The 161,787-nt window shown below is 28.3% G+C and carries 131 protein-coding genes, 11 tRNA genes, 3 rRNA genes and 1 other RNA gene (1 of these 146 running past the window's edge); 91 read left to right on the top strand and 55 right to left on the bottom strand.

Annotated elements, in window-relative coordinates:
• Positions 1–56: 56 nt before the first annotated feature.
• The 5 genes from rpmH to MCJ_RS03465 all read left to right on the top strand — a co-directional run bounded on the left by rpmH (position 57) and on the right by MCJ_RS03465 (position 4,746).
• On the top strand, positions 57–200 hold the full coding sequence (gene rpmH, locus MCJ_RS03485; protein ID WP_041594562.1) for a 50S ribosomal protein L34: 144 nt from the start codon (positions 57–59) through the stop codon (positions 198–200).
• A gap of 15 nt (positions 201–215) precedes the next feature.
• Positions 216–560, top strand: a complete 345-nt coding sequence (gene rnpA / locus MCJ_RS03825; protein ID WP_041594561.1) for a ribonuclease P protein component — start codon at positions 216–218, stop codon at positions 558–560.
• Positions 541–2,364, top strand: a complete 1,824-nt coding sequence (yidC, locus tag MCJ_RS03475) for a membrane protein insertase YidC (RefSeq protein WP_012751907.1) — start codon at positions 541–543, stop codon at positions 2,362–2,364. Before rnpA ends, yidC begins: the two co-directional genes overlap by 20 nt.
• Positions 2,365–2,540: 176 nt before the next feature.
• Entirely contained in the window at positions 2,541–2,750 is a 210-nt protein-coding gene (locus MCJ_RS03470; RefSeq protein WP_012751906.1) for a hypothetical protein, read from the top strand.
• Complete coding sequence (locus tag MCJ_RS03465) at positions 2,728–4,746, top strand: heavy metal translocating P-type ATPase (protein ID WP_012751905.1); 2,019 nt, start codon at positions 2,728–2,730, stop codon at positions 4,744–4,746. The genes MCJ_RS03470 and MCJ_RS03465 overlap by 23 nt, the downstream gene beginning before the upstream one ends.
• A 53-nt stretch (positions 4,747–4,799) precedes the next feature.
• Here the strand turns inward: MCJ_RS03465 and MCJ_RS03460 are convergent, their stop codons facing one another.
• From MCJ_RS03460 to MCJ_RS03435, 6 genes are all read right to left on the bottom strand, one after another.
• Positions 4,800–7,271 carry a valine--tRNA ligase gene (locus tag MCJ_RS03460; protein WP_012751904.1) on the bottom strand — a complete coding sequence of 824 codons (2,472 nt, stop codon included), beginning with the start codon at positions 7,269–7,271 and terminating at the stop codon, positions 4,800–4,802.
• A gap of 13 nt (positions 7,272–7,284) precedes the next feature.
• Entirely contained in the window at positions 7,285–9,183 is a 1,899-nt protein-coding gene (locus MCJ_RS03455; RefSeq protein ID WP_012751903.1) for a ligand-binding sensor domain-containing protein, read from the bottom strand.
• Positions 9,184–9,191: 8 nt separating this feature from the next.
• On the bottom strand, positions 9,192–10,109 hold the full coding sequence (locus MCJ_RS03450; protein WP_012751902.1) for a hypothetical protein: 918 nt from the start codon (positions 10,107–10,109) through the stop codon (positions 9,192–9,194).
• Positions 10,110–10,171: 62 nt separating this feature from the next.
• A complete protein-coding gene (locus MCJ_RS03445) occupies positions 10,172–11,740 on the bottom strand; it encodes an MATE family efflux transporter (RefSeq protein WP_012751901.1) in 1,569 nt (522 codons plus the stop codon).
• A 2-nt stretch (positions 11,741–11,742) separates the two neighbouring features.
• The gene (gene greA, locus MCJ_RS03440; protein ID WP_012751900.1) at positions 11,743–12,228 is read right to left on the bottom strand and encodes a transcription elongation factor GreA; all 486 of its coding nucleotides are present in this window, start codon (positions 12,226–12,228) and stop codon (positions 11,743–11,745) included.
• 30 nt (positions 12,229–12,258) lie between these two features.
• On the bottom strand, positions 12,259–12,900 hold the full coding sequence (locus tag MCJ_RS03435) for a BC85_0335 family putative methyltransferase (RefSeq protein ID WP_012751899.1): 642 nt from the start codon (positions 12,898–12,900) through the stop codon (positions 12,259–12,261).
• Positions 12,901–13,196: 296 nt separating this feature from the next.
• Between MCJ_RS03435 and MCJ_RS03430 the strand changes: the two genes are divergently transcribed.
• The 5 genes from MCJ_RS03430 (at position 13,197) to lepB (ending at position 21,222) form a co-directional block, all read left to right on the top strand.
• A 16S ribosomal RNA gene (locus MCJ_RS03430) occupies positions 13,197–14,730 on the top strand.
• Positions 14,731–15,081: 351 nt separating this feature from the next.
• Positions 15,082–17,979 (top strand): 23S ribosomal RNA (locus MCJ_RS03425).
• The 16S and 23S rRNA genes sit together here, the layout of an rRNA operon.
• A gap of 248 nt (positions 17,980–18,227) precedes the next feature.
• Positions 18,228–18,371, top strand: coding sequence for a hypothetical protein (locus MCJ_RS03700; protein WP_156768883.1), 144 nt, complete (start codon positions 18,228–18,230; stop codon positions 18,369–18,371).
• Between the two features lie 80 nt (positions 18,372–18,451).
• Complete coding sequence (locus tag MCJ_RS03420; protein ID WP_012751897.1) at positions 18,452–20,737, top strand: ABC transporter ATP-binding protein/permease; 2,286 nt, start codon at positions 18,452–18,454, stop codon at positions 20,735–20,737.
• An 8-nt stretch (positions 20,738–20,745) separates the two neighbouring features.
• Positions 20,746–21,222, top strand: a complete 477-nt coding sequence (gene lepB / locus MCJ_RS03415) for a signal peptidase I (protein WP_083771826.1) — start codon at positions 20,746–20,748, stop codon at positions 21,220–21,222.
• Positions 21,223–21,273: 51 nt separating this feature from the next.
• Here lepB and MCJ_RS03410 read toward each other — a convergent pair whose 3' ends face one another.
• Positions 21,274–22,335 carry a hypothetical protein gene (locus MCJ_RS03410; RefSeq protein WP_012751895.1) on the bottom strand — a complete coding sequence of 354 codons (1,062 nt, stop codon included), beginning with the start codon at positions 22,333–22,335 and terminating at the stop codon, positions 21,274–21,276.
• A gap of 189 nt (positions 22,336–22,524) precedes the next feature.
• Here MCJ_RS03410 and MCJ_RS03405 point away from each other — a divergent pair, with 189 nt between their 5' ends.
• From MCJ_RS03405 to rnpB, 5 genes are all read left to right on the top strand, one after another.
• On the top strand, positions 22,525–23,133 hold the full coding sequence (locus MCJ_RS03405) for a protein-tyrosine phosphatase family protein (protein ID WP_012751894.1): 609 nt from the start codon (positions 22,525–22,527) through the stop codon (positions 23,131–23,133).
• Between the two features lie 122 nt (positions 23,134–23,255).
• Entirely contained in the window at positions 23,256–27,623 is a 4,368-nt protein-coding gene (locus MCJ_RS03400) for a PolC-type DNA polymerase III (RefSeq protein ID WP_012751893.1), read from the top strand.
• A gap of 85 nt (positions 27,624–27,708) precedes the next feature.
• Positions 27,709–27,984 carry a hypothetical protein gene (locus MCJ_RS03395; protein WP_012751892.1) on the top strand — a complete coding sequence of 92 codons (276 nt, stop codon included), beginning with the start codon at positions 27,709–27,711 and terminating at the stop codon, positions 27,982–27,984.
• A complete protein-coding gene (locus MCJ_RS03390) occupies positions 27,956–29,236 on the top strand; it encodes a glucose-6-phosphate isomerase (protein WP_041594560.1) in 1,281 nt (426 codons plus the stop codon). The genes MCJ_RS03395 and MCJ_RS03390 overlap by 29 nt, the downstream gene beginning before the upstream one ends.
• Before the next feature lie 126 nt (positions 29,237–29,362).
• Positions 29,363–29,637: RNase P RNA component class B (gene rnpB, locus MCJ_RS03645), an RNA gene on the top strand.
• Between the two features lie 86 nt (positions 29,638–29,723).
• Here the strand turns inward: rnpB and MCJ_RS03385 are convergent.
• A complete protein-coding gene (locus tag MCJ_RS03385) occupies positions 29,724–31,187 on the bottom strand; it encodes a TrkH family potassium uptake protein (RefSeq protein WP_231833523.1) in 1,464 nt (487 codons plus the stop codon).
• Positions 31,188–31,307: 120 nt separating this feature from the next.
• On the opposite strand from MCJ_RS03385, the gene MCJ_RS03380 reads away from it, so the two are divergent.
• From MCJ_RS03380 to rpmB, 14 genes are all read left to right on the top strand, one after another.
• Positions 31,308–32,003 (top strand): potassium channel family protein, encoded by a 696-nt coding sequence (locus tag MCJ_RS03380; protein ID WP_012751889.1) that lies wholly within the window; start codon positions 31,308–31,310, stop codon positions 32,001–32,003.
• A gap of 179 nt (positions 32,004–32,182) precedes the next feature.
• Positions 32,183–32,288: ribosomal RNA gene (gene rrf, locus MCJ_RS03375) — 5S ribosomal RNA — on the top strand.
• Positions 32,289–32,317: 29 nt separating this feature from the next.
• Positions 32,318–33,160, top strand: coding sequence for a DNA-binding protein WhiA (whiA, locus tag MCJ_RS03370; protein ID WP_012751887.1), 843 nt, complete (start codon positions 32,318–32,320; stop codon positions 33,158–33,160).
• A gap of 2 nt (positions 33,161–33,162) precedes the next feature.
• Complete coding sequence (locus MCJ_RS03365; RefSeq protein WP_050731560.1) at positions 33,163–33,957, top strand: Bax inhibitor-1 family protein; 795 nt, start codon at positions 33,163–33,165, stop codon at positions 33,955–33,957.
• Positions 33,958–33,963: 6 nt separating this feature from the next.
• Entirely contained in the window at positions 33,964–34,518 is a 555-nt protein-coding gene (locus MCJ_RS03360) for an inorganic diphosphatase (RefSeq protein WP_129622011.1), read from the top strand.
• Positions 34,519–34,702: 184 nt separating this feature from the next.
• Positions 34,703–36,052, top strand: coding sequence for a BMP family ABC transporter substrate-binding protein (locus tag MCJ_RS03355; RefSeq protein ID WP_041594559.1), 1,350 nt, complete (start codon positions 34,703–34,705; stop codon positions 36,050–36,052).
• A gap of 65 nt (positions 36,053–36,117) precedes the next feature.
• Entirely contained in the window at positions 36,118–37,647 is a 1,530-nt protein-coding gene (locus MCJ_RS03350; RefSeq protein ID WP_012751883.1) for an ABC transporter ATP-binding protein, read from the top strand.
• A 157-nt stretch (positions 37,648–37,804) separates the two neighbouring features.
• A complete protein-coding gene (locus MCJ_RS03345) occupies positions 37,805–39,322 on the top strand; it encodes an ABC transporter permease (RefSeq protein ID WP_162009558.1) in 1,518 nt (505 codons plus the stop codon).
• Positions 39,322–40,251: an ABC transporter permease gene (locus tag MCJ_RS03340; RefSeq protein WP_012751881.1), complete on the top strand. Its 930-nt coding sequence runs from the start codon at positions 39,322–39,324 to the stop codon at positions 40,249–40,251. The genes MCJ_RS03345 and MCJ_RS03340 overlap by 1 nt, the downstream gene beginning before the upstream one ends.
• Before the next feature lie 70 nt (positions 40,252–40,321).
• Positions 40,322–40,885, top strand: a complete 564-nt coding sequence (locus MCJ_RS03335; RefSeq protein WP_012751880.1) for a thymidine kinase — start codon at positions 40,322–40,324, stop codon at positions 40,883–40,885.
• Positions 40,886–41,112: 227 nt separating this feature from the next.
• Positions 41,113–41,769: a translation initiation factor IF-3 gene (infC, locus tag MCJ_RS03330; RefSeq protein WP_012751879.1), complete on the top strand. Its 657-nt coding sequence runs from the start codon at positions 41,113–41,115 to the stop codon at positions 41,767–41,769.
• The gene (rpmI, locus tag MCJ_RS03325) at positions 41,762–41,956 is read left to right on the top strand and encodes a 50S ribosomal protein L35 (RefSeq protein ID WP_012751878.1); all 195 of its coding nucleotides are present in this window, start codon (positions 41,762–41,764) and stop codon (positions 41,954–41,956) included. Before infC ends, rpmI begins: the two co-directional genes overlap by 8 nt.
• A gap of 20 nt (positions 41,957–41,976) precedes the next feature.
• A complete protein-coding gene (gene rplT, locus MCJ_RS03320; RefSeq protein ID WP_012751877.1) occupies positions 41,977–42,351 on the top strand; it encodes a 50S ribosomal protein L20 in 375 nt (124 codons plus the stop codon).
• Positions 42,352–42,354: 3 nt separating this feature from the next.
• Positions 42,355–42,549: a 50S ribosomal protein L28 gene (gene rpmB, locus MCJ_RS03315; RefSeq protein WP_012751876.1), complete on the top strand. Its 195-nt coding sequence runs from the start codon at positions 42,355–42,357 to the stop codon at positions 42,547–42,549.
• Positions 42,550–42,605: 56 nt separating this feature from the next.
• Here rpmB and MCJ_RS03720 read toward each other — a convergent pair whose 3' ends face one another.
• Both MCJ_RS03720 and plsY read right to left on the bottom strand, forming a co-directional pair.
• Positions 42,606–42,752 (bottom strand): hypothetical protein, encoded by a 147-nt coding sequence (locus MCJ_RS03720; RefSeq protein WP_012751875.1) that lies wholly within the window; start codon positions 42,750–42,752, stop codon positions 42,606–42,608.
• Positions 42,753–43,211: 459 nt separating this feature from the next.
• On the bottom strand, positions 43,212–43,886 hold the full coding sequence (gene plsY, locus MCJ_RS03310) for a glycerol-3-phosphate 1-O-acyltransferase PlsY (RefSeq protein ID WP_012751874.1): 675 nt from the start codon (positions 43,884–43,886) through the stop codon (positions 43,212–43,214).
• 130 nt (positions 43,887–44,016) lie between these two features.
• Between plsY and MCJ_RS03305 the strand changes: the two genes are divergently transcribed.
• The 15 genes from MCJ_RS03305 (at position 44,017) to MCJ_RS03235 (ending at position 56,338) form a co-directional block, all read left to right on the top strand.
• Positions 44,017–44,093 (top strand) — tRNA-Pro (locus tag MCJ_RS03305).
• A 4-nt stretch (positions 44,094–44,097) separates the two neighbouring features.
• Positions 44,098–44,174: transfer RNA gene (locus MCJ_RS03300), tRNA-Ala, on the top strand.
• Between the two features lie 5 nt (positions 44,175–44,179).
• Positions 44,180–44,256 (top strand) — tRNA-Met (locus tag MCJ_RS03295).
• 18 nt (positions 44,257–44,274) lie between these two features.
• A tRNA-Ile gene (locus MCJ_RS03290) sits at positions 44,275–44,351 on the top strand.
• A 3-nt stretch (positions 44,352–44,354) separates the two neighbouring features.
• Positions 44,355–44,445: transfer RNA gene (locus MCJ_RS03285), tRNA-Ser, on the top strand.
• An 18-nt stretch (positions 44,446–44,463) separates the two neighbouring features.
• Positions 44,464–44,538, top strand: a tRNA-Met gene (locus MCJ_RS03280).
• A gap of 1 nt (position 44,539) precedes the next feature.
• Positions 44,540–44,615, top strand: a tRNA-Asp gene (locus tag MCJ_RS03275).
• A gap of 1 nt (position 44,616) precedes the next feature.
• Positions 44,617–44,692, top strand: a tRNA-Phe gene (locus MCJ_RS03270).
• Positions 44,693–45,064: 372 nt separating this feature from the next.
• Complete coding sequence (gene rplJ, locus MCJ_RS03265) at positions 45,065–45,562, top strand: 50S ribosomal protein L10 (protein WP_012751873.1); 498 nt, start codon at positions 45,065–45,067, stop codon at positions 45,560–45,562.
• 53 nt (positions 45,563–45,615) lie between these two features.
• Positions 45,616–45,978, top strand: coding sequence for a 50S ribosomal protein L7/L12 (rplL, locus tag MCJ_RS03260; protein WP_012751872.1), 363 nt, complete (start codon positions 45,616–45,618; stop codon positions 45,976–45,978).
• Positions 45,979–46,109: 131 nt separating this feature from the next.
• On the top strand, positions 46,110–49,763 hold the full coding sequence (rpoB, locus tag MCJ_RS03255; RefSeq protein ID WP_012751871.1) for a DNA-directed RNA polymerase subunit beta: 3,654 nt from the start codon (positions 46,110–46,112) through the stop codon (positions 49,761–49,763).
• A gap of 17 nt (positions 49,764–49,780) precedes the next feature.
• Entirely contained in the window at positions 49,781–54,022 is a 4,242-nt protein-coding gene (gene rpoC / locus MCJ_RS03250) for a DNA-directed RNA polymerase subunit beta' (RefSeq protein WP_012751870.1), read from the top strand.
• 2 nt (positions 54,023–54,024) lie between these two features.
• On the top strand, positions 54,025–54,435 hold the full coding sequence (tsaE, locus tag MCJ_RS03245) for a tRNA (adenosine(37)-N6)-threonylcarbamoyltransferase complex ATPase subunit type 1 TsaE (RefSeq protein ID WP_012751869.1): 411 nt from the start codon (positions 54,025–54,027) through the stop codon (positions 54,433–54,435).
• 3 nt (positions 54,436–54,438) lie between these two features.
• Entirely contained in the window at positions 54,439–54,981 is a 543-nt protein-coding gene (locus MCJ_RS03240) for a hypothetical protein (RefSeq protein ID WP_012751868.1), read from the top strand.
• Positions 54,982–55,285: 304 nt separating this feature from the next.
• Positions 55,286–56,338: a hypothetical protein gene (locus tag MCJ_RS03235; RefSeq protein WP_012751867.1), complete on the top strand. Its 1,053-nt coding sequence runs from the start codon at positions 55,286–55,288 to the stop codon at positions 56,336–56,338.
• A gap of 170 nt (positions 56,339–56,508) precedes the next feature.
• Here MCJ_RS03235 and MCJ_RS03230 read toward each other — a convergent pair whose 3' ends face one another.
• From MCJ_RS03230 to pyrH, 3 genes are read right to left on the bottom strand one after another with little or no spacing between them, the layout of a single operon-like run.
• Entirely contained in the window at positions 56,509–57,441 is a 933-nt protein-coding gene (locus MCJ_RS03230) for a phosphatidate cytidylyltransferase (RefSeq protein WP_050731559.1), read from the bottom strand.
• Between the two features lie 3 nt (positions 57,442–57,444).
• The gene (locus MCJ_RS03225; protein ID WP_012751865.1) at positions 57,445–58,005 is read right to left on the bottom strand and encodes a ribosome-recycling factor; all 561 of its coding nucleotides are present in this window, start codon (positions 58,003–58,005) and stop codon (positions 57,445–57,447) included.
• Between the two features lies 1 nt (position 58,006).
• Positions 58,007–58,717, bottom strand: a complete 711-nt coding sequence (gene pyrH, locus MCJ_RS03220; RefSeq protein WP_012751864.1) for a UMP kinase — start codon at positions 58,715–58,717, stop codon at positions 58,007–58,009.
• A gap of 141 nt (positions 58,718–58,858) precedes the next feature.
• Between pyrH and MCJ_RS03215 the strand changes: the two genes are divergently transcribed.
• Positions 58,859–60,178: a hypothetical protein gene (locus tag MCJ_RS03215; protein ID WP_041594558.1), complete on the top strand. Its 1,320-nt coding sequence runs from the start codon at positions 58,859–58,861 to the stop codon at positions 60,176–60,178.
• Here MCJ_RS03215 and MCJ_RS03210 read toward each other — a convergent pair.
• The 6 genes from MCJ_RS03210 to MCJ_RS03185 all read right to left on the bottom strand — a co-directional run bounded on the left by MCJ_RS03210 (position 60,175) and on the right by MCJ_RS03185 (position 67,392).
• Positions 60,175–60,894: a hypothetical protein gene (locus tag MCJ_RS03210; protein WP_041594557.1), complete on the bottom strand. Its 720-nt coding sequence runs from the start codon at positions 60,892–60,894 to the stop codon at positions 60,175–60,177. The genes MCJ_RS03215 and MCJ_RS03210 overlap by 4 nt on opposite strands.
• A gap of 353 nt (positions 60,895–61,247) precedes the next feature.
• Entirely contained in the window at positions 61,248–62,759 is a 1,512-nt protein-coding gene (gene gpmI / locus MCJ_RS03205) for a 2,3-bisphosphoglycerate-independent phosphoglycerate mutase (RefSeq protein WP_041594556.1), read from the bottom strand.
• Positions 62,760–62,774: 15 nt separating this feature from the next.
• The gene (locus tag MCJ_RS03200; protein WP_012751859.1) at positions 62,775–63,065 is read right to left on the bottom strand and encodes a YneF family protein; all 291 of its coding nucleotides are present in this window, start codon (positions 63,063–63,065) and stop codon (positions 62,775–62,777) included.
• Positions 63,066–63,101: 36 nt separating this feature from the next.
• Entirely contained in the window at positions 63,102–63,821 is a 720-nt protein-coding gene (locus MCJ_RS03195) for a ribonuclease HIII (RefSeq protein ID WP_012751858.1), read from the bottom strand.
• A gap of 1 nt (position 63,822) precedes the next feature.
• Entirely contained in the window at positions 63,823–67,011 is a 3,189-nt protein-coding gene (locus MCJ_RS03190) for a DEAD/DEAH box helicase (protein WP_012751857.1), read from the bottom strand.
• A 9-nt stretch (positions 67,012–67,020) separates the two neighbouring features.
• Positions 67,021–67,392, bottom strand: coding sequence for a PTS glucose transporter subunit II (locus MCJ_RS03185; protein ID WP_012751856.1), 372 nt, complete (start codon positions 67,390–67,392; stop codon positions 67,021–67,023).
• A 54-nt stretch (positions 67,393–67,446) separates the two neighbouring features.
• Between MCJ_RS03185 and trpS the strand changes: the two genes are divergently transcribed.
• The 3 genes from trpS to MCJ_RS03170 are packed head-to-tail and all read left to right on the top strand — an operon-like array spanning position 67,447 to position 70,581.
• On the top strand, positions 67,447–68,433 hold the full coding sequence (trpS, locus tag MCJ_RS03180; RefSeq protein ID WP_012751855.1) for a tryptophan--tRNA ligase: 987 nt from the start codon (positions 67,447–67,449) through the stop codon (positions 68,431–68,433).
• Positions 68,433–70,169 (top strand): threonine--tRNA ligase, encoded by a 1,737-nt coding sequence (thrS, locus tag MCJ_RS03175; RefSeq protein WP_012751854.1) that lies wholly within the window; start codon positions 68,433–68,435, stop codon positions 70,167–70,169. Before trpS ends, thrS begins: the two co-directional genes overlap by 1 nt.
• A complete protein-coding gene (locus MCJ_RS03170; RefSeq protein ID WP_041594555.1) occupies positions 70,162–70,581 on the top strand; it encodes an MAG3450 family membrane protein in 420 nt (139 codons plus the stop codon). The genes thrS and MCJ_RS03170 overlap by 8 nt, the downstream gene beginning before the upstream one ends.
• A gap of 65 nt (positions 70,582–70,646) precedes the next feature.
• Here the strand turns inward: MCJ_RS03170 and uvrA are convergent, their stop codons facing one another.
• From uvrA to recA, 6 genes are all read right to left on the bottom strand, one after another.
• Positions 70,647–73,499 (bottom strand): excinuclease ABC subunit UvrA, encoded by a 2,853-nt coding sequence (gene uvrA / locus MCJ_RS03165; protein ID WP_012751852.1) that lies wholly within the window; start codon positions 73,497–73,499, stop codon positions 70,647–70,649.
• Between the two features lie 3 nt (positions 73,500–73,502).
• Positions 73,503–75,656 (bottom strand): ribonuclease J, encoded by a 2,154-nt coding sequence (locus MCJ_RS03160; RefSeq protein ID WP_012751851.1) that lies wholly within the window; start codon positions 75,654–75,656, stop codon positions 73,503–73,505.
• A 152-nt stretch (positions 75,657–75,808) separates the two neighbouring features.
• Positions 75,809–77,899 (bottom strand): ribonuclease R, encoded by a 2,091-nt coding sequence (gene rnr, locus MCJ_RS03155; protein WP_012751850.1) that lies wholly within the window; start codon positions 77,897–77,899, stop codon positions 75,809–75,811.
• Between the two features lie 4 nt (positions 77,900–77,903).
• Positions 77,904–78,140 (bottom strand): preprotein translocase subunit SecG, encoded by a 237-nt coding sequence (secG, locus tag MCJ_RS03150; RefSeq protein WP_012751849.1) that lies wholly within the window; start codon positions 78,138–78,140, stop codon positions 77,904–77,906.
• 71 nt (positions 78,141–78,211) lie between these two features.
• Positions 78,212–79,744: a phospholipase D-like domain-containing protein gene (locus MCJ_RS03145; RefSeq protein WP_012751848.1), complete on the bottom strand. Its 1,533-nt coding sequence runs from the start codon at positions 79,742–79,744 to the stop codon at positions 78,212–78,214.
• Between the two features lie 22 nt (positions 79,745–79,766).
• A complete protein-coding gene (recA, locus tag MCJ_RS03140; RefSeq protein WP_012751847.1) occupies positions 79,767–80,756 on the bottom strand; it encodes a recombinase RecA in 990 nt (329 codons plus the stop codon).
• Between the two features lie 225 nt (positions 80,757–80,981).
• On the opposite strand from recA, the gene MCJ_RS03135 reads away from it, so the two are divergent.
• The 15 genes from MCJ_RS03135 (at position 80,982) to MCJ_RS03065 (ending at position 93,004) form a co-directional block, all read left to right on the top strand.
• Complete coding sequence (locus tag MCJ_RS03135; RefSeq protein ID WP_012751846.1) at positions 80,982–81,704, top strand: phosphotransferase; 723 nt, start codon at positions 80,982–80,984, stop codon at positions 81,702–81,704.
• Positions 81,704–82,954 carry a GTPase ObgE gene (gene obgE / locus MCJ_RS03130; RefSeq protein WP_012751845.1) on the top strand — a complete coding sequence of 417 codons (1,251 nt, stop codon included), beginning with the start codon at positions 81,704–81,706 and terminating at the stop codon, positions 82,952–82,954. The genes MCJ_RS03135 and obgE overlap by 1 nt, the downstream gene beginning before the upstream one ends.
• A gap of 18 nt (positions 82,955–82,972) precedes the next feature.
• Positions 82,973–83,317, top strand: coding sequence for an MG284/MPN403 family protein (locus MCJ_RS03125; protein ID WP_012751844.1), 345 nt, complete (start codon positions 82,973–82,975; stop codon positions 83,315–83,317).
• A gap of 3 nt (positions 83,318–83,320) precedes the next feature.
• A complete protein-coding gene (locus MCJ_RS03120) occupies positions 83,321–84,493 on the top strand; it encodes an MHO_1580 family protein (RefSeq protein ID WP_012751843.1) in 1,173 nt (390 codons plus the stop codon).
• The gene (locus MCJ_RS03115) at positions 84,477–84,899 is read left to right on the top strand and encodes an MHO_1590 family protein (protein WP_041594554.1); all 423 of its coding nucleotides are present in this window, start codon (positions 84,477–84,479) and stop codon (positions 84,897–84,899) included. The genes MCJ_RS03120 and MCJ_RS03115 overlap by 17 nt, the downstream gene beginning before the upstream one ends.
• Positions 84,900–84,906: 7 nt before the next feature.
• Positions 84,907–85,122 (top strand): phosphopantetheine-binding protein, encoded by a 216-nt coding sequence (locus MCJ_RS03110; protein WP_012751841.1) that lies wholly within the window; start codon positions 84,907–84,909, stop codon positions 85,120–85,122.
• Between the two features lie 7 nt (positions 85,123–85,129).
• The gene (locus tag MCJ_RS03105) at positions 85,130–86,293 is read left to right on the top strand and encodes a Y-family DNA polymerase (protein ID WP_012751840.1); all 1,164 of its coding nucleotides are present in this window, start codon (positions 85,130–85,132) and stop codon (positions 86,291–86,293) included.
• A 487-nt stretch (positions 86,294–86,780) separates the two neighbouring features.
• Complete coding sequence (locus tag MCJ_RS03100) at positions 86,781–87,509, top strand: F0F1 ATP synthase subunit A (RefSeq protein WP_012751839.1); 729 nt, start codon at positions 86,781–86,783, stop codon at positions 87,507–87,509.
• 48 nt (positions 87,510–87,557) lie between these two features.
• Positions 87,558–87,851 (top strand): F0F1 ATP synthase subunit C, encoded by a 294-nt coding sequence (locus tag MCJ_RS03095; protein WP_041594625.1) that lies wholly within the window; start codon positions 87,558–87,560, stop codon positions 87,849–87,851.
• A gap of 28 nt (positions 87,852–87,879) precedes the next feature.
• Complete coding sequence (locus MCJ_RS03090) at positions 87,880–88,401, top strand: ATP synthase F0 subunit B (RefSeq protein ID WP_050731557.1); 522 nt, start codon at positions 87,880–87,882, stop codon at positions 88,399–88,401.
• A 4-nt stretch (positions 88,402–88,405) separates the two neighbouring features.
• Entirely contained in the window at positions 88,406–88,939 is a 534-nt protein-coding gene (locus MCJ_RS03085) for a F0F1 ATP synthase subunit delta (protein ID WP_012751836.1), read from the top strand.
• A 10-nt stretch (positions 88,940–88,949) separates the two neighbouring features.
• The gene (gene atpA / locus MCJ_RS03080; protein ID WP_012751835.1) at positions 88,950–90,467 is read left to right on the top strand and encodes a F0F1 ATP synthase subunit alpha; all 1,518 of its coding nucleotides are present in this window, start codon (positions 88,950–88,952) and stop codon (positions 90,465–90,467) included.
• Positions 90,468–90,478: 11 nt separating this feature from the next.
• Positions 90,479–91,315 carry an ATP synthase F1 subunit gamma gene (gene atpG / locus MCJ_RS03075; protein ID WP_012751834.1) on the top strand — a complete coding sequence of 279 codons (837 nt, stop codon included), beginning with the start codon at positions 90,479–90,481 and terminating at the stop codon, positions 91,313–91,315.
• A 14-nt stretch (positions 91,316–91,329) separates the two neighbouring features.
• Complete coding sequence (gene atpD / locus MCJ_RS03070) at positions 91,330–92,751, top strand: F0F1 ATP synthase subunit beta (protein WP_012751833.1); 1,422 nt, start codon at positions 91,330–91,332, stop codon at positions 92,749–92,751.
• Positions 92,738–93,004: an ATP synthase epsilon chain gene (locus MCJ_RS03065; RefSeq protein ID WP_012751832.1), complete on the top strand. Its 267-nt coding sequence runs from the start codon at positions 92,738–92,740 to the stop codon at positions 93,002–93,004. Before atpD ends, MCJ_RS03065 begins: the two co-directional genes overlap by 14 nt.
• Positions 93,005–93,077: 73 nt before the next feature.
• Here MCJ_RS03065 and MCJ_RS03060 read toward each other — a convergent pair whose 3' ends face one another.
• The 3 genes from MCJ_RS03060 to MCJ_RS03050 form a co-directional block, all read right to left on the bottom strand.
• Positions 93,078–93,551: a hypothetical protein gene (locus tag MCJ_RS03060; protein WP_041594552.1), complete on the bottom strand. Its 474-nt coding sequence runs from the start codon at positions 93,549–93,551 to the stop codon at positions 93,078–93,080.
• A gap of 235 nt (positions 93,552–93,786) precedes the next feature.
• The gene (locus tag MCJ_RS03055) at positions 93,787–94,917 is read right to left on the bottom strand and encodes a type I restriction enzyme HsdR N-terminal domain-containing protein (RefSeq protein ID WP_012751831.1); all 1,131 of its coding nucleotides are present in this window, start codon (positions 94,915–94,917) and stop codon (positions 93,787–93,789) included.
• Between the two features lie 211 nt (positions 94,918–95,128).
• Positions 95,129–95,911: a MurR/RpiR family transcriptional regulator gene (locus tag MCJ_RS03050; RefSeq protein WP_041594551.1), complete on the bottom strand. Its 783-nt coding sequence runs from the start codon at positions 95,909–95,911 to the stop codon at positions 95,129–95,131.
• A 24-nt stretch (positions 95,912–95,935) separates the two neighbouring features.
• Between MCJ_RS03050 and MCJ_RS03045 the strand changes: the two genes are divergently transcribed.
• The 7 genes from MCJ_RS03045 to MCJ_RS03015 all read left to right on the top strand — a co-directional run bounded on the left by MCJ_RS03045 (position 95,936) and on the right by MCJ_RS03015 (position 101,904).
• On the top strand, positions 95,936–97,378 hold the full coding sequence (locus tag MCJ_RS03045; protein WP_012751829.1) for a PTS mannitol transporter subunit IICB: 1,443 nt from the start codon (positions 95,936–95,938) through the stop codon (positions 97,376–97,378).
• Positions 97,378–98,472 carry a mannitol-1-phosphate 5-dehydrogenase gene (locus MCJ_RS03040; RefSeq protein ID WP_012751828.1) on the top strand — a complete coding sequence of 365 codons (1,095 nt, stop codon included), beginning with the start codon at positions 97,378–97,380 and terminating at the stop codon, positions 98,470–98,472. Before MCJ_RS03045 ends, MCJ_RS03040 begins: the two co-directional genes overlap by 1 nt.
• Positions 98,462–98,884 carry a PTS sugar transporter subunit IIA gene (locus MCJ_RS03035; protein ID WP_012751827.1) on the top strand — a complete coding sequence of 141 codons (423 nt, stop codon included), beginning with the start codon at positions 98,462–98,464 and terminating at the stop codon, positions 98,882–98,884. Before MCJ_RS03040 ends, MCJ_RS03035 begins: the two co-directional genes overlap by 11 nt.
• A 163-nt stretch (positions 98,885–99,047) precedes the next feature.
• A complete protein-coding gene (gene dcm_N, locus MCJ_RS03810; protein WP_012751826.1) occupies positions 99,048–99,404 on the top strand; it encodes a DNA (cytosine-5-)-methyltransferase N-terminal subunit in 357 nt (118 codons plus the stop codon).
• Positions 99,370–100,257 carry a DNA (cytosine-5-)-methyltransferase gene (gene dcm / locus MCJ_RS03805; protein WP_318025591.1) on the top strand — a complete coding sequence of 296 codons (888 nt, stop codon included), beginning with the start codon at positions 99,370–99,372 and terminating at the stop codon, positions 100,255–100,257. The genes dcm_N and dcm (MCJ_RS03805) overlap by 35 nt, the downstream gene beginning before the upstream one ends.
• Positions 100,258–100,260: 3 nt before the next feature.
• Positions 100,261–101,448, top strand: coding sequence for an MAG4270 family putative restriction endonuclease (locus MCJ_RS03020; protein WP_012751824.1), 1,188 nt, complete (start codon positions 100,261–100,263; stop codon positions 101,446–101,448).
• Positions 101,449–101,812: 364 nt separating this feature from the next.
• Positions 101,813–101,904 (top strand) — tRNA-Ser (locus MCJ_RS03015).
• Positions 101,905–102,166: 262 nt separating this feature from the next.
• On the opposite strand, the gene MCJ_RS03010 is transcribed toward MCJ_RS03015, so the two are convergent.
• The 10 genes from MCJ_RS03010 to MCJ_RS02965 form a co-directional block, all read right to left on the bottom strand.
• Positions 102,167–103,840 (bottom strand): IS1634 family transposase, encoded by a 1,674-nt coding sequence (locus tag MCJ_RS03010; RefSeq protein WP_012751822.1) that lies wholly within the window; start codon positions 103,838–103,840, stop codon positions 102,167–102,169.
• A gap of 291 nt (positions 103,841–104,131) precedes the next feature.
• On the bottom strand, positions 104,132–108,679 hold the full coding sequence (locus MCJ_RS03005) for an MGA_1079 family surface serine endopeptidase (RefSeq protein WP_012751821.1): 4,548 nt from the start codon (positions 108,677–108,679) through the stop codon (positions 104,132–104,134).
• 255 nt (positions 108,680–108,934) lie between these two features.
• The gene (gene rpsT, locus MCJ_RS03000; protein ID WP_012751820.1) at positions 108,935–109,210 is read right to left on the bottom strand and encodes a 30S ribosomal protein S20; all 276 of its coding nucleotides are present in this window, start codon (positions 109,208–109,210) and stop codon (positions 108,935–108,937) included.
• Between the two features lie 83 nt (positions 109,211–109,293).
• Positions 109,294–109,947 (bottom strand): ribulose-phosphate 3-epimerase, encoded by a 654-nt coding sequence (locus tag MCJ_RS02995; protein WP_012751819.1) that lies wholly within the window; start codon positions 109,945–109,947, stop codon positions 109,294–109,296.
• Positions 109,931–110,788: a ribosome small subunit-dependent GTPase A gene (gene rsgA, locus MCJ_RS02990; protein WP_012751818.1), complete on the bottom strand. Its 858-nt coding sequence runs from the start codon at positions 110,786–110,788 to the stop codon at positions 109,931–109,933. The genes MCJ_RS02995 and rsgA overlap by 17 nt, the downstream gene beginning before the upstream one ends.
• Entirely contained in the window at positions 110,789–111,373 is a 585-nt protein-coding gene (gene gmk, locus MCJ_RS02985) for a guanylate kinase (RefSeq protein ID WP_012751817.1), read from the bottom strand.
• Complete coding sequence (rsmD, locus tag MCJ_RS02980; protein WP_012751816.1) at positions 111,374–111,928, bottom strand: 16S rRNA (guanine(966)-N(2))-methyltransferase RsmD; 555 nt, start codon at positions 111,926–111,928, stop codon at positions 111,374–111,376. It lies immediately after the preceding gene.
• A 28-nt stretch (positions 111,929–111,956) separates the two neighbouring features.
• The gene (recO, locus tag MCJ_RS02975; protein ID WP_012751815.1) at positions 111,957–112,631 is read right to left on the bottom strand and encodes a DNA repair protein RecO; all 675 of its coding nucleotides are present in this window, start codon (positions 112,629–112,631) and stop codon (positions 111,957–111,959) included.
• A gap of 139 nt (positions 112,632–112,770) precedes the next feature.
• Complete coding sequence (gene dnaK / locus MCJ_RS02970) at positions 112,771–114,567, bottom strand: molecular chaperone DnaK (protein ID WP_012751814.1); 1,797 nt, start codon at positions 114,565–114,567, stop codon at positions 112,771–112,773.
• 156 nt (positions 114,568–114,723) lie between these two features.
• Positions 114,724–115,044, bottom strand: a complete 321-nt coding sequence (locus tag MCJ_RS02965) for a hypothetical protein (RefSeq protein ID WP_012751813.1) — start codon at positions 115,042–115,044, stop codon at positions 114,724–114,726.
• Positions 115,045–115,123: 79 nt separating this feature from the next.
• Here MCJ_RS02965 and MCJ_RS02960 point away from each other — a divergent pair, with 79 nt between their 5' ends.
• From MCJ_RS02960 to MCJ_RS02930, 6 genes are all read left to right on the top strand, one after another.
• Positions 115,124–116,668 (top strand): GIY-YIG nuclease family protein, encoded by a 1,545-nt coding sequence (locus MCJ_RS02960; RefSeq protein WP_012751812.1) that lies wholly within the window; start codon positions 115,124–115,126, stop codon positions 116,666–116,668.
• A gap of 135 nt (positions 116,669–116,803) precedes the next feature.
• The gene (gene dnaJ, locus MCJ_RS02955; protein WP_012751811.1) at positions 116,804–117,931 is read left to right on the top strand and encodes a molecular chaperone DnaJ; all 1,128 of its coding nucleotides are present in this window, start codon (positions 116,804–116,806) and stop codon (positions 117,929–117,931) included.
• A gap of 142 nt (positions 117,932–118,073) precedes the next feature.
• On the top strand, positions 118,074–119,054 hold the full coding sequence (locus MCJ_RS02945; RefSeq protein WP_041594549.1) for a YwaF family protein: 981 nt from the start codon (positions 118,074–118,076) through the stop codon (positions 119,052–119,054).
• A gap of 26 nt (positions 119,055–119,080) precedes the next feature.
• Complete coding sequence (locus MCJ_RS02940; RefSeq protein WP_012751808.1) at positions 119,081–119,575, top strand: hypothetical protein; 495 nt, start codon at positions 119,081–119,083, stop codon at positions 119,573–119,575.
• Complete coding sequence (locus tag MCJ_RS02935) at positions 119,566–120,087, top strand: DUF4231 domain-containing protein (protein WP_041594548.1); 522 nt, start codon at positions 119,566–119,568, stop codon at positions 120,085–120,087. Before MCJ_RS02940 ends, MCJ_RS02935 begins: the two co-directional genes overlap by 10 nt.
• On the top strand, positions 120,080–120,460 hold the full coding sequence (locus tag MCJ_RS02930; protein ID WP_012751805.1) for a DUF4231 domain-containing protein: 381 nt from the start codon (positions 120,080–120,082) through the stop codon (positions 120,458–120,460). The genes MCJ_RS02935 and MCJ_RS02930 overlap by 8 nt, the downstream gene beginning before the upstream one ends.
• Here the strand turns inward: MCJ_RS02930 and MCJ_RS02925 are convergent.
• Complete coding sequence (locus MCJ_RS02925; protein ID WP_012751804.1) at positions 120,441–121,376, bottom strand: nucleotidyltransferase; 936 nt, start codon at positions 121,374–121,376, stop codon at positions 120,441–120,443. The two genes, MCJ_RS02930 and MCJ_RS02925, sit on opposite strands and share 20 nt — an antisense overlap.
• Before the next feature lie 40 nt (positions 121,377–121,416).
• Here MCJ_RS02925 and MCJ_RS02920 point away from each other — a divergent pair, with 40 nt between their 5' ends.
• The 3 genes from MCJ_RS02920 to MCJ_RS02910 all read left to right on the top strand — a co-directional run bounded on the left by MCJ_RS02920 (position 121,417) and on the right by MCJ_RS02910 (position 125,394).
• The gene (locus MCJ_RS02920) at positions 121,417–122,721 is read left to right on the top strand and encodes a cryptochrome/photolyase family protein (RefSeq protein ID WP_012751803.1); all 1,305 of its coding nucleotides are present in this window, start codon (positions 121,417–121,419) and stop codon (positions 122,719–122,721) included.
• Between the two features lie 216 nt (positions 122,722–122,937).
• Entirely contained in the window at positions 122,938–124,398 is a 1,461-nt protein-coding gene (locus MCJ_RS02915) for a hexose phosphate transporter (protein WP_012751802.1), read from the top strand.
• Between the two features lie 42 nt (positions 124,399–124,440).
• Positions 124,441–125,394 (top strand): L-lactate dehydrogenase, encoded by a 954-nt coding sequence (locus MCJ_RS02910; protein WP_012751801.1) that lies wholly within the window; start codon positions 124,441–124,443, stop codon positions 125,392–125,394.
• A 158-nt stretch (positions 125,395–125,552) separates the two neighbouring features.
• Here the strand turns inward: MCJ_RS02910 and MCJ_RS02905 are convergent, their stop codons facing one another.
• From MCJ_RS02905 to MCJ_RS02860, 10 genes are all read right to left on the bottom strand, one after another.
• The gene (locus MCJ_RS02905; protein ID WP_012751800.1) at positions 125,553–126,425 is read right to left on the bottom strand and encodes a UTP--glucose-1-phosphate uridylyltransferase; all 873 of its coding nucleotides are present in this window, start codon (positions 126,423–126,425) and stop codon (positions 125,553–125,555) included.
• A gap of 26 nt (positions 126,426–126,451) precedes the next feature.
• On the bottom strand, positions 126,452–128,290 hold the full coding sequence (locus MCJ_RS02900) for a hypothetical protein (protein WP_012751799.1): 1,839 nt from the start codon (positions 128,288–128,290) through the stop codon (positions 126,452–126,454).
• A 102-nt stretch (positions 128,291–128,392) separates the two neighbouring features.
• Positions 128,393–130,744, bottom strand: a complete 2,352-nt coding sequence (locus MCJ_RS02895) for an MSC_0775 family lipoprotein (RefSeq protein WP_012751798.1) — start codon at positions 130,742–130,744, stop codon at positions 128,393–128,395.
• Between the two features lie 19 nt (positions 130,745–130,763).
• A complete protein-coding gene (locus tag MCJ_RS02890) occupies positions 130,764–131,576 on the bottom strand; it encodes an MAG4940 family membrane protein (protein WP_012751797.1) in 813 nt (270 codons plus the stop codon).
• 63 nt (positions 131,577–131,639) lie between these two features.
• Complete coding sequence (locus tag MCJ_RS02885) at positions 131,640–133,472, bottom strand: P68 family surface lipoprotein (protein ID WP_050731556.1); 1,833 nt, start codon at positions 133,470–133,472, stop codon at positions 131,640–131,642.
• A gap of 139 nt (positions 133,473–133,611) precedes the next feature.
• Entirely contained in the window at positions 133,612–135,282 is a 1,671-nt protein-coding gene (locus tag MCJ_RS02880; RefSeq protein WP_012751795.1) for a hypothetical protein, read from the bottom strand.
• 94 nt (positions 135,283–135,376) lie between these two features.
• Positions 135,377–136,102 carry a YebC/PmpR family DNA-binding transcriptional regulator gene (locus MCJ_RS02875; protein ID WP_012751794.1) on the bottom strand — a complete coding sequence of 242 codons (726 nt, stop codon included), beginning with the start codon at positions 136,100–136,102 and terminating at the stop codon, positions 135,377–135,379.
• A gap of 1 nt (position 136,103) precedes the next feature.
• A complete protein-coding gene (gene nadE, locus MCJ_RS02870) occupies positions 136,104–136,832 on the bottom strand; it encodes an NAD(+) synthase (RefSeq protein WP_012751793.1) in 729 nt (242 codons plus the stop codon).
• Between the two features lie 93 nt (positions 136,833–136,925).
• A tRNA-Arg gene (locus MCJ_RS02865) sits at positions 136,926–137,002 on the bottom strand.
• Between the two features lie 11 nt (positions 137,003–137,013).
• Positions 137,014–137,088, bottom strand: a tRNA-Cys gene (locus tag MCJ_RS02860).
• A gap of 349 nt (positions 137,089–137,437) precedes the next feature.
• On the opposite strand from MCJ_RS02860, the gene dcm (MCJ_RS02855) reads away from it, so the two are divergent.
• The 3 genes from dcm (MCJ_RS02855) to MCJ_RS02845 all read left to right on the top strand — a co-directional run bounded on the left by dcm (MCJ_RS02855) (position 137,438) and on the right by MCJ_RS02845 (position 142,789).
• Positions 137,438–138,697 carry a DNA (cytosine-5-)-methyltransferase gene (gene dcm, locus MCJ_RS02855; protein WP_012751792.1) on the top strand — a complete coding sequence of 420 codons (1,260 nt, stop codon included), beginning with the start codon at positions 137,438–137,440 and terminating at the stop codon, positions 138,695–138,697.
• On the top strand, positions 138,688–139,923 hold the full coding sequence (locus MCJ_RS02850; protein ID WP_041594547.1) for a GIY-YIG nuclease family protein: 1,236 nt from the start codon (positions 138,688–138,690) through the stop codon (positions 139,921–139,923). Before dcm (MCJ_RS02855) ends, MCJ_RS02850 begins: the two co-directional genes overlap by 10 nt.
• Positions 139,924–139,993: 70 nt before the next feature.
• Positions 139,994–142,789 (top strand): GmrSD restriction endonuclease domain-containing protein, encoded by a 2,796-nt coding sequence (locus tag MCJ_RS02845; protein WP_162009557.1) that lies wholly within the window; start codon positions 139,994–139,996, stop codon positions 142,787–142,789.
• 43 nt (positions 142,790–142,832) lie between these two features.
• Here MCJ_RS02845 and mnmE read toward each other — a convergent pair whose 3' ends face one another.
• The 5 genes from mnmE to MCJ_RS02820 form a co-directional block, all read right to left on the bottom strand.
• Positions 142,833–144,155 (bottom strand): tRNA uridine-5-carboxymethylaminomethyl(34) synthesis GTPase MnmE, encoded by a 1,323-nt coding sequence (gene mnmE, locus MCJ_RS02840; RefSeq protein ID WP_012751789.1) that lies wholly within the window; start codon positions 144,153–144,155, stop codon positions 142,833–142,835.
• Between the two features lie 3 nt (positions 144,156–144,158).
• Complete coding sequence (locus MCJ_RS02835) at positions 144,159–145,775, bottom strand: ABC-F family ATP-binding cassette domain-containing protein (RefSeq protein ID WP_012751788.1); 1,617 nt, start codon at positions 145,773–145,775, stop codon at positions 144,159–144,161.
• 80 nt (positions 145,776–145,855) lie between these two features.
• Positions 145,856–146,677 (bottom strand): hypothetical protein, encoded by an 822-nt coding sequence (locus MCJ_RS02830; protein ID WP_041594545.1) that lies wholly within the window; start codon positions 146,675–146,677, stop codon positions 145,856–145,858.
• Complete coding sequence (locus MCJ_RS02825; RefSeq protein WP_012751786.1) at positions 146,677–147,624, bottom strand: replication initiation and membrane attachment family protein; 948 nt, start codon at positions 147,622–147,624, stop codon at positions 146,677–146,679. The genes MCJ_RS02830 and MCJ_RS02825 overlap by 1 nt, the downstream gene beginning before the upstream one ends.
• A 23-nt stretch (positions 147,625–147,647) precedes the next feature.
• Entirely contained in the window at positions 147,648–148,985 is a 1,338-nt protein-coding gene (locus MCJ_RS02820) for an HAD-IIB family hydrolase (RefSeq protein ID WP_012751785.1), read from the bottom strand.
• A gap of 211 nt (positions 148,986–149,196) precedes the next feature.
• Between MCJ_RS02820 and MCJ_RS02815 the strand changes: the two genes are divergently transcribed.
• Genes MCJ_RS02815 through MCJ_RS02795 form a run of 5 tightly spaced genes read left to right on the top strand, consistent with a single transcriptional unit; the run spans position 149,197 to position 155,689 of the window.
• Positions 149,197–151,341 (top strand): HinT-interacting membrane complex protein P80, encoded by a 2,145-nt coding sequence (locus MCJ_RS02815; protein ID WP_012751784.1) that lies wholly within the window; start codon positions 149,197–149,199, stop codon positions 151,339–151,341.
• Entirely contained in the window at positions 151,341–152,915 is a 1,575-nt protein-coding gene (locus MCJ_RS02810; protein ID WP_012751783.1) for a HinT-interacting membrane complex lipoprotein P60, read from the top strand. The genes MCJ_RS02815 and MCJ_RS02810 overlap by 1 nt, the downstream gene beginning before the upstream one ends.
• A gap of 7 nt (positions 152,916–152,922) precedes the next feature.
• Positions 152,923–153,249 (top strand): histidine triad protein HinT, encoded by a 327-nt coding sequence (gene hinT, locus MCJ_RS02805; RefSeq protein WP_012751782.1) that lies wholly within the window; start codon positions 152,923–152,925, stop codon positions 153,247–153,249.
• A 21-nt stretch (positions 153,250–153,270) separates the two neighbouring features.
• Positions 153,271–154,446, top strand: coding sequence for a hypothetical protein (locus MCJ_RS02800; RefSeq protein ID WP_012751781.1), 1,176 nt, complete (start codon positions 153,271–153,273; stop codon positions 154,444–154,446).
• Positions 154,433–155,689: an MFS transporter gene (locus MCJ_RS02795; protein ID WP_012751780.1), complete on the top strand. Its 1,257-nt coding sequence runs from the start codon at positions 154,433–154,435 to the stop codon at positions 155,687–155,689. The genes MCJ_RS02800 and MCJ_RS02795 overlap by 14 nt, the downstream gene beginning before the upstream one ends.
• Before the next feature lie 66 nt (positions 155,690–155,755).
• Here the strand turns inward: MCJ_RS02795 and MCJ_RS02790 are convergent, their stop codons facing one another.
• Complete coding sequence (locus MCJ_RS02790) at positions 155,756–157,855, bottom strand: bifunctional metallophosphatase/5'-nucleotidase (RefSeq protein ID WP_012751779.1); 2,100 nt, start codon at positions 157,853–157,855, stop codon at positions 155,756–155,758.
• A 471-nt stretch (positions 157,856–158,326) separates the two neighbouring features.
• Between MCJ_RS02790 and MCJ_RS02785 the strand changes: the two genes are divergently transcribed.
• The 4 genes in view from MCJ_RS02785 to MCJ_RS02770 are tightly spaced (each overlapping or abutting the next) and all read left to right on the top strand, a layout consistent with a single transcriptional unit that may run on beyond the window.
• Positions 158,327–159,664, top strand: a complete 1,338-nt coding sequence (locus MCJ_RS02785; RefSeq protein WP_012751777.1) for an ABC transporter ATP-binding protein — start codon at positions 158,327–158,329, stop codon at positions 159,662–159,664.
• The gene (locus tag MCJ_RS02780; RefSeq protein ID WP_012751776.1) at positions 159,651–160,508 is read left to right on the top strand and encodes an ABC transporter permease; all 858 of its coding nucleotides are present in this window, start codon (positions 159,651–159,653) and stop codon (positions 160,506–160,508) included. Before MCJ_RS02785 ends, MCJ_RS02780 begins: the two co-directional genes overlap by 14 nt.
• Complete coding sequence (locus tag MCJ_RS02775; RefSeq protein WP_012751775.1) at positions 160,501–161,325, top strand: ABC transporter permease; 825 nt, start codon at positions 160,501–160,503, stop codon at positions 161,323–161,325. Before MCJ_RS02780 ends, MCJ_RS02775 begins: the two co-directional genes overlap by 8 nt.
• A protein-coding gene (locus MCJ_RS02770) for a type 2 periplasmic-binding domain-containing protein (RefSeq protein ID WP_012751774.1) crosses the window boundary here: on the top strand, positions 161,310–161,787 show its start. The gene runs 1,232 nt beyond the window's last position; only the first 478 of its 1,710 coding nucleotides appear in the window; the start codon lies at positions 161,310–161,312; its stop codon lies beyond the right edge, outside the window. The genes MCJ_RS02775 and MCJ_RS02770 overlap by 16 nt, the downstream gene beginning before the upstream one ends.

Raw genomic sequence — 161,787 nt, 5'->3', positions numbered from 1 at the left:
ATTACTTTAATCATAATTGTTGAGTACCATATAAAAAATAGAAAAAGGAGAATAGTATGAAACGAACTTATCAACCAAATAAATTAAAACACATTAAAACACATGGATTTAGAGCGCGCATGCAAACAGCAGATGGTAGAAAAGTTTTAGCTGCAAGAAGAGCAAAAGGGAGAAAAAGATTAACCGTTTCTGATAAATAGTTAATCTTTGTAAATTTGTATAAACTCCAAATTGTTTCTAAAAATTGGCAGTTTCAAGAAATAATCGATAGCAAGCAGCAAATTGTTACAAAAAATCTAATACTTTATTATAAGAAATTTACAAATTTTGAAATTGGTATTTCAATACCTAAAAAATTTGCAAATTCAGTAAAGCGCAACTTTTATAAACGACAAATAAAAAATGTTTTAAGAAAATTAATAAAGAATTATGATCTTCCAAATTTTAGAATTATTTTAATCACTAGAAAATCTTTTTTAGATCTTAAGTTTGTACAAAAAGAAGAAAAAATACAAAAAATATTTGAAGAATTGTTGAAAAATGTCAAACAAGCATCCTAGACCAAAGGCATACGAGTTTTTTAATCCTAAACCCAATAAAGATAAGAAAAAAATTAATTTTACTTGAAAAGGTTTCTGAAAAGTTATCAAAATTTTCCTTTACACAATGATTTTTTCATTCACTTTGACAGGGTGTATTCAATCATTTGTTGTTAAATCAAGCTCTAATGTTGGTGAAGGTACAGAGTTCTATCAAAACGATAAAACTGTTATACCCAATTATACTATATTCAAAAAAGATGAAACCAACCCAAATGCTTTAGTTAGAACAACAACCAAAGGCAATAATTTTTTGGTTTCAGCCGATAATAATAAAATTGATGGCCAAACTATTTTGGAATCCCTGAAAAAACAAAGCGAAAATAATGGATCAAAATCTACATATTTTGGTGATTTTAGTTCTTTAATTATTTTTGAAAATGAAAAAGGTTTTGAGTATTTGCGTGGTGATAAAAATAATGAATTTTTATTTTTTACTTCAGCAGATAAACAATATATACAGAAAAATAACTGAACCCCAATTTTTATACCATCTCCTAAATTCTTGGTTCTAATTAAAGATGAAAAATTTGTAAGAGAAGGATTATTTTATACACAAACAGAACTAACTAGTGATAATAAAAACGTTTTACAAGTAAGAAATATAGACAAGTTTTTCTATAAATTAGATAATAAATTACCACCTGTATATCGACCTTATTCCACATTTGCAAGAGATGTATTTCAATCCATTTATAACAAAATACTAACTTTAGATCAATTTAAAGATGGTAAGTTAGAAGCTCTAATTAATAAATTTGAGGCTGTCAAAGGCGTTGATTTCGATGCAAATGACTTTAAAACCTTGACAAGTTATGCCAACACTATAAAACAATTATTACCTACAACTAATTTCACAAAATTTGATATAGCAAATAATACCTATACATACAACTTAGATGAGCATGCAAAACCACAAACAATTGCTTATCAAAATAAAGATGCAAGCAGACCAATTGTTACATGAGGTGATTCATGAAAATTAGGTCCATTTTACTCAATATTTGTTTATCCATTATCTAAAATTATTCTTTCAATTTCAGAATCTCAATCACTATCACAATGAAATGGATGAATCACAGTTTTAGCTATTGTTGCAGTTGTTGTCCTTACTAAAACTCTTTCATTTATTTTTAGATTTAAAACTATTTTTGGACAATCAAAACAATTAGAATTACAAGCTAAAAAAGCAAAAATTGATGCAAAATATGAAGCATATCAAAAAAACAAAGTTATGCAACAAAGACAACGTCAAGAAATTGCTGAGTTGTATAAGAAAAATAATTTCTCCCCATTTGCACCATTTTCGCAAGTTTTAGTTACTACCCCAATTTTTATAGCAGTTTGACGTGTTCTTCAAGGTATCCCAAGTCTTAAAGTAACATTCTTTTTAGGCTTAGAACTTTCAGCAACATCTTACCAACAATTATTTGCAGGACAATGAATTTACCTCCCTATTTTAATTCTAGTTGTTGTCACACAAGCTCTTCAACAATTAGTTCCTAAGTGACTTAACAAGAAAAAAACAAATAGAATTATTAACGCTTCAGAGTCTGAAGCTATGAAAAAACAACTAAAAACACAACGAATTATAACAATTGTTTTTATTTTCTTTGGAGTAGTTTTCCAAGCTTCACTTCAAATTTACTGAATAATTGGTGGAATTTGAGAGGTAGCTCAATCACTTGGGATATTCTACCTTCAAAAATCTAAATTTTATCGCGATAAAATGCAACCTTTCTTGCGCAAGAAGAAAATTATTTAAAAAAAGAAAAAAATGACTTGATTTAATTTCGGGTCATTTTTTCTTTCCTTTTTTTAAATAAAAGGAAAGATTTTACCAAGGTGGCTTTTTTGCTTTTTGCAAAGTTTAATATGATAAAATTTAAACCGTTTTAAAAAATAATAGTTTTAAAATATTAATTACATAAGGAGAAAAAAATGACCACCAGAAGATTTGATGTCAATATCAAATGTGCAAGTTGCAAAACAAGTTTTGAAAAACTTTTTAGCAAATATGAAGACCTAACTTGAAAGATTAATATTAGTGAAAAGATCTTAAAAATAACAGCCGATGAAGAAAAATATACAGATGAATTTATCGAAGAACTCTTAGGTAGTATAGGTTATGCTTCCCAACGCATCGACTAAAAAAGACAATTTTAAATTTAAATTTAATATCTTTAAAATTGTTTTAGAAGTTTCAATATTTATATATGTTTTTGCCATTTTTTTAATAAAAAATACAAAAAATGATATTTTAGCAAATATCACAACTAGAACAACACTGATAAGTGTTTTATTCGCTTTAGCAATTATAGTAATTTCTTTAGAATATAAATACTTTTTAAGTTATAAAAAAGTATTTAAAAAAATTATTACAATGGATTTGTTGATTGCAGTTGCCTCTCACATTTCCTTTATTTATTCGTTAGTTAACTTTATAATAAAATTAGCAAATAAAGATTATCAGCATCTAGAAATGGAGTTTGCTGAAGTTTCAATAGTATTATTCCTATTCTTTAATATCGGAAAATATATCGAATCTAAATTACAATCTAAATCTAATGTCGGAATTAAAGATTTATTAAAATTAAAAAATAAAAATTCCTTTATTTTAGTAGATGGTAAAAAGCAAGAAATTCCAACTTTTAAAATTAAAGTTGGTGATCTTGTTTTAGTTCCAAAAGGACAATCAATCCCTGTTGATGGAGAGTTGGATTCTGATTTTGCTAGTTTGGATTATTCTTCAATTACAGGTGAATCCCTACCAATTGACTTTAAAAAAGGTGATAAAATTTTGTCAGGAAGCATCAACATAAGTGATGTCATAATAATTCGAGCTGACAAAAAATCAAGCGATTCATTTTTAACACAAACTATCAATAGATTAGAAACTATTTTTGAAGAACCTTCAAAAATAGAAAAAGTTTCCGTAAAAATAGTTAAATATTTAACCCCAAGCATACTAGTATTATCAATTCTAACTTTTATTGTATGAACAATAGTTTCATACTCTATTGGAGGTTTTGAAAAGGTTTATCCATCCTACCGCGGACCTAGAAATTCTGGAAATATCGCAGGTGCTATATACCCAGCCATTACAGTTTTAGTTATTTCCTGTCCATGTGCCTTCGGAATTGCGGCTCCTATTGCTATTTATTCATCGTCAATACTAGCATCTAAAAACAAAATTTTGTTTGCAAATTCCAAAATTTACGAACAAATTATCAAATCCAAGTTTATTGTATTTGATAAAACAGGTACTCTAACCTATGGAAAACCACAAGTTAAAGCATATCAAGGTGATGAAAATTATTTAGATATAGCAAAGCAATTAGCACAATCTTCCAACCACCCTATTTCAAAAGCGATTGTAGATTTTGTTAAAACCCCAAGCAAAATCATATCAACTCAAGAGATACCAGGAAAAGGTCTAGTATACAAAAAAGGTGATGAGCTTTATGAGTTAATTTCTTTTGAATATGTAAAAAAAGACTATAAAAATATAGAACAATTTGATTTTTCAGAAATCGGAAATTATACTGTTCTAGCTAAAAACCAAGAAATTGTCCTAGTATTTTTAATTATTGACAAAATTAAAAAAGACTCAAAAAGCATCATTAGTTTATTGAAAAAAGAAGGTTTTGAGTGTGTTATTTCTTCAGGTGATAATGAAAAAAATGTAGGTTTTGTAGCTCAACAAGTTGGAATTACAAGATATTATGGAAATCTCAATCCTTTTGATAAGGAAAAAATTGTAAGCGAATTACAACAAGAAGGACAAGTTATTTTTGTCGGTGATGGAATTAATGATATTTTAGCAACCAAAAAAGCATCTTTATCAATGTCTTTTGAAAATGGATCAAACTTAAATAACTCAATTTCAGATGTTAGTTTATTAAAAACTGATTTATCTCTAGTTTATAAAACTATAGAAATTGTTAAAAGAACTAATAAATTAGTAAAAATGAATTTCATTTGAGCTATATTCTTTAACTCATTATTTATTCCTTTAGCAATTGCAGGGATGATATTCCCAGTTTTAGCAATGGCTTTAATGTTCTTCTCATCTACATTTTTAATTATAAATACGTTATTTTTCAAAAAAAGAAATGAAAAATTCTTAGACAAAAAAATAGTTTAACACTAACTTTCACTAAAAAACAACCTTTAAAGGTTGTTTTTTAGTGAATTAAATTATATTTTTTTAAGATAGAAATTTAATTTTTCTTTGTATTTGTTTAATTTATCTTCTTCTTCTTCAATTTTGTGCTTTGGGGCTTTATTTATAAAACCAGGATTAGATAATATTTTTTGAGCTCTTTCAATTTCTTTTTTTATAAAAATAATTTCATTATTTATTTTTTCTGATTCTTGCTGTTTTATTTTATCAGTTAATAAAATAGAAATTTCAAAATTATTCGATTTAACAACAACACTCTTGTTATTTTCTCATTGAGCAAAACTTAATTTATTTATTAAAGCAATTTGTGATTCTTTTAACTCTTTATTAAGAATGCAATATTTGATTGTTTCCTTTTTGGATATTTGGTATTTTTCTCTAAACTGACGAATATTAGTAACTATTTCAATAATTTCATCAACTTCAACAGTATTTTTTTTAGCTTTTAACCTTGGTGCTCTATTTTCTAGTAATTCTTCTTGAAAAATATTAGAAAACAAATAATCAGTTAAAAAAGGTAAAAAAGGATGAAGAATAATGAGTATTTTTTTTAAAATTCTTCGTGGATGATATCCATTACCATCAATTTTTATTAATTCAATATATCATGATGAAAAGTCGTTGTAAATAAAGTTTTGAATCTCTTTACCTATTATACTAAAGTTGTAAGTTCTCATATATTTATTAATTTTTTTGTTTAAATTATGAACTTTATTTTCTATTCAATCATCAATTTGGCTTGCTTTTGTTTTCTTATAACTAAGTGAGCCAATATATTTAGATATATTTCATAATTTATTATTAAGAGCCCAACCAGGATTTAACTTTTCCAAACTAAAGCGAATATCTTGTCCTGGAGTTGAGTTAAAAATCAAAGTTTGCCTTAAAACATCAGATCCATATTTATCTATAATTTCCATAGGATCAATCCCATTTCCTAATGATTTAGACATCTTTCTACCTTGAATATCTCTAATTAATCCATGAATTAAAACCCTTTCAAAAGGCTTTTGCTTAATAACATTTAGAGATGAAAAATACATGCGAGCTACCCAAAAAAAGATGATATCTCAACCGGTAACTAGCAAACTGGTTGGGTAATATTTTTGCATAAATTCTTGATTTTGCGGTCAACCTAGAAACACAAAAGGACTTATTCCTGAAGAAAACCAAGTATCTAAAACATCATTTTCCTGAATTCAGTTTTTACCTGGTGATTCTTTTTGAACTTTAATTTCATCATCTTTGTACCAAACAGGCATTTGGTGTCCTCATCAAAGTTGTCTAGAAATAGTTCAATCATGAATGTTTTTCATTCATTTTTGAATATTTTTTTCAAAATTTTTCGGGTAAAATAGCACTTTATCTTTTGAGCTTAAGTGCGCAAGCATATCGCTTGCTAATTTTTTCATTGAAACAAATCATTGTGGCTTTCTTAAGATTTCAATTATTTCATCACTTCGCTGTGAAAAACCAACATTGGAAATAATATTTTCTTCTTTAATAAGAAGACCTTCTTCCTTCATTTTTAAAGCTATTTTAGCTCTTGCTTCAAATCTATCTAAGCCTACAAAACCTGTAACAATGTGGGTTAATTTACCTTCGTTATCAATAGATTCAGGAGATTCTAGGTTGTTTTTTTCTAAGATATCAAAATCGGCCATACTGTGAGATGAAACCTTCATGGCTCCAGAGCCAAATTTTATATCTACATAGTCATCGGTGATCACTGGGATTGCTTTTTTAGTCAAAGGATTGATAACTTTTTTACCAACAAATTTCAAATATCTTGTATCTTTAGGGTTGACCGCCACGGCAGCATCGCTCGCGATTGTTTCGATTCTGGTGGTAGCAATTTCTAAAAATTGGTCGCTATCTTCAATAAAGTATTTTAAATAATACATCTTTTGTTCAATAGACTTATTGATGACTTCAACATTGGAAATGGCAGTTTGAAATTTAATATCTCAGTTGATTGCACGATTACCTTTGTACAAAAGATTTTGTTTGTAGAGGTGAATAAAAAAGTCGCTAACAGCTTCTTTTGCGCCTTCATCAAGGGTGAATCTTTCCTTGCTATAATCGTAAGCGATACCTAATTTACCTCATTGTTTGATAATTTTTTGGTATTGTTCATCTTTTCATTGGTAGCAGAGTTCTAAAAATTTTTCTAAGCCAAGATCTTCCTTTTTTATACCTTCTTTATTAATTTTTTCTTCTACTTTTGCTTGTGTAGCAATCCCTGCGTGGTCGACAGCAGGCAACAAAAAAACATCAAAATTTCTTATTTTTTTGTACCGAATAATAGTGTCTTGCAAATATGTGTTTCAAGCATGTCCAAGATGCAGTTGGCCGGTAACATTAGGTGGTGGTGTAATAATGCAAAAAGGTTTTTTAGGGTTGTCACTAGCTTTAAAATATTTTTTTTCAATTCATTTTTGGTTAATATCTTTTTCGACCTCTATGTGATTGTATTTATTTTTCATAAACTCTCCTTATTTAAATATCAATAACTAAAACATCTTCAATTTTTTTACTATTGTTGTTGTTTTCTGTTTGTTTTTGAGTATTTTGTCCATCTTCTTTTACTATTGGTTTTCAATCAAATTTAAATTTTTCAAAAGTGTTGATTGTGTAATTTTCTTTGACAAGAAAGCTTTGTTTTTGAATTTGCTTGTATAAATCAAGGTGGATATTGTCTAACTGATTTGTATCAAAAGTAAAGTTTTCATAAAAATTTTTCGCATAATTTGTTTGCAATTTTAGTGGTAAATCAACTTGTGGGTTGTATTCAATAAGAGTTCCTTTTTCAACAAAAAGCATTGCAATTCCTTTTACTGGTTCAACCGGTTTATCACAAAAAATAATAATTTGAGTTTTATTATAATCTTTTATTAGTTTGGAAATTAGCATATTTGCATATTTTGGTTCAAAAAAGAAGTCTTTGCAATTAAAAACTACTCTTCGGTATTTTTTTAATTTTGTTTTTAAAAATTCTAAATTAAACATATCTTCAACTGATAAAGATGAGTAAATATTAAACAATTGACTAAAATTTGTGTTATTATTTAAACATTCATTGTAAAACAAATTTTTGTTTATAAAATTTTTAAATCCTAAAAAATTCAAATTTAAAAGAGAAATAAAATCATTTAGTAACACTTTAATAAAAGTAAGAAAATCAAAATTTTCTATATTTACATCAGTAAAAATTGTTTTGTGGTTAATAATGTGTTTAATTTGGAAAACTAAAGACAAAATATGATATTTTAAAAAGTAAGTGTTAGTTTTTTGTAATTTTTTCTTTTCTTTAGTTAACTCATGATCTCAAACAATTTCAGCATGTAGTTTGTTTTTTTCATTTAAATACATGCGTTTGTAAAAAGGGTTGTTTTTTTCAAAGTTTTTTTTATTTTTATTAAATATTTCAGCTTCAATTTTATTTTTCTTATTTAAATCTTTTTTTTGCGCTCTTTTTTCTCTAACAAAATTTATCATGTATTGTTTAAAATATCTATTAAAATAATCTGCAACTCTTATTTCGTTGTTTAATTCTCGTTTATTCGTTGCTTTGTGAATTCATTTTTCAAATTCACCATAAAGGGTTAAAACTTGTTCGATTTCTAAAGACTTAACTAGTTTGTTTTCTTTTAACGATTTTAGAAATAATTTAAACCCAACTATAAAAATTTTTTGTATTTGTAAATTATCTTCATCATTTTTTATGATGTTTTTTTTACTTTCCCTTATTATTTCTTTTATGTTATTGGTAAAGTTTTTTAAAAAAATACGTTTTTTATGAGAATTTTCTCTGATTTCTCTAATCCTTTCCCTTCTTTTTTTCTTAATAATTTCTAATTCACTTTTCAGAGGTGTGCTAGTCCATAATTTTTGTTTAAAATTGAAAAGATAAGAAAAGTTTTTGTGAAAAAATTCATATTTATTTCTTATAAATACAATTTTATTTAAAAATTCATCAAAGTTGATGTTCTTATTTTTAAAGGATTTCAAATCTAATAAAAGTTGTACAAGGATTTTATGACTCTCAATCATAGCAAAAGAAATTAATTCGCTATCATATTTTTTATAACTATTGTCCGGTTTTCAAAAATTAATTAGTACGTTATGAATGATTTGATCTTTATATTCATCAAATTTTCCCTTTGTTAAAAAATGATAAAAAGTACTTTGGTTCCCGCGTTCAATAATTTCACCTTCATCAATAACAAAACCCTGATTTCATCTAGAATCTGTAAGTATTTTAATAAAATTTTTAAAAAAGTCATCATCTGATGAATAGACAATTAAGTTTTGTTTGGCATCAATTTGCAGTGTAAAAAAATTTCAAAAATTATTTTTGACATTGTGAAAAATTAATTTACTATTGTTTGGTTTCATAATAAATTTTATAAAGAATAAGATATTTTTTTGTGTACTAAAGGAACAACAGCTCTAGCTGTAAAATAAATAATAGATAAATTAACCCAAATTTTAATTGGTGAAGTTATCAAGTGAGATACCAAAGCTGTCTCAAAATTAGCAAGCGCTCCTGATTGTACATCACCAAGTGAAGCAATGATGCTAGCAATAGGTTCGTGAACAGCTGAAAAAGCAACAATAGGAACAATTGTTAAATAGCGATCTTTTTTAATGAAGAATTTTAAAAATCTAGCAATAAAAATAAAGACAATCATTGAAGTTGTACCAAAAAGAATGAGGATAACAAAGCTAGTTTTGTTTTTAATAAATCTGTTATGTTCAAAATTGATATTTGGGGAAAAGAAAACCACAGATATTATAATAGCTAAAATAGCAACTAAAATTATATTACTTATTATTCAATAAAAATTTAGTAAATATTTTTCTTCATTTCAAGCTTGAATTTTTTTGATTTTATTTTCTAAATTATTTATATTTTCCTTTATTTTTATACGACTTTTGTCATCTTGGCTAATTATAAAATTGGCTTGTAGAGAAGCAATTTTTTTACTAAATCTTTCAAGTAAATTTTCTTTTTCAAATCATTGTTTCCCCTTTTTTACAAAAAGTCAAAAAAATACACCAGGAATAAATCCAGTGATAGATATATAAACAGTGTAATATCAAGAGTAAACCCCAGGCACAAACAGGAAAGTAATGATATCCGATAAAAAACCAGTAAGTAAACCAACAATTGGTCCAAAAATAAATCCAGTAATTTTGATAGGTAAACCAATAATTGCTAAACGAAAAGTAGGTATTATTGCAAAAGGAGCAAGTCGAGTTCCAATAATTAGCATAATTACAGAAATAGAAATAAAAATAGCTACAAATGAAATTTGCATACTATTCCACCTTTTTATTGTTTTCATAATACCTCCTTGTTTTATAATATTATAATCTAAAGTTAATTAATACCCTCAACTTTGTTATTAATTGTAATATTTCGTGCTCAGTCAACTTTTAAATAAATAGTTTCAAAAACTATTCATTTAATAATATCGGAACTATAAAAAATTAGAGTTGTAATAATTAATTTTTGCGAAACATCTGTAAAAAAAGGTAGAAAAATAAAGACATCCAGAACTTGTCATAATACTTGAAAAAGCGCTAATCCAAAATTTCATAATGAACTAAAATTAGAACGGCCACCAGATGAGATAATACTCATTGAGGTATTTATTTGCACTCACAAAGGATTTATTAAGACAATCATCAGTCCAACTCAAAATATTTGTTCTAAGTAAAATTGACTAGCAATTTTTTGCTGTTGACTAATTAAGTTTTCATCAAGGCTTATTTGGTTTTTTTCAAAATAAGAGTTTAAACCTTTTGCCACTTGTTGTTCAATTCCAATAGTTAGTAAATTAGTTTGTGTTAAAATAAGAATGAGAATAAAAGTTATTGCTGATAAAAAAATAGAAAAAATAAACATATAACCTTTAAGCATTTTGGCATTTGATTTAGCCTCTTCAATTTGATTTAAACCTAATTTTCTTCCAACATTGATGGAAACATTTGATTGGATAGAAGCAAAAGCTACCAAAAGAATAGTTGAAATAGTTGATGTAATTCCAGAAACAGTTATAAAACCAATTCCTCAATAAATATATAAGTGATCCATTGAGTCAATACCAATTGAGCCTTGTGGTAAACCTTGTGACCAAAAAATAGCACGGAGAGAAATAGAAACTGATGCAATTACAGTTAAAATTAACCCAGGAAATCTTTTTATAAATTGATACCAAATTTCTTTTTTAATACTGAAAATTTCTCAGATAATTAATCGAACTTCTTTTTTATAAAAGTATTGATATATATATAAACTAGGTGCAGTAATACCACGAGCAATTACAGTAGCTAAAGCCGAACCTACAATACCCAAACTTGGGATTAAGATCAAATTTAGAATAACATTAATAGCTAAAGTCATAAAAGTTAAAATTGTTGCAGCGCGTATAGAACCACTTTCACGAAGCATTGAAGAAGTAGTAATTGTATAAGCAAATAGAACCCATGAAAAAGCAATAACAAAAAGATATTGTCTAGCAGCAGTGATGGTGTTTTGTATTTCTTTGACATTAGTGTTGTTTTTTTGTACTAATTCTATCATTTTATCCGGCATACTTCAAGCAAAAGCACCTAGTAGCAATGCGAAAAAAATGTTTAAAAGTAAACGAATATTATTGATTTGTCTGGCACGGATAAAATCTTTTTTCCCTCAATATTGACTAAAAATAATTGAGCCAACAACATTAATTGAAGCTAAAAAAGAAAAAGCAATCCCTGTCCACACATTAGCTAAACCAATAGCGGTTACCCCACCACTAATTTGAGAAACCATAAAATTATCTACAAAGTTATTAAGAGAAATGAACAAAGAGGATAAAACTAATGGAATGGTAATCTTTGAATAAAGTTTTCATTGCTTTGCTGAATTTGGAAAATAACTTTTTACTTTATGTAAAAAGTGCATAATTAATTATTTTCGACTTTCAAAATACGCACAGAATACTTTTCAATGGTATCAACATCTAATTCGTCACCTTCATGTTGACCCATAATAGCTTGTGCAAAAGCTGAAGAAATAGAAATTTTATTTTGGAAAGGATCAGCATCAATAGAAGAACCAACTATTTGAAAAGTGTTGATTTTGTTGTTTTTTAAATTTTCGATAGTAACTTTAGATCCCACTGAAATACTAGAACTTCCAGTGTTTGTGCGAATAATTTGTGCTTTTGTAATAATGGCATCAAGCTCACGAATTCGTGATTCGATAACTCCTTGTTTTTCACGAGCAGCATCGTACTCGGCATTTTCAGATAAGTCACCTTGTTGACGAGCATATTTTATTTCTTCAATTACATTATTACGTTCAATATTAATTAAATTATTTAACTCTTGTTTTAATTCTTCTAACTTTTCTTTAGTTAAAAGTATTTGATTATTACTATTTTTTTGCATTTTAAATTCCTTCCTTTTTTGGTTTAGATATTATATTTTAATAGATTTTTCTTTTTTAATAATAATCAAGTTAAAATAATAATCTAAATAGTATTTAATATTATTATATTTAAGATCGTTAAGAAGATTTTTTCTATTTTTTCTCTCTAATTTAATTACAAAAATACCACCTTCATCTAATAATTTATAAAAAAAGTTTAAAACTTTCCATTCATTTTGGTAATTTGAATTAAAAAGATAGATAAAATCATAATTATTTTCAGGTTTATCTAATATTATAATATTATTTTGTGTTATTTCTTTTTTGTGATCTTCAAATTGCTTTAATATTAAATGTTCTTTTAAAATATAAGTGTTAATTTTATTCATTTTTGCACTTAAAATCGACAATAAACCATCTGTTTCTAGAAAAAGTGGTTTTTTATAATTATAAGTATCAATAATATTTAATATAAATTCTACCTCTTCAACAATCAAATTTGTATTTTGTATTTGATTAACTATATCATTTATTTTAATATTTTTTTCTACTAATAATTTATCATTATTTAGCTGTTGGTACTTTTTTACAATTTTATTTTTTTTGATATTTGATATTATCAAGGTTATAACAGTTATTGCTATTGCGGCAAAGATTGATACTATTAATATATTTCTAATTATAGGGTTCATAAAACATCTCTATTATATATTATATAATTTATACAATTACTATTTACAAATAATATTTTAGCTAAAAACTAGTGCTTTTAAAAAAATAAAAAAATTTTCTTGGTTTTTTTGTTTTATATTGTAAAATTAATTTTGCTCTTTTGAAATAAGGCGAGCAACAAGAAAAAAAATAAAAAATTTTCTTGGTGTTTTAAAAAAATATAGTAAAATATTATTTACGCCTTAAAAACAAAAGGCAGCATTAGATCTTTCAAAACTAGATACATAAGCAAAACCATTTAAATTAAACACGCAATTTTTTTGAGAGTTTGATCCTAGCTCAGGATGAACGCTTGCTGTGTGCCTAATACATGCATGTTGAACGGGATGTTTTAGTTTACTAAAACATTTAGTAGCGAATGGGTGAGTAACACGTACCTAACCTACCTTTAGGATTGGGATAACTACTGGAAACAGTAGCTAATACCGAATATAATATTTTTTCGCATGAAGAAATATAGAAAGGAGCCTTTAAAGCTTCACCTAGAAATGGGGGTGCGGAACATTAGTTAGTTGGTGAGGTAATGGCTCACCAAGACAATGATGTTTAGCGGGGCCAAGAGGTTGTACCGCCACACTGGGACTGAGATACGGCCCAGACTCCTACGGGAGGCAGCAGTAAGGAATTTTCCACAATGAGCGAAAGCTTGATGGAGCGACACAGCGTGCAGGATGAAATCCCTCGGGATGTAAACTGCTGTTATAAGGAAAGAAAAAATCAAATAGGAAATGATTTGATCTTGACGGTACCTTATTAGAAAGCGACGGCAAACTATGTGCCAGCAGCCGCGGTAATACATAGGTCGCAAGCGTTATCCGGAATTATTGGGCGTAAAGCGTCCGTAGGTTTTTTGTTAAGTTTAAGGTTAAATACTGAAGCTCAACTTCAGCCCGCTTTAGATACTGGCAAAATAGAATTATGAAGAGGTTAGCGGAATTCCTAGTGTAGCGGTGGAATGCGTAGATATTAGGAAGAACACCAATAGGCGAAGGCAGCTAACTGGTCATACATTGACACTAAGGGACGAAAGCGTGGGGAGCAAACAGGATTAGATACCCTGGTAGTCCACGCTGTAAACGATGATCATTAGTTGGTGGTATTAAATCACTAACACAGCTAACGCGTTAAATGATCCGCCTGAGTAGTATGCTCGCAAGAGTGAAACTTAAAGGAATTGACGGGAACCCGCACAAGCGGTGGAGCATGTGGTTTAATTTGAAGATACGCGTAGAACCTTACCCACTCTTGACATCCTTGCAAAGCTATAGAGATATAGTGGAGGCTAACAAGATGACAGATGGTGCATGGTTGTCGTCAGCTCGTGTCGTGAGATGTTAGGTTAAGTCCTGCAACGAGCGCAACCCCTTTCTTTAGTTACTAACGTGAAAGACGAGGACTCTAAAGATACTGCCTGTGTAAGCCGGAGGAAGGTGGGGACGACGTCAAATCATCATGCCTCTTACGAGTGGGGCAACACACGTGCTACAATGGCTACTACAAAGAGACGCAAGACGGTGACGTTAAGCAAATCTCAAAAAAGTAGTCCCAGTTCGGATTGAAGTCTGCAACTCGACTTCATGAAGTCGGAATCGCTAGTAATCGCAGATCAGCTACGCTGCGGTGAATACGTTCTCGGGTTTTGTACACACCGCCCGTCACACCATGGGAGTTGGTAATGCCCAAAGTCGGTGAGTTAACTTCGGAGACCATTGCCTAAGGCAGGACTGATGACTGGGGTGAAGTCGTAACAAGGTATCCCTACGAGAACGTGGGGATGGAACACCTCCTTTCTACGGAATTACACAATTTTAATATTGTAAATATTAAAAACTGTAAAAATTAATCTCCATTTTATTTTTTACAGTAATTATCAAATTTTGTTTTTTATTTTAAAATCCTATAAATTTATTTTAATTAATTAAATGGTATGTATCTAGTTTTGAGAGCTCTAATGCTCTTAGTTCTTTGAAAACTGAATAGTATCAAAAATATGTAATAAATTTACATATTCCAATGATCTTATTAAACAACCGAGTTAAATCAATTGATTTAATCAATTTTAATAGATTACCAATATTAAAATACCTTAAGATATTTATCTTTATGTATAACAATAGGCTATACAAAAAGTTGTATTAACTTTTTAAATAAGTAAGAGTATTTGGTGGATGCCTTGGGTCTGAAAGTCGAAGAAGGACGTGATTACCTGCGATAAGCTTCGTGGAGCTGGATATAAGCTATAATACGGAGATTTCCGAATGGGGAAACCTAACTAAGCAAACCTTAGTTGCTATTTAATGAATCCATAGTTAAATAAGCGAGACACGTTGTGAATTGAAACATCTTAGTAACAACAGGAAAAGAAAATAAATAATGATTTCCTTAGTAGCGGCGAGCGAATGGGAAAGAGCCCAAACCACATTAGTGGGGTTGTAGGACATTTTAATTGAGTTATAAAGTTTTATAATAGTAGAAAAAGTTGGAAAGCTTTAACATAGAAGGTGACATTCCTGTATACAAAATTATAAAACCTCATAAATGTATCCTGAGTAGGGCGGGGCACGTGAAACCCTGTCTGAATCTGCCGGGACCACCCGGTAAGGCTAAATACTAATCAGACACCGATAGTGAACTAGTACCGTGAGGGAAAGGTGAAAAGAACCCCGAGAGGGGAGTGAAATAGATTCTGAAACCATTTACTTACAAGTAGTCAGAGCACGTTAATGTGTGATGGCGTACATCTTGCAGTATGGTCCGGCGAGTTATGTTAATATGCAAGGTTAAGCAGAATAAAGCGGAGCCGTAGGGAAACCGAGTCTGAATAGGGCGAATGAGTATATTGGCATATACCCGAAACCAGGTGATCTATCCATGAGCAGAGTGAAACTTTGGTAAAACAAAGTGGAGGCTCGAACCGTAGTACGCTAAAAAGTGCCCGGATGACTTGTGGATAGCGGTGAAATTCCAATCGAACCTGGAGATAGCTGGTTCTCTCCGAAATAGCTTTAGGGCTAGCGTGTAGAATTGTTTAATGGGGGTAGAGCACTGAATGTGGAATGGCGGCACCTAGCTGTACTGACTATAATCAAACTCCGAATACCATTAAAATTAAACTATGCAGTCGGAACGTGGGTGATAACGTCCACGCTCGCGAGGGAAACAACCCAGATCGTCAGCTAAGGTCCCAAAATTGTGTTAAGTGAGAAAGGTTGTGAGATTTCTTAAACAACTAGGATGTTGGCTTAGAAGCAGCCACCATTTAAAGAGTGCGTAATTGCTCACTAGTCAAGAGATCTTGCGCCAATAATGTAACGGGACTCAAACACAATACCGAAGCTACGGGTACATCTTTTTATAAAATGTACGTTAGGAGAGCGTTTTAATTTCATTGAAGCTAGAGTGTGAACACTGGTGGAGAAATTAAAAGTGAGAATGCCGGAATGAGTAACGATTCGAAGTGAGAATCTTCGACGCCTATTGGGGAAGGTTTCCTGGGCAAGGTTCGTCCACCCAGGGTTAGTCAGGGCCTAAGGAGAGGCAGAAATGCGTATTCGATGGACAACAGGTTAATATTCCTGTACTTGATAAGAGAATGATGGAGTGACGAAAAAAGATAGTTTTACCACTTAGTGGATTGTGGGGTAAATAATTAGGAAGTTGTATAGGCAAATCCGTACAACATTAATTCTGAGTTATGATGCATAGTGAAGGGGCGACCCAAGTAGCGAATTAAATGATTCTATGTTTCCAAGAAAAACTTCTAGTGTTAATTTCTTACCAACCTGTACCGAGAACGGACACACGTCCCCAAGATGAGTATTCTAAGGCGAGCGAGAAAACCAATGTTAAGGAACTCTGCAAAATTACCCCGTAAGTTCGCAAGAAGGGGTGCCCATTTATGGGCCACAGTAAAATAGGGGGGGCAACTGTTTATCAAAAACACAGCTCTCTGCTAAGTTGCAAAACGATGTATAGAGGGTGAAGCCTGCCCAGTGCCCGAAGGTTAAGCGGAGATGTTAGCTATGCGAAGCATTCAAGTGAAGCCCGGGTGAACGGCGGCCGTAACTATAACGGTCCTAAGGTAGCGAAATTCCTTGTCAACTAATTATTGACCTGCACGAAAGGCGCAATGATCTCCCTACTGTCTCAACATTGGACTCGGTGAAATTATGGTACCAGTGAAAACGCTGGTTACCCGCATCAAGACGAAAAGACCCCGTGGAGCTTTACTATAACTTCGTATTGAAGATTGGTTTAGTATGTGTAGGATAGGTGGGAGACTTTGAAGCATAGACGCTAGTTTGTGTGGAGTCACCGTTGAAATACCACCCTTATTAAATTGATTTTCTAACCTACTTCCATCATCTGGAAGAGAGACAGTGCGTGGTGGGTAGTTTGACTGGGGCGGTCGCCTCCTAAAGAGTAACGGAGGTGTTCAAAGCTACACTCAATATGGTCAGAAACCATATGTAGAGCGTAAAGGTAAAAGTGTGGTTGACTGCGAGACCTACAAGTCGAGCAGGTGCGAAAGCAGGACTTAGTGATCCGGCGGTACATTGTGGAATGGCCGTCGCTCAACGGATAAAAGCTACCCCGGGGATAACAGGCTAATCTTCCCCAAGAGATCACATCGACGGGAAGGTTTGGCACCTCGATGTCGGCTCATCGCATCCTGGAGCTGGAGTCGGTTCCAAGGGTTTGGCTGTTCGCCAATTAAAGCGGTACGTGAGCTGGGTTCAGAACGTCGTGAGACAGTTCGGTCCCTATCTGATGTGGGCGTTGGAATATTGATGAGAGCTGCTCTTAGTACGAGAGGACCGGAGTGGACGTACCGCTGGTGTTCCAGTTGTCTTGCCAAAGGCATAGCTGGGTAGCTAAGTACGGAACAGATAACCGCTGAAAGCATCTAAGCGGGAAGCTGCCTCAAAGATGAGTATTCCTTATGAAATTCCTTATAGACTATGAGGTTGATAGGTTAGAGGTGTAAGTGTAGTAATACATTCAGCTTACTAATACTAATAAATTCAAAGTTTAAAAATGTTAATGATCTTAAGATATTTTAATAAATATACTATTCAGTTTTGAAAGAACTATAAAATTAGAATTAAGCAACAGAAGTTGCTTTTTTTATTTTTTTGAAAAAATTTTTTTAAAAATTCTTTTTTTGATATAATAAAGTCTAAACATACATAAAAATAACAACAAGAATACAATAATTTATCAACAAAAAAAGGAGAATCATGAATAAACTTAAAAAAATCACATTAGGATTAGGGACAGTAGTACTATGGGAGCAACCGCTGTCGTAGTGAATATGGAACAACCAAAAGCATTTGCGGGTTTAGGAGCTTGACTAAATAATTCAAATGAAAAATCTAATATAAAATTAAGCAAAGAAAAGATAATTAATTTTTTTAAGCAATTATCTTAATAATATTTACAATAACAATCAAACAATAGATATTAGAAGTTTCTTCTATACATTACAAGGAGTAGAACTATTAAGAAAAAATGATTAGAGTTGAAAATTTAACAAAAAGTGTTGGTAAAAAGGAAAAATCAAGATTAATTATTAAAAATAGTAGTTTTACTATTCCAACTAATAAAATTACAGCAATTGTTGGCCAATCAGGGGCGGGTAAAACCACTTTACTGAACATGATTGCTAAAATTATTAAATCTGATTCGGGTAACATTAGCTTTTTTGATTCTAGCAATCAAAAAATTACAAAACCAAAAATTGATTTAGTTTTTCAAAATTTTAATCTTATTCCTAATTTAAATGTTAAAGAAAATATTCAAATAGGAAATTCTGTTATTGGTTTAGATTTTAATTATCAAAATCTTGAAAAACAAGCTATTAGTATTAATATAAATTCAGAAATTTTAAAAAATGATGTGCGCAGTCTATCAGGTGGCGAGCAACAAAGAGTTGCAATTTTGAGAGCACTAAATAGAGATGCTGACTTTATTTTGTTAGATGAGCCCACTGGAAATTTAGATCCTAATACATCTGAAATTATTTTTCAAACATTAAAAGACTTGTCGCAAAATAAAACTATAGTAATTGTTAGTCATAATTTAGAATTAGTTAAAAATTATGCTGATCAAATTTTAGTGATCGAAGATCAACAGATCAAAACACAAAAGGCATTCGATGAATCAACAATTGCGCAAAATAATATAATTGTAGAAAATAAAGCAAAATCTAACAGCATTAACAAATTAAAAATCGCACCTAAATTTGCTAAAGCAGATATAAAAGGTAAAATCATGCAAGTTTTTATGATGGTGTTTAGTTTGGTTTTACTAATTTTTTCTATTAATTTTTCCTTTAGTTTAAGCCAAAATACTTCTAGCTTATCAAATAATTTTGTGGTAAGTAATAATTTGGATTCCATAACTATCAGTAAAAATAAAAAGATTGAAAATAAATTCACACCTTCTAAAGAGTATTTTAATGAAAAAGATTATGATATTCTAAAGAACAATAAACACATAACAGCAATTTTACCTCAGCAAATTTATAATGGTCCTCTTATTTTTACTAGTGATAAAACAACTGCTAGCAGTTCAAATTTTCAACAAATTTTAATTAATGATTTTTTTAAACAAAGATCCAGTAATCTCTCTAATTTTAAAGGAAAATTTATTTCTAATAAAAATGAAATTCTTATTAGTGAAAATTTTGCTAAAGAATTGAAGTTAAAAAATCCTTTAGATAAAACAATTAATTTAAAACCTGCTATTGATGCTTCCACTAACTCTGAACTCCTAGAAAATTTAAATTACGATGTTAAAGTAGTGGGTGTTTACAAATCTTTATCATTTGCAACAAATGCAGACTTATGAGTAAATAGAGATTTAATACAAAATATAGAAATAGACAAGTCTAATATACTATCTAAAAATTCTAAATTATTTTCTTTTGTGCAACAAGAAATAAACACCACTAATAATGAGCTTAATCCTAATTTTTTGCATAGTTTTATACAATCATCAAGTGATGATCTTAATGTAGAAATAATAGAAGGTAGCAAACCTCAAAATTTTAATGAAATTTTAGTTTCAACTCGTTTTTTACAGGAACAAAAAGAATTTAATTTAAAATTAAATTCTATCATTCAAGCCAGATTCGATGCTGATCTTCATCCTAGAACTCCTGTTGATTTTAAAATTGTTGGTATTTTTAAATCTAAGGTAAATGAGTTTAGGTATACTCCAGATTTTGTAGAAAATTACATTAAAAAGAACTCTTCTTTTCAAGTGACTGTGTATCACGACCTTTTCAAAGCTAGTGAAGAAGAGAATTTAAAAATTTCTAAGTTCTTTAATGATAACAAATATAATATTCACGGGCAAAAAGATGTTTTGTCTCAACTTTTCCCATATAGTAAGGTTGTTGAACTTGTTACATTTTCCTTCTTCGTAATTTTTATCATAGTGTTTATAGTATTTTTAATCACCTACTTTAAGTCACTAGCTGATACAAAAAAGAAGACATTAGGAATTTTAAAAGCACTTGGTGCTTCTTCATTTTGAACAATTTTCTATCAAAATATGCATGTTTTAGCAATTTCTTTTTTCACTTTAATTATCAGTTTTATAGTTATTATTCCATTAATGAATCCAATAGTGCGACTTGCAACTGGGGTCTCAGAATTAGATGTAAGTATTGCTGATAACTCTTTAGTTTTATTTATTGTATGACTAATTTGTTCAGCATTTATTATGTTTGTTTATCTCATAATATCGTTAGTTCAATATCGAAAAAGTGTTGTTAAATTGGTAAATTAGATAGAAAAATGAACAACTTTTATCAATTAGTTAAAAAAATAATCAAGAATAAATGATCATGAATATTCTTGATTATTTTTCTTATATTATTATCTATATTAATATTTTTTCAATTTTATACTATCATTCAAATCAGCGGTGATTCAATGTCACCAACACTTCAAGATAAGCAAATTTTATTAGCTCAAAAAAATATTGGAAATATTAAAAGAAACGATATTGTAATTTTTGATTTCAATAATCAAGTTTTTATTAAAAGAGTTGTTGCTTTACCTAGAGATTTAGTCCAAATAGATGCAGAAGGTAAAATTTTTATAAATAATTTATTTTTCAAACAAAGCAATAACTCTTTCTTTTTTAACTCAAGTTGAGTTATTCCTGATAAAAGTTTTTTTGCACTTGGTGACAATCTTGATCAAAGCTTGGATAGTAGGCAACTTGGAACATTTTTATTAAAAACAATAAGATTAAAAATTGAAAGATAACAAAAAAATGCAAACATTTTAATTTTGCATTTTTTTGTTACATAAATAAAATTACTTAGGTTCAGGTATACCAATAACCACAACAGGAGTTATTTTGCCAGGTTTAGCAATTGGTAATTTAGGATCGGTAGAAGTAGCTTGGCTAGCTGGACTAGTTTCTGCAGGTTGGGTAGGTTGTTCTTGTTTTGGTGCTTCAGAAGTTTTAGTTTCCTCAGTTTTTGGTTGTTCAGTAACAGTTGGTTTGTAATTAGTTGCTTCAGTTAATAAGTTTTTTAATTCACCATTTTGAGTCTGTTTTTCAGTAATTGCTTTAATAACAGTTGCAAGTTTTTCACTTATTTGTTTGTAAGTTTCAGGGTGAGCTGCAAAGAAAATATCATTATATTTACTTTGGATTTGTAAAATTGTAGTTGCACTTGTGCTGTTGGTTCCGCTATTTGTAGTGTCTTTAGCAAATCCGCCAATTGTTGCTATTTGTGCTTGAATATTTTTAGCTATTGTATTTTCTGGTTTTGATTTACCTATTGCTGCAAATAAAAGTTTAGGATTGGTTGCATTGTTGTATCTATCTGCGTATACTTTTTGAGCTGCTGGGGTTAGCGCCAATGTTGATAAAACGTTTGATCCGATTGTGTGTAATAGTAAGAAAGTATTTAGTTGATTAGAAATTTGTAGTTGAGCTTCTAGTTGAGTTGCTTCATTTATTCTTTTAGTTCAGAAATCATATGATGGTAAACCTTCTTCTAAACCGGCTGCCAAATTTAAGTTTCATGCTTTAGCAACATTTACAAAGTATTCATCCTTGACATCTGTTTTTGCTAAAGCATCAACGGCTTGTTGTACAAAAGTAGGATTTTGTCTTAAAGAAGTTTCATCAAAAGTTTTTAAAATTTTATTTACTTTTTCAGTATTTTCACTTAAGTTAGCAGAATAGTTAAGAATTAAGCCAGTCTTTTTAACTCCAGGTAAAAATTGACTTCAATTTGATACTGTAGTTGAATAACGACTTATTAAGGCTGATCTGCTTGCAACAGCACTTGCAGCACCAATGGATATGGCAAGTGTGGCTCCAAAACCAGCTAAAATTAATCCGATTTTTAAAAATTTGTTCATTAATATATTTTTCCTTTAACTATAATATTGCCATTATATTATAGCAAAAAAAGATTTTTTAGCTTAGTTAAACAAAAATAAAATTAAATTGCTATAAATCGCATATTTTTGAAATTACTACTACTCTATAAGTATAAATACCTTGTCTTTATTTTGATTTTGAAAATAAATTTATATAATTTTGTTGTTATGAAAAAATTAAAAATATTTAGTCTATTATTAGCAGCTGTTCCTTTTATAGCAGTTAGCTGTACATACAACACTTCATCCTATAAAAATGAAGGTAAAGAAACTAAAAAAACAGATACAAAATCATACAATCCAGCAAATAAAACAACAAATAATGAATCAGATACATCAACTGTTTCATCTAATACAACAGAGACAATAAATCCTCAAATTCAAAGTGTAATCCAACAAAATAGTAGATTAGATTTTTGAAAACTAGGAAGCACAGATTCCGTAAGTAATAACAGTTTTGTCCAAAGATTTAATAATTCTGAAGGATTTATATCTAGCAAATTTAAAACTATTGAAGATTTTTGAAATAAATGAAAGCACTTAACTTTTACTAATAGTCCATCTAATGTAAAATTTCTTACAGAATTTGAAGAAGATGTTAATTTCAAACCGGAAAATGGTGAAAAAATTGTTGCAGCTTGTTTTGAAATAGCTGCTCGTTTTAATGAGGAAAACAAACAAGTAGAAGGTGTGGCTTACTTTATTAAATCAGGAGATAAATATTACAAACTACGTAAAAGTTTTAAAATTAATCCCAATGCAGAAAAAGCATTATAATTTATTGTTTTTTAATTAATAACAATTAAAATTTTTATAAATTTATTATTAATAAAAAAATCTCAAGTATATAAATGAGATTTTTTTAAACTTTTTGGGCTATAAAAAAGAAGGTTGAAATTATGGATAAAAAATTTAAAAAACTTTGTGATTTTATAGGTTGAAGTGTTCCTTATGATTGGGATGATGTGACAATTGAAAAAGATCCTAACCCATCAGAATTAATGAATATTCGTATTTTTAAAACAAGCTTGCCTAAAGCAAAAAGTACTTATGATTTATTGCAAAATGTTCAAAAATTTAATACAGGTTTTCCTGAAAAATATAGTTTTAAACTCAACCTTGATTTAAAAATAGAACAACCAGATTTTAAAGATGAAGAATTTTTAGACTATGCAAATTTAATAGCACAACTTGTTTTTAAACAAGCTAATTTTTTTACTAATTTAGAATTTATTCGCAATAATATTGACGAGTTCACAGTTTTATTTTTAAACAAAGAAACTTTTCAACTTGTGCTTAAAAATGAAGATAAGTTTTTCAAAATTGCAAAAAAATTGGGCATTCCACAATTAAAAATTAATTTTTTATATGATGACAGGCTTGAAAACCAAATCAGTATTGATGAATTAAATGCTAGGCAAAAATCATTGATCAGACCTTTAGATTCACCAAAAATAACTAAAAAGAAAGCAAGCTCAAAACCACTAAAAGAATATGAATTTATAGACTTAAAAGATATTCGTAGTCACTTACAACCTTCAGTTTGGTTTTACGCACAAGTCTATAAAATCAACTCAATTAAAACAAAAAAGAACACTTTTTTTAATCAAATTTTTGTAAATGATGCTAACTATACAGAAGCAGTTAAATTTTCATTTGCATCTAAAAATGAAAATTTAGATTTTGTTGTTGGTGATTATTTAAAAGTTTGAGCAGATATTTTAAAACCAGAAAACCCATTTAAAGATAATGTTGATATTTCTTTAAGAAAACTAGAAAAAGTTAAGCGTCCAGAATCTTTTGGTCTACCACGAATTGACAATGCTAAAAAGAAAAGAGTTGAATTAACAGCACGAACTTCAAAATCCACAATGGATGGTATTTCAAGTCCTAAAGAATATGTCGAAGCCGCTGAGCAAATGGGCTTTACTGCAATCGGAATTGCCGACTCTGATTCTGTGCAGGCTTTCCCCGATTTTTTCAACGCACTTAAAGGTAAATCAATTAAAGGTATTTATGGCTCTACCTTTTCAACAGTGAGTAGCAAAATTCACAAGGTTCTAAATTATAAGAAAAATTTTGATTTAAAATCTGCAAGATATGTTGTCTTCGACCTTGAAACAACTGGTCTTTCTCCTGTTTATAACGAGATCATCGAATTTGGTGCTGTTGTCATTCAGGACGGAATTCAAACTGAATCACACCAATTTTTTGTCAAAGCTAAAGAGCCTATTCCAACAGAAATTACCAAGATAACTAACATAACTCAAGAGATGGTCGATGAGCAAGGAATAGAGGCAACTGAAGCTTTTTATAGAATTTCTAAAATTATTAAAGACAGTATTTTGGTAGCCCATAATGCTAAATTTGACTTCAATTTTTTAGCAGAATTGTTTAAAAAAGAAGCAAGTATGACAATTGACCAACCAATAATTGATACATTACAAGTCAGTCGCTTTTTGAATCCTAGTCAAAAATCACATAGCCTTAAAAATGTTAGCAAACTTATTGGTTTGTATTATGATGAAACAGTTGCACACCGCGCTGACTATGATGCGGAAATTTTATCGAAAGTTTGACTAAATTTTTTAACACAAATTTTAGATCAAGATATTACAGATTTAAAAAAACTTGAGTATACAAGTCAATCAATTTTTGATTTAAAACCTGAAAAAGTTTTTAGCAAGGAATTTACAATTATTGCAAAAAATCAAGCAGGAATCAAAAAGTTATACCAATTAGTATCATTATCTAATACTGATTATTTGATTTCAAAGCCTTTACTTTTTTATGATTTGCTTGAAAAAGATGAAAATTTACTCATTGGCTCAGGTGGCCCAGAGTCAATTTTAATTGATAATCTTTTGTTTTCTACAAAAGAAAATGCTGAAAAATTCATTCCAATTTTTGACTTTATAGAGCTACCACCACCTGAAGCTTTTAGACATTTAATAGAGCGAAATATGTTTAAAAAAGAACACATTTTTGATCTTTTAAAAACTTTAATAGCTTTTGGTAAGAAGTATAAAAAACCAGTTGTTGCCATCGGTGATGTTCGTTATGTTGAACCAAAACAAAAAATTTTTCATGAATTATATATTTATGCAAAACGCGTCGGTGGTGGTTCACACAATCTTTTTGATCATCGAGAGCGCGAAGATTATAAAAAATCACATATTTTCCCAGATAAATACCTTTTTACAACAGAAGAATTGATTAATCAATTCGCCTTTCTTGAAGATGAAAAATTAATTAAAGAAATAGTGATAAAAAATTCTAATTTAATATCTGATCAAATCGATAATAATATTGAAATAATTAAACCTGGTTTATACAAACCTAAATTTGATAATTCAGAATATAAATTAAAAGAATTTGTCTATGAAAATGCACATAAAAAGTATGGAAAAATTATTCCTGAAAAAATTGAAAAGCGTATAAAACGTGAGCTAAATCCAATTATTGAGCACGGTTTTCATGTCATTTATTGAATTTCTAAAAGTCTAGTTCATGAAGCAAAAAGACAAGGTGCAATTGTTGATTCTCGTGGTTCTGTAGGCTCTTCAATTGTGGCATATTTGACAGGTATTACTGATGTTAATCCTTTAGAACCGCATTATTTATGTCTTAGTTGTCAAAATGTCGAATTTTCAGATGACCCTGATATTTTATGTGGTTATGATCTACCTGAAAAAAAATGTTCAAAATGTGGTCACATTTTAAACCGTGATGGTCAAAACATACCTTTTGAAACCTTTTTAGGTTTTGAAGCTGATAAAGTTCCTGATATTGATCTTAACTTTTCAAGTGATATTCAATTAAAAATGCATGATTATGTAAGGGATCTTTTTGGCGATAAAAACACTTTTCGAGCCGGAACTATTTTGACAAATGCAGAAAAAACAGTTTATGGATTAGCGCGAAAACTTAGTGAAGTCAAAGCTAGTTTAGATAAAAGATTTCAATCTAATCAAGAAATATCCTTTTTTACAACCACTTTTATGGATTTCTTAGCAACAAAAGCAAATGGGGTTAAAAGAACAAGTGGAAAACACGCTGGTGGTATAATTGTGATTCCTGAAGAATACGATATCGAAGACTTTACTCCAATAAATTATCCAGCCAATAATGAAAAATCTGGTTGAAAAACAACACATTTTGATTATGATTCCATTCATGATAACCTTTTAAAATTGGATATTTTAGGTCATGATGATCCTAAAATATTGCTTCTTTTAGAAGAAATAACAGGTATAAAATCTGAGACTATTCCAAAAAGTGATCCACAAATTATTGAACTATTTTATTCTACTAAACCTTTAAAAATAAAGCCAGAACAAATTGGTGGGGAGTTAACTGGGGCAATAGGACTACCTGAATTTGGAACCCCTTTTGTTAGAAAAATGCTTCAAAATGCGCGAGTTAAAAGTTTCGCTGACATTGTTGCAATTTGTGGTCTTTCACATGGTAAAAATGTTTGGCAAGATAATGCAGAACCTTTAATTCGCGAACAAAAATTGCAAATAAAAGATGTAATATCTTGTCGTGATGACATAATGATTTACTTAATTAAGCAAAATTTAGATCCACTAACCGCTTTCAATATCATGGAAAGAGTGCGAAAAGGAAAAGGGGTTGATGAAGAACAAGAGCAATTAATGATTGCCAAAAATGTTCCAAATTGATATATTGATTCGCTGAAAAAAATTGGTTATATGTTTCCAAAAGCTCATGCCGCCGCCTATGCAATGAAAGCCTGAAAAATCGCTTTTTTCAAACTTTATTACCCTCTCGCTTTTTATTCAGTTTTTTTTACTATCCGTCCAGATGTCAAAGATATCGACTCGTTAACCCTTCCACATGCCGAAATAGATAGAAAAATAAAGGAATTACGTAAAAAAGTAAACTCTTCTTCTACCAGTGTTAGTGCTAAAGAAAAAGATTTAATTCCTTTTTTAGAAATTAGTTTAGAATTAAAAGCGCGCGGTTTTGAAATTGAAAAAATTAACCTTGAAAAATCAGAAGCTCAGCAATGAATTATTAACTATGAAAACAATAGTTTGATTCCACCATTTTCATCTTTGGAAGGCATCGGGGATATAAATGCTAGCAATATTGTCAAAGCTAGAAGCGAAAAAGCTTTTATTTCTATAGAAGATTTTGAGCAACGCACTGGCACAAATTCTACCGCAATCAAAAAATTAGAAGAAATGGGAGTCTTTAAAAATATTTCAAAAAAAGCACAAGTTAGCTTATTTGATTTTTAAAGTATTATAATATTTTATTATGCAAGTAGGAAGTTACGTTTTGTGTACAATAAAATCCTTAAATGTTAGGTATTTTTGAGTCGATATGCCAAATGGATATCAAGGGGTAGTTTTTTTAACAAAAGAGCAACTTGAGTCATCTAAGCCAATTGAAGAATTTTATCAAGTAGGTCAAAAGATCCAATTAAAAATTTTAACTATTGATACCAAAAAATTAAAAGCATCATTAGTTGATAAAAGTTTTTCCAAAAAATTAGTGGTTAAAAAAACAGAATTTTGCGCTACACAAAAAGATTTTGTTAACTTGAAACAAAAAGCAGAGGAGCAATTAAATGAATTTAAAGTTAAAAATCGAGAGTAGTCAGTTTTTGCAAATTAATAGCTACTCCGAAGAAGTTGCACAAATTCATAGAGATATGAATGCACTTAAAAAACCAGGATATCAATTTTTAGGTTGAAAAGATTTTCCGGAAAATGCTTTAAATGAACATGAACTAGAGAAAATGAAGCAAATTGCCAAAAAACTAAAACAACAAAAAGTCGAAGTTTTAGTTGTTATTGGAATTGGTGGTTCTTTCCTAGGCGCAAAAGCAGGAATTGATTTTATTCAGGGTTTACATCCAATCAAAAGAGATATGGAGATTATCTTTGTTGGTACCAGTATTTCTTCAACTGATTTATACCAAAAGTTACAATATGTAGCTACTAAAAAATTCGCAATTAATGTAATTTCCAAATCAGGTACCACCATCGAGCCATCAATAGCTTTTAGATTGTTTAAAAACCTTTTGGAAACCCAGCAAGAATCGAAAGCAAAAAATTTCATTTTTGTAACTACTGATGCCAATAAAGGAACACTTTTAAGCATCGCAGAGCAAAAAGGTTATGAAAAATTTGTAGTTCTTGACAACATTGGTGGTAGATTTAGTGTGCTTTCATCAGTTGGTTTTTTCCCTATGATTTGTGCAGGAGTCAACATCGATGAAGTTATTAGAGGTGCCACAGAAGCCAATATTGTTTTTTCTCAGGAATCTCTTGATCTCAATCCAGCTTATCAATATGCGGTAGCTAGATATATCTTGTTTAAAAAGTTGAATTATAAAACTGAAATTCTCATTGGTTATGAACCTTTTTTAACCTTTTTTAATGAATGATGAAAACAACTTTTTGGTGAGTCTGAAGGTAAAAATAAAACCGGATTGTGACCCTCATCAGCTATTTTTACTACAGATTTACACTCACTTGGGCAATTTATTCAAGAAGGCTCACGTATTTTTTTTGAAACAGTTATTTTTATCAAAGAGCCTAAATATGATATTCAACTCGAAGAAGAGCTAGGCAATTTAGATGGCCTAAATTATTTAGCAAAAAAAACAGTCCATGAAATTAACTATTCCGCATTTCAAGCAACACTTGCCGCCCATGTTCACAATGGGCAAACTCCAAATATTGTCATTAGTTTAAATAATAGCAGTGCACGCTCTTTTGGTTGGTTAGTAATGTTTTTTGAAAAAGCTTGTGCAATGTCAGCTTATCTTTTAGGTCTTAATCCCTTTGATCAACCAGGTGTTGAAGTTTACAAAGAAAATCTCAAACAAATTCTTAAAAAGTAATTTGTATTTATATTTACAAAAAGTGTATAAAAATATAGACTTTATACACTTTTTTTATTTAATTTTCTTGTTTTAAAATTTAAATAAAGAAAATTTAAATACCTTAAAAATATAGTATAATAAAGTAGCATAAGTTAATTGCTGCTTTTTAAAAAAGTAGAGGAAAGTCCGCGCTAGCACTACCTGAGATGGTAGTAGTGTTCATGTTGGATCTAAGAAATCCAAGCCTAGACGACAAGTGCCACAGAGACGAGCTTATTAAATTAAGGTGAAACGCGGTAAACTCCATGAGCTAGAAACCCAAATTTTGGTAGGGGAGTTCAACTAGAGGAATTCAACAATAGTTGAGAGGTTTTTAACCTAGATAAATAATTAACTAATACAGAACGCGGCTTATTAATGCAACAAAAAACAACACCAAATAGTGTTGTTTTTTGTTTTAAATTATTAAAATTTAGATCCAAAAAAGCTATAAATTTATAGGATTTTAGCCAATAATGACATCTTCTTCGATATATTTATGAGAAGAACGTTCTATAGTGGTTCCTCTTCAAACAAGAACAGAAGAGCTAACCCCTAATTGACCAATTACCATTATTAACATAAAACAAAATTGTGTTACTGGTGGTAAAAAGCGAATTAAACCAGTTGATAAACCAGTGGTTCCAAAAGCTGAGCTAACCTCAAAAATAATGTGATGTATTTCAAATCGAAAAGCGGGATTATTTTGATTTAAATTATTTATTTCATCTAATGAAACAGACGAAATAAAAATTAAAGTTAAGTTTAATATAATTGATACTACAAAAACGATAGCAGAAGCACTAACTCTTTCATTACTAATTTTTCTTTTAAATGTATAAATTTCTTTTAAATGTCTAAATTTAGCAATAATTGCTAAAATCAAAATTCAGAATGTGGTCACCCTAATTCCACCTCCCGTTGAAGAAGGAGCCGATCCAATAAACATTAAAATTGAACTTAGAAAAACGCTAGGTGAGGTTAAAGTGTTGACATCAAAAATGGAAAATCCGACAGATCTTGTTGAAAAATTATGAAATAATAAAGCGAATAATTTGTTAAAAGTATTTCCACTAGAATTTAGATTTCAAAAAGTTTTTGTTTTAGTAGTCACTTCAAAAATAATGAATAATGTATAAGAAATTACTAAAATAGTAAAGTAACTGATTAAAGATATTTTTGTAAATAAAGAAAAACTAAAAGCTTTTTTCTTCTTAGTAAAGACTTTATTTTTAAAATAAATATAAAAATCATAAATAACTGGGTAACCAATCCCACCTAAAACTGTAAGCAAAATAAAAAGTGTTTGCAGAAAATAATCGCTATAATAAGGTTCGAAACTATTTCCACCAACTAAATCAAAACCAGCATTATTGAGTGCAGAAATTGTATGAAAAATTCCAAATCTGATTGAAAGTCCTATATTTTTATAGGGATTTTGATTAATTGGAAATTTATGAGCAGGGGCTTCATAGGAATAAAAATGTATTGATAAGATAAAAGAAAAAACAAAAATTATAATTAAAAAAAAGTAAATTGTTGTTTTAATAACACTTTTTAGTTCACTTATTTTGTTAGAAGAGCGCTCAATTTTTAAAATTTCACGGCTAACTATACCTAACTTGAAACCAAAAATGTAATTAAAAATAAAAAATTTAATTGCAAAAAAGCCAACCCCGCCTATAAAAATCAAGCAAGCAATAATAATTTGCCCAAAAACACTAAATGTTGTTCCAGTATCTACTAAAGAAAGTCCGGTGTCACTAAAAGCTGAAACCGAGGTAAATAAAGCTTTAAAAAAACCAATATTTTCCGCATTTGGTAAACGAGCTCATGGTGTGCTTAAAATACCAGCACCAATTAAGATGATGGTTAAATATGTAAAAAAAATAATTTGTATGGTTTTAATCTTTGAATATAATAATTTCAAGATTTTTAACATTTGCTTTTTCATTTTGATAGTTTATAAATTATAATAATAATTTTAACTAGATAACAAAAATAAACATAAAATTGTTATTTTTCTTTTTTTGTTTTAAAATATAAGCAAATGAAAAAATCAAATATTTGTGTAATTGGCGCTGGTCGACTAGGTCGAGCCGCTATTGAAGAATTAGCACATGCAAATCATAATATTATTGTCATTGATAAGCAAGAAGACAATCTAAAATTTATAAGAAGTTTTGCTACTATCAATCCAATAATAATGGATGCTAGTGACATTGAAACTATGAGATCTGAGGTAGGCCTAGAAGATATTGATACCGTAATTGTAACTACTTCTAACAACGCAGAAATTATTGCTACTATCTTGGAACTAAAAAATGAAATTAATCGTGATCAGCAATATAATTTAAAAATTGTAGCCCGTGCTGTCAACAAAAGACATGCTCGAGTGCTCAAGCAAATTGGAGTTGATTGAATTATTAGTCCTGAAGAAGAAGCAGGAATTAAAATGGCTCTTCTTACAGTTAATAATGAATTTTTAAACTACGCTGATACACTAAAAGAAGTCTCTGGTGGATTTTTCATTGGTAGCACCATAGTTCGCTCGCCACAATTTATCAATAAGACTATTAAAGAAGTTAATTTAAGCAAATTCGGGGTTAACATTGTTATTATCAAAAGAAATAATGACATATTGCTACCTTCTGGAAACACTATTATATATAAAGAAGATGAATTAACTATAATTGGTAGAATCGGTGATGTGACTAGTGCTCTTGAAAAATTAGAATCAAAATAGCAAAATAGTAATAAAATTATGAAAATAAAACACAAATTTGTTTCTAAAATTTATTATTTTTCTTGTTTTTTGCTTCCAACAAGCCCGCAAATAGGTGCTTTTTTGCCCCAAACAAGAAAAATATAAAAAAAAATAAAAAATTTTCTTGGTTTATTTTTTTTTAGTGTATAATATTGTACATAAGCAACGATAGCAAAAGGGATCACCTGATACCATTCCGAACTCAGTAGTTAAGCCTTTTAACGCCGACGATACTAGAAATAGGAAAATAGGAAGTTGCTTTTTTTTATTTTTTGAAAAAAAGGTTGTTCAAAATGAGTTTTAGCCAAAGTGTAAAAATAGAAATTCTAAACAATAAATTAAGTAAGAAAAAAACACTTTCTTTATTGCAGGGTTTGATTTTTACATCTTCTAGATTCGAAAATGAACACTTATATATAATAAGATTAAATAAAAGTATAATTTCTGAAACAATAAGAGAATTGTTGCGCTCAAAAAATATTCAATTTTTTTGAGCGCAAGCTAATAGAAACTGAATTGTGGTTCGACAAAAAGATGTTGATATTGAAAGCCAACCAGCTGACATTCAATCTTTTTTTGCCGGACTATTTTTAGGTGGTGGCTCAACTTCTAGTCCAAAAGCTAAAACTTATCATCTAGAAATTAGTTTTATGAATTTTGAGCGCTTTCAAAAGATTGTTAACCTTTTGAAACTCAACAACTTGGAAGTTGATTTTCACAGTATTGTACGAAATAATAAAAATATTATTTACTTAAAAAAAATTGATCAAATTATCTTTTTTTTACAAATTATAGGCGCTGTTGAACACAGTTGGCAACTTGAAGAAACAAGATTAAATCGCGATTTTAAACTAAACAGTAATAGATTAGTAAATTTTGATTTTTTCAATACGAAAAGACTTGTCGAAGCTGCTCGTAAGCACATTTCTTATTTTCATTACATCCAAGAAAACAACTTAGAATTTCGTTTTAGTAATGAAGAGCTAACTTTTTTTAAAATTAGAAAAGAAAATCCTGAATATAGCTTACAAGATATTGCCAATATTTTAAAAAAAGACTATAATATAATAAAGACAAAAGGTGGATTAAATCACTGATTAATAAAATTAAAAAAAGTTGTTAATGAAAGGAAGTAAAAATGTTAAATTTTAGATCTAATAGAATAACTTACAACATGGTATCAACAGATACCAAAATTAAAACAGACAAGCTTCTAGCTTACTCTTTAATGTGGCTAGGATCAGCAATTGCTTTGATTGCAATTTTAAGTTTTGCTATTATTTCCTCACCACGATTATTTAAATTGTATTTAGATATTGTTGGTATTGGCGGAAAAAAACTCGACATCAGGTTAATAATAATATTTATTGTGACAATTGTATTAAATATAGGAATTTTCTTTTTTATATCAAAAACGGCTTTAAAACAAAAGCCTCACACAGCCGTTTTGGCTACTTTATACTTTATTTTAATACTATCAAATTCCATCTTTTTACCTTTTGTTTTTGCTCAATATATAGCAAGAGGGCAAGCTGCAAATATTTTAATTGCTTTTTTTGCAACAGGCGGAATTACTATATTTATGGGTCTTTTAGGTTATTACAAAATTATTAATTTTGGTAAATTAGTACCACTATTAATATTAGGAATTGTAGTCGAAGTTATTATAGGTATTACTTCACTTTTTGTATTTAATAGCCTTTTAACTACCATTTATTTAGCGCTAGGTTTTGGAATTTCTGTTTTAATGATTGGTTACCAATTTTGACAAATCAGAAATCAAGGTAGTTACATTTTAGCTAATTATGCTGATGATGAAAACTTAAATCGTATTATGTTAAGATTATCTATCTTATATGGAATAAATTTATTTTTTGCAACCATAAGAATATTTTTAGCTACTTTAAGATATCTTGACTTGTTAAAAAAATAGGAGGCTATAATGAACAATATTATCAATGTTGATATTGAAATTAGTGCAAAATCAAACATTAAATATGAGTTTGATCGCAAAAGCCAAAAACTTGTAGTTGATCGTATTTTAAGAGGTGAATTTGTTTATCCAGCAAATTATGGTTCTATAGAATCAACACTAGATTGAGATGGCGACGAGCTAGATGTTTTAGTTTATTCCAATCAATCTTTTATGCCTGGTGTGCGTTTACAAGCTAGAATAGTAGGCGCGATGCAAATGATTGATGATGGCGAGATAGACACTAAATTAATTGCTATTCACCACGATGACTACCGTTTTGATCACATACAAAAATTAGAAGATCTTCCACAAGAATGACTAGATAGTGTTAGATACTTTTTTTCCAATTACAAAAATTGAAAAAGAGTTGGTATTACAAGTGTTTCTGGATTTCAAAACACAGAATGAGCTCTACAAGAGTTGAAAGAATGTAGACAACTTTATGACAAATATAGTCATTTAGAAAAAAAAGATTTTATTTCAAAAATGAGACAACTTCATCCTGAAAAATATTTATAAAAATTCAATGAATATTTAAACACCATGCTAATTGGTGTTTTTTAAATTTAAAAAATTATCAAAATAAATTTGCTATTTTTTGTCAAAAAATTCAAAAATTGAAAAAGTTGCTATTTATTTTGAAATTGCAGGTTTTTTATTGTAAAATAAGAATATATTAAATTAGTTTATGGAAAGAGAACAGATGAAAAAAATTAAAAAATTTTTTGGACTAGGTCTACTAGTCCCTCTAAGTGGAATTGCACTAGTAGCGTGTGGAACTCCTAATAATCAAACACCTTCTAAGGAAAAAGAAGGCGCTACTCAAGATCAAGGAACAGGATTTTCCCAACCAGCTGTTGATAAATTAGCTCAAGATAACAAAGCTAAAATTGAAACTACAGCCCAAGATAATAACAAACATTTCAAAACTAATTTTGCATTGGTTACTGCCGATGGAACAGTTTTTGATGGCTCATTTAATCAATCAAGTTTTGAAGCAATCAAAAAATTTGTGTCCTTAACTAAAGACAACGCAAAACAAAGACACATTGATTTTGCAACAGCTAACCTATCACAAACATATACTAGTTTACTAGTTACTGAAGCAAATGTATGAGTTCTTTCAGGATTCCAACATGGTAATGCAATCGAAACCTGATTAAAACAGGGTAATAACCTTGAAAGCTTTAAAACTAAAAACATTATAATTATTGGAATTGACTGAGCACAAGCAACGGACAGCTCAATTCCAAACGGAAGAATGATCTCAATTCAATATAATGTTGAAGAAGGTGCATGAATTGCCGGATATGCAGCTGCTGATTTTCTAGCAGCTAAATATCCAAATGATGAAAATAAAAGAAAATTAACATCATTTGGTGGTGGTGATTTCCCAGCTGTTACTGATTTCATTGTTGGATTTTTAACAGGGGTTAAAGCTTACAATGAAGAAAATGCAAGCAAAAAAACTAAAGTAAGTTCATCAACAATTGATCTTACCACTGGTTTTAATGCTTCAGCTGCTGAATCAGTAACTAAAATTTCTTCAATTTCAAATGCTGGTGATCCAACTATCATCTTCCCCGCAGCAGGTCCACAAACTCAAAATGTACTAAACGCAATTAAGGGAAAATCAGATAAATATGTCATTGGTGTTGATGTAGATCAATCTAAAACTTTCAAAGGTGCAGGAGAATCAGAAAAATTCTTCACCTCAGTTGAAAAAGGTTTAGGAACCTCTATTTTCCAAGTAGCAACTGCTTTATTTACTAAAGAAAATGAATCCAAATTACTTGGTGGATTTCAATTTAATTCTAAAAATGGTGTTGTTAAATTAGGTTACCACGACTTATTTACCAATGTTTCTCCAAATGCTCTAACAGGTGATGATAAAACTTTAGCTGAAGCTTCAATTAAAAAAGCTGTTGACAAATTTAAACAACTAACTAATTCAAAAGAATCCGAAGTTAAAACTACCTTAAAAATCAAAACAGCTACCCCTGGACAAGGCTCAACCATTCTCAGTGAATTGATACAGGAAATTAACAAATAATATCGCTATTATAATAAAATTCTGGTTTAATTCCAGAATTTTATTTTCATTAGTAATTTTGTAATATGAATAATACACATTATGCGATTGAGTTTATAAATGCAACCAAAAAATTTGGTGAATTTTATGCCAACGATAACATTAATATTAAAATTAAACATAATACAATTCATGCAATTATAGGTGAGAACGGGGCTGGAAAATCAACTTTAATGTCTTCTTTATTCGGAATTTATACACTAGATTCAGGAGTTATTAAAATTTATGGAGTTAATTCTTTTATTAACAATCCAAATGAAGCTGGTGAATTAGGAATAGGGATGGTACACCAACATTTTAAATTAGTAGGTGATTATACTAATTTAGAAAATATCATTTTAGGAAACGAAATTCATAACAAAGGTTTTATAGATTTTCAAACTGCTAAAACTAAAATAGAAATTTTACAAGATAAGTATTCACTTCATTTTGATTTAAATCAAAAAACTGCGGATGCCAATGTTGCCACACAACAGAAAATTGAAATTTTAAAAGTATTATATCGAGATGCTGAAATTTTAATTTTTGATGAGCCAACTGCGGTTTTAAATCCACAAGAAATTGAAGCTTTTTTGCAAATTTTAAAAGTTTTTGTGCAAAATGGTAAAACTATTATTTTTATTTCCCATAAGCTAAATGAAGTCAAATCTGTTGCTGATAGTGCCACTGTGCTGCGTCATGGTAAAGTTGTCACTACTTTTGATTCACTAGAAAACATTGAAATTGAAGATTTATCAACTGCAATGGTTGGTCAAAAAGTAGTTATGGCCAAAAATAATCAAGATAACAATTTTAGTCAAATCGGACTTTCTTTAGAAAATATTTCTGCTAAACATCATAAGGAAATTTCCAATATTTCCTTTGATATTTATAAAGGTGAAATTTTAGCAATTGCTGGAATTGAAGGTAATGGTCAAGAAGAGCTTGAGTTTGTCATCAATGGTATTATTAAACCAAACTCAGGTAAGATAATTGCTTATGATTCAGACAACCAACCTATTGAGTTAACCCATTTAAGTGTTGCCAAAAGAAAAGATTTAATCTCTTATGTTCCTGGAGATCGACACAAATATGGCGTTGTTTTAGATATGAATAATTTAGATAATTCAATACTAAGAAGCCTAAATAGTAAAGAATTTATCAAACATAGTTATATAAAGCCACAAGCTGTAAAATCATTTTATAAGAAAATGGTTAAAGAATTTGATGTAAGAGGTGACGAGCAAGGAATTAAAAATATTCGTTTGCTCTCTGGTGGAAATCAGCAAAAAGCTGTAGTTGCTCGTGAGATGTTATCGCCACATGAAATTTTAGTTATAATTCAACCTACACGGGGGCTTGATATTGGAGCAATTAACTTAATTCACGAAGCAATTTTGCAAGAAAAAAAACAAAATAAAACAATTTTATTAATTTCTTTTGAACTTGATGAAGTATTGTCACTAGCCGATTCAATTATTGTTATGAATAAAGGACAAATAAGTAAAAAATTTAAAAGAAATGAAATTGATCGAAATCAAATCGGATTATTAATGGGAGGTATTTATGAGCAATAATTTTTTAACCAAGTTTAAAAAATTTCACTTTGGTTATACACAAAAAACCGCTATTCAAAAAATATATTCTTCTTTATGAGCTATATTTTTTGGCTTAATTCTTTCCTCTATTTTTATCGGATCTTTTGGTTATAATCCTTTCCTGGTCTTTAAACAAATGATTTTTGATATTGCTTTTTCTCCTTTTCAACAAAGAAATTTTGTTTTAACTTTAGTAGTTTTTTTAGTGGCTAGTGTAGGTGTCGGAGTAGCTTTTAAAGCTGGTTTGTTTAACATAGGTATTCCTGGTCAAATGATGATTTCAGGCTTGTTTTCTCTTCTTATTATGTTTAATTTGAAGAATTTGAGTGTTCATAGCCGACTATTTTTAGGAGCTATAATTGGTATTAGTTCCAGTGCTCTGATTGGGACAGTTGTAGGTATTCTTAAGGTTTATTTTAGAACCAACGAGGTTATATCAACTATTCTCATCAATTGAATTATTTACTATATTTCTAAATTTTTTATAGAAATAAAATCTGATAAATTTGAGTTTTTTAACAATAGTTCACCAAATACTTCAATTAGTATTAATGATCCAGCTTTTAGTTCTTCTTTTTACAACACTTCTGGCTTTGCAATTTTAATTTTAGTTTTAATTATTATAGCTATTTTAGGAATATGATTTGTTGTTGAAAAAACAAACATTGGATTAAAAATTAAAATTATAGGTCAAAATAAAAATGTTGCACTCTATAGTGGTATTTCTGAAAAGAAAGTTATTATTTACACTATGGGTTTTTCAGGAATGCTAGCTGGTGTTGGTGGATTTTTATGATATGTTTTTAATAAACAAAATATGTTTTTAGATTCAGGACCACTTCCAGAAGGTTTTAATACTATTTTAGTTTCTCTATTAGCATTTAATTCACCAATTGGAATAATTTTTTCTTCACTTTTCTATTCAATTATTTATTTTGGTTCTTCTTCCTTGCAAGTTTTTGGTTATTCTGGTTTAGATAGCCAAACTTCACAAGTTTTTGTTGGTCTTATCATATATCTTTCAGCAATTTCTACTATCTTTTTAGATTTTAAACCTATTGCTAAATTAAAAGAGTTGTTGATTTTGTGAAAAACAAAAAGGTATTTTGGTAAACAAAGTATTAAAAAATTAGATCAAGTACTAAAAAAACAAAAACTCGTAAAACCTATAAATTTATACGAAAAACAAGAATTTTTAACAAAAAAACTCACTCATTACATCAATGATTTTGATGAAAATAGTTCTTCTATTCTTGCTAAATATATAAAAATTCAGATTTGGCAAATTCAGCTATATTTTGTTGAAAAAAAGATTGCAAAATCTAATATATCTAATTTAAAAGATAAATGAAAAATAATTAAAAAAGACATTAAAAATAACTTTTCACTTGTCTTAAATAAGAATAGCACAACTGATGAAAAGTTGCAATATTTTGAAAAACTTGCACTTTATCGCAGAGAAAGTAACCAAAAACTAAAAGATCTTGGTTATTATGATTTAAAAAATAATTTCAACTTACATAAACAAAAAATTGCTGAAAATAGAAGGAATTTTCTATCAATTAGAGCAAAATTAATTAAAGAAAACGCTAATTTTAGTTGCTCTTTTAAAGACAAAATAATAAAAAAATCTAAAACAAGAAAGGACTTATAATGGTTATAATTCCAATAATTACATATTTTATAGTCTTCTTTTGTGTACTACTAATTGGTGCCTTTGCCGGTTTCTTTAGTGAAAAATCCGGAACTGTTAATATTGCAATTGACGGGATGATGATTATAGGAGCTACTTTCTATGGTTTACTAGGTCAACAAATCCAAAATCCTTCAATGTGAATGCAACTTTTTCTTTTACCTTTTAGTGCAACTTTGACTGCTCTTTTTGCAGTCTTACACGGCTTTATCACTATAAAATTAAAGGGAAATCACATCATTTCTGGTGTGGCTATGAATTTATTAGCGGTTGCAATTTCAGTTATTTTTATTAAAATTTTTGGTGTTAATCAACAAAAATTTAACTCACCAGTTAATGAGCTCACAGTTGGAGCTGATATCCAAAATGATTGAACTAATATCATTTCATTTAAATTATTTCTAACTTTAGCAATGATAGTAGTTATTTATATCGTCTTTAAAAAATCTAGATGAGGACTTCATTTTGCTGCTGTTGGTGAAAATCCCCATGCTGCTGCTGCTGCTGGAATCAATGTGAATAAAATTAAATGAATCGGGGTTTTAATTTCTGGTTTTATTGCTGGTTTAGCAGGAGGTATTTACTTTCAATATGCAACATCAACTTTTGTTGGCAATGTCGGTGGTTTAGGCTTTTTATCCTTGATTATTTTAATTATGGGACGTTGAAAAACCCTTCCTATTGTTGGTGCAGCATTACTATTTTCTTTCTTATATTCTCTTTCTATTAATATTGGAACTGGAACTGGGGTCTTTGAAGCATTAAGAGATTATTCCAACATTATTTACATTAGCCCTTATTTAATCACATTAATTGTTCTTGCTATTAGTTCTAAACGTGATTTTGCACCTAAGTTTTTAGGTATCCCTTATGATAAATCTTTAAAATAAATTGTTTTTATACATTTTTGTTATACACTTATAAGAGCGAACAAAAAACAAACTAAGAAAGGCTAAATTGATGTATAAAAAATTTTTTGAAGGTATCATTGAAGTAATTACTGGGCCGATGTTTTCTGGCAAATCTGATGAGCTAATTAAGCGTGTGCGAACACTTTCTTATGCAAATATCAACACTTTAGTGGTTAAACCTAAAATTGATGATCGCTGAACAACTCATGAAATTGTTTCGCGATCAGGTGCTCGTATTCCCACATTTAATGTTCAGGATACACAAGAAATTAAAGCACTTTTTGAACAAGGCGATTATCAAGCAATAGCTGTTGATGAAATTCAATTTTTTGAAAATGAAATCATCAAATATCTAGATGATTTAGCAAATAAAGGTATTCGAGTAATTGCTAGTGGCCTTGATCAAGATTATGCTCGAAATCCTTTTGGCCCACTACCCCAATTAATGGCACTAGCTGAAAGTGTAACCAAATTACAAGCCATTTGCAATATTTGTAAAAGAGCAGCTACCACAAGTGCACGAATAATAAACTCTAAAGAACAAACATTTATCGGTGACAGTGAAGAATATCAAGCAAGATGTCGCGCTTGTCATGGGAAAAAGAAAAAATAATTTCGCGTTATAAATTTAAGGTTTTTGCTTTTAAAAAAAGTTAAATATATTATAATATTTATAGCAATTTTATATTGCAGAAAGAAGATTCGCTCTCACCTGATGGTCAAATGACTGTAGGTTCAGCCTGACAATATTTAAAATATATTTTGTCAATTAAGCGATTCATATCGCTTTTTTTATTTTATGATTGAGAGATGAATAAAATTTAAGGAGAAAGTTTTATATTGAACTTAAAAAATTTTTCTCGTTCAAAACCAACTCAAGAACATCAAATTAATGAAAATATCCGTTTCCCTTTTGTTTTTGTTATTGATTCTGATAATGAAAAAATAGGAAAAATGTCAACAGATGAAGCTGTAAAAATGGCCAAAAATAAAGGTATGGATTTAGTTTTGATTGCCATTAAAGAGATAAAAGATAAAGAAGACGATGAAAAAGTTGTCAAAATCCCTGTTGCTAAAATTCTTGATTATGGTAAGTTTCGTTATGATAGTAAGAAAAAGAAAAAACTTGAAAAAGAAAAGCAATCTTTTACTAATAATCGCGAAATTCGAATATCCTTTAATATTAATTTACAAGATATTAAAATTAAAGCCAAAAAAGCCAAAGAATTCTTACTAGATGGAGATCGTGTCAAAGTTGCACTACGTTTCCGCGGGCGAGAAATTACTAAAATTGAGCAAGGAAAACAAGTTCTTGACTCATTTTTTGAAGAAGTAAAATTCATTGCAAAACAAAGCAAAGAAGTTAATCAAAGTGGTAATTTTTTAAATATGCACCTTGAAAGAGACAAGAAAAAAATTCCAAAAATCACCTCTTCAAAACAACTTAAAGAATTGTTAGAAATTGAAAAAGAAATGCGAGAAAATCAAGATGCCTAAAATTAAATCTAAAACCAAATCAGCAATTACTAAAAGAATTAAAGTAACTGCATCTGGAAAAATTAAACACAAACATGCTTATCGCTCACATTTAGCACAAAGTAAATCAACCAAACAAAAAAGACAGTCTCGAAAAGCAACAACACAACACTCTTCAGACTTTAAAAGAATTAAAGACTTAATATAATCAATTAAAGGAGACTTATTATGAGAGTAAAAGGTGGTACAGTTACTAGACAAAGAAGAAAAAAATGACTCAAATTAGCTAAAGGTTATTGAGGTCATAAATCCATAGGTTACAAAGTTGCAAAACAAGCAGTTGTAAAATCATGAACTTACGCATTTCGTGACCGTAAACAAGTTAAAAGAGATTTTCGTAAACTTTGAATTAGTAGAATTAATGCCGCTTCCCGCAATTATGGGATGACATATTCACAATTAATGAATGGTATTAAACTTGCAGAAATTGATATTAATAGAAAAATGTTGTCTGAATTAGCAATTCATCACGAAGAAGCTTTTGCACAAATTGTTAAATTAGCACGTGATGCAAAAAATAAAGTAGCAAAAGAAAGAGATTAAAATATGGCACGTAGAGACGATTTAACTTTTAAAGGACCTTTAAGCGGTAACAACCGTTCACATGCATTAAATGCAACCAAAAGAAAATTTAATTTAAACCTTCAAAAAGTTGTGATAACAACAAGTAGTGGTCAAAAAATCAAACTAAAAGTTAGTGCTAAAACTAAAAAAACTTTACGCAAGCAAGGCCACATTTAATTTAAAAGCCCAACATAGTTCTATTTTGCTATGTTGGGCTTTTTTTAAAATCCAAACTATCTTTTATATTCAGAATGGTTTGGATTTAATTGGTTTGATCTATTATCCTGTGAATCCTTGTAATTAGAATTGTTTGGATTCATAGAATCTGATCGTTGATCATTAGATCTTCGATCATTAGGGCCAAAATTAAAATGACTCATAATTCCATCTCCTTTCTTTTAACTCAAGATAAATCTTGAGCCAATTACATTATACTTTTTTTTTTTTTTCAAAGAAGCTGGTCAATTTTTTAAATGATAGATAAAATTCAAATAAAAAAATATCTAAATATATACAAAAAAAGAAACTGTAAATATATAAAATAAAAGGTTTAAAAATATTTATTTTATATAGTAAATTAGCTAGTCAAATAAAGTTTTTTTCTAAGAAAGTTAACTAAAAAATATGATGAAAAACATTTGAATACAAATAAATCATCAAATAAGAAAACAAAGATTATTACAAACTAATTATTAAAGATTAGATGAGAAAAAAATTCAATAATATAAATGATAAATTTATAAGAATTAATTAAAGTTTTCTAGAAGACTAAAATGTAGAAAACCTATAAAAATAAAGAAATTACAACACTACAATCATAATATTGTGTTAAATATTATTTATTTAATATTTCTCTTTAAATTTAATTTTGCTTCATTACCTTTTCACAAGCGAATTATGTTAGAGCGGTGGGCAAAAATGACAAATAATTGCGCTACTAAGATAACTATTGAATTTGTATAAAATGCTTGACTTTTATTGTTTAAAAATCCTAATATTCCATATGTCATTCAAGGTGTTAATAAAATTAGCGCTAGTATTATTGGGCTAATAATTGAAGCTAAAGAAACATAGCGACTCCAAACTACTATCGTAATAAAAATTATCGCACCTATAATTATTATTAAAAGATTACTTGCCATTAAACAACCTAAAATACATGCTGCACCCTTTCCGCCTTTAAATTTATGTCATACTGGCCAAATATGACCAACAACAGCTCCCAATCCTGCTAAAATCGGAATTAATGATTCTAAACCAGGAACGAAAAACATAAATAAAAAAGAAATTAAAACACTTAAATAGGCTTTAAAAGCATCAGCAATCAAAGTCATTAAACCCATGGTCTTCCCATACACGCGCAACATGTTGGTTGAACCAGCATTTTTTGAACCATATTTTCTAATATCATCAGTATATTCTATTTTTGAAAAAGTGATAGAAAAGTTTATAGATCCAATTAAATAACCTATTAAAATAAAAATAATATTAAAAAAAATTTCTAAAAAGTTCATATCTATTATATAATTATAATGTTTTTTAAATTAGTTGAGCTAAAAAATAAAAATCATTATTAATTTATTTTAATTTTTTAAAAATATAGTATAATTAATTTTGCATTTTACACCAATATAAAATTATTTTGGAGAAGTAGCTCAGCTTGGTAGAGCGCTACGTTTGGGACGTAGTGGTCGCAGGTTCGAATCCTGTCTTCTTCACCATTTTGGGGGGGTAGCTCATCTGGCTAGAGCGCCTGTTTTGCACGCAGGAGGTAGAGGGTTCGACTCCCTTCCTCTCCACCATTTATGGCTCTATAGCTCAGCTGGCTAGAGCGTCCGGTTCATACCCGGAAGGTCAAGAGTTCAAGTCTCTTTGGAGCCACCATAAAAATTAAAATTCATTGGACTTATAGCTCAGTTGGTTAGAGCAACCGGCTCATAACCGGTCGGTCACTGGTTCGAGTCCAGTTGAGTCCACCAAAAGGGCAATTACCCAAGAGGCTGAAGGGACTAGTCTTGAAAACTGGCAGGGGTGTTAAAGCCCGCGGGGGTTCGAATCCCTCATTGCCCGCCAAAAAAAAAAAAAACATATAGCGGAGTAGAGCAGTGGTAGCTCGTTGGGCTCATAACCCAAAGGCCGTAGGTTCAATTCCTACCTCCGCAACCATGGTCTAGTGGTAAAGTGGCTAATACGCCTCCCTGTCACGGAGGAGATCGCGGGTTCGATCCCCGTCTAGACCGCCACGGCTCTGTAGCTCAGTAGGTAGAGCAACGGTTTGAAGCACCGTGTGTCACTGGTTCGATTCCTGTCGGAGCCACCATATCTTGTAGTAAGACTCCTTTTGGGATTTTTATTCAGCAAACCCGAACTTGTTATTAAATTATTTAAATTTTTGTTAGAAACCCTAATCCTAGGGTTTTTTATTTTTTTTATTTTCTTAAAAAAGTATTCTATTTTTGTCTAATAATCTATTGATTTTTTTAGAAAATTTTACAATAATGACAACATTTTAATTTTTTAAAAATGCTTTTATATTTTAGCTATATTTTTGTTTTTGTTTTTTTCTTTTTTTGATATAATTACAAACTTGCAATACATAGAGATAATAACTGCACTTTATGCTTAATTCGTTATTTGAATGTATAGAAAGTATTGCATCTTATTATAAAAAAATTAAGAAAGGGGTACAAATTTGAACAAATTTAGAGCGAAAAAAGAACAAACAGTTGCTGAAATTAAAACACTTTTGCAAAGTTCTTCTTCATTAGCGATTGCAGAATATCGTGGTCTAACAGTTAATGAACTTGAAGATTTAAGAAAAGAGTTAAAAAGTTCAGGTACTTTTGTAAAAGTTTATAAAAACAGACTTTTTAAAATAGCAGCTCAAGAATTAGGTTTTGAAGGTTTAGCAGATAGTCTTGTTGGGCCTAACCTTTTTGCTTTTGGATCCACAGATGCAATAGCTCCTGCTAAAATCATTTTTAAAAAATCCAAAGATCAACCTATTTTAGTGTTGAAAGGTGGAATTTATGAAAATCATGTTGTTTCAAGTGCGGAAATTCAAGAAATAGCTACTCTACCAAACTTTGAAGAAGCATTGACCATGCTTGCTTCATCACTACAAGGTGGATTGAAACAACTTGCAATTGGACTTCAATTATTAATTGATGAAAACAAACTTCAATCATAATATATTAAGATAAATCAAAAAAGTAAATTAAAAAAATACAAGGATATACCATAATGGCAAAAATTACAAGAGATCAATTTATTGAATCATTAAAAGAAATGACAATTAAAGATGTGATGGAATTAGTTCAAGCATTAAAAGATGAATTTGGAATTGACCCATCAGCAGTTGCAGTTGCAGCAGCTCCTGCACAAGCAGAAACAAAATCAGAAGTTAAGTTAACACTTAAATCAGCTGGAGCATCAAAAGTTGGTGTTATTAAAGTTGTTAAAGAGTTATTAAATTTAAGCTTAATGGATGCTAAAAAATTAGTTGATGCTGCACCTTCAGTATTAAAAGAAAATATTAAACCTGAGGAAGCTGAAGAATTAAAAGCTAAATTAACTGAAGCTGGTGCTGAAGTTTCTATTGACTAATTTTAAAATATTATTAATATAAGAGTTTATCAACTTTATAAAAAAATGACATTTTAATAATGTCATTTTTACACTATTTAAATAAAAACAACTTATAGGTTGCATTAAACTCAAGCACAAGGAGAGTCTTTATGGAACATATTTTTAAAGAAAAAACATTTGGTATTTCAACTCAAAGAAGATTTTATGCCAAAACTAAACACACTCTTGAAACCCCAAATTTTTTAGATTCTCAAAGAGAATCATTCAAATGATTTTTAGAACAAGGTATAACTGAGGCTTTTAACAAAATATTCCCTGTTTTTTCTACTAACGGGAAATTTGAAATTCAATTTCAACCCGGTTCAATAGAGATTGAAAGACCTACAAACGAATATGAAAGCATAAGAGAAGCTAAACAAAAAGGTAAATCTTATGTTTGTAAAGTTTATGCAACCCTAATTAAGGTTCATGTTGAAGACGGTGAGGTTGAAACTGATAGAATTTTATTAGGTGAAATACCTTACATGACTCATGGTGGAACCTTTATTATTAATGGTTTTGAAAAAGTTGTAATTTCACAATTAATTAGATCACCTGGTGTTTGTTTCCGTGAAAATGTTAGAAATAGACAAGCAGATGACCTTTTCAATAAAGTGGAAATTATTCCTCAACTTGGACTTTGAATCGAAATTTTCCACAAAGTTACAGGTCATACAGTAGATACTGTTAAAATAAGAATTAATAAGCATAAAAATATTCCTCTAATTGCTTTCTTGAAATCTCTTGGTTTTACAAATGAGACAATTAGAAAATATTTTGGTAATTCTGAGGAATTATTAGAGTCACTAAAAAAACACAAGTTAGAAAAAACTGAAGATAACTTAGAACATATTTATAGAATTATTAGAAAAGATGACCGTATTACTGAAGAAGGTCTCAAAAATCTAATTCCATCTTTAATTTTTAGTGAACGTCGCTATAATTTATCAGCAACTGGCCGTTACATGCTAAATACCAAACTAAATCTTATAGATAGAATTATTCAAACTTATTTAGCTGAAGATCTCTATGATCAAGATGGACAACTACTTTATGCTCAAGGAACCTTTATTAATCGTGAAATGGCCTTAGACATTCAATCTAAATTTGAAGATGGGACATTCCCGATGTCACAGGTTGAAGGTATTGATCAAAGTGTTTATGGAAATCAACTAAAAATTAGTAGAAATCGTGATTTAGCTAAAAGAATCAACATTATTCAAGTTAAAGTTTGACCTAACAAAAGATCAATGACTCAAAAATTAGAGCCAGTTTTAGTAATTGGAAATGATCCGCATTCTACTGAGACTATATTGTTAATATCAGATGTTATCGCCATTGTTTCTTATTACTTTAATATAATTCACAACATTGGTAAAAATGATGATCCAGATTCACTAATTAACAAAAGAATTGTAAGTGTTGGTGAATTATTACAAAATCAGTTTTTAATAGCTTTAAGTAAAATTGAAAAAAATACTAAAGAAAAAATTTCTTCTAAGGGAGAATCAGACAAAATCACTGTTAAAACTGTTATTAACAATAAACCTATTTACAATCAGTTTAAAAACTTTTTCAATTCATCTAAATTATCTCAATTTATGGAACAAATTAATCCATTAGGAGAAATGGCTAACAAACGGAGAGTTACTTCTTTGGGACCTGGAGGTCTTAATAGAGAAACTGCACAATTCGAAGTTCGTGACGTTCATGCTACTCACTATGGACGAATTTGTCCTGTTGAAACCCCAGAAGGTCAAAATATCGGTTTAATTCTCAACTTTAGTGTCTTTGCAAAAACCAACCCTTATGGATTTATTTTGACCCCTTACTACAAAGTTACCAATAAAGTAGTAGATTATTCTAAACCGCACTGATTGACAGCAGCTGAAGAATTTGGTTTAGCTTTTGCTCAATCTTCAATTGCAATCAACGAAAAAAACGAAATTATTGCTGATAAAGTAACAGTAAGAAAAAATCAAACTTATTTAGTTGTCGATGCTAGTCAAGTCGATTACATCGATGTTTCTTCTATGCAAATGACTTCAATTTCAGCAAGTGCGATTCCTTTCTTAGAAAACAACGATGCTAACCGTGCTTTGATGGGTTCTAACATGCAGCGTCAAGCAGTGCCACTTTTAAAATCCGAAGCACCTTTAGTAGCAACAGGAATTGAATCTGATGTTGCCCTTTATTCTTCTACTAACATTCGCTCTGAAGTCGACGGTGTTGTCAGCTTTGTTGATGCCAAAAAAATTGTTATTACTGACTATGAAGACAAACAACATACATATTTCCTACGTTATTTTGAAAAATCTAATCAAGAAACATTGATTATTCAGCATCCAATTGTCAAAGTTGGCCAAACTATTAACAAAGGTGACTTAATTTGTGATGGACCTTCAACTGATAATGGTGAACTAGCTTTAGGTAAAAATGTTTTAGTTGCTTTTTCTACCTGATATGGTTATAACTATGAAGATGCTATTATTATTAGTGAAAAATTAGTTAAAGATGATGTCTTTACTTCCATTCATATTCAAGAGCAAACAATTAAATTCCGTTCTTCCAAAGCCGGAAACGACATTTTAACAGCCGATCTTCCTAACTCATCTAATCGTTCAAAAGCCCACCTTGATGCAAATGGAATTGTTCGAATTGGATCTGAGGTTAACACCGGGGACATTCTTGTTGGTCGTACCTCACCAAAAGGAGAAGATAATCCAACACCAGAAGACAAATTAATGTCAGCTATTTGGGGTAAAAAAACTTTACAACAAAAAGACACTTCACTGCGAGTAAAACACGGTGAAGGCGGAACTGTTATTGATGTACAAATAATTTCTCGTGATCTTGGTGACAACTTAGAAGACGGTGTCGGAATGATTGTCAAAGTTCTTGTTGCCCAAAAAAGAAAAATCAAAGTTGGTGATAAAATGGCCGGACGTCACGGAAACAAAGGAGTTGTTTCCATTGTTCTTCCAGTTGAAGATATGCCATTTTTAGAAGATGGAACCCCAGTAGACATTTTACTAAATCCACAAGGTGTGCCTTCGCGGATGAACATTGGTCAAGTTTTAGAACTACACCTTGGTTTTGCAGCCAAAAAATTAAATACTAAATTTGTAACTCCAGTTTTTGATGGAATCAAATTGGAGACCATGCAAGAACTCTTCCGTGAAGCTGGGATTCCCGAATCTGGTAAATTTACTCTATACGACGGAATTACAGGTCAACCTTTTGACAACAAAGTCTCAGTTGGTTACATGTACATGTTAAAATTACAACACATGGTAGACGACAAGATGCATGCGCGCTCTGTTGGTCCTTATTCACTAACTACCCAGCAACCTCTTGGTGGAAAATCACAAAATGGTGGACAAAGATTTGGAGAAATGGAAACATGAGCACTTGAGTCTTTTGGAGCTAGTTCTGTTTTATCTGAAATTCTAACTTATAAATCTGACAATATTCAAGGGCGTAACAACCTTTATAACAACTTAATTTCTGGTGGTAAAATTCCCAAACCAGGAACTCCAGAATCCTTTAACGTCTTAGCGTATGAATTACGTGGTTTATTAGTTAAATTAGAAGTACATAAAAAACAAGATGCACAAGAAGAAGAGCTTGAAATTCCAAACAAAATCGAATATGCTGATATCGAAGAAGAAGACTACCCATTTGAACAATTACAAGATGAAGGTCGTCAATTTGCAGGCTTAGAAGATAGCGATGATGATGAAGATATTGATGATTTTTCATAATAAAAAAGGAGTAAAAAATGGAAAATAAAAATAAAGTTTCAAGACAATATGCCAAACTTTACGAAAATACAATTGAAAAAATTTCGCTTGCCTTGGCTACTCCGCAAGATGTTTTGGAATGATCACGTGGTGAAGTTACCAAAGCTGAAACAATTAATTATAAAACCTTTAAACCTGAACGTGGTGGTCTTTTTGATGAGTTAATTTTTGGTCCACTAGTTGATTATAAGTGTTCAATTTGTGGAAAAAAATATAAAAAATCCAATGAAAATCAGATTTGTGCTGCTACCCGTGAATGTATCGAAAGTAAGTCACAAATCTTACCAAAATTAGCACGTCGTTATTCAATGGGTCACATTGCGCTGAATGCTCCAATTCTTCATTTTTGGTTTTTCAAAATCGATCACAGTATTATTGCCAAACTTCTAGGCCTCAAAGTTCAAGAAACTGAAAAAAGCAAAAATGCTGTTTCTAAAAGTAGTCTTGAACAAATAATTTACTATAAATCTCACATAGTTTTAGAAACAGGTGGACTAAAATCACTTCAAAAACACAAAATTATTGATATTGGTGAAGCTGGTCTAATTTATAAAAACGCTTTAGTTGAAATTCTTGAAAAATATGAACCAGACACTGAAGAATATGAAGCTGTCTCTGAAGCTTTATCAGAATTAACTGAGTTAGCTTCTTCAAAAATAGGTCGTGAATACGGAATTGACTACTATGAACTCAACGAAATTATTGAAGAATATAGTGGTGCAAAAATTTCAACAGGTACTGAAGCTATCGAAGCTCTTTTAGATAAGTTAGATTTACATGAAGAAAGAGCTCGTGTGGAAGCCGAAATTTTAGAAATTCAAAATCAACTTGGACAAAATAAAAAGACTATTATCAAAAATCAAAAACGTGATAAATTATATAAAAGACTTCAAGTTATCAATGCTTTTATTAATTCTAAACAAGATCCAAAATCAATGATTATTCGTAATTTACCTGTCATCCCCGCAGATTTACGTCCACTTGTACAACTAGATGGATCTCGTCATTCTACTAGCGATGTCAACGAATTATATCGTCGAATTATTATTAGAAATAATCGTTTAAAAAAATGATATGAAAGTAATGCTCCAGTTTTAATTATTCAAAATGAGCTTCGTATGCTTCAAGAAGCAATTGATGCACTTATTGATAATCAGAAAAAAACTAATAATCAAGTTACAACTAAAGACAACCGTCCTTTAAAATCAATTTCTGATTCACTAACTGGTAAAAAAGGAAGATTTAGACAAAATCTTTTAGGAAAACGTGTTGATTATTCTGGTCGTTCAGTAATTGTTGTTGGTCCAAAATTAAAAATGTACCAAGCTGGACTACCAAGAAGAATGGCGGCTACCTTATTTGAACCATGAATTATTCGAACCTTAATTCAAGAAGGAAAATCTTCTTCTATCAAGCATGCAAGAAAAATGATTGAAGAACAAAATCCAGTAATTTGACCTTATGTAGCAAAAGTTATTGAAAATAAATCTATTATTTTAAATAGGGCGCCAACACTTCACCGTCTTTCCATTCAAGCTTTTGAACCTATTTTAGTACGTGGAAAAGCAATTCAACTACACCCGCTTGTCACCGCTGGGTTTAACGCCGATTTTGATGGTGACCAAATGGCAGTACACGTTCCTATCTCTCCAGAAGCAGTTCGTGAAACTAAAGAATTAATGTTTGCAAACCGTAATATTTTAGGTCCAAAAGATGGAGAACCTATTGTTAATCCAAGCCAGGACATGATTTTAGGACTCTATTATTTAACCCAGGAAAAAGAAGGTGCTAAAGGTGAAGGTTCATTTTTTGGTTCCTACGACGAGATGATGAAGGCCTATGAGTTTAAATCAGTTGAACTACATGCTAGAGTAGCAATTAGTTTTGATCAAATTAAACCTGGAATAGCCAAACAAAAACGTGGTCATATTATCTCAACAGTTGGTAAATTTATTTTAAACAATATTTTCCCAGAAAATTTCCCTTTCATTTTTGATGACAAAGTTGACGAACTTGAGCTCAATTATGGAGAACAAATTGCTAAATATGTTGTTCCATATGGAACAAACATTGTTGAAAAAATTGCTTCATTACCTTTAAATGAACCATTTTCTAAAAAAATAATTGCTAAAATTGTTCGTCAAATTTTTAATACCTATGATGGTTTAATTTCCAAAGAAGATGTTGCTGATGTAATTAATAAATTAGACTTTGAAAATTATCAAGATTGCATGCTCTCATACGAAAACATCAAGGATTACAAAGGTGTTAAACTTCCAATAACTCACATTTCTAAGTTATCTGAGTTTACAGTTTTTGAATTTGATCAACTTTTTAGAAGACACAAAAAATATTCAAATTCAACTGCTAAAGTTATCGAAGATTACGAAAAAGTCTATCTTTTAGAACGTATTTGGTTTAAATATAACAACATGGTTTCTTCAATTTTAGACCAAATTAAAGATCTTGGATTTTACTATTCTACCATTTCTGGAACCTCAATTGCAATATCAGATATTAAAATTGCACCTAAAAAACACGAATTTATTACCCAAGGTGAAACTTACATCAATCAACTCAATGAATTTTATACCCAAGGTTTGATTACCGATGATGAACGTTATGTCTTAGCTGTTCAAAAATGAACAGAAATTAAAAATGAAATCCAACAAGACCTCAATAATTCTATCAGTCATGACAATCGAAATTCAGTAGTTATGATGATGAAATCAGGAGCACGTGGAAATATTTCTAACTTTGTTCAGCTTGCAGGTATGCGTGGTTTGATGGCCAACAACGTTAAAACTTTAAAAGTCGATGCTGAAAATGAAAGGGTGGTGCGTTCCATCGTTGAGGTACCAGTTAAGTCTTCCTTCCTTGAAGGTCTAACTTCTTTTGAATTCTACTCATCAACTCACGGTGCGCGAAAAGGACTTACCGATACCGCTCTTAATACTGCAAAATCAGGTTATTTGACTCGTCGTTTAGTCGATGTTGCCCAAAATATTGTTGTTACAGAAGAAGACTGTTTTTCTGACTTTGGATTTACAGTAAAAGATATTATTGATACTAAAACAGGGACTATTATTGTGCCTTTAATTGAAAGAATTGAAGGTCGCTTTTTAAACAAAGATATCTATAATTCTAAAGGCCAACGCATCGCAATTGCTGGAAAAATGATTGATTTACAAACAGCTAAAGCAATTATTGATGCTGGTATCAAAGAAGTTGAAATTCGCTCTATTTTATCATGTCATGTGCGCAATAGTGTATGTAAAAAATGTTATGGAAAAGATCTAGCAACTAATAGATTAGTCTCCATTGGTGAAGCAGTTGGAATTATTGCTGCTCAATCAATTGGTGAGCCTGGAACTCAATTAACCATGCGTACTTTCCACACCGGAGGGGTTGCCAACGTTGATGATATTACAGGTGGTTTTACAAGGCTAATTGAATTAATTGACTCTCACGAACATCCTTGAGGTCGACCAGCAAAAATTTCACCTTTTTATGGACGTATTAGTCAAATTCGTGCTTTAAATGACAAAGATACTAATGTTAATAAAGGTTCATTAATTACCATTGAATATATTAATTCTGAAAAAGAAAAAGCAGAACATATTATCCGTGTTGAGCAAAATCAAAAACTTCGTGTTAAAGTAGGAGATAAAGTTATTCCTGGACAAAAACTAGTTGAAGGTCCAATTATTTTAAAAGAGCTTCTTTCAGTTTCTGATGCTCGTACCTTACAAAACTACCTCCTAAAAGAAATTCAAAGAATTTACCGTATGCAAGGGATTACAATTTCTGATAAATATATCGAAATTATTATCCGTCAGATGCTCTCTAAAGTACAAATAATTGAAAACGGTGATTCTAACTTCTTTATTGGATCAATTATTGATATCAGCGAATACCAAGAAGTCAATGGTAAACTGATCTCTGAAGGTAAAAAACCAGCTTTTGGAAACATAATTGTCAAAGGTGCAAAACAAATTCCCCTACTTTCTAACTCATTCTTAGCAGCTGCTAGTTACCAAGAGACTTCCAAAATTTTAGTTCACTCTGTTATTTCTTCACAGGTCGACCGTCTTGAAGGTTTAAAAGAAAACATCATTGTTGGTCACAAAATTCCTGCCGGAACTAACTCCAACTATGAACACAAATCCAAATTTGATATTCGTGATCCATTTAGTTTTTTCGCTAGCAACAAAAACTAAGTATGAATGTTAAAGCAAATTATCAATATTATCAAAATCTAAAATCTAAGTCAGCTTCTGACTTAGATTTCATTATTTTGAAAATATTAGAACTAAAAGTGCAATTTATTTATCTTGTTGGTGATTATGGATCAGGAAAAACTTTTTTTGTCAAACAACTTGGCAAACACTTAAAAATTAAAGACGAAATTACCTCACCATCATTTAATTTTGCCTTTGTCTATAAAGGTTTAGTGCACATTGATCTTGATAATTACAAAGGTGATTTATCAGAATTTGAGGACTACTTTATCGACAATATTGTTGCCATTGAATGAGCCGATAAACTAAATTTTTTTGATCAAAATTCTGTGCTCATAGAGATAAAAATTTGAGATGAATTTACCAGAGATATAAATTTTTATTATAATTAGAATATGAAATTTTTTATAGATACTACAGGCCAAGATTTAGCGCTTGCTATTTTTGATGAAAATTATTTTTTAATTGATTTTTTAGTGGAAACTGTTTTTAATAAAGCAGATTTATTACCAAGTTATGTTAAAAAAATTTTAAACAAAAATAGTTTAAAAATCAATCAAATTCAAGATTTTTATCTCAATTTAGGACCTGGGATGTTTACAGGTTGCCGCGTTGCTCTTGTTTTTACTCGCACAATTGCACAGCTAAACAAAGTAAATATTTACACTACTAATTCCTTTGCATTGTCTTCTTTTTTGAACAAAAATGAAGATATTTACTATATTAGTACATCATCCAAATATGCTTTTCAGGCAAGTGCGAAAAATGGTAAAATAACCTCTAAAATCTCTGAAGTTAATAACCCCTCTTTAAAAGCTAGCAAAATTGATTATTTTTTAATTTTTAATAGTTTTTACTTAGCCTCTTTAATTTTTAAAAAAGAGTTAAACTTCTTAAAAATTAAACCTTTATATATAAAAGAGCCAACAATTGGCTAAATTTGATAGAAAAAATGAAGTTTTTTCATTTTGAAAACTTCATTTTTAGCTTTTTGCAAAAAAAGTAAATATTTTACAATCTGATGGATTACACTTTATACTAAATTTAAAAGATGAGCAATATAGTATTATAGTTGGAAATCCAATTAATTATGTAAATACCACTCAAAACTATAATCCTTTCAATAATGAAAATGAGAAATTCAAAGAAAATCAAGCCTTTATTCTATGAAATAGAGGTGCTTCAGTAAATGTTATTTATGAAAATTCTGAGCAACATGAAGAGTACACAAATAAAACTAATTTGTTTGATTATAAACATATTTCTTATACTCAAGAAAATGCACCAATTCCTTTTTACACAGATCCTAATGTTCGAAAAAATGTTTATTTTCCAAACCAGAACGTTCCTTATGAATTGCATAATGGTTATTTACAAAACAATGATTATATAAATTATTCCACTATTAAATCTAACCCTCAATTTGAGAATAATTTCCAGCGTGCACTTGCTTTTAGTTTTGGTTCTGCAACGATGATTGGAAAAGTAAATAATAATGAAAATGACTGAAAATTCTACTTTATAACCAATAATCACGTTGAAAATGTTTCCAATTTTGCCAAACTTAATGATTCCAAAACAGGTTTACCAAACAGTTATCGAAGATACAGTTATATAGTAAAACCTTCGCTTAATTTTGAAAATAATGTTGATGCTGGATTTAGTTATTGAGGTGGATTATTAAAAGGTCCAAATTCCTCATCAAAACCTAGCGACAAAAAAGAAGATCCAAATTCTGGATTTCTACTTTCACAAATTTGATCAGGATCTAATCAGTTAAGTAGGACAGGGCACCCACACAATGGCCACAATATTGATGCTACTATTTTTGTGGTCGATGTTAAGCCACTTTATGATGAAGCGCTCGCACAAGGAAAATATGAATATGCCAACTGATTAAAATCATGACTAGCGCTTGAAAATATGAAATTTAATTTCAATGGTATGGATTATAATATAAACCACCAATCATTAATCTATGACTTTTCAATTGTTGGTTTTCCTTATGGAAAACAATCCGCATATGTTATTCACCGACCAGGTCTAAGTAATTATAATGTAATGTTAGAACATCAAAATGGCTATGTGCCTACATATTTTGATGCTGGAAATTCAGGAACTGGAATTTTAAGCGCTGATAACAATTACATTTCATTAATTAACTCCGGAACACCTCGCAACAGTTTGCAAGCTTGAAATTATGCAACTCGCGGTTTTAACTATTTTGGTGTTAACTTCAATGGTGAACATCCCTTGGATTTAAAAAATACTAATCATTTGCTGCTCAAATTTTAAGATGGCATCTACTTGCACCAGCTAGTGCAACTTCACCATGATTCTTTAAGCAATTTGAAATTGCAAACAAATAAATTAAAACACTAAAAAGTCTATAAATTTATAGACTTTGCGGAAATTAGAGAGTTAAAAAAATGCAGATGATCTGCATTTTTTTAACATCCAACAATCTATTTATTACTAATAATAAGAATAATACTAAAAACAATAAATACTAAAGCAGTTGAGTCAAATCTGTCGAAAACACCACCATGTTTTTTGATAATTGAAGAAAAATCTTTTATTTGTAAATACCTTTTAACTGCTGAAAATGATAAATCACCTATAATTGCAAAAATAGGTAACAAAATTATAACCAGAGGTCTAAAAATACTATGATTTGTAATATTTTCATCCAGATTAGTTGCAAATAAAACTATAGCAACTAAGACAGCTGAGCTTAGAAAACCAAAAATAAAACCTTCTATAGACTTTGAAGGAGAAACTTTAAATCGACTTTTAAAGAGTTTACCACCAATAGCGATGCCAAAAAGATATGCAAAACCATCTGCAAAAGCTGCTATAAAACCTAGAAAAATAACTCAGACAAAACTATATATATTTATAATTCAAACTAATTTAAAGAATGATGTTATAGTAAAAGTAATAAAAATTATAGCAATTGAGTTGCTAAATCAACGTTTATTATTTTCTTTATTTGTAAAGTATTCTAAAATATTAATTAAAAAAATAGCTGTAAAAATAATTATTAAAGTTAGGTAGTCACGAAATTGATTTTCTATTATTTTAGCTAAAAATGCAATATTTAAAATAGGATTTTTATCATAAAATAAAAATGTATTACCAACAGGCAAAAAAAATAAAAATAAAGGTATTATTGATAATACTATTTTTGCAAATCAACTAAGTGTAAAATGATGTACTATTTCAAAAACGCTATAAATTAAAACAAGAGCAAAAATAGCAAGTGATATTGACCTACCAATTATTTGACCATAATATGTTAAAAAAAAGAGTGGAAAAATTATAAATAAAAGAATCAAGGAAGCAAAAATTCTTCCTTTAATATCTTTTAGTTTTTTTAAATTTAACACATTAGACATAAATTATATATTTAAAAGTAATTTGGATTTTTCTTCAAAAATTTTATCAATTTCTTTTATTTTACTATCAATTGTTTTTTGAATTTGATTTAGGTAGTTTTTCTCTTCATCTTCACTTAAGTCTTCTTTTTTGATAAGTTTGTTGACATCTTGACGAATTAGTCTAATTTTAACTTTAGCTTCTTCTTCATATTTTTTAATGCTTTTAACTAGTTCTTTTCTTTTTTCAGTAGTTAATTCTGGAAAAACAAGACGAATTTGGTTTGCTTCTTTTTGAATTTGTGCTTCAATTTTATGAGCTACTAATGTTGATGTTATTGAATTAATAAGTGAGATATCATAAGGTTTAACTAATAATTGTAGTGCAGAAGGTACAGAAATATTAGCAATTTCGTTAATAGGGGTAGGTGCACCATAGTAGTCTACTCTAATGTGTGAAATAATTTGTGGATTTGCTCTACCAATATTAATTTTGTTGAAATTTTTATCTAAATGATCAAAAACTTCAAGTGATTTTTGATCAACTAAATCAGTGAAAAATTTAATTTCTTTTTTTACTTCCATTTTAAAATACCTTTGTGTGTTTAATTTTTCCTTTAATAACATTTATAATTGAATTTTCTTCTTTAATATCAAAAATTATTAATTCTAATTTATTATCACGAGCCATCGAAAATGCTGTAGAATCCATAACTTTTAAGTCTTTTTCAATTACTTCACTATATGTAATTGTATCATAACGAACTGCATTTGGATTAGTTCGAGGATCGGAGTCAAAAACCCCATTAACACTATTTTTACCAACTAAAATTAAATTTGCACCCATTTCTGAAGCAAATAAAGTAGTTGCGCTGTCAGTGGTAAAATAAGGCCTACCTGTTCCTCCTACAAAAATTATAACATTGTCATTTTCTAAATATTTAACCGCTTTTTCATTAATATAATATTCACAAACACGGGGATCAATATTAATAGAAGATAATACACGGGAGTTAATACCCAGTTCCTTAAAAGCAGATTCTAAAGCTAGTCCGTTCATAATGGTGGCTAACATTCCAATATAATCTGCTTTGTTTCTTTTTATTCCATTTTTTTCGGCTGAAGCACCGCGCCAAAAATTACCTCCACCAATTACTATTAAGATTTTATAGCCTAATTTTTGTACTTCTTTAAGTTGAATTCCAATTTTTCTAACTAATTCATTGTCAATTGAAAGTGATTTGCTCTTATTGGCTAAACTTTCGCCTGATAATTTGATAAGTATTGTATTATTCATAGTAGCCTTTTTATATTTTAATTTTAAAATTTTACTTTATTTTTGTTTAAAAACAATATTTTTCTATGTTAAAAAGTTGTATTTTTCTCTTTTTAGATATTTTTTTATTTTCAGGACTAATTTGTGGTGAAAGGGACAAAAATGAAAACACTATTCCAAAAAATATTTTTATCATTATTTAGCTTGGCAACGATGCCTTTATTTTATAGCCAGTCAAATGTTGTTTTTAAAAATATTAATACAAATTTTGATTTTCAAGATTTGGACAAAAAATTAAATTTTATTAAAAACGAATCAGAAGAGACAAGAAATATAACAATAGGTGTTATTTTTTATAGTCAAAATAAAGAAAAAGATATTGATGTTAAAAATTTAGAAACTATCATCAAACATTATGTTGGTAATCCTAAAATTTATTGAACATATTTCCAAAATGAAGATGAGTGGTTTTCAGGTATACAAAATTTAAAAAATCAAAATGCAGAAGTAATTTTGCATTTGTATGAGACACCTGTTTTTTTAGATCAAGCTAAATTTGAAATTGATAATTTAAATTTTAACTTTGCAAGCTTTTTGGATTATATTAGTTCTCAAACTGGTATTTTGCATTTTTTTAGTGGTGAAAAAAATCCTAAATCAGCAATTTTAACAAGGTTTTCTGTTTTTAGTAAAACAGATGATAAAAAGCGTTTGAAAAACCAAATTTTAAATTCTAGTCTAGCTTTCAACTTGCAAAATAGTGGAATTGTTAGTTCACAATTACTAGTCCCTAAATTAAGATACAAACAAAATAATGATTATAAAGAAGCTGTCATTGGATATTATCCTACTATTGTAGTTGCTTCTATTTTTAGCCAATTATCCTCTAGTTTCGATATTATTACTGATTTAAAACAACATAATTCAATGATTTTAGCCGCACTTTATTTAAGTGCAAAAACTGAAGATAATTTAGATTTTTCATTTAATGGTTTGCACGCTCGTGAAGGCTTTGGAATAGTTAATTTTTATGAATCATTTAGACAATTAAAATCTAATAAGGTAAAAAATTATCATTTTTCTGGTGAATTTCATTTTGAGGATTTTGATTTAAAAGAAGGTCAGGAAATTAATGTTATTCTATTATTTGATAATTTTTCTCAAATAGTAAAAAAAGGGCAAACGCCCTTTCAAAATATTTGAAACTTTATTACTGGATTTCCTTTATTTATAAACAATAAACCAATATCAATTGAAGCTCAAAGTAGTAATTTATGAAATAATTTTGATATTGAGTTAGAAGTATGAAGAGGATCTTGACAAAAAGTAACTACAGCAAATTCTAAGCTAACAAATTTTGATCGTCTACATTTTAAAGCTTTTGAAAATGGAAAATATAGAATAAAAGTGGTATCTCCTAATTTTGATAAAAAGAAAAATAGTACTTTTGTATTAGCAACTCAAATTCAAAATTTTTCTTAGTGACTATGGAAATTTAGTAAAATTAAAGCCGAAACAATACCTATTGCAAACAACAAAATTGCTATATATCACTGTTTAGATGAGCTATTTCTTAGGTGAATAAATTCAGGTACTAATTCGATAACAACTACAAATGATAAAATAGCACCACCGGCAACGTTAAAGAAAGGAATTATTCAACCGACTGAATTTAATCATCTATTGATAAATGCACCAACAACAATAATAGGTATTAAAATAAGTGTTGTAATTAGGTTGTAAATTACTGATTTTTTAACAGTTTGACCATATTGAACTTGTCGATAGTGGATAATAACTACTTCAATTAGCATGTGAGCAACAAAAGTTGCTATTAAAAATCAATTAACAGGTTCACCAGCGGTCACTTTGGAAACTAAAGAACCTAAAATAAAACCATCAATAGTTCTATGAGATAACAATAGTAAAATAGCTAGTCAAGCTGATTTTGGACTATCAATGTCAGAAAAATTGATGATATGATCGGAGTGATCATGTACATTGTGATCTTTGTGAACTTCCTTGCCAAATATTTTAACAAAAAAGTAACGCGCAACAAAAACAGTTACTAGACCTGCTATGGCACCACCACCAATAATTAAGGTTTTTAAGAGGATTTCTTTTTGCAAACCAAAAGGATGGGCAAATTCTTCACTACCTTCAAAACCTTCACCAATGAGACCTACAGTTGCAACAATGAGTAAAATTCCAGCACCTAAAGAATATAAATAAACGTTAGAAGATGGTTTAATTCGAGGTTTAATAAGAGCAATTCCTAAAACTAAAATAACTGGAACAGCTAAAATAATAACTAAAAATGTTAATAGATTAACAAATACTGATAAATAAAAATTATCATTATTTACATAAATTAGAGAAAAGATAATTTTATCCTTCTTTCTACATAAAAATTAAATATTTTTGTATTATAGCACAATTTTTTTATTTGCTTTATTTTTAATAAAAATGGATTTTTGTTTAAAATAAAAACATAACTTTTTGGTTAAATTTTTCCAAAAAGTTATGTTTTTATACAAAATTTTGATAATTTTTATTTAATAATTAATGATTCCTGATCCATATCCTTGTCTTTTTCGAGACCTAAATAGTCTAAAATGGTAGGCCCTATTGCTGATAGAGGACCATCTTTTAATTTTAAGGATTTATCAGTGGTGATCAACATCACTGGAAAAGCGGTGTGTTTGGTAGAAGGATTTCCATTTTCATCTTCAGTTAATTCAGCATTTCCATGGTCTGCTGTGATAAATAAAGTATAATTGTTGTCTTCAACTCACTTTTTAATTCTACCAATTTGGGTATCTAAGATTTCAACAGCTTTGATAGTAGATTTTAAATTGCCAGTGTGCCCTACCATATCAGGATTAGCAAAATTCATAATGACTAAATCATATTTGCCACCATGTTCAATTAATTCATCAGTTATTTTTTCTGCTGACATTTGCGGTGCATCTGCGTAGGATTCTACCTTAAGTGAGGGAACTAAAATCCGATCAGCACCTGGCAGTTGTACATCAATTCCGCCATCCATAAAAAAAGTCACATGGGCATATTTTTGGGTTTCAGCAAGTCGCAATTGCTTTAAGTTGGCATTAGCAACAACTTTTCCTAAGGGAGTTTTGACTTCCATTTCTTCAAAAGCAATATCACAATTTATTCCTTCATACTTCATCATGGAAACAAAAGTGTTGATTTTTATAGGATTTTTGGGTTTAGCATCATAGAGATTGCCACCTAAAATCAAGTGTGAAATTTGCCTTGCTCGATCAGGACGAAAGTTGAAAAAAATGACTGAATTGTCATCAGCTAAAAAATCTTGCTTAGCAATTGATGAGTTGATTGCTGGAATAAAAAACTCATCACTAATATCATCTTGATATTGTGATTTTACATAATCACTTGCATCACGAAATTGTTGATTTGTCAAACCTAATAAAGCATTGTAGCCTTTTTCAACTCTATCAAACATTTTATCACGATCCATTGTATAAAAGCGCCCTGCTATTGAAGCAATTTTATAATTTGGTTTTTGTGCTAATTTAGCTTCTAATTTTACAATTGAATCTAGTATTGATCTTGGGGCTACATCCCGACCATCCCCTAGAACATGGACATTTAATTTTTCAACTCCGTAGCTTGCAGCAAAGTCAATAAGTGCAAAAAGATGATCCTCATGTGAGTGAACACCACCGGGTGATAAAAGTCCAATAATTTGTAAAGGAGTCTTTGTTTTTATAGAGTTTTCGAAGGCTTTTATAAATTTTTTATTACTAAAATAAGTCTTATTTTTAAGCGCTTGGTTGATAATAGAAATACCTGTATAAACTATAAAACCAGCTCCTATATTTAAGTGTCCTACCTCACTGTTACCCATTTGACCTTCAGGTAGACCAACAGCTTGTCCTGATGCCTCAATTAAAGAATTAGGATATTTTGCAAATAATTCATCAAAAACTGGAGTTTTTGCAAGCGCAAAACCATTACCTTGTTTTTCATTGCGAATTCCTAAACCATCAATAATGGTTAAAACAACTGTTTTTTTCATCATATTTCCTTAAACTTACTTAGCGTTTTTGACTGAACGCATAACAGCTCTAATTTGTGACTCAGACGGTTTTCTACCCATTTGCATATACATAGCTCGAACCATTTTTTCATTAATCGGTGGGTTTTCTTTTATTTGTTTTTCAAACATTTTTTTAGAAATAACAAGGGCAATTATTCCCCCTGTGATAAATAAAACTATACCCACTGCAATAACAATTCCGATTCAGCCACCAAGTCCTACACCTCCAGCAGTGTTTAAATTTGTTTGTATTTGCTCATTTACTTCTGCGAATTGTGATATCATTTTTCTCCTTTTATATAATCGTAAATTATAATATATCTATTTTAATTTTTCCTGGATTTTTTTTGTTATACTAAAGTGTTGCTTGACATTTTGATATAAAAAATCATCTCCATAAATTTTAACCTTTTCAATACAAAAATTAATGATTTTTTCCAATTGATTTGAGCCAGCAGGAAATTTAGTTTTTCATTTTTTTTCACGTTTATGAAATTTTAAACTTAACTTATGTTTTGCAATAATAGATGCCGCTCCGGCTTGTTTAATTTTTTCATCAGCTTTTTTTTCAAGCAAAATAGGAAATTTTTTTAAATCCCATTTTCTTACTTTTAATTGTTGATAAATTTTTTCTAGATAGCTAAAAAATTTCTCGCTTGTTACAAAACCATCTATATAAATTTTTTTTACATCAATATCTTTAAAATATTTACTCTTGAGTTTTTTTAGTAGCTTTAGATATAAAATAGTTTTAATTTCATGAGAATTAAATTTCATATTTATTAAATCATTGTACTTATCCATATCTAAGCTGATAACTTCAAAGATAATTTTTTCTTCTAATTGTCTATAAATTTCTTCTATTTTCTTCTCATTTAGTAATTTTGAATCTACTATCGAGTTTAGCAAATTTGTATCTAAATCTTCTTGTTTAAATAGTGCACAACAAACAGTAAGATTGGTAAAATACTCGCCAACACCTACTTCATCACAACCTACAATGTAGTCAGATTTACTAATTTTAATTGTCTCCAACATCATTTTAAGAATTACTTTCTAGATTTAATAAATTGTCTTGAATTTTCTTTAGAATTTCATCTTTATTCACTTTTCAATCAATGTAATTAACAACTAATACTGGATAGTTTTTAGATTTTATAAAATCAATATCATCGCGATAAAGTATATAATTTTTTGGATTTTTATAGCTAAAAGCATCTAAAAAAATTCCATAAACAAATTCTCTTTTGTTAAAAAGCGCTACATCAATTGTTGTATTTCCAATGATATAATTTTTTCTAATTTTTACACTCTTAAAGTTATTTTCTATGTGTTGAACAAAATCTTCAACAAATAAATCAAAAAGCTTGGAATTACCTTTTTCTTCCTCAATTATTAAGTGATCATCATTTTCCAAATGAAAAGGTTTTTTGGCATATCTAGTTTGTTCATATTCGCTTAAATCTAGAAAATCAATTCAGTCTTTAAAAACTTGTAAGTCTTTAGAAATATTGCTTGTGGTGATATCGGAGCTAGAAATTGATTTACAAATAATCATTTTTTTCTTAGCACGTGAGGTAGCAACATTGAGTGCGTTTCTTCCTCCCTTGCGCGCTACATAAGTACTGGTTAATTTAGTTTTAGAATCATAAGCAACAGAAACAATTATTAAGTCAGCTTCTTCTCCTTGAATATTTTCAAGATTATTGACTATTAGCTTATTAGCATAGATCATTTTTTCTAATTCAGGGTAAGAATCAAATATGATTTTTTCAATACTACTTTGTTGGTTAACATTGAAGGCAAGGATGATAATTTTTTCATATTTATCCTTGTTTTCCATAGCTATTTTGACTACTTCTTGTGATTCTTCCACATTTGATTGTCCGTTTCAAATACCACCTACATTGATAACTTCAATAGAATTTTTTCCACTTGATTTAAAAGAATTAGCCACCTTTAAATCGCAATTATAAAAGTGTTTAGAATTAAAAGTCATTAGCGCTGCATGCTCTGAACGATAATTCTTATCTAGTAAAATGCTAAAAACACCTTTTGTTTGAGCATATTCTAAAATAGATTCGATATTGTTAAAAGCATCATTTTCATTATCTTGTGAAAGTTTGCTAGTAAATCAACGCATTGGTTGCATTTGTTGGTGATCACCTACTAAAATTTTAGTTTTACCTAAGTAAATTAAAGGTAGTGCTTCTTCTAAAAACATTTGTGAAGCTTCATCGATAATTACGTAGTCAAAATCTTTTTTTTCAAACATTGGCAACTCAGTTTCTGGAACTGTAACAATAATTGGAAATAAAATTTTAATAATTTCGCTATGTTTGAGAAGGAATTTGTGAGGTGATATTTTGTCTTTTTGAGTTACACTAATTCGAAATTTGTCATATAGTTTTTTAAACTCAGGATTTAGATTGATTTGGTTGAGTAGATCAACAATTTTTTTAGCTTGATATATAAACAAATCATTATCACTATTTACTTCTTGTAGTTCAGGAAGTTTAAATTTTAAAAAACGATCTATATACTCTAAATTATTTAAATTGAGGTTAACTATTTTCTTATAAATGTTTTCTAAGTTGTCATCATAGTTACTTAAATTATCCAAAATGAGTTTAATATCTGCATCAAATTCTTTTAAAAAATGTGTATATGTTTTACCAAAAAAAGACATTTTTTTGTTCAATAATTGTTCATATATGTATATTTTTAAGCTTCTTGCATCCTTTGGTGCTTGTTTTGGATTAATCTTAATTTTCTTATTAATTTCAAAAATATTTTTGGCAATTTCATAAGCATAAAATTTATTTGCATGTTTTATTATATTATAGGCTTCAATACTGTTGTTGAGTTTGCTACTTTCAACCAAAATTGCTTTTAATAATTTTAAATATGTTTTGTCATATTTAGTAAAAATATCGATATTATTTATTTCAGTATTGTATTTAAAATTTTCAATAATTTCTATATATTCTTTAATAGGTCTATAAAAATTTTCATAGTTATTTTCGGTTTTTTCATTTAAAATAAAAAGGCAAAAATAAGCCATCTTTTTTAAACGTTTTTTCAAAACAGATAGTGCAGCCTGTTTTTGTGAAGTTACAAGTGCGGTTTTGTTGAGAATAATAATATTGGCAATAATATTTGAAATAACTTGAGATTTTCCAGTTCCTGGCGGACCTCATATTATTGTATTTTGTAAAATAGAGGATATATGTGCATAATCTTGAATAAAGTTAGTTTTTTGAATTTTAAAAAAACCAGTAAACTTATCGGAAAATATAGCATTATCAACATTTTCTTTGTAAAAATTTTTATCAATATTTACTTCAATTTGGTCTTCAATTTCTCCATTTTTTATCATTGTTTCTAGTATTTTTCTTTGATAATCCCCACTAACATTAAAAAAACCGAGAATAACTCCAGGATGAAAAATAATTTTATCGTCAAAAGTTATGTTTTGAGTAACTTTACCATCTAAATCTACTAATTCAAAATGTGTTGATCATAGTCTTTTAATTGTTTCAAATAGTTTATCAATAGAAAATTGACTAAAATCAAAATCAGATTCAAAATCAAAGTCTAATTTCTTTAAAAAAGTATGTAGCTTATGATTAAATTTAATAGGTCCATCTGATATTAAAGTTGGTCCTTGAAAACCTATACTAACATTGCATTCTTTAACAAATAAAGGAGCAAAAATTTTCTTTTCTTCAATAGTTAAAGAAATGTATAAAAAACCCAGATGAACAGGTCATATATTTCGATCTCTGTTGATATCTTGAGCTCTTTTTGCGAATTTTTTTCATTTACCAATACTAGTTTGCTTGCTATGTTTAAATTTATTAATAAGTGTTGCTATTCCATCTTTTACGTTGTTTTTTAGTTGTTTTTGAACAGTTAGTGATAATTCAAATCCTTTTTCTTTTGCTAAAGCTTTCACTTCTTCTGAGGTTTCAAGCGATTCTAATTCACGAATAATTTCATCAACTTCTTGGTTTACTAAAGGAACACTTATAGCATTGTTACTTAGTATTTTTTTGAAATTAGCAGGTGTCAAAACTGTTGATAAATCGAAGTAAAAAGTATTGTTGATAGTTGTAAAAAGGGCAGAATCTGATTTTTGAATATCAATTAAATTAACTAGTAATCTTTCATAGCTCGAGTTAACTTCTTTATTAATACTATTTGAAAACTCAATATCTGTTTTAGTCATTGTTCCTCTTTATTTTATATGATTGTTTATAGCTTCTTTTAAAGTTAGTGAAATAATTTTTGAAGTATCGCCAACAATTAAATTGATTTTTTCTTCACCAGCAACTACTCCTGAGACTCCTTTTAGATTTTTGAGCCCTTCTAAATCAACATCTTTTAAATTGGCTACTTCAATTTTGACTCTTGAAATAGTAAAGCTTGTATTTTTGATATTTTTATTTCCACCTAATAATTTAATAAGTTGTTCAATTTTAAAGGGTATTTGCTCATTGTAAACAATTTCTTCGTTATTTTTGTTGTATTTTTTGTCAATAATTTTTGCATATTTACCAAAAGTTATAATTTGCAAAAGTTTATAAATAAATCTTGAAAATATTCTCATAATCCAATCTTTAAATTATACTTTTTTTATATTGTTTGTGGTAAAATTTTGTTCATGAAATATAGATTAGTTAGTGGAATCACTGCAACCGGAAACCTAACTTTAGGTAATTATTTAGGTTCAATTAAGCCAAGCTTATCAGTCCAAGACAATTATGATTCCTTCATTTTTGTTGCAGATTTGCATGCTTTAACTATAGAAATTGATCCAAAAGAGTTACGTGAAAATCGCAAAAACATTATGGCTTTTTATTTAGCTTGTGGAATTAATCCACAGAAATCAACAATTTTTTTTCAATCAGATGTTAGTGAACATTCCGAATTGTACTGACTACTTCAATCTAGAACAACCATTGGTGAATTATCAAGAATGACGCAATTTAAAGACAAAAGCAAAATTCAAGAAGGTAATAAAACAGAAAAAGTACCAACAGGATTACTAGTTTATCCAGTATTAATGGCAGCAGATATTTTACTTTATAATCCAAGATATGTCACGGTTGGAGCAGATCAATTACAGCATTTAGAGCTAACTAGAAATATTGCTGTTCGCTTTAATAATAAATATAATGCTGACTTTATTTTACCTGAACCAATAGTTTCTAAAGTGGCAACTAAGATAATGTCATTGACAGAACCAACAAAAAAAATGTCTAAATCAACCAACCAACCCAATTCAGCAATATTTTTGTTAGATGACCCTCAGGTAGCTTACAAAAAAATTCAAAAAGCAGTAACTGATTCAGAAAATAAAGTTTATTTTGATCAAGCTAACAAACCAGGAATAAGTAATTTAATAAGTATATATGCTGGATTAACTGAAAAAACAATAGATGAAATTGTCTTTGAATTTGAAGGTAAAAATTATGGAGAATTCAAAGAAGCTGTTGGTAAAGTTGTTTCTGAATTTCTAAAAGACTTGCAAGAAAAATTTTATAAAAACCTTCTTACTGTTGATCAAGTCGCAAAGTCTGGAGCTGAAAAAGCTCGCAAAATTGCATCAATTAATTTAAAAAATCTCAAGGATAAAATAGGAGTATAATGGATTTTGATAATTTTGATAAGTCACTCAATCACTCGACTTCTCATCTCTTAGCACTTGCAATAAAAACTTTATACCCTGATGTTAAATTAGGTTTTGGACCTTCTACAAAAGAAGGTTTCTATTATGATTTTGAATTTTCAACACCAATTTCTAATTTGGATTTGCCAAAAATAGAAAAATTAATGAAAAAATTAGTATCATCAAATTTACAAATTTTGCAAACTGATGGTAAAAACATTGATTTTTCAACACAAATTTATAAAAAAGAATTACTAGAAGAGTTTGAATCTCAAAATAAAAATATTACATTTTATAGCATAGTAGATGCTAAAAATAATATATTATTTGAAGATTTATGTGTTGGTGGCCATGTTGGTGAAATCAAAAATATTAAACATTTTAAGTTGTTAAATATAGCCGGTGCATATTGAAGAGGTGACTCTAAAAATATACAGTTAACAAGAATTTATGGCACAAGTTGACATACTCAAGAAGAGTTGAATAGCTTTTTAGCACTGCTTGAAGAAAGAAAAGAGCGCGACCATCGTAAAATTGGTAAAGAATTAAAAATTTTTACTTTTACTAAGTGATTTGGTTTAGGTTTTCCTGTTTGACTTGAAAATGGGATGAAAATTCACAATAAAATTAAAGACAAAATTCTTGCTTTCGATAAAAGATATGGCTTTCGTGAAGTTTTAACTCCTCACTTTGGAGAAAAGCATTTATATGAAACATCTGGTCATTTAGCACATTACAGAGATGATATGTTTGAACCTATTAAAGCTGAATCTGACTATCTCATTCCAAGACCGATGACTTGTCCTCATCATATTGTCTTGTTTGATAAAGCACAATGTAGTTATCGTCAATTACCTTATAGGATTTCAGAACAATCTAGATTGTATCGTTTTGAAAAATCAGGAGCACTGACTGGTCTTGAAAGAGTAAGATCTATGGACTTGACAGAGGGTCATATTTTTGTAAGTAGAAAACAAATTTTTGATGAATGTAAACACTTATTTACTATGATTGAGGAAGTTTTAGACTTTTTTGAAATCAAAATTGATTATATTTCTTTTTCAAGAAGAGATCCTGAGGATAAAAGCAAATTTTATGATGATGAACAAATGTGAAATGATGCTGAAAATGATTTGAAAAAATTTTTAGATAGTCACAATGTCAAATATGTTGAAAAAATTGGTGAAGCTGCTTTTTATGGACCAAAAATTGATTTTCAAATCAAAACTGCCTTAAACAAAGAAATCACTATCTCTACTTTACAATTAGATTTTTTATTGCCTAAAAAATTTAATATTTACTTTAATAATGAAAATAATGAAAAAGAAACACCAGTTTTAATTCATCGTGGATTAATTGGAACTTATGAAAGATTTATTTCGATTTTGCTTGAACAAACTAAGGGTGTTTTACCTTTTTGGCTATCTCCTAAACAAGTTAGTGTTATACCTATATTACCAAAACATGATGATTATGCTGAATTTGTTCGCTCAGAATTAGCAAAAAACAATTTTGAGGTTGAGGTAGACACAAGAGACGAAAGAATTACTAAGAAAATTCGTGAAGCACAGATTCAAAAAGTTAAATATCAACTAATCATTGGTGATTCTGAAGTTGAAAATCAAAAAATTACTTATCGAGAGTATGGAAAACAAGAATCAACCACCACTAGTTTAGATGAATTTATTAAATTATTAAATTCACAAAATGTATAAAAAAATATCCAAACTTCCTGATTTTGTGTTTGCGATATTGACATATTTTTTACCTATTTTTCTTCTTTTTTTGTTCTTTTCCCCAGATTTTTACAAACGTGAAGTTATTTCTTTTGGCTATTTAGCACTAATTTCAATTTTATATTTATTTCTAAGTTTTTCAATTTCTTTATTGTGAACAAAATTAAGAGTTGTTGGTTTTGGTTTTATTTTTTATTATACTATTATTTCAATAGCACTAATTTTTATTTTACTCACTTACAATTTAACCAATTCAACATTGCTTATTGCTCTGCGCACTATTATTGTATTTATAATTATTTTATTAATAATACCAGCTTTAATAATCAAACAAAAAATTGAAAATAGAATTCGTAAAAAAATTATAAAAGTAGTTAACAAGAAAAAATAAAAACCAATAATTTTATTTTACTAATATTAAAAAAAGTGTATAAATTTATACACTTTTTTTAATATTTAATCCTTTGTATTTAACATCATAGATAAATACAAACCAGTATATGAATTTGGGTTTTTTGCAACAGCTTCAGGTGTTCCTTTTGCAACAATTTGACCACCTCCGGAGCCCCCATTTGGTCCCAAATCGATAATATAATCAGCCACTTTGATGACATCTAAATTATGTTCAATAACTACTACAGTGTCACCATTGTCGACAATGCGATTTAGTACTTGGATTAAATTAGCAACATCATATGAGTGTAGTCCTGTGGTTGGCTCATCAAGGACAAACATTGATTTTCCAGTTGCCTTTTTTTGCAAATATGTTGCTAGTTTGATACGTTGAGCTTCACCACCTGAAAGTGTGGTAGCGGATTGTCCCAAACTAATATAATTAAGACCAACATCCATTAGCGCTTGTAATTTATCTTTGATTTTAGCTCGTGTTGCAAAAAAACTATAAGCTTCTTCTACTGACATTTCTAATACATCAGCAATCGATTTTCCTTTGTATTTAACTTCAAGAACATCAGGTAAATAACGTTTGCCACCACAGTGATCACATAAGACGTAGATGTCAGGCATAAAGTACATTTCAATTTTTATTTGCCCATCGCCTTGACATTTGTCACAGCGTCCATAAGGTAGATTAAATGAAAATTTCCCCTTGTTAAAACCCATGGTTCTTGCTTGTTCTGTCGAAGCAAAAACATCTCTGATGTCATCAAAAACAGAAGTATAAGTTGCCGGATTGGAACGCGGTGTGCGCCCAATCGGCGCCTGTGATATAGCTACCAATTTATCAAGATTATAAATTCCTTTGATAGCTTTATGCGCGCCCACGCGTGATTGTGAACCATGGATTTCTTTAGTAATACCTTTGACTAAAATTTCATTAATGAGACTAGATTTTCCAGATCCAGAGACGCCAGTGATGACCACTAGTTTTCCTAAAGGAATTTCAACATCGATATTTTTTAAATTGTTTTCAGTCGCACCTTCAATAATGATAAACTGTTTTTTCCCAGCACGTCTTATTTTGGGAATTTCAATTTCTCTTTTGCCACTTAAAAATTGACCGGTGAGTGAATCTGGATTATTTTTGATATCATTTATAGTACCTTGGGCAACTAAATAACCTCCTTGTTGACCAGCAAGTGGACCGATGTCGAAGATATAATCAGCAGCTAAAATAGTTTCCTCGTCGTGTTCTACCACGATTAAGGTATTACCAATTTCTACCATCTGTTTCAAAGAATCAATGAGTTTTTGGTTATCTTTTTGATGTAAACCTATCGAAGGTTCATCTAGCACATATAAAATTCCTGTCAGTTTAGAGCCTATTTGGCTTGCCAGACGAATTCTTTGTGATTCACCACCTGAAAGAGTTGCTGCAGTTCTGTTTAAACTTAAATATTCTAGTCCAACATTGTTTAAAAAGGAAAGCCGCACCTTAATTTCATCAAGTATTGACTTTGATACTTGATTTTCAAACTCATTTAGTTTGAGATTAGCAAAAAATTCAATTGCTTCACTAATTGCTAAATTCCCTACTTCGAAGATATTTAAGCCGTTAATTAAAACAGATAAGGCATAATTATTGAGTCGTGAACCGTGGCAATGATTACAAGGAAATTCAGACATAAACCTTTTAAATCAACTTCGGAGATCTTCGCTTGAGGTTTCTAGATATTTTCTTTCAATTTTGTTTAAAATTCCTTCAATTCTGCGGTCATATTTGTACTCTTTACCACTTTCAGAGATGATGTTGTAAGCAATTTCGACATCAGAGCCATATTTAATTATCTTAAGTTGTCTTCCTGTCAAATCAGTAATTGGGATTTGCTTGTCAATATTATAATAGTTTAAAAGTACTTCAAATTCTTGCCATTCCATTGATTTGGTATTGACTGATTTGCCAAAATATTTAATCCCACCTTGTTCAATTGAGAGAAAATTTTCAGGCGCTACTAAGTCAAAATCAGCTTCTAAATTTGTTCCCAAACCTTTACAAACAGAACACATACCATATGGAGAATTGAAGGAAAATAAACGATTTTCGATATTTGGCATATTAAAATCACATTGATCACAAGCTTGCAATTTTGAAAATCTGATATCCTGGTTTTTGTTATAATCATGCACAATTGCAATACCATTTCCATATTCAAAGGCAACATTGATTGAATCAATTATTCTTTGTCGATTAGATTCATTGATAGCAAATCTATCAACAACAATGTCAATATTGTGTTTCTTGTTTTTGTCCAACTTGATTTCATCACTACCTAATTTATAAATTTCGTTATCAATTCGAAGTCTTAAAAAACCTTCGCGTTCAATTTTTTGCAGCAAATTTTCATGTGAACCTTTTTTATTTGATATCACAGGTGCCAAAAACATAACTAAGTTGTCTTCTGGTAAACTAAAAATATTTTCCAGAATGTGGTTCATCTTTTGAACACTAATTTCTTTTTTGTGGTTTGGACAAAAAGGTCTACCTATTTTTGAAAACAATAATCTTAAATAATCATAAATTTCAGTAATGGTTCCCACAGTTGATCTAGGATTGTTCTGTGTTGTTTTTTGTTCAATAGAGACCGCTGGTGATAGACCATGAATAGACTCAACATTAGGTTTTTTTGTACCACCTAAGAATTGTCTAGCATATGAACTAAGCGAATCAATGTATCTTCTTTTTCCTTCTTCATAAATAGTTGCAAAGGCTAAAGAAGATTTTCCAGAACCAGAAACGCCAGTAAAAACTACTAATTTATTTTTAGGAATAACAATATCAATATCTTTTAAATTGTTCTCTTTTGCACCTTTAATATAAATAAAATTATGAGTATCTTTGTGGTCAGACATTTATTATTCCTCTATTTTTTTGTCTTCTTTTAGTTTGTTTTTATTTTTAGCGATTAGATTTTTGCTTTTATTTTTTGGCTGTAAATTTGTGCTTAGAGGTTTATTATCTTCTTTATTTTTTTTGGTTTGTTTAGTTTGATTTCTAGTTTTTAATTTTGGTTTTTCACTATTTTTAGCTTTTTGATTATTGGTGTTTTTTATGACTTGTTTTGCAACTTGTTTATTTTTGTTTTCAATATGGTTATTTTTGATTGAATTGTTGGAAGTAGCAACATCAATAGAATTGTTAGAATTTGTTAATATTTGTTTATTTTTCCTCTTAATTTGTGTCTTTTTTGTTGTATTTTTTTGTTTTTCAGCTTCATTATTTGCTACTTTTTTTACTTTATTTTTGGCTGTTTTTTTGTTAACTGTAATCGCTTTTTCTTGTTTATCTTTGCTAGACTTTGCTTTTTTGTGATTTTGAATAAAATCTTGTCTTTCATCTACATAAATTACTGATGAAAGAATAACTGGTTTTCTTCTTCTTTGTTTATAAAAGAAGGTATTTAAACGGTTTTTAACAGTCTGTTTAATTTGGGGAATAGAAACATCTGTTTTATTTTTTAGCAAAAATAAAATTGAAGAATGGACAAGTCTTCTTATTTCTTGAACCATTTCCTGTGATTTTTTCACTATAAAAGCACCACGTGAAATAATTTTTACACGCCCAAAAATTGAATTATCAACCCTATTAATTGGAACTAAAACATAAACAAAACCATTTTCACGCATTAGCTCACGTTCATCAATAATTCTTGTATTATCAAGGGAAATAATTTCACCATCAATGTAGACTGGATCACAAGCCACAGTTTTTTTAGTTAACCTTACCTCTTGATTCACCATTTCATATACTTGACCATTTGCAGGTATTAAAACATTTTCCTTTTTAACTCCACATTCTATTGCTGTTTGTTTATGAGCTAAACACATACGGTATTCGCCGTGGTAAGGGAAAAAATATTTTGGTTTTGTATATTGAAATATTTTTTCATGCTCTTCTTTATAAGCATGACCTGATGTATGTAGGTAGCCATCTGGTCCATTTTCCTTGATAATTGCATTTAATTTATAAAGTCTATTAATTAAATGCTCTATTTTAATTCTATTTCCAGGAATTGGTGAAGAGGAAAAAATTACTAAGTCACCAGACTCAATTGCAACTTTGGGATGTTTTCTGTTAGACATTCTATCAAGAGCAGCTAGTTGTTCACCTTGACTACCAGTTGTTAAAATTAAAAGTTCATTTGGCTCATATTGGTTTAAGTTTTTACCTGCAAATGATTCATTAGGAATTTCAATATAACCAATTTTTCGACCAATGTTTATTCCATTGACCATTGAACGACCAAAAGTAATAATTTTTTTGTTGAGCTTAATACCTAATTCCATAATAGCTTTAATTCTTGTTAAATTTGAAGCAAAAGCGGTAATGATGATTTTTTTAGTCGCAGATCTCATATGCATTTCAATATCAGATAAAATATCTTTTTCAGAAGGTGAGTGGTTTGGTCTCATAGCATTGGTAGAATCTGAAAAGAGAACAGTTAAATTTTGATCACCAATAGTTTTAAGGCGATCAAAATCTGTATAATTTCCAATTGGAGTATAGTCAAATCGAAAATCACCAGTGCACATTATAGAACCATGCGGAGATGTAATTCTGATTCCAAAGGCATCAGGTATTGAGTGCTGCGCTGTTCAAAAATCCACACTTAAAGTGTTGAATTTGTAAACATCATCTTTATTAATTTCGATAAATTTGACATTTTCGTGAATTTTTAAATCAGCAAATTTTGCTTTTAAAAATTCAATTGCTATTTTGGCACCATAAATAGCTTTAATTTGGACTTGTCTAACTAAATAGGCGATTCCGCCAATGTGATCTTCATGCCCGTGAGTTATAAAAACGCCCCTTATTTTTGATTCGTTTTGTTTTAAATATTGGTAGTCGGGAACCATTCCTTTAATACCGGTAGCAAAAATATTTGCAAATTTAATTCCAGCATCGATGATAACAATGTCGTTATCGTCTTCGATTACTAAAGTGGATTTACCAATTTCTTGCATACCACCTAGCCCAAAAAAACGTGTTGGATTATCAGTTGGTGACATAAAATTCCTATCTTTTCAATAAGATACTTGAAAATACTAATTATATTAGAAGTTAAAATACTTCATTGTGAAAAATTAATTTATTAAACTAATTAAAAAATTATATTATACACTATTTTCTATAAAAAACCTCATTTAAGCACACACAAAATTTAAATATTTATTTTTGCACTCACTTTTCCATTTCAGGTATCTACTTCTGTGATTGTCACATTTACTATTTGTCCAAGTTTGAATTCGAATTTACTGTTTGAGATAGAAAAACCATCTTCTGAAACATTGTAGACATCTTCATCATTATCTGGTAGTGATTTTACACCTACTAATGCATCAAATATACCTTCAATTTCTACAAAAAAACCAAATTTTAAAATTGAGTTTATTTGTGCGTTAAAGCTTTTGCCTATATGTTTGTTGATGTATTCAGCTTTTTTAATGCCAACTATTTTTCTTTCTAAAACAAAAGCTTTTTGTTCTAGTTCAGTAGTCGAGCTAGCTTCGATGGCTAAAATATTGTTAAAATGAGTAATATCTGTGTTTTTGTTAAAAATAAAATGGCGAATAATTCTATGTAAAATAAGGTCAGGATAACGTCTAATTGGACTTGTAAAATGGCTATAAAACTTGGAGGCCAAACCAAAATGACCTTCATTTACATCGGAATAAATAGCTTTTTGCATAGTTCTGAGAATTGCAATTTTGATGAAGTTGTCATTTTGTTTATTTTTGATTTGATTTACAAAATCTGCAAAAGATTTGGAATCAACATTGTAAGGTATTTGAATCTCAAGACCCAAATTTTTAATAATTTGATTTAATTGTAGAATTCTTTGGCTATCAGGTTTGTTATGAACTCTGTATAAGTTGGGAAAATTATGATCTGCTAAATATTTAGAGACATTTTCATTAGCTCTTACCATAAAATCTTCAATGATATTTTCGCTTAAACCACGTTCTTTAATTTCAATTCTTTCTGTATAACCTTGTTCGTCTAGAATGATTTTTGATTCATCAATTTCAAGATCAACATATCCTTGGTTTTCTTTGTATTTTCTTAAAATTTGCCCCAATTTTAAAGCATTTTTTAATAAATTTTCTAATTTAGGATCACCAAAACTGAGTTTGTTATCAAAAAATTCATTTACCTGATGATATGTTAGACGCTTGTATGATCTAATTACTGATGGATAAATTTTAACGCTTAAATTTTGGCCATTTTTATCAATTAAAGCTTCCATAGTAATTGTGTATCTATCAACATTTGGATTTAGTGAACAAATCCCATTTGATAAAGATTCGGGCAACATAGGAATTACTATGTGAGGTAGGTAAATAGATGTCCCACGAGCTTTTGCTTCCAAATCAAGTGCACTATCTTCAGTTACATAATAACTCACATCTGCTATATGTACTTTTAAAATGTAGTTGTTTTCCTTAGTTTCTATGGAAATAGCATCATCAAAATCTTTAGTATCATCACCATCAATAGTAATGACAACTTCATTTCTTAGATCAATTCTATCTGGATCGATTGACTTAATTTCTTGAGGAATTTGCTTTGATTCTTGAATAACTTCTTCATTAAAAATTGTTGATACACCAGAATCAATAATAGGAATTTTTACATTCAAAAAATGTTCTGATTCATGGCCTATTTTTTGAATAAGAGATATTTTTAAAATTCGTTTTTGGTAGTCAACAATTTTTACCTTAACAAAATCACCACTTTTTAATGAAGAGGTCATAGAAGGATTTTGTCATCTAAATAGCACTTTAGTGTTCAAATTTATAGGTTCAAAATCTAAAAATGTTCCATTTTCAACAATTTTACCAATTAGAAATTTTAAATTTCTATGTAAAATTTTTGTGATAACACCATATTTTTGTTCGGGTTTTAAAGAGTCTTTGTAAATATTTACCCTTACTTCGTCACCTTCAAGTGAGTTTGCACTAAATTTTGCAGGAACAAAAATATTATTTTCGCTTTGTGGATTATCTTTATCTTCTACAAAACCAAAAGTGGCTTGTTTTGATCTGTATATTCCGACTTTTGATTCTAAAAAAACAGGGCAATGATATCTACCATCTGGTAATTTAAAAACAACAAAATTTTCAATCAATTTGCTGATTTGATTAGTAATTGTGTAATTTTTATTGTAAGGTATATTAAAGTTTTTAGTTATTTCAATAAATGTTTTTGGTTGTGTTAAAAATTTACATAAAATTTGGTCTGGTATAAACATAAAATTACAAAAGCCTTATTAAAAGTGCGATTATCATAAATAGTATTCCAAGCACAAACATTGTTCATTTTGTAAATTTTTTAAAACTTCTTTCTTTGGATACTTGAAAAAGATCTAAATCACTAGAACCAATAAGAGCACCTGAGAATGAATTTGAATGCGGGGACATTAAAAGAGAAACTATAATCATTAAAACAGATATTATTAAAATAATTACTAAAATTATTGTTTTAAAAACCATAATAGATCCCCCTTTTAAACAATTTAATATTTTGTTAATTTTACCATAATTTTAACTAATTTAAAAAATACTTAAACAATCGGTTTGAAAAGATGAATTAACATTTTAAAAAATAAATTTATTTTTATATAATCTTGTTTTTCTACAACAATTTTTTTATTTTTCATATCCTGAATATATTCTAAATAAGTATGAATTCCTGGCCCTGTTAATAATAAACTTATTTCAAACTGAGAAAACAAAGATCTTAAATCTAAGTTTAGTGTACCCATTATACCAATTTTTTCATCGATAATAATTGATTTGGAATGATAAAAAAGTTTTTTAAAAATGTATATTTTTGCACCCTTTTCTTTTAGCATTTTTGCAAAATAGCTATTAAAATAAATAAAAAATGACTTATCATTTTTTCCAGGTATATAAATTTCTACTTCTATTCCAGCTAGCAAAACATCAGATAATGCATCTATAATTTTTTGTGAAGGTGCAAAATAAGGAGTAAAAAGTTGAATTTTTTTTCTAGCAGAATAAATTTGTTTTAAAATAAAACCTTCAATAATAGATTCTTCAGTCACTGGTCCACTTTGTAAAACAACACCGTAATTTTTGCTATCATTACTATCTTCATTAATTGGGACAGTAGTTAAATACTCTTCTTTTTTATAGACAAATTGTTGTTTTTTGCTTGATCATTTATTCCAACTGAATAAGAAATTTTGAGTATAACTTTGTACGATAGAGCCTTCTAATTTCATATTTAAATCTACTCAATAACCAAATTTTTTGTTAAAACCTATGTATTCTTCTGAAATATTGTTACCACCTGTAAAAACGATTTCTCCATCAATTAAATACACTTTTCTATGATTTCTATATAGCTTATTACCTGATAAAAAAGGAAATTTGATTATATTATAAAATAGTATTTCAACCTTATTTGATTTTAAATCTTTTCATTCTCTATTTTTTATAAAATATACTCCTAGAGAATCAACTATAATTTTAACTTCAACACCTTCTAAACTTTTTTGTATTAGTATTTGTTTTAATTCTTTTCAAATAAAGTCGTTTTTTATTATAAAAGTATCTATAAAAATAAATTTTTTAGCATTTCTTATTGCATTAAAAAAAAGCTCAAAAAATTTAAAACCGTCAACGATAATTTCTGAATTAAATGATCTAATAGGCGAGTTAAATTTATTTTGAGCATATTCTAATAAAAAATTTTTTTCATTTTCAACTTCAATGTTTGGAATTTGAAGATTTTCTTGCTTAGTAAAATTTTTATATTCTTGAAAAAAATGCTTTGAATTTTTTCTATTTATATATCTACGGCCATAAATTACATACAAAAAAGAACCTATAAAAGGTATGATTGAAAAAATGGCTATTCAAGAAATTTTGGCCTCAAAATTTCTTTGTTGTAGCAATAAATATAAGTTAAAAATTAGATTGAAAAAGTAAACCAAAATAACAATTGCAAACAAATATCAATCTAGTTTTCTTATTAAAACAAAGTAAAGTAAAAAAATTACACTAGCCAATGCGGCTAAAGTTAAAATTAAAAATAAATAGTAAAAAAAAACTTGGTTCTTCCTTTGCATAACATAATTTTACTAAATATTTTTAATTTTCATTATCTTTTAGTTTGCTTTCAATAATATTTTTTAATTCATTAAATAAGTTAGAATTGTTTTCGAGTAGAAGTCTTAAATTTGCCTTGCCTTGAGCAATATTTTGTCCGTTGTATGCAAATCAAGATCCTTTTCTTTCTAAAATCAACATTTCTTCAGCAAGCTGAGCAATTTCGGCAGCTTTGGAAATCCCTTTAGAAAAAATAATTTCCACAAGCGCTGTTTTGAAAGGAATTGCTAGTTTATTTTTTACTACCTTAATTTTGACAGTGTGCCCAGTAATATCATTGCCAGTGCTAATTTGCTGAATTTTTCTGACATCTAATCTTATTGAAGAATAAAATTTTAATCCTCTTCCTCCTGGGGTAGTCTCTGGATTACCAAAAATTACTCCTACTTTCTCACGTATCTGGTTAATAAAAATCACAGTTGTTCCATTTTTATTAAGTGATGCTGTAATTTTACGTAGCGCTTTTGACATTAAGCGAGCTTGCGCACCTATTACTTGGTCTTTCATTTCGCCTTCTAATTCGGCAGTAGGTACTAAAGCGGCAACAGAATCGACAACAATTAAGTCAATAGCACCGGTTTTTACTAAGGTATCCACTATGTCAAGTGCTTGTTCACCTGAGTCGGGTTGAGATAAAATTAAATTGTCTATATCAATTCCTAAATTTTTGGCATATTGTGGATCAATAGCATGTTCAGCATCGATAAAAGCAGCAATTCCTCCTTGTTTTTGTACTTCAGCAATCGCGTGCAAGGTAATAGTTGTCTTACCTGATGATTCAGGGCCAAAAATTTCAATAATTCTTCCCTTTGGAAAACCACCTACTCCAAGAGCTTTGTCAATTGAGAGACTACCACTTGAAAAAACTTCTGTGTCTACTGGAGGTCGCTCACCAAGTACCATTATTGATTCATTTCCAAACTTTTTCTTAATATCAATAAGAGCTTGTTTTAGTAATTTTGCATCTATCATTTGTTCTCCGTATATATTATTTTACTTATAATTAGAACAAAGTAGTCAAAGTAGACAAAAAATGGAAAAAATTAGTAAAAAACGTAATTTTTTCCTAAAAATATTAAATTTTTAGTTTTTTGCTTAAATATAAGTGCTGAGATTGAGTTATTTATCATATTTCAGCCTTGTTTTTATTTAATCTTTGTTATAAAAATTATAAAATTTATTACAATTTTAACAATTATGAAAAAGATTAGTAAAGGTTATACAAATGATTCTTATTATGATAAAGGATTATTTGTGCAAATTAAAAAATATAACGGATTCAATCACAAAATTGACTATGCGCTTTTATCACAATTTAGCTTTGTACCCAAATTAGTATCTAATGATAAAGAACAAATTGCTTGAGAGTGATTAGGTGAATCTACCGTAGAAAAAACAAGTGAAAATCTAAAGCAAATTGCCTTACAATTGAAAGAAATTCACAGTAGCAAACTGCCATTTCCTGCTTCAAATCATGCTGCTCGTGTGAAAAATTATATTAAGATCATTAACGAAAAAAAGATTACTATTGATGCTATTAATAAGTATTATAAACATATTACTAAAGTTTTAAAATACATGGATAAAACAACCCCATTACATAATGATTTATGACTTTTTAATATGGTTGAAAAAGATGGTAAAATTTATTTTATTGATTGAGAATATGCAACTAAAGGTGATAAACATTTTGATTTAGCATATTTTATTGAATCAGCTCAACTAAATGATGAGCAAGAATCTTTGTTTCTTGATACTTATGGCGATTATGTTTATGAATTTGTAATTCAACATAAAATTTTAGTAAATTATCTTATCATTCTTTGAAACAATTCTCAACCACAACAATATTTTGATGACAAACCCTTTATAAAAAAACTTGATGTTTTAATTAAAGAGTTGGAAAGATACAAACAATAATGAAATTTTTAGACCAAGTTAAAATTCAAGTTGAGGCAGGAAAAGGCGGAAATGGAGTTATATCTTTTCGTCGTGAAGCTCATGTTGATAAGGGTGGTCCAGATGGCGGAGATGGTGGTTCAGGTGGATCTATTTATTTTGTAGGTGATTCAGGATTAAATACGCTTTTGAATTTTTATTCACTTAAAATTATAAAGGGTAATGACGGAGAAAATGGTCGTAGTAAAAATCGTTATGGAGCGGGCGGGAGTGATATTTTTGTTAAAGTGCCAATAGGTACACAAGTCTATGTTGAAAACAAACTAATGTGTGATGTGGTTACTACAAAACCATATTTAATCGCAAAAGGTGGTAAAGGAGGTAGAGGTAATACTAAGTTCAAAACGGCAAAAAATAAAGCACCAAGAATTAGTGAAAACGGTGATTTAGGTGAATTTTATGAGCTTCAACTTGTTTTAAAAGTAATGGCAGATGTGGGTTTAGTTGGTAAACCAAATGCCGGAAAATCAACACTTTTATCGCAAATATCTAATGCAAAACCAAAAATAGCCAATTATTCTTTTACTACATTGGTGCCTCAGTTGGGTTTGGTTAAATTGTATGATAAATCATTTGTTATAGCAGATTTACCAGGTTTAATTGAAGGTGCTAGTCAGGGCAAAGGTTTGGGTTTTACTTTTTTAAAACATATTGAAAGATGTCGAGTTATTGCTCACATTATTGATTTTGGATCTAAAGAGAAAAATCCTATAATTGACTATGAAAACATTTGTAAAGAATTAAATAATTTTAATCCCGCTTTATCAAACTTACCACAAATAATCATTGCTAATAAGTCAGATTTATCTGAATTTAGTAAAAATGTACTTAGTTTTAAAAAGAAATTTCCACATTTAGAAATAGTTGAAGCATCCTTGTTAACAGATTCAAAAATAAACGAAATTAAAGCAAAAATGTATTCACTATTGGAAAAAAATATTCTAAATACAGTAGAACAGGTTGAAGAGTCCGTTGTTGAATTTACATTACAAAAACCTTTCATAATAAACAAGAAATCCGATAACTTATATGAAGTTGAAGGATTAGAAATTAAAAAATTAGTTCAAAAAATCCCATTAAACTCAGATGATAATATTTTAAGATTTAATAATAAGTTAAAAAATATGGGAATTTGGGATGAATTAATAAAGATGGGTATTAAAAAAGGAGATGTTGTCAAATTTTTTAATTTTGAACTAGAATGAATTTAAAATTAAAAAAGGTCGATAATGCAAAACAATAAACCATTTGTTAATCAGCAAATAAATAAAATGTCATTTGTGTATAAGAAAAATCTTATTTCACAAATTTTCAAATTACATAAAGCTGCTAAAGTATTTAATGAAAAAGGAAGAATTTTAGATCAACTTAGCATTTCAAAGGAACCTTATATGCAAGTTCAATCAAATGTAGATAAGGTTCTAGAAATTTTAGATCCTAAGCATTCCTCACTTTTAATCAAAGAATTTATTGAACAAGATAAAGAGTGGATTGAAAAATATTGGTCAAAGTCTAGTTATTACAAACATATTCACAAAGCAATTGATGAGTTTATCTATTACTTATATAGTTAGTAAATGCAATTGGATCTTAGCCCAATTGATACTCCTAAAATAGAATTAGCTAGCAGATACAACGATTTATCCTTTTCATTGTCGCATAACCCTAAAGCAAAGGGGTTGCGACAATTTATTAAAATTCGTCGTGACCCCATTAAAGATAGTTATAATATACTGGTAACTTATTTTTCTCAAGAAAAAATAAATATAACGACTTTTATACAAGTCAACAATATAAAAGTAATCAAGCTTAATCCAATATCTATTGATGCTGAAGGTTTCAATCAAGTATTTTATACTGAACTAAATAAAGAAGATAAGTTTTCTGAACTCCAAAATCTTTTAATTTATAGCACCTTAACTACAGAAGAAGATACTCGGCTATTATCAAATTCGCTTAAATTTAACAATAGTAATAACAATAAAAAAGATTATTTTATAAATTCACAAGCAATTGCTTTTAAAACGCTTGATAACATTGAAATGGCAAATTTTGGCTCTGATTCTTCTCATGAGTATAGTCAAAGTTTTGATAAGTATAGTGATAGTAATATTTATTTTTTTACCCCATCTTGGCAACAAGAGCAACATAATATTGTTGTTTTGAAAGTTGGTGTTGATCCAGAAGATTTCTACTTTAAAAACTTAAGAAATCTGATAAATATTCGCGCAAAAAATTTGCAAAATATTCCTTTAGAAGAAGGTCAAACATTAGATGTTGACTTTAATTTTATAGACAATTTTGATAGACCTGAATTTCAACCTGAAATAATTAATGGTAAATTTATAATTGGTTATATCAAAATAATTAACAATACTTATTTTGATATTAAACAAGGAAAAACAATAAAAGGTAATAATTTATCTTCTAAACAAGGTTATGTTATTCCTTATAATTTTAGTGGCACATTAACTCCTAAAGTCATATTAGATATTAATGCCGATTACAAAGATATTAGCATAGCTTTTTCACAAAAAATTAAACGAAAACTCATTGATAAAAACAATGGTATTTACAAACTTAAATTACAAACTTATGAAAAACCAATACTAAAAAATGAAGTTATTTTAATTGAAGATTCAGATTTCAACTATGTAATAGAAAACAATTTGAGTCTTGAAGAATTAAAGAACATCAATATTACCCATCGGCCAAAAAAGATAGAAAACAACAATGAAGATTTGGATTAAAATATTAATTCCCATTTTCTCAATTGGTGCTTTGGCAGGTTTGGGATATGCAGGTTATTATTACTATCAAAATAAACTAAATGATACAAATGACAAAGAAAATAATATAGATTTTTATACAAATAATAACTTTAAAGCTAAAGATATTTTTCCGAATTTATATGCAGGAGATTTTTACCAAACGATCAAAATTTCAGATGGTAAAGTTCTTATTGATGAGGATTTAGTTTCCCAATTCATCAAAAATCTAGTTAGTAAAATTTTAGTAAATTATGGGACAATAAGTTTTAGACACAAAGTAAATAAAAGTAAGAACGAAATATTTATTGAAATATTTTGGCAATACAAAAATAACAAATTAAACCGTAATTATCATTTTATTTTAAGTAAAGATATAGTAAAATAATAGCTGTATGCAAAAAAAAATATATGAAAAATTACGTAAATATACTAAAAAATCATTCAATGACAACAGTAATATTCGTGAAATAGGAATTGATTCATTAGATTTTATTCAAATTATTACTCATTTTGAAGATGAATTTGAAATTTCAGTCACTGATGATGAACTTTTGGACATCAAAACTGTTGGAGACATTGTACTATTAATTAATAAAAAAACTAAATAAAAATAAAATGTCCAAAATCATAGCACATATTGATATTAATACTTTTTTTGTATCAGCGGAAATACGCTTAAAACCAGAATTGAAAAAACAGCCAGTTGCAATCGCTAGAAGCGATAAATTTGCAATGGCTGTTTCAATTTCTAAACAAGTAAAAGAAAAAGGATTTAAAATTACTGATAAATTATCACAAATAAAGTCGGCAATCCCTGATTTAGTCATTATTAAACCCAACTTAAAATATTACCAATTTTTATCAAAAAAATTTTTTCAATATATTGTTAAAAATTTTAGCAAAAAAATTGAAATATATTCAATTGATGAGTGTTTTGTAGACTTAAGTAAGTTTGCAAAAAATTTTCGTACAATTAAATCAATGATATATTATATAAAAAATAAAATTGAAACAGATTTAGAACTACCTTGTTCTATAGGGATTTCTTATAATAAATTTTTAGCAAAAATGGCAACCAATTTAGCTAAAAATACAAGAGAAAATATTTTTATTTTGCCAAGATCTAAAATCGAGACTCATATATATAATTTGCCTATTCAACAGTTATTTGGAATTGGTAAATCAACTTCTAGATTATTAAATGAAAAAAAGGTTTATACAATAAAAGATTTTTTGAATTTAGGTATTAATAATGAAATATTGATAAAAATAATGGGTACAACAAGAAATTATTTTTATCAGAATTTACTTGAAAAAGGCGACGATGTTATTTTAGATAAAGAGTCTCATTTCAAGAGCGTTTCTCGATTTAATACTTTTTTATCTTCTGAAACAATAGATGCCAAACAGATTGCTTTAATAACAAAAGAATTTTGCTCTGATTTATTAACTAAACTGCAAATGTATCAAAAAAATACAGCAAGAATTGAAATTTATTATCACAATTATTTAGGAAAAACTATAAGATATTGAAAAAATCTAGATACGCCCAGCAATGATTTTAATTTTATAAGCACTGAGTTATTATTTCTAGTAGAAAAAATTGATAATTATAATAATATTAAAGGTTTTGGAGTTCGCTTTTCAAAACTAGCAAATCAGAAATTTGACAGTACGATGACTAAGAGCAAAGTCAAAAAAATAATAAATAAAATAAATGCCCAACATGGCAGCAAATCTGCCTTTATTTTAAATAATACAAAAAATAACCTTTTTTAAATAAAAGTATTATAATTTTAGTTTACCAAGTAATTAATTGAGAAGAATTTATTGACACGATGGGAAAGATCAGTTTTTTTTGATGACTATCAATTGTTATTTACCTAGTATTAGGTGTGATTTTCTCAATCCTAGCCATATGAAATATTTCACTAATTCTTGGGTGACTTTTTTCAATTTTAAGTTTTTTATGATCTTGAATTAATTACAAAAAAATTTACAAGAAAATATTATCCTTATTAAGTAAAAAAGCCAATAAATCAAAATGAGGTTTATACACCTTAGTTTGATTTTATTTTTTTTTAGTTATGGTTATTCACGTGGGTATTATTATTGGACTACTTTATATAAATAAAATTTTTAATAATAATATAACTAGTTTCCAAAATAGCCTATCGCCTATAAATTTATACACTTTTTTAATGGGTTATACTTTTTTCCCTATCATACTTATGATAGAAAATTGAAAAAGCAGAAAGGAGTAAATATGGATTTTTTTGAAAACTGAAGACAACCTCAACTCTTTACAATGTTGATTTTAGTAATTTTAGTAACAATTGTTTCTATTATTATTTATTTTAAAATTAAAAAAAGTAAAGTTGATGAAGCTCCCTCAGCAACTGTTATGCTGGTTGAGTCTTATTTTTTATTTTTAGATGATACAGTTGAATCATCTGGTGAAGGCTATGTTAACAAAGCAAAACCATACTTTTTTTCATTATTTATTTACTTTGTTTTTGGTAATTTGTTAACTCTTTTTGGTCTTGAGCCTATCTCAGCTTCAACTTCTGTTACACTTTCACTTGGTTTTGTTAGTTGAGTAGGAACCTTTGTAGTAGGCTTTATTTATGGAAAATTTAGATACCTCTTTTCTTTTATAATTAACCCATTTAAATGAATTGGTTCTCCAGGGCCGCTTATTTCTATTTCTTTTCGTATGTATGGAAATATAATTGCTGGATCTGTTATGACTCTAATGATTTATTATGGAGTTCAAAACATATACCAATCATTTTTAGTGGGTACTATTGGCAACTTCAATCTACCAGTTATTGTTTTACTTCCTCCCTTTTTAGTTTATTTTGACATAATTGATTCCCTAATACAATCCTTTATTTTTGTAGTATTAAACATTTCTTATTGGGGTATGGAAGTTGAAGAACACCACATTAGTAAGAAAAAACTTGCCAAAATGCAAGCAACTAAAACAATTTAGTTATACACTTATATATTAATACAGTTAAAAAAAGGAAAATTTATTATGATTAATTCAATAGTTAATTTTGCAACCGAAGTGACCACCGCTGCACAAAACATTGCACCCACTGTTGCAACATCTAGTATGGGTGCTGAAAAAATTGGCGCAGGACTTGCCATGATCGGGGTTATCGGAGCTGGTTTAGGACAGGGAATAGCAGGAGCAAAAGCAGTTGAAGCAGTTGGTCGTAATCCTGAAGCACAAAAAGAAATTTTTAAAACTTTATTATTCTCATCCGCAATTGCAGAAACTAGTGCAATTTATGCCTTAGTTGTTGCAATTTTATTAATATTTATTTAACTTAATTTCTTTAAAAAGGAAGATAATTATGAATCTTAGTGAAGCAATTTCAGAGCTTTTCAAAGGAATAGTTCCTAACGTTTATTTGATGGCCGCTACATTAATTTCTTTCTTATTATTAATGACAGTAGTGACAATTTTTGTTTATAAACCAATAAAAAAGTATTTAGCAGCAAAAAAAGCTTTTATTCAAAAAAATATTGATGAAACCATTGAAAACAATAAAAAAGCAGCACTACTCGAACAGCAGAGAAGTCTTGAATTACAAGAAGCACAACAAATTAAGCAAGAAATTAATATCAAAATCCAACAAGAAGCAAATGAAATAATTGAAAAAAGTAGAACACTTGCTAATCTTGAGTCTAAAAAAATTCTTGAAGATGGTAAAAGAGCTGCCCAAGCTTTTCAAGAAAAAGTAGTACTTGATAATAAAAAACTAGTTTTAGAAGCTGCTTTTAATCTTGCCACTAAATTTTTACAAAAGCAGGATGCGGAAAATAAAGATAATCAAGAAAAGCTAATTAGCGAATTAGAAAAAGAGTTAGGTTAGTTAAATGCGTCACCCAAAGTCTTTGTATTTATATGCAGAATCTTTAGTAGAAGTAGGAAAAGAAGAGCAAATTTTATCTGATTTACATTCTGAAGTCCAACACATTTTACAAATTTTTAAAAGTGAATCTCAAATTATTAAAGTATTTACATCTTATTTTATTTCACAAGAAGAAAAATTTCAACTAGTTAATAAAATTTTTCAAGATAATTCGCCATATCTTGTAAATTTGTTTAAGATTTTAATTAAAAATAATTTGTTTGGTTACATCAAACCAATTTTGTCAAAGTTTGACAAATTATCATGTCAAATTTTGAACCATGCATATGGAAAAATTGAAACTGCCTATGAATTAGATGCAACAATAATTTCAAGATTTGAAGAAAAATTAACAAGAAAATTAAACAAAAAAGTTGTTTTAAAACCAATAATAAACAAGGATTTAATTGCAGGAATTAAAATTACAGTTGATCACCATGTTTATGAAAATTCAATTAGTTCACAACTTAAAAGTCTTAAAACTAAGCTATTAAAATAAAGGAAATGCGATGAAAAATACAAATATTACAGCTATTATTCGTGATCAAATTAAAAATTTTGAAAACAAAATTGTCTCTGACGATGTTGGTAAAGTAATCGTCGTCGGTGATGGTGTTGCCTTAGTTTTTGGTATTGAAAAAGTAAAATTTGGTGAGCTAGTTGCCTTTGATAATAATGTCTATGGAATCGCACTTAATTTAGAACAAGATCTCGTCGGTGTTGTTATAATGGGTGATGAAAATTCTGTTTTTCAAGGTAGTATCGTGCGTCGTACTAATCAAGTTATTTCTACTTTGGTGGGTGATCAATTATTAGGAAGAGTAGTCAATGCTCTTGGACAACCAATTGATGGCAAGGGTGAAATTGAAACTACAAAAAGACGTGATATTTTTGCTGAAGCACCTTCAATTATGGAACGCCAAAGTGTCTCTCGTGGTCTTAATACAGGAATTTTGGCAATTGATTCAATTGTCCCAATCGGACTTGGTCAACGTGAGCTCATCATTGGTGATCGTCAAACTGGAAAAACCACTATTGCCATTGATACTATTTTAAATCAAAAAGGCAAAAATGTTTACTGTGTTTATGTAGCAATTGGACAAAAAAATTCTAATGTTGCCCAACTGGCTGCTCTGCTTGAAAAACATGGTGCCCTTGAGTATACCACTGTGATTACTGCCGGAGCTAGTGAACTTGCACCGCTCCAATACATTGCCCCTTATACAGGAACTGCCATTGCTGAAGAGTGAATGCACAATGGTAAAGATGTCCTAATTATTTATGATGATTTATCCAAGCATGCTGTTGCTTACCGGACACTTTCGCTGCTCTTACGTCGTCCTCCAGGAAGAGAAGCTTACCCAGGTGATATTTTCTACCAACACTCTTATTTATTAGAAAGATCAAGTCAATTAGCTGATAAACATGGAGGTGGTTCAATTACTGCACTTCCCATAGTTGAGACGCAAGCCGGTGATATTTCAGCTTATATTCCAACCAACATTATTTCAATTACTGATGGGCAAATTTTTGTGCGAGATAACTTGTTCAACTCTGGGCAAAAACCAGCAATTGATATTGGATTTTCAGTTTCTCGGGTAGGCTCAGCCGCACAAACTAAAGCGATGAAAGCGGTTGCTTCTAATTTAAAATTGCAATTAGCACAGTACAGTGAGCTTAAAGCTTTTACACAATTTGGCTCTGATTTGGGTCAAAGTTCACAACAAATTTTAGATAAAGGTAATAAAATTTATGAACTTTTAAAACAAGATAAGCAATATCATATGTCGCAATTTGAACAAGTAATGTTGTTGCTTTTTGTTGATCAAGGTCTAATTGAGTTTATTCCTTTGGTAAAAGTAGCTGACTTTCGTGATCATTTTTTCCGCTTTATCAACAGTGATAAATTTGCTACTCACCGGGACAACTTTGATGGCTCACAAACCTTTTCTAGTAAACAAAAAGAAGCTATTAAAGAGATTTTTAAAGCTTTTGCCCAAGATTTTAATTCAGGTCAGACCTTCTAAAATAATTTATCATGCCAAAATTAAATCACTTAAAATCCCGGCTATCACAAATTAAAAATATTGAAAAAATGACCAAAGTTATGGAAATGATAGCCAATGCGAAAATTCCCCAAATTAAACGTCAATTTGAAAAATCACAGCAATATTTTGAAAATCTTGACTATATTTTCCAACAACTAATTGCCAATTTAGAAGAAAAAGATGAGATTTTTCTACCTTCGCCTTCACAACAAAAACTCTTTATCATTTTTACATCAAATTTAGGTTTTTGTGGTGCTTTTAACAATGCAACAATTAAAACGCTAAAAAATGATTATCAAAAAGGTGATAAAATTATTGTTTTTGGTAAAAAAGGAAGAATTGCTCTTGATAAATATGCAAGCGATATTATTGCGCAATACATTAATTACGAAGAGCGCAATTTTGAACAACCTATTTTACAAGTTGCCAGCATTATTAGTGATGCTATTGTCAATAAGAAATACTCAAAAATCAAAATTTGCTTTACTCATTTTATCAATATTATCACTTCTGTAGCGCAAGTTTTAGATATCTATCCACTGAAAAAATCACAAGAAATTAAAACTGATTTAGCTATGGAATTTGAACCTGATGCTCAACAAGTTTTGACAAAAATGCTTCCTTTTTATACACAAGCGCTACTCACTAAATCTTTTATTGAATCTAAACTATCTGAGCTCTCATCAAGAAGAGTTGCTATGGATAGTGCTACCGATAATGCTGTTGAAATCATTGAAAAATTAGAACTTGAGTTAAATAGTAGTCGCCAAACTGTGATTACCCAAGAAATCATTGAAATTATTGGTGCTAATCTAGAAATATCATAATTCAAAGGAAAAATATGAAAAAAAACAATATTGGTGTTATAATTCAAATTCTCGGTCCAGTTATCGACGTTGAGTTTGAAGCAAATCATATGCCCCCGATCCTTTCTGCCTTGGAAATACTACCGACAGAGGATCATCCTGAAGTAATTGTTCTTGAAGTTGCACAGCACATAGGTGATGGGGTAGTACGGACAATAGCGATGAGTATGACCTATAATTTATCAAAAGGAATGCAAGTTTTAGACACCGGTGGTCAAATCAAAGTTCCCGTCGGTAAAGAAGTGCTCTCGCGCATGTTTAATGTTTTAGGACAACCAATTGACGGCGGAGAAAAAACACAATTTAGCTTGAAACATAGTATTCACGCAGCTCCTCCTAGTTACCTTGAGCAAAAAACTACGAGCGAAATTTTAGTGACTGGAATTAAGGTTGTTGATTTATTAATTCCTTTTGTTAAAGGTGGAAAAATTGGACTTTTTGGTGGAGCGGGTGTTGGTAAAACTGTCTTAGTGCAAGAATTAATTAACAATATTGCAACTCAGCACGGTGGTCTTTCTGTTTTTGCCGGAGTAGGTGAGCGCAGTCGTGAAGGAAATGATTTATACTTTGAAATGAAAGCAGCTGGTGTTCTTGATAAAACAGCACTCGTTTTTGGCCAAATGAATGAATCACCAGGTGCACGTATGCGTGTTGCCCTTTCTGCTCTTACAATGGCTGAATACTTCCGTGATGTCCAAAATCAAGATGTTTTATTGTTTATTGATAATATTTTTCGTTTTACTCAAGCTGGCTCTGAGGTCTCTACTTTATTAGGCAGAATACCTTCAACTGTTGGTTACCAACCAACACTTGCAACAGAAATGGGGCAACTACAAGAGCGAATTACTTCCACTCGATCAGGATCTATTACTTCAATTCAAGCTGTTTACGTACCCGCTGATGACATTACCGATCCAGCGCCTGCGACAACTTTTTCACACTTAGATGCTAAAACTGTCTTAGATCGAAATATTGCGGCTTTAGGTATTTATCCAGCGGTTGACCCCCTTGCTAGTTCTTCAAGAATTTTAGAACCGGCCGTTGTTGGTCAAAAACACTACGATGTTGCTCGCCAAGTTATTAAAACATTGCAGCGATTTAAAGAACTCCAAGACATTATCTCAATTTTGGGAGTTGATGAGTTAGCTGAAGAAGACAAAAAAATTGTTGCAAGAGCAAGAAGAATTCGAAACTTTTTATCACAACCATTTTTTGTTGCTGAAAAATTTTCAGGAATTCAAGGTCGCTTTATTAATTTAGAAAGCACAATTGAATCTTTTGCACAACTTTTATCAGGTAGATATGATCAAGTGCCAGAAGAAGCTTTTTTATATGTAGGTGATATTTCTGAAGCTCTCGACAAAGCCAAAAGCATGGGATGAAATGAAGAAAATTAAGGTTAAGATTTTTGATAAAAATGGCATTTTTCTTGAACAAGATACTGACATTGTTACTTTAAAAACCCAAGTTGGATATCGTGGAATCATGCATGGCGCTACGCCACTAATTGCTAACTTAGTACCTTCAATTTTATATTTAGGTAGTAAAAATAATAACCAAATTCGCTATGAAATTCAAGAAGGTGTTGTTCATTCTGATAAGCAAGAAGTACAAATTTTTCTTTCTGGCATCAAAGTTTTAGATAAATAATAAAAAAACAAAAAAATCCATAATTATACGTAATTATGGATTTTTTTGTTTTTACAACATAATTTATTATCTTTTAAAAATTGTTAAATCTAGTCATTTTTTTAGTTCTTGAAATTGAGATAGAGAAAACTACGATACTATAAACAAATATCACGAGGTTCAGCAATCCACTATAAAAAAGAGTGCTGAAATTTATAAAACCTGATATTTGGAAGATAAGAGCAATTATGTTGAGAATTATGAGGATAATTTGTAAAATTGCTAAGTCTTTTAGTGAAGTTTTGTACTTTTTAAATATTAAGAATACTGACAACCCAGATAAAATTATTTGCAAAATTATAATAATAATGGAAATTACTTTGTAACTAACAGCACCAAATATTAATGATTGAAGTGCTGTGCTCGGATCACCATCACTTGCTATTTTGTCTAAAGTACTACCAGTAATTTGTACGGTCACAATCAATATTGTGATTATAGGCGAAAACAATAAAATTAATTGTACAACAGAAATTCATTTGAGTTGTTTGATTTGGGTTAAATTCATATTTTCCTTTCCTTAAATAACGTTGAAATTGTAATAAATTATAAGTTAAAATTTGAAGATTAAAAAGATAATTATTTATTTTTTCCAATCACTAATTTCTATCTTGTTATTAAATTTTTAAACTAAATAGTAAGCAGATCGTAATTTTTGAATCTTTTTGGTATAAATTCAAGATAAAAATTTAAAAATAAATTAATAAGTAAAAACAAAAAAGTGTTCAAAAATAAACACTAATTTATTTATAATCAATAGTTTTCACTAATCATTTTGTAAAATCCAATTTTCCAGGATAACACAAAAATTTGGAATCTTTGTGCATAATTGTAAGCTCTAAAAATGTTAGTTTACCTTTGTGTCTTAAGTAAAACTTTTCATTGGCAATATCGTTGTCTAAAATTTTAAAAATATAAAGTCTGGACTCAACATTGTCATCTAAAATAAATAACCAATTTGATTTTAAAACTTCTTGTTTTGGCTCAAGTCAATATTTTTTCTTGTTTTTATTCACTGTGGCAAAATTAATGATAAAACTATCATCTACATATTGATGTTCTTTTAAAAATTTTCTTATGTAAATTGCTTTTTTTCGACCATTTTCTTTCAAAATATCTAAATCTATTTTGGTAAAAATGTCTTCTTTTTTGTTCACTTTTTCAAAAAATAAATCTTGTTTTGGCACTTCAGATTTTGCTTCTAATTGTTTTATCTGTTGAATTTTATTTAAAATGTTATGTTTAGCATTAATTTGAATTTCTATAGAATTTAGTGCATCTTCAATTTCTAAATGGTTATACTGATTATTAAAATAATCTTTTAAAACATTAAGCACAAAATTTTTAGATAAAACACTTATTATATCTTTGACCTTGCTAATATGATTAATTTTTTCTTCTATAAATTGAGTTATTGCTTTATCATCGAAGGATTTATATGATAATAAATTTATTAAAAATTCACCATCAATATTGTTGTCAACAAAGGGAATTTCAAACCTTAATTGTTCAGAGTCATTTTTGTCATATTGATATGAATACAGATAAATTTTATCACTAATAATTAAGCCAATTTTAATTTTAGTTTGTTTGAGATAACTAAATAATTGATTTTCAATTTTTGGACTTAATTTAATTGTTTCCTGTTTTAACTCTATTAAACAAACATTTTTACCTTCGCGTCTAAGAACAATATCAGGTTTAATATTTCTTCCCGAACCAATTGATATTGCCAAATTAGTTCTAATATTTCCTTGTAACTTACCATAACCAAAAATTTCAGTAAAAATATCAACTCATAATTTTTGAATTTCACTTTCACTTGATTCTAGATTTGCATTAAAGTGTTTAACAACTGTATTTCATTTTGACATATTATTTGCTAGACCTTTACTATAAAATAACAGTATAGCAAATTTTTATTTTTTAATGCATATAATTATGCATTTTTATTTAAAAAAGGCTAAAAAAGCTATAAATTTATAGACTTTTCATAATAAAACCCATTAAATTTTTTCTATTTTGTAAAAAATTTTTTATATTTATTTTTCTTATTATTAATAAACTAAAATTAAAAATAGTGTGCTATTGCACACTAATGTTTAATAAATTAATTACTTGCATAATAAGATATAAAAATGCAATTCTTGCTGATGTGTGATTATCTAAAACATCTTCATTTTGTGTAGTCAATAGACTAATATGTGCTTTTTTATATAAATAAGATTCATAATTCGAAGTAAAAGCTACTAAATCACACTTTTTATTATAAACTTGATTTACCAAATCATCAATATCATTGTGAAGTCCAGAAAAACTAAAAAATATACATACACTGTTTTCCATGTTTTTTGTAATTCATTTTTGTTGGACTTCAAAATCATAGTGATAATCTACATGAAATTGCATTTTTGAGAGATAATTAGCAAACACATTAATTACATCTAAATTTGATCCTTTACCAAATAAAATGATGTGCTTTTTTCTAAGGATTAATTTAGTCAACTGATAAACAGCATTTTTATTTAAGAGATAGAGCTGCTCAATGTTTAGTTGGATAAGATTGTGGTACCAGACAAGTGCATCATTTTCTTCGAAATTATTGCTCAGTCTTACTTTTTTCATCCTTAAATAAGAATAATTCTTATCAAGAGTTGGAAGCAAATCCTTAATTCCTCTAAAGTTGAGTTTTTTAGCAAATTTAGTAATATTTGATTTTGAACAATTGACATTATTGGCAATAATATTTAAATTGAGATGATTAATTTTATCTAAATTATCAAGCAAAAATTGAGCAATTTTTTTATCAATAATATTGTGATTTTGCTGTGAATATCTTGTTAGCATATTAATTAAGTTATGATACATATACTTTAATTATAAAGAGAGTTTATGGAAAATATATTAAAAAAAATTAAAATTCGTATTCAAACTTTTGGTGGTGGACTCTCCTCAATGATTATGCCAATTATTGGTATTTTTATTGCATGAGGTCTTCTTACTTCCTTTTTTATTCCCACAGGTTGAATACCTAATGAACAATTAGCAACAATGGTGGGAGTTGGAATTATTTACATAATTCCTGTTCTTATTTGCTTTTTAGGTGGTTTTAAAATTTACCAATATCGCGGGGGTGCAATTGCTGGTATTGCCGCAATTGCCGCCATTTCTGCTGGTCAATCTAGTATCTTTGCCCAAATCACAGGTGGAAGCGCACCAATGTTATTATCAGTAATGATTTTTGGCCCACTTTCTGCTTGAATTTTAAAGCATAGTGAAAAATTTTGGATTAACAAAATTCCTTCTGGTTACCAAATGCTGATTAACAATTTCTATCTAGGAATTTTAGGTTTTATCCTTTTATTTCCAATTTATTATATTTCAATTTATGGAGTTGGTTATCTAATTAAAGCATTAGGTATCATCACCAGTCAAATAGGAGAATGAAAAGCCTATCCTTTGGTAGCACTCATTGTTGAGCCAGCAAAAATTTTATTTTTAAATAATGCAATTAATCACGGTGTCTTTACAACACTAGGTTCTATCGAAGTAACCGAGCATGGTAAATCGATTTTATTTTTACTTGAGTCCAATCCTGGACCTGGTTTGGGATTGTTAGTATTTTACTTGATTTTTGGGAAAGATAAGAGTGTCAAAAGCCAAGCAGGATCTTCAATTCCGATTCACTTTTTTGGTGGAATTCATGAGGTTTATTTCCCTTTTGCACTTCTAAGACCAATTTTAATTATTGCCTTGATTCTCGGTGGAGCTTTTGGTAATGCTATGTTTCAGTTGTTTGGTGTCGGTGCTGTTGCTCCAGTCTCACCAGGATCCATAATTGCTCAGTATATTCAAGTTGAAAAAACTACAACTTCTATCATTGGTTTAACTATAGGAATTTTTGGTTCTGCCATCGTTAGTTTTTTAGCCGCATTAGGAATTAATTTTCTAGAAAAACTTCTCAAAAGAAAACAAGAAAGTATTTCTCTAGAACAAGCTCAAGAAATCATCAAGGATGAAAAAAGCTATAAAAATAAAGGCAAAATAATAAATTATGATCACATTGTCTTTGCTTGTGATGCGGGTATGGGCTCATCAGTCATGGCTGCTTCTATTTTTAAGAAAATGCTCAAGGAAGCACAATTTAATAGTGTTGAGGTAACTAATTCATCAATTTCTAACTTAAGTGGTGATGAACAAGTTATTATTACCATTGAAAGTTTACAACAAAGAGTTTATGAGAAAAACCCTAGTGCTAAAATTATTACTTTAGATCAATTTTTAAATAAGCAAGCTTATGAGAAAATAATTGCTGAAATGAAAGCAAATCAATAATGAAAGCAGTCCATTTTGGTGCTGGAAATATAGGACGTGGTCTTATTGCCCGCATTTATCAACAAAATAATATTGAGATGATTTTTGTTGATGTCAATCCTGACTTGGTTAATAATTTAAATCAACAAAAAACCTATAAAATTATAGAGATTACAAGCAATCAAGAGTTTCATATCTCCAATTTTCATGCACTCCATGTTAATGATGAAAACCTAATTGAACACCTCAAATCTGCTGATTTTGTTTCAACATCAATAGGTGTTAATAACCTTGCTAAACTACAACCAATTTTTAATAAATTATCAGAAGTAGAAACTCACTTGAAACAAATAATTTGTTTTGAAAATGGTTTTCAAATTAGTAGTTTGTTTGCAAAAATGTTGAAAACAAACAATTTTTGAACATTTGTTGATGTCACAGTTGATCAGATTATTCCCAACATTAACAAATCTAGTTTAGATGTTATTGTTGAAAATCATTACGAAATTGTATTAAATGATCTTGATCAACAACACAAATTAGATTTTGTTATATATAGCAAAAATTTACAATATTTTGCTATTCGTAAATTTTTACTTGTAAATGTTTTACATTCAACTTTGGCCTATCTTGGATTTAGAAAAGGCTATAAATTTATACATGAAACGCTTCAAGATTCGACTATTTTGCACTTTATTGATGGTTTAAAAAAAGTCTTATTTTCAATAGTTTTAAAGCACTCTCAAAATCAAAATGTTGACCTTGAGTCCTATTTTCAAACAAATATTTCTAGGTTTAAAAATAAAGAGTTAAAAGATGAAATAACAAGAGTAGCAAGAAATCCTATTACTAAAATTGGCAAAAATGAGCGTTTTGATATTTTATTACAAGAAGCTAAAAAACTTCATTTAGATAGTAATAAATTAGATATAATTTATCAATGTTTTGCAAATATTTTAGGCTTTAATTTTTCTCAAGATCAGCAATCTTTTAATATGCAAAGAGAACTAGATAATGATGCTTATGAATTTCTAAAAAAACATACTAATTTAGAAGAATATGAAATTCACAAAGTGTTAATTATGTACAAAAAAGAAGGAAAAAATGATACTTAAGAAGGAAAATATTTTTATTAACCAATCATTTGAAAATAAAGATTCAGTATTTGATTTTCTTAGCATTATTTTTGTAACTAATAGAGCAACTACTATTGAATATAAAGAGTCAATGATAAAAAGAGATTTGGATTCTTCAGTTGCTATTGGAAATTACTTAGCGTTAGTTCATGGTGATTTCCAAGGTCAAAAATATATTCTTGAAAATTCCATTATTTTTATCCATTTAAAAGATGATTTAATATGAGACAATCAACCTATTAGATTTGTTATCGGACTAGCACTTAATAATAAAGATCAAATGGAATATATTGAAAAAATCGGACTTGCTTTCTTTGATATTGATAATGTTAATAAATTATTAAATAAAGCTAATTTAACAAAAGATGATGTAATAGAATTTTTACAATAAAGAAAATATTATTTTAAAACCAGGTTTTTTGCCTGGTTTTTTAAAAAATTTGCTATAAATTTATACACTTTTTGTAAAATTTACAATTTCTATAGTCTTTGAATTTGCTTTAAGTTTTTATTACGCGTTATAATATAAAGTAATTTTTGAAGAAAGGTTATTTATGAAAAAAATAACTATTTTTGAAGCTTTTGCTGGTCTAGGATCGCAATTGCGTGCACTCAAACTGGTAGGAAAAAATCTAAATTTTGAGGTTGAATCATTAGGAATTATTGAGTGATATATTCATGCTATTATTTCTTATCAAATTATTAATTATGAAGTCTTACCACCAGATACAAAAACACCAATAGAAGTAATTATTGATCAACTTTCTTCATTAAGGGTTTCAATAGACAGCAAAAATTTAGTGTCTAAAAATTATTTTCAAAAAATGAAGGAAGATAAATTGCGTAAAATTTATCCTTATTTTTTAAAAATGCTCAATAACCCTGCTCTCTCTCTCTCTCTCTCTCTCTAAGAATAATAAAAATAATCATTATCCTTGATACTCAGATATTAATCAAGTTAATCAAATACCTAAAAATATAGATATTTTTACTTATTCTTTCCCTTGCCAAGATTTATCGACACAAGGATTACAAAAAGGCCTTAATCCTTCAACAAGAAGTGGACTACTTTGGCAAATTAAAAGAATTTTAGAAAATAATTTAGATAATTTACCTAAAGTTTTGTTGATGGAAAATGTAAAAAATTTAGCTAGTCAAAAATTTCGTGGTGAATTTAATAATTGAATTAATTTTTTAAAAACTTTAGGCTACAATAGTAAATGAAAAATTTTAAACTCTGCTGATTTTGGATCGTCTCAAAATAGGCAAAGAGTTTTCATGGTTTCTTGGTTGACTAATAAAAAATTTGAATGACCAGCAACAATAAAACATAATAATAATTTAAAGAAGATTTTAGATCTTACTCATCTACCAAATGAAGAAAATCTAGCTAGCAAAATTTTTAAATATCAACTAACAAGCCCTAGAATAACAAACTCAAGTATTAAAAAAAGGGAAATTATTAATTTTACTAAATTTAATTCTGAAAACTATATTTATTATCCTGACTTTTTCGGACCTACACTTACAGCCTCAGGGGCTAATTCTAGACTTAAATTTTGGATTCAAGAAAACTACATAAGAGAAATAAATTTTTATGAGTCCTTTAAATATATGGGTTTTACAGAGCGTGATGCTCATAAAATTTATAAAACAAATTTAGTTCAACCAAAATCTATAATATTTTTAGCTGGTAATTCAATATCTATCGAAGTTCTAAAAGCACTATTTGAAAAAATTGTTTTGCTTTTAGAAAAGGAGTAATAGATGAGTGCAACTTTGAGATGGAGTAAATTAAAAATTAAAAGCAAACACTTTTCAGTAAACAAAGATAAACCACAATTTAAAGGGAAAATATTTTTTGTTTATGATATTGAAAGTTTAGTAATTCATCATTTTTATATTCAAATTAATAGTTGTGTCATGTCTAAATTAGTAACTAAAAAACATAGAGAAGACCATGAACAATACCATATTAATAGAACAAGTTGTTGCTATTATAAAAAAAGGGAAGAGTTTTTTAATAGTCTCGAGCAAAAAGTTGTTCAAAAAGATAGAAAAGATAGATCTAAAATTTATAGTCAAGATGATTTGCAAATCTTAGATAATGATGAAATTGTACACTTAAATCAACTATTATTAAAACCAAATTTTTTAACCACAATTAAAAATTTATATAAATTTATCTATGGTTCCAACCCAAGTGGAGAATTATTTATGCCTGAAAATGCTCCTATTATTTTAGATGATGAGGGAAATTTTGATAAAAATATGAGTTATTTTGCACTCTTTTTCACACATTATTCTGATTTTAAAAATAATAATTATGAATATGATGGTATTTATAAGGATATTGATTTATTAGATGGTAAAAATTATTTTGATAGATTTAAAGATGCTCCTAATAATTCAAAACTTTACAAAGTTTATCAATCATTAGTAAAACTCACTAGTAATAAATTCAGTATAGAAAGTGGCAAGAAAGTTTTAGCAGAAATTAAAGAGTATTTATCATTAGATCAAATTAATTCTTTAGTAAAAAAAGAAAGAATAAAAATTAAAAATATTAAGATAGATTCTATTAATATTCTTGATTTGGATAAACAAATTCCTTTAGACAAGGCACATATTTTCCCAGTTGAAAGAATTAAAGATAAAATAGTAAAACTAGTAAATAGGGAAAACTATAATCTTACTAGTCATCAAGTAAAATACTTTGTTAAAAAAATCACAGAAGCTCATAATTTAATAGCTTTAGATAAAAAGTCACATAGTCAGTTTGATACAAATAAATTTACATGAGATTCCAATAATGGAAAATTGGTGATTAACTGTTGCAACTCGCCACAAACATGCAAGCATATATCTAATGAAATTACCGATCTTCCAAAAGAAAAAATTACTGGTGATATTTTATATAATCTCTATTTAAGAAATTCTATAGTAAAGAACTAACTTTAACCTATTTGCAGCAAATTTGTGCTTCTTTTTTATGCAAAAACTATTACAAATTTAGATAGTCAAATTTCATTTGGGTCTAAAAATAATTTGATTAATATTTGATCAAAAATTAATTTTTATTAATTTATTTACAAAAATAAGAGTTGTAAAATTAAGAATTTGATTATTTATATTGTTTTAATACAACTATATTTAATAAGTCGAAATATCACTATTTAACTTCAGATTTTAAGTTTTCTCAAATTGAATGTGATAGTATTCCAATTCTTATTCTACCTACTATCATTTTTTGTTGTCAAAATATTTAAAAAACAAATATCTTATTTTATTTAAAAATATGGTATAATATTTATGTCTTGGACCAGTACTCAAGAGGCTGAAGAGGGCGCACTGCTAACGCGCTAGGGGACTAATAATCCCGCGCAGGTTCAAATCCTGTCTGGTCCGCCATTTTTTATTTATTTTTTATCAAACACTAAAAATACACCCAACAAGGTGTTTCCTAAATTTAAATACAAAAAAACCACAATAAAATATTTTTAAAATCGCCAAATGGTGATTTTTTTAATTTTAAATAAACAAGTTATTATTTAAAATTGTTAAATCAAATATTGAGTTGATATAACGAATTGTATTTTACAAATAACTATTTTCCCACGTTTCCCAGTTAAGTATAAAAACAAAAAACATAGAATAAAGATTAAATTTTCCTTTATTCTATGTTTTCTTTTATAAAGATGTCTAAAAGTAATTTGTATATTTCTCAACTTTCTGATAGTTCATCATTGTATATCTTTATAGATTGAACTTTTTGTTTATCTATATAAATTTCTAACTCTTTTACATCTCTAATTACATTAATTAATTTGTGTTCAGTTATTTTGCTTTTTCCTGCTAGTCCTAAAGTATTATTTAAAATATAAATCAAGTAGTTTAGAAAAACTAATGATATAAAGCAAAGGCAAATATAACCTATTATATGGTTTCAGGTTGACAAATATACAGGTCTAAGCAATAAAGTTCCTTTAAATGTTTTAAAATTTGATTCAATTTGTCATTGTTTTGAGTATATTTCAATGATTTCAGGAACGCTTAAATCCCTTCTGTTTGTTTCATATACATAAAAACCATCAAATTTAGAGTCTTCAATTATTTTTTCTTCATCAAGTTCGTAAAAAGCGCCTTTGTTTACTGGCTTGAAGAATTTATATTTTTTACTTCCTGCTAAATTTTCATATGATACCAAACCATTTTTATTCATTTTTTTCGTGAAATTTTCAATCAAAATTTCCCTATCATTTTTGTCTTTTAATGCTCTTTTTGTACTGAATGTTACTATTTGATTTCTAACATGACCATTAGGTCTTTTTTTATTAAAAAATGATGCAATTTCTCTTGTCTTATATTTTAGTGATCCATTTATTATATATTCATTTTCATCAAGAACATACTCTTTAAATGAATTGTTAGAAGCCTTCATTCTATATGAAATAATATATCCTCAATTCATCGACTCTAAAAATCTAATATTACTATTGACGCTCATTCCTTTGTCAGCAACAATTGTTACATTATTTACATTGTAAATTTTTGCAATTTCTAGCATAAAAGGGATAAAAGTTTTTGAGTCAGCAGTATTTCCTGGATAAACTTTGTAGTGCAGTGGTATTCCGTTTTCATCAGTTGCCATGCCAATTACAATTTGATCTTCTTTGAATTTTCCATCCTTTGAAAATCCTGGTTTTTTATAGCCGTCCCTTTTAAACGTTTCAAAATAAGATGTTGTTGAGTCAAATCATAAAACATTAATGTTTCTATTAATTTTGTCTTTAATTTTTAGATTTATATTTCTTAAAATGGTGTTTTTGTTCTCAGAAATATAATCGAGCGATCTATAAAATGAATTCTTGGAAAATGTCTCTAAATTTTCCTTTTTCATTGATTTATAAGTGCTATACACACTAAGAGGTCGCTTAATTCTTTGATAAATTAACTGTGAAACTACATCTTTAAGAGTTGTAGATTTTGTTACTCTACAATCTTTAAAGATGTCAAAGTGAGTAAATAACTTTTCAATAATTTCATACCCTTTGAATTTTTCAATTGCCTCTTGTTTTATTGGTTTTTTGCCTTTATAAATAGAATCTAACTTGATTTTGGCTTCCTCTTTAGTTAAGGATAAGGGCAAATTAGATATTATTGCCTTAATAGTAGTTACTGGATCTGGGTGGAATTTTTGTAATTCACTGATATAACCATATCCAAATCGTATTTTAAATCCCTTATTATCTGGTTTTGGTATACCAATTGACAAATATTCACCTTTAACTATTCTTGAAATCGAGGTTCTTCACTGTCTTTTTGCGTCTTTTTTAGATTTTTTCATATCTATATTATACATTATTTAAGTATAAAAGTATAATAAAATATATTTTTTATAAAAAAATATAAGACCTAAAAATCCTTGTATTTTTGTGCTAACTGGGAAACGTGGGATTGTTAAATCAAATATTGAGTTGATATAACGAATTGTATTTTACAAATAACTATTTTAGTCAATATTATAATTTTGTCAAATTCCATTTCGAGTAATATTAAACTGCAGATTGAACTGCAGTTTTAATATTAAATAGTTTAAAAAAGTATATAAATTTATACACTTTTTTGACATTTTGATTTATTTTGTGTTTGTTTTAAATGGGTTAAAGAATCATGGTGAATTTGCACTAGCTGGTGCAAGTAGATGCCATCTTAAAATTTGAGCAGCAAATGATTTAGTATTTTTTAAATCCAATGGATGTTCACCGTTGAAGTTAACACCAAAATAGTTAAAACCGCGAGTTGCATAATTTCAAGCTTGCAAACTGTTGTGAGGTGTTCCGGAATTAATTAATGAAATGTAATTATTGTCAGCGCTTAAAATTCCAGTTCCTGAATTTCCGGCATCAAAATATGTAGGCACATAGCCATTTTGATGTCTTAACATTACATTATAATTGCTTAGGCCTGGTCGGTGAATAACATATGCGGATTGTTTTCCATAAGGAAAACCAATAATTGAAAAGTCATAAATTAATGACTGGTGGTTTATATTATAATCCATACCATTGAAATTAAATTTCATATTTTCAAGTGTTAGTCATGATTTTAATCAGTTGGCATACTCATATTTTCCTTGTGCAAGCGCTTCATCATAAAGTGGCTTAACATCGACCACAAAAATAGTGGCATCAATATTGTGGCCTTTATGTTCCTTTCCATCCCGACTTTGTTGATCTGATCCAGATCAAATTTGTGAAAGTAGAAATCCAGAATTTGGATCTTCTTCTTGTTTTTGGCCTTGTATTGGTTTAGGTTTTGTGTTATTTGAAGAATTTGGACCCTTTAATAGACCACCTCAATAACTAAATCCAGCATCGACATTATTTTCAAAATTAAGCGAAGGTTTTACAATGTAACTATATCTTTGATAAGTGTTTGGCAAGCCAGTTTTGGAATCATTAAGTTTGTCAAAATTTGAAACATTTTCTACGTGATTATTAGTTATAAAATAGAATTTTCAATCATTTTCATTATTATTTACCTTTCCAATCATCGTTGCAGAACCAAAACTAAAAGCAAGTGCACGTTGGAAATTATTTTCAAATTGAGGATTTGATTTAATAGTGGAATAATTTATATAATCATTGTTTTGTAAATAACCATTATGAATTTCATACGGAACGTTTTGGTTTGGAAAATAAACATTTTTTCGAACACTAGGATCGGTATAAAAAGGAATTGGTGCATTTTCTTGAGTATAAGAAATATGTTTATAATCGAATAAATTAGTTAGTCTAGTATGCTCTTCATGTTGTTCATAATTCTCATAAATAACATTTACACTAGCACCTCTATCTCACAAGATAAAAGCTTTATTTTTGTCAAATTTATCATTATTTGTAAAAGGATTGTAACCTTGAGTGGTATTTACATAATTAACAGGATTACCAACAATAATGCTATATTCTTCACCTTTCAAACTTAATTTAAAGTGCAATCCATCTAGTTTTTTTGTAACATTTAATAATAATGTTAATTTGGGAAGTGGTGTAGAGCCATTCTTAGTATTATTATATCTTTGTGGTAGTTCAAGTTCAATATTTTGTTCTGATTTTCATTTTAGTTCTGAATAGTTTACAGTAAATGAAGGAAACTTATAGTTAGCTTCACTGCCATGAATTGTAGGATTTCCTGGTTTAGTGAATCTATTATAGCGATTATCATCTTGAATTAAGACATTTCCATAAATTGTTAAATCTAGTTTTACATCTTGAGCTTTTTCTAACATTTTTTCAAGGTACTTTTCTTTTAAAATTCAGGATGCACCTTTTCCATCTTGTGATCAAATTGCATCTTTAGCGTTAAATTCAATTTGCCGATTTCGAATAACTTGATTATTTTCTACTATTAAAGTATTGAGACCTGAATGTCTTCATTTGAAGCTTGAATTTTTAATATCATCAAGTGAAACAGAATTTGAACCAGCAACTTTGTATCAATTATTACCAACAACTATTTTTTCTGTTTCTTTTTTTTGGTTAGGGTAAGTATATTTTAAATTAATATAAGTATTGTTGTTATGCTGAACTTCTTCATGAATTGTAATATCTTTAGTATCAATTGAATAGTTATTTAGTGTCAAAGTTTGTTTATTTCAAGTTAATTGTTGATCATTATATTGAAAATCTTGTAGACTCACTTTGTTCATAAGCAATTCAGGATATATATTATTTTGAAAATCATTTGATAAATTCACAAGTGTAATTTCTTCTGATTTTGAATAAACTTTGCTAGGATCACTTTTATTAATAAAGCCAATTTTGAATTTTAACTCGCCTGCTCTTTCTGATTTTACATCATAGTAGACAATAAAATAGTTATTAATAATATCAGAAATATTATTTGGATTAATTGTTACTCCACTAGGAATTATGCTATCTGTATTTACTACGAAAACATTTGCTGAATTATCAATTTTAGCTTGAATGCTTTGTTTATCAAATTCATCCACTCCAATAGCGTTCTTTGATTCATCTAATGTTCTTTTAAACTCTGATGAATCGTTTTGAATGTTGTTATTATGATTATTTTTAAGTTTTAACAAATATTGTAGGGCACTACCAGCATCTTTTTTTCCAAATTGGTTAACTAATTGTTGAGGGTTCAAAACACTAAAAAGTGTTTCTTTTCCATTCACTTTAGCACCTGGAGTTTTTCTTAAATCGAAATTAGAAGCGTTAATTTCATCAATTAATTTTTTATGACTATTATCAAAATTACTACTTACTCAATTAGAAGGTAATTCAATATCATTAGCACGAAGTGGTCGAAAATATCACATATTTTTAGCATATTTAGTTTTATAATTACTTTCAGTTATATTTAAATTTCAATCTTGAAAAGGTAGTTCTTCATTATTTTTTTTGATTCCAAAAATTAATTTTGCTGTTCCACCACGATTAGAATCATAAATATTTGAATTTTCTGGTACTTCTTTAACAAAAAGTGAGTACTTACCAATTTGTGGCCACTTATAGATTTCATTCAATTTTTGTAGTGCTAACATTGAAGGAATTCCATGATGATCAACATCTTGCTTGATAGGTTGTAGATCTTTTAAAATTGGTTGGCTAGCATCTAGACTATGGTAAGATCAATCTTTATTTGTAAGGTAACTAGAAATTAAAAGTTCTAGATCAGCTTGATCCTTTTCACTTCCTATTAAATCTTTTGTGCGAAGTTCAACCTCGACATTAGATTTTAGCTCTAAAGTTTTAACAACTTTGTTGAACATTAAAAAATGTACTTGTGCACTAAAGTGTTTATTTTTATAGCTTATTTGGCCTAAATTATGTTTAAAAATTTGATCAATTCTATTACCTTTAGATCTAAAATTTTCTTTGATAAAATCTTGTAAATTATCAACATAGGTTTCTTGAATTTGTGATAATTTAATTTTATCAAATTCATATAAATCATCAAGTGAGTTAAATTTTTTGTTTAATTCTTTAATTTTGCTTTCTATATTAAACTTGCCTTTGTTGTGAAAATCAAGAGTTTTTGTAACACGAGCTCGATGATTATTTTTATCTTTGACTTGATATGTGATTTCTAATTTGTTATTGTCTAATTTACTAATATTAGTATCTTTTATCTCAAAAGTGTAGCCTTCTTTTTCAATTTTAGTTAATAATTTTGCGGTCTCAACATCAAAAGCTGCAGGATTTAATTTGTCCTGTAGTTCATAAGTACTTATTTTTTGATCATCAAAAGAGGGATTTACATCCTTAATTGCTTGCTCAATATTTTTAATATTTTCTTCTGGTGTGTTGCCATTCAATTCATTTTGAAGTCTTATTATTTCATTTTGTATACCATTAATTTGTATTTCTAAATCACCTATATTATCAGAAAAAGCTAGTTGGTTATTATGAAAAAATGATTGTGCTTTTAAAAGTGTTATATCTAATAATTTATCAACATTATTTGTGGTAGAAGTATATTTCGAAGTTGTTTTTACAAAGTTTGCTGATTCAATTATTTCCATTAATTTTGCTGATAAATTTGAAATTTTGTTAAATTTTTCTTCTAGTTTTTTAAGATCTTGAGCACTTTTTTGTTCACTTACTTTTTCTACAAAAAAGTGTTTAAAACTAGAAGAAATTGTACTAAGTTTGCTAATTTTTTCAATACTGTCTTGTTGCTGTTGTTCAAATAAAGTTAGTGGAGTTTTTTTAGATGTTTTAGAATTTGTATTATTTTGTAAGGAAGATGTGTTATTAATTTGGCTGGCATTATTTTCGGCAGCACTTGTAGCATTTTTTAGAGAATCTGAATCATTATTACTATCAACTTTGGAGGATTCATCTGTTCCTTTAGCAGAATTTGATGTATTTTTTATATCCTTTTCTGATTTTTGATTTTCTACTTCTGTTTTGTCTTCTCTCTTTGTTTGGATTTGTTCATTATCTCTTCTTGAGGTTGAATTATTTTGCTCTTCCTTGTTCTCTGAAGATAAATTATTTTGGTTATCTGAATTCGGTTTCTTAGGTAGTGGTTTTGCATTTTCATTTTGTTTAGCTGGTGTTTTAATTTCAGGGGTAGTTCCACAAGCAATTGCAACACCAAAAACTGTTGCAAAAGAAGACACAAGTAAGCTAGATTTAGTAATTTTAGATTTCATAACCACCTCTTTTATTGAATTCAATATTTGTGTTTTATTATATAACACATTTTACTTTTTTGTAAAAAGGTTGAAAAATAAACTTTAGGTTTTTCTAAATATTTAAAATAAGATCTTCCTTATAATAATTTGTAAATAAAAAATGCAACCATAACGTTATTACTGTTTGTTGCATTTTCATTTTAATTTGTAAAAAAACATCTAATTTAAGTGTTTTTTGATATTTTTATTTAGCAAAGTGGACTTAAAACAAAATTATACTTGAGCAGTTTCTCTGTGTTTAGCAACAAAAAGATCAAGTCTAGATGATTTTCTTGCTGATTTATTTTTGTGAAACACACCTTTTGATGAAGCTTTAGCAATTTCTTTGTGAGCCTTAGCAATTAAAAGATTTTGTGATTCATCACCATTTATAACAGCAATTTTAGCTTTTTTAATAGCAGTTTTAACTCTAGATTTAATTGCATTATTTCTAGCTCTTGCTTGTTGATTTTTTTTGATTGACTTAATTTTTGATTTTATATTTGCCATTGATCTTCCTTAATAAATTGTTTGTATACACTTTGTTAAAATAGTATTTAAAATTATACCAAAAAAATATAAAAAACAAAATCTTAGCTTGTTTTTAAAAGTGACTTAATTTTTTTCTTGGTAGGCCGATATGCTAAAAAAGTCCCAGCAACTACTATATTTGCTCCTGCCTTAAAAACCTGTGAGGCATTAAAATCCTTTATTCCACCATCTACTTGTATTAGAATATTGAATTTATGCAAATCAATTATTTTTCTTAGTTGACTAATTTTTTGTAGACTTATTGGATTAAATTCTTGCCCACCTTTTCCAGGTTCAACAGACATTATCAAAACTAAATCAATAAAAGGTAAAAACTCCTCAATTTCTTCAATTTTAGTGTTTATTTTTATAGCAATTCCAAGTTTTATTTGGTTTTGAAATTTTCTAATAATAGCATATATTTCTTCTTTTGTTAGTGCTTCAAAATGAATAGTTGCATAGTCAACAAAACCAATTATTTCCTTGATTTGTTGCTCAGGTTGATAAGACATTAAATGAATATCACTTATATAATTTGGGAATTTTGAGGTAATTTTTCTAATTTCATCAGTAGTTATAGCAGTATTAGAAACAAACTTGCCATCCATAAAGTCATAATGAATTCATTTTATTCCTAAATTAAAAAGTGTTTGTACTAATTTCATACGCTGTGATTTTGTTGCATTTAAAATTGATGGACTAATTATTTTTTTCATTGCTTTTCCTTCAAAAATGAACATAATTTTGATATCTAGAAGCTGGAATCAAACCTTTGTTTACTCTATTTTTTATATCACAAATTTTATCATTTTCTTGTATATGTTGGCATGAAAAAAATTTGCATTTCCCAATTGAAGATGAAAAAATCTCAAAAGCATATGGCAAATCTAGTTTGTCTAGGTTCAACTCAAATGAAGAAAATCCAGGGGTATCAATTATTGAGATATTATTTTTAGTTATAATTTGAACCACCCTTGTTGTATGTTTTCCTCTATTTAGTGATTTAGAAATTTCTTGAACTTGATAGTTCTCACCTAAAACACTATTGATAAAACTAGTTTTGCCAACTCCTGTTTGTCCAACAACAAAATTAATTTTATTTGATATTGTATTTAGTAGTTCTTGAGATACTTTTTTTTCTAAATTATTTATGTAAAAAATCGTATAGCCCATATTTTCATAGTCTTTTAGCAGATTTGGATAATTGCTTACATCTAAATCTATTTTAGTTACAATGATAATAGGAGTTATTTGCGAGTTTTCAATTAAAATCAAAAACTTGTCTAACAAAAGAGTTGAAAAATTGGGCTCTTTTATTGAAATAATTACTAATGCTTGGTCAATATTTGCAACTTTAGGTCTTGTAAAAAAATTTTTTCTTGGGTAAATTTGTGTCACAAATCCCTTAGGATCATATTCTACAATATCGCCTACTAAAGGCGAATTGTTTTGGTTTCGAAGTGAACCACTTCCTCTTAATAAACTATATTTTTCTTTAGTTTTTAAGTCAATGATATCATAGAATCCTGATATAACTCTAGTTACCCGTCCTTGCACTTATTTGCTCTCTTTTCTGTTGTCTAGCAATATTTTTTCAATTTTGGCTACGCAAGAATTCAAATCTTCATTAACAACATGGTATTGAAAAAAGTGTTTTTGTAAAATTTCTTCTTTTGCTTTCTGTAGTCTTTTTGCAATTTCTTCATCTGTTTCGGTTAAGCGATTTTTAATTCTTTCTTTTAACACTTGGAGTGAAGGAGGTAGTATAAAAATGGTTAGCAAATCGTTTTCTTTACCTTCTTTTTTGAACTTTTCAATAATTTTGATAGCACCATTTGTGTCAATTTCTAACAATGGCAAAAAACCTTGATTTTGAATGTCTTTAATTTGTGATTTTAGAGTGCCATAATAATTATCAAAATGAGCATTTCATTCTAAAAACTCATCGTTTTTAATACGATTTTCAAAATCTTGTTTGTCTAAAAAATAATAATTAATACCATCTTGTTCAGTAGGTCTTTTGGCTCTTGTGGTAGCAGATATCGACAATTTTAATTTTAAATTTTTATTTTTAAATAATATTGATTCAATTGTGCCTTTACCAACTCCTGAAGGCCCAACTAAAATAACTAACTTACTCATTTATTCAACCTCATTATATTCCAAAAAGAAAACTGTGTTTTTTGCATATTGTTTTGTTTTAATTATTTTGTACATGTTGTCAGGGATGAGTTTATTGCCCAAATCAGTTTTATAAACTATTATTCCACCTTTGTTTAAAATTTTATAATTGAATATTTTTTTAAAAGATTCAATAGTCACTTGTTCTTCTTTATGTGGTGGGTCTAGAAAAATTAGATCAAATTTTTGATTTTTAATTTTATCAAGTACATTTAGTGCGTTTTGATTTACAACTTGATAATCAACAATCCTATATTTTTCAACACATTCTAATATATTATGATATATTTTTTTGTTTAGCTCGCTAGCTAAAACAAACTTTGCTCCTCTTGAGACTGCTTCAATTCCAATAGCACCACTACCCGCAAATAAGTCAAGAACACTTTTATTTTGTATGTAAAATTGCAGAGATGAAAAAATAGACTCTCTAACACGATCGGACATAGGCCTTGTAATTGAAAAGTCTGGATCTTTAATTAATGCTCTTCGGTATTTTCCTGCAATTATTCTTATCATAAATTGAATAAAATTATAACAAATTTAATTAAAAAAAATAACTATTTTTTTCGATAAAGTCTTCTAAAACAACTTGTATTTTAGGAACAAAATTAAAATCTATCTTGGATAAAAAAGTTTTGATATCGAAAGCTGATCAATAAAGAATTTCAAGTGTTTTAGCTTCAAATTTATAGAACTTTTTTCTATTTTCATGCAATATGCATTGCATACCTTTATCAAATTCGAAGTGCGAAAGTCTTTGATTATTATTACAATAGAAACACGAATTTAGATTTGCTACTAAACCTTCTAGTCCTAATCATTTTAGTAATAAATAGATATAAATTGCCAAATAATTTTCATTATCAATGATGTTGTAAGCTTCAACTAAAAAGGAAAATATCTCTCCATGATATGAAGTTTTTCAAATTTTAGATATTAAATTTCAAAAAATAATGACATATTCCTTTTGGAAATCAAGGTTTTTTATAAAATATCCTTTTTTAAGTTTAGATAGCTTATTTACATGATAAGATAAAAAAATTTCATATTCACCATAAGTAGCTAGCACTAAAGAGGAGCGATTTTTGCTATTGGGTTTTCTAACTCCAACAGCTATGAAGGAGATAATTTTTTCAGGTGTTGCAATTTTGATAATTTGATCATTTTCCTTGTAATCTTGACTATAAATTACAATCCCTTTAATACTAATAGCTGCCATACTAAAATTATATTAAAAAATGTAACCAAAAATAAAAAAAGCCTATAAATTTATAGCATTTTTGAACATAATTAGCTTTTTAAAACAAGAAAAAACCACCTTGATTTCAAGGCGGTTTTTGATATATTAATTTTATAAATTATTCTTTGTTAACTTCAGCATCAATGACATTTTCGTCTTTGCTTGAATCATCAGTTGTGTTTGCTTGATGTGCTGCTGATTGGGCAAAAGCATGTGCTGCTTGTTCAATTTGATCTAATTTAGTTTTGAGTTCATCAAATTTTTCTTCTTTAATTAAATCTTTTAATTCTTGTACTTGTTTTTCAAGCATTTCTTTTTGTTTTGCATCGACTTTTTCACCTTGATCACTAATTGATTTTTCAATTTGATTAATTAGCGCTTCAGCACGTACAGTTGTTTCAATTTGTTCTTTTTTCTTAGAGTCAGCTTCACGATTCTCTTCAGCTTCTTTAACCATTTTTTCAATTTCTTCTTCAGTTAAAGTTGTTGTATTTTTAATTGTAATAGTTTGTTCTTTACCAGTTTTTTTATCTTTGGCAGAAACGGTAGTAATCCCGTTGACATCAATTGAAAAACTAACTTCAATTTGTGGCACTCCTCGTGGTGCTGGCTCGATTCCAGATAAGTTAAATCTACCTAAAGTTTTATTATCATTTGCAAATTGACGCTCACCTTGAACAACAGATATGGTAACTTCGCTTTGGTTATCAGCAGCTGTAGAGAAAATTTGTGATTTTGTAACTGGAATGGTAGTATTTCTTGGGATTAAAGGTGTTGCAATTCCACCTAGTGTTTCGATTCCAAGTGTTAATGGGGTAACATCGAGTAGTAAAACATCGTTGATTTCACCAGCTAAAACCCCCCCTTGAATAGCAGCTCCAATAGCTACTACCTCATCTGGATTAATTGAGCGATTTGGCTTTTTATTTAAGGTGTGCTCAATCATTGTTTGGACAGCAGGAATTCGAGTTGAACCTCCAACTAATAAAATTTCATCGAGGTCTTTAGCTTCTAATTTGGCTTCTTTGAGCGCATCAACAATTGGTTTTCTAGTACGGTCTACCAAGTGGGCGCTAAGCTTTTCAAATTCAGATCTTTTGAGCTCAAGTTCAACATTAATTGGTCCATTTTCATTCATACCTAAAAAAGGTAGTGTAATTGTGGTAACCATTTGGTTTGATAAGTTAATCTTTGCTTTTTCAGCTTCTTCTTTTAATCTAGATAAAGCCATTTTGTCTTTAGTTGCATCAAAGTTGTATTCTTGTTTAATTTTAGCTACCATTCAATCAACAATTACTTGATCTCAGTCATCACCACCTAAATGGTTGTCCCCACTTGTTGATAAAACTTCAAAAGTACCACCAGATAGTTCTAAAATGGAAACATCAAAAGTACCTCCACCTAAGTCATAAACAAGCACTTTCATATCTTTGTCAGTCTTATCAAGACCAAAAGCTAAAGCAGCAGCAGTTGGCTCATTAATAATTCTTTCAACTTGTAGACCAGCGATTTTTCCTGCGTTTTTAGTAGCCTCTCTTTGGGCATTATCAAAGTAAGCAGGCACAGTAATAACTGCTTTGCTAATTTTGTGTCCAACTTTTTTTTCTGCATATTCTTTTAAATATCCAAGAATTTTGGCTGAAATTTCTTCTGCTTTATATTCTCTGCCGTTAGCTTTAACAGTTTTTCCAGTTCCCATAATTCTTTTGATTGAAGCAATTGCTTCAGGGTTGGTCTCAAGTTGTCTTTTAGCAGCATCTCCAATAATTTCTTCACCATTTTTAAAGGCAACAACAGAAGGTGTTGTTCTTTTTCCGTTAGGGTTTTCTAAAACAACAGGTTTTTTGTTTTCAATAATAGATACTACTGAATTAGTTGTTCCTAAATCTATTCCTAAAATAATCTCTTTTGACATAATCTCTTCCTTGTAAATTTTTTAATTTATTTAATTTAAAATTATTTACAAATATCCTTTCTTTTATCCGATAACAATAGTATAACATAAAAATTGGCACTACCAAAGAAAAAGTGCCAATTTTTTTAATAAAATAAAAAAAGTGTTTGCACACTTTTAATATTTAACTTGTAATTCATTCATTTGAGTTGTTATTAATTTAGATTCTTTTTGAGTTTGTTTTATTTTCACAAATGTCAAAATCAGTCCTATTAAAAATGCAGTTGCAAGCATAACAACTAAAAGGGTAAATGACAATCATGTTGCTTCAACAAAGTCGTTTGGAAAATCACCTTGTTTCACTTTTAAAATATAAACTGCTAATAAACCAGCAAAAGCGCTATAAAATAAAAAGGCTGCTATTAAAAAAATTCAAATATATTTTTTTAATTTTTTTAATTTTATTGTAGTTGATTCTTTATAACTTTGAAAATCCATGTTTACCTTCTTATTTTGAAAAAATTTAAAATAATATTATTAATATTATATAATATTTATAAATTATTATATATAAATTATGACACGATTTAAACAATTAGTAAGTAAAATTAACTTACCTAAACAAGCCGGTGTTTATAGGTTTTATGACGATCAAAAAAGATTATTATATGTTGGTAAATCTAAAAATATCTATGAACGAATTCATCAATATGCTACCGGAAGTATCAATTCGTATAAAACAGGAAAACTTTTACAAGAAACAGTTGACATCCAGTATACAATAGTTGCAAATGAGACAGAAGCTTTAGTGTTGGAAAAACGTTTGATAAGTTTGTATCAACCGAAGTACAATATTGAATTAAAAGATGATAAAGGCTACCCTTATATTCAAATTAGAAAAGACAACAAATTAATCAGTATTGATATTGTTTATAAAATAAAGCGTGGGCATAAATATTTTTCTTATGGACCTTTTTTAAAAAGAAGTGCTGCTTTTGAAATTAAAAAATTACTTGAAAGTGAATTATTGTATGAAAAGGGTGCGAAAATTACTTTTGAAAATCAAGAACAGGTTGATGATGCTTTTAATTTAAGCAAAGATATTTTACAAAAAAGAAAATGAATTAATTATTATGAACAGAAAATGAACTTTGCTATTGAAAATATGCAATACGAAATTGCACAAAAATATTTTGAGAGCATTACAGTTTTGAAACAAATGGCTCACCAGTATCAAAATGTTGATTTAAATAGTGACGAAAATTTAGATTTTATGTATTTTGACTCTGTTGGTAAAAATAATTTAGTTATTACTTTTTTATTTTATAGAAATGGTTATATGTTGTCACATCGCACTTTTTTTGTAGATATTCTATTTAGTTTAGAAAACACAATTACTAGTTTTGTCAACAATTATTACAAAAATAATTTTTTGCCTCAGTATGTATTTGTTACTGAAGAATCCAGTAGATTTTTTGAAAATCATCTTGATTTTCATATCCCAATTAAAATAGCAAGATCAAAATCACATTTACAGATTCTAGAAAATGCTAAAATCAATAATAATGATTTTATTAAAAAAGATTTAAGAATTAAATTAGAACAAGAAAATAATTTGAATAATATATTAAAACAAATGAGATATGAATTAAACTTAGAAAAAAATGATATTATTTTGCTCATTGATAATTCGCACATCGCTAATCAATTGCCAACAACTGGAGTTATTTATTTTTTAAATGGTTTGCATTCAAAAAAATATAATCGATTTTTTAATTATACTGGTAGCAAAAAAGGTGATGTTAATTATTTAGAACAAGGTTTAAAAAAGCATTTTAGTGTTAAAAATGCTTTAATTCCCGATGTTATTTTTGTAGATGGTGGTATTGCACAAATCAATACTGTAGAGACTATTTTGTTAGCAAAATCTTTAAAGATTCCTTTATTTGGGTTGGTTAAAAATAGTAGACACAAAACTGATCATATATTAGATAAATTTGGTAATAAGCTAGAAATTAGCCAAAATGTTTTTAATCTAATTGCAAATATGCAAGAAGAAGTGGATATTTTTAGCAAAAGCAAATTACGAAATAAAATTATTAAAAAAATTTTAACACAATAGTTAACAAGATTTTTGTCAAACACCTATAAATTTATACACTTTTTTACATTTTTGTCTTTATAATAATTAAAAAATCTTTTGGATAATTAATAATTTTTTAGCACTTAATATGCTTTTGTGCTAGAATTGTATTTTATGACAAAAAAAGATTACTATGAAGTTTTAGGTATAAGCAGATCAGCAGATACATCAGAAATCAAAAAAGCATATAGAACTTTAGCAAATAAATGACATCCAGACAAACATAGTCAAAAAACTGAAGCAGAAAAAAAAGAAGCTGAGGAAAAATTTAAAGAAGTTCTTGAAGCTTATGAAGTTTTATCCGATGAAAATAAAAAAAGTCAATACGACACCTACGGGCATGCAGCATTTGAACAAGGTGGTATGGGCGGAGCACAAGGATTTAGTGGCTTTAGCGGCTTTGGTGATATTTTTTCTGACTTGTTTGAAGGTTTTGGTTTTGGGGGTAGATCATCAAGAAATTCTAACCAAGCTCAAAGAGGACAAGATTTAATTAGAAGTATTAATATTAGTTTTGAAGACTCAATTTTAGGAACAAAAACTAAAATTAATTTAGATAAATATAACAACTGTTCGCACTGTAATGGCTCAGGAGCCAATAGTTCCCAAGATATTCATGTTTGTCCTACATGTAATGGAAAAGGACAAGTTATTGAATTAACAAGAGTGCCTGGTTTTGGTCAAATTCAAAATACAACTACCTGTAGAAAATGTGCTGGTTCTGGCAAGATAATTTCAAAAAAATGTAAACAATGTTTAGGATCAACCTATACAAAAATCAACGAAACAATTACCATAAATATTCCAGCTGGAATTCGCGATGGTATGCAAATTCGCATGTCAGGTTACGGAGGGCCAGGGAAAAACCGTGGTTCAAATGGTGATTTATTGTTAGAAATTAATGTTCTTTCACACAAACATTACACAAGAGCTGGTAGTGATATTCACATTAATTTGCCAGTATCAATTGTAGATATTATTAATGAAAATTATGTTGATGTTCCTGCACCAATAGGTATGCAACAAATAAGACTTCGTCAACATTATAAATCTGGTGATGTAATAACAGTTAAAAATGCAGGTGCTCCCATCAAACCAAATTCTAGTTCAAAAGGTGATCTTAAGGTTCATTTAGTATTTTATATTCCTGATTTTTCAACTAAACAAAAACAGAAATTAAATGAAGTTTTTGATGAGTTAAAGGACAAAACTAAAGATAAATGATTGAAGGATTTCTATTAAAAAAGTGTTTATTTTTGTACATTTTTACAAAAAATATATTAAAAACAAAGGTTTTTATAATCTTTGTTTTTAATATTAATAAATATTTATTTAAAAATATAAATAGTAAAATTGTTAATAACAACTGAATTAGAAGGGGATCATGTCTTATTTTTATTGAAGAGGAAATTTTTTAACTTATTCTCAATCCAAATTTGTTTTTTATATTTTTTTAGCTTTGGGTATTTTGTTACTAATTCTAATTTATTTATTTCGAGAGGATCTAAAAATTTGATATTCAAAACAACTTAGTGATAAAAATAATAAATCTACTTTCAAAAATATTAAAACCTGATTTATCATAATTGGTTTATTTTTATGGATATTTTCATATATTAGCCGAGTAATTATTTTAGAAATAGATGATTATCCTTTTAAATGAGAATTTCTTCCTTTTCATTTATGTAGGCTGGCTATTTTGGCTACAGGTTTAATTTTAATTTTTGATAAAACACATTTTAGTAAATATTTTGTTGTTCCTTCCACTCTTGGTGCTTTATTAGCACTTGCTATTCCCGATTTAGAAGGTGGAGCCCATGATGATATTATTTATAATGGATTAAATCCAAATGCAGTTAATAATTCCAAAAAATATGGGATCAATTGAGGCTATGATTCACACTTATTTTGAGAATTTTTAATCACCCATTTTTTATCTTTAGTTTTACCATTTTTTTTACAAATTATCCAACCTAAGGAAGAAAAAATAACTATCAAAGTTCTATGAAAATCTATATATTTAACATTTTCAGTAGCTTTGTTTCTTTTCTTTTTCTCATGAATTATTTATGCAATTGTAGAAAAACATGGAAGTCCAGCACAACAAATATCTTGAAATGCAAATTGATTCTACATGGGGCACAAAGGTATCTCTACTCTTGGAGAATTAACCAAGTGGCCTTATAATATTATTAGTTTAACTATTATATTTTTTGTTCTCTTTTGACTAGTTTTTGTAATTAAAATTTACTTTGAAATATATTCTTTTAATCTTTCTTATCAAAATAGAAAAATTAGATTTTTCTATATAAAAAGACTTAAAAAAACAGTTTTTAAAGAGAATGTTATTAAATCTAAGCACTAATATAAAAATACAAAGAAAGGAACTTAATGAATAAGGCCAGAAAACAATTAATTCAATTTATTGAACAAAAGCAAAAACAGTTAAAATTAAATCAAATTATTGCTTATTATGGTGCAAATATTGCTAAATGAGTGTTATTTTTAGCCAACATTATTGTTGTAATACTTGCTATAATAGTAGTTGTGATCGAAGTCCAACGCTATATTAAAATACCTACAGAAACTAAAACAATTTTGGGCGACTTAGGTTTAACAATTGTGCTTGCTACCTTTATTATATTGACATTTTTCATTAATATTTTTCTCTCGGTTTATAGAGCAGTTATGAAATATGATGACTACAAAAAAGCACAAAGAGAACTAAGTTATATTTATTTTCAAATAGAAAAAAATCCTCAATATTCTTTTGCAGATTTTGAATCTGACTATGAAAAAATTACTAAATTTTATTTTACAAAGAAACAAGTTTCAAAATTGATGCTAGTAAAAAAGGCAGTCTTTGGTGGTAAAAAATGATTATAAAACATACAAGATTAGATACAGATGCCTATGTTTTTGCTAAGTTTTTATTTAAAAAAACTTTAATAAAAGCAAAAAGTTTTCAAATACTTTTTTGATCTTTGACAGTATTTAGTATTTTCTTTGCCTTTTTTACTACTTTAATGGGGGTTTTTAAATTAGCCTCATCAAAATTATCTGAATTTGAATCATTTAGTAGATTATTTATACAAATTGATGCAAGTGGCAAAGAAATAGATCAGTGACCTATTTTTGTTTTGTGAATTAATTTATCAATTAGCTTGATGAATGGGTTGTTTGCTTTGTTTTTTGTTAAAAATCGTTGATTAAGAAATCAAGAAATTAATAATTTTTTGCGCGTTGAATTAATTTTATATAAAAATAAAGTGGGCAAATATAAATATCAAGAACATAGACAAATTGAACTATATAACATAATTTTTTCTCAATTAGGCGCTTTAAAAGCGCTTGAATATAAACACATTTTTAAGAAAAAGGTAACAAACAATGACTAAAGAAGAACTCAAACTTAAAATAGAATCAGAGGTTAGTATACTAGCTCGTAAGGCACAAATTTCGAGAGCTATTTTCTTAATATTTAGTATAGCTTTAATTTTGATGTCAACATTTAATGGTCTTTTATCTGCTTATGCAATTACCAAAAATCCCAATGTAGAAGCTGTTAAGTTGTTTGTAGGTATTGCTATAATCAATGCACTTGTTACTTTTGTTACCAGTTTATCAACAACATTTCTATTTGAAAATATATATAAGAAAAATACTTCTAAAATTGAATATTATGAAGAAAGAAAAAAGCAATTACTAAGTGATGAAATAATTGATATTGACAAAATAGCTATTGAAATTACTAATGTGTCAATTGAATAGTTTCTTCTTTTACATCATCAATATTATAAATTTCTAGTAAAACATACAGCATTACTCTTTTAATTCTACTAGTGGTATAACGTTTGGAATTAGTTCGATTTATAAATTCTTCAAAAGTTGGAGCATCAATATGCTTTTTAAATAAGTTTTCCATACCTTCGCTTACTAAATGGATTTGTTTTAATTTATCAACAGGTGTGTTAATTACAACCTTTTGAAATTGAGCATATAAATCTTGAATTTGAAGAGGTTTTGTTTCAATTTTCATAGGTGAAAATTGAGAAATGTCTATATTTTTATAGATCATTTGCCTTAGTAAGGTTGCTGAGGCAAAGTTATTATTGGCTTCTAAACTATGAAAATTAACCGTTCTTTTTATACTAAAAGCTTGTATGTTATAATTGTTAAATACAATTTGTTTTATATATTCAAAACCCAAAATATCATTTGGTAAAGTGATGGCTTGGCCAGTCAAATCACTTAATGATTTTGCAGCTGAGTTGGGAAAAGATAAACCTTGCTTTAAATTTTTTTTAATATTGTAGTTGTATTCTTCTAGGTTATTTTTTATAATGTTTGCTAAAAAATATAAATTTTCAATATTATTAGATTCTGAACCAAAAATTAGTTTGTCAATATTATGTTTTGCAATTATTTCAATTGCTCCTTTGGCAAAAATATGAGCTGCTTGAGTTGCATATTTAAATGGTAGTCTAATTACTTCATCAACTCCATAAGCCAATGCTATTTGTTTTCTTTGCTCAAAAGAAGCAACAGCAGGTTCGCCTCTTTGTACAAAATTACCTGAGAGAATAACATATATTTTATCATTGGGAAAATGTTTTTTTACATAGTTAATTTGGTAAATATGTCCGTTATGAAAAGGGTTGTATTCTGCAATTATTGCTATTGCCATAGTTTTCCTTATAAAATTTAAATTAGTGTAGTAGGTTAATATGAATATTTTTTTGTTTCATCGTGATATTAGAGTTGAAGATAATCTAGGATTGCTAAATCTTGTTGAAGAGACCAATGGTGAAAACATTTTCTTGTTTTTTATATATAATAAAAAGCAATTGTATGAGAAAAATGAATATTTTTCACAAAAAGCATTTGATTTTTTGAATAATGCCTTAATTAATCTTTCCAAAAAAGTCAATATTAACTTATTTTATGCAGAAAATGAAATTGAAGTTTTTGAGGAAATCTTGCAAGCCAACAAAATTGAAAGAATTTATATTAATAAAGATTGAAGTGACTTTGCGCTTGCAAGAGATAAGGATTTAAAGCAATTTTGTCAAAAAAATAATATTATATTTAAAGAATTTAATGACTACTTACTATTTAGGCCGGGTGATATTCTAAACAATTCTAATTCCTTTTATAAAGTCTTTACACCCTTTTATAATAATTGTGTTTCTAAGTTAGTAGAAAACTTGCCCACTGTCAAAAAAACTCTTCATTTTTATACACAAATTTACAAAAATAGTAAAAGTTGTTCTTTTCTGCAAGAGTTTAAATATTTTCAAACATTCTTTCCAAATAGCATTGATCAAATATTAGAAATATTAAAAAATAATATTCATGATTATGCAAAAAATAGAAATAATTTAGCAATTGATTCAAATAAAATTTCACCGGCTATTAGATTTGGAATTATTTCAATTCGCCAATTACTTTTATATGTTTATCAAGAAACTAAAAATATTAATCATGAGCTTATTCGCCAATTAATTTGAAGAGAATTTTATTATCATTTCAATTTTCTAGCTAGTCAAACAAACTGAAATTTTGGTAATCCTTGAAATCGAAAATTTTACTTTTTAGAATATAACCAAGCTGATGAAAAACTTAAATTATGAAAAGAAGGTAAAACTGGATTTCCGCTTATTGATGCAGCAATTCAAGAACTACTCCAAACAGGTTTTATGCACAATAGAGCTAGAATGGTGGTAGCATCATTTTTAACTAAAAATTTATTTATTGATTGGCATGAAGGTGAAAAATTTTTTGCTCAGCATTTAATTGATTATGATCCTATAATAAATCATCATAGTTGACAATGAGTTGCGGGATGTGGGGTTGATGCACAACTTTTTACTCGAATTTTTAATCCAATTTTGCAACAAAAAAAATTTGATAGTAACAATTATTATATAAGCAAGTTTTTACCTACTAATTATCAAACAAAACCGATAGTAGATTTACATGAAACATCAAATAAAATTAAGAAAGTATTTCAAGATAATCATATTGATTAGATATATCAATTTAAATTCTTAGGAAATTAATAGTATTTATGTTTTTTCGCTACAAATATAACACCTGATTATATTAATTTTTTAAGTTTATGATATAATTATTTCGCAGTCATTTTTTATGTTCCTAAATTTTAGATTTTTTGTTAAAATGGTACAAAAATTTTGTATAATTAAACTTGCTAGAATAAAAATTTAGCAGAAAAATAGGGATATTAAATGCAGAAATCAAACTTTATATTAAATTTTGCTACCAAACATACTAAAGAAAAAAAGTTAACATTTACTAGTGGATTAATATTGCTAGTTTTGTTACTTTTTGCATATTTACTATTTGTTATAAATTGAGGTTTTCCTTCAGCAGGATTAGGTGGAAAAGCAGGTGGACAGGGTATTAATGGTTACTACTTTCCAACCAGTGATGCTGCACCACCAACCATAGTAAATCAAGCAGTTAATTGAGGTATAACTATAGGTAGAGCTATTGGTTCTATTTTAGTTGGTTGACTTATCGTCAAAGTTTCACATAAGTATGCTGTTATTATTTCACTAGTTTTAATGCTTTTTGGAATAATAGCACCTTATTCACCATCTTATGCTGGATTCATTATTCTTAGAACTATTTTTGCGATTGGTGGAACTATGCAAATAGTTTTTATTCAACCAATTATTTCTAATTATATGAATTCTCGTCAAAAGGCTGTTGTCTCACAATTTGCACCTTTTGTATATCCGATTGGTACTATTATAACTTTGATTCCTTTTGTTACTTCAGATTCTAAAGTTATTTCTGGGATTCAATCTCATTGACAAACTATTCTATTAATTATTAGCCTATTAACTTTAATTCCGTTAATTGGCTACATGATTTTAGGAACAAAATTTGATCTTTATCCTTCAGCAATTGAGCGTGAAAAAGCAAATCCTAACAAAGAACAATTGTCAATCATGAGATTTCTTAAACAAAAGGATACTTGATATTGAACTATTTTATATGGATCTTGATTAATGGCGGTTGTGCTTCCTTTTGCACTATCTAAAGGATTATTCCATCGCTTAGTTCCAGAATTAGTTGTATCTCCAGGGATTTTTGACCAAAAAATTAACTCATTTTTAATTATTTTTCTTTGTGGAATGTTTGTTGGTCCATTTATTGTGGGTCTAGTTTCTAAATATCAAATTAAACGTCGTGGTTTTATAGCATCTGTTATTTCGTTAGGAGTTACCTTCTATGTTTTAGGAGCAATAACTTTTGTATATGGAGCTTCATATGAAGGACCAAATACTTATGGTGGATATTCTATATTATTTTTAATTTTTGGGCTTTTAATGGGAACTTGTTTATGAGGAATTCAAGGAGTTATTCTTAATTTACCTCATGAATATAAAGGTTCTAATCCAAAAAAAGTTGGTTACCAATTTGGTCTTATTTGAGGTCTTGGATATACCGCTTTTACTATTGGGAATATCGTTGTTTCATTAATAAACACTCCCCCAGGAATAGACATTAGAGCAGATGCTAATTTGAGTTATAATTGAGCAGCGGCAGCACTTGCAACTCTAGTTATTTTCTCACTTGCGGCTTCTGTTGGTATTACCTTGCTAAAAGAACCAAACCCAGATTATATTAGTTTTTTCAAACTAAGAAAATCAAACCTTAAAAAAATTATTAAAAAATAAAATACTTTAATTAAATTTATTTACAAACAAAGGAGTTCAAATATGAAATCAACAAAAATTATTCTCATTGGATCTGGTAATGTTGGAAATTCATTCCTTTATTCAGCAATGAATCAAGGGTTAGCTAGTGAATATGGAATTATTGATATTAACCCAGATTTTGCAGAAGGGCAAGCTCTAGATTTTGAAGATGCTAGCGCTTCATTATTAAGACCTTATCGTGTTTTTAAAGCAGATTACAAAGATATTGCTGATGCAGATTTTGTTGTAATTACTGCTGGTAGACCACAAAAACCAGGTGAAACTCGCCTACAATTAGTTGAAGATAACATTCGTATTATTCGTGAAATTGCATACAAAGTTAAAGATTCAGGCTTTAAAGGTTTCACAATTATTGCTTCAAACCCAGTGGATGTTGTTACCCGTGCTTACCGTGATGCTTCAGGTTTTGAACACAATCGTGTTATTGGTTCAGGAACAATTCTAGATACAGCAAGACTTAAAGTTGACTTAGCTAAAAGAGCAAAAGTTTCCCCTGATTCAGTTCAAGCTTTTGTAATGGGAGAACATGGGGATTCATCATTTGTTGCCTACTCTAATATTAAAATTGCAGGTGAGTGCATTTGTCACTTTTCAGCTCTAACAGGTATTCATGCAGATAACTATGAAGCAGAACTAGAATATCCAGTTTCTAGAAAAGCCTACGAAATTATAAGTCGTAAAAGAGCAACTTTCTATGGTATCGGAGCAGCGCTTGCTTCAATAGTTAGAAATATAATTGAAGATTCTAAAAAAATTATGATTGTTGGTGCTAACCTTCACGGTGAATTTGGATTCCACGATGTCAATGTTGGTGTACCAGCGGTTATTGGGAAAAATGGAATTGAAAAAATTGTTCAAATTAGCCTTAATGAAAAAGAACAAGAAAAATTCAGAAAATCTATTAAAATCATTGATGATATTTATACAACAGCAATCAAAAATATTACTGAGTAATTAAAAAAATACACAAAAAAACAACCATTAATTTGGTTGTTTTTTTGTACTAAAATATAGTTCAAAAATCCTAATTCCTTTATAAATAAAGGTTTTTTAAGCCAAACTGAAAAATATAGATAGCAAATTTGTTATCTAAAAAATTATAAGATTAGCAATTATAATTTTTTAGATTTAAGAAAATTTGTAATTGTTTCTTTTAAAGAAGGGTCTTTGAGCGCAAAATCAATATTTGCCTTGATAAAACCTTCAACACTTCCTAAATCATATCTTTGATCTTTGATATTAAATGCATAAATTGATTGATTTTTTAATAAATTTGTAAAAGCATCTGCAAGTTGAATTTCGTTGTTTACTCCTGGTTTTAAATTTGCTAAAATATTCATAATTTCAGGTGTGAAGACATAACGACCAATAATAGCTTTGTTTGAAGGTGCTACCTCAGGATTTGGTTTTTCAATTGCTCCGCTAATTTCAAAAATGCTTTCATTTCTTTGTTTTTGATCTTTTGGTATTACAATACCATATTTATTTGATTCAGAAATTTCAATGTCAGTTACTCCTACAACCGATGAATTAGTTTTTTTATAAACTTCTATTAAATCAGCAATGCAAGGAGTTTTAGAATCTATTAAGTCATCACCGAGAATAACTGCAAAAGGTTCATTTTTTATTTTATGTCTAGCAACTGCAATTGCATGTCCTAGTCCTAATTGTTCATTTTGATAAACAACTTTTATTTTAGCTTCTCTATTTGTAGTTCTAACAATTTTCAATAATTCATCTTTTCTTTGTGATTCTAGTTGTTCTTCAAGAGCGTCATATTTGCGAAAATAATCCATAATTTCGACTTTTCTTGGCGATAAAATTAGGTAGACTTCTTCAATTCCGGCATCAAAAGCTTCTTGAATTAAATAGTCAATTATTGGCTTTGCTAAAACAGGAACTAACTCTTTGTGAACAATTTTTGTTAGCGGTAGAAATCTTGTTCCTCAGCCGGCCGCTGGAATAATACATTTTTTTACTTTCATATTAGTCTTTCTTATTATATTTATAATTATAAAAATTTAATTCGTGCACCATATGATGAAGTTGTATCTTCGACCTCATCTTTATCTGTTAATTGTAGTAATTTTGATAAGTATAATACATCATAAATTGAGTAATGTTTTGAATCATCTTGATCTCTATGTCATGCATCACTAAAATAATTTTTTATTATTTCTTTAGTATTAAGTGCAGTAAAACCTATAACATTACCAATATTAATTGCCCTTTCAATTTGTCTTATCAAACTAGCAATATTGTTTGCAGATTTTCCTTGAATAAATACAGTTAAAAATTTAAAAATAATGCCAGTTTGTTCTTTGTAAAATGATAGTAACTCTTCTAAATACTTTTTAAATTTAGGAATATTATTTTCATTTCAATCACCATCTCAAATCACCATAAGTCTATCAACCCGGTTTTTTCAAGTAAAGGCATGACTATATCTGATAATTGAGTTATTGTTAACAAAGGTAAAAGGTTTGTCACTTTCTAAATTTTGTGATCCTACATTTGTTCAAGCAAAATTAAAAAATCTAGTAAAAATTTGAAAAACATTATTTTTATTTTCATCATTAATCGGGTTAAGTGGTAAATTAAAGGTACTTTCAAAAAAAGTTCTACCTTTTTCTACAGTTTTTCGAGCGCCTGCACCTACAAAAGTAGTGTCTAATTCTGTTAAAATATTTTTATCAAATCTTGAATATTTTTTATCAGCATCATATTTTAATTCAACTGGCAAAGAATATTTAGGTATATTTAAGTTCAGATTGTTAAAATGCGAGGGTGTACTTGTGAAACTTGTAATATTTTTTTCAATTAATTCATGATCTATTTTTGCTTCATTTTTAAAGATTTTTTCTCATTTTTTACTTCTTAATTCTGGCGAATTTATATAAGCCAATGTTTCATTTTCCGCAATAAATTGCTTATTTTGTTCACTGTTTTCTAATTTATCATTTGCTTTTTGTAAATCAGTTTTATTTTCATCTATTATTTTATTCTCATTAGTTTGAGGACTTGTTTGATCAATATAATTTTTTGGTGTAACTAAATTTTTAGATTCCTGATTATCTACATCATTTGTTTTAGGTGGTTGCTGATCATTAGAAGTATTTTTTACCTCATTTACTTTTTGTGAATCAGTTTTAGTTTCATCTATTATTTTATTCTCATTAGTTTGAGGACTTGTTTGATCAATATAATTTTTTGGTGTAACTAAATTTTTAGATTCCTGATTATCTACATCATTTGTACTAGGTAGTTGCTGATTATTAGAATTATTTTTTACCTCATTTGCTTTATTATCTAATAAATTAACATCAGTTTGATTATTTGTAATCTGATTATTTTTAGCTTTGTCAGTTACTACTTGATTATTTGTAATCTGATTATTTTTAGCTTGACCATTTACTACTCGATTATTATTAATATTTGTTTGATTTTGGTTATTTGTCTTTGCGGGTTCTGTTTTTGTTTTTTGTTCATTTTTGCTGGTAACGGGCTTGTTAGTATTTAAAAATTGTAGGATTTTTTTATCTAAGGAATTAGCATTAGCATTAGTATTTTTATCGACTTGCTTATTTTCTATCTTTTTTGGTTGTTGCTTTTCTAAAATAGGTTTAGGATTAGGAGGTTTTTTTATTTCTATAGTTTGTTCTTTTTCTTTTTTAATTAAATTCGGTTTTGCTTTCTTGCTTTTTTCAAAAGAGTTGGAATCAATTTTTTCTGGAGATATTTCATCCTTTTGATAATTGCTGAAGTGTACACCTAAACCTATTGCAGTTACACTACTAACGCTAGTTAAAAGTAAAGATAAAATTACTATATGTATCCTATTTATTTTCATGTATTTAATTATACTAAAATAAAGCTTAAAATTCAAAACACTATAAAAATAAAGATAAAAAAACACAAAAATTCGCTTTTGTGTTTTTTTATCTTTTGGCTTTTAACTATTTTGTTTTGCTTTTGTAAATAAGTTATCCAATCTTACTCGTGAGGATTTATCATCGCGAAATTGGAAAAATATATTTGGATCTAATGCTTGTTTTTCAATAAATAAATCATCGATTGATTTAGTATAATCTCTATTTTTATAGCCCTTAAATTGTGTGTCAAGCTTTTTAGTATCTTTTCCACTATTATCAACTAAGTTAATCTCTTTACTAAATGCAGCTTGTACACCTGCAGCTTTGAGCTTTGTTAGTTGAATAATTTGCTTATCTTGTTTATTTACTTTGATATATTCATCAATACGGCTTGGTGCTATTCTAATTTTGCTTTGAGATTCAAGCAAATATTTCTGATTTAAAAATTTTTCGGCAAATACTTTTTTACCATCTTTGATTTCATATCGAATTGGATAGGCTTCGATGTGAACGTGCGGTGATCAACCACCATTGTTAGACATGTGTCCAATTGCACCAAAAATAGTATTTTTTTCTAATTCTTTTGGATTAGTCGGACTAACATCTTTTACATAAGTTGCTATTCTTGAATTATTCTTATCACCCTGTTCAACTTGTGCTGTTTGACCTAAAAGCGCAAGCTTATTATTGTCTAAGTGTATAAAAAAGAAAACAACAGCATCTACATTACGTAAATATTTGTCCTTAGTTTCTTGACTAATTTCTAGGTCCTTAACATCAACTTGTAATGCAACAGTTGTTCCAATTCCTTCAGCAGGCCCTTGATTTGGTAAGTAGTAAGCTCCTAGTAATTTTGATTTAGCAAAAGTTTTTAGTGGTAGATCAGTTGGTACTAAGACATCTTCACCATAGTGAACTGCTTGAGTTAATTTATCATTAGTGTAGAAAGTACGAAATTCTTTGTAACCACCAGAAGTTAGAAAAGATTTACTCTCTTCATTAATACTATTTCTAATTTCGCCAATATTTCTTCTTTCTAATTCTGGTATATAGACTGAAGCATTATAAGGGGAAAAAATTTGATTTTTATTTAATAATGGGGTTGAAGAATCAAATAGAGAAACAAATTTTGGTACTCCAATATCAAAATCCTCAATATCAAAATCTTGGAAGATAGAATTTTTTGATTTAAAACTAATGTTAGCTTTAGTTGTGCGTGCAACTAAACTAGTATCACTACTTTTTTCTAAAATATTAATTTTAATATCAAAAAAGTTATTTTGATCAAAGTTAGTTACAAAATCATTTTTATTGACATGGGCAAAATCATAGTTTAAAAAACTAATACCACCTTTGAGTTGTACTTGTAAATATTTTTTAAATAATTGTTTGACTTCCTGCTGATCTAGTTGCTTAAAACCTTCAATTTTATAGACTTTTTCTGTACTGTAAGCATTTGTTCCATTACCTGTGGTAGTCACAATAGTTACTAAAATAGATCTTAGATCATCGCCTAGTGTAAGATCTTTTAGATAATATTGACTTTTACTATCTTGAGGAGTTTCTACTGTAAACAAATCAATATCTTTTAGTTGTTTATCAAGATATTTAGTTTTAATTAAAGTATCAGTCTCACCTTTGATTTCTTCCTTAGAATTTAAACTTTCCAGAGCTCTATAAATAGAAACATTAGCTTTATTTTTATAGTCAATTTCGCTAATCATTTTGGTTTTATTAATATTTTCTTGCTTTGGTTTATTTGGAGCAAAACCGCTAATTTGTTTATATATTGTAATAAAATTTTCTCTCTTGTAAGGGTTTTGTTTGTCATCAGCATTATAATATCTAATAGTAATAGGAATATCTAGAATTCTTGTGTCATCATTATTTTCTTGAATTTGATTATAGTTTATTTCATAATAGAAATTATTGAGATCTATGTTGATTTGTTTAGCTTTTGATTGTAAATTTTGTAAATCTAAATTTAATTTGATAAAACGATTTGCCAATTTATTTTGCTTGAAATTTTTGATTTCCACTTTAGCTTGATCTAAAGTTAAAGTATTATTCTCAGCTGTTGGTTTAACTATTTCATTGTTACTATTAATTTGTTGTAATTGTGAAATATGTGATATTTGAAAGTCTTGATTAATGTTGATTAATTTGGAGTTAGAATTTTGTACTTGATAAGGTACTTTAGCAAACTCTGCTGTTATGAATTGTTCTAAATTATTAGTTTTAAACAAATCAATATTAAATTGTGGTTCATAAATTGAATAGTAAGGGTGCTTTTTATTTAATTCTAAATTAGTAGAATTTGTAAATAAATTAGTGTTATTAGTAGTATTTATCCCACAAGAAACCACAGTAGAAATGGTCAAAGCAGGAGTTAATATACCTAAAAATAGTTTATTGTATTTTTTTCAAAACATTTTTTTCCTTTGTTAGATTTTATAAATTAAAACTTAAGTTTGAAACACTGGCAATACCTAAAAATATTAGACTTAAAATTGTAGGTATTAGAATAGTTATGAGTATGTTAATAAGGATTTGTCACAAATAAAGTCTAATATTAAAATTATTAATTTTTCTTATTGCTAAATAAGGTATGATCACTAAAGTTGATCATAAATTAAAATTGATAAAACCGGTATTAATGTTAATAATAAAGAAGAATAGTAACAAGATAAATAAAACAATCTGATGATCAAATAAAGTTAAATTGGCACTAAAAGGAATTCTTGGAATACTCATTAAAATAAAGACAAATAATGAACCAAAAAAGATTTCTTTTTGTAAATAAGTGGTAATTTTAGGGGTATTTTCAATCATTATTATTTTGTGGAAATCTTCTTTATATTTTGAGATATTTTTTACCATTTTTATATATAAAAAGAAGGCCAAATAACCAAAAATAACACCTAAAATTTGACTGATAAAAATATACAAATAACCCTGATAAAGTAATGTTCCTGTAAATGAATTTGTCAAGCCTTTGATAATTGATTCAAATATGACAACTTGTGGTATTAAAAAGGGTTTGATATCTGAATTTGATAAAAATCCAGAAGCTGCTTGAGCGATAAAAAGTGCTGAAAAAAATGAAAGAGTATAGAGAAAGCTTGAAACAAAAATATTTGATTTTAGTTGATATATAATATGTTTTGATGCCAAAAAGAAAAATATTAAAAGTAGTGATCCTAAAAACTCAATAAAGGCAACTCTAGTATTTCAAAAGACAGAAAGCATTTCAAATTTTGTCATTGTACAAACCTTATAACCTAATCATTTTTCATAAAAAGTGTTTATTTTTATAGAATCTTTTGACTAATTACTAGATTTTATAATATCATCAATTGCTTCTAGAATTTTATTGGGCTCAGTAATTGTTGGATTTTCAACACGAGTACTTTCAACTAATGCATCTTCAATGTTGTTAGAAATTTCGGCTATAGTTTTGTTTCCAGTATCTGATACAAGTGTAGTATTTTGTGATTTAAGAGCATTCAACATTGATTCCAGCGAAATAATAACTGATTGTAAATTGAGCGCTTTTATATAAGGAGCTCAGTGAATCTTACTACTGTCTACTTGTTTTACACTGATTCCTTTTTCCTTTTCTTGATCATTAATTTCTTGTAAGTATTTTTGTTGTAATTGCTTTAGTTTGTTAAGATTTTCTTGGTTAACTTGAGATTTAACTGGGACAAAATAGGCGCTTTTTTCAGCGATAAAGTTAATATTAGACATCACATTTCCTTCAATGTCATTTCAACCATTTAATAATCAATTCAAAAACTTAATGGCACCTTTATCAATATTTTGTTTTCCAGTTTTAATCCCAATTAAGGATGATCCACCTGATCAATATACTTTTTTTGCTTGAGGATTAGCTTGTAAAATTTGTGGAGCTAAGTAAACATCATGAATTGTAGAAACACTTTTTAAATTTGCTGCAGCCTCTTCAGGAGTTGCTGCGGTTGATGAGCGTGAGCTTGGTGAATCTACTTGACCTTTAACAGCAACAGAAGGTAAAATACTAATCACACTGCGATAGTTGAGTATATCTTTATATGATCATTGTGAATTTTGTGGATTTTTTCAAAATTTAAACTGAAGTGATTGCAAAAAAACTGGCTTGTTTTGCTTATTTGGTAAATCAAATCTAATTTTCTCAATTTTTGTTAGTTTTTGTCATAATTTAGAAAATTTATCTCTTAAATTATTATCTGCCATAATTGGAAAATCAAATTTTTTTAAATTATCATTTGGTTTCCAAAGCGAACTATCGGTTTTACTAATAAGTGTCTTAATAAAAAACTGATCACCATAGTCAACTGTAAGCAAAAAACTATCTTGAGTATTTTCATCAAGGTTTTTTAATTTATCTTGATCCACTTCAATGTTTGTCATAAATTTGTCAACAAAATCTAGTAAATTATCTATATTTTCAAAGGTTTTTTGATCAATGTGAAAGTCTTCAAAAGATGTTTTAGACTTTGCTTTAATAGCATAAAATAAACTATTTGATGGTGTATTATTTCCTTTTTGAAGGCTATCTTGAGCTTTGAGATAAAGTGGCATTGATTTATCTACTTTACCACCATTATTTTCAATAATATTGAAAATAATTCTTAAATTATCTAAATTAAAGCTAGTAGCATCATTTTCATTAATATTAAATGGAATATTATAAATTGGATGATTAGCAATTTTGATGCTATTATATTGAGAAATAATTTTGTCATCAAATAAATTAGAATTAATCAAAGATTCTGATAAATCTAAAAGTGCCCCATGTTCATTAGCAGAAAAAGCAGTAGCAGCATCTGCTAGAGCGATAGAAGGAATTTTATCGCTTTTATTGTTTAAAAGATTAGAAACATTCCTTGCTGTATCTGCTTGCGAATTGGCTTTGGACTCAGTATTAAAAATTAATTTAACTGGAACAAAATCTTTATTATTTTTGAAGATTCTATTATAGTAAGCTATCAATCCTTTTTCTCCTGCTAAAGCTTGCATAAGTGGTCATTGTGGACCTTGAGAAGTTGTAAAAAGGATTTCATCATCTTTATTAGCTTGAACTCCACAAGCAACCAAAAAAGACATAGGGGCTAATATCGTGCTAGCGCCTATGAAGGTTTTCAATTTTACTTTCAAAGTATTCTCCTATGTTTTATTAAAATAAGTAGTAAGCAAATAAAATTATAACAAAATAATTATCCAAGCATTACTGTATTGTCTAATAAAGTTTTATTTTGACAAGTATATCACCATTTAGTATGTAAAATCATTGTTGTTAACCAACATTATTTTTAAGTATATATTCAAAAATTAGTTTTCTAGCCTTTGCTACTTTTTGATTACTGCTGTCATTAAATAAATAAGTGGTTTTTGAATTATTAATAGTATTTAATAATGATTGAAGGGATAAAATTGCTGAATTTAAATTAAATAAAGTTAAATAATCATCTCAAGGAATAACTGCGGAGTCTCTAGTTTCAAAATTTGTGCTTGGTCCATATTTTTGTTCATTTTTATACACTTTTGTGTAAATATTTTGATACTTTTTCTCTAGTAATTTCAGTGTGTGTTTGTTAGTTAATGAAGCAAGAGGTAAAAAATAACCACTTTTTAATACTATATATTCTCAAGTAGGGATTTTTTTACCACCAGTAAGAATATTTCCTGTGTAAATCCACTCTAAAAATTTGATAGTTGCTTTATCAATTTGAGCATCATCACTTTTAATTGCAATTAAAGAAGAACCGCCCAATCAATAAACACTACTTAAGGAATTTTGACTAGCTTTAACTACTTGGGGTTTTGTAAAAATATTGCTGTATGTTGCAAAAGTTTGAATTTTTGCAAAATCATGACCATTATTTGCAAACTTGTTTCTAGTTACTAATGAATCAACAGAACATCTAATTCCCACACCTGTAACATAACCAAAAGCTGCTTTTTGATGTAAGATGTCATAGCCGCCTCATTCAGATTTTCTTCAATCTTTGAATTTAACAGCATTTACAATTTTTTTCTTTTCTCCAATTTGCAATTCAATTTGATTATTTTTTGTAAATAGCTTGATTTGGCTTGTGAATTTGTCTATCAATTTTTGATTGTTAGATAATTGTTGAAATATTTTATCATTGGTGAGTTTTTCTGTTGTAACAAAGTTACTAGAAATGAAAGCTTTTAAAAATATCTGATCACTATAATCAATAACAAAAAGGTTAAAATCATCACTAAAATCGTCTAAATCAGAAATTTTTGCTCTATCAAAAGTTATACCTTGGACAAACTTGTTTGCAAACTCAAGTGATTCAAAAATATTTTCAAAAGTTTGATTGGAAACAATAAGATCTTGAAAAACATTAGAATTTTTTGGTTTTAACACTCTCAATAAACTATTTTTTGGTAATTTATTTCCTTTATTTTTTCTGATTTGTATCATTAAATTTACATCAAAGTTAGAATCAACATGGCCACCACCTTGTTTAATTATCTCTATTATTTTTTCAAAAGTATTTAGATTAAAACGTAATGAATCAATGTCGTTTGCATTAAAAGGTAAATTCAACATTGAAAAATTTTGCTCATGTGGATTCAATTTTTTTTGTACATTTGTTTCAAAAATAGTTGAGCTTAAATTAGTTTTATCGAAGTTTAAGTTTTTGCCAAACTCTTTTACTACTAGTGCACTGCTATAGTCTGATAAGACAATTTGTGGAGTTTTTTCTTTATTTGTAAACAATGTTTGCAAATAAAGACTAATTTCTAATTGATTATTAACATTTTTTTGTTCTAAAAAATCAATTTCTACAGGTAAAAAATCAACATCATTTTGAAAAGTTTTGTTGTAGTAAACAATCAATCCTTCTTCATTTTTACCTTCTTTATTTAGAGCAACAAATAAAGGTCAATTAGGATTTTGACTTGTTGCTAAAATAACTTTTTTCTTCTTCATGTTCACTTATTCCTTTAAATATGCAAAATTATATAAATAAGATTGTAAATAAAAATCCCTTTATTGTCATTACAAAGACAATAAAGGGATAAAGTTATAATTTTAAATTGTGATAAACATTTTGAATGTCATCATCTTCCAAAAAACCATCAATTTGATCAAGGATTTTTTCTGTTTGTTCTGGACTTAATTCAACTTCATCTTGGGCAAAATAGCTTACCTCAACACTTTTAAAATCAGGGTTGAATTGTTGTTCAATAGCTGTTTTTAAATCAACGAAGTTTTTTGGCTCACAGTAGATAATATAGGTTTCTTCGTCAGTGATGAAATCAGTTGCACCATTGTCTAAAACAAACAACATTAATTCATCTTCGTTTATATTTTCTTTGCTAACTTCAATATAACCTTTTTGTTCAAAAATATAGGGTATTGCATTTTGTTTACCAATTTGTCCATTAGCACGACGAAATAAAGCTTGCAAACTAGAAACTGCACGATTGCTATTATCAGTCAAGATTGTTACAATTACACTTACTCCGTGGGCTAGATTACCAGAATAAATAATTTCTTTAAAATTGGCAGCATCACTTGTACTTCCAGTAGCTTTTGCAATTGCTTTTTCAATATTAGATTTAGGCATTGATTTCGCTTTCGCTTTTGCAACAATCATTCTCAATGCTGAGTTGGAATTTAAATCAGGTCCACCTTTTGCAGCAGCAACCATAATTTCTTTGGAAAATTTATTAAATATTTTTGCTCGAAGTGCGTCTTGGGCACCTTTTCTGTGTTTAATATTTGCTCACTTTGAATGTCCAGCCATTTTAGTCCTCCATCTTTAATTTTGGTTGTGGTATTCTACTTCTTTTATGTTCACTTATTTTGTGTAGGTATTCAATTCTTTGACGTTTTTTAGCAGACAACTTTTCTGGATTTTTTAAAAAAATATCAAAATCTTTGTAGCTAAAGCCCATTTCATCTTCATCCTTTTGATTTTCTCAAAGACCAGCTGAGGGTGCTTTTGTCAAAATTTCATCAACTACCCCTATATGTTTGGCAACTTTGTAAACTTGGGTTTTTGTTAAATTTACTATCGGTAGCAAGTCAACTCCACCGTCGCCATATTTTGTAAAATAACCTATGTACATTTCTACTAAATTATCAGTTCCCAATACCAAATAGTTGTATTCTTGAGCAAGAGCATACAAGGTTGTCATTCTTAGTCTTGGTTGTATATTAGCAATAGATAATCTACTGTTTAAATTTAAAGTATTTTTAATTGAGGTAAATGTCGGTAATAGATCAACTACGATAGTTTTAATATTAAATTTATTAGCTAATTTTTCAATATCTTGCTTGTCAGCTTCCATATCTCTAATTGGCATAATCACACCTAGATGATTATAAGGAAAAGCTTTTTGGCCTAACACACCAACTAAGGCAGAATCAATTCCACCTGAAAGACCAAAAATTACACCTTTTTTATTAGCTTTTTCTACTTGTTTTTTAATTCAACTTATTAGATATTCAATGTATTTTTCTTCTTTTTTCATTTTTGCTACTCATTTTTTTTACATATTATTTTTAATTATTTTAAAAAAAAATCAGGTAAAACCTGAAAAATGGTACATTATAAAAAATGTATATGGCGCGCCCGGAAGGAGTCGAACCCTCAACCTTTTGGGCCGTAACCAAACACTCTGTCCAATTGAGCTACGGGCGCATTCGTTTTAATGGAGGCACCAACCGGACTCGAACCGGTACATCAGGGTGTTGCAGACCCATGCCTTACCATTTGGCTATGGTGCCATATAAAACAATAAAATTTTAGCACATAATTCAATTATTAATAAGCAAATTTGTTATCTTTTTCTCAAGGACTAACTATATTCAAACCGAGATTTTATTTTTGATAAAAATTTTACTTAATTCATCACTATTTCAAATTTATATTTAAAGTTAAATCGAATTACAAAAAACCTATAAATTTATACACTTTTTTTAATTTTTATTATGTAAAAAAAGTTAAAAACTGTATATTTCAGATTATAATTTAGAAAATTATGGCACTTAATTTATTAAACACCCTTGATATATATATATATATATATATATAAGATAGATAGCATAAGATTTGATCGGCTAGAAAAGGTATCTAATGACTAAAATTAGAGTATTAGAAACCTTTTCAGGAATTGGTGCACAACATAAAGCGATTTCTAATTTAAATAAAAATAATTCCGTGAAATTCAAAGTTGTCGGCACTGTCGAGTGAGACGCACGAGCCATCATTGCATATAGTGCAATTCATCATAATTTATTTAAAAATTATAAAAAAATTATTGCAAAACATAACTTGACTAACCATGATCAGGTTAATAGTTTTTTAGAACAATTTGTTATTTCCTTAGATAGTAAAAAACCTTCACAAATTATACGAAAAGACTTGTTTTTTAAACAAGTTTTGGCCTCTGCAATCATTAGTGCTAACAACTTAGGTGACATTATAAATTTAGATGTTAACAAAGTAGCTAATTTAAAACCAGATCTTATTACTTACTCTTTTCCTTGTCAAGGTTTATCAGTTGCAAATATGGGAAGAGCAAAAGGAATTTTAGACCAAAATTCTACTAGCTCATTAGTTTGGAATATCTATAAATTACTAGCACAATTAAAGACAAAACCTAAATATTTATTAATGGAAAATGTCAAAAATTTAATATCTAAGAAATTTTTACCACAATACAAAATATGGCTAAAAAATCTTGAAGAATTAGGTTATCAAACTTTTACAGCTGTTTTAAACGGCATCAATTGTGGTTCTATCCAAAAACGTGAGCGTGTCTTTGCACTCTCTTTTTATAAACCTAAGAAATTACCTTTTACAAATAATAAAGAGTTTCAAAGATATTTAGATGATTTAGCTAGTGAGAAAAAACTTGATTTAATTCAAAGAAAGAAGGTTTTTGAACACATTTTTGACTTTAGCAAAGATAATAAAGAAAATCAAGAAGCTTTGATCAACAAAACTCCTTCAAGAATTAGAATCATTGAAAAATCTAAGCATATTCATAATTCAAACAATTTTATTATCAATACAGTGACAACAAAACAAGATCGTATTCCTAGTACAGGGGTAATTAAAAGTGAAAATTCATTAAAAAATAAACTGAATTATCGCTTTATAACACCAAGAGAATCTTTTTTGCTAATGGGTTTTAGAAATCAAGATTTTGATAAAATGAATTATTTTATTGAAAATAAGATTATTAATAGAGAATCTCTTTATCGTCAAGCAGGAAATTCAATTGTTGTTCAAGTAATTGAACATTTGTTTCAAACAATTATTAATTTGGAAACAGGCAATACAATAGTTAAAAAAACTAAAGCAATTAAAAAGGATATTCCATGTCTTTAATTGTTCTTGTAATATTTATAGTGATTTTGTCGTTGGCAATTTTTTTGTTGCAAATATGAATACAACATACTAAAAAAAATAATATTGCTAAAAAGTTTAAGCAAGAAAATAATAAAGATGAATTATTAGATCATAAAAATGCTATAGAGGATAAAAGTGACGATGAACTGTTAGACAAGCAAAATGAGGGAAAAGAGTCAAGACTCTTAGATGAATATTCAATTAATAAACTTTTACAAGACGTACATTTAAAACAACAAGATTTTGCTCAGGCCCTAGAAAAAGACAAAAAAAATACAGAAATTTTTCAAGCTAAAATTCCAAATATATTAAAATGATTTGAAGAAATTTTAGCAAAAGAAACAAAAACAATTCCAAATCATACTTCAGGAATTTATGTACTTTACTTAAAACACCCAAACTTTGAAAATGAATTGATTCCTTTTTATATTGGTCAATCAGTAAATATTAGAAGCAGATTTTATCAACATAAGTGAAAGCTAAAACAAGTTATGAGTTTAGATAATAAAGATCAAAAAAATACTTTCCTTTACAGGGGTTCTGGAGTTGATCTTTATTCAAAACTCTACTACAATATAAATATATATAATCTAAATTTGGATGATTTATGTATTCAAATTTTAGAAGAAGTACCAAAAGATAGATTGTATCAAAAAGAAGCAGAATGAATTAATGATAAAAAATCGGATGTACTTGGTTTCAATGAAACAAATTTTATGGTAGCTATGAAAACATTTGTTTGAAAATGAGAATATAATAATGATTACAATGATGCAGATATTGAAAAAATAATAAATATTTTAATACGTATATTTAAAGAAGGTATTGCCTTTTTTGATGAATTTAGTTATGATTGGTTCAACTATGGTTTTTCTTACTACACTTTATGGACACAAATCAGCATGTATGAAAATCAAGAAAATGAAATTAATAAATGCATAGATTTTATTAATAGGAAAATGCAAAATATTGAAGATCTAGATAAATTAAAAGACAAAATAGAAGAGTTGCATAATTTATATGATATCTTTAAACAACAATTTAATACATTCTACTCTTATTATTTAACATGATTTTTTGAAAAACATGACATTTTAATAAAAACTAAGAAAAAATATTTTGAAAAAATACAAAAACAAAGAAAAAAGCTTCAAAAATATGTTTTTAAAAATAATAAAAATATTAACTCTTTAAATAAAAACTAAAATAAAGAAAGTGGAAATTGAGATGAAAATAGATATAATAAAATTTAGAGATATTTTAAAAGAGCTTGATATGGATAAACCATGAATAGTTGGCACAAATATTTATTCTTATATACAAAAATTTAGTTTATTTGTTGAACACAATATTTCTAATATTAATAGTGATGATGTTTTAGAAGTAAAACAAACATATCCTAATCTTTCTAATCAGTTTAATGTAACTTATTTACAAGATCAAATGATAACTGGAAAATCTTATTCTGCTGTAAGACAATTTTTAGATACATTGCTATCTTTTGAGTTAATAAAAAAAGAAACCTATAATTCTTTTAAATTTAATTCTAAATTTGTTGAATTTCTTGGTAAAACAGATTTAGAACTTATTGATCAGATTAGAGAATATGTAAATGTAAAATTGTTATATTGTTTAAAAAAATATATTTTAAACACATTGGTTAAATACAAAGAAGAAAATATAGATACAGAACACACTAAACAAGAAGGCAAATTTTGATGGAATATTTTGATTGAATTTTGAATTGCAGATAAAGAAAATGATGGCAGGGAAAGTAAATATTTATTGGATCGTTTTGACCTTGATAACCAAACACAAGAATCTAAAAGATTTTTTAAAAAAGTAGTTGAAGAATTTTTTTTCAGCGAAAAATATAAAGAAAAAACATATAAAATAATAAAAGAGTTTAACCAATTATTCAAAAAAAATCTTGGCATTAATCTTAGCAATGTTTGAAGTTACAACAAAATAAAACAACAAAAACAAAACTTAAGTATAGATATAAAAATTAAAGGATTCATAGGTGATGATAAAAATCAACCTAACATAAAACCCTTATCAATTTATACTTTTTTTAATTTAGATGCTGCTAGTAATTATGCTTTGCCAATTTTTCAAAGAACTTATGTCTGAGATACCACTATTATTGGTTCTATGTTTGAATCTATTTTTGAAGACTTTGAAAAAAATAAAGAAGGTAATTGTTCATTTAGTTATTTAAATACCATTATTTTTACATGAATAAACCATTCATATGCTATTTTAGATGGGCAGCAAAGAATAACTTCTCTTATTATAATTACAATAGCTTTGATTAGATACTCACAACATTTTGGAAACAAAGTTGAAAACATTAATATTGAAAGATATGTATCTTATAACAAAATAAAAAAAATTATCGAAAATTTCAAGAAAAGTGATGATAATTACAATGATTTATCTAGCATTTGAGAAGGTGACAAATCTTCAATTAAAAATATTCGCTTTAAAGATAATTATAACTTTATATGTGATATTATAGATAATAAATTTAAAAACAACTTTGATCAACTTCAAGAGTTTATTTTATATTTTTATAATAAAGTTTTTTTTATTTTTGCTTACTTAACAAATCAAGAAGATGAACAGACTACTCGAATTTTTCAAAATTTAAATCAATATGGTAAACCTTTAGGAGTTCTAGATTTATTTAGAAATTACATATATCAAAAATATAATGGTGAAAAGGAGAAAAAAGATGAAATAATTAACAAATATAATGAAACTTTTAATTTGTATTTTCGAAAAAATGCTCGTCAAGACCAAGATGAAAATATAAAAAATATTATAACTTTTGTTGATTCAACCCTTATAAAATATGGTATGTTTAGCGAAATAGATGAAATTAATAAAAATTATAACAACAAAACAACAGCAACTATTTTAAAACTACAATACTTGTTTGATTACTATGAAAAAAATTTACAAATTAAAAGTGATGTTTTACACGAATTACTACATGATCTTTTAATTTTTGACTATGTAAGTGGTAAAGCTAAATATGATGAAAGTAAATTTAATATAAGAGAAATGTTAAGTTGACTAAATGATAATAATCAATATAAATACAAACAACAAAATTTAGACAAATTATTTAACAATGAATTTATCAGCATACAAATTAAAAATCTTTCAAATAACGGTAGAAAAAGTGTTTTTACTTCACTAATTACTTTAATTATTCAAAAACTTGATTTATTTAGCAATCAAAGTAAAAATTACATAGAGTTTAGTAAGTTTCTTGCTATTATAGAAAGATTTACACTAATATGAGACGTTAATTTTGAGGGTCAATCATTGACTAACTCTATACAAAGAATTTGTGGAGATATTATTGGTTATGATAGCAATAATTTCGAACAAAAAACAACAAGAGATTTTATTTACAAACAACTTTTAGCATCTATAAATGTTAATGTTGAAAAAATTTATGATGATTTTGAATACGAAAAGAACTTAATTTCAAGAATCCATCAAAATCTTGAAGAAAAATTTATTCATACAAGTAGCAAAAAACAGAGCAATGATGATGCTAAAAGATTTATTATTCAAAGAGTTATTCAAATAACTAAAAATAACAACCCACTTTATTATGATGGGCGTGAACAAGATAATAATTCATATATTAAAATGACTTTTGATCACATACTACCACAAAAGCAACCAGCTGAATTAAAAGTTAAATTTAAATCAGAAGAAGAATATAATATTTATGTCAATAAAATAGGAAATGGAAGACTTTTATCTAAAAAAGATAACTCATCAAAAGGTAATAATATAAATAAACAAGATGCTTTAGAAATTACTAATTATAATTACACAGTCAAAGGGATTAGTTCCAAGCAACCAATGAAAATTTTAGATCTCAATGGACAACAATTGATTATACAAAATAAATATCTAGAATTATTAAGTCAACCTAATTTAAAAACAGCACCCCTTGAGGAAATAAAGCAAATTATAGACACAAGATCTACACAAATCCTAAGTGCATATCTTTCAATCTTTTTTGCATATCATTGAGATAATTAATATTTATAAAAATAAAAAAAGTGTTCATTTTTAAACACTTTTTTTATTTTCCAAGACAAAAATTTGAAAAAATTGAATCAAGTAAATCTTCATCATCTGCTTGACCCAAAATAGATTTTAAATCTTTTCAAGCTTGTCTGATATCAACAATTGCTACATCCGGACCTAAATTATTAAGAAGTGCAATTTTTGCTTCTTTTAGTGAGATAAGCGCCATTCTAATTTGACTAATTTGTCTTGTGTTGCTTACAAAATCGTCATCAATTTGTAGGAAGTGATATTTTTTCTTAATTTCAGAGATTAAAGTTTCAATTTCATCGTTTTTAGCACTAATATAAATCTGATTTTTTTGCTTAGCTTCAATTAAATCTGCTTTATTATACACTTGAATATATACTTGATTAGTAATAGTGCTTGCAATTTCTTGATCTGTTTTGTCAAATCCTTTTTGCGAATCAATAACATGAATTATTAGATCATTTTTGCTAATTTGTTCAAAGGCTTTTTGAATACCAATTTGTTCAATTTGGTCTTTTGCTTTGCGAATTCCAGCTGTATCACTTACTTTAAATAAAATATTATCAATTTGAAAATTACCTTCAACAACATCACGGGTTGTACCGGCAATTTCACTAACAATTGCTTTATTTTCTTTTAATAAAGCGTTTAAAAGTGAAGACTTTCCACTATTAGGAACACCAACGATGGTAACTTTGATACCTTCAAAAATTAGTCTACTACGATTAGCTCGCTCGAGCAAATTAGCAAATTTTTGTTCTAATTTGTCAATTGTTGGTAGTAAAATTTGACTGGTCATTTCTTCAACATCGTCATATTCAGGATAGTCAATGTTGACCTCGATAATACCTATAATAGCTTCTAAATCAACAATTAATTCTGAGATATATTTGCTGGTGTGGCCTTCAAATTGTTTAAGAGCCAAACTATGTTGACTTCGAGTTTGTGCATGGATTAAATCATTGATGGCTTGTGCTTTTACTAAATCCATTTTTCCATTTAAAAATGAGCGCATTGAAAATTCGCCTGGGTTTGCAAGCCGAGCTAATTTGGTAGACAAAATTAGCTCTAAAATGATATTGGTGTTTAAAACACCACCATGAGCATTGATTTCGACAGTTGGTTGACCAACAAAATTTTTGCTACCTTCGAATCAAAGTACTAAAACTTCGTCAATTTTTTGTCCTTTGTCATGAATTCAACCATAAGTAATTTGTTGCGATTTGCCAATTTTACCACTAAAGATTTGCTCCATAATTTGAAAAGCATTATCACCACTGATGCGAATGATTGAAATTGCTTGGTTAACCTGTCCAGAGGCAATGGCAACTATAGTATCATTTAACATTGATTAGAATCCCATTTTTTTCTCATATTCTTCTAAATTACCACGGAAAAAGAAGGATCCTGTGGCACGAATATCTAAAATTGCAGTTGCTACTTCTTTAATAAGTGCACGGTTGTAGGTAGTAAAAATAGCTCCAGATTCAAAGTCTTTTAGACCTTCAATAAAGGAATCAATTGATTCAGAATCAAGGTGATTAAGAGGTTGATCAAAGATTAAAAAATTGGACTCACCTAACATTAGCTTTGAAAACATAAGCCGAACTTTTTCACCACCTGAAGTAACTTTAACTTTTTTAAAAACCTGATCGCCACTAAAGAGCATACGACCTAAAAAACTTCGCATTCTATGATCGGAATTGTCTTTATTTTCTTCTAAACTATTATTAAGTGGTCACTTACTTAATCAGGTGATTAAATCTGAATCATCACTAAAAAATTGATCATGATTTGCTGGAAAATAGTCAAAATTAATAGTGCTACCTCAACTAATTTGCCCGCTGGTAGCCTCTTCTTTGCCAGCTAAAATATCTAATAATTTGGTTTTGACCAAGTCATCTTCACCAAAAATGACAAGCTTTTCGCCAGGAAGAAGTTGAAATGAGATGTTTTCAAAAATGACTTCATTAGTTTTTGGGTTAACATAAGAGAGATTTTCAACATTTAAAATTTGTTTTCCAGGTCTTGGATAGACATTAAAACGAATAAAGGGATATTTACGAGAAGAGGGTTTAATTTCATCAAGTTGAATTTTTTCAAGAGATTTTTTTCTTGAGGTAGCCTGTGCTGATTTGGAAGCATTGGCAGAAAACTTGGCAATAAAGGCTTGTAATTTGGCTATTTGTTCTTCTTTTTTAGCATTACTATTTTTGAGCATTTCGTTCATTAGTGCTGAAGACTGTTTTCAAAAAGTATAATTTCCAGTAAATAACTTAATTTCACCAAAGTCAATATCGACAATGTGAGTGCAAACTTGATCAAGAAAATCACTATCGTGGCTAACTATAATAACTATATTTTTATAGTTAATTAGAAATTCTTCAAGTCATTTAATAGCTTTAATGTCAAGGTGGTTAGTAGGTTCGTCCATGATTAAAATATCAGGTTCACCAAAAAGCGCTTTTGCAAGTAAAACTTTAACTTTGTGTGAGGATTTTAAATCTTTCATTTGTGTATTTCAAAATTCTTTGGGCACATCAAGTGCTGATAAAAGAATTTGTGCATCATTTTCAGCATTTCAACCACCTAACAAACCATATTGTTCTTCTAGTTCACCAGCTCTTGTGTAGTCTTGCTCAGTTGCATCTGGATTTGAATAAATTGCATCTTTTTCTTGCTGAATGTCATAAAGTTGTTTGTTTCCCATGATGACAACCTCTGTAACATTAAAATCATCAAATTCAAAGTGATTTTGTGATAAAACAGAAATTCTTTGTCCTTGCGATACAAGAATTTGTCCAGATGTAGATTCTACTTGTCCTGATAAAATTTTTAAAAAAGTTGATTTTCCGGCACCATTTGCACCAATTACACCATAAGTATTTCCTTCAACAAATTTTAAATTGGCATTTTCAAATAGTTTTTTATCAGCAAAAACTTTCGAAAGATCTTTAATTTCCAACATTTTAATACTCCTTTATTTTGTTTTCTTTAAGATATGAATTTTACTAAATTTTTAAAATATGTCTTTAAAATAAAACATTTTTAAAAATTAATGGTTTTGGAATTGCTGATTATTAATTCCACAAAAATTTTAGCTTGTTGCCTATTTGCTAGATCAATCTTGTAATTTATAGCGTTAGTGAGTTCCTCAATTAATTCTGGAGAACCAAATAAGGTTATTTTTTCACTAATTAATCTTGATTGTAAAATAGGATTTATAATAGTCAACACTCAACTATTCATGATGTTTTGGTTTATAGACTCAAAAATTAAAACATCAACATTTTTTAAGACATTTGGCAAGTAATATTGTTCTTTTTTGTTGGTATTTGTAAACCATAGTGCAAATTCATCTATATTAAAATATGCAACAGTTTTGTTGCTATTTTTTGCAAAAAGAACAGCTAAAAGTTTTAATAAATAAGTGCGCGCTTCTTGATTAGTGTTACCATATCAAAAAATTCATCTATTTTTCTCCATTATGTTTTTCAATTTAGTTTTATAGTATGCAAATTTTTGCATCAAATCAGGATATTTTTTTTCTATTGTTTTAGAAAAGTCTATAATTTTATAGTATTCTTGAAAACTAACTTCAGTATAAAACAGATTGTGATCATAACTTTTGCTAATTTTTTTAAGCATACTAATTTTTCGAATTAAATTACCATCGCTATTTCTGATAATTTTAATTTCGGTTTCTGAATTATTTTTGATTAATAGTAAAAATAAAAAAATATTTTCTTCAAATTCTTGAAAGCTAACTTTTAATTCTTTGACCACTAATTGAACTTTTTGATCATTCCATATTTTCTGAACGTCGATGTCTATTTTTTTATTTAAATATTTTATAGAATCTACATTCATTATACCCAACCTTCACCATCATTTATACCTTGAAACAATGAACCTGTAAATTTATCATTATCTTCTTTATCCGAATCATTATCATTGTTGGTTTTGAAAATTATTTTTTTTACTGAACTATTGTAGCTAGAGTCAATTTCGAGAACATTTTGATTAATATTTTTGTAGCGATAGGTATTTTCTAATTCTAGAAGTACCTCATTTGAGGTGATAATGTTGTCTTTGTAAAAATCATCTAAAATTTTACTAAAGTATTTGATATTAAATTGCTTACCATTTTTATTAACTTTATGACAAAATTCTAAAGTATGATTGATACCAGCTTGTGAAAAACCTAAATTTTTAAATTTTACAAATAAATTTTTAAGTCTAGGTCTAGGATCTGAATTAGTTAAGAAGCGATAATATTGAATAGAATTTAACTTTTGTTTTGCCTCTTTGTGACTTAAATTATTAAAATCAATATTTTCAGAATCATCATTGTCTTGCTGCAAGTTTTCGGGAGAAAAAATTTCAAAAAAGTTTTCAGACAATTCCTCATAAGCACTTAAGTCAATTTCTTGTGATTCAATATTATTAATCAAGTCTTCTAACAATGGTTTGGTAATATTGTCAGATATTAAGTTATAGATATAAGGATTTTTTTTTATTTGTGCTATTGATAATGGTTTTTCAATCTGGATAATATATTGTGCTTCACGTTTATTATATAAAGTTTTTATTAAACCGAGTACCATAAAGATTTTTTTATATTTTTCAAATTCAGTTTTATTTATTTGAAAAATGCGATTTAAGTATTCAAAATTTACATATGAATTTTTAATACTTAAAAAATAATGAAATAATAAAAACCCTTTATCTTTGATGATTGGTTGGTAAAAATAAAGGAGGATTTTTAAATCAATTTGAGTAATATTTTGTTGGTTTATCACTAAGTATTTGTTCATATTTATACAACTTTTTTATTTTTTTATTTGAAAATTTCATTAAAAAAATGATTAAAAAATTCTGGATTTTTTCATTCATCACCATGAACTTCAAAATCTATATTTTTATAAACAATTTGGTTGAGTTGTTCATTTTTTTGAGAAACATTTAGAGCTACATTTTTGTTTAAAATATTTTTTTGTCTTTGTTCTGGGTTAGTAGAAACTAAAACAATTTTTTGAAAAAATTCTGTAAAATTAGCGTTTTTTGTATATAAATTAGGAATTTCTACAAAATCATATCGTCTACTCTTTAGATGATTTGATAGGATTTTATACAACTTTTTTTCCAAAAAGTCTTTATTTTCCTTCTTTTCTAGCATGAAATCACGGATTTTATCTTTTTTTACATAATCAGTAGTAACAAAATCTTCATTAATAGATTTTACTACAAAATAACAAGGATTACCATTTTGGTAGCAAGAGGCAAAAAAATCATCTGTATATAAAACTTGATATCCAAATTTTTCAACTTCCTTTAAAAAGGTGGTTTTTCCACTACCATATTGGCCAACAACTGCTACTGAAATATTTTTATCAATAAATTTTTCTATAGCTTTTGCAACCCCACCATATTTGGCAAAACCAACATTATCTGCTATTTTTTGTAAATTTTTTGATCCTGATTTCATGGCAATTAGATTACCAATAATTCCACTACAAGAAGCATCATTCATTGAATCACCGATGTGAAAAGTGTTTTTTAAATCCACTCCTTCTAATTCTGCAATAAATTTTGCAGCTTTGCCTTTTGAAGCTTGACTATTAGTGATTTCTAAAGCAAAACCTTTGCCTGAAATTGAGACTTGTAATTGTTCTTGATACCTTTGTTTTAGGATGTTTTTGATAATTCTGATGCGACTTTTGTAAGCCGAAATTATTAGTATTTTTTGAATCTGTTTTACTTCAATTAAGCTAATAGGTCTTGGTTTAAATTCTGCAAAAAAAGAAAAAATTGTTTTTCATAAGCCATCGCCGTAGATATATTTTTCATCAAAAGCCACAGTTGATTTATTATCAAAAGCTAATTTGATGACATCGTTTGCAATAATATCTGTAATTTCATACTTTCTTAAAAGGTTAAAATTTTTATCAAAAATGTTAGCTCCATTTTGACAAATATAATATTTGGCATTAATTTGTTGGCCAATTTTTTTGATTTTTTCACTTAGTTTGCGACCAGTAGAAATTACAATAGTGTAATTTTGTGATATTTTTTGGACAGCTTTTTTGTTTATATTAGACATATTTGCTGTTACACCATAGCCGATATCTAAAAGTGTTCCATCAAGATCTAAAAAAACAATTTTCTTTTTATTCATAGCACTATTTAACCTTTTTTATTATATATTTAATGATAAATAAATTATAATTTTAAAGTAATATTTTTAAAAGCAAGCCAATTTTATTAAGCAAAACATTATCAAATTTAAATGTTTTCTTTTTTTACATAGTTTAATATAATCAATTTATTAAAATTTTAGTAAAATTATACAAAATTAAAAGAAAATAAACCGAAAGAAGCAAGAAAGAATGAAAAAACAAGATATTTTTAAAAAAATTGCTAAATTAAACTCTGATAACAAGGATGCTAAGGCACCAAAAGAAAAAAAACCTTTATCTACAAAGGCAAAAGTTTCCTATTCACTTTTAGGTGTATCAGCTTTTGCTTTGGTTTTAGGTCTTGGAATTGGAATTCCTATCTCTGCTGCCTCACAATCAACTACCATTAGTAAGTTGAGAGATCCTCAGGAGGTAGGTGTAACTTTTTCAAGCCCAAAAGGTGACAAGGATTTAACAATTGGCACAATTTTAAGCAATTATAAATCTGATTCAAATGTGCAAAGAGAAAATTTAGATAAAGCAAAAAAATCGTTAATCGAATTCTTATACAACCAAGAATATGAAGCTTCTAAGGTTTTCAATGCTGCTTGAGAAAATACAAATACATCTGAGACTCAAGGCAATTCAAGAAGATTTACTATTAGAAGTTTTGCTGAAATTCGTGAATCTGAAAAAAAATTTTTAGAAGATGAGCGCTCTAGATATCAACGCACTTTTGGTTTTGATAATTGAGAAAGCGAATTTAACAAATATTTAAACACAGATTCTAGATATAATGGTGCTGTTAATTTTGAACAAGCGCTTGATAGTTTAGCCATTAGCAAAGCTGTTGATACTGCTTTTGCACGTTTTAAGTTGACTTTTGATACAACTTTTACACTTAATGACATAGAAAATCGAATTCTCAAAGATGATATTAAAGACGAAAATGGTAATATTGTCTTTAAAAAAGGTGACAAATTATTTAAAGATATCATCGTAGTTGGTCAAAATGCTGAATCTGCAAACATTGTTAATGCAAGTGGACAAAAAAATAATACCAATAATCAAGATGATAAAAACTTAAAAGTTGCAGTTTTTATTACTAAATCATTTATTAAAAAATATATTAATCCTAAAAATATTATTGATGAGTTATATTTTAGTGCCAATGCACCTTTGAAAAATAACTTCCAATTTTTCAATATTTCTCAAGTTAGCATTAATGCCAAACCTAATGCACAAGATTTTAAAAATGCTTGAAGTGTTGATAAAACAGCTTTAGAACAACTTTTAGCCTACAAACCAATTAAACCTTCTGATCAAACAGCTACAACTAATGAAGTGCACAATAATTTAGAACTGCTGGAAAAATTTCAAGGTGGTTTATCTAAAGACGTTGACCAAAATAAAAATGATCAGATTTTACTAACCACATTAGATTATGATGGCAATAAAAATCGTGCTAAAAATCTAGGTCAACTTCCTTTGGCTAGTGCTCAAGGTGTTCTCAATAATAATGATGCCAGCTATATTTTAGCTTTTCTAGATGACATTTTTAGTCCTAAAGACAATAGTCAAATTTTAAGCAAAACACTTTTTGAAAACATTAAAAAATATGTTTTCAAAAACAATGAAAATTTACTTCCTGAAACATCTACTCTTAAGGGTAAAGATTTAAGTCAAATCAAAGAAATTAACCGTAAATTAAAGGATTTTATTCAAGGTTTAAGTGAAAACCAATTACGTGAAGCTGGTAAAGCTTTTCAAAAAACTTTTGCAGCTTCTGACTCAGATGATCGCTTAAAAACTATTTATAAAATTTCTAATCAATTAAAAATAGCTTTAGATTCTAAAGGACTTAAAGTTATTGCTTATGACAAAATTGATACTTATGAACAATTTGCTAAAATAATCAAAGAGCAACTACAATTAAAAGCTAATAATCAAATTGACTCTTCTATTAATTCGACTATTGATATTGCACAAATTTTTTCAAGTATTACCAACAATGACTTTATTCAAGCACTTGTCATCACAGATGATAGTTTTAAGCAAACTTTGGTAAAAGATTTAGGTAATATTAGCGAATCCGCCAAAAATGATTTTCTTAATTCTGTAACACAAAGCTCTAATAATTATTTAAATTTTTATATTTTAGATCAAGTGCTCCAAATTAATTCCAAACTGCAAAATTATATTACTCAGGTAACACTGAATAATTCCAACGCTGATTTTAAATATGATAAAACTAAAGAACGTTGAGAATTGACAAAAGTGCCAGATAAAGAAGCAAGACAAGCAATTTTAGATGATTTAGAAACTAGATTTTCTGTTAGAAAAGGACAAAAATAATGAAAAAAAGTTGAAAAAAGTGATCACTTCTTAGTCTTGCCACACTACCAACTATTGCCACTTTTATATCTTGTGGAATTAATGTGCAAAGTGGTCAAAGAGAAGAAGAAAATCGTAAATTAGCTTCCCAAGAAACTAAAGATTTTATCGAAAATGCTTATGTTGCTAACATTTTGTCACAAAATTTTTATTCTGATGGTGCATCAGTGCTAGATAGTTTTAATAATACTAATTCTCCTTTTTATAAAGAAGCTAAAGATACTTTTGATTTTTATCAAAAGTATCAAATTGCTCAAAACCCTACATATAGTTTGAATTTACTATCACAATTAAGAGAAAATAATGCAATTACTAGTGTTGATTTTGCTACTCTTACCACTCAAGCTGGCTATAATAAAGAATTTAATGAACAAGGATTCCAAATTTTATACAAAAATTTTGCAACAGGTATTCAAACTATTATCAACAAGATGATTTTAGTCAAGAACTACCTAATTAACTTAAATGAGTCACAAATTACAACTTCAAAAGTCTACAAAGATGGAATTGGAGCTAATGCTTCCTTTAGTTCACAACAAATTTTTCAAAGCATTGATCCTAAGTCAAAAGATTTTTTCCTTATTCAATTATTATTGAGCAAACAACCTGCACAAGTTTGACAATTTGAATCTAGCGATCCTTTAGACATTAGTACATTTAGTCAACTTCGTGTCAAAGATTTAAACACTTTTAATAATTTTTTAAGAAGCGATAATATTAATTCTAAAAGCACTCGTAAAGAAGAAAGTTTTGAAAAACTCGCAATTAATGATAGCATCGATTCTAGCAAATTATTAGGTTATAGTGGCATTTTGTATAATCAAGGATCAAATGGTGGAGATTTAGATTATTCACTTTCATTTTTAATGTCTCAAGGTGAAATTAAATCTGGTTTTTTTGATCCACAGACTAAGAGAATTCTATCAGCGAAAAATTTAGCTAAACATCAACAAATCAACGCAATTAAACTATATCCTGTTGTTTTAAATGATAGTTTTGACAAAAAAAATAATAAATTCCAACTTAAAATCAGTGATTTATCAATTAAAGGTGCTTCAAATACCTATAAAATAGTTCGTGTTTATCCAAATTTAAACTCAGATAATCGCTCTGCAACAGCAATAGTGGAAATTAGCTTTAATGATGGCATTAAAACCCACTATTCTGTAGCAATTAATTGAAATGACAATGCAGTTTTCTATAATCCTGATCTTCCTGAAGCTGGAAAAGATATTGAACAAATCAGTGATGGTGTAACTAGTGTTAATAGCAATTTTGACAAAATTGAGGTCAAATATGTTAATAAATTAGCACCTTTATTTGACAAAGCAGTTACCTCAGATAAAGGCGAAACTAAGGTTTATTTTTCATTAGATAATACTCCTTGAAAAACTGATGAGCAAAAAATGCGTTTAGCATATTCTCTTTATTTAGCAGACCAAAATACTATTTTTGGTGATGCCAAAAAATTCTTTGAAGGTCTTGGTTATACTATTAAAACTGTTGATTCTTCTATTAAATTAGATAGTAATTAGGTGAAACATGCAAGAAAATAAAGACTTATTTTTAAAGATAATTAATCGTGAACTTGAATCTCAAATTATCTATGAAGATGATAGAGTAATTGCTTTTATGGATAAATTTCCAGTAAGCAAAGGTCATTTTTTAGTTGTCCCTAAAAAATATTCTCGCAATTTATATGAAATTAGCGATGAAGATTTAACTTATTTAATTTTAAAAGCTCGCCAACTAGCACTTGAATTTGTCAAAAAATTTGGTGCAAAAGGTTTTAAATTGTTAAGCAACAATGAATCTGTTGCAGAACAAAGTATTTTTCATACCCATATTCACATTATTCCTTATTATTAATAATTTTTTAATCTTTCATATATGAAAACAACAATTAGTTTAATTAGTCAAATATTATTTGATTTCAACAACACTAAATCACTAGAAAACCAGGTTAATCTTGTAATTAAAGGTAGTTATATTTTTGATTATAATGAAACTAGTGAACTAGAGCCTAAAGATCTTGATTTTTGCTTTACAAATAGCACTAGAATGAGTGTTAAGCAAAAATTTATTGAATATCTCAACAATCACCAATCATTTGAGATAGTAAAACAAGACGATAACCTTTGTATATTTAGTTTTAACAATATTAATTTAGAGTTTATTTTGCTTGAAGAAATACCTCTTGATTATTTAGAAAAAACTGATTTTCAATTTATTAAAATTATTCAAAAAAACTTTGCAATTATTCAAAAAATTTTAGCTTTTTCCTACATAAATAGCAGATTTTTTCCTCATAATCGTCAGGAAAAATTAACAAGATCGCTTTCTCAATTGCAAAAATGAGTTAAGCAAATTGATAAAAACACCATTTTTAGCAATCAAGCTTTAAATTTTTTACAAACTTGCTTGTGAAATAGTTTTTTCATCTTTGAATACTATAATTATGACAAAATGTTGGTAATTATTTTGGATGAACTAAATATGTTTGAAACTTTTGTAGATACAAAGTATGCACAAATTATACACTTTATCAAATCATTTTATGATTTTTTCTTGTTAAACAAAGATATTGATAAAATGATTAAAATTATGAATAAATTACTTGCAAAAAGAGAAGAAATTAAAGCTCAAATTTCTAGTAATTATCACAAGTTTTTCATATCAAACTTTAACAGTGAAGAATCAATTATCACTACAATTTGGTCATTATATAAATTAATTAGCCATGAGGATAAACAAGATCTTAAAACTAAACTAAATTTATCACCTGTGTTGCTACCCCTTAATTATGATATTACTTTTCCCTTAGTACAAAAACCCCATTTCTCTTTTGAAAATGAAGACAAAAACAATTGCATTCAGACAGAATTAACAAAATACTTTATTTCAGTTGAAACTATTAATAAAGATAATAAAAGCTTTAAAAATCAAGATAATAGCATTTTCGTTATAGTACCAATCAAGAAAAACAATCTTGACACCAGAGTTATTTTTTGAAAAAATGTTGTATATATTTTGTTTATCATTGCTGTTTTAAATGACGACTTTTAAACCTAATTTTTACAAATATACAACATCCCTTTCAATTTCGCTTATTGGTTCAGAAGCTTTTAAATTTGCCTCATCATTATATATTTATAAAATAACTGGTGATTTTTGGCTAGTATCCATTCTTTATTTATTGATTCAACTACCTTCAATAATAGTTTATTTTTTTAGTCAATTAATAGTTAATAGAACTAAAAAAATTAAGGACAAAACCATACTCTTATTTTGTGATTTAATTAGTGCGTTTGTTCTAGCTAGTTCGGTATTGTTATTTTTTATTATTCGAAATAATTTTAGTTTTTCTATTATCCTAATAGTGGTTTCATCAACAGTTGGTTTTATTCATTCATTTCGATTTATTTATATCAAAAATATTGTTTATTATATTGCCAAGAACAATGAGCAACTTAAAAAAATTAATATTGCTACCTCATTGGCTACAGCAATTGGTTTTGTTATATCGCCAATTTTATCTTTTTTTGTTTACAAATATTTTGATTTTTATTACATGATTATTTTTAATATTCTTACTTATTTAACTTCGGGATTTTTATATTTTTGAATTAAAATGAGCAGTGAAAAAACAGTTTTTGTTGCAAATAAAACTATTAACAACGATCAAAAAACCTATAAATTTAAACATAATTGATTATTTATTCTATCTTGTTCATTAATTATTGGAATTATTTTGTATCCACGAACTTCAGGCTTACCCCAAATGTTTAAATTATTTCCCCAATACTCAGTTCAAGAATGAGGTTTTTATTTAAGTATTATCTTTTCTAGTGTTTCATTGCTTGCTTCACTTTTGCAATTTTGGGTTTCCAAACTTAAAAATATCTCTATTAGTTGACTTTTGGCATTAATGTCACTCTCGAGTTTTATTTGAGTTTTAAGTCTTATTTTTGTTAAAAAAGATATTATTAATTTAATCGTATTTGTAATTATTATTTCAGTTCAACAATTTTTGTTTTCACTTTTTATTTCCTTATTTTATACAGTGAGTTTTCAATTATTTGATAAGGAAAACTTTCATAAACAAAACGGTATTTCCCTTACTATTAGAATTATAACAAGTTCATTAATTATTATTTTTCTAACATATTTAGCAACAATTGCAACCATTTACGCTTTTATTGCTTACTCAATTTTGTTGGTGTTGTTATCAACGACGGCTATCATTTTTAATCCTCACAAAAATTATAGAAAACCGCTAAAAGTGTTTAAAAATAAAGGCAAAAGTTAAAAAAAACAAAAAAATCAAGACTAAAAATCTTGATTTTTTTGTTTGCTTAAATGCTAACTTTAAAATCTAAGCACCTTTATTGTTAGGTTCGGCTAAAGTTTGGGTTTCAGCAGCGCTAGGAATTTCTACTTTTTGATTTTTAAATATTTCACCTTTGGCAAAATCTTCAATTTTGTGTTCAAAATTTTCACTTTTTAATGAAGAATTTTTAGATTGATCACTAATTAATTTAGCAAAATTAATCAAAACATCAATATATTTTTCACCTTCATAAGCTAATTCAATTTTAGCATCCTTAGCATTTAAATCCAACATTTTATAACCATCACCACCAGCAGTTATAAAATCATTTGTGGTGAGATAGTAGTATTTGTTTTCATCGATGGCTTTGTTATTAATCTTGATGCTATCAGCAATAGGTTTTCAAATAAATTGATCTTTTTCAGATTTTTCACTTAAGCCTTTTTCAACTTTGACATTATAACTGACGTTGGTAGAAAGTTGAGCAAAACCACCTGAACGACCACGAGATAAACCATAAACAAGTGCTTGTTTTAAAACATCACCTTTGAGTCGCACTGTTACTATTCGGTTACCAAAAGGACTAATTGCTAAAACTTCTTCGCGAGTAATATCTCCTTGTTTTAGATTTGCACGTAGTCCACCACCATTCATAAGGCCGATGGAATTATCAATTGTTGCAGCTTCATAACCACTGTGGGATTCTCAAGCTTTTTCTTTTTGAAATCCTCAGGCTAGGGAGTTGGCTGTCAAAGCTCCAAGCCCAGTTGCCACCACTCTTCCGATTGCATAGGGTGTATTTTCAATTTCTTTAACACTGACATGTTCAAAAGCTTGCGGGGTGGAAAAAGCAACAACAGAGTTTTCTTTACTAAATGCTTTTTTAAGACGGGATACTAATTTGCTTGGATAATCAGAATTGTAAATTTCAATTTGATCAATATTTCTCAAAACTTGATGTACCTCAACAATTTTACCGCTACGAGTATCAAGTGTAACATCAAGGTCGCCAAGATATTTAGTATAAGCCTCAGTTTGAGTCAAATATATATCTTTCTCAGGAGCGGCAGATTTATTAATTTCTACATAAGTGTGGCTATGACCATCAATAATTAAATTTAAATCACTTTTTACATTACGAGCGAGATACTCTGATGTTCATTTAACATTGTTGCGCCCAATTCCTAAATGGACACTAGAGATAATAAAGTTAACACCTGGATGTTGTTGTCGAATTTCGCCAATTACCTTTTCAGCTTCAGAAACTGGATCACGAAATTCAACTAACTGAGAATTTCGTGGATGACTGGTAAAGACTGTATCAGGAGTGGTAAGTGCAAAAATAGCCACTTTAATTCCATTTGATAATTCTTTAATAATATAAGGTTGGAAAACTCTTTTTCCTACTTTGGATTGCTCATAATTTTGAGGTTTTTCTTGAGAATTACTATAGTCACGATAATAAATATTAGCTGAAATAAAAGGTGTTTTAACACCATGATTTTCTTGCGAAACTTGTTTATTAAGTTGCAAAATTCAATCCAGTCCATAGTCAAATTCGTGATTACCTACAGCAATTGAGTCATAACCCATGAATTTTGCAACCTCAGCCATTGTTTTTCCTTTATCTGAATCAGAAAGTGGTAGTCCTTGAATTAGATCACCAGCAGAGATTAACAAATCACGTTGTTTATCTTGTAAATATTTTGAGGTTTCTACTAATCCGGCATAACGTGAAAACTTACCATCATTAAATTCTAGTCGACCATGTTCATCATTTGAGTGAAAAATTTTGATGGTCTTAAGTGTTGAATTTTCTCGCTTTTCAGCATCACGTAAGAGTTTAAATAAATAATTATATCTTTGTACCAAAGGTTTTAAAATTTGGTGTGATTGAAAATAAAGATCAAAAATTGAGTTTTCAATTTTTGTTTTTTCATCATCAGTTTTTGCTTTTTGATAGTTGGTTTTTAGTTGGTTCAATTTATTGCCAAACTCTTTAATTTTGTTATTGTATTCAGCATTATTTTGATGATATTGCTTTCTAAGTTCAACAGAGCTAAATTGATTTGGTGTGCAACTTGCAATTATAGCGCTAGGTAGCAAAACTATAGGGCTACCAACAATTAATTTTTTTAATTTCATATTCCCCCTTTAAAATTAACTTATTATATTATTGATTTTAGCACTAAAAAATTTTTATTATTAAAAAGTCTATAAATTTATAGGTTTTTTAGTTTTCTAATTGCAATTTATTAAAAATTTATTTATTTAAAAATAATAGTTTGAAAAAAAGATAAAAAAATTATAATAAAAGTCCAATTTTTTTATTATAATTTTACAAATTATGGATTTAGGAAAAATTTTTTTATATATTTATAAATTATATAAAATTAGTAAATTATCTTATTGTGATTTACCTTTTTTTCTTGAACAAACAAGCCAAGATATTTTTGATAAATTCCCCATTTCTCTTCATTAGAGAAGAATATTTTATACAAATTCTTCAAAAATGAAGTTTTTTAGTAATAAATAGTAATTTATATTATTGTTAATAATATTTTTTTATCAACTTTTTAACAAAGATAAATTGATATTTTAGGAGAATTTATTTTAATGAATAATATTATAAAAAAAGATGAAATTATTATTTCACTTGTTGATGTTGATAAAGAATTTGGTGAAAAAAAGGTTCTAGACCAAATTAATTTAGACATCAAAAAAGGTGATTTTGTCACACTTTTAGGGCCTTCAGGATCTGGGAAAACTACCATTTTACGTTTAATAGGTGGTTTTGAATGAACAACTCGTGGTGAGATTAAATTTGAAGGTATCGATATCAAAGATGTACCGGCTCATAAAAGAGACACTGCTACTATTTTTCAAGATTATGCACTTTTTCCTCATTTATCAGTGCGTGGTAACATTGAGTTTGGATTGAAATTAAAGCGCTATCCGAAGAAAAAAGAAGATATTTCGCAACAAATTCTTGATAAATTAGAACAAAAAAAACAGCAGTGAATTAAATTACAAAATCAAAAAATTGCCAAATTAACTAAATTACAAGATGATTTAGAACAACAATTAGAAAATCCCAATTTAACAGAAAAGGAAAGACAAAAAATACAAAATAAACTTGATGATTCAGATTTTAAGTTTTCTAATTGGGAAAATTATGTTGCTAGTAAAGTAGAAAATTTCGAAAAAAAATATCTTACAAGAAAAATAACTAAAACTGAAATTGATGAAGAAATCAAGCAAATTATTGAACTTGTAGGTCTTACCGGCAATGAAAATAAATCAATTAATCAACTCTCTGGTGGTATGAAACAACGCGTTGCATTAGCTCGTTCATTAGTTATCCAACCTGAAATTGTCTTATTAGATGAGCCACTTTCAGCTCTTGATGCTAAAATTCGAAGAAAAATGCAAATTTTTCTCAAAGAAATTCAACAAAAATTAGGTCTTACCTTCATTTTTGTTACTCATGATCAAGATGAAGCACTACAGCTATCAGATAAAATTGCTATTATTCGTAATGGTAAAATTGCTCAATACGATGAACCAAGACAAATTTATGACTACCCTATCAACAAATGAGTGGCTAATTTTATAGGTGATTCTAATTTTTTTGAAGCAAAATTTATTACAAGTAACAAGGTAGAAATCCTTGGCGAGCAAGTTTATACTATTCACAAAGAATTTGCACCTGGAGAAGCTCTTGACGCCCTTATTCGTCCAGAAGATATTGATATTGATTTAGAATCTGGTTTCTTTAGTGGAGAAATTATTTCTAATATTTACAAAGGATCATATTATCAGGTAGATGTCGATATCAAAGGTCAAATTGTTCACGTTGAAACTAATGACTTTTATGCAAAAGGAACTAAAGTATTTTTAAAATGAGATGATGATGCAATTCATTTAATGAAGAAGGAAAATGAAGACATTTAACTTAAAATTAAGTTATCAAAAATGAGTCTCATCACTTAATTTACGACTTTCTTTAGTAATTCCTTATCTTATTTTTGCTTTGATTTTTATAGTGATTCCTTTAATTTTGTTATTTATTAAAGCAGTCACACCGGTGTCTCAAAATCACCAAAATTTTGACAATTTTACTCTTATTAAAGATAAAACCACTTGAATAATTATTCTTAGATCGGTACTTGTTGGCATTATTTGTGCCTTTATTTGTTTGATTTTAGCTTTTCCCTATGCTTGATTTATTGTTAGATCAAAGTCAAAAGTCTTCAAAATCTATTCACTTTCGCTGATTATTTCACCACTAATTATCTTTACAATTGCTAAGGTTTTTTCCTTGCGGGCACTTTTTTTAGCTCTCTTTGATGAAAGTGATCTTAATAATAACTATTTTTTACTAGTTGGTCTAATTTTTTTAAATTTCCCTTTTATGGTTTTACCTTTATATTCAGTTTTCCGTGATATGCCAATTTCACTTTTAGAGGCTTCATCCGATTTAGGTTATAATAAATTTTCATCACTAATTAAAGTTGTAGTTCCTTATAGTATTAAAGCAATTTTTTCTGGAATTGCCCTAGTTTTCCTAATGGCGGCTACTTCAATTGTTATCTCAGATAAATTATTACCAAATGGTTCACAAAATCAATTAATTGGAAATTTAATTAACAATAGTGCCAATGCAGCCAATCCTTTTGATTTAGCACGTGTTTCCTCATTAGTATTGATTACTTTGCTAGTTTTTGTAGGAATATATGCATTAATTTATGTAACACCAATTATTATTATGAAAATAAAAGGATTCAAATATGACTAAAATTATTGATTTTTTTCACAAGAATGAGATTTTAAAAAAATCCTACATTTGAATTTTATTAATTATTTTTTATATCCCGATTTTTACAGGGAGCATATTTGCATTTAATGCGCCTTCAAAAAAAGGTTTCGTTTCTACTAGTTGAAATAAGTTTTCTTTGAAAGCTTTTGATGATTTGAGCACTGAAAGTTTTGCAAGTGGGCTTTTAAATTCTATCATTATCGCCCTTATTACTTCCTTTGTGGTAGTTAGTTTATCACTACTTACTGTTTTTTCGCTCTGAAGACAAAAAAATAAAAGTGCTAAAACATATGTTAATTTAACTTCTAATATTCCCCTTATTAATCCAGATGTGATTACTGCAGTTTCAATGGCAATTATTTTATCTTTACTTTTTGGCGCACTTTCTGCTTCATATGAAGGTTTATTTCGCGCTATTGTTTCTCACATTGTTATGACTTTACCATATGGAATTTTACTACTCTATCCTCGTAGTGAAAAGTTTTCCCAAACTTTGTTTGAAGCTTCACAAGATCTTGGCTATTCAAAGTTAAAAAGCTGATTTTTAGTTTATTTAAAACACATGTCATCATCTGTGATTTCCACTTTTGCAGTGGTAAGTTTTCTCTCCTTTGACGATTTTATCATCACTAAAATAACATCAAATGCCCAAACAGTTGGGACTCTGCTTTATCAAGGCACCTTCAAAACTTGAGCACTAATGCTTGGTGTATTTATGTTGGCTTTCGTTGTCCTAGGAAATATTTTTTGAATTTATTTAAATACTAAAAAGGAAAGAAAATGAAGAAAAAAATAGTTAATTTTTTAGCAAAAACCTTGATTTTCCTATCAGGTGGTGTTGCTATTAGTCTAATTTCCTACTATAAAATTCATTCACCTTTTAAACCCGCTGTTTATAATTATGAATCTTATATTTCTGATTTTGCTCGTCGAGAAATATCTAAGGACTTCAATTACCGTGAATTTGGTGATGTTAGTGATTTTACCAAAGCAATTGAAGATAACCGAACAATTGCCGGAGTTGGCTCTGATTTTCAAATTGCCCGTTTGGTACAAAAAAAATTATTACAAAAAATAGATTATTCTAAACTTTTTAAAAACTGATATGTTGCCCAGGCTTTTGCTCTTCCAGAAAATTATTATCAATTAACTCTAGAACAAAAACAAGCTTTTAACAATAAAAAAAGAGCCGCTTTTGAACAAATGTTTCGAAAAGAAGTAATTAAACACATCGACAAATATGATAAATTTCTAAAAG

Source organism: Mesomycoplasma conjunctivae, assembly GCF_000026765.1.
Lineage (GTDB): Bacteria > Bacillota_I > Bacilli_A > Mycoplasmatales > Metamycoplasmataceae > Mesomycoplasma > Mesomycoplasma conjunctivae.
Note: the sequence above shows the minus strand (reverse complement) of the source record. Positions and strands in the feature narration are given on the sequence as shown.